The organism is Gallaecimonas xiamenensis 3-C-1, assembly GCF_000299915.1.
GTDB classification, from domain to species: Bacteria; Pseudomonadota; Gammaproteobacteria; order Enterobacterales; family Gallaecimonadaceae; genus Gallaecimonas; species Gallaecimonas xiamenensis.
Genome location: NZ_AMRI01000006.1, coordinates 1 through 166,904 on the forward strand (window position 1 = coordinate 1; position 166,904 = coordinate 166,904).

The following is a 166,904-nucleotide window of genomic DNA, read 5'->3' on the forward strand; positions in this document are numbered from 1 at the left end:
TGGCGGTCACCGACGACAAGGGCCGCAGTGCCAGCCGGGCGCTGCAGGTGGATATGGCCCCCTAGGGCTGCCAGCCTTCCAGCAGCCGTTCGAAGTGGCGCACCGTGCCCAGGCCGTAACCGTCCGGGTCCGACGGGTCCAGGCGGTAATCCTGGGCCAGGGCCGCCAAGGCCGGGCGGCACCTGGCCAAAAAGTCCCCCAGGCTCTCGCCCCTTGGCCAGGCCAGCAATACCTGGCATCGGGCCAGGGCCTGGCGCTCTATGGCGCCGCAGCGACCCCAGTGCCAAGCCTGCTCTTCCTTATGGCGGGCACTGTCCAGCTGCTGGGCAAAGGCCCTGGCCAGTTGCCGCCGGCAATACTGGCGTTGGCGCCAGTCAAGGTAGCGCTGCCACCATGCCTTCATATCGCCTCTCCCTCCCCAGAGCCGGGCCGCCGGCCACAGGCGACAAGGGCCATGGCCGGACGCCGGCGCTCTGTATACATTGAAAACAACCGGCAATGATTGCCATACATTTCTTTACGTCCCTTTACCGGTTTGCACCTTGGTCTAGCGGCCTAAATTGCGCACTCTACCCTGAGCGCGCATCCGTCAAAGAAGCAGTATTCAGATGACAAAATTATTTCCCCTCGCCGGCCTGCTGGCCCTGGCCACCTTGCTGACGGCCTGTAACGACCAGGCTGCCCCGGCTGCTGCCGCCCACCCCGCTGTGGAAGTGGGGGTAGTCACCCTCAAGGCCGGCCCCATCGCCCTGCAAACCCAGCTGCAAGGGCGCACCAGCGCGTCCCTGACCGCCGAAGTCAGGCCCCAGGTGAGCGGCATCCTCGAGCAGCGGCTGTTCAGCGAGGGCAGCAGCGTCCACAAGGGCCAGCTGCTCTACCAGATTGACCCCGCCAGCTACCAGGCCGCCTACAACCAGGCCAAGGCCGACCTGCTGGAAGCCCAGGCCGCCGCCCACACCGCCCAGCTCAAGGACGACAGATACCAGGCCCTGGTACGCAGCAAGGGGGTGTCCAAGCAGGACGCCGACGACGCCCACGCCACTTACCTGCAGGCCAAGGCCAGCGTCGCCCGCTACCAGGCGGCACTGGACAGCGCCAAGATTGACCTGGACCGCACCCAGGTGCGAGCCCCCATCGACGGTCGTATCGGCATTTCCAGTACCACAGCCGGGGCCCTGGTGACCGCCAACCAGAGCCAGGCCCTGGCCACCATCCGCAGCCTGGACCCGATCTTTGTAGACCTGAGCCAGTCCGCCAAGGACCTGCTGCAACTGCGCACCCGCCTGGGCCAGGGCGCCCAGGCCGGCGGCACTGAAGTGTCCCTGACCCTTGAAGACGGCAGCCGCTACCCCCTCAAGGGCCAGTTGCAGTTCAAGGAAGTAGCGGTAGACCCGGCCACCGGCTCGGTGACCCTGAGGGCCAGCTTCCCCAACCCCGACGGCCTACTGCTGCCGGGCATGTTCGTGCGGGCCACCCTCACCGAAGCGGTGGAACGCCAGGGCATATTGGCCCCCCAACAAGGGGTGATCCGCGACAACGACGGTTCCGCCCATGCCTGGGTGGTGGACCAGGACGGCAAGGTGGCTCGCCGCCTGGTGGTGACCGACCGCGCCCTGGGTGACGATTGGGTGATCCGCCAGGGCCTGGCTGATGGCGACCGCCTGATCCTCGAAGGTACCGACAAGGTGCGCAGCGGCCAGGTGGTCAAACCCCTGGCCCTGGACCCCCTGACCGCCAGCACGGGGGGCTAAGCCATGGCCCGTTTCTTTATCGACCGCCCGGTCTTTGCCTGGGTGATCGCCATCATCATCATGATGGCCGGCCTCTTTGCCATCCGCACCCTGCCGGTGGCCCAATACCCGGACGTGGCGCCCCCCACCATCAACATCAGCGCCACCTACACCGGCGCCGACGCCCAGACGGTGGAAAACAGCGTCACCCAGATCCTCGAACAGCAGCTGACCGGCATCGACGGCCTGCTCTATTTCAGCTCGTCCAGCAGCAGTGCCGGCCGGGCCCAGATCACCGTGACCTTCGAGCAGGGCACCGACCCCGACACCGCCCAGGTGCAGGTTCAGAACAAAGTGCAGCAGGTCACGTCGCGCCTGCCCACCTCGGTGCAGGCCCAGGGGGTGACGGTCACCAAGTCCCAGAGCGACTTCCTGCTGGTATTCGCCCTCTTTGATGTCACCGACACCGCCACCTCCAACGACGTGGCCGACTTCTTGGTGTCGAGCATGCAAGACCCCATAGCCCGCCTGGAAGGGGTGGGGGACGTGCGGGTGTTCGGTGCCCAGCACGCCATGCGCATCTGGCTGGACCCCACCAAGCTGGCGGCCTACCAGCTGATCCCCGCCGACATCACCAGCGCCCTTGAGGCCCAGAACACCCAGGTAGCGGCGGGCAGCATCGGCGGCTTGCCCAGCGCCGACACCCAGGAGCTGAACGCCACCGTTACCGCCCAGTCCATGCTGCAAACCCCGGAGCAGTTCAGGGCCATTATCCTCAAGACCAACCCCCAGGGGGCCCAGGTCACCCTGGGAGACGTGGCGCGGGTGGAAATAGGCAGTGAAAGCTACGGCGCCCTGCCCAGGCTGAACGGCCATCCGGCGTCGGGTATGGCGGTAATGCTGGCCCCTGGGGCCAACGCCCTGACCACAGCCGAGCTGGTCCGCCAGACCGTGACCCAGATGCAGGGCAGCTTCCCGGCCGGCTACCAGGTGGCCTATCCCCGCGACAGCACCGCCTTTATCAAGATCTCCATCGAAGAGGTGGTCAAAACCCTGTTCGAAGCGGTGGTGCTGGTGGTGATCGTCATGTTCGTGTTCCTGCAGAACTGGCGCGCCACCCTGATCCCGGCCATCGCCGTGCCGGTAGTGCTGCTGGGCACCTTCGGGGTGCTGGCCCTGTTCGGCTATTCCATCAACACCCTGACCCTGTTTGGCATGGTGCTGTCCATCGGCCTGTTGGTGGACGACGCCATAGTGGTGGTGGAAAACGTGGAAAGGGTGATGCACGAGGAGAAATTGTCGCCCCGGGCCGCCACCATCAAGTCCATGAAGGAAATCAGTCCGGCCCTGGTGGGTATCGCCGTGGTACTGTCGGCGGTGTTCCTGCCCATGGCCCTGTTCGGCGGTTCCACCGGCGTCATCTACCGCCAGTTCTCCATCACCCTGGTGTCGTCCATGGTGCTGTCGGTGCTGGTGGCCCTGACCCTGAGCCCCACCCTCTGCGCCAGCCTGCTTAAGGCCAGCGACGCCGAGCACAGCCAAAAGGGCCTGTTCGGCTGGTTTAACCGCAGCTTCGACAGCCTGACCCAGCGCTACGGCAACAGGGTGCTGAAGATGCTGCGCCAGCCGGTACGCTGGATGCTGGTGTACGGCCTGATCGTGGCGGCCCTGGCGGTGCTGATGACCCGCCTGCCAACCGGCTTTTTGCCCAACGAGGACCAGGGCACCACCATGGTGCAGTTCAACCTGCCCACCGGCGCCTCGGTCAAACGCACCGAAGCGGTGGCCCGGCAGATAGAGCAGTACTACCTGACCCAGGAAAAGGACAACATCAACACCATCTTCACCATTTCCGGGTTCAGTTTCGGCGGCAGCGGCCAGAATGCCGGTATGGCCTTTATCTCGTTAAAGCCCTGGGACCAGAGGCCTGGCGCCGAGAACAGCGCCGCCGCCATCGCCCACAGGGCCAACAAGGCCCTGGCGTCCATCCGCGACGCCCGGGTCTTTGCCATGTCGCCGCCCCCTATCCGTGGCCTGGGCCAAAGCAACGGCTTTAGCTTCCAGCTGCTGGCCAATGCCGGCACCTCCAGGGACCAACTGGGTAGCCTCAAAGACCAGCTGTTGGCCGACGCCCGCCAGGACCCGCTGCTGACCGCCATCCGCGAGGGCAGCATCAGCGACACCCCGCAGCTGAAGATCGACATCGACAACGCCAAGGCCTCGGCCCTTGGCCTTAACCTCAATAACGTCACCAGCACCCTGTCCACCGCCTGGGCCGGGCGCTACGTGAACGACTTTTTGGATAAGGACAGGGTCAAGCGGGTCTATGTGCAGGGGGATGCCCCCTACAGAGCCAGCCCCGAGGACTTGCGCCATTGGTTTGTGCGGGGTACCGACGCCGACGGCAATACCAGCATGACCCCCTTCTCGGCCTTCGCCAGCGTCCATTGGACCTCGGGCCCCCAGAGCCTGAACCGCTTCAACGGCAACGCCTCCTTCGAGCTGCAAGGGGCCGGTAACGGCGTCAGCTCCGGGGCGGCCATGGACGAAATAGCCCGCCTGGCCGACGCCCTGCCAGGGCAGCTGGTCAGCCATGCCTGGAGCGGCCTGTCCTACCAGGAGCGGCTGTCCAGCGGCCAGACCACCATGCTCTACAGCCTGTCGGTACTGGTGGTATTCCTGTGCCTGGCCGCCCTCTACGAGAGCTGGACTGTGCCGCTGTCGGTGGTGCTGGTGATCCCCCTTGGGGTGATAGGGGCGGCCCTGGCCGCCTGGGGCCTTGGCCTGGAAAACGACATCTACTTCCAGGTGGCGCTGCTGACCACCATAGGGCTGTCGTCCAAGAACGCCATCCTCATCGTTGAGTTCGCCGAAGAAGCCTACCAGCAGGGCCAAAGTGCCTTCGACGCCGCCGTGCAGGGGGCCAAACTGCGGCTTCGGCCTATCCTGATGACCTCCCTGGCCTTTATCTTCGGCACCTTGCCCCTGGCCCTGTCCACCGGCGCCGGCGCCCACAGCCGGGTGTCCATCGGTTCAGGTATCGTCGGCGGCACCTTTACCGCCACGGTGCTGGCCATTTTCCTGGTGCCGCTGTTCTTCGTACTGGTGCGCCGCCTGTTCCCGGCCAGAAAGCCGGTCCATGAAGACGACCCGGCCTGAGCAGCCACGAAAAAGGGCGCCGAAGGCGCCCTTTTTGATGGTTCCGTCAAAAAAGTCCGGGAAAGCGACTTAATGAGTCCCCATGGTGGGAAACAATCGCTGAATTTCGGTATTATTTCTTTCATAACAAATATATATACCGAAACCCATGATTCATTGGGTATCGGGTCACTTCATTAGTATCAGGGATGTATATGCGCAATTTTCCAATATCAGGCACGCTGCTGGCCACCCTATTGACCCTTACCGGCTGTGGTGGCGGAGGCGGAGACAGCGATCCCCCCAATCAAAGCCCCGTTATCCAATTGGCTAACCTGGAGGTCAATGAGCATCAGGCGGTAACCTTGACCGCCGAGGTCACCGACGATGGTCAAATCAGCACCTATCATTGGACCCAAACCGCCGGTCCCCAAGTGGCGCTTTCGGGAACCGATACCGCCAGCCTGCAATTGACCACCCCCAACCTCGACGAAGACACCCAGCTGACCTTTCAGCTGGTTGTTACCGACGACCAAGGTGCCTCGGCCAGCGCCACAAGCACCCTTAAGGTGAAGGCCATCAAGTACCCGCTCACATTGACCGGGCAAATCATTGGTACTTCGCTGCCTGGTGCTACCCTGACCCTGGCCCTGTCCAGCCGGGAAACCCCCTTGACCACCACCGCCGACAACGATGGTCGCTACCAGTTTTCACTGGTATTGGACGAGCAGGAAGCCGGGGCTTTGTTAAGCCTGGAGGCACATAGCGCTACCGACAGCAAGGCGGTGCTGAGCGCTTGGCTGGGACAAGGAGACGCGCTGTGGAGCCGGGGCACAGCCTTGGACGAAGGCCAGGTGACCGGCCTTGCCATCTCGCCCTTTACTACCGCCATGGGCGGACTTATTCGGCGGCAATTGCAGCGTGCCCCAGAGACCCAAGCCGAGTTAGACCATGCCCTGAACCTGACCAATCCCAGGCAATGGCGCAATCTGACAACCCTGCTAAGCGCCGTTATCGACGGCAGTATTGCGTTACCGCCAGGGGCTGCCAACACCTTGGCCCTGGCCAATGATATTCCCGCCTACCAGGACTGGTTCGAGCGGCAGACGACCCAGGAAGACTTCATGCTCGCCATTAGTCCTTATTTGGCAGGGGAACACAACTTACCCCGAACTACCCTGCCGCCACCGGTAGACATGAATCAATGGGAAACTGATTTTAGCAGCAGCGGTTCAAAATCTACCTGGCGATGGTCAAACGACGGTACCGGCAGCCTATCCCAGTCGTTCAATACCGCTCCTGCCGGTTTTAGCTGGCAGGCCAGCAATAACGCTTGGCAAGTCGTTCTCGATGAGCCGTCTTTCGAGGAATCATTCACTTCCGGTAATTGGACCCATTCAACCTGGCTGACCCAGTTGGTCATCAGGCCAATACTGCAAAACCAGGGACAGATCCTGGTGGAAGAGGAGCGGCGTATCCTAGCACGTGATATTAACGCCCCGGGCTATGGTGAGCCTTATATCCTGGACTCGGAATATAGCGTGCATGATCTGAAGTGGTACGTCACCGCCGAGGCCCAGCAACCCCTGGTTGTGTCGCCCCCGGTGACCTTGGAACTGCCATTGCCCGCCATGGAGCAGCGCACTAGTCCAGCCCAGGGGGAGAGCTATGACAGCACCGAAACCCGCTATGCTGCCCCCTTCCAATTCAATACCGATGGCACCGGCGTCCGGCTGGACACCCATGACAGCTTCCTGTGGTCTACCACCGACCAGGGCCTTAAGCTGGACGCACCAGGAGGTCAAAGCTGGTTTATCAATACCTTGCGGGCAGCGCCGGATCAGGTCTTCGTCTCGGGTAACCCCTACAACCTCCCCTTGATGAAACCCCAGCCCTGGCCGGCGGCTGCATTCGAGCAGCCCTTGGTGCTGGCCTACTACCAGGACGCACTGGAGGGAGACTTGGGTTATGCCTGGTATCAGTTCAACAGCGACGGCACCACACAGTATGTGTTGGCAACCGACTACGACGGTGATGGCCTCACTCAGCAGGATGTATCCGTCAACCCCGGTTTTTGGACTTGGGAAGATGGCAAACTGCAGATGACCCGTTACCGCGACTTTGGTACAGGGAAACTCTGCGCCGACCTTACTAACGCCAGTTGTCAGCTTTCCAATGTGGTTACTCTGAGCTTTGGCGGCAACCAGGATGACCTCTGGACAGTCGAATTTGACTCCAAGCAGTACCCTGCCGGGGGGACCCAATTCAGCTTCCATGCGATTAACGTTCGCAATTTTAAGCTGCTGGCAGCGCCACCTTTGGATGTCAGCGCCTTTACGCAGTAAACCTGGCCGCCTGAGGGCGGCTTTTTTGTAGCCAGGGCCAAGCCGCCTTAGCTGCTGCACTCAGGCGCAGGCTCAAGTCCATTAGGGCGGAATTTGTAAGGAAGAGGTCTCGGCAGAGAACAACTGCACCGACTTCGGTTACAAGACGGTTCCGACATCCGAAAAGGCTGGCATGGTGGCCGGGGTATTCCACCCCGTGGCCGCCAAGTACGACCAGACAAACGACCTGATGTCCATGGCCATCAGCCAAAAACGTTTCCCCCTGGGGATGGACTCGCAGGTGGATTTGATCGGCACCGAGAGCACTTACCAAAGTGCCCAGGCCGATCTAGCTAGCTACAAGACCCAGATAGCCCAAGACATCAACGCCCTGAACCTCTTGGCAGGGCAACAGCAGCCGGCAGACCTGCTGGCCGCCGAGCATGACCTTAAAGCCGCCAACGCCAATTCGGTGTGGGCAAGGCCGCGTTCATCCCTAGCCTGAGTCTGCCCATCTTCGATGCCGACGCCGCAATAGGCGCCCTTTTTTATATCTCGGTGTCGTCCAGCCGGCTTAAATCCTCTGCCGCCTGGCGCAGCTGTGGCTCAAAGGCCATCAGCCCGGGAAGGCTCAGCCGCAACTTGGGGGCATGGCTGTACAGGCAGGCCACCAGCTTGCCACGCCCGTCCTTGATGGGCAGGGCGCAGGCCACCATGCCGTCGATGAACTCTTCGTCGTCGGTGCCGATGCCGGTCTTGGCGATGCGATCCAGTTCGGCGTTAAGGGCATCGAGGTCGGTGAGGGTGTTGCGGGTCATGGCCTTGATGGGCAGGGCCTCGAGCACCGTCTGGCGCTTGGCTTTGGGCAGGGAGGCCAGGTACAGCTTGCCGCTGGCGGTACACCAGATGGGGGTATGGCTGCCCTCGGGCAGGTAGATTTGCAGCGGCCAGTTGGCCTGCACCCTGTCGTAATAAACCATCTCCAGGCCGTTGGGGATGGAGATGCCACAGGTTTCCTGCACGGCCCCGGCTAAGCGTTGCAGTATGGCCTGGCGCGAGGTCTTGAAACGATCCGCGTGCCAGACGCCCATGCTCAGCTGGTAAAGGCGGTCGCCCGGCTCCCACAGGCCGCGCAGGTTCATCTGCAAGAAGCCGTCCTGTTTGAGCTGGGCCAGCAACCTGTGGATGCTGGGTTTGGGAATATCCAGGGCATGGGCGATGTCGGCCGGCGACAGGGGCGCCTCGGCGTTGGACACCAGCTCGATGATCTCCAGCACCCGGCTGATGGCCGAGCCTTTGTCGCGTTTTGTGGTCAAGGGGGTTCCTGCCTTCCTGAAAGTCGGTTAATGGTGGCGTTTTCGTCCTCGCCCTGCAAGACAACCCGGCCACCATAAAAAAAGCCGCCCGCAGGCGGCCAAGACTCGCGGGGGAGCGAATCACTTCATGGTCGGCATGGAGAACTCGGCCCCTTCCCGCACGTTGGCCGAGGGCCAGCGCTGGGTGATGGTCTTGCGGCGGGTGTAGAAACGCACCCCGTCCGGGCCGTAGGCGTGCAGGTCGCCAAACAAGGAACGCTTCCAGCCGCCGAAGCTGTGGTAGGCCACAGGTACCGGCAGCGGTACGTTGATACCCACCATGCCCACCAGAATGTTGTCGCTGAAATAGCGGGCCGCCTCACCGTCGCGGGTGTAGATGCAGGTGCCGTTGCCATACTCGTGGTCGTTGATGAGCGCCATGGCTTCTTCCATGGTGTTGACCCGCACCACCTGCAGCACCGGGCCAAAGATCTCGGCCTGGTAGCTGTCCATGTCCGGGGTGACCCGGTCAATCAGGGTGGCGCCGACGAAAAAGCCCTCTTCAAAACCCGGCACCTGGATGTGGCGGCCATCCACCACCACCTTGGCCCCCTGGGTCTCGGCGCTGGTGATGTGGCCCACCACCTTCTCCTGGTGAGCGCGGGTGATGACCGGGCCAAAGTCGTTGTGCTTGTCGTGGTAGGCACCGACCTTCAGGCCCTGCATGCCGGCCTGCATTTTCTCGATCAGGGTGTCCGCTGCGGCGTCCCCCACCGCTACCGCTACCGACAGCGCCATGCAGCGCTCGCCGGAGGAGCCAAAGGCGGCCCCCAGCAGGGAGTTCACCACGTTGTCCATGTCCGCGTCGGGCATGACGATGGCGTGGTTCTTGGCGCCGCCCAGAGCCTGGCAACGTTTGCCGTGGCTGCTGGCGGTGGCGTAGATGTACTCGGCCACCGGGGTGGAGCCCACAAAGCTCACCGCTTGCACCCGTGGGTCGGTGAGCAGGGTGTCTACCGCTTCCTTGTCGCCGTTGACCAGGTTGAACACCCCGGCCGGCAGGCCGGCTTCATGCAGCAGCTCGGCAATAAAGAGGGTGGCGGACGGGTCGCGCTCCGAGGGTTTGAGCACGAAGGTGTTACCGCACACCAGCGCCATGGGGAACATCCACAGGGGCACCATCACCGGAAAGTTAAAGGGGGTAATACCCGCTACTACGCCCAGCGGCTGCATCTCGCTCCAGGCGTCGATGGCCGGGCCGACGTTCTTGGTGTACTCGCCTTTTAACAGCTCCGGGGCGCCGCAGGCGTACTCGACGTTCTCGATGCCGCGTTGCAGTTCACCGGCGGCGTCATGGACAATTTTGCCGTGCTCCTGGCCGATGAGTTCGCAGATCTTGTCGCTGTGCTGCTCCAGCAATTCCTTGAAGCGGAACATCACCCGTGCCCGCTTGATGGGCGGGGTATTGCGCCAGGCCGGGTAAGCGGCCTGGGCGGCGGCAATGGCCTCTTCCACCGTGGCCTTGGGGGCCAGGGCCACTTTTTTCTCGGCCTTGCCGGTGGCGGGGTTGAACACGTCCTGGGTACGGGCCGCGTCGATACGGGGCTGGCCGTTGATCAGATGTCCGATGGTAGTCATGGCAAATCTCCTTGGGGGCTGGGCATCAGGCCCAAAGCTGTTCGTAAAGGGTGACGATGTCTTCGGCGCTGGGCACCCTGGGGTTGTTACCGGGGGAACCCGAGGCCAGGGCCTGTTCGGCCATGGTGTGGCGCACCGCGAAGAAGCGGTCTTTGTCGATACCAAAGTCCGCCGGACTCGGCACCTTGAGTTCGGTGTTGATAGCCACCAGCTCTGCCAGCAACTTCTGGTTGGCCAGTTCGGTTGGGTCGTCCATATGGGCAAACCCCAGGGCCCTGGCGCAATCGGCATAACGCTCGGCGGCGGCGGGGATGGACCAGGCGGTTACCGCCGGCAGCAACATGGCGTTAGACAGGCCATGGGGCACATGGAAGAAGGCGCCGATGGGCCGGCTCATGCCGTGCACCAGCGCCACCGAGGCGTTGGAAAAGGCGATACCGGCCAGGCTGGCGCCCAGCATCATCGCCTCGCGGGCGGCTTTATCGTCACCCTGGTGGTAGGCGCGGCGCAGGTTCGGGCCAATCAGGCCCATGGCGGCCAGGGCCTGGCTGTCGGTGTAGGGGCTGGCCTTTTTGCTGACATAGGCTTCGATGGCATGGGTCATGGCGTCGATACCGGTGTCGGCTGTGGTGCGGGGCGGCACCGTCAGGGTCAGTTCGTAATCGATAAGGGCCGCCACCGGCATAAAGCCAACGCCGGCGCAGAGCAGTTTCTCGTCGGTCTGCTCGTCGGTGATGATGGTAAAGCGGGTCGCCTCCGAACCGGTGCCGGCGGTGGTGGGGATGGCGATAATCGGCAGCCCCGCCTCGTTGACCTGGCGCGGGAAACGGTAGTCGTTGATGGCACCGCCGAACTTACCCAGTATGGCGATAGCCTTGGCACTGTCGATGGGGCTGCCGCCGCCAAGGGCCACCACGGCGTCAAAGTTGCCGGCGCGGACCTTGTCTACCCCGGCCTGGATGGAGGCGGCGGTGGGCTCGGGCACGGTGTCGGCAAAGACGTCGCTGTCGATGCCTTTGGCCGCCAGCAGGGTTTGCACCTTATCCAGGTAACCGAGCTGCACCATCATCTTGTCGGTCACCAGCAACGGCTTTTTGCAGCCGAAAGTGGCCAGCAGTTCGGGAAGTTTTTGAAGAACACCGGGACCCACTTCCATAACCCGGGGCAGAACGACAGAGGCCATAAGACCCTCCTTTAAGGCGCCCGTCTGGGCGCCACCTGACACATGCTCAGAAGGCACCGAACATGCTACCAAGACCGATCACCACCACCAGGCCAGCCAGGGCCGCAGGTATGGTGACCATGAAGACATCCAGATAGGACTGACGATGGGTTAGGCCACAAATGGCCAACAGAGTGATCACGGCGCCGTTATGGGGCAGGGTATCGAGCCCGCCAGAGGCCATGGCCGCCACCCGGTGCAGCAGCTCCGGCGACACCCCGGCCTGGGTGGCCAACTGCATGTAGGTGTCGCCCATGGTGTTAAGGGCAATACTCATACCGCCGGAGGCCGAACCGGTAATGCCGGCCAGCACGTTCACCACCACCGCCTCGGAGATCAGAATGTTGTCTGGCGACAGGTTCAGCATCAGCGCCTTGAGCACCCCGAAGGCGGCCAAAGAGGCGATCACCGAGCCATAACCCACTTCCGATGCGGTGTTGAAAATCGGCAGCAACGAACCCAGGGTGCCCTTGTTGAGGGTGTCTTTGAGGTTGCCCCAGCGGCGCCAGTTAAAGGCCACCAATGCCAGGCAGGCCAGCAGCAGGGCGCTGATGATGGACCAGATCCCCAGTACCGCGCTGAGCTCGGTCTGGCCAAACTTGGCCTCGGCCAGGTAGCTGTTGTTAAGGGCCGGGAACAACACCTTGCTAAAGAGGTAGTTGCCCAGCACCACCAGCACGATGGGCAGCAGCGCCACCCACAGCGGCGGCAGATGCTTGGCATCGAACGCCTGTTCCTGGCTGTCCGGATGGTTGCCGTAGCCCTCACCAGCCAGCCGGGCCTTGCGGGCCCGGTATTCCATCCAGCCCCAGCCACAGCCGAGCATCACCAGGCCGCCGATCAACCCCAGGATCGGGGCGGCAAAGGCGTCGGTACCGAAGAACGGCATGGGAATGGCGTTCTGAATGGCAGGCGTGCCGGGCAGGGCGGTCATGGTAAAGCCAAGGGAACCGATGGCGATGGCCCCGGGAATAAGCCGCTTGGGCACATTGGCTTCACGAAACAGGGCGGCGGCAATGGGAAAGACCGCAAAGCCCACCACGAACAGCGACACGCCGCCGTAGGTCAACAGCGCACAGGCAAGGGCAATGGCCAGCACCGCCCGTGAGCCACCCAATTTGCCCACCAGGGCGTGGGCGATGGCCCGGGCCGAGCCCGAGTCGTCCATCAGCTTGCCGAAGATGGCCCCCAGCAGGAACAGCGGGAAGTACTTGACCACATAGCCGCCCAGGCCGGTCATGAAGATCTGGGTATAGGTACCCAGCAGTTGGTTGCCTTCGCCGCTCAGCAGCACCGCCAGCATGGCCAGCAATGGCGCCAGGATAAGGACACTGATGCCGCGATACGCCAGGTACATCAGTAGGCCCAGCGAAAGGACAATTCCCATCAAACTCATTGTTACCCCCAAAAGGCAGCTGCATGCCTTCTGCTGTTGTCGTTATTGGTTTTGGGCTTGCCCGGCGGCCTGTTTTTGAGATGGCCTTTGCCGTCGGCAAGCTGGGGCACCGCATGCAAAATCATTTAGCGATACGAAACGTATCATTATTTAATGGTTTTTCAGTGTCAAACCCAAAATATGTTTACGTCAACGTCAAAGCTGGCCAGGCGGCGTCACCCCTGGCCTGGGGAGAGGCAGGAAAAATCAGGGAAGCGGTGGAATCATGAGCGAGAGGGCTGCGCCGGGCTGCGGGCTCAAGTACACTAGGGCGGAATTTGTAAGGAAGAGATCATGGCAGAGAACAACAGCACCGACTTCGGTTACAAGACGGTTCCGACATCCGAAAAGGCCGGTATGGTGGCCGGGGTCTTCCACTCCGTGGCCGCCAAGTACGACCTGATGAACGACCTGATGTCCATGGGCATCCACCGTCTCTGGAAGCGCTTTACCATCGATCTCTCCGGGGTGCGCCCGGGCCAGAAGGTACTGGATCTGGCCGGTGGCACCGGCGACCTGGCCGCCAAGTTTGCCCGCATCGTCGGCGACAACGGCGAAGTGGTGCTGGCGGACATCAACGACTCCATGCTCAATGTGGGCAAGGAAAAGCTGCGCAACCTCGGCATCGTCGGCAATGTGCGCTTCGTCCAGGCCAACGCCGAATGCCTGCCCTTCCCGGACAACCATTTCGACCTCATTACCATCGCCTTTGGCCTGCGTAACGTCACCGACAAGGCCGCCGCCCTCAAGTCCATGCAGCGGGTGCTCAAGCCCGGCGGCCGCTTGCTGGTGCTGGAGTTCTCCAAGCCCCAGAACATGCTGCTGACCCAGGCCTACGATATTTATTCGTTCAAGGTGCTGCCGGCCATGGGCAAACTGGTGGCCGGGGACAGCGAGTCCTACCAGTACCTGGCGGAAAGCATCCGCATGCACCCGGACCAGGAAACCCTGAAGTCGATGATGTTCGACGCCGGTTTCGACGAGGTCGAATACCACAACCTCACCGGTGGCATCGTCGCCCTGCATCGCGGCTTCAAGTTCTAAGATGCCCTTCAAGCAGCTGCTCCAGGCCGTCACCGAGACCGGCGCCAACAAGCTGCTGGCATTGGACGACGCCAGCCGGCGCCGCCTGGGCCGGCTCAAGGGCAAGGCCATCAAGGTGCAGTTGACCGACATCGACCTGCAGCTGGGCTTTGTGGTTACCGAGGCCGGCCTGTTGGTCACCGGCGATCTTGCCGAGGCAGACGCCACCCTGGCCCTGCCGGTGTCGGCCCTGGGAGAACTCAAGGACAGCGCCAACCTGCCCCGCGCCCTCAAGGAAGGGCGACTGGACCTGAGCGGCGACCCCATGCTGCTCAAGCAGTTCTCGGAACTCTTCGCCAAGCTCGATATCGATTGGGAAGGGGAGCTGGCCCGCTACCTGGGGGATGTACCCGCCCACCTGCTGCTGAGTACAGGGGCTCGCCTGCAAAAACGCCTGGCCGCCAGCCTGGCCCGTTTTGGCCAATGGGGGGCAGAGCAGCTCACCGAAGAGTCCCGGCTGACCCCCAACGCCCTGGAACAACGCGCCTTCTTCGACGCGGTGGACGATCTGAAAAGTGACCTGGCCCGCCTGGAGCGGCGCCTGGAGGCCCTGGAGCGGCAATGAGCAGTTTGCGACTCTACAAGGTACTGAAAACCCTTCTAAACCATGGCCTTGACGCCCTGGTACCCCGGCGCTTCTGGCCCTGGTACATGCGCCTGTGGCGGCTGTCGCTGTTCTGGATCCCCAATAAACACAAGCGTACCCCCAGGGGCGAGCGGCTACGCCTGGCCATGGAGGCCCTGGGCCCGGTCTACATCAAGTTCGGGCAGATGCTGTCCACCCGCCGCGACCTGCTGCCGGACGACGTAGCCCTGGAGCTGACCAAGCTGCAGGACAAGGTACCGCCCTTTGACGGTGCCCTGGCCAGGCGCAGCATAGAGCGCAGCCTGGGCGGCCCCCTGGAGCAATGGTTCAGCGACTTTGACGAAAAACCCCTGGCCTCGGCGTCCATCGCCCAGGTGCACACCGCCCGCCTCAAAGACAGCGGCGTAGAAGTGGTGCTCAAGGTGATCCGCCCCGGCATCGCCAAGATCATGGAAGCCGACGTCAGGCTGATGAGCACCTTTGCCGCCATCGCCGCCAAGGTGCTGCCGGACGGGCGTCGCCTCAAGCCCAAGGAAGTGGTGCGCGAATACCAAAAGACCCTGTTCGACGAGCTGGATCTGCTGCGCGAAGCGGCCAACGCCATCCAGCTGCGCCGCAACTTCGAGGGCTCCGACTCCCTCTATGTGCCCGAGGTCTACCCGGACCTGTGCCGCAAGCGGCTGTTGGTGATGGAACGCATCTATGGCATCCCGGTGGCCGACATCGACAGCCTCAGGGCCAACGGCACCAACCTCGAGCGCCTGGCGGAAAAGGGGGTGGAGGTGTTCTTCACCCAGGTGTTCCGCGACTCCTTCTTCCATGCCGACATGCACCCGGGCAACATTTTCGTGTCCTACGACAATCCCGAGAACCCCAAGTACATCGGCATCGACTGCGGTATCGTCGGCACCCTGGCCAAAGAAGACAAACGCTACCTGGCGGAGAACTTCGTGGCCTTCTTCAACCGCGATTACCGCAAGGTGGCCGAACTGCACGTGGACTCGGGCTGGGTGCCCTTTGACACCAGCGTCGACGAGTTCGAAGTGGCCATTCGCACCGTCTGCGAACCCATTTTCGAAAAACCCCTGGCGGAGATTTCCTTCGGCCAGGTGCTGGTGAACCTCTTTAACACAGCCCGGCGCTTCAATATGGAAGTGCAGCCGCAGCTGGTGCTGCTGCAAAAGACCCTGCTTTATATCGAGGGCCTGGGCCGCCAGCTCTACCCGCAACTGGACCTGTGGAAAACCGCCAAGCCGTTCCTGGAAGACTGGCTCAAGGAACAGATGGGCCCCAAGGCCATGCTGCGCCACATCAAGGCCAACCTGCCGTTCTGGGGCGAAAAGCTGCCGGAGCTGCCGGATCTGATTTACGACAACCTGCGCCTGGCCAGGGACTGGCAGCAACGCCAGCTGCTCCGTGACCAGCAGCAGCAAAAGGACGCCGAGCGCCGCAACCAGCGCCTGGGCCTGCAGATCCTCGGCGCCAGCCTGCTGGTCAGTGGTGCCGTGCTGCTGGACAAGGCCCCCTTGTGGCTGCCGGCCCTGGCCGGCGGCTGCGCCTTGCTGGCCTGGATAAAGGCGCTGCGAAAGTAACCGCTTTACGTATAATGGCTGCACAGCCGCAACGGGGGATCTTCCATGGGAAACATCGGCATATGGCAACTGCTTATCCTGCTGGCCGTTATAGTCCTGCTGTTCGGGACCAAGAAACTGCGCAACCTGGGCTCTGACCTGGGCTCGGCCTTCAAAGGCTTTAAAAAGGCCATGCAGGACGACGACAAGGACCAGGACAAACTGGAAGACAAACCGGACGCCCAGTTCAAAGAAGACAAGCAGGAGGACAAGGCCAAGTCTGACAAGGACAAGGTCTGATGTTCGACATCGGCTTTTGGGAACTGGTACTGGTGGCCTTGATCGCCCTTATCGTACTGGGTCCCGAACGCATGCCCGGCGCCGCCCGTACCCTGGGCCGCTGGGTGCGCACCCTAAAGGGCATGGCCCACCAGGTGCGCACTGAACTGGAGCGGGAACTGGAAGCCCACGAGCTCAACGAAGCCATGAAAAAGGCCGACCAGCTGGGCATGGACAAACTGCCCGAGGACCTGGCCAAAACCGTGGACGAGATGAAGCGCAGTGCCCAGGAACTGGACAGGCCCTTCAAGGACAAAGACAAGCATGAGTGACATGCCGCTGTTGTCGCACCTGCTGGAGCTGCGCACCCGCATCCTGCGCGCCCTGATAGCGGTAGGCCTGGTGCTGTTGGTGATGGTGTTTTTCGCCAAGGATCTCTACCACCATCTGGCCTTACCGCTGATAAGCCAGATGCCCACCGGCGCCTCGATGATCGCCACCGACGTGGCCTCGCCCTTTTTCGCCCCCTTCAAGCTGGCCCTGGTGCTGTCGTTTTTTGCGGCCATGCCGGCGGTGCTCTACCAGATCTGGGCCTTTGTGGCCCCCGGCCTCTACCAGCATGAGAAGCGCCTGGTGGCGCCGCTGCTGGCCCTGTCCAGCCTGCTGTTCTACGCCGGCATTGCCTTTGCCTACTATGTGGTGTTTCCGGTGATCTTCGCCTTTTTCACCTCGGTCGCCCCCGAAGGGGTGACCATCGCCACCGATATCTCCAGTTACCTGGACTTCGTGCTCAAACTGTTCTTCGCCTTTGGCCTGGCCTTCGAGATCCCCATCGCCGTGATGCTGCTTTGCTACACCGGCGCGGCGGATCCCAAAAGTCTGGGCCAGAAGCGCCCCTATGTAATTGTTATCGCCTTCGCCCTGGGCATGCTGTTGACGCCACCTGACGTCATCTCCCAGACCCTGCTGGCGGTGCCCATGTGGCTGTTGTTCGAGGCCGGCCTGCTGTTGGCTCGTTTCGTCAAAAGCCGTTCAACGGAAGAGGAATCCTCATGAAACTGCGTTACCTGACCCTGCTGGCCTTGGCTTTTGGTTCCCAGGCTTCCATCAACGATAAATTGGCCCAGTGTGCCCAGCTAAGCGACAACGGCCTGCGCCTGGCCTGCTTTGACGCCCTGGCCAAGCAGGCCAAGGCCGACCCGGCCATGGCCGCCACCCCCGCCAGCAACGAGTCCCTGCGCCGCCCGGCCGTGGTGGCCAAGACCGAAGACAAGGCCGCCAGCTTCGGCATGGAACAGAAGGTGCAGCGGGAGACCCAGCTGGAACAGCTGACCGCCATCGTCACCAAGGTCGACAAGAACCCCTACGGCAAGCTGGTGATCGTGCTGGATAACGGCCAGATCTGGAAGCAGTCCGACTCCAACTACCTGTCCCTGAAAAACGGCGACAAAGTGGTGCTGGACAAGGGTGCCCTGGGTTCCATCTACCTCAGTACCGAAGGTTCCAACCGCAATATCCGCGTCAGCCGTAGCAAATGATCCTCTGCGACATCGCCCTCAACCTGACCGACAGCGCCTTTGACGGCGACCGGGACCAGGTGGTGGCGGATGCCGCTGCGGCGGGGGTGCATTACCTGGTGCTGACTGGCACCAATGAAGCCGAAAGCCACCAGGCTGCCGACTACGCCCAAGGCCGCCCCGGCATCTTTGCCACCGCCGGGGTCCATCCCCATTATGCCGCCGAGGCCTCAGCCGATTTTGTGGCCCGGCTGCGCGCCCTGGCCAGCCGCCCAGAAGTGCTGGCCATAGGGGAATGCGGCCTGGATTTTTTCCGGGATCTGTCCCCAAGGCCGGTGCAGGAGGCGGTGTTTGACGCCCAGCTGGCCCTGGCTACCGAGCTGAACATGCCGGTGCTGTTGCACGAACGGGCAGCGGCAGAGCGCCAGTTCGCCATATTGTCCAACCACCGCCGGCAATTGCCCGGCGCCGTGGCCCACTGCTTTACCGGCGACCAGGCCACCCTGGAGCGCTGGCTGGAACTGGATCTCTATATCGGTATTACCGGTTGGCTCTGCGACGAGCGCCGGGGCCAACATTTAAAAGAGCTGGTGCGGCTGATCCCCGATGATCGCCTGCTTATCGAAACCGACGCCCCTTACCTTATCCCACGGGATCTCAGGCTCAAGAGCCGTCGCAACGAGCCCCGTTATCTACCCCATATCCTCAACACCCTTGCTGCGTGCCGCCAGCAGGACCCCGCCGAACTGGCGGCCATAACCCTGGCCAACAGCCGGCGTTTGTTCGGTTTTGCTGGGTAGCAGGGGGCATTTTAGGAGTAACAAGATGCTAAACCGTGCGCCTTTTCCCAATACCCGCCTGCGCCGCATGCGCAAGCACGACTTCACCCGCCGCCTGATGGCGGAAAACCACCTGCGGGTGGACGACCTGATCCTGCCGGTGTTCATCATGGAAGGTGAAGGCCAGCGCCAGGCGGTGCCCTCCATGCCTGGCGTGGAGCGCCTGACCATAGACGAGCTACTCAAGGAAGTGGCGGAGCTGGTGGAACTGGGGGTCCCGGTTATCGACCTGTTCCCGGTCACCAACCCGGCGGCCAAGTCCCTGCTGGCCGAAGAGGCCTATAACCCCGAGGGCCTTATTCCCCGCGCCATCCGCGCCGTCAAGGCCGCCTTCCCGCAGATGGGGGTGATGACCGACGTGGCCCTGGACCCCTACACCACCCACGGCCAGGACGGCATCATCGACGAGCAGGGCTATGTCATCAACGACATCACGGTCGAGGTCCTGATCAAACAGGTGCTTTGCCATGTGGAAGCGGGGGCCGACATCATCTCCCCGTCCGACATGATGGATGGCCGCATCGGCGCCATCCGTGAGGCCCTGGAAGCAGCAGGCCATGTGAACACCAGCATCATGGCCTATTCCGCCAAGTACGCCTCTGCCTACTATGGCCCGTTCCGGGACGCCATCGGCTCGGCTGGCAACCTCAAGGGCGGCAACAAGATGACCTACCAGCAGGACCCGGCCAACAGCGACGAGGCCCTGCATGAAATCGCCCTGGATCTCGCCGAAGGGGCCGATATGGTGATGGTCAAACCCGGCATGCCCTACCTGGACGTCATTCGCCGGGTCAAGGACGAGTTCCGGGTGCCAACCTTTGCCTACCAGGTGTCCGGCGAGTACGCCATGATCATGGCCGCCGTGCAGAACGGCTGGCTGGCGGAAAGGGCCACCATCATGGAATCCCTGCTCTGCTTCAAACGGGCCGGGGCCGATGGCATCCTCACTTACTTCGCCAAACAAGCGGCGAAATGGCTGAAAGAAGCCCAGTAAAATTCATCAAAATGTCAAAAGCCGGTCATGACCGGCTTTTTTTTTGCCCTTAATTTTTTGTTAAGACTGGCTGGCCAGATTGAAATTTTAAACTATTGATAAATAGTGATTTTCAACCTTGAGAGGGAAAATGGATCTTTCCGTTATCATTCCTGCCAAGAACGAAGCCGCCAACCTGCCAGCCCTGCTGCAGGAAATAAACCAGGCCCTGGCAGGCCATGCCTTTGAAGTGCTGGTGATAGACGATGGCTCCAGCGACCACAGCTGGGCCCTGCTGGCCGAACTCAAGGGCCAATTTCCCTGGCTAAGGGCCTTGCGCCTGGCCCAATCTTCCGGCCAGAGCACCGCCGTCTGGCTGGGTTGCCAGAAGGCCAGGGGCCGCTTCGTCGCCACCCTGGACGGGGACGGCCAGAACGATCCCGCCGACATTCCCAAGCTGCTAACACTGGCCCGGCGGGTCCAGGGCCCTGCCTGTGTCTGTGGTATCCGTACCCGCCGCAACGACAGCTGGCTAAAGCGTGTTTCCTCCAAGGTGGCCAACGGCGTGCGCCGCCGCCTGCTCAACGACGGCGTGGTGGATACCGGCTGCGGCCTCAAACTGCTGGGCCGGGATCTGTTTTTAAGCCTGCCCTACTTCGACCATATGCACCGTTTCCTGCCCGCCCTTTGCGTACGCGTTGGCGCCACAGTGCTGAGTGAACCGGTCAACCACAGGCCCAGGACTGCCGGCACCTCCAAGTACGGCCTGCATAACCGGCTCTGGGTGGGGCTGGTGGACATGGCTGGAGTGCGCTGGCTGCAAAAGCGCGCCAAGCAACCCCAGCTGCAGGAGGAACTGCCATGACCATAGACTGGTGGCTGCTGCTGGGCTTTGGCGGCCAGTTGATGTTCTCGGCCCGCTTCCTGGTGCAATGGCTGGTCAGTGAAAAGGCCAAGCAGAGCATAGTGCCCAAGGCCTTCTGGTACTTTTCCATCGGCGGCTCCAGCCTGCTGCTGATCTACGCCATCTACCGCCAGGATCCGGTCTTTATCCTTGGCCAGAGCGCCGGTTTCATCATCTACCTTCGCAACCTGCAACTGATCAAAAAACATGAAGCAAGAAGCTGAATACCGCCTGGGTTGGCTGCTGCTGGTGCTGGTGGTTTTTGCCGGTATCGGGTTGCGCTGGCCCTGGCCGGCCGACGAACCCCGTTTTGCCCTGATCGCCCAGGAGATGGTCAACACCGGCCAATGGCTGATCCCGCACCGGGTGGGGGAACTCTACCCGGACAAGCCGCCCATTTTCATGTGGGCCATCGCCGTGCTGTTGTGGCTGAAGGTGCCGCTGAAAGTGGCCTTCCTGCTGCCCTCGGCCCTGGCAGGGCTGGGTACCGCCTGGCTGACGGTGGACCTGGCCCGGCGCCTGCACGGCCCCAAGGTGGCCACCTGGTGCCTTTGGCTGCTGGCTTTTACGGTGCAGTTCAGCCTGCAGGCCAGGACCGCACAGATCGACATGCTGTTGGTGTTCTGGGTCACCCTTGGCGGTTACGGTATTGCCCGCCATCTGCTGCTGGGGCCGGCCTGGGGCTGGTACTGCCTGGGCTTTGCCGCCGCCGGCTTTGGGGTGATCACCAAGGGGGTGGGGATCATCGCCCTCTTTATGCTGTTGCCGCTGCTGTGGCACCGGACGCTGCGCCAAAACATGGGCCACAGGGGTTGGCTTGGGCCTTTGTGCCTGCTGGCCGCCATCGCCAGCTGGGGCCTGCCCATGCTGTGGTACGCTGCCCACAGCCACAACCCGGAGGCCATGGCCTACCGGGACAATATCCTCTTTAACCAGACCGCCAACCGCTATGTCCACTCCCTGGGGCATCGCCAACCGTTTTGGTATTACCTGCTGGAGGTGGCGCCGCTGTTCTGGCTGCCCTTGTCTTTGTTGGCGCCTTTCCTGGTCAAGCCCTGGTGGCGTGACCGGGCCAAACCCGCACTGCTGCTGCCGCTGGTGATGGTCCTGGCGATACTGCTGTTCTTTTCCCTGAGCCCCGGCAAACGCGGCGTCTACATTACCCCGGCCCTGCCTTGGCTGGCCCTGGCCATAGCCCCCTATCTGGAGGATTTGGCCCGCCGCACCTGGCCAGGGCGACTGATGGTAGGGGTAGCCTGGGCCCTGCCGGTACTGTTGCTTATCGCCGCCTTCGTCCCCAAGGTAAAGGCCCAGCTGCCCGCAGGGGGCTTGGTGTTCCCCCTGGCCACGGCCGGGGCCATGCTGCTGGCCCTGGTGCTGACCCGCAAGCAGCCGCCCTGGCGACGCTGGGGCTTGGCCCTGGCCGCCTTCTGGGCCGGGTTTGGCCTGCTGGGGGGGCCGGTGTTGGACGGCCTGCGCACCCCCAGGGACATGATGGCGGACGTGGCCAGCCGGATAGGCCCCCAGGGGCTCCTGGCCCTGCTCGATTACAAGGAACAATTGGCCCTCTTTGCCGACCGGCCTGTGGTGCAGTTTGGCTTTCACAGCCCCATGGATGCCCAGCGGGCCGCCGCCAGGGATTGGGTACGCCAGGGCCCCAACTACGCCGTTATGGGCCCCAAACGGAACCTGCAAAGCTGCTTCGCCCTCACAGAGGCACAGTTTATCGGCCGCAAGCACAGCGCCGACTGGTACCTGGTGGATGCCGGGCAGCTCGTTGATGGCTGCGAGGCGGGGGTAACACCGGCACCCCTCTACCAGGGCCCGAACTACGGCCTGGCCGGGCATTAAACGCCAGCCATAAAAAACCCGCCGAAAAGGCGGGTTCTTTTTATGGCGTCGAGCTCAGTTGTCGTCGGCTTTACCCAGAAGGGCGGCAGCCAACTGGCTGGCCAGGCGCTCCCGTTCCAGCAGGTAGTAATGCCCTGTCTCGTCGCAACGGCCGATAAATTCCATACCCAGCACGTTACAAAGGGAATCGGCATCCCCCCGGTAACCGCGCCAGATGATGCCGTGAATGTGACTGCTACGGGTAATGCGATTCATCAGCTTACGCAGGCAACGCTCAAGCTGGCTATCGCAAAGACCGCCGGCATGGGTCACCAGCAGGTAGCAGGGGGACTTTTCGTCCGGCTGCTGGGCTGCGGTCAAATCGCGGAAATAGGCTCCGGCGTCAACGGCGATGGCGTCCTTGGCCGACTTCTTGATGGGCACCATCACCATATGGGCCAACAGCAGGTCGTGGTGGCGGATCAACTGATGGGAGATACGACCCTGGCGATTGAGGCGGCGGCAGGCTTCTATCATGGTGTCGCCGGCGTCACAGGCGGCTACCCAGCGATGAAAGCGCTCGAATTCCTCGGGGTCGTCCTCGCTCATGTCCACACCCACCTTGAGGTGATCGGCAACACGGTAGCGGTAAAAGAAGGCACGAAGGCGCGTCCATGGCTCCTGGAGCAGAAAAGCGTCAGCCAGCTCCTTGGCTTCATGGTCGTCACTGTCGCAGAGTGTTTTTAGCGGGTCATCACCCACGGCAGCGATGATCTGGGCCTGACGATACAGGGAAGGCGTAGTGACACCCCTTTCCCAGCGACTGATCGTAACGGCATCCAGCCTTGCAAAGGCTTCCCTTCGGCAGGAGAGGTGGTGGGCAAATTCTTCCTGCGAAAGACCCAGTGTTCGCCGCTTCGCTTTGACGAAAGCGGAAAATTCAAAGTTCATCAACCACCTATTGTGCTTGAAGTTGTATGGCAGTGGTCGCGCCGCAAGTTTCCCTTTCGGGACTTGTCTTGGTAAATAGCATAGTGTCCTCCCCTCTTCACCCTTATGCCTAATTCTTAAGCTCTTGTTATTTAAGAATCGGATGATAGTCTTTAACTACTTGTTACATTTTTTGAGAAACAGCATGCCCCGTCTCTGGCTTTTTGTCACCCTGTGTTTTTGCGCTGTTGCCGCCCAGGCAGGGGTCTATCAGTGCAAAACAGCAGACGGGCGGGTGGAATACCGCGACACTCCTTGCAAGAAGGGGGCCCAACAGCTGTATCAAAAGGACAAAAACCCGCCGACGGCCCGCACCAAAGTGACCCGCAGCCAGGAGTACAAACCCCTTATCGGCCAATGGTGCAATTTCGCCACCTCTTTGTCTCTCACCGGTTCCAAGGACCTCAATCACCCGGCCCAGTGGCTGTTCGGTGCCACCCAGTTGGAGGTGAAAACCTCAGCCCTGCAGATTATCGCCGATTTTACCCAAGACGGGGACAGGTTGACGGTAGAGGATCCCAGATTGGGCAACTACCATCTGGTTATGCAGGGTTCCGACGGCATGGTCATGAAGGGCGACTACGGCTATTACTTCTTCCGCCGTGGCCAGTGCGCCCCTTGATGTCGACGGGCCGGCAAGGTCATCCTTAAGGCGCTTGCACTCGACATCATAAGAAGAAACCCATGATAGATATCGACCAATACCTCACGCTGCTGGCCCGCAACGAAGGCTCAGACCTTTACCTGTCCACGGGCGCCCCGCCCTGCGCCAAATTCCACGGCCAGCTCAAGGCCCTGGCCAAGGACCCCCTTGGCCCCGGCGAGATCCAGGACGTGGCCCTGGCCATCATGGACGAAGAACAGCAGGACAAGTTCAAGAAGGAGCTGGAGATGAACCTGGCCCGCTCCATTCCCGGCGTGGGTCGCTTTCGGGTCAATATCTTCAAGCAGCGCAACGAGGTGAGCATCGTTGCCCGTTATATCCGTAACGACATCCCCAAGCTCGAAGACCTGGGCATGCCCGAGGTGCTCAAGGACGTGATCATGGCCAAGCGCGGCCTGGTGCTCTTTGTGGGCGCCACCGGTTCGGGCAAGTCCACCTCACTGGCGGCCCTTATCGATTATCGCAATACCAATGCCAGTGGCCATATCATCACCATCGAAGATCCGGTGGAATTCGTCCACAAGCACAAGAAGAGCATCATCAACCAACGGGAAGTGGGCACCGACACCCGCAGCTTCCACAGCGCTCTGATCAACACCCTACGCCAGGCCCCGGACGTGATCCTCATAGGTGAGATCCGTGACCGGGAAACCATGGAGCACGCCATCGCCTTTGCCGAAACCGGCCACCTTTGCATTTCCACCCTGCACGCCAACAATGCCAACCAGGCCCTGGATCGCATCATCAACTTCTTCCCGGAAGAGCGCCGGCCCCAGCTGCTGCTGGACCTGTCCCTGAACCTGCGGGCTTTCGTATCCCAGCGGCTTATTCCGACGGTGGACGGCAAGCGCTGCGCCGCCGTCGAGATCCTGCTGGGCACCTCCACCGTTCAGGACATGATCAAGCGCGGCGATGTGCACGCCATCAAGGAGATCATGCAAAAGTCCGAGAACTTGGGCATGCAGACCTTCGACACGGCCCTGTTCAACCTGCACATGGACGGTAAGATCGACCTGGACCAGGCTCTTCGCAATGCCGACTCCGTCAACGACCTGCGCCTGAAGATCAAATTGGCCAAAAACCAGAACGCCGGGGACGGCGGCAGCTTAGACCTTCGTCTAGAAGGCGACGAAGAGCCTCAGGAATAGCCGTGGCAGGCCGATAACATAAAAACAACAATAAGTGCCTGAAATAGGGGGATAAAGGCATGAAATGGCAGATCCGCAATAAGATGTTACTGCTGGCGGCCTTGCCCGCCATGGTACTGGCCCTGGCCATCCAACTGATGGCCAGCTACGGGCAACAGCAACTGGGGGAACAAAGCGTCGGCGAGTTCCGCCAGGCCCTAACCGAAGCCAAGAAAGCCGAGTTGGTGCATTATGTGGAGCTGGCCTACAGCGCCATAGCCCCCCTTTACGAGGGGCCCGACGCCATGTCGCCAGCCACCCAGGAAGAAGCCAAAAGGCGGCTGCGTGCCCTGCAATACGGTAAGGATGGCTACATCTTCGGCTACGACGACAAGGGCACCAAGGTGTTCCAAGGCCGAGGCGGTAAAGGGGAAGGCAGTAACTTCTGGGACCTCAAGGATAGCCACGGCGTCTACCTTATCCGCGAACTGGTGGCCGCCGGCAAGCAAGGGGGCGACTTTGTCACTTACCACTTCCCTCGGCCCGGCAGCGACACCACCGCCTATCCCAAGCTGTCTTACGCCATCTTTCTGGATAAATGGCACTGGATGATCGGCACCGGTTTCTATGTGGACGACATCGACGCCATGGTGGCCAAGCAACAGGCCGACCAACAGCAGGCCCTCGGTAAACTGCGTTACCAGCAGTGGGGGTTGATGCTGGCCATGCTGGTCTTGGTACTGGCCCTGGCCGCCTGGGTAGCCAGCACTATAGTACGGCCCCTGCGCCACCTCACCGACAACCTCACCGACCTGGCCAGCGGCGAAGGGGATCTCACCCGGCGCCTGGCCGTTGAAGGTAACGACGAGACTGCGCAACTGGCCGGTGCCTTCAATACCTTTGTGTCCAAGATCCATGAACTGGTGCAGGCCCTCAGCGGCAGCATAGAGCGGCTGCAAGGGCTCAATACCGAACTGCGCCAAAGCGCCCGCCAGGCAGCCGACGCCCTGCAGCGCCAGGCCGGCGACGCCGACCAGGTGTCCCATGCCATGGAACAAATGGCCCTGGCCACCCAGAACGTGGCTGAATCGGCCCAGAGCGCCGCCCAGGCCACCCAGGATACCGACCGCCAGGCCCAGGCCATGAAAGCCAATGTAGACGACACCATAGGCGCCATAGACGGCTTGGCCAAGGACATCGACAGGGCCGCCCACGGCATAGAAAACCTCGGGTCAGACGTGGAGTCCATCGGCTCTATCCTGGATGTGATCCGCGCCATCGCCGAACAAACCAACCTGCTGGCCCTCAATGCCGCCATCGAAGCGGCCAGGGCCGGCGAGCAGGGCCGGGGCTTTGCGGTGGTGGCAGATGAGGTCAGGTCCCTGGCCAGCCGCACCCAGCAGAGCACCGAGGAGATCCAGACCAAGATCGGGCAACTGCAACAGGGTTCAAGGGGCGCCGTGGCCACCATGCTGGAAAGCCGCAAGATCAGCGAGCTGGCGGTGGAGAAGGTCTACGGCACGGGAGAGATATTGGCGCAGATCACCAGGGCGGTGTCGGAGATCAACGGCATGAACAGCCAGATAGCCACGGCCGCCGAAGAGCAATCCAGCATCGGCGCCGAGGTGAATCAGAATCTGTCACGGATAAGCCACCACATCAGCGACACCGAGACGGTGACGGCCCGCAACAACCAGCTCTGCGAATCCCTGGACAAACTCAGCCGGGAACTGGCCCAGCTGACCGCCAGATTCAAGGTTTGATACGCCTGACCACGCTGTCCTGGCCCGAGGTATCCACGGGCCGGGGCCCTTCCGGGCGCTGGTAACGGTCGCCGTGCTTGAGCCAGTGATCTTTGGGAAGATGGATCAGGAAGAAATTCTCCCTGTGGGTGTCGGTGACCAGCCCCATACCCACCAGCGACAGCTCGAAATGCACGTCATTGATGTAGTCCAGGGTAAAACGCTGGCGGCCCGTCAACTGCTGCACGTCCTCACGGGTCAGATAGACCCCTTCGGTAACATGTCCCACCCGCTCACGGAGCCAATGTGCAAATTCTTTGGCGCTTTTCATTGTTTGTCCTCATGGCGCCTGCCCATGACTTTGTTATAGCAAAGGGCGGCTAGGACAAGATCAAACGCAGGCCAGAGTTGTGAAGATGCGCCGCTTCTTCGGCAAGCAGATCGGTCAGCAGGGGCCTGCTGTCCAGCCAGTTGGCCGGCAGTGAAAGGGTCAGCAGGGTGCTCTTGACGGTCAGCTGGAGCGGCGGCGGAGCACGGCGCGCGGCGCAAAGACGAATGGCAAGGCGCAGCACCGCCAGGGGCAACAGCAGGTGGTCGGCAACGGCCAAGGGGCCGTCCTGGTGGGCGATAAGAGCCACCAGGTCGCGGCGACTACCCTGGCAAAAGCCCGGCAAGTCCAGATGCCCAAGGAGGTAGGCCCCATGGTTGGCCGCTTCCTTGAAGCCCACCGCCAAGCCCAGTTCATGGAGGCGGGCAGCGGCCTGCAGCAGCGCCCTTTCACGCTCGCCCAGGCTGCCGGGGGCCAGGGCCTCGGCCAAAGTGGCCACCCGCCGGCCCTGCTCCAGGTCCAGGGAAAAACGCGCCTCCAGGGCCGCCAGGGTGCGGCCACGGACATCTTTGTCTCGATCCGGCAGCAAGCCGTAGATCACCCCTTCACGCAGAGCGCCCCCCGAGGCCTCCATGGTGCCCACCTCAAGGGTCTCGAAGATGGCGATAAGGATCGCCAGCCCCGCCGCGAACACCGGCTTGCGCTCATCTGCCAGGCCGGCCATGGCCAGCCGCTCCAGCTGGCCACAGGCTACCGTTGCCGCCAGGGTCTGGCGCAACCTTGGCAGGGTCACCAGCTCGTCCTCCCCCCTGGCCAGTTGCACCTCCTGCACCGCCTGCACCGACCCTGAAGCCCCTACGCAATGGCTCCAGCCCAGGGCCAGGTAGCGGTCTTTCAGGCCCGCCAAACGGGTACTGGCCGCCTTGATGGCAGCATCGAACTGGGGCTGGCCAAGCTGGCCGTCGGGGAAATAGCGTTGCTGGAAGGTCACGCAGCCCATTTCCAGGCTGCGCAGCTCATGGTGGGCAAAGTCGGTACCGATCACCAACTCGGTGGAAGCGCCGCCAATATCCACCACCAGGCGCCGGCCGCTTTGGCCGCTGGTGTGGGCAACACCCTGATAGATAAGGGCCGCTTCTTCTTCGCCGGAGATGACTTCGATGGGGCAACCGAGGATGCGCTGTCCCTGCTCCAGGAACTGCTCGGCGTTTTTGGCGTAACGGAGGGTGGCGGTGGCCACGACCCGGACCTGGGCGGCGGGGATGCCGTCCAGGCGCTCGGCAAAGAGGGAGAGGCAGGCCCAGCCCCTTTCCATGGCTTCCAAGGACAGCTGGTAGTCGTCCCCCAGGCCAGCGGCCAAGCGTACCTTGCGCTTGACCTTGGCCAGGGTTTGCACCTGGCCATGGCAGGAACGGGCAACCAGCATGTGGAAGCTGTTGGACCCCAGATCGATGGCCGCATAAAGCGGACTACTGGCGCCCATGGAGCTGGCCTTAGTTCGCGTTGCTGCGACGAGGACCGCGGCCACGGCCACGGTTACCGCCGTTACCACCCCGGTTTTGGCCGGGACGGTCACGGCCGGCCCGGTGCAGGCGCAGCGGCGGCTTGAGATCGGTCAACAGGGCGTCACTGTTGTACTGGGTCACGGGGATCTCGTGGCCTATGTACTCTTCGATGGCCGGCAGGTTGAAGACGTACTCTTCGCAAGCCAGGCTTGCCGCGTGGCCGGAGGCGCCGGCCCGGCCGGTACGGCCGATGCGGTGTACGTAGTCTTCACAGTCGTCAGGCAGGTCGAAGTTGTAGACGTGGGTCACCGCCGGGATGTGCAGGCCACGGGCCGCCACGTCGGTGGCCACCAGGAAGTCCAGCTTGCCCTGGGTGAAGTCCTCGAGGATCTTCAGGCGCTTCTTCTGGGGCACGTCACCGGTCAACAGGCCAACGCGGTGGCCGTCGGCAGCCATGTGGCCCCAAACCCGCTCGCAGACGATCTTGGTGTTGGCAAAGACGATGGCCCGCTCAGGCCAGTCTTCTTCAATCAGGGTCAGCAGCAGCTTGAACTTGTCTTCCTTGGAGGGATAGAACAGCTCTTCGGAAATGCGGGTACCGGTCTTCTGGGCCGGGTCTGCATTCACGTGTTTGGGCTCGTTCATATGTTCGTAGGCCAGTTCCTGCACCTTGAAGGACAGGGTGGCGGAGAACAGCAGATTCAAGCGCTGGTCCGGCGCCGGCATGCGCCTGAACAGGTAACGGATGTCCTTGATGAAGCCCAGATCGAACATCCGGTCCGCTTCATCCAGCACTACCACCTGGATGGCCTTGAGGTCAAAGACGCCCTGTTTGAAGTAGTCGATGATGCGGCCGGTGGTGCCGATCAGCACATCGATACCGTCTTCCAGCTGTTTGCGTTGGCTATCGTAGCCTTCGCCGCCATAGATTAAGCCCATCGTAAAATTCGATGCCTCGGCCATGGCCACCGCATCCTTATGGATCTGCACAGCCAATTCCCGGGTCGGCGCCATGATAATGGCACGGGGTTGTTGCGGCTTACGATCGGCGGAAGCGGGATTTGTTAACAGATGGTGGAAGGTGGCCGCCAGGAAGGCAATGGTCTTGCCGGTACCGGTTTGTGCTTGACCGGCAACGTCTTTTCCCTGAAGGGCGATGGGCAGGGACAGTGCCTGAATGGGCGTACAATTGTGAAAACCCTTCTCGGTAAGGGCATTCAGTACGGGCTCTGCCAGGCCAAGTTCTTCGAACTTGATTTCGGTTAAATGCGTCTTTGTCATAGGCTTCCAAGCATATCAGCTTCGGCTTGCAATAAGGAACAGATTCCTTTGAAATAGGTCCAGCTAGCGCCGAGGGCCACTGTAGTTCGCCCCGGTTTGCACCCACTTTTGGAGAAAGCCATGAGCGATAAAATTGTTCACTTGAGCGACGACAGCTTCGAGACCGATGTTCTGCAAGCCCAAGGCCCTGTACTGGTCGATTTCTGGGCTGAGTGGTGCGGTCCCTGCAAGATGATCGCCCCGGTGCTGGATGACGTGGCTGAAGAATATGCTGGTCGCCTCACCGTCGCCAAGCTGAATATTGACCAAAACGGCGACACCCCGCCGAAATTCGGTATCCGCGGTATCCCCACCCTGCTGCTGTTCAAGAACGGCCAGATTGCCGCCACCAAGGTTGGTGCGCTGTCCAAGACCCAGCTCAAAGAGTTCCTGGACGCCAACATCTAAAGCCGACCCACAAGGCGCCACCCCGGCGCCTTGTTTGTTTTGTCAACGATTTTTCCTAGACGCCGTAGCGGTTCGCTGCTAACTTAGTCCCGTATTACTTCCCTTCATGCCCTTCCTGTGTTCACGCCGGGGCGTGATTTTTTCCCGTTTGATATCAAAAACGTTTTAGACAACCCACCACTATGAATCTTACCGAGTTGAAGAACACGCCAGTTTCTGAACTGGTAGCCCTGGCCGACCAGATGGGCCTGGAAAACATGGCGCGGGCGCGCAAGCAGGACATCATTTTTGCCATCCTCAAAGCCCACGCTAAGTCCGGTGAAGACATCTTCGGCGACGGTGTCCTTGAGATACTGCAAGATGGTTTCGGCTTTCTGCGCAGCGCGGACTCCTCTTATCTGGCCGGCCCCGATGACATTTATGTCTCCCCCAGCCAGATCCGCCGCTTCAACCTGCGCACCGGTGATACCATCTCAGGTAAGATCCGGCCGCCCAAGGAAGGTGAACGTTACTTCGCCCTCCTCAAGGTCAGTGAGGTCAACTTCGACCGCCCCGAAAGCTCCCGCAACAAGATCCTCTTCGAAAACCTTACCCCCCTGCATGCCAACAGCCGCATGCGCATGGAGCGTGGTAACGGTTCTACCGAAGACATCACCGCCCGGGTGCTGGACTTGGCGTCCCCTATCGGCAAGGGCCAGCGCGGCCTGATTGTGGCACCGCCCAAGGCCGGTAAGACCATACTGCTGCAGAACATTGCCCAGAGCATCACCTACAACCATCCCGAGGCTTCCCTCATCGTGCTGCTCATCGACGAGCGCCCCGAGGAAGTGACCGAGATGCAGCGCCTGGTCAAAGGCGAAGTGGTGGCCTCTACCTTCGACGAGCCAGCCAGCCGCCACGTCCAGGTAGCCGAGATGGTGATCGAAAAGGCCAAGCGCCTGGTCGAACACAAGAAAGACGTGGTGATCCTGCTGGACTCCATCACCCGTCTGGCCCGCGCCTACAACACTGTGGTACCCAGCTCCGGCAAGGTACTGACCGGTGGTGTGGACGCCAACGCCCTGCACAAGCCCAAGCGCTTCTTCGGCGCCGCCCGTAACGTTGAGGAAGGCGGCAGCCTGACCATCATCGCCACCGCCCTTATCGACACCGGCTCCAAGATGGATGAAGTCATCTACGAAGAGTTCAAGGGCACCGGTAACATGGAACTGCACCTGTCCCGCAAGATCGCCGAGAAGCGTGTCTTCCCGGCCATCGACTTCAACCGTTCCGGTACCCGCCGCGAAGAGCTGCTGTGCCGCGAGGACGAGCTGCAGAAGATGTGGATCCTGCGCAAGATTTTGCACCCCATGGACGAAATCGCCGCCATGGAGTTCCTCATCGACAAGCTGTCCATGACCAAGACCAACGACGAGTTCTTCGACGCCATGAAGCGCTCCAAGAGCTAAGCTCCGTTGCCTTGAAAAAACGGTCGCCCTGGCGGCCGTTTTTTTATGGCCAGGCCCCGTTTCGGCCGCCGGTCACCCGGGCCGGACCACCGGGCTGCCTTTGGCCGGCCAGACCGGTATAATGACGCCACTTCCACCGACCCAGGCGGCCAATGAAATACCGGGACCTTCGCGACTTTATCGACCAGCTTGAAAAAATGGGCGAGCTCAAGCGCATCAAGCACCCCATCAGCCCCGATCTGGAAATGACCGAGATCGCCGACCGCACCCTGCGGGCCGGTGGCCCGGCCCTGCTGTTCGAAAACCCCATAGGCCACAGCATGCCGGTGCTGGCCAACCTGTTCGGCACCCCCAAGCGGGTGGCGCTGGGCATGGGCCAGGAGGACGTTGGCGCCCTGCGCGACGTGGGCAAGCTGCTGGCTTACCTCAAGGAACCCGAGCCTCCCAAGGGCTTCAAGGAACTCTGGGACAAGCTGCCGGTGTTCAAGCAGGTGCTGAACATGCCGGTCAAACGGCTCAAGTCCGCCCCCTGCCAAGAGCTGGTGCTGGAAGGGGACCAGGTCAACTTGGACGACATTCCCATCCAAAAATGCTGGCCGGACGATGTGGCCCCCCTGATGACCTGGGGCCTGACCGTCACCCGTGGCCCCTACAAGCAGCGCCAGAATCTCGGTATCTACCGCCAGCAGAAGCTGGGCCGCAACAAGCTGATCATGCGCTGGTTGTCCCACCGGGGCGGCGCCCTGGATTTTGCCGAATGGAAAGAAGCGCACCCCGGCGAGAAATTCCCGGTGGTGGTGGCCTTCGGCGCCGATCCGGCGACCATTCTCGGGGCCGTGACCCCGGTACCGGACACCCTGTCCGAATACGCCTTTGCCGGCCTGCTGCGGGGCAATAAGACCGAAGTGGTCAAGGCCCTGAGCTGCGACCTGGACGTACCGGCCAGCAGCGAGATTGTTCTGGAAGGCTACATAGACCCGGAAGAGACCCACATGGAAGGGCCCTTCGGCGACCACACCGGCTATTACAACGAGCAGGAACGGCACGCGGTATTCACCGTCACCCACATCAGCCGCCGCCAGGACGCCATCTACCACAGCACCTACACCGGCCGGCCCCCCGATGAACCGGCGGTGCTGGGGGTGGCCCTGAACGAAGTGTTCGTGCCTATCTTGCAAAAGCAGTTCCCGGAAATCGTCGACTTCTACCTGCCCCCCGAAGGTTGCAGCTACCGCATGGCGGTGGTGACCATGAAGAAGCGCTACCCCGGCCACGCCAAGCGGGTGATGCTGGGGGTCTGGTCTTTCCTGCGCCAGTTCATGTACACCAAGTTCGTCATCGTCTGTGACGACGACATCGACGCCCGCAACTGGCAGGACGTGATCTGGGCCATCACCACCCGCATGGACCCCAAGCGGGACACCGTCTTTATCGAGAACACCCCCATCGACTTCCTGGACTTTGCCTCCCCGGAAGCGGGGCTGGGGTCGAAAATGGGCCTGGACGCCACCAACAAGTGGCCGGGCGAAGTGCACCGGGAATGGGGTAACCCCATCGTCAAGGACCCCGAGGTTGTCGCCCGTGTCGACGCCATCTGGGACCAGCTTGGCATCCTCGACAACTAAAGAGCTGTTATGCAACGAATTCAATGCCGGGTGCAGGACGTGCGCCCCTTTACCGACACCGTCTACCATGTGCGCCTCGAAGCGCCGCAAGGGGTGGATTTTGCCGCCGGCCAATACCTCAAGGTGGTGTTGGCGGAAGACGACAAGCGCCCCTTCTCCATCGCCTCCCTGGCCGGTGAAGCCAGCCTGGAGCTGCACCTGGGCGCCTTCGGCCCCGACTCCTGGGCCATGCAGGTAGTGGAGCATTTTCGCAATAATGAGCTGGTGGAACTGGAACTGGCCGCCGGCCATGCCCAGCTGCGGGAAGACTCCACCCGGCCGCTGATCCTCATCGCCGGCGGCACCGGCTTTTCCTATGTGCGGGCCCTGGTGCGCCGCGCCCTGACCCTGGACCCGGCTCGGGACATCCAGCTGTTCTGGGGCGGCAAAACCCCCGACGCCCTCTACCTGCACGAAGAAATGCAGGCCCTGGCCCAGCAGCACCCGAGCCTGCGCTACATACCGGTGCTGGAAGACAAACCCGCCGGCTTTGCCGGTGAGCAGGGCCTGGTGGTAGACCTGGTCAAGGATATGAACCCGGATCTGTCCGGCTTCGACATCTATATCGCCGGCCGCTTCGAGATGGCGGCGGTCGCCAGGGATCTGTTCCTGGCCCATGGAGCAGTACGTGAAAACCTCTTCGGCGACGCTTACGCCTTTATTTGATCTGCTGGCCCTGCTGCTGGTCGCCCTCAACCTGAGGCCGGCCCTGTCCAGCCTGGGGCCGGTGCTGCCGGAACTGGGCCTGAGCGCCACCAGTGCCGGCTGGCTGACCACCCTGCCGGTGCTCTGCCTGGGCCTGTTTGCGCCCCTGGCGCCGCTGCTGTCGCGCCGCCTTGGCCTGGGCTGGGCGGTGCGCCTGGCCTTGCTGGCGATCCTCGGCGGCGTGCTGTTAAGGGGCCTGGGCAGCCCCTGGGCCCTGTTCCTGGGCATGACCCTGGCCGGGGCCGGCATCGGTGTGGCAGGGGTGTTGCTGCCCGGCATCGTCAAACGGGACTACCCGCGCCACGCCGGCCTGATGACAGGTTTTTACACCATGGCCCTGTGCCTGGGGGCAGCGGCCGCCGCCGGTACCATGGTGCCCCTGGCCAGGCTGCTGGATGCTCCCAGCCAGGCCCTGGCCTTCTGGGCCCTGCCCGCCGTACTGGCCCTGCTCGCCTGGCGCCGCCAGGACAAGGCCCAGCCCAACCTGCCGGCGGTAAGGCCCAAGCCCCTGTGGCACTCCTCCCTAGCCTGGCAAGTCACCCTCTATATGGGCTTGCAATCCTCCCTGGCCTATACCGTCTTCGCCTGGCTGCCCAGCATGCTGATCAGCTGCGGCCTGACTCCAGAACAGGCCGGCTGGCTCACTTCGGTATCGATCTTTATCCAGGCGCCGGCGGCGCTGCTGGCGCCGTCCTTGAGTCACCTCGGCCGTAACCAGAAGCTGCCGATACTGCTGGCCATGGGGCTGGTGTTGGCGGGGTTGATGTTGGTGCTGCTGGGTAGCCCGGCTTGGCTTTGGCCGGCGGGCATAGTGCTGGGCATGGGCCAGGGGGCCTCTTTTGGCCTGGCCCTGGCGCTGCTGGTGCTGCGCAGTGCCGACAGCCAGGTGGCGGCCCGCTTGTCGGGCATGGCCCAGGGGCTGGGTTATACCCTGGCGGCCCTGGGACCCTTGGCAGTGGGCGCCTGGCATGACGCCTTCGACAGTTGGACCTCGGTGGCGCCGCTGCTGGCCGCTATCGCCCTGGCCGCCACCCTGTTTGGGTTACTGGCCGGCCGCGACCGGCAGATCCACGGGGCTTAAAGCAGGCCGAACAGCCGCATCAGGAAGATACCGCCGGACAGGCTCAGCACCGAGCCCAGGGTAGAGGCGAGGATGATGTTGGCGGTGAGCTGGGCGTTGGCCCCCATGGCCCTGGCCATGACAAAGGCTGCCGCCGCCGTCGGCGAGCCCAGCATCACAAACAGCAGGGCCACGTCCTGGCCGGCAAAGCCCAGGGCCCAGGCCAGCAAGCTGAACACCCCCGGCATCCACACCAACTTGACCAGGCTGGCCTGGGTGGCCAGCTTGGAGTCTGAGCGCAGATCTCTCAGGTTCAGGGTGGCCCCTATGGTCAGCAGCGCCAGGGGCAGCGTCATGCGCCCCAGGGATTCCCCCGCATCCACCACCACAGAGGGCAGCTCCAGCTCCATCAGCGACAGGGGTAACGCCAGCACCACCGCGATGATCAACGGGTTCTTACAGACGTTCTTGAAGGTGGCCAGCCAGTTCTGTTCGCGGCTGGACAGGGCCAGGATCGACAGCACGTTGAACATGGGAATGCCCAGGGCCAGCAGCACCGAGGCCCGGGCCAGGCCAGCATCGCCAAAGAGACTTATGGCCATGGCCAGGCCGATGATGCCGAAGTTGGAACGAAAGGCCCCCTGCACGAAGGCCCCCCTGTCTGCGTCCGCCAGGCCCTTGAGCTTGGCCCAGAAAGCACAGGCCAGGTAGGTACAGAGCACCGCCAGGGCGGTCAGGCCCATCAGTGGCAGGTCCAGCACCTGGCGGATATGGGTCTGGCTGATGGACATGAACACCAGGGTCGGCAGGCAGACCAGGAACACCAGGCGTGAACCGGTCTGGACGAAGGCTTCGTCCAGCAGCCTGGCCCGTTTCAGCAGTGCCCCCAGCAGTACCAGCAGGAAGATGGGCGCCACCATGCGGGTGGTGTAGAGCAGGGTATCCCAGTAGAGCGCCAGGCCCTGGAGTTGGTGATTCATGGAGAAGTACTGCCGATGGAAGAAGGGCCGAGCCTCCATCTAAGCGGCTTTGACAGACCAGCTCAAGGGATAAGCGCCGTACGGCAACTCTGGCCCCACCAAAGGTGCCAGCGCCAGGCTTAGCGGCCTACGGGCACCAACTGGATGCGGGCCGGGTCGGTCAGGTGGCGGCCATTGCGGCTCTTGTGAACGCGATGGACAAATAACAGCTGGCCGCTGCCGTCGGTTACCCAGGCATTGAGCACGTATTGGCCCTTGGACTGGGCCAGGGCCGGTGGCAGGGACAAACGAAATGCCAATGGCCAATGGTCCGGTTCTAGCTCGGCCTTGGCCAGGGTATGGACTGGGCCGTCGGCGGTGGAGAACTGCTCCAGGGAAACGGTAACCCGGGCGCCGACCGGCAACTGGGCCCCTTCAGGCAGGATCAGAGTCCCGGCCAACCCCAAGGGGGCGGGGGCTGAGCAGGCGCAAAGCCAAAGGGCCAGCAGCAGGCCGGGTATTCTTGCCATGGGAGCACTCCAAAGGGACAGGCGCACCCGAGCCTAGAGCCGGCACTGGAACCAGGGATGAATCAGGGACGTGACTGCTGCTGATAGCAGCGCTGAATGGCTTCGCTGCGGCTCAAGGCACCGGGCAGGCGGCACTCGATCAGCACCCGCCGGCTCTTGTAGAGGGGTTTGTTGTCGCTGGGCAGGATCACCACCACCAATTGGTAGGGTTGGCCGAGGAACCAGGCCTGCTGGGTCATCACCAGGCCTTCCTTGCCGTGCCACTGCACCTCGCTGACCAGAGGATTGCGGTAGCGGGCGCCGGGGGCATTGATATTGGCAGGAGCCCGCTGGCGCAGCAGGTCCTGGATAAAACTGTCCTGGCTGCCATAGGCGATATCCGCAAAGCGGGACGACAACAGGGGTTCGGCCGCCTGGAGCATGGGGGCCAGGGCGACCAGGCAGCATAACCAGTATCTGAGCATCATGGCGCCTCCAACGTCTAAGAAAAGACTAGCGCAATCAACCGTTTTTGCCGGGCATAAAAAACCGGGGCCTTGGCCCCGGTGTCATTCAGGCGAGCTGGCGATACAGCTCTACAGCCCCTTTGTGGTCCCCCTGGCGAGCCAACACCTCGGCCAGGGCCTGACGCCACTGGCGTTCGTCCCGCAGGGCCAGGGCCGCTTCCAGGTAGCGCTGGCCTTCGCGCAGGTCTCCCTGCAGCAGGCTGAGCTGGCCCAGGGCGGCCAGCAAGGCCGGATCCCGGTCCCGCTTGTGGTGCCATTTGAGCAGTTGGCGCTGGGTGGCTCCCGCATCTTCATGGCCCACCAGTTGCGGTAACACTGCCAGCAGTGCCGGTGCCGGCTCCCGCTTGATGGCGCCCATCAGCAGTTCCAGGCCCTTGGCCTTGTCGCCGGCTTGGGCGTAACTGCTGGCCAACACCGCCAGTATCTCGGGGTTTTGGCGGCTGTGCCGGTCCAGCACCTGCTCCAGGCGGGACAGGCTGGCCAAGCCCTCTGAGGCCGCTACCTGGGCCCTGGCCTGGAAGGCGGGCAGGTAGTAGTGGTCCCTTTCCACGTCGCTCAGGCTGTCCAGGTGCGGCCAGAGCAGGGCCAGTTCCCCTTCGGCCAAGGCCAGACGAGCCGCCAACTGGTTGCCGGCCTTGCTGCTGCGCAGGCCGTCGGCCAGGGCGTCGAAGGCCTGGCGAGCCGCCGCCAGATCCCCCAGGTGCAGCAACATGGCCGGGGCTGCCAAGGGCTGCTCCAGCTCCGCCAGCAGGCGGTCGCGCTCGGCCTTGTCACCGGCCTTATGCTCGGCATAGGCCGCCGCCAGGCGCGGAAAGTCGGGCAGGGGGGCATGGGGAACAGCTGCCGCCAAGGCGGCGCCGGCTTGGCCATATTGGCCCTGCCAGAGCTGTTCCCAGGCCTTGGAGGCCTTCTTATGGGCACGGCGGCCACCACGGTCGGCAAACCAGCTGCGGGACGAACCAAAGGAGCGGGCCAGGCGGCGCACCAGCCAGTCCAGGCACCACACCAGCACCAGCAGTGCCAGCACCATAAAGGCCAGGCCCACCACCGAAGTTTCCAGGGTCCAGCGGCCCAGGGCCACCAGCACATAACCGGTTTCCCCCATCAGCATGGGACCGGCCGCCAGGCCGGCGATCAGCAGGCCCAACAGGATAAGCAGCCGGATCATGACTTGGCCTCCGCCCAGCGCAGGGCATCGAGCTGGCCGGGCAGGCTCAGGCTCACCGGCATTTCCAGCAGCTTGTCCAGCTCGGCCACAAAGGCCTTGGTGGCGTCGGCATCGCTGTCGGCGTAGCCGTCCAACCAGTCGCGAACCTGACGCAGGCTGGCCTGGTAGCGGCTCTGGTCGCCGGCAAACATGGCCAGCTTGGCTTCGTTAAGGGCCAGGGCCAGGGCTTCGCGCAGATAGGCCTCGTGGCTGGGGCTCATCAGGGGGGCCACTTCGTCTTCACGCTTGCGGATCTTGATGAAATTGTCTGCAAAGCTCTGCCAGGACTTGGACAGGTTGTCGCGCCAGTCGCCGCTGTCCTGGGTCAGGGTCAGATCTTCGCGTTGGTCGCTGACGTCGGGCAGCTTGACGGTGTTCAGGGGCAGCTTGGCCACCTGCGCCGACAACCCGGCCAGGCGCATGGCAAGGGCGGTGCGGTCGATATCGGCCTGGGCGGCCAGGTTGGCCAGGTCGGCGGCGATGGCCTGGCGCCAGGCCAGCAGCTCGCTGGTCTCCGGCATGAGGCGCAGGGCATTGTCGGCGTCACGCAGCAACGCCTTGGCCACGTTCAGATCCTGGCTCAGGTAGAGGCGGCGATTGGCCATCCGCACCAGCATGGCCGCTTCTTCACGGGGCCAGCTCTGGGTGTCGGCCTTGTCCTGTTGCAGTTTAAGCAGCTGTTGGCGCAGTTTGGCCAGGGCCTGGTCCTGTTCTTTGAGCAGGCGGCTCTGCTCGGCCAGACCAGCAGCCTGGCTGCGGCTGGTGCTTTGCAGGGCGCTGACCTCGGCCGGGTCTACTTGGGGAGCTTTGGGGGCGCTGGCCAGCAGCCATTGCTGGTAGGCGGTCCAGCCACTCAGGCCTAAAGCGCCAGCACCCAGCAACAAGGCCAGCAGGGCCAGGGCGACAGAGACCTTGCTGTTGCCCTTGGGGGCCTCCTTGGTCTTGGGAGCTTGGGCAGCGGCCGGAGCCGGAGCCGGTGTTTTGGGAGTCTCGGTGTTGTCCGTCATGGGGGCGGCGCTGTCCTTGAAATAATGAATGATAGCCTCGTCGGAGGCGTCCTTGAGCTGCACCAGCCGGCTGAAACCCTGGCCTTGGGCGTATTCGGCCACCCGTGCCGAGGGTACCAGCAGGGTCAGGCCCAGCAGCCACTCTTTAAGGGGAGGGGGCGTGGTGGCCAAAAGGGCGTCCAGCAGGCTGCAGGAGGTGACCTGCACCTGGTCGACACCGGCGTCCTGCCAGGCCAGCACCTGTTCCGGGGCCAGGTGCACAGGTTGGCGCCGGTAAACTTCCCGTACCTGGACCTGGGCGCCCCGCCCGGCCAGGGTCTTGGCCAGCAGCTCGCGGCCACCGTTGCCCCTGGCGATCAGGATACGTTCGTCCTGGACCTTGGCCAGGGCCGGCTGGGCCAGCAACCCTTCGGAATCCGGCGGGTCGGCCACCAGCACCGCATCGGCGCCGGCCTCACGCAGGGCCTGGGCCGTGGCTTCGCCGACAGCGGCGTAACGGGGGCCCTTGGGTAGAGGCGAGGGTAGCCCGGCCACGGCATGCACCGACACCGCCACCACCCACTGGGCGTCGGCCAGCTCGGTAGCCAATTCCGGAGCAGGGTCCACCGGGCTGATGGTCAGCAAAGGGCTGACCTGATGGGCTATGGCGGCCTCGGCCAGGCGGGCGGCAAGCCGCTCGGCCTGGGGTTGTGGCCTGACGATAAGAAGGCTCATAAGCGTCTTCCGTAAACCGCTTCCAGTATGGCCTTGGCACCGGCGTCCAGCAGTTGCTGGCCCAGTTGCTGGCCCAGTTGTTCGGCCTGACTGGCCGGCCCCCGCACTTCACCTTCCACTATGGCACTGCCATCCGGTTGACCCACCAGGCCGCGCAGCCACAGTTGGTCGCCGTCCAGCAGGGCAAAGCTGCCGATGGGAACCTGGCAGCCCCCTTCCAGGCGGCTGTTCATGGCCCGCTCGGCGGCTACCCGGATGCGGGTGGCTTCATGGCCAAGGGGGGCCAGCAGGGCGAGGATGCGCTGGTCGTTAAGGCGGGCTTCGATGCCGACGGCGCCCTGGCCCACGGCCGGCAGGCTCTGTTCGGCGCTCAGGGCGCTCTTGATGCGATGGCCCATGCCCAGGCGCTTGAGGCCGGCACAGGCCAGGATGATGGCGTCATACTGGCCGTCGTCCAGCTTGGCCAGGCGGGTGTTGACGTTGCCCCGCAGGTCCTTGACCACCAAGTCGGGGCGGCGGGCCCTGAGCTGGCATTGGCGGCGCAAGCTGGAGGTACCGACCACGGCACCGGCCGGCAAGGCTTCAAGGTTGGGGTAATGGTTGGAGACAAAGGCGTCCAGGGGGTCTTCCCGTTCACAGATGGTGACCAGGCCCAACCCCTCGGGGAAATCCACCGGCACGTCTTTCATGGAATGCACGGCGATGTCGGCCCGGCCTTCGAGCATGGCCACTTCCAGCTCCTTGACGAAGAGCCCCTTGCCACCCACCTTGGCCAGGGGGGTGTCGAGGATCTTGTCGCCCTTGGTGACCATGGGCACCAGCTCCACCACCAGGCCGGGGTGGGCGGCTTCCAGGGCCGCTTTGACATACTCGGCCTGCCAAAGGGCCAGGGGGCTTTGCCGGGTGGCAATACGCACGGGTTGAGACATCTTGATCGCCTTCTATTGCTCTGGGCTCATCCTACCACTAGGGGGACGGGCTTTCGACGGGCCCCAGGGTCAAAGTCCGCTGGTAAAGCAAATCGCCGCCATCGTTCAGCACTTCCAGGCGCCACTGACCTGGGCTGACCTTCTTTTCCGACCAGGTGCGCCAGCGGTCGGCGCCGATGCGCAGCGCCACGTCCGCCTGCAGCTCGCCATTGTGGTACCAGCGATGATGCACCTTCTGGCCGCTGCCGTCTTTGATCTCGGTAAAGAGCACCAGCTTGTCGACCCCGGCCGGCAGTTGCTCGGCTTCTATGATACCGGCCGGTTCCCGCTGCACCACGTCCCGGCACAACAGGGAGCGAGCCAGTTGCAGGTCTTGGGCCAGGGCCGGCAAGGCCAATCCCAATAGCCCGATCCACGCCCATCTTGGCATTTTAAATCACCCATTTTTCTAATAATGTCAGCAGTATACCTATACCCCCACTGTCAATCTGGAATATGGGCGTTGGCGAAAGGGTCGCCAGGGTTTAAAATGTGACCGAATTAACACTTTCCTTGGTTCATGTCTAACCTCAGTCTCGACGAACTCACCCTGAACATTGCTGCCCTGCATGCCGAGCGCCGCCGTCTGGCCCGCCAGGCCATGACCCCGCAGGCAGCCATGGTATTCGACCTGGTGCCAGCCCTGCTGCATTGCCAGCACCCGGCCCTGCCCGGCGGTGAGGAAGAGGCCCCCCATGGGGTCAACGGCGTCGAAGACCAGCCCTTGCGCCGGCGCCTGGCCAACCGCCTGGGCATCGAGACCCAAACCCCGGTCCAACACGACATCCAAGCCGTCTATTCCATGGGGTCCACCGGCACCCTGGGCCAGACCCGCTGTTCGGACCTGGACATCTGGGTCTGCCACAGGCCCAGCCTGGGCGCTGCCCAACGCGCCGCCCTCGAGGCCAAGTGCCAGCGCCTGACCGACTGGGGCAAGGGCCAGGGCATGGACCTGACCTTCTTCCTGATCGACCCGGACGAATTCCGCCAAGGCAACAAGCAGGGCATGAGCGGCGAGTCCTGCGGCAGCTTCCAGCACTGGCTGCTGCTGGACGAGTTCTACCGCAGCGCCATCTGCCTGGCCGGCCAGTTGCCGGTGTGGCTGTTGATTTCCCCGGATGACCGCCGCCCCTATCTGCAGGCCAAGGCTCACCTCTTCGCCAACGGCGTCGACCCGGAGCAGTGGATTGACCTGGGCGCCCCCGATCCCATACCGCCGGACGAGTTCCTGGGCTCCATGCTCTGGCTGCTCTACAAGGGCATTGAAAACCCCTACAAGGCGCTGCTGAAGCTGACCCTGATGTCGGTCTACGCCCGCCAGTTCCCCAAGGTCAAACTGCTCAGCAACGAGTTCCGCCGGGCCCTGCACCAGGGGGAGACCGAGATCCTGGCCCTGGACCCTTACGTGCAGCTGGAAGCCTACCTGGCCCGCCAGGGCCTGGCTCCGGCCGACCTGGAAATGGCCCGTGGCTGTCTCTACCTCAAATGCGGCGGCGACAACCTGATGGAGCTGTCCCAGCACCATGCCCAGGTGCTGGGGGACCTGGCCCAGTCCTGGGGCTGGGACCTGGCCCGGCGCCAGCAATTTCAGGCCCACCGCGACTGGCCACTGGTGGAACTCAAGCAATGGCATCAGCGCCTGCGCGAGCAGATGCTGGCCGGCCTGCACGAAGCCAGGGAACTGTTCCGCCGCACCGGCACCGTATCGCGCCTGTGCCCCATTGAACTGACGGTGCTGAGCCGCAAGCTGGACGCCACCTTCGCCGAAAAGCCCCACAAGCTGCCTCAGCTGTGTCTGCCCCCCGGGGTGGACGTGGGCCAGCCGACCCTGGTGGTCAAGGCCGATGACCAGTGGCAGCTCAACTGCCCCCAGTCCGGCAAGACTCTCTACCAATGGACCGAGCTGCCGGGTCTGTTGGCCTGGTGTTTGCTCAACGGCTTTATCACCAACCAAACCGAACTCAAGCTCGAATGCGACAAGCTGGACCTGGACACCCTGGACAGCCTTTGTCGCAGCCTGACCTGGCTGAGCCAAAAGCCCGACCCGGCCGACCAGATCCTGGCCCAGCCGGCCCAGTTAGAAAGGGCCCAGATCCTTATCAACCTGGAGCAGGACGCCACCGACCATATCAAGGTCAAGCGCAGCGACCTGGACTGCGACCCCTTGAATTTCGGCAAGGACAGGGAAGTGCTGGTCAACGAACTGACCCTGGTGCTGCGCAACACCTGGGGTGAAGCCATGGTGCAGACCTTCAGGGGCGAGCGGGCCCTGGCCGAACTGCTGCTGGTGTTGCTGCCGCTGCTGCCCAAGGACGCCCTGGCCAACAAGCGGGTACATATCCATTGCTTTGCCAGCCAGTTGGGGGAAACCATAGCCCACCGGGTGATGGACCTTATCGCCAAGGCACAGGAACGGCTGGCCCAGGGGCCCTGGACCCTGTGCGTGGGCAATAGCAAGTGGGTGTTCTGGCGCCAGGCCGGTGAACTGCGCTGGCAGGAGATGACCGATCCGGTGGCCTTCTATGCCCGGCTGTCGGCGGCCAAACTGGAGCAGCAAAACCGCGCCCAGGACCATCAGGTGCCGCCACCTGTGTACGGCCACGCCCTGTGCGGCCTGGTGCAGTTCTTCTTTATTAACCGCCAGGACGGTTACAGCCTGTACGTGTCCAACGAACACAACCAGATCAGCTATTACCACTATCCGGCCATGGACAAGGCCAACCTGGTGACCCTGATCAGCCGCTTCTACACCCAGAAAGAAAGCCTGTGCCCCAGCACCACCTTCAACCTGCCGCAGTATTACGAGCTGTCGGAAAATGAAGAGGGCTGGCAGATGCAGCCCTTGACCACCACGACCCTGTCAGAGCCCTAAGGTGATGGCGCTGCCGGCCTGACGGCTGACGGCTTCATCCAAGAAGGCAAAGAGCTCGGCGCCGGAACGCACGTCTATCCATTGCCCGTCCTGGAAGCCGAAATGGTGGCCGTTGAACTTGGTGGCCACCCAGATCTGCTGCAGCGGCGGCTGCTTGTTGAGGATGATCTTGCTGCGGTCCGGGAAGATCAGGTCCACCTTGCCGCCAACCGACTCCACTTCGATGTCCAGGCCGTTCTGTTCGGCGGCACTTTCCACTGCGTCTTCAATGGCCAACAACAGGGCGTCTGTGATGTCCTCGTACTGGCTGTCGTTCATCTTTTACCTTCGGTTTTGCAATTGGCTTGGGTAGTGCGATTATAGGGTCAGAACCTGATAAATCCGACCCAGAACGAACGTGAGAAAGCGCCTCTTTTTCCTGGCCATCGTTGGCCTGCTCCTCGCTGGTTGTGGCCAGAAGGGCCCGCTTTACATGCCGCAACCGGCACCGGACAACCAGCCCAGCGAGCCCCAATCATGAGCCACCACTATCAGAACCAGCAGCTGATGCTGGAAGACGCCGCCGTGGCCGACCTGGCCGACCAGTTCGGCACGCCCCTTTATCTCTACTCCCGAGCCGCCATAGAGCAGGCTTACCAGGCCTTTGCCAGCCCCCTTAAAGGGCGCAAGCACCTGATCTGCTTTGCGGTCAAAGCCAACTCCAACCTGGCGGTACTGAACCTGCTGGCCCGCCTGGGCGCCGGTTTTGACATCGTCTCAGGCGGCGAGCTGGCACGGGTACTGGCCGCCGGTGGCGACCCGGCCAAGGTGGTGTTTTCCGGGGTCGGCAAGACCCGCAGCGAAATGGCCCAGGCCCTCAAGGCCGGCATCCACTGCTTTAACGTCGAATCAGTGGCCGAGCTGGATCGCCTCAACGGCGTGGCCGGCGAACTGGGCCTGGTGGCCCCCATCAGCATCCGCGTCAACCCCGACGTGGACGCCAAGACCCACCCCTACATCGCCACCGGCCTCAAGGAAAACAAGTTCGGCATCGACATCCTGATGGCCCCGGACGCCTTCCGTAAAGCCGCCAGCCTGCCCAACCTCAAGGTGCTGGGGGTGGACTGCCATATCGGCTCCCAGCTGACCGAAACCGAGCCCTTCGTGGCCGCCCTTAAGCGGCTGCTGGCCCTGCGCGAGCAGCTGCAGGCCGACGGCATCGAGCTGGCCCATATCGATATCGGCGGCGGCCTGGGGGTCACCTACACCGACGAGCAGCCCCCCAAGCCGGCCGACTACCTGGCCGAGATACTGCCGCTGATCCCCGCCGGTTTGACCCTGGTGCTGGAGCCGGGCCGGGCCCTGGTGGCCAATGCCGGCCTGTTGGTGGGCAGGGTGGAGATGACCAAGGACAACGGCTTCAAGCGCTTCGTGATCCTCGACACCGGCATGAACGATTTGATGCGCCCCACCCTCTATCAGGCGGTGATGCCGGTGCTGCCCATCAACCAGGCCCAGCAAAACGGCCCCCTTTCCGACCTGGTGGGCCCGGTCTGCGAAACCGGCGACTGGCTGGCCAAAGACGTGCCTCTGGGCGCCGAGGAAGGGGACCTGGTGGCCATTGGCGGCGCCGGGGCCTATGGTTTTGTGATGAGTTCCCAGTACAACAGCAGGCCCAGGGCGGCCGAAGTGATGGTGCAGGGTAGCCAGGCAGTGCTGATCCGCCAGCGGGAGACCGTGGAGAGCCTTTGGGCCGGTGAACAGCTGCTGCCGGAGGCGTCATGCTAGTCCAGTTCTCCAAAATGCACGGCCTGGGCAACGACTTTATGGTGGTGGACAACGTCACCCAGAACGCCTTTTTCTCGGCCGAACAGATCCAGAAGCTCGCCGATCGCCACACCGGCATCGGCTTTGACCAGCTGCTGGTGGTGGAGCCGCCCTACGATCCGGACCTGGACTTTCATTACCGGATCTTCAACGCCGACGGTTCCGAGGTGGAGCAGTGCGGCAACGGCGCCCGCTGCTTTGCCCGTTTCGTGCGGCTTAAGGGTCTGACCAACAAGAACCGGATCAAGGTGTCCACCAAGAACGGCAAAATCACCCTGAACATCGACAAGGACAACCTGGTCACGGTGAACATGGGTGTGCCGGTGCTGGACCCGGGCCAGGTACCCTTTCGGGCCCAGAAGGAAGAAAAGACCTACATACTGCGGGAAGGTGACCAGACCTTCTTTATCGGCGCCGTGTCCATGGGCAACCCCCATTGCGTGTTGACCGTAGACAGCGTCAAGGACGCCGAGGTGGAACAGGTGGGGCCGCTGCTGGGCAGCTCCGACCGTTTCCCCGAAGGGGTCAACGTCGGTTTCATGGAAGTGCAGAGCCGCGACCGCATTCGGTTGCGGGTCTTTGAACGGGGCAGCGGCGAAACCCAGGCCTGTGGCAGCGGCGCCTGCGCCGCCGTGGTGGTGGGGCAACTGCAGGAGAAACTGGGCCGCAAGGTCCAGGTGGACTTGCCAGGCGGCACCCTGAGCATCAGCTGGGCGGGCCCGGGAGAGCCCCTGTATATGACAGGCCCGGCCGAACACGTTTACGACGGACAGATCCATCTATGAGCGAGAGCAACACCGCCAGCCTGCTGGCTTTGGACGAAGACCTCATCGCCGAGTACCTGGAGTCGAACCCGGACTTTTTCTGCCGCAACCCCGAGCTGCTGGTCAGGCTGCGCCTGCCCCACGGCGAGCGCGGCACCGTCTCCTTGCTGGAGCGCCAGCTGGAGCTGGCCCGCCACCGTCACCGTGACCTGGAAGAAGAGATCACCGCCCTGCTCGGCGTGGCCGCCCACAACGAGCAGGTAGCCCGCGCCTGCCACCGCCTGGGGGTAGATGTGATGGGGGCCAGCACCCTGGATCAACTGCTGGCCCTGCTCAGCGAAGGGGTGCGCTTGCACCTGGGCATGGAGATCAGCCGGCTGGTGCTCTGCTCTCGCCTGGCGGAAACCCAGCACAAGGCCCTTGCCACCGTTTACGAACGGCTGAAAAAAGGCCCTTACTTCGGCCGCCTCACCGAGGATGAAAAGCGCCTGCTGCTGGGCCATGTGCCGCAGCGGGCCGAGTCCCTGGCCTTGATGCCGGTGCGCCACCAGGGCCAATTGCTGGGGATCTGGGTGATTGCCTCCCCCGATGCCGGTCATTTCCAGCCGGATATGGACGCCCTGCTTATCAGTCAGCTCTGCGAAGTGCTGGCCCTTAGGATAGCGGCCCTGAGCCATGGCAAGCTTCGCTGAGGCCCTGCCCGCCTTCCTGCGTCATCTTCACGCCGAGCGCCAACGGTCGGAGCAAACCCTGGCCGCCTACCGGCGCCAGTTGCAAGCCCAGGCGGACTTCTTTGCCGACCTGGGGATACACCGCCTCGACGCCCTGGACGAAGGCCATATCCGCCAGTGGCTGGCCAGTGAGACTCGCCGGGGCCAGTCACCCAAGTCCATGGCCCAGGGCCTGTCGGCCCTGCGCAGCTTCTACGACTACGGCCTGCACCTGGGCCTGGTGGCAGACAACCCCGCCAGCCGGGTCAAGACCCCCCGCCAACCGAAAAGGCTGCCCAAGGCCCTGGATCTCGACGAAACCGGCCGCCTCTTTGCCAACGGCAGCCAGGACCCCTTGCTGGTGCGGGACAGGGCCATGCTGGAGCTGATGTACAGCTGCGGCCTGCGCCTGTCGGAGCTGGTGGGGGTGGATGTGGACCATATCAATGACGGCGAAGTGCGGGTCACCGGCAAAGGCAACAAAGAACGGATAGTGCCGGTGGGCAGCAAGGCCCTGGAGGCTATCGGCAAATGGCGGCAACTGCGCGGCCAGTTCAGCCAAGGAGGTGAGCGGGCCCTGTTCCTCAGCCGCCAGGGCAAGCGCATCTCGGCCCGGTCGGTGCAGCAGCGCTTTGGCCAGTACGCCAAACGCAGCGGCCTGGACAGCCACCTCAACCCCCACAAGCTGCGCCACAGCTTTGCCACCCATCTGCTGTCATCCAGCGGCGACTTGCGGGCCGTACAGGAGTTGCTGGGCCACAGCCAACTGGCTACCACCCAGATCTACACCCATCTGGATATGGAGCACCTGGCCAAGGTCTACGATGCCGCCCACCCAAGAGCGAGACGCAAATGATCCACTACCGCCCCCTGGGCCCCATTGCCGCCATCAGCTTCGACCTGGACGACACCCTCTACGACAACGGGCCCTTGATACGTAGCGCCGAGGCCAAGCTGCAGCAATGGCTGGCCGAGCGGGTCAAGACCCTGGCCGACAGCGGCCCCTATTTCTGGCAATGGCGGCAGAGGGTCATCAGCGAAGACCCCATGTTGGCCCATGACGCCACCGCCAGCCGCCACCAGGCCCTGAGCCGGGGCCTGACCGCCCTGGGGGTCAACCAGGCACAGGGCCTGGCCGACGCTGCCATGGCCCACTTCTTGGAGTGGCGCTCCGACTGCACCCTGGGCCCGGAGATCCACCTGCTGCTTGAGCAGCTGTCCAGCCGCCGGCCCCTGGTGGCCATTTCCAACGGCAATGCCGACATCGAGCGCCTGGGCTTGGGCAAGTACTTCAAGGGGGCCTTCCATGCCGGCGCCAGCCGCCGCATGAAACCGGCCCCGGACCTGTTCCTGGCTGCCGCCCAGCACCTGAAACTGACCCCCAAGGCCATATTGCATATAGGGGATCACCTGCGGGACGACATCCAGGGCGCCTTGCAGGCCGGCTATCAGGCCGCCTGGTACAACCCAGAGGGGCTCTCCATCAAGAGCCAGGGCAAGGGCTTGTTGCTGCCCCATTTCGAGTTTCAATCATTGGCCTCGCTGCGCCAGTTGCTATAATGGCCGCCACGTTAACCACTGTATAAATCCCCATGAATGTAGCGCACCTGCTGGACGGCCTGAACGGCAAGCAACGGGAGGCGGTTGCCGCCCCCCAATCCAACCTGCTGGTGCTGGCTGGCGCCGGCTCCGGTAAAACCCGGGTGCTGGTGCACCGGATCGCCTTTCTTATCCAGGGGTTAAACGTCTCCCCCTACGCCGTGATGGCGGTCACCTTCACCAACAAGGCCGCCAGCGAAATGCGTGGCCGGGTGGAGCAGCTGATGGGCGGCCAGCTGCGGGGCATGTGGCTGGGTACCTTCCACGGCCTGGCCCACCGGCTGCTGCGTTTTCATCACCAGGACGCCAAGCTGCCGGAGAACTTCCAGATCCTCGACTCCGACGACCAGTACCGGCTGGTGAAACGGGTGATGCGCAGCCTCAATATCGACGAAAAGAAATGGCCCATCCGCCAGGCCATGGGCTACATCAACGGCAAGAAGGACGAAGGGCTGCGCCCCAAGCATATCGAGCCCCAGGACCCGGTGGACAAGCTTTGGCACCAGATCTACGAGGCCTACCAGAGCGCCTGTGAGCTGGCCGGCCTGGTGGACTTTGCCGAGCTGCTGCTGCGGGCCCTGGAGCTGCTGCGGGATAACCCGCACCTGCGGGAACATTACCAGGCCCGCTTCCAACACGTGCTGGTGGACGAATTCCAAGACACCAACAGCATCCAGTACGCCTGGCTGCGCCTGTTGGCCGGCCCCCAGAGCCACGTGATGATCGTCGGTGACGACGACCAGTCCATCTACGGCTGGCGCGGTGCCCGGGTCGACAACATCCACCGCTTCCTGGAAGACTTTGCCCCCGCCACCACCATTCGCCTGGAGCAGAACTACCGCTCCACCGGCACCATCCTCAAGGCCGCCAATGGCCTTATCACCCACAACGCCGAGCGGCTGGGCAAGGATCTGTGGACCGAAGGCAAGGCCGGGGAGCCGGTGTCGGTATACGCCGGCTTTAACGAAATCGACGAAGCCCGCTTCGTGGTGGGCCGTATCCAGGCCTGGGTGGACGAGGGCGGCCGCTGGTCCGATGCCGCCATCCTCTATCGCAACAACGCCCAATCGCGGGTGCTGGAAGACGCCCTGCTGCGGGAAAGCATCAAGTACCGCATCTACGGCGGCCTGCGCTTTTTCGAGCGCCAGGAGATCAAGGACGCCCTGGCCTACCTGCGGCTGATGGCCAGCCGCGACGACGACGCCGCCTTCGAACGGGTGGTCAACACCCCGGCCAGGGGCATTGGCGATCGCACCATCGGCATAGTGCGCCAGCAGGCCAGGGAACAGGGCACCACCCTGTGGCGGGCCTGCCGCCAGTTGCTGGACGCCAAGGTACTGTCGGGGCGGGCCGGTAATGCCGTGCAGGGCTTTATGACCCTGGTGGACAACCTGGAAGAGCAGGGCTGTGACCAGGCCCTGGGCCGCCAGGTGGACATTGCCATCAAGGAGTCCGGCCTCTTTGCCATGTACCAGGCCGAGAAGGGCGAGAAAGGCCAGGCCAGGGTAGAGAACTTGGAAGAACTGGTGTCCGCCACCCAGGACTTCGAGCCGCCGGAAGGCAGCGAGGAGATGAGCGAGCTGAACGCCTTTTTGGCCCACGCCGCCCTGGAGTCCGGCGACACCCAGGCCGACGAGTTCGAAGACGCGGTGCAGATGATGACCATGCACACCGCCAAGGGCCTGGAATTCCCCCTGGTGTTCCTGGTGGGGGTGGAGGAGGGCATGTTCCCGTCGATGCAGTCGGTCACCGACCCGGATCGCCTCGAGGAAGAGCGGCGCCTTTGCTACGTAGGCATGACCAGGGCCATGAAAAAGCTCTACCTCTGCTACGCCGAGTCACGCCGCCTCTACGGCCGGGACGAGTACCACACTCCCAGCCGCTTCCTGCGGGAAATCCCCCAGGACTGCCTGGAAGAGGTGCGGATGCGCACCCAGGTCAGCCGCCCGGCGCCCCAGTACCAAAAGCGCCAGGACCAGTTCAACGAAACCGGCCTGAGCCTGGGCCAGCGGGTGCGCCACGCCAAGTTCGGCGACGGCATCATCATCAACTACGAAGGTACCGGGCCCCAGTCGCGGGTGCAGGTGGCCTTCGACGATGCCGGCCCCAAATGGCTGGTGGTGGCTTACGCCCGCCTAGAAGCGCTCTGACCCCGCCAACCACACCAAAAAAGGCCGCCCCAAAGGGCGGCCTTTTTCATAGCAATAACACCAGGCCCAATACGCCTATGGCCACCAGCAGGCTGTTGTTGAACAACTTGGCTAGGGCATTGGCTTTTTCCCCTTGGGGGCCCTCCCTGTGCTCTATGCCGGCCACCTGGGCCAAGGGCACAGAGCCTTTGGACGTCATCAGCAGTTCGTCAGTCTGACCTTGGTAGAGACCCTGCAGGCTGCGGCCATCCTTGAGGGTAACCCGGATCATCTCCCCCTGGCGCAGGGCCCCGGGGTCTTCCACATCCTGGGTGGAGGCGCAGGCCCCCAGCAGCAGCAAGGTCAACAGCAGCAATCTTGTCATGGCCCACCTCGGCAAGGGCTTTTCCCTTAGCCTAGTCCAGTGGGCCAAAAGGGACTCAGGCCTTGGCTTGGCGCCGCTTGTATTGTTGGCGCAGGGCGTCGAACACGAAGACCCCCAGGGCACCCCAGATAAAGAGGAAGGTCAGGGCCTTGTGGGGATCGAAGGACTCTCCGTAAACGGCCACTGCCAGCACAAAGGTCAGGCTGGGGCCTATGTATTGGAAGAAGCCCAGTACCGACAAAGGCAGGTGCCTGGCCGCCGCGATAAAGCACAATAAGGGCACAGTGGTGACCACCCCTGCGGCGATCAACAGGCCGTTGAGCTGCCAGGTGTTGTGGCTCATGCCAGTGGGGCTGTCGAGCCACCAGAGGTAGACCAGGGCTGCCGGCAGCAGCAGTAGGGTTTCCACGAACAGGCCGGCGATAGGGTCCACCGGCACCTTCTTGCGAAAGAGCCCATAAAGGCCAAAAGAGGTGGCCAGCACCAGGGCTATCCAGGGCAGGCTGCCGTAGGCGATCAGCTGGGCCAGCACCCCAAGGGCGGCCAGGGCCAGGGCGACCCACTGCAGGCGGCGCAGCCGCTCTCCCAGGAACAACATGCCAAGGGCCACGTTGATCAGGGGATTGATGTAATAGCCCAGACTGGCTTCCAGCATGTGGTTACTGTTGATGGCCCAGATAAAGAGGCCCCAGTTGGTGGCGATAAGGCAGGCAGTCAGCAGCAGGGTCTGCCACTGGCGGCGCTGGCGAAAGACCTGGCGCACCGCTGCCAGTTTGCGCAGCCCCAGCAGCAGGCCCAACAGCAGCACGCAGGACCAGACCACCCTGTGGGTGAGGATTTCGGTGGCCGGTACCGCCTGGATCAGCTTAAAGTAGGCCGGGGCTATGCCCCACAGGAAATAGGCGCCCAGGGCGTAGAAGGTACCTTTGGAATCCACGGTCGCCATGACCACTCCGGGATCGGAAATCGAGAGGCCGACATGCTAGCAGAGCCAGGGGCCGACGTCTCGGCGCCTGGCCGCAAGCAAGGTGCTGCCTAGGCCATGCGAAAGCCGCTGAGGCGCTGCTCCAGGGTGGAAAGTTGCTCGCGCAGGTGCCGGGCGGCATCGTTGACGGTTTTCACCCTCAGCACCGTATCTTCCGACAGGTTATTGATGCCGCTGGTGGTCAGCTGCACCTCGGCCAGGGTAGCGGACTGCTGTTCGGCGGCGGCCGCCACCTGGCTGACCAGGTCTTGCACCCGCTCTATCTCCCGGGTGACCAGGGCCACGGCCTCGGCGCTGTCCCGCACCCGGCTGGCGGTTTGCAACACCTGCTCTTCGTTCCTTTCCATGGCCGCCAGGGCGCTGGCGCTGGAGTTTTGCAGTCGCTCTATCATGGTGCGCACGCTCTCGGTGGACTCCCGGGTCTTGTAAGCCAAGGAACGCACCTCGTCCGCCACCACCGCAAAACCCCGGCCCTGTTCACCGGCCCGGGCCGCCTCTATGGCGGGATTGAGGGCCAGCAGGTTGGTCTGCTCGGCAATGCCGGTAATGGTGTCGAGGATGCCGGAGATCTCGCCGCTGTGCTGGTCAAGGCGCTCAATCTCGGCCCTGTTGTCGGCGATGGAGTGGGTCAGTTCCTGAAAACCCTGATTGACCGACTCGGTCAGATGCTGGCTGCGTTCCACATGCTCACCGGCCTGGTTCATAGAATCCCGGGCCAGCTGCATGCTGCCGGACACCTCGGCGGCGGCCTGGGCGATTTCCTGCATGGCGTGGGCCAGCTGCTCGGCCCGCTGGTGCTGACTGTCGGCGTTACCGGTGGCGGCACCGGCAGCCTGCATGATGTTGTCCATCACTTCGGTGGCGGAGCGGGCCGTTACATGGAAGCCCTTGAAGATACCTGCCACCTCGTCCAGATGCTGGTCCACCGAGCGGCTGATGTTGCCCAGCTCATCGCCGCTGTCGTCGTTGAGGCGCAGGGTCAGGTCCGAGTCCTGGGTGATGGCGCGCAGGGTATGGTCCACCACGTGGACCCGGTGCTTTAGGGAGCGGGTCAGCACCCAGATCAGATAAATCAGAGGGCAGATCAGGGCCAGGCTGGCCAGCCCGGACCAGAACAAGGCGGCGCGGGCATCTCCCTGGGTGGCATGGGCTCTGTCCCTGAGCAGCAGGTTCAGCTCCTGGGCCAGCCCCTTGATAGCGCCTATCCGCTCCGTCGCCAGCGCAAACCAACGCCCCTGGGAAGGGTCGGCCAGGCTGCCCCCTTCCCCCTGGCGCAGCAGTTGCTGCTGTATGCCTTCCACCTGCTGCCAATAGTCCTTGGCCCGCAGGGCTTCCAGCCGCTCGGCAAAATCCACCGGAGCCAGATGCTGGAACTGGGTCAGGTAAATGTCGGAAGAGGTGATGGCCTGCACCACCACGTAGTAGTTGCCCTCGTCCAGTTGGCCCCGGGCAAAGGCGCCGTTAAGGAGGCCCCGTACCCGCCCCGACTCTTCGGTGGCCCAAAACAGGGTCAGGGTGGCGTCCAGCAGGTTTTTCAGCTCCGGCACCCGGGTCAGGTTACGGGACAGGGTGGAGGAAAAAGTCAGGGCCTTGTCGTTAAGGCTGCTGAAATAACCGAAGGCGCCGCTGTTGGGCACCAGGTCGTCCACCCTTTGGCGCACCCTGGGCAGCTCGTCCAGTTGGTCCAGGATCAACCGGACCCTGTCCCGGCTTTCCTGACCGAGTTCCGCCAGGGGCCAGGCCCTGATCTTGGTCACGGCGGCATCCATTTTCTGGCGCTGCTCGGCCAGCTCCTTGGCAAAACGCTGGCCGTTGGAGCCGATGTAACCGGCACTGAGGCCCCGCTCCACCGCCCCCTGTTGGGCCAGGTCGGAGGCACTCTCCACCAGCTCCACCAGCTCCACGGCGGTGGCCGCCTGGCCGGCCTGGCCCAGCAAATCACCGAAATAGAGCACCAGGGCCAGCAGCATGCCGGCCAAAGGTACCAGGGAGACGATCAACACAGCGTGCACGAACTGAAGGCGGGCCAGTAGGGGTCGCATCATTCCTCCTGCGTCGGGGCGCGTCCTTGAGCAAATGTCTTGAAGGACAGGAGGTTAAGATTAGTACAAAAAAGAGGCAGCCAGCGGCCACGCCGGCGCCCCTATGCCTTGCCAGGCCTTAGCCAGGGTGGCGGTGGCAGCTCACCAGGTGGTCGTTAACCAGGCCAACAGCCTGCATAAAGGCATAGATGATGGTGGGTCCAACGAATCGGAAACCCCGTTTTTTCAAGTCTTTGCTGATCTTCTCCGCCAAAGGGGTCACGGCGGGCACCTCGGCCAGGGTCTGGGGTTGGTTACGGATAGGCTGGCCGTCCACAAAGGCCCACAGATAGCTGGCGAAGCTGCCAAACTCCTGCTGCACCCGGATAAAAGCCTTGGCGTTATCGATGCTGGCGGCCACCTTGAGGCGGTTGCGCACTATACCGGGGTTGGCCAGCAAGCGGCTCTGATCCTCATCGTCGTAGCCGGCGATTTTCTGCACGTCGAACTGGTCGTAGGCGGCGCGGTAGGACTCACGTTTACGCAGCACGGTGATCCAGGATAAGCCGGCCTGGGCTCCTTCGAGGATAAGGAATTCGAAGAGGGTGCGATCGTCGTGGACCGGCTCGCCCCACTCGGTGTCGTGATATTGCTGGTAAAGGGGATCCTGGCCACACCAGGGGCAACGCTTGAGATCGTCCATGACAACTCCAAAAGACAAACAGGGCCTCTACCTTGCCTGATGGCCTGGAGCAGCTCAAGAGGCCTTTTCAGGCTGAAACTTGGCAACAGCTGGTCAAAAAACTTTCATTTGCCCAGCCATTTTGTGACCAATGACCAAGAAATGCGCAAAATTCAGGTCTAGGGTTAAGAGGATTTGTCGGATTTTTACGACAACGAATGACAACGCTGTCACCGCATTCTGGTAAGCCGTCGGCGTTGTGCGAGGACATCCAAACAAGAATGAACGAGGGACTTATGCACAACAGACACACTCTGCTCGCCGCCGCCGTGGCCACTGCCCTGGCAGGCCCTGCCTGGGCCGCCGCTCCCGGTAAACCCGGCATCGACTGGATGGAAACCAGCTTCGCCATCATCGAAGTGGACGACGCCGCCACCGCCTACGAGCAGCTGCTCACCATCAAGGACGCCGCCGACGTACCTGTGGCCTGGACCAAGTATTCAGGGGACGGTGCCACCCGCGTCCAATACCTGCTAAACGGCCAGGTGGTAAGGGAAGACAGCATCAGCGGCGGCGCCACCCAGACCGGCTCGGCCACCTTGCAGGTGGCCAAAGGGGGCCAATACCAGTTGCAGGTGGCCCTTTGTAACAGCGACGGCTGCACCAGCAGCGACCCCAAAGCCATCACCGTGGCCGACACCGACGGTAGCCACCTCGATCCCCTGGTGGTCAGCCCCCAGGAGAACAACCAGCCTTTCGTGGACCAGTCCGGCAAGGTGCTGGGGGCCTACTTCGTAGAGTGGGGCGTCTATGGCCGCAGTTTCCCGGTGGACAAGATCCCCGCCTACAACCTCAACCACCTGCTGTACGGCTTCATTCCCATCTGCGGCGGTGACGGCATCAACGACAGCCTCAAGACCATAGAGGGCAGTTTCCAGGCCCTGCAACGGGCCTGTGCCGGCCGGGCCGATTTCAAGGTGGCCCTGCACGACCCCTTCGCCGCCGTGCAAAAGACCCAGAGTGGCCAGAGCTACGCCAGCGCCTACAAGGGCAACTTCGGCCAGTTGATGGCCCTGAAAAAGGCCTATCCGGACCTGAAAATACTGCCGTCCATCGGCGGCTGGACCCTGTCCGACCCCTTCTACTTCCTCGGTGACGCCGCCAAGCGCAAGGTGTTCGTGGACTCGGTGGAAGAATTCCTGCGCACTTGGAAGTTCTTTGACGGTGTCGATATCGACTGGGAGTTCCCCGGTGGCCAGGGCGCCAACCCGGACCTGGGCAGCCCCGGCGACGGCGCCACCTACCTGACCCTGATGCAGGAGCTGCGGGCCATGATGGACAGGGTGGAGGCGGATACCGGCCGTACCCTGGAGTTAACCTCCGCCATCAGCGCCGGCCCAGACAAGATAGATGTGGTGGACTATCAGGCCAGCAGCCAGTACATGGACTACATCTTCCTGATGTCCTACGACTTCTTCGGCGCCTGGAGCAACACCGAGCTGGGCCACCAGACCGCCCTCCATGCCGCCGACGGCAAGCCCGACACCAAGTACTATGCCGACAAGGGCGTCCAAGCCCTGCTGGCCCAGGGAGTCGCCCCCGGCAAGGTGGTGCTGGGCGCCGCCATGTACGGCAGGGGCTGGACCGGGGTCTCCGGGTACCAGGCCGGCAATCCCTTTACCGGCACCGCCACCGGCGCCGTCAAAGGCACCTGGGAAGCGGGGGTGGTGGACTATCGCCAGATCGCCAACGAGTACCTGCCCAGTTGGCAATACGGCTATGACGCCGTGGCCGAGGCCCCCTATATCTTCAAGGCCGATACCGGCGACCTCATCACCTATGACGACCCCCGCTCGGTGCAGGCCAAGGGCAGCTACGTGCTGAACCAGGGCCTGGGCGGCCTCTTTGCCTGGGAGATTGACGCCGACAACGGTGACATCCTCAACGCCATGCACCAAGGCCTGGGCAATGGCGGCGGCACGCCACCGGCCAACCGCGCCCCGGTAGCCAGGGCCGGCGCCGACCAGCAGGTTCAGGGCCCGGTAACCGTCACCCTGTCCGCCAGCGCCTCCAGCGACCCGGACGGCGACAGCTTGAGCTACAGCTGGAGCCAGATCAGCGGCCCGGCCCTGAACCTTGGCAACACTGCGGCTGCCCAGCTCAGCTTCCAGGTGCCCCAGGTCAGCGACACCCAGAGCTATGGCCTGCGCCTGACCGTGTCTGACGGGGAACTGACCAGCAGCGACGAGGTCACAGTCACCAATCAGGCGCCCCAGCCCAACCAGCCCCCCAGCCTCAGCCTGCCGGCCCAGGTGCTGGCCCAGGCCGGCGCCCAGGTCACCATCAATGCCACCGTCAGCGACGAAGGGGCGGTCAGCTACCAATGGAGTCTGCCGGCCGGCCTTAGCGCCACCAGCCTCACCGACCCCAGCCTGAGCCTGACCGCACCGGCCGTGGACAGCCAGACCAGCTACAGCATAGGGCTGACCGTCACCGATGCCGAAGGCCTCACCGCCAGCGGCCAGACCCAACTGCTGGTCAGCCCGGCCGGCGACGGCTGCCAGGCCAGCGACCCGGACGCCGGTAACTTCCCGGCCTGGGACAGCGCCGCCGTCTATGTTGGCGGTGCCAAGGTCAGCTACCAGAACCTGGTCTGGGAAGCCAAATACTGGACCCAGGGCAACACCCCCAGCCAGGCCGACGGCCCCTGGAAGCTGGTGTCCAGCGTGGCCCAAGGCTGGCAAGCCTCGGTGGCCTACAACGGCGGCGATGAAGTGGACCACAACGGCCGCCATTGGCGCGCCAAGTGGTGGACCCAGAACGAAGAGCCCGGCATTGCCGCCGTCTGGGAAGACATAGGCGAAGCCAGCTGCCCTTAACCGAGCAAAGCCCCGCCTGGCGGGGCTTTTTACTGGCCAAAGCCAGGCTTTCTTCCACTGCCGCTTTCTGCCAAGCTGTCTCTTATCAAGGAGATAGCCATGTTTCGTTACCTGCTGTTACTAAGCCTTTTCACCGTCCCGGTACTGGCCGAGGTGGAAGAAGCCCGCCTGCCCAAGGCCGAAGCGGCCATGCCCGGCCTGCTGACGCCCTTCGCGCCATTGCTGGCCAAGCTGGACGCCAACAGCGACCTGGACCAGGTCGCCCAGGTGGCGGCCCAGGGTTTTGCCCTTGGCAAGGCATTGGCCCGGGAGCGCCTGGACGACAGGCCCCTGTACTGGTTCCGCCTGGCCGGCAAGGCCAAGCTGCGGGCCCTGGCACTACCCCAAGCCCAGAAGGACGCCTTGCTGCGCCGCTTCGAACGGGTCAGCAGGGGCATCGAAGACATTCATTTTTCCGGCCCGGAAAAGCGCATCCTGCTGACCGGCTTCGATCCCTTCTTCCTGGACCGCCATATCGACCAGTCCAATCCCTCCGGCCTGGCAGCCTTGTTGCTGGACGGCCAGCTGATTGAGCAGGATGGCATCAAGGCCAGGGTGGAGACGGTGTTGGTGCCGGTGCGCTTTGCCGACTTCGATGAGGGCCTGATTGAACGGCTGCTGCTGCCTTTCTACACCCAAAACAGCGCCGACATGGTGGTGACTGTGTCCATGGGCCGCAGCGATTTTGACCTGGAGCGCTACCCCGGCAAACGCCGCAGCGCCGAGGCGCCGGACAACCTCAATGTGATGACCGGTGCCACCAGCGTACTGCCAAAGCTGCCGCTACTTTACGGCAAGCCCTTGTCGGGCCCGGAGTTCGTCAGCTTTAGCCTGCCGGTGGATGCCATGGAAGGGGCGCCTGGCCCCTTCAAGATCAACGACAACCGCCTGGTAGCCACCCTGGGGGGCGAGAAGGAGGCCCTGCACCTTAAGGAGATCCAGGACGAGGTGTCGGTGCGGGGCTCGGGGGGCGGCTACCTGTCCAACGAGATCAGCTATCGGGCCATCCGCCTGCGCAACATCGTCGGCAGCCCTATCCCGGTGGGCCATGTCCACACCCCCCGCATCGAGGCCTACGACAAGGCCAAGGAAAAGGCCATTGTCGAGCAGCTAAAGGCGATGCTGGGCCGGGCCCTGCCCAGCCTCTAAGGCAATAAAAAAGGGAGCCAAAGGCTCCCTTTTTTGTCGCTGTGGCTTACATCCGTTCCAGGGTCTTGATACCCAGCAGGTCCAGGCCCTGCTTGAGGGTGCGGGCGGTCAGGTGAGCCAGTTTCAGGCGCGAGCCTTTCACCCCTTCGTCTTCGCTGGACAGGATCGGGCAGGCCTCGTAGAAACCGGAGAAGAGTCCTGCCAGTTCAAAGAGATACAGGCACAGGTAATGGGGAGCGCCTTCGCGCACCACAGACTCGATGGTCTCTTCGAACTGCAGCAGCTTCTGGGCCAGGGCCTTTTCCTGGGGCTCGGCCAGCAGCAGCGGGGCGCTCAGGCTGGCAGCGTCGATGCCGGCCTTGCGGAAGATGGAAGCCACCCTGGTGTAGGCGTAGAGCATGTAGGGGGCGGTGTTGCCCTCAAAGCTCAGCATGGCGTCGAAGCTGAAGATGTAGTCTGAGCTGCGGTGCTTGGACAGATCGGCGTATTTGACGGCGCCGATACCCACGGCGTGGGCTATCTCGCGCAGTTCCGCCTCGTCGAAGTCGCTGTTGCGCTCCTTGACCAGCTGATAGGCCTTGTCTTCGGCTTCCACCAGCAGGTCAATCAGCTTGACGGTGCCGCCGCTGCGGGTCTTGAAGGGCTTGCCGTCTTCGCCGTTCATGGTGCCAAAGCCCATGTGCTCCAGGCTCAGCGCATCGCGCACAAAACCGGCCTTGTGGGCCAGGGTGAACACCTGCTTGAAGTGCAGGGCCTGGCGCTGATCCACAAAGTAAAGGGCGCGGTCGGCCTTCAGTACGTTGTTGCGATAGCGCATGGCCGCCAGGTCGGTAGTGGCATAGAGATAACCACCGCCGGCCTTTTGAATGATGATCGGCAGTATGGAGCCGTCTTTATTCTTGAACTCGTCCAGGAACACGCATTTGGCGCCCTGGTCTTCCACCAGCAGGCCCTTGGCCTCCAGATCCGATACCACCTGGGCCAGATCGGCATTGTAGGCAGACTCGCCCATCACGTCCTGGCGGGTCAGGGACACGTTCAACTTGTGGTATACCTCATGGCAGTGAGCCAGGGAGATGTCGTTGAATTCGCGCCACATTTTCAGGCAGGCTTGGTCGCCGCCCTGCAGCTGCACCACCAGTTCACGGGCGCGGTTGGCAAAGGCTTCGTCTTCGTCGAAGCAGCCCTTGGCGGCGCGGTAGAAGACTTCCAGGTCGGACAGGCCCATCTCGGCCTGGCTCTTGCCCTCGGCCTTTTGCTTTTCAAGGTAGGCCAGCAGCATGCCGAACTGGGTGCCCCAGTCGCCCACGTGGTTCTGGCGCACCACCTTGTGGCCCAGGAACTCCAGGGTACGGACCACGGCGTCACCGATGATGGTGGAGCGCAGGTGGCCAACGTGCATTTCCTTGGCCAGGTTCGGGCTGGAGTAATCCACCACCACGGTTTGGGCTGCGGGCTTGCTGACCGCCAGGGCGGCGTCAGCCAGTGCCTTTTCGGCTTGCTCGGCCAGCCACTGGGGCTTGAGGAAGATGTTGATAAAACCGGGGCCGGCGATCTCCAGTTTGTCGGCGATACCGTCCAGCTCCAGGTTATCCAGCAGCTTTTGTGCGAATTCGCGGGGGTTCTGGCCCATTCGCTTGGCAGCGCCCATGACACCGTTGGCCTGGTAATCGCCAAACTCCGGCCTGGCAGACTGGCGCACCGCAGCCGGTGTCCCAATCGGCGCACCCGCAGCCACCATGGCGGCCCCAACCTTGTCATTAAGCAGCGCTTGAATGTTCACAACACCATCCCGTCGAAAAAGAAATTGAACAAAGGGTCAGCATTCTACCCCAGACGCCGCCCCTTGGCACCAAGCCAGGGGGTCCGGCACCTGGTATTGGTAGCCCAGGGTTTTGGCCGTCCAGTCCCCCAGCACCCGCTTGCCCCCTTGCTGGTCGACAAATACCGGTTCGGCCAAGCCGGCCAGGCGGGCGGCCTGGGTATAGAACTGGTCACGCCGGTAGGCCACCGGGGCCACCCCGTGGAATACCTGGCCCCAACGGCCCTGTTCCAGCACCGCCAGGCAAAGGCCGATGGCGTCGGCCTGGTGGATGAGGTTCACCGGCGCCGCGCCACGGGGTAGACCCTCTTTGCCGGCCAGGAAACGGCCGGGGTAGCGGCCAGGGCCAAAGAGGCCGGCCATGCGGATCACACTGCTCTGGTAGCGACGGTCCTGAAGCAGGGCCGCTTCGGCCTGGGCCAGGGGAGACTGGGGGTCGGCCGGGCTCTGCTCGTCCAGGTTAGCGTCCTGTTCGGCCAGGGCGCCGGTGGAGGACACCAGCAGGATGTTTTCAACCGCCGTGCCAGCCAGGCCATCCCGCAAATGGGCCAGCATGGCCAGGTAGCTGTCGCCCTGGCCCCGGCGGATGCCGGGGGGGAAGGCCAGCACCAGTCGCCGGCAGTCGGCCAGTGGGCCCAGGGCTGGCAATTGCGCCAGATCCAGGGGGTGGGCCTTGAGGCCGGCAACCGCCAGCCGGGCACAAGCGGCCGGGTCACGCCTGGTTGCCAATACCGAAAAGCCTTTATGCAACAAGCTGTTGGCTAGCGGCTCACCGAGCCAACCGGCTCCTATAACACCTGTATCAATTTTCATCATTTTAGGCACAAAGCAAATTTATGACTGTTCAGCTGCCTACTGCATGTTGTACAGTGGCTAGGTGTTTTCGACCTGTCTCTTTGCAAGCGGAGCCAGGTTGGGGCACAAGCCACGCAGACGACGTCCCGGCTGTGTGGTCGTTTCAAGTCCGATGCCATGCTTAGTGGGAACCGAGCTGGCTGTCTTTCGGACTGGCCCGACGACAATAGAAACAGGCAGAATCCCCTCTTCCCTCCTCTAGCCGTTGTCGTCGGGCTCACTTTTCTCCACTTTCTCTTTCAGTTTCATCAGGCCCTGCTGGTACTGGTCTCCCAGAATTTTGTCCATCAGCAAGCCAAAGTAACGGCCCAGTACGTCATTGCCAAAGTTGGTGCGAAAGCCCCAGGTCACCTGGCTGCCACTGCCTTCTGCCTTGATCCGAAAATAGCTGTCCGCTTCTTCCTGGTTACCAAAATCCAGCTTCATGGCCACATAACCGGGGGCGTTGGCCTCCAGCAGCCGCATGGTGCCGTTGCCCACTTCCGCTTTGTTCGATTGCCAGCTCAGGCTATGGCCGCTCTGGCCTGGCTCGCCGGCTATGTCATAACGGGCGGCCGGATCCAGCCCATACCAAGGGGACCAGTCGTTGAATTGGTGAAAGTCTGACACCACGGCGAACACCTGGCGGGGGCTGGCGTCCATGTGCAGGCTGCGTTCCACCTGCACGTCCCTTGGCAGGAAGAGTCCCACCACCAAGAACAGCACCACCAACAACACCAGGGCGGTGACGAGTCGTTTCAACCAGACCATATTGTTCTCCTCTTGCTCGGCTAGCTAAGCACTAGCAGGGGCGCAAGCCCCTGGCAAGTCAATGATGGTGATGGGGTTTTATGATAAGACCCTTGGGCCAGAGCTCGGCGACGAAGCCCCGGGCGCCACGGCGCAGCAAGGCGGTGGCAAAAAGCCCCACCAGGGTCACGGCGCAGGCGATACGCCAGGGGCTGTCCGGGGCTATGTCCATCAGGGCCGGCAGGCTGGAAGCGTCCACCCCCACCCATTGGCTGACGCCCCACCCCAGGGCGGCGGCCACCGCCATCACCACCAGGCCGTAAGCCCAGGCGAAACGGGGCGAGTGTTGCTGGGCCAGGTAGCGCAGCAGCCCCAGGTTCAAGGCCGGCCCCACCAGCAACAGGGCCAGGGCAGCCCCCCAATTGAGGCCAAAGGCCAACAGCACCGCCACCACAGGGGTCAGGCCGGTGGCACATAGGTGCAGGGGCAGCGCCAGGGCCAGCACCAACAGCAATTGCCATTCCGGGTGCACCGCCAGCGCCTGCCACAAGGGATGGGGTGCCAGGGTGGCCGCCACCACCAGGCCGGTGATCACCCAAGGCGCCGTGTGGTCGATCAGGTGGCCGTAGCCCATCTCGAAGGCCGAACGCAATGGCGCCTCGGCGTCATGTTGATAGCAGGAGCGAGCCGGCACCCGCTTGAGGAAACGCACCAACACCCAGGCGCAGGCCAGAGCCAGCACCAACACCGAGGCAAAGCGCCATAGGGTCAGCTCGCCCCCCAACACCGCCAGGCTGGCCAGCAGGGCATCGATACCGAAGATGGGGGCCGCCAACAGGAAGGCCAGGGCCATTACCGGGGGAGCGCCGTGTTGCAGCAACTTGGGGTAGACCCGGGCCGCGTCCGGCAGGCACACCGGCAGCATCAGGCCCCAGATCATGCCTCGCCAAAGCCCATGGGGTTGGTCTGGGCCGCTGTGGCGCAGGGGTCTTAGCCAATTGAGCAGCAAGGCCAGGCCGTAGGCGGCCAGCAGCCAAGGGGACAGGGCCAGCAGCAGGTGCCAAAAGCGCATCAGCGCCGCGCCGGTTTCCTGGCCGTGGTCGTGGCCGTGCAGATAAAGGGCGGGCAGGGAGATTGCCACCAGCACGGAGGCCCCCAGCAGGCCACCGACTCCCGCCATCCAGTTGCTGCCGTGGTGGTGGCGGCTAAAGGGCCTGTGCAGCACCACATGCAGCAGGGTGCCGGCCACCAGGCCTTGCAGCCAGCCCAGCTGTTCTGTGCCCAGATCCGGTAGCCAACGGTTGCCAAGGAAGAAGCCGGCCAGGGTGCCACCCACCACCAACCCCAAAGCCAGGGCGGCCACCAGACGACCGTACTGGGGCTGCAGCAGCCACCAGAGGGTCAGGCCTACCGGTAAGCGGTGCAGTACCACTCCCAGGGCCAGCATGGCACCGGTGTGGCCCTGGCCATCCACCAGGGCGGCACCGTCGGTCATGGCGTGGAGGATAAGGCCCCCCACACCCACCAGCAGGGTCAGGTTATGGGTGGCTTTGGCGGCGCCCTTGAACAGGTGTTCCACCTGGCCTGGGCCCACGGCACCGGCCAGCAGCAACACCAGCACCGGCCAGCCGCCCTGGTGCAGAGCCTGGGGCATGACGTGGAACAGCAGCAGGCCGCCGATCACCACGAAGATGAAGTTGTCCAGCAGCGTCAGCCAGTCTTGGCGGCGGGACAACTGCCGGTACAGCAAAGGGCCAGCCAAAAGGGCCAGCAAACTCAAGACCAGGAGCATGGGGATCTCGATAGAAAAAGCGCTGTGACATTATAACAAGAGTCCAGCGCCACTGACTAGATTGGCATCAGCCTTTGGGCAATATCACGTAGGTGCCACTGAACACAGACGCCGGTTCCTGGGGGCCGGACCCCGTCACCAGTGCCTCCAGATGAATGCGGGCCTTGCGGCCCTGGCGCAGGTTGGCCAGTTCCTGCCAGTTGCCCTGGTCCTGGCTCAGCATCAGCGGCGCCGTGGTCAGGGGCCTTTTGTAGCGGATCTCCCCCTTGCCCAGCACTATGTCCCCATCCAGGCCTTCGGCCTGGAGCTGCCACCAAATGCGCCCCCAGGCGGTCAGGGTGGCCAGGGCATAATGGCTGCCGGCAAAGAGGGTGCCGTGGAGGTTGGCGTTGTTGTCAAAGCTGGCCTGGGTGAGCAACTGGGCGCCGTTGAAGCCCAGTACCTGCAGGTCCATAAAGCGGGAAAGGGGAATGGTCTGGTGCCAGGTCTGGGTCAGGGCCTTAGCCCTTTGGTGGAGCTGGGGGTCCAGGTTGATGCGCATCTTGAAGTGGGGGATGACCCCATAGAGGGTATGGGCGGCGCCCAACAGTTGGAAACCGGCCCTTTGGTAGAAAGCCAGGGCCCCTACCCGGGCGTTGAGCTCTACCGCCAACAGCCCAAGGGAAGCGGCCAGTTCCAGCAGCCCCTTCAGAATAAGGCCACCCAGGCCCTTGCCTTGCTGGCCTGGTGCCACCGCCATATAGCGGATCTGACCTTCACCCGGGGCGCTTTGGTGCAAGCGGCCGGTGGCCAGCACCTGGTCGCCCTCTTTGACCATCAGATGCCAGCTTTGCGCCTCCAGCTCGTCTTGCTCGGACCCAGGGGGTTGCTGCCAGGGCGCCCGCAACACCTGCCAGCGCAGGGCAAAACAGTCGGCAAAGTCTTTCTCGGTCAAAGGCGTACAAAGTTGCATGAGATCAATACTCCGGTCATCCGGCCATCATTAGATAACAAGGGCAAGGCACAGGCAATCAATCGTCATTTACGATTGCATTGAATAATTTTAAGCGCTTATTTATCTTGAAGAGCCTAGGCTAGACTAGGATTCCAAATGACTAAGGAGGTCTTATGAGCAACCACAATCTGATTGGTCTGAACCAGGATGGCGTTAGCAAGCTCACCGGCCTGCTCAACAAGCTGTTGGCCAACTACCAGATCCTGTACATGAACGTGCGGGGCTTTCATTGGAATGTCCGTGGCGACAACTTCTTCGAGCTGCACGCCAAATTTGAAGAAACCTACAACGAACTGCTGTTGAAGGTGGACGAGATCGCCGAGCGTATCCTGACCCTGAGCGAACGCCCCCTGCACAGCTTCAGCGCCTATATCGAACGAGCCTCCATCAACGAGGAACGGGACATCACCGACGGCAAGAAAGGTATCGGCCATCTGCTGGACAGCTACCAGAAGCTGATCAGCGAACAACGTCAGATCCTGGCCCTGGCCGGGGAGATCGGTGACGAAGGTACGGCTTCCCTGATGAGCGATTACATCAAGGAACAGGAAAAGACCATCTGGATGCTGGGTGCCTACCTGAACAGGTAAGCCTGAATAACCGGCAACAGAAAAGGGAGCCAAGGGCTCCCTTTTTTCATGGCTGCGTCTTACTGCACGGCAAAGCTCAACTCGTTGGTCAGGCCTTTGGCTATGGTCACCTCGCCGGTGGCGTAGAACTGGCCCTCGCTCTCAACCTTGAAATAGTAAAGACCGCTGTTGGTCACGTAATCCTTACCGACACCATGGAAGGTTACAGGGTCCTTGACCAGCCAGCCTTCGGCGGTAACGGGATAGAGATAGAGGGTGCAGCTGGGCATGGTGCCCTGGCTGTCCAAGTGGGAGCAGCCCATCAGCTTGGTGCGGGTCAGGCCCCTGGGGTTGCTGACGGTTTTCTGGGCACTGAGGCGGCCCAGGTCAACGGATTGGCGTTCGGCGTCGGTAATATAGACAGCTTCCCTGCCGACACTGTAGCCGCCGTTATAAACAGGCTTACCGGAGACAGTGCTGCTATCCCCCATGCCCACCATGCGCTTGGCGGCGTCGGAGGCACCGTTGATGGCGCCGTCCACCACAGAGCCAAGGTCATTGCTTGCGCAACCAGAAAGGGCTAATGCAGCCAATAAAAACAATGACTTATTCATAATTCACATCCTTGTAAAAGCAACAGCCCCTATTATTCCCAATCACCATGGCAGGGGCAACAGCCGTGTTACATCCCGCCACAAGGCCAGAATGTCAGCTCAGCTTTGCAGCCAGAAGGTCACAGGGCCGTCGTTACAGAGGCTGACCTGCATGTCGGCGCCGAACTGGCCGGTGGCCACCCTCAGCCCCTGCTCCTGGCACAAGCCGCAGAACACCTGGTAGAGCCTCTCCCCTTCCGAAGGTGGCGCGGCGCTGGAAAAGCTGGGCCTGTTGCCGCTGTTGGTGTCGGCGGCCAGGGTGAATTGGCTGACCACCAGCAGGCTACCGCCGGCCTGGGCCACATTGAGGTTCATCTTGCCGTCGCTGTCGGCGAAGACTCGGTATTTGGCCACCTTGTCGGCCAGGCGTTTGGCCTTGGCCTCATCGTCGCCCTTTTCCACCCCCAGCAGCACCAGCAGCCCCTGGTCGATGGCCCCCACCGTGGCCCCGGCGATATCTACCCGGGCCTGGGTCACCCTTTGGATAAGGGCGATCATTGCAGCCGCTCCCACACCCAATCCAGGGCCTTGATCAGGCCGTCGGTAATGCCCGGTTCCATGGCGCTGTGGCCGGCAGCCGGCACTATCCACAGCTGCGCCTGGGGCAGCACGGCGGCCAGGCTGGTGGCGTTTTCCAGCTTGCAGACCATGTCGTAGCGGCCGTGCACTATGACGGTGGGGATATGGGCTATCTTGGCGGCGTCTTTTAGCAACTGGCCTTCTTCCAGGAAGCAGCGATGGGCGAAGTAATGACACTCCATACGCCCCACCGACAGGGCCAGGCTGGGGTCGGTGTAGAGCTCGTCTACCCGGGACGGCGGCACCAGATTGACCATGCGCCCTTCCCAGAGGGTCCAGGCCTTGGCCGCCTGCATCCGCTCCAGTTCGTTGTCGGACGTCAGCAGCTGGTAGTAACGGGGGATCAGATCCCGGCTGTCGCCCCCCAGGGGCGCCAGGAAATCCTGGTAGTGATCGGGGTAAACCTGGGAACAGCCCTGGTCCGGGGCCGTCATCCAGTCGTAGTCCTGCTCCCGAGCCAGGAAGATGCCCCGCAGCACCAGGCCGGTTACCGCCTGGGGGTGGGCCTGGGCATAGGCCAGGGCCAGGGTCGAACCCCAGGACCCGCCGAACACCAGCCATTGCTTGATGCCAAGCTGACTGCGGATAAGTTCGATATCGGCAATCAGCTTGGGGGTATTGTTCTCCACCAGAGACGCATGGGGCCGGGACCGGCCGGCGCCGCGCTGGTCAAAGAGGATCACCCGAAAACGCTGGGGGTCGAAGAAGCGGCGCATGGCCTCGTTGCAGCCGGCGCCGGGGCCGCCGTGCAGCACCACCACCGGCAGGCCGTCCGGGTTGCCCACTTCTTCCACGTAAAGCTCATGGCCATCGCCCACCGGCAGCCATTGTTGCCAGTTGGGGCCTATTTCAGGCAGCAGTTCCCGCATCGCTGTCGTCCTCGCTTGGTAGCTGGTCCTGGTCTTGATCGCAGTCGGTGAGATAGGCGGTCAGTTCCGCCCCCAGCAGCACGATCAGCCAGCACAGGTAAATCCAGAAAAAGAGAATGGGTATGGCCGCCAGGGTACCGTAAATCAGCTGATAGGACGGCACCTGGGCCACGTAAAGGGCAAAGCAGCGCTTGGAGATCTCAAACAGCAGCGCCCCCAAAATGGCGCCGCCCATGGCATGGCGCACCCGCACCCGCTTGTTGGGTACCAGCAGGTACAGCACCATGAAGGCGGCCCAGGACGCCATAAAGGGCGCCAAGCCGATAAGGAAGGTGCGCACCCCAGAAAGGGCGCCTTTTTGGAACACGTCCATGCCCACCACGTAGGAGGTCAGGGCCAGGGACACCCCCATCAGCAGCGGCCCCAGGGTCAGCACCGACCAATAGGTGGCAAAGGCCACCGACCAGCGCCTGGGTCTGTGGATACGGAAGATCTGGTTGATGGTCCTGTCCACCGAGCTGATCAGCATCAGGGCGGTGACCACCAGGAACAGTATGCCAAGGGCGGTCATCTTGGAGGCGTTGGCGGCAAAGCCCTGCACCTGCTCGGCGATGACGTCCGAGGCGGCCGGCACGAAGTTGTCGAAGATAAAATGCTGCAGCTCGCCCTTGACCTGTTCGAAGCCGGGAAAGGCCGAGAACAGGCTGAACAGCACGGCGATAAAGGGCACCAGGGACAACAGGGTCACGTAGGCCATGGCCCCGGCATGGAGGGTGAGCCTGTCCTCTTTTACCCTATTCATAAAGCCCAGCAGATGGGCCTTGAGGTCATTCCATTGGGGCAGCGTCATGGTCTTGGTTTGCTCAAAGAGATGCTGTCTTTTACTCTAACACCAAATACTTGCTGCTAAGGACCCCAGCATGCGCGCCCTGGCCCTCGCCACTTTCTGCCTCTTTTCCCTGACCGCCTGCCAAAGTGCCTACTATTCCGCCATGGAAAAGGTGGGGATCCACAAGAGGGACATCCTGGCCGACCGGGTGGAAGCCGCCGGCGACGCCCAGCAAGACGCCCAACAGCAATTCAAAGACGCCCTCGAGCATTTTCGGGCCGTGGTGAAGGTGGACGGCGGCGAACTGGAAAGCCGTTACGACGAGCTGTCCGCCCAGTACGAAGACTCCAAGGAAGCGGCCCAGAACGTCAGCGACCGCATCGACGCCGTGGAAGACGTGGCCGAGGCCCTGTTCGAGGAATGGGACGCCGAACTGGCCCAGTACAGCTCCGCCAGCCTGCGGGCGTCTTCGGCCCGCACCCTGGCCGACACCCGCCGCCGCTACCAGAGCCTGATCACCGCCATGCGCCGGGCCGAAGCCAAGATGCCACCGGTGCTGGCCAAGTTCCACGACCAGGTGCTCTACCTCAAGCACAACCTCAATGCCCGTGCCATCGGCGCCCTCAAGGGGGAACTGGGCAGCATAGAGAAGCAGGTGGACAGCCTGGTCAAGGAAATGCAGAAGGCGGTGGCCGAATCGGAGCGTTTTATCAAGACCCTGGACAGCGCGTCTTAAACAACTGCCACCTTTTGTTACATTTATTTAAAGTCCCGCCATTGAGTCAATGGCGGGACTTTCTGTAATTTCAGGAAGTTTACGACCAACGGAAGGAACGAGAAGATGCCCCTGATGCGCACCCTCACGGCAGCAGCCGTGGCCACGGCGCTGCTTGGCGGCTGCCAGGCCACCACCCCGGCCAGCACCACCACCAGCGCCGCCCAGAACCTCCCAGAAGTAAAGATCCCCTACCAGGTGTTCACCCTGGACAACGGCCTGACCCTGGTGGTCCATGAAGACCACAAGGCGCCCATCGTCGCCGTCAACGTCTGGTACGGCGTTGGCTCCAAGGACGAGAAGCCCGGTAAAACCGGTTTTGCCCACCTCTTTGAACACCTGATGTTCAACGGCTCCGAAAACTTCAACGACGAGTACTTCGGCCCCTTTGAAAAGGCCGGTGCCACCGACATGAACGGCACCACCAACAACGACCGCACCAACTACTTTGAAAACGTCCCCACCCCGGCCCTGGATATGGCCCTGTGGATGGAGTCTGACCGCATGGGCCACCTGGTGGGCGCCATCGACCAGGCCAAGCTGGACGAGCAACGCGGTGTGGTGCAGAACGAGAAACGCCAGGGCGAATCCCAGCCCTATGGCCGCGTCTTCGGCTACCTGGCCGAGCAGACCTTCCCCAAAGGCCACCCTTACTCCTGGTCGGTGATCGGCTCCATGGACGATCTCAACGCCGCCTCCCTGGATGACGTCAAAGACTGGTTCAAGAGTTATTACGGCGCCGCCAATGCCGTCGTCGTGCTGGCCGGTGACATCACCCCCGACCAGGCCAAGGCCAAGGTCGAGAAATACTTCGGCGACATCCCCGCCGGCCAACCCCTGAAGAAGATGCAGTCCTGGGTTGCCAAGAGCCAAGGCACCAAGCGCGCCACCATGCAGGACCAGGTGCCCAACGCCCGCCTCTACAAGGTGTGGAACGTGGCCGAGACCGGCACTGCCGACAGCGACTACATGGACCTGCTGTCCGACCTGCTCACCGGCGGCAAGAGCTCCAGGCTCTACCAGCGCCTGGTGGAGCAGGAACAGCTCGCCACCAATGTCTACTCCTTCAACTACGCCCGCCTGCTGGCCGGGCAGATGATCATCCTGGCCGACGCCAAGCCGGGCGTGTCCCTGGAGCGCATCGAGAAGGTGATTGACGAAGAGCTGGCCAAGCTGGCCAGCCAAGGCCCCAGCCAGCAGGATCTGGACAGGGTCAAATTCAGCCAGGTGGCCAACCTGGTGCGGGGCGCCGAGCGTATCGGCGGCTTCGGCGGCAAGTCCGACATCCTGGCCTCCGGCATGGTCTACCACGGCGACCCGGGCTACTACCAGAAGCAGCTGGGCCACCTGGAGCAGGCCACCCCGGCCGACATCCAAGCCGCCATCAATACCTGGCTGAACGACGGCGCCTTCGTGCTGAACGTGGTACCCCAGCCCGACTATAAAACGGCGGCGGCCGGTGCCGATCGCAGCAAGCTGCCCGCCGTGGGCAAGCTGCCCACCCTGAGCCTGCCGTCTCTGCACAGCTTTACCCTGTCCAACGGCCTGGAAGTGGCCCTGGCCGAGCGCCACGACACCCCCACTGTCGAGCTGCAATTTAGCTTTGACGGCGGCTACGCGGCCGACTACGGCCACAAGGCCGGCGCCGCCAGCTTTACCATGGCCATGCTGGCCGAAGGTACCCAGAGCCTGAGCGCCGCCCAACTGTCCGACGCCATGCAGGAGCTGGGCAGCAACTGGTCCAGCCAAGCCAGCCTCGATAGCGCCAACATCAGCCTGGACGCCCTGACCGTCAACCTGGACCCGTCCCTGGCCCTGCTCAGCGACCTTATCCAGCACCCGGCTTTCAGCCAGGACAGCATCGACAAGCAGCGCTCCCGCTGGCTGGAAAACCTCAACCAGGAGAAGGCCCAGCCCATGGCCATGGCCCTGCGGGTCCTGCCCAGCCTGCTGTACGGCAAGGACCACGCCTACAGCGCGCCCCTGACCGGCTCCGGCACCAAGGACTCCATCAGCGCCCTCAAGCGTGAAGATCTGGTGAGCTTCCACGACACCTGGCTGCGCCCCGACAACGGCCGCCTGGTGGTGGTGGGTGACACCACCGAAGCCCAGCTCAAGCCGCTGCTGGAAAAACACTTCGCCAACTGGCAGGCCCCGGCCCAAGCCAAGCCCCAAAAACAGCTGGACCAGGTAGCCCAGCAGGGCGAGAGCCGGGTCTTCCTGATTGACCAGCCCGGTAGCCCCCAGGCCACCATCATCGCCGGCCAGCTGGCGCCGTCCGAGCGCAGTGACCAGGCCACCGCCATCGACGTGATGAACGCCATTTTCGGCGGTACCTTCACCTCCAGGCTCAACATGAACCTGCGTGAAGACAAGCACTGGTCCTATGGTGCCCGCTCCATCTGGCTCAAGGCCGAAGGCCAGGGCATGTACTTTGCCTACGCCCCGGTACAGGTGGACAAGACCAAGGAGTCTATCCAGGAGATGGTCAAGGAGCTGAAGGCCTACACCGGCAAAGCCCCTGCCACCCAGGCCGAGCTGGACAAGATCAAGGCCAACAAAACGGCCAAGTTGCCCGGCGCCTATGAAACCAAGGGAGCCTTGCTGGGTGCCATTGGTGACACCCTGGCCCAGGGCAAGGATATGACCTGGCTGGAAGGCTACGGCAACCGCGTCAACACCCTGACCCTGGACCAGGTGCAGGCCACCGCCAAAGGGGTACTGCACCCCGACGCCCTGACCTGGGTCGTGGTCGGCGATCTGAGCCAAATCGAAGATAAGGTGCGCAGCCTCAAGCTGGGCAAGGTGGTGAAGCTGGACAGCGACGGCAACCCCATCTAAGCAACGGTTCCAACCAACCTTTGGGGGCGCTTGGCGCCCCTTTTTTGTCACTGGCGATTTAGGCTGGGCAACCTATCTTGAAGCAAAGGAGGAGGCGTTATGGGAAGAAGGTTCTGGGCAGTGTTACCCCTGCTGCTGGCAGGCTGCGCCGTTACCCAGGAGGACTGTGTCAGCACCGACTGGCACCAGCAAGGCCTGGAAGACGGCTTTGACGGCCTGGTGGCCCGCAGCGGCTATTGGGTCAGCCAATGCCAACCCCATGGGGTCAAGGTGGACAGCGCCGCCTACAGCCGGGGCTGGGGCGATGGCAACCGCCAGTATTGCACCAGCGAGCAGGGCTACCGCCACGGCACCCTGGGCCACAGTTACCAGGGGGTCTGCCCGGCCGACACCGAAGAGGCCTTTCTCAACAGTTACAACAAGGGGCTGCGCCTATACGAAAAGGCCCAGTACCGCGAATCCCTCTATGACCGCCAACGGGATATCCGCTGGCGCATCAGCGATATCGACAGCCGTCTCAACGACGCTAAACTGTCCCCCCAGACCCGCGATTCCCTGCGCTGGGAACGCCAACAACTGACCTACGAGCTGATGCACATCGACAGCCTGCTGCTGCGCAGCCTCTGAGGTAGGGCCACATACCCGGCGCCCGCTGGTCGCCCTTTAAACAAAGATAACCATAAGAGGACGACAGATGCGGGTACTCATACTGGCGCTGGCGGCGCTGCTCAGCGGCTGCGCCGCCGTCACCGCCGAACAGTGCGCCACCATGAACTGGCACCAGCAAGGGGTCAACGACGGCTTCAACGGCCTGGTGGCCCGTAGCGGCTATTGGCTGAGCCAATGCCGGGAATACGATATTGGCATAGACCAAAGCGCCTACAGCCAGGGCTGGGCCCAGGGCAACGGCCAGTACTGCACCCCGGCCCAGGGCTATCGCCACGGCAGCCAGGGCCACAGCTACCAGGGCGTCTGCCAGGGCCCGGGCCTGCAGGCCTTCCTGGACAGCTACCAACGTGGCCACCAGCTCTTCGAAAGAAACCAGTACCGCCAATCGCTGCAAAACCGCCAGCAGGAGCTGCGCCGGCGCATGGCCGATCTGGATCGCCAGCTGCAAACCCCCTATGTGCCCTGCACCAGGCAGGTTGCTTTCAGCGCGCCCCCAGCCAGGCTGCAACCCAGCCCAGCGGCGCCGGCGTCCAAAGGAGTGGTCGGCAGGTTAGCCTTGGAAGTGGCGCAAAAGGCCAAAGATCAACAGGGTAAGCCCGATAAACCCGGCCGCCCCGACCAGCCAGGCAAGCCCGATAAACCTGGTAAGCCTGCCAAACCCTGCCAACCCCAGGGACTGGATCCCCAGGCCCGCCGGGAACTGCTCTGGCAGCGCCAGCAGCTCAGCGACGAGCTGATGCACCTGGACGACCTGTTGCTGGAACTGCTCTAACAAAAAGGCGCCTTGCGGCGCCTTTTTTAGTTCAGCAGCTCGCCGTTTAGCAGCGCCTGCAGGCTGAAACGGACCCCGAAGCCGGTCACCTCTGTGGCCACCAGGCCCAGGCCGCCCTTGTGCTCGGCGGCGCTGAGATCCACATGGACCCAGTTCACCCCGGGCTCAACGAAGCGAGACAGGAAGCGGGCCGCGTCGATATGGTCGCAACTGGTGCCGGGGTGGCACTGCTTGATGTCCGCCACGTCCGACTCGATGTTGTCGTCGTAGTCGCTATCCAGGGGGAAGGGCCAGACCCGCTCGCCGCTCTGGCGGCCGGCGTCGATCAGCGCTTCACGCCAGTCATCCCTGTTGCTGAACACGCCGCTCTGGGCCGTGCCTATGGCCCTGATGCAGGCACCGGTCAGGGTAGCGTAGTCCAGCACCAGGGCCGGGTTTTCCCGGGACGCCAGGGTCAGGGTGTCGGCCAGCACCATGCGCCCTTCGGCGTCGGTGTCCACCACCTCGATGGTGGTGCCGTTCAGGGCCCGCACCAGATCGTTGGGCTTGTAGGCCTTGGGGCCAATGTGGTTTTCGGCCAGGGCCAGCCAGCAGTCCACTTCCAGATCGCTGCCCAGCTCGGACAGGGCCCAGAGGGTGCCAAGGGCCACGGCGCTGCCGCCCATGTCGCCTTGCATGCCGAACATATGGCTGGTCTTGAGGTTGTAGCCGCCGGTATCAAAACACAGGCCCTTGCCCACCAGGGCCACCTTGGCCCTGGCGCCCTGGGGCCGGTAGCGCAGCCGCACTATGGCCGCTTCGTCGTTGTCCGAGCCTTTGGACACGGCCAGGAAGGCGCCGGCGCCCATGCCGTCCAGACGGGTCTGGTCGTACATTTCCAGCTGCCAGCCGTTGTCCCTGGCCAGTTGCTCCAGCACGGTGCGGTACTTGGCGGGGGTGAGTTCGGAGGCCGGCAGGGCGCTCAGCCAACGGGCCAGGCCGTTGCCCTTGGCTTCGGCCAGCAGGCGCTGGCCGTCCAGCTCCAGTTCAGTGCTGATGCGGGCCAGCTCCTGGCCCTTGGCCTGGTCGGCCTTGAAGCTGGGCAGCTGCACCTGGCGGGCCAGCAGGGCCGCCACCAGGGCTTCGACCCAGGGGGCATCGTCACCCTGGATATGGACGCTGGCCGGGGCGGCGTCACCCAACACCGCCAGCCATTTGCGCACCTGGCTGTGGCGCTCGAAGGTGCTGGTCACGGCTTTGGGGTCCACCACCAGGGTGGGGCTGGGCTCGGCCAGCAGCCAGGCGCCGGCCTTGGGGGCCAGGGCCTTGAGGGCGGCCAGGCCGGCCGGGGCCCGGGCCGGGTCCAGGCAGATCAGCAAGTCGCTGTCCTGGGCACCGGTGGTCAATTCGATTTTAGGAAATTCAAAGTGTTGCATCTAAGGTCCCCTTGAGGGCAAGTGGCGCCATTATAGTGGCCCGAACGGGCTATCTACAAAGGCACGGTCCGGGACTAGACTGGATGGCGACCAACACCAAAGGACTGACAGGAGTTTTTATGAAAAGGACCACCCTCGCCCTGTGCCTGGCTCTGGCTCCCTGGGCAAGCCAGGCCGGTGACATCGAAGAGGCCATAGCAGCGGGCCAGGCCGCCTATCAGCAAGGCAAGCTGTCACAGGCCGCCAGCCAGTTGGCTTATGCCGCCACCCTGATCCAACAGCAACAGGGCGAGCAGCTGTCCAAGCTGTTCCCACCCCCCCTGGCCGGCTGGACCGCCGACGAACCCGAGCACGACAATGCCAGCATGTCGCTGCTGGGGGGCGGCGTGCACAGCGAAAGGCTTTACTACAAGGGGGACGACATCAGCCTGACCCTGCGTATCCTCAAGGACTCTCCCTTGATGCAAGCCCTGGCCGGCATGTTGGCCAGTCCTCAGATGGCTGCCATGGCCGGCTATAAACTCAAGAAGATCAATGGCGCCAATACCATGCTGCAAACCCAGGACGACATGAACCTGACCCTGGTCCAAGGCAGCGTCATGGTGCAGATAGAGTGCGACGGTTGCGAAGAAGCCGACCTGGTGGCCTATGCCGGCAAGCTGGACCTGACAGCCATGGAACAGCTATGAAAAAAGGCGGCCGAGGCCGCCTTTTCCTATGAACCCTGTTCGGACAGGTCCAACGCCGCTGCCGGCCGCTCCACCAGCTGGGCCAGCTTGTCGTCCTTATGTTGCCAGCGCTGGTTGAGCCAGCCTTGGAAACGGCGCTTGAAGTCCACGTCGTTGAAGTAGTCGCCGATCACCTCGTCGGTGACCTCCAAGGCCTCGATGTCCACCACGATGCGGGTCATGCCGCCGGTCAGCACGGTGCGACCGATACGGCCTTCGGCGCCGGGGTAGGCCAGGGTCACGTCCAGCACCTTGTCGAACTGTTTACCCATGGCCGACAGGGTAAAGGCGATACCGGCGGCCTTGGGGGGCAACAGGTGCCGAAAGGGGCTGTTGCGTTTGACGCGCTTGTCGGCGGTAAAGCGGGTGCCTTCCACGAAGTTGATCATGGTGGACGGGTGGTGCTTGAGCTTGGCGCAGGCCTTGGCGGTGGACTCGATGTCCTTGCCTTTCTTATGGGGGTGTTTCTTCAGGTAGGCCGTGGAATAACGGCGCATAAAGGGCATGTCCATGGCCCAACAGCCCAGGCCCAGGAAGGGCACATAGATCAGTTCATGCTTGAGGAAGAAACGGGGCAACGGCAGCTTACCGCCGGCTATGCCGTACAGCACCACTATGTCCAGCCAGGACAGGTGGTTGGCCATCATCAGGTACCAGCCGCGCTTATCCAGGCCGTCCAGGCCACGGACCTGCCATTCGATCTTGTTGCCAAGGCGCAGTATGGCCAGGTTCAACAGGCTCCAAGCCCTGATACACAGCTCCATGACGTTGGTCATGAAACGGCGCCAGACCGGGATCGGCAGCAGCAGCTTGGGCAAGGACAGCAGCATCACCATGCCGCCCCAGAAGGAGACGTTGATACAAAGCAGCGCCAGCAGCAGCGGCGCCAGTATGATTCCGGGCAGAAAACTCAGCATGGGGTCCCTGTTATTTCGCTTTCATGCGGGCTAGCTCAGCATCCTTCTGTGCCCACATCTGATTCACCCATTCCTGGAAACGGGCCTTGTACTCGGCGTCACCAACATAATCACCGAGTATTTTGTCGTCAATTGGTAATACGCGGATCTTAACCTTGATCTCTTTAACCCGGCCACTGATGAAATCCCAGAAGCTAGGGATCTCCTTGCCGTAGCAGATGGTGACGTCCAGCAACTTGTGCAGCTTGTCGCCCATGGCACTGAGCACAAAGCCGACACCGCCGGCCTTGGGCTTGAGCAGGTGGGCGTAGGGGCTGGCCTGCTTGAGGTGCTTACCCAGGGTAAAGCGCGTTCCTTCTACGAAGTTCATTACCGTTACCGGCATGTCGCGGAATTTTTCGCAGGCCTTGCGGGTGGTATCGATGTCCTTCTGGGCCAGGGACGGGTCCTTGGCGATCTGCGCCTTGGTGTGGCGGCGCATAAAGGGAAAGTCCAGGGCCCACCAGCACAGGCCCAGGAAGGGCACGTACAGCAGTTCCTTTTTCAGGAAGAATTTGATGAAGGGGATGCGGCCGTTGAAGATCCGTTGCAGCACCAGGATGTCCACCCAGGACTGGTGATTGGCCACCACCAGGTACCAATCCTTCTTCTTGAGCCCCTCCAGCCCTTCCACCACCCAGCGGGTGTGGGAAAACAGCCGGCTGTTGAGGTTGTTGATGCTGATCCAAAGGGTGGCGACCCGGTCCAGTATCCAGTTACAGAGGCTGCGTACCGCCTTGAGGGGCAGCAGCAGCTTGATCACCCCCAGCCCCAGGGCCAGGGGAAACCAGAACAGGGTGTTGAGCAGGTAGCCCAACACCGCCAGCGGACCTTTGAGAAAACTCGGCAGGAAAGCCAGCATCAATCCTCCAGATAGGTGTAGCCGTGGATACCGGCTTCGAGCTCGGCGCTGAACTGCTGGCGCTCGCTGTCGGTCAGGTTGGCGGCGGCCAACTGGCGGCGGTACCCCTGGATCAGGCCCTTGGGATCGAAGTTCACGTAACGGAGCACGTCCGCCACTGTGTCGCCCTTGTGGGCGGCGTCGAAGCGGTAGCCGTCTGCGGTCAGCTGCACGTGCACCGAGTCGGTGTCGCCGAACAGGTTGTGCAGGTCACCGAGGATCTCCTGGTAGGCACCCACCATGAAGAAGCCGATATGGTACTCGTCCCCGGGCTGGTAGCCGGTCAGAGGCAGGCTGGACTCAATGCCTTCGGCGTCCACGTATTCGCGGATCTGGCCGTCGGAGTCGCAGGTGATGTCCTGGATGATGGCGCGGGCGCTGGGGGCTTCCCCCAGGCGGCTGACCGGCATGATCGGGAACAGCTGGTCGATGCCCCATACGTCCGGGGTGCTCTGGAACAACGAGAAGTTGCAGAACAGCTTGTCGGCCAGCTTCTCGTTGAGTTCGTCCAGCACCGGGCGGTGGGCGCGGCTGCGGGGATTGAGCTGGTCGCGCACCCCACGGCAGATGGCAAAGTACATCTGCTCGGCCAGGGCCCATTCGCCGATTTTCAGCAGGCCATGGGTGTACATGCTGTGGGCTTCGGACAGGAAATAGACGGCGTCGTGGTAGTTTTCCAGGGGCGGCTCGTCGTGGATCAGGTCCAGGGTACGCCACAGGTCACGCAGCACGGCGGGGGCGTCTTCGGCCGGTTCGTCGAACTGGCGCTCGCCGGGGGCGCGCTCCACGTCGATGACGTTGGTCACCAGTACCGCATGGTGGGCGGTCATGGCGCGGCCGGATTCGGTGATCACGTCCGGCTCGGGCAGGTCACGGGCGCTGCAGATCTCCTTGAGGGCGTAAATCACCTTGGCGGCGTACTCGTCCACTGTGTAGTTCATGGAGCAGTTGCCACGAGAGCGGGAGCCTTCGTAGTCCACGCCCAGGCCGCCACCCACGTCCACCACGTCCAGGGGCACACCCAGTTCGCGCAGCTCGGCGTAGTAGCGGGCGCACTCTTTAAGGGCACCCTGGAAGTCCTGGATGTTGGCGATCTGGGAGCCGATGTGGAAGTGCACCAGTTTCAGGCAGTCGAGCTTGCCGGCGGCGCGCAGCATGTCTACCGCTTCCAGTACCTGGTGGGCGGCCAGGCCGAATTTGCCTTTCTCGCCACCGGAGTTCTGCCAGCGGCCCTTGCCCACGGAGTTCAGGCGCACCCGCACCCCTACCAGGGGGTCTATGCCCATGTCCTTGCTCTCATTGAGCAGCTTTTTCAGCTCGGACAGCTTTTCCACCACCACATAGACCTTGTGGCCCAGGCGGCGGCCAATCAGGGCCAGGCGCAGGAACTCGGAGTCCTTGTAGCCGTTGCAGACCATGGTGATGGGCCTGGTGGCCACGCCCAGGATCGCCATCAGCTCCGGCTTGGAACCGGCTTCCAGGCCCACATGGGGGCTGGCGGCCAGCAGGCCTTCGACTACCGATTTTTGCTGGTTGACCTTGATGGGGTAGACGGCATGGTAGTTGCCGCTGTACTCAAAGTTGTCCACCGCCTTGGCAAAGGCGCTGGTCAGGCGTTTGACCCGGTCGGTGAGGATGTCGTTGAAACGCACCAGCACCGGCAGGGACAGGCCCTGGTCTTTGAGATCCTGTACCAAATCGGATAATCGGACACCGGCTCTGTTACGGTTTCGATCGGGGAAGGCAACCAGTTCACCCTGGTTGTCGATGTCGAAATAACCGTCGCTCCAATGGGCGACACCGTAGAGATTGCGGGCTTTGTCCAGAGTCCAGTTTGGCATCAGTAGCAGCTCCTATGGCCGCAGGGAATTTTAGGGGGCGTATTGTAATGTTCCCCCCGTTCACATGCAGCTAAAATGTGCGCAAAATTCATTGTGCCCGCCTAGCCTCAGAGGCACAATGCGCGCTCTTTTTTTCGCCCTCGTCGATGGAGACAGAAAACATGTCACAACTGGACGCCAAGCAGTGGTTCACCGAGGTCAGCGACCGTGACGGCAGCGCCTTTTCCCTGCGGATCACCGACCACCTGGAAACCCGCCAATCCCAGTGGCAGACCACTGCCATGTACGACACCACGGATTGGGGCAAACTGATGGTGATCGACGGTTGCACCATGGTGTCCAGCCGCGACAATTTCCTCTACCACGAAATGATGAGCCACCCGGCCCTGTACACCCACAGCGACCCGAAAGTGGTGGTGATCATCGGCGGTGGCGACTGCGGTACCCTGCGCGAAGTGCTCAAGCACCCCGGCGTTGAGCAGGCAGTGCAGATCGACATCGACGAAAACGTCACCCGCCTGTCCGAGATCTACTTCCCGGAACTGTGCGAGTCCAACGACGACCCCCGCGCCCAGCTCAAGTTCATCGACGGTATCCAGTGGATGAAAGACCGCGATAGCGCTTCCGTGGACATCATCATCGTCGACTCCACCGACCCGGTAGGCCCGGCCGAAGGCCTCTTTAACTGCGCCTTCTACCAAGAGTGCCTGCGCGCCCTGCGCCCCGGCGGCATCCTGGTACAGCAGTCCGAAAGCCCGCTGCTGCACATCAAGCTGATCCAGGAAATGCGCTCCGAGATGGCCAAGGCCGGCTTTGACGCCTTCCAGACCCTGCCTTTCCCCCAGCCCCTGTACCCCTCCGGCTGGTGGAGCTGCACCCTGGCCCGCAAGGGCGACAGCTTCGGAGACTTCCGCCGCGACGCGGCCGATGCCCAAAGCTTTGAGACCCTGTACTACAACAGCGGTATCCACCAAGGCGCCATGGCCCTGCCCAACTTTATGAAAAAGGCCCTGGGTTAATCCCGGCCAGCCCCAAAAAAGCGCGCTTCGGCGCGCTTTTTCATTTGGTATAGTGCCAAGACCAGTCCAGTTTGGGAGGCGCCCATGATTGCCTCATTCGATGTCGACGCCCAGCGCACCTTCACCCCCCTTTGCCCGGGGGAGCTGCCGGTACCGGGGGGCGACGAGATCGCCGACGAACTCAACGCCCAGGCGGCCCTGGCCGACCTGCGCATCGCCTCCAAGGACGCCCACAACCCCAACGCCAAATGGGTGGTGGCCCGCCACGACCAGATGCTCCAGCCCCTGGATCACCCGGACTCCGACCTTACCTGGGTGCGCCACGCCGAAGCCGGTAGCGAAGGCTTTGAGCTTATCCCCGGCCTGCCGGCCCCCGAACACTACGACTTCCTGGTCTACAAAGGGGTGGAAAACCACATGCACCCCTACGGCGCCTGCTACCACGACCTCAAGGAGCGGATCTCCACCGGCGTTATCGAATGGCTGCGGTACCGTCAGGTGAACACTGTGTTGGTGGGGGGACTGGCCCTGGATTTCTGTGTTAAAACCACAGCCTTGCAACTGGCCAAGGCCGGTTTCAAGGTGTACCTCAACCTGGCAGCCTGCCGCGCCATCAGTGATGACGGCGCCATCGAGGCCTGCCGGGCCATGGTCGAGGCCGGGATCCGCCTGGTCGACAATGCCGGGGAGCTGGCATTGCAACTGCAAAAGGATGCTTGAGATGTTTGGACGAACCGCCGTGCAAAGCCTGCTGGACACCGATTTCTACAAACTCACCATGCAGCAGGCCTACCTGCATCAGCAACCCAACACCCAGGCCCGCTGGACCTTCCGCTGCCGCAGCGACGAAGATCTCAGCCCCTATGTGGCGCCCTTGCGGGACGAGTTCGAGGCCCTGGCCCAGCTCTATGCCACCGAAGACCAGCTGGCCCACCTGCGCCAGCACTACCCCTTCTTGAAGCCCGACTACCTGGAATTCCTGCGGCTGTTCCGCTTCAACCCCAACTTCCTGAAAGTCAGCACCCAGGACGGCCAGCTGGTGATCGAAGCCAACGGCCCGCTGCTGCACGTATCGCCCCTGGAAATACCGGTGCTGGCGGCCATCTCCGAGGTGCGCAACCGCCACCGCTACCCGGAAGTCACCGCCGAGGTGATCCACAAAAGCACCCAGGGCAAAATTCGCCAGCTGGAAGCCTTCGGTGACAAGGTGGATTTGAGCGACTTTCTCTTTACCGACTTCGGCACCCGCCGCCGCTTCAGCTTCGGCGCACAGAAACTGGTGCTGGAACAGATCAAAGCCGCCTTGCCCCAGCATTTTGCAGGCACCTCCAACCCGCACCTGGCCCGGGAGCTGGGGCTGCGCTGCCAGGGCACCATGGCCCACGAGTGGTTGCAAAGTCACCAGGCCCTCAATTACCGCTTGGTGGACAGCCAGAAGATGGCCCTGGAGAACTGGGTCAAGGAATACCGGGGCGACCTGGGGGTGGCCCTGACCGACGTCATAGGTGTGGACGCCTTCTGCCGGGATCTGGACCGTTACCTTGCCAAGCTCTACGACGGCTTTCGCCATGACAGCGGCGACCCCATCGCCTGGGGCGAGAAGATCATTGCCCGCCTGGAACAGCTGGACGTGGACCCCCTGGCCAAGCGCCTGGTGTTCTCGGACGGCCTCAACTTCGAACGGGCGGTGCAGATCTACAGCCACTTTCGCGGCCGCATCAACACCGCCTTTGGTATCGGCACCTGGCTGATGGGGGATTTCGGGGTCAACGAACCCATGAATATCGTCATGAAGCTGACCCGCCTCAACGGCCAGCCGGTGGCCAAGATCTCCGACAGCCCCGGCAAGACCATGTGCGACGACGAAAACTTCCTGCGCTACCTGATGCAGGTGTTCGAGGTACAGGGCTCGGTGCAAAGCCAGGTGCTGGCCCAGTTCAATCCCCACTAATGAAAAAGCCGCCCAGAGGGCGGCTTTTTTACTTCTTGAACCAACTCTTAAAGGGGTAGAGGAACTGGCCGACGATGCCGTCCGGGATGTGGTCGGACACTGTGCCGTAGCGGCTGGCCAGGGTCTTTGGCATCAGCACTGTGCCAAACAGCACGTCATAGATGGGCAGGAAACCGGCGTAGTTCTTGTCGATGGCCATGTCTTCCGAGGAGTGGTGCCAATGGTGGAACTCGGGGGTGGCCAACAGCCAGCGCAGCCCGGGGAAGCGAAAGCGCACATTGGCGTGGATGAAGATGGCGTGGAAGGAGATGAACACCAGGTAGGCGTACACCGCCGAGGGGGCAAAGCCCAGCACGAAGATCGGCAGGTAACCGGCCAGGCGGTTCACCAGGATCTCGAAGAGATGCAGCCGTGAAGAGGCCAGCCAGTTCATCTGCTCGGTGGAATGGTGGATGGCGTGGATCTTCCAAAGGGCCGGGATCTCATGCATGGCCCTGTGGATCCAATAGGTACCCAGGTCCACCACCAGCAGGATCTCGATAAACTGCAGCCATATGGGCTGGGACGCCACCCACAGCTGCAACTCCCAGGTGCTGACTTCGTGGAGATAGACCTGCACCGGTATCACGGTGAAAAAGCTGATGAGCTGCACGCCCATGTGGCTGAACATGAAGTACTTGAGGTCGGTTATCCAGCCTTTGCGCAGGATGCTCTGGGCCGGGTCCTTGGGGAAGGCCCGCTCCAGGGGGATAAACACCAGGGCCAGGATCACCAGGGTCAGCACGAAGTAGTCCAGGCCTACATAGAGGTTACGGCTGTCGATGTCGGGGGCCTCGATATGGCCGGAGCCCACCAGGGCCGCCGCCACCGCCAGGGCCATGCCGGTCAGGCCATAGCCCGCCGACTGGTGGCGCATCATCGAGTAGAGGCCGAAGCCAAAGCCAAGGGCGATGGATAACTGCAATAGGGCCTTGAGCCAGGCAGCATTATAGAAGCCGCGAAATTCGGGGGTGGTGAACAGATCGGGCATCAAAAAACATAGGGCGCCCATCAGCGACAGGGTGCCCAGGAAGATCGACAGGGTGGCGCTGCCTTTACCCTGGCCTGGGGTCAGGTCCACCTCTTCGTACTTGTCTCTCAGTGCTTTGCTCATGGTCGTCCTCTGGTCTCCGTCCTTGGATGGGCCAAGCCTACCAGAAAGCCGGGGAAAGCTGCACTGACCAGGTCAGGGCAGCGCCCCCAACAATCGGTCCATGGCCCGGTACTGCATGGCCTCCGCCAGGTGTTGTTGGCTGATGCCCTCGACCTGTTGCCAGTCGGCCAGGGTCCTGGCCACCTTCAGCAGTTTGTGATGGACCCGGGCCGACAAGCCCAGGGCCTGCAAGGTGCTGTCAAACCACTGGGCCAACTCAGGCGCCAACTGGCAGGCCAGGCGCAGGGCTTCTCCTTCCAGATCGGCATTGAGGCAGCCCTGGCGGGCCCGCTGCCGCGCCTGGCAGGCCGCCACCCGGCGACAGAGTTCGGCCATGTCGGGGCCGCTCTGCTGCTGGCCGCTGAAACTGCCCGGCGGCAACATGGCTACCTCTACCTGCAGGTCGATGCGGTCCAAGAAAGGGCCGGACAGCCGCCCCAGATAGCGGCGGATCTGCTCCGGGCTGCAACGGCAGGGGCGGCGCGGGTTGCCGAAATGGCCGCAAGGGCAGGGGTTGGCGGCCGCCACCAGCCGAAAGCGGGCCGGGAAACGGGCCTGCTGGGCCGCCCTGCTGATACTGACTTCGCCGGTTTCCATGGGCTCGCGCAGGCTGTCCAATACCTTGCGGTCGTACTCGGCCAGCTCGTCGAGAAAAAGCACGCCGCTGTGGGCCAGGGAGATCTCGCCGGGCCTGGGCACGGAACCGCCCCCCACCAAAGCCACCGCCGAGGCAGTATGGTGAGGGGTACGCCAGGGGGGCTGGCGCCAGCTGCCGTTATCCCGGGGTTTACCTGCCAGGGAATGGATGGCGGCGCTTTCCTGGGCCTGGGCTTCTTCCAGGGGCGGCAGCAGCCCCGGCAGGCGCCGGGCCAGCATGCTCTTGCCGGTGCCGGGAGGGCCGATAAAGAGCAGGTGATGGCCACCGGCGGCTGCCACCATCAGCGCCCGCTTGGCCTGGGCCTGGCCCACCACGTCGTTTAAGGACAGGGGCGGCGGTATAGGGGCAGCGTCTACCTGGCAAGAAGGGGCTATGGGCAGGGCCTGTTGGCCGGCCAAGTGGGCGCAGACCGCCAGCAGGGACGGGGCGCCATGGGCTTTGAGGGCCGGCAGCAGTTGGGCTTCGCCCTGGTTGGCGTCGGGATAAAAGGCGCTGCGGCCAGCCTGCTGGCAGGCCAACAGGGCCGGCAACAGCCCTTGGCAGGGCCTGAGCTCGCCGGACAGGGCCAGCTCCCCGTAAAACTCCAGGCTGTTGTTGTCCCCCTGGGGCAACTGCTGGGAGGCCTGCAGAATGCCAAGGGCGATGGCCAAATCGAAACGCCCCCCTTCCTTGGGCAGCTCGGCCGGGGCCAGGTTCACGGTGATGCGGCGGGCCGGGAATTCGAAGCCGGCGTTAAGGATGGCGGCCCTGACCCTTTCCCTGGCTTCACGGACCGAGGCCTCGGGCAGGCCCACCAGGGCAAAGGCCGGCAGGCCGTTGCCTATATCCACCTCCACCGTTACCAGGGGGGCGTCCATCCCCAACTGGGCCCGGCAGTAAAGGGTTGCAAGCGCCATGGCGGCTCCCTGCCAGCAAGATTCCTGTCTAGATAATAGTCAGGGCTGGGCAGGAAGGCGGCGGCCACGGCGGCGGCTTTGCAACCGCAGTTCCTCGCTGACCGCCGTCAACTGGCTGCAATGGGACTGTTGGCAGGCCAGGCGCAGGCCCTGCTCCAGGGCCTGGTCGGTCAACAATCGCCGTTCCGCCTGTGACACCGGGGACTGGTCCACCCGGACCACACAGTCGCCGCAGCGGCCACCGCCGTCACAAGGCCCGGTGATGGGCATGCCTGCCTGCTCCAAACGCTGGGCCAGGGTACCGGGGCCGGGTGCCAGTTCCGGCAGGGCAAAGCCGTCCAGGCGGATACTGCCCTTGCGGCGGCGCTGGCGCAGCCGCTGGCCGGCCATCCAAAAGCCACTCAGCACCAGGGCGTTGGCCAGCAGGGCGGCGATTTGCACCAGGGGCTGGTTAAAGTCCTTGCCGCTGCCCCACCAATGCATGAAATGCAGCCGCAGCAACCAGGGTTGCAGCCAATGGACCAGTTCCCGGACCTTGCCGTCGTCCCCCAGGGTGACCAGGAAGCCGCCGGGCAGGCTGGTCTGCCAGCCGTGGTCTTGACGCTCCAGGGGACCAGGGGTCTGGCCGGGAAAATAGTCGTTGAGCAGCCACAGGGCTTCACCCTGGGTCAGGGGCGTCAGCACCTCGCCGTCCACCATGATGCGGGTCTTGCCCAGCAGGGTGATGGCACCCACAGAACCGACCCGGCTCTGGGGTTCGGGCAGCACCAGCTTGGCAACCGCCAGGGTTTCCGGAGCACGGGGTTTGGGTTGAGGCGGGGTAGGCAGCAGGCCCAGGCCAAGACCGGTCAACAGCCACAGACTGAGCTGGGCCCCCACCACCAGCGCCAACAGGCGATGCCAGCGGTTCATTCCGCGCTGCTCTTAAAATGGGTGCGCAACCAGAGCAGGCAACCGCTGGCGGCCAGCAGCAGGCCGGCCAGGCTGAACAGCCGCAGCCAGGGCAAGTCGATGCGCTCCCGCTCTTGGTAATCCATGATGTGCAGCATCCAGGCGACATCAAACCAGCGCCAATAGCGGTGACGCTGGGTCAACAGGGTGCCGGTCTGGTCGGAAAGGTAGAGGGTGGTGTCATAGCTGTCGTCGAACCGGGCCTGCCATACCGGCAGGGCCCTGTTGCCCAGCTCCCTTGGGGCCTGGTCGCGGATTTGCCGCAGTTCCACCAGTTGGCCGTCACCTTGGTAATAGCCCTTGGCCAGGGACCCCATGTCTTCCGGCCCCAACAAAAAAGGCAGGCCGTTGGTGGCGTCCAGCAGGCTGGGGCCGCTGTCGGCCAGCACCTCGTACACCGGGTGGCCAAGGCGGGTAGTCAGGGTCAACTGGCGGGCCGAGGGTGGCAGTTTAAGGTCGGCCGGCGCCACATAGTCAGGACGCCAGGCCAACGGATAGGGGTGGGCATCCACCAGCGGCTTGCCGTGGATAAAGTTGAGATCCATGACCACCATGTAGAGCCCGGTCAGGGTCCATACCAGCATCTGGGTACCGGTGAACCACCCCAACCACAGGTGCCAACGACGCCACCTCATACCCAATCACACCCCTTGGCGCCGCGCTCAGGCGTCGCCTTCGCCTTTTTCCAATGCTTCCACCCTGGCTTCCAGGGCATCCAGTTTCTCGCGGGTCTTGAGCAGCACCCGGCTTTGCACGTCGAATTCGTCACGGCTGACCAGATCCAGCTTCATCAGTTGGGCCTGCAGCACCTGCTTGACGCGGTTTTCAACCTCGCCACCAAAGGATTTCACCCCGGCCGGCAGGGCGTCGGTGATCTGTTTGGCCAGTTCTTCCAGCTTTTGTGCGTTGATCATGGGTCCTCCAAAGTCGTCCTATTGTGCGACATCTTAAAGTGTAAATCAGTCCAGGTGACCACTTCTTGACGGCGCAACGCAGATCGCCTGCCAACAGGCGTCTTTGGTGGCCTGCATCTGCGACTGGGTCAGGGTCAGGATCAAGGTCAGCTGCTTGTAGGCCAGCCCGAAACAAACCTCGAAGGTCAGGCTGCTGAGCAGCTCATGGGGCAGGTCCTTGAAGACACCCTCCTCTATCCCTTGTTCCCAGAAGTCGGACATGGGGGCGAAGTGATGGGCCTCCAGCTCCCGCATCCGCTGCAGATCGTGCTCGGCGGGCAAATGGTCGAACTGGAACTTGCAGCGCAGCAGCTGGGGGGTTTCGATAAAGAGCAGCCAGGACCTGTCCCACAGGAAGTTGAACCGCTGGTGCAGGCTGGCCTTGGGGTCGTAGCCGTCGAACAGGGCCTGCGACACCTCTTCCACTATCTTGCGGTGTACCGCCAGGATCAGCGCCGTCTTGGACTCGAAATAGCGGTAGATGGTGCCAGCCGCCACCCCAGCCTCCTTGGCCACCAGCTGCATGGACAGGCCATGGAAGCCGTAGAGGGCCAGCAGATTTTCGGTGGCCTCGAGGATGCGGTGCTCTTTGTCACCCTGCTTGTCTGAAGCTGTCATGGGGGCAATTGGTGAATGAACGTTCACCCATTTTAGCCATCGCCAATGGACAAGGCTAGCACCCAGGCCCAACCCCTGAGGTACAATGATCGGCCTGCTCCAATTATCCTGGTCATCCATGAAGCTCAATCCCGCGCAAAACGACGCCGTCAAATACATCTCCGGCCCCCTGCTGGTGCTGGCTGGCGCCGGTTCGGGCAAGACCCGGGTGATCACCAATAAAATCGCCTACCTGGTGCAGGAATGCGGCTGGCAGGCCAAACACATTGCCGCCGTCACCTTTACCAACAAAGCCGCCAGAGAGATGAAAGAGCGGGTGGCCCAGACCCTGGGCAAGGCCGAAGCCCGTGGCCTGACGGTGTCTACCTTCCACACCCTGGGCCTCAATATCTTGAAGAAGGACGGCCACCACCTGGGGCTGCGGGCCGGCTTCACCCTCTTTGACGAGGCGGACATGAAAAAGGCCCTCAAGGATGTGGGCGACGATGCCCTGGCCGACGACAAGGACCTGCTGAACCTGGTGATCGGCCGTATCGGCCAGTGGAAGAACGACCTGGTGCTGCCGGACCAGGCCAAGGCCCAAGCCCGGGATGGCAGGGACGCCGCCTTTGCCGAACTCTATGACCGCTACAGCCAGTACCTGCGGGCCATCAATGCCCTGGATTTTGACGATCTCATCCTGTTGCCCACCCTGCTGCTGGCCAGCAAGGCCGAGGTGCGGGAGCGCTGGCAGGACCGCATCCGCTACCTGTTGGTGGACGAATACCAGGATACCAACACCAGCCAGTACGAGTTGGTCAAACTGCTGGTAGGAGAGCGGGCCCGCTTTACCGTGGTGGGGGACGACGACCAGTCCATCTATTCCTGGCGCGGCGCCCGCCCGGAAAACCTGGTGCGCCTTAAAGACGATTTTCCCGGCCTGAAACTGGTCAAGCTGGAGCAAAACTACCGCTCCACCGCCACCATTTTGCGCAGCGCCAACATCCTTATCGCCAACAACCCCCACGTCTATGAGAAGGAACTGTTCTCGGAACTGGGCCAGGGCGAGCGGCTCAAAGTGATGATGGCCAACAACGAAGAGCACGAAGCGGAACGGGTGGTGGCGGAGATCCTCTCCCACAAGTTTTTGAACAAGACCCACTATAAGGACTATGCCGTCCTCTACCGGGGCAACCACCAGTCCAGGCTGCTGGAAAAAGCGTTGATGCAAAACCGCATCCCCTACCGCATCTCCGGTGGTACCAGCTTTTTCTCAAGGGCCGAGGTCAAAGACATCATGGCTTACCTGCGCCTGCTGGTGAACCCGGACGACGACACGGCGCTGCTGCGCATCATCAACGTGCCACGGCGGGAAATTGGCCCGGTGACCCTGGAAAAACTGGGCCACTATGCCGGCCTTCGCAAGGTCAGCCTCTTTGCCGCCAGTTTCGATCTGGGACTGGAACAGCACCTTAGCGGCCGGGGCCTGGAAGCGGTGCGGGAATTCACCCGCTGGCTGACCGACCTGCAGGAAGAAGCCAAGCGCGGTGAGCCGGTGGATGCGGTACGGGAGCTGATTCGCGGCAGCCACTATGAGAACTGGTTGTTCGAGACAGCCCCCTCGGCCAAGGCTGCCGAAATGGCCATGAAGAACGTCTCCACCCTGTTCGGCTGGATAAGCGGCATGCTCAAGGGCGACGACCTGGACGAGCCCATGACCTTGCAGGAAGTGGTGACCCGCCTGACCCTTCGGGACATGATGGAGCGCCAGAGCGAGGAAGGAGAGGCGGACCAGGTGCAGCTGATGACACTCCATGCCTCCAAGGGTCTGGAATTTCCCTACGTCTACCTCATCGGCATGGAAGAAGGGCTGCTGCCCCACCAGAGCAGCATAGACGAGGACAACATCGAAGAAGAGCGGCGCCTGGCTTACGTGGGCATCACCCGCGCCCAGCGGGAACTGACCTTTATGCTGTGCCGCGAGCGGCGCCAGTTCGGCGAAACGATGCGGCCCCAGCCATCCCGTTTCCTGGACGAGCTGCCCCAGGACGACCTGGTCTGGGAGCACCGCCAGGCGCCACCCAGCCCCGAGGAACGGCAAGCCAAGGGCAAGGCCGGTATTGCCGGGCTGCGCTCACTGCTGAACAAGGATTGAGGGTTTAGGCGCAGAGCATCAGCTCGGCCTGGGAAGGGGCCAGGGGCTGGCACAGGAATTCTCCCTGGCCGAAGGCAAAGCCCAGGTGCCTGACCGCCTCGAACTGGGCCTGGGTTTCGATACCGTGGGCCACCACCGGGATATGCAGGTGCCGGGACACCGCCGTCAGGGACTGCAATAGCGCCTGCCCCTTGTTGTGCTCGGTGACCTGTTTGAGGAAGTGCGGGCTCATCTTCAGGGCCCGGAAGTTGTACTGCATCAGCACCCCCAGGGTGGCGGAGCCCGCCCCGAAGTGGTCCAGCACCAGGCCAACCCCCAAGTCGCAAAGCTCATGAAGCACCTCGTCCAGCAAAGGGGACGGGTGGGTCAGGGCGCTTTCGCGGATCTCCAGCATCAGCTGGGACGGGTCCACCTCATGGTGGCGGATCTCATGGATAAGGTGCCTGATAAAGGCCGGATGCTGCAGGCTGCGCACCGACAGGTTCACCGACACGAACAGCGGCTGCTCGTTAAGCTGGTGGCTCCATACCCCCAGTTGCCGGCAGGCATGGCTGACCATCTGAGTGTCGATGTCCACTATGATGCCGGTCTCTTCCGCCGCATCCAAAAACAGCTCAGGGGTCAGTTCGCCACCGCCGTTGCGGGGCCAGCGGGCCAGCAGCTCAAAACCATAGAGGCGCTTGCCTGGCAGGCTGAAGATGGGTTGGAAGGCCGGGAAGATCTGCCGCGCCTCCACCGCCTGGCGCAGGGCGTTTTGCAGGCTGAAGCGGCTGACCAGGCTTTCACGCATGGTGTCGTCAAAACACACCACCTGGCCCCGCCCCTGGCTCTTGGCCTGGTACATGGCGGTATCGGCGTCCCGCAGCACCTCTGACGCGTCCCGGTATCGGCGGGTCAGGTGGGCCACCCCCACCGAGCAGCCGGAGAACACCTGTTGGTCCTGGATCTCGAAAGGCTGGTGCATGGCCTTGACGATCCGTTGGGTGGCCACGTCCACGTCTTCGTTCTGCTGCATGCAGTCGAACAGGATCACGAACTCGTCGCCCCCCAGGCGCGCCACCATGTCGGTCTCCCGGATGCAGGACTTGAGACGCTGGGAGACTTGCTTGAGCAGCTGGTCCCCGGCCAGATGGCCCATGGAGTCATTGATCAGCTTGAACCTGTCCAGGTCGATAAAGGCCACCACATAGCGGCGGTTAGGGTAGCGGGTCAGGGATTTGAGCACCCGGTCCAGTTGGCTGGTAAAAAAGGCGCGGTTGGCCAGGCCGGTCAGAGCGTCATGCAGGGCGTCGAAGCGGTGGCGTTCGGCCAGGGCCTCCTTTTCCTGCATCTGGCGGCGCAGGGCCTTGTTGAGTTCTTCCAGGGCCTGGGTGCGCTCGGCCACCTTGTGTTCCAACTGGCGCTTGGCTTCTTCCAGCATCTCCCGGTGGCGCCGCCGGCCCAAGGCGTCGGCCACGGAGCGGGATACGAACTGGATCAGCTCCACATCTTCCCGGCGGTAGCGCTGGTTGCTGTCATAGCTTTGCACCACCAGGGCGCCGACCACCTGGCCGTCTACCACCAGCGGGCCGCCCAGCCAATGCACGGCGTGGGTGCCGGATGGGTCCAACAGGCCCTCGGCCACCAGGGAATCGCGGATTTTCTTGGTAACCAGTACCGGCTTGCCGCTGCGCATCAGGTACTCGGTCAACCCTTTTCCGGGGCGCCTGTCCTTGGCCCTTTCCTGCTGCTGGTCCACGTAGTAGGGAAAGGTCAGCATCTGCCGTTGGTCCAGCAGGGCGATATAGAAGTTGCGGGCATCGATCAGCCGCGACACCTGCTGGTGCACCTGGCTGAAGAAATGCTGGGGCTCACCGTCGCTGTTGGCTAGCTCCGACAGGTGCAGCATCACCGACTGGAAGGTCTCGGCGCGTTTGCGCTCTTGCACTTCCTTGCGCAGCAGTTGGTTGCTGGCCTGCAGGGCCTGGGTCCTTTCCTGGATCTGCTGTTCCAGCAGCTCACGGTGGCGGATCCGCTCCAAGGTGTTGACCACCTGGCGGGCGGCAAAGGTGAGCAGGGCCTTGTCGTCTTCGCTGTAGCGGGTGCCGGGGTCGTAACTCTGCACCACCATGGCACCGATGATCTTGTGGTCGTGCTTGAGGGGTATGCCCAGCCAGTCCACGGCGTTGGGGCCCAGGTTGGCAATTTCCCCTTCGTCCGCCAAGGCCTGGAACCCATCTTCGGACAGCAACAAGGCGTCGCCACTGCGCAGCAGGTAACCGGTCAGGCCACGGTGCAGGTCATGGGAACTGACTTCGGCGGGATTGAGATTGGGGTCGGCCAAGTCGACCAGGTAAACCAACTCAATGGTGTCGTCCAGATCGTGGTAGAGGGCTACGTAGAAGTTTTCCGCCGGCAACAGGCTACCGATGATGCGGTGCACGGCAGGAAAAAAGGATGCAAGATCGCGAGCCTCACTGGAAAGCTCCGATATTTCGAACAAGGCATCCAACAAAACAGCTTTGGCGCCCACGACTGGCTTGGTGTCTTCCATGAGGGCTCAGGTTCATAAGGCCGAATGAGGCAGCGGTCTTTTTTAGCATAAAAATTAGGCAAATCTCAAACTGAATTTACAAAAAAGCCACCTCAAGGTGGCTTCTTGTAACAATGTTGATCACTTATTGATCATAAACTCGATGGCGGCCTTGATCTCGTCATCGGAGCAATCCATGCAGGTGCCTTTGGCCGGCATGGCTTTGAAACCGTTGAGGGCGTGGGTCAGCAGAGTATCCATGCCCTGTGCAACCCGCTCGTCCCACTCGGCGGTGTGGGCCTTGGGCGCGCCCATGGCGCCGGTGCCATGGCAGGCAAAGCAAGCCCCCTGATAAACCTGCTGGCCGTCGCGGGGACCCGAGGGTTGCTGAGGCTGGGCGGCGGTGTTTTCCCCTTCCAGGTAGACGGACCCAACCGGCTTGATGCGCTCGGCAATGGCCTGGCGCTCTTCTTCATCGCTGGCCAGCACAGTGCAGCTGACCAGACCCAACAGCAGGACAACGGCGTTGCTCAGTTTGCTCACTCTCATCTCCCCGTCCGTTCTGGTTTTTTCTTTAATCTACTGCCTATATGGCTGAATGGGCAAAAAGTATTCGACTTCAGGCCCTGATTTAGCCCCTGAGCCCGGCCCTTGGCCATAAAGTAGTCGAACAGTCGTCTTTCGGCACTTTTTTCGCAATTGACCATAGACGACCCAGGGGTGGCTCAGTATTATATGCGCTCGCCGGTCGGGCGCCCGTAGCTCAGCTGGATAGAGCGCTGCCCTCCGGAGGCAGAGGTCAGAGGTTCGAATCCTCTCGGGCGCGCCATCCCGATACATGGCAGCAAGATTTTATGGTGGGCGTAGCTCAGTTGGTAGAGCCCCGGATTGTGATTCCGGTTGTCGTGGGTTCAAGTCCCATCGTCCACCCCATTATTTACGGTGCTTAGCGCAGTTTGGTAGCGCATCTGGTTTGGGACCAGAGGGTCGGGGGTTCGAATCCCTCAGCACCGACCAGCAAATAAAACAGCTCGCTTAATGCGGGCTTTTTTATTGCCTGAATTTCCCTGCCGGGCTGCCACAGGCCCAAAAAAAAGGGCCTTGCGGCCCTTTGTCATCAATCCTGCTTACTTGCCAGGAAGTCCACCAGTTGGAACAGTTCCTCCTTGGAGGACACCGAACTGGTGATCAGCTTGTACTTGCCGTTGACGATGATGGTCGGCACGCCTTTGATATCGGCACTTTGGGTATTGCGTTCCATCTGGGCCAGGCGGCCGTTCACAGAGAAGGTATCCACAGCGGAGTCGAAGTCCTCACCGGGAACACCAGCAGCCACAAATACCTTGCGGATATCGTCACGGCCGGACAGGCGCAGGTGCTGTTCGTGGATCAGGGAAAACATCTTGGGAGCAACCTTGTCTTCCACACCCAGCAGTTCCATCACCGCATAGGAGCGGGACAGTTCCACACCCAGGTCACGGCCCAGGAAGTCCACGTGGTTACGGCTGAATTTGACGTTCTCTGGCAGTTGCTCCTTAAGCTCCTTGATCATGGGCTCGAAGGCAAAGCAGTGGGGGCACAGAAAGGAGAAATACTCGGTCACTTCCGGGCGGGCCGTCGGCGCCGCCATCTTGATCACTTCGTAGTTCTCGCCTTCCTTAAAATCCTTGGCAAAGGCAAAGGGTACCAGGCAGAGGGCAACCAGGCCCAACAGCAGTTTTTTCATGAGATCCTCTGACACTTATTATTTGGGTTAGCCTACCACAAAGGCCTTGTTGCTATGGAACCCGGCCTGGGCTGAAAGTTTCATTACTTTTGTTCAAGAAGGTACTGAACCAGATCTGCCAGGGCCTTGGGTTCCGGCACCGAGGCCCTGTTGATGCGGTACTTGCCGTTCACCACCAGGTCGGGAATGGCCTTGGGTTGCAGCTGTTCGACCTTGGTACGCATCTGCGCCAGGCGACTTTCCACCTGAAAGGAACGGCTGGCCTTGTCGAAATCGTCGCCCTTGATGCCAGATGCCACGAAGGCGGCGCGTACATCCCGCAGGTCCCGGTAACGCACCTTGAGACGATGGCGGCTTTCGAAGATACGGGGGCTGACCTGGTCTGCTACCCCCATGATGTCCATGACAGCCCAGGCCCTGGCCATCAGCTTGCCCTCGGCACCACCGAACGGCTCGATATGCACCTTGTCGAAACGCACTCCGGCGGGCAGGGTGGCAGCCACTTCCTTGATGGTCCCCTCCATGGCAAAGCAATGGGGGCAGAGGAAGGAAAAGAACTCCACCAGTTCGGGCTGGGCCGACAGCTGGGCCCCGGGGATCACCTCGTAGTTGCGCCCTTCCTTGAAGTCAGCGGCAAACAGGCTGCCAGCGAAGAATAGCAAAGCAAAAAGTCCGTTTTTCATGTGCTTACCCTCAAGTTGTTGTGCTTAAGCTGGCACAGCTTCAGTAGCCGGTCAATAAACGCAAGGGAGGTTCGTCCAGGGCCGCCAGGCTCTCTTTGAAGGTGAGCACCTGCTGTTCCCAATGCTTGGCGTCACCAAACCAGGGGAAGGCCAGGGGGAAAGCCGGATCGGCCCAGCGCTGGGCCAGCCAGCCCAGGTGCTGAATTTGCCGCAATGCCTGCAAGGGGGCCACCAAGGCCAGTTCGGCGGCGTCAAAGTCGCGAAATTGCTCGTAGGCTTCCACCAGTACCGCCAACTGGCTTTCCTGCTCGTGGCGTTGCCCTGACAGCAGCATCCACAGGTCCTGCATGGCCGGCCCTTGGCGAGCGTCGTCCAGATCCAGCACGAACAGCCCCTGGCTGCCTTCAAGGAAGTTGCCGGCATGGCAGTCGCCGTGCAGGCGCAGCTTTTGGTAGGGCTGGCGGGCAAAGGTGGCCAGCACCTTGTCGATCAGGGGGGACAAGATGGCGGCCAGGGGCCGCTGCAGGTAATCCGGCACCTGGCTGGACTGGCTGATGGCGGTACTGGCCTGGGCCAGCAGTCGCTCCGGGTCCAGGGTTTCCCTGTGGCTAAAGGGCTTGGCCGCCCCCACCTGGTGCAGGCGCCCCAGGTATTGGCCCAGGGTGTCCAGGGTGTCCAGGTCGGCAATTTCCACGGCCCGGCCTCCCACTGAGGGGTAGAGGGCCAGCCGGTAGCCCTGGCTGTGGTGCAGGGTCTGGCCATTGAGGCTGACCGGCGCCACCACTGGCACTTCGGCGGCAGCCAGCTCGGCGGCAAAGTCGTGCTCTTCCTGGATCTGCTGGTCGCTCCAACGCTCGGGGCGGTAGAACTTCACGACCCAGCGGCAGCGGTCGTCGTCCAGGAACTGGTAGACCCGGTTCTCGAAGGAATTAAGCGGCAACAGGCCGGAACTGACCCCCAAGCCCAGCTCGTCCAGGGCATCGAGGATCAGGTCCGGCCCCAGATCGGCAAAGCTGAATCGGGACATCAACGGGGTCCAAAAAAGTGCGAGTCTTGGCTCACCTGGTTATGGTCGTCGCCGGGCAGCGACACCTCGAAGACGATGTCGGTTACCGGCTTTTGCAGATCGTAAGGGTCCACCACCAGGCTGATAGGCAAGGTGGCCAGCTCTCCGGGAGCGACCTTGATCTGCTGTTCGCCCTGCCATTGTACCCCTTGTGGCAAGCCTTTGACCGTTAAAACAAAGTCGTGGGCGTCTACGTCCTTGTTGAGGACCTTGAGGGTATAGGTGTTCTCTACCAAACCCTCGTTGGTCTCCCGGTACAGGGCGTTGCGGTCCCGCACCACGTCCAGCTGCACCAGGCTGCGGGTGGCCAGGCTCGCCACAAAGAGCCCCAGCATCACCAGTAGCACGGCTCCATAGCCCAGCAGCTTGGGCCTGGCCACCTTGGTCTTGCCCCCCGCCAATTGGTGCTCGGTGGTGTAGGCAATCAGCCTGGGGGGGTAACCCATCTTTTCCATGACGCCGTCACAGGCATCGATACAGGCGCCACAGTTGATGCACTCGTATTGCAGGCCGTTACGGATATCGATGCCGGTGGGGCAAACCTGCACGCACAGCTGGCAGTCGATACAGTCCCCCAGGCCCAAGGCCTTGGGATCCTGCTTACGGCCGCGCGGCCCACGTTTTTCGCCCCGGGCGCTGTCGTAACCGACGATAAAGGTGTCCTTGTCGAACATCACCGACTGGAAGCGGGCATAGGGGCAGATATGGGTGCACATGATCTCCCGCATCCAACCGGCATTGCCGTAGGTGCAAAGGGCAAAGAACAGCACCCAGAACAGGGTCCCCCCCCCCAGCTGCAGGGTCAGGAAGTCGGCAAAGAGGCTGCGGGCCGGCACGAAATAGGCGATGAAAGAGAGGGCGGTGAGCAGCGACACCAGCCACCAGCACAGGTGTTTGGCGGTCTTGCGCCACCCCTTGTTCCAGTTCCAGGGAGATTGGTCCAGCTTTTTGCGCTGGTTGGCGGTGCCTTCAAGCTTTTCTTCGAACCAGATAAACAGGAAGGTCCATACCGTTTGCGGGCACCAGTAGCCGCACCAGACCCGCCCCAGGAAAGTGGTGACGAAGAACAGGCCAAAGGCGCCGATCATGAACAGGTAGGCCAGCAGGGTGAAATCCTGGGGCAGCAGCGTTACCCCGAACAGATAAAACTTCTGCTCGGCAACGTCCAGCAAGATGCCCTGGCGGTCCCCGTAGGGCACCCAGGGCAACAACAGGAACAGGGTCAGCATCACAAAGCCCATGCGCTGGCGCAGCCGTTGGTAAATCCCCTGTACGGCCCGCACGTAAATGCGGCTACGGGGGTTGAAGCGGTCCGATTTATTCGGATCCGGCTGCTGTATGGTGACATCCCTGACGGGGATCTTCTCGCTCATGGCAACCTCTCTGCGACCCTGCCATCTTGCTCAAAAAACCGCCCCCAGTATAAGCCCAGGATTGGCCATGTCATCAAAGACTAGCAACTAAAAGGTGGACAGAACTTGGCCTGGGTCAATAAGGAGATTTGGACAAAGCCTTTGTTTAAGAGCACTATTTCCTTGCCAAGGTGGCAAAGAATGAAAACCTAGAAGAACAAGGGAAAGCGATGAAAGGCACAGTTCTGCGTTACTCCGTCCAGGAAAACATCGGCACCATCTCCGCCGAAGACGGCCAGCACTACGAGTTCAACAACACCCAATGGCAGGACAACGACAGTCCCCGCCAAGGCCAACAGGTGGACTTCTCCATAGTGGAAGGCCAGGTCGGCAAAGTGTTCCTGCTCAGCAGCGGTGCTACCTTCGCCAACAACATCGGCAACATCAGCAACACCCGTCTGGTGGCGGCCCTGCTGGCGTTCTTCTTGGGCGGCTTTGGCGTCCACAAGTTCTACCTGGGTAAAACCACGGCCGGCGTCATCATGCTGGTGGTGTTCCTGCTCGGTTTTATCCTCCTTGGCATCCCCAGCTTCATCATCGGCGTTATCGCCTTCGTGGAATTCATCATCTACCTGGTGAAGCCCAACGAAGAATTCCAGCGCGATTACATCGACGGCGACAAATCCTGGTTCTAACGAAAAGCCGCCCAAGGGCCGCTTTTTTGTGGGTTCAGCTCAGGGCCGGTTCCGAGGTGAGTATGGTCAGCGCCAGCTGGATATGTTCGGCCGTTTCCCGGCCCAGTTCGGTGAGATAGCCCCCATCGGGCTGGCTAACCAGGCCCTTTTGGTAAAGGCGTTCGGCCGCAGCGACCAGCGCCGGAGCCGCATCGTGGTGGATCTTGAGGCCGGTCTGCACCGACTGCAGGGAAAAGCGGCTGAGCAGTCCAATTTCATCGAGCAATGCCTGGGACAAGGCCATGTTGTCTTCCTCTTTGACGGTTTACCTACCATAGATAGCAGCTGGCAGGCCCGGCTGCTTCTCAGCGGCCTTCCTTTTCAGGTAGGGTGACTGTTATTGCCGGTAAGGAGCCGGTTTTTTGGAGGAATTTCATGTCTATACGTGTCGCGGCCCTGGCCGCCGCTGTTGCCCTGGCCCTGACCGGTTGCGGCCAAGCCGCTGCCCCCGAGGCCACCGCCAAAGCCCCTGCCGCCCAAAGCCAACAACAAACCGACATCACCGCCCTGGCAGACAGCTATTTCGAAGACAACCTCAAGCTCAATCCCTGCATGGGCATCTACCTTGGGGATTACCGCTTCAATGACCAATACTGCCTGCAGGACAAAGCCCATTACGACGCCCAGCACGCCCTGACCCAGCGCTACCTGGACGCCCTGGCCAAGATAGACCCCGCCACCCTGGCCCCAGAGCAGCACACTACCTACCAGATGCTCAAGTTCGACCTGCAGCTGGCCAAGGACGGTGAGCGCTTCCCCGACCAGCTGCTGCCGGTCAACCAGTTCTTCAACGACTTTGCCGCCTTTGCCCAGCTGGGTTCCGGTAGCGGGGCCCAGCCCTTTGCCACAGTGGCCGACTACGACGCCTTCCTGAACAAGATGGACGGCTTCGCCCAGAACGCCCAGCTCAATATCGCTGCCATGAAAGAGGGTATGGCCAAGGGTGTGGTGCTGCCCAAAGTCCTGGCCGAAAGGCTGCTGCCGCAGCTGGCCGCCCTGGTGGTGGCCAAGCCAGAAGACAGCCTGTTCTGGGGCCCGATCAAGGCCCTGCCGGCCGGTTTCAGCGACGCCGACAAGGCCCGCCTGACCCAGGCCTACCAGGACGCCATCGCCCAGAAGGTGCTCCCCAGCTACCAGGCCATGCATGACTTTATCCAGGCCGACTACCTGCCCGCCTGCCGCGACAGCGCCGGTTACGGCGCCTTGCCGGACGGTAAGGCCTGGTACGACTGGACCATCCGCAGCCAGACCACCGTCACCGACATGAGCGCCGAGCAGATCCACCAGCTGGGCCTGGACCTGGTAGCGCAGATCCACGGCGAGATGCGCAAGGTGCAAAAGGAACTGGCTGTCCCAGGGGATCTCAAGGATCTCTTCCAGCACATGCAGACCAGCCCGGACCAGTACTTCGCTACCCCACAGCAGGCCCTGCAGGCGTTCCGTGACATCAAAACCGAAGTGGACGCCAAGCTGCCGACCCTGTTCGACCAGATGCCCAAGCAGGACTACGAAGTGCGGGCCACCGAGGCCTTCCGCGCCGCCAACTCCGCCGCCGGCGAATACCAGCCCGGCACCCCGGACGGCTCACGCATCGGCATCTTCTACGCCAACATCTACAACCTGAAAGTGCAACCCAAGTACGGTGTTACCACCCTGTCCCTGCACGAAGCGGCCCCCGGCCACCACTTCCAGATAGCGTTGCAGCTGGAGCAGAGCACCCAGTCCCGTTACCGCCAGTTCAGCGGCTACAACGCCTATGTGGAAGGCTGGGCCCTGTACGCCGAGACCCTGGGTAACGACATGGGCCTGTTCAAGGATCCCAACCAGTACTACGGGCACCTGGCCGACGCCCTGCTGCGGGCCATGCGCCTGGTGGTGGACACCGGCCTGCACGCCAAGGGCTGGAGCCATGACCAGGCCATCGCCTACATGCGCGCCAACTCCAGCATGAGCGACGCCGACATCCAGAGCGAAGTGGAACGCTACATGGCCATGCCCGGCCAGGCCCTGGGCTACATGCTGGGCCGCCAGGAAATCGAGCGCCTGCGCGACCAGGCCAAGGCCGAACTGGGGGACAAGTTCGACATCCGCGCCTTCCACCACCAGGTGCTGGGCGTGGGTGCCGTGCCCCTGACGGTGCTGGCCGACCATATCCACGCCTGGATAGCCAGCCAGAAGGCCTAAGGCTTCAATAGCAAAAACCGCAGCCTTGGCTGCGGTTTTTTTATGCCCGGGTTTTGGCAGTCATAACCATGTCCTGGACGATACGGCCGCCTGCGGGGGCCAGCGACTAGGCAAGACCCAGCGGAACCGCTCCCTAGGCCAGCTTATTGGCCAATTCCCGCAGTAGCTGCACGTAATCGGCCGGGCTCTGGCTACCGACAATCTGGTATTGGTCATTGATCACCAGGGTGGGAATGGAGCGGACCCCCAGCTGCCGGTACTTGGCCTTGGCCTGGCGCACCTCCTGGCGGTAGCGGTCCGACGCCAGCATGGCCAGGGCCTGCTGACGGTCCAGCCCGGCTTGCTGGGCAATATCCGCCAGCACCTGGTGATCGCCAAGGTTTTGGGCGTCGGTGAAATAGCCGGCCAGCAGCGCCTTTTTCAGGGCCAGTTGCCCGCCCTGCTCCCCGGCCCAGTGCAACAACCTGTGGGCATCGAAGCTGTTGTAGTAGTGGCTGCGCTTTTCCATATTGAAGGTAAAGCCAAGGGCCAGGCCGAGGTCGGTGATCCGGGCAAAATTGGCCAGTACCTGCTCCCTGGCTAGACCGTATTTGCTCGCCATATTGTCAAAAACCGGGATGCCCTCAAGCGGCGCCTCGGGGTTCAGCTCGAAGGGGCGAAAGCGCAATTCGACCTCCAGCTCATCCCCCAGCAGGGTCAGGGCCTGCTCCAGGGCCTGTAGCCCCAGGGCGCACCAGGGGCACATCAGATCGGACACCATATCGACGTTGAGTTTTTTCATCAGTAAAGCTCCGTGAACGCTGGTGGCACCAGCAATGGCAGGGCGCCCGGCCAGGCCGGGCGCCGCCGGTTAACCGGGCTGTTGGCGCCGGTATTGGGTGGTGGTCATTCCTGCGTAACCCCAGTTGTCGGTGTCCACTTCTTCTATGGTGATGTGGGTCAGGTGGGGATCCTTATTGAGCACCCGCACCAGGGTGTCGGTGATTTCCTCGATAACCTGGGCCTTTTGCTCCCGGGTCACCCCGTCTTTGGTGATACGAACGTTGACGAACGGCATGGCGTGTTCCTCTTGGCAAAGTGACATGCGCAGGCCCTTACCAGTGGCCGGCAGACTGGCCGCCGTCCACGTGCAGGATCTCGCCGGTAACAAAGGCGGCGTTCTCCAAAAACAGCACTGCCTCGACTATTTCATCAATCTCCCCCATGCGGCCCAAGGGATGCAGGGCGCCGAGGAAATCGTGGTTTTCCTTAGGGTGCATGGGGGTTTTGATCACCCCGGGGGACACGGCGTTGACGCGCACGCCGCTGGCCGCGTATTCGATGGCCAGAGACTTGGTGGCCGCGTTAAGGCCGCCTTTGGTCAGGGACGCCAGCACGCTGGGCACACCCTTGATGGGCTGGTCCACCAGGGAGGTGGTGATCTGCACCACATGGCCGCTGCCCTGTTTTTCCATCTGCGCCACGGCCCGCTGGGTGACGTGGAAGAACCCGGCCAGGTTGGTGGCGATGTTGCCTTGCCAGTCTTCCAGGCTGAACTGGGTGAAGGGCTTGGCGGTGAAGATGCCGGCGTTGTTGACCAGGGTGTCGATACGGCCAAAACGCGCCACCCCTTCGCTGAAGATGCGCTCGGCGGTGGCCGGCTCGGCAATGTCTCCGGCAACGGTGACAATGTGCGGGTCGCTGGAGGGCCCAATGGAGCGGGAGCTGGCCACGACGCTGAAACCGGCCTGGCGGTAGGCTTTGACCAGCGCAGCGCCGATCCCCTGGGAAGCGCCGGTGATAACGGCCACTTTGTTTGGATGACTCATGATGAAACTCCTCATTAACCTTCGGTGCCGGCCTTAGGCTGGCGTCAGTGTCGGCCCGCCTGGGGCTAGGCCTTGGAACCGGACCAAAGGTGCCCGGCTGGGAGTCACTATATTTGTGCGCCAGGAGCCGAAAAATGGGGCTTGAGGCACTTCAGTTGCTACCTGATGTAATGAATTGGCAGCGCCGCCAACCGTTAGGGCAAGCGGGCGAGGGGGCTGAGCAGCGGTGATTGGCGCTAATGGCCAGGGTAATTGCCGATATACTCAAAGCATTTGATACTCGGCGTAATAGATAGATGCGGCGACACTTTGATGATGTGCAGCTGGGCAGCATTGAGCTGTTTTGCCTGGCGGCAGAACTGGGGTCTTTTACCGCAGCGGCCCAGGAGGCCGGCATAACCCCGGCGGCAGTGAGCCGGGCCATTTCCCGCCTGGAAGAACGGCTGGGGGCCAGGCTCTTTACCCGCACCACCCGCAGCATCCGCCTGACCGACAGCGGCAACGGCTATTACCGCCAATGCCGCCAGGCGCTGACCCAGTTGGTGGAGGCAGAGCGGGAAGTGAGCGGCCAACAGCAGCAACCGGCCGGCACCCTGCGTATCAGCCTGCCCACCACCTACGGCCATCACCGCATACTGCCGCTGCTGCCGGAATTTCGCGCCCGCTATCCCCAGGTCAAGGTGGATATCCATATCGCCAACCGCAATATCGACTTTGTCAGTGAAGGTTACGACCTGGCCATCCGGGTGCGGGCCCAGCCCGATTCCACCCTGATCGCCCGCCACCTGGAAGACGCCGCCCTGGTGGTGGTGGCCACCCCGGCCTACCTGGCAAAGGCCGGGGTGCCACAGAGCCTGGACCAGCTTGCCGGCCACGACTGCATCCAGTTCGAGCTGCCCAGCAGCGGCCGGCGCATTCCCTGGCTCTTTAATGAGGCCGGTACCCTGCGGGAGCTGCTGGCAGAGGGGAGTTATTGCGTGTCAGACGACGTGCTGGGCGGCGTCACCCTGGCCAAGCACGGCGCCGGGCTGTTCCAGACCTACCGCTTTATCGTGGAAAAGGAACTGGCAGGCGGCAGCCTGGTGGAAGTGCTGCAACCCTTTGGCGGCCGCTCCCGCCCCTATACCCTGCTTTACCCGCAAAACCGCCACCTGCCACTGCGGGTAAGGGCCTTTATCGACTTCCTGATGGAGCAGCGCCGTCACTGGCAGCGGGCCTGAGCCCGCGAACCGCCCATAAAAAAGCCCGCCGAAAGGCGGGTGTGGAATGAAAATAAAGTGTCATCATTTGAGCGGACCTAACTCATTGATCTGACTATGTTGATCACCAGGACTGTAGGAATAAAGTTTCACTATAACTGTGGATAACAATCCCAGCTCCTTGGATTCAGTGAAAATAAAGTTGCACCATTGCTGCCGTGATGTGGGTTTGCTCACCACCTGCTCCTGACGTAGTACCTGCATCCCAAAGCACAGGGCCTGAAGTGGCCGAAGGCTATAACCAGAAGTGCCAACGGTCAGGTCATCGGCCAGGGAGGCGCCCACCAACAGGCCATGGCCAGACCTCGCTTTTAATCCATCCCCCTACAGATGGGCATTTTCCGACCTGCAAGGTTAGATGTAGTGGAATCCAACCCGTAATGTTGTTGACCTTTTTGTTACATGCAATCACATAATGCTCATCATGGACCGACAATGGGCCAGCGCCCAAAATGGAGAGAACAACCATGACTGAAATCCCGACTTACCATGTGCTAGCACTATCCGGGGGAGGTTATCGTGGTCTTTATACGGCCACAGTTCTCGCCGAGCTTGAGGCCACTTTGGGCCGTCCCATTGCCTCTCACTTCGACCTGATATGCGGCACATCAGCAGGAGGGATGCTAGCCCTGGGTCTAGCCGCTGAAATTCCTGCCATCGAACTCAAAGATCTATTTGAAAAGGAAGGAAGTCGTATCTTTGGCTCTCGTAGCTTTCTACGGCGGCTCTTGGGGTTCTGGCTCAAAGCCAAACATGACTCAAAAGGGCTGCGTGAGGTGCTGACCGAACGTTTCGGAGAAAAACTGATTGGTGACCTGAAGCATCGCGTCCTCATACCAGCCGTCAGCTACACAACAGGTCGTGGGCAGTTTTTTAAGACGCCCCATCATCCTTCCTTCGAGTTCGACCATCGTATGAAAGTCGTCGATGCTGCCCTGGCAACCGCCGCAGCCCCGGTCTACTTCCCTCTCGCACGCAATAGCCGGGGAGTCTTTGCAGATGGCGGCCTGGTAGGGAATGCACCGGGCCTATTTGGCTTGCACGAAATCAACACGTTTATCGCCCCGAGCCGGGATGTGCAGGTTAGGGTTCTCTCTATCGGTACTATGACCATTGGCGCAACTGTCCGCGGTGATGCAAGCCTTGATCGCGGGTTTGGAAAGTGGCGCGGAGGGCTCTTCGATCTGGTGATCTCAGCTCAGGAGTCGTCGGTCGACTATATGTTGAAGCAATCGCTGGGCAACAACTACTTCCAGATTGACGATCAGGCAACACCAGACCAAAGCAAAGACGTGGAGTCTCTCGATAGAGTTTCTAAGGGCGCCACGAACACACTCAAGGATCGCGGCACTCATGCGGCGCAAAGGTCACTTGGTGACCCACTGTTCCAACCCTTTCGAACGCACCAGGCCGCCGCTCCAACCTTCTATCATGGCCCCTACAAAAACTCTGTGGAGGAAGCATGCTGAACCTCGGTTCACTCTTTTTTACGACTGTCGACGACGCATCCTGCATGCACGACGAGCTCAACCTCACCAGTGAGGAACGGGACGTGATAGTCAGGGCGAGGACAGATGTCAGGAATTGCCTGCGGACGGGAATTCCCCGGGTGCTGCAGAAGAATGGTTACATGGAGGAGGTGCCCGAGCCCAGGTTTTTTACTCAAGGGTCGTGGGCTTACAAGACGCTGAATTCACCAGCAAAGCATCCTCAGCAGGCGGATATTGATGATGGCTGTTACATGCCGTTGAGCTTCGTCGCACAAACCCAGCGCCCTAGCTTAGCTGCGGAAGTCTTCTTTGCCGCTGCTGAAGAGGCCTTGAAGCCGTTGGTTGAAGAGAAGAAGTGGGAGCTTGTCACCAGCAAAGCGACCTGTATCCGCATCGTCATTGCAGACTATGCCCACATTGATATTCCCCTGTACGCTATTCCCGACCAAGAGTTTGCCGCCCTAAAAACGGTGGCCGTCGAGTCATATGGCTATCACAACTTGTTTGAAGCCGTGAGTAAGGCTAGCCGTGATGTTTGGACCGCGCTCCCTGCAGATAAAGTGCTGTTGGCTCATCGAGAATGTGACTGGATGGCATCTGACCCCCGCCCCGTGAAGGAGTGGTTCTTGGGTCAAGTGGACGCCAAAGGTGAACAATTCCGCCGGGTAGTTCGTTACCTGAAGGCATTCCGTGATTGGCGGTGGTCAGAAGGTGGTCCTGCTTCGATCCTGCTGATGGCCGCTGCGGCTCCACTCTTCGAGAAACGTGACAGCCGGGATGACCTCGCCCTGCAGGGCGTCGTTGACGCACTGCCAGCTCGCTTGCGTGCTGGAGTTAACAATCCCGTGGAACCTTCCGAGTCGCTCACAAACCGCCTAGGGAAGGAGGGGGTGGAAGAGGCTGCAAGAGCGTTCGAAGCCTTTTCTGAGGTGCTTCGCGGTGCAATTGACGCGGGCAATCCGGCACAAGCCTGTACCTGGATGCAAGGCCAGTTTGGTCCTCGCTTTCCAGATGAACCTGGTAGGGTCAGAGTGGTACCCGGTGCAGCTAGCGTTGCAGCCACCATTGCGGCGACTCCTGCCGCCGCTGGCCCGAGTGAGCTTGTTGGACGCACAAAGGCCGGATGAAAAGCAGAGCAACAATCACTGACGTAGTCCAAGCCTTTGAACAACGAGGCTTCATGTTTACGGGTAAGTCAGATGATGGCTGGTTCTGCTTGCTCGGGCAGATAGCCCCCTTCCAGGCGGAAAGGGGCTACAGGTGTGAATTTCAGCTCGATCCCACGTTTATCGACTTCCCTCGCGTGTGGCTGCTGGAGATACCCCCTAAGCTGCCCGCGGCGGTACCTCATCTCGGGCCGCATGGCTCGCTTTGTTACCTCGCCAAGGGCACGGTTGTTATTGATATTTATGATCCGGTTGGACAATCGCTTGCGTGCCTTGAGCGAGCCACCACGGTACTGGGGAAGATATTAAGAGGGGAGCTGGTCGAAAATCTTGCGGAGGAGTTTTTTGCATACTGGCAAGGCTTACCATGCTTTGTGGATATGCAGAGTCGGCAAATGGGGGAGCAGGACTGCATTGTTGCCGAATGCGTAGGGGGTAGCTTGTGCTTTATCACCGACAACGAGGAGAGAACGACCGAGAAGCTGAAGTCGCTCGACTTCCAGGTCACCGACAAAACCGTGCTGACTTATCGGGTCAAGACCACAGCTCAACCGCGCCCCATGACCAGTCACTGGCCACCGAAAACGGTAGGGGACATTTTGGATTGGCAAAGCACTCTTGACCGTGCATGCCGGCGGAAGATCCACCGCCGTATCAAAGAGGGTGCAAAGACGCAGGCAAACGCAGTCCTGATCCTCGTTGAGTCTCCGTTGATGACCTATGGTTTTTTAGCCTTCTATGACCGCCAACGAGCAGTGCCAAAAGCCAAACTCTCGGATCGCAGAGACTCCAGCTACGGGCTGGCAGTGATACCCATGTCCGTGCTTCGAATAGATGACCGCTTCCTTGCTGAACGGAACATACCTACATTGAGAACGCTTACTGGAAAGAACATCGCTGTAGTTGGATGCGGTACCATCGGCGGCTATTTGGCAGAGATGCTTGTCAAAGCCGGGGCAGGAACATGCGGTGGCAGGGTCTCGCTGGTGGATTCCGACATCCTCCTTCCGCAAAATTTGGGACGCCATCGCTTGGGGTTCCCCCACCTGTATAAGAACAAAGCCGACGCAATGGCGAATGAGCTCCTGCGCTTAGCGCCAGGCATCGATGTCCGCTCGCTTCCGGTAGATGCCAGGCAAGCACATCTCGAGAAGCTAGACCTCCTCATTGATGCAACCGGTGAAGAATCGCTCGGGCATTGGTTGTGCAGCCACTACCAACGTTCGACACCCATGCTTTCTGTCTGGATAGAGGGACCTGGCACCGCTGTCCGTGCTTTACTGAGAATCGCCGATTCTGGGGCCTGCTATCGCTGCCTCTGGCATCACAATAGAAGAGGTGACCTCCTTTCCGTGACCACTCCTCTCCCTTCCATTTTGGCTGGACAAGGATGCGAGGGCTTGTATGTGCCATTTCCCGCTTCCGTATCAGTGCAGGCTGCCAGCCTGGGAGCAGAAGTCGCACTTGACTGGGCCAACGAGGTCTATTCCCCTGCGTTGCGGACCAAAGTAATCGACCGTACCCAACAACGCGGCACAGACGACTGTGATCCGCCGTTGGCTTCTGAGTGTCCTCTATGCACTTCATGAATTCCTGGGCCACTGCAGATAGACAAACTCTGCTCCACTTTTCAGTCCCCACGATGAATACGTTTCGTCAATATGTGCAGGATCGTGATAACGCTTGTGAAGCCGGTGGCATTCTGCTCGGGACGGTCCACGGAACGCACATGCTCATTGAGCAAGCGACGGCTCCAACCGCAAGGGACAGGCGGTTCCGCACGTTTTTTGAACGACTACCGTTTGGCCATAAAGAAGTGGCTGACTCGAGGTGGGCAGCAACGCAGGGTACGGTACGTTACCTGGGCGAGTGGCATACTCATCCCGAAGACCACCCGCGCCCTTCTGGGCTCGACAGAGCCGAATGGAGCATCTTAGCCGCCCAGCGCTTGGACAAGCGGCCGATGCTTGCAGTGATCGTCGGTCGGAAATCTCTATATGTCGAACTTGTACCCTGCTCAGGAGTGGGCTCTATCTTAGCTTGCATTTGTTAACTGCAAACTAGACAAGTCTCATGTGTAACAACTTCATCCAACTGACCATATTCCAAGCGCTTTTTTCATATCTTTTGGCCAGTAAAGGCCAAATAAATCAAAAGCCCGCCGAAAGGCGGGCTTTTTATCGATTTTTTGCTGATCGGTTAGGTTATTCCACCGTCACTGACTTAGCCAGGTTACGAGGCTGGTCCACGTCGGTGCCCTTGATGATGGCCACGTGGTAGCTCAGCAGCTGCAGCGGCAAAGTGTAGAGCACGGGGGCCAGCACTTCGTCGCAGTGGGGCACGCTCAGCACCTGCATGTTGGCGGCGGGGCTGATGGCGGCGTCCACATCGGCGAACACGTACAGCTCACCGCCACGGGCGCGCACTTCCTCGATATTGGATTTGAGCTTTTCCACCAAATCGTTGTTGGGGGCCACCACGATGATCGGCATGTCGGCGTCAATCAGCGCCAATGGGCCATGCTTAAGCTCGCCGGCGGCGTAGGCTTCGGCGTGGATATAGCTGATTTCCTTGAGCTTAAGTGCCCCTTCCATGGCGATGGGGTACTGGTCGCCACGGCCTAGGAACAGGGCATGGTGCTTCTCGGCAAAGCGCTCGGCCAGGGCTTCGATCTGCTTGTCCAGGGTCAGGGCGCTTTCAATCAGGGCCGGTAGCTTGTGCAGGGCCTGGGCGATACGCACTTGCTGGGCTGGGCCCTGGCCCAGGGCGGCGGTCAGCATCAGCAGGCCGGTGAGCTGGGTGGTAAAGGCCTTGGTGGAGGCGACGCCAATTTCGGCGCCGGCGCGGGTCATCAGGGCCAAGTCAGATTCCCGTACCAGGGACGAGCCGGGCACGTTGCAGATGGTCAGGGTCTTGGCGTAGCCAATCTCCTTGGCCAGGCGCAGGGCGGCCAGGGTGTCGGCGGTTTCACCGCTCTGGGAAATGGTGACCAGCAAGGAGCCGGGGCGGGTCACGGATTTGCGGTAGCGGAACTCGGAGGCGATTTCGACGTTGCAGCTGATGCCGGCGATGTCCTCAATCCAGTAACGGGCCACCATGCCGGCGTGGTAGCTGGTGCCGCAGGCGATGATCTGCACGTGTTGGATATCGGAGAGATCCCCCAATTCGGCCAGGTTGAGGCTGTCACCCACCAGGCGGCCTTCGAGGGTGCTGCGAATGGCGATAGGCTGCTCGTGAATCTCTTTGAGCATGTAGTGGCGGTAGGGGCCCTTGTCGCCGCTGTCGTGCTTGAGATCGGTCTCAGCCGCTTCACGCACCACCGGCTGGCCGCTGGCATCAAAGATGTTCACTTCCTGGCGGGTGAGCTCGGCAACGTCCCCTTCTTCCAAGAAGGCGAACTTGCGGGTCACCGGCAGCAGCGCCAGTTGGTCCGAGGCCAGGAAATTCTCGCCGATACCAAAGCCGATCACCAGCGGGCTGCCGCTGCGGGCCGCCACCAAACGCTCGGGGTCGGTTTTGTCCATCACCACCATACCGTAGGCGCCGTGCAACTGTTTGACGGCCTTTTGCACCGCTGCCAACAGGCTGGTGGCGGTTTTCAGTTCATGGTGCACCAGGTGAGCAATCACCTCGGTGTCGGTCTGGGAGGTAAACACATAACCCAGGGCCTGCAGGGATTGGCGCAACACCTCGTGGTTTTCGATGATGCCGTTATGGACCACTGCCAGGGTTTCATGTGAAACATGGGGATGGGCATTGGCTTCGGAAGGCACACCGTGGGTGGCCCAGCGGGTGTGGGCGATGCCGGTGCCGCCCACCAGAGGGGATTCGACCAGGGCGTCGGCCAGAGCCTGTACCTTGCCCAGACGGCGTACTCGGCCCAACTGGCCGGCCCCGTTCACTATGGCCACACCGGCCGAGTCATAACCCCGATATTCCAGGCGCTTAAGGCCCTCTACCAGGATATCTGCCACATCACGCTGGGCTACCGCGCCAACAATGCCACACATGTTGTTACTCCTTGCTGCCGGCACAGAGCACGGTTACGCCCTGGGCCTCGATTTGGGTTTTGGCCGCCTTGTCCAGGCGGTCATCGGTAATAAGCACCGAAACTGCCTCCCAGGGCAGTTCCAGATTGGGGATCTTGCGGCCCAGCTTGTCGGCTTCAGCCACCACTATCACCTCCCGGGCCACCTCCGCCATGACCCTGGACAGGCCCAGCAGTTCGTTGAAGGTGGTGGTGCCACGGGCCGGGTCTATGCCGTCGCAGCCGATAAAGAGCTGGTCAAAGTCGTAGGCCCGGAGCACCGATTCGGCCACCTGGCCTTGAAAGGCCTCGGTGTGAGGGTCCCAAGTGCCGCCGGTCATCAACAGGGTCGGTTCGTTTTCCAGCTCGCGCAGGGCCTGGGCCATGTTAAGGCTGTTGGTCATCACCACCAGGCCGCGCTTGTCGTTGAGGTGCGGGATCATGGCCGAGGTGGTGGAGCCGAAATCCATGATGATGCGGTTATGGTCGCGGATACGACTGGCGGCCAGCTCCCCTATAGCTAACTTTCGCTTCGAAACTTCAACGTCGGCTTGCTGCACCACCAGCTCCGACGGCAGTGGTACGGCACCGCCGTAACGGCGCAGCAGCAGGCCATTGCGTTCCAACTCGGCCAGATCCTTGCGGATGGTCACTTCCGAGGTGGCGAAGTGGCTTGAGAGCTGCTCTACCGAGACTTCGCCCTGCTGTTCCAGGAGGTGCAATATGGTATGGCGGCGCTGGAGGGTGTTTCGTTTAGCCATGGAAGACAATAAAGTTTCGATTTGAAAGTTATGCTAGCAAAACAAAACTTATCGGCCAATAAAAAAGCGGCCTGTTGGCCGCTTTGGTTTACTTTTTCTTCACCGGCCTCTGCCAGCCGTCGATATTGCGCTGCTTGCCCCTGGCTACCGCCAGTTGCTGGTCGGCTACGTCCTTGGCGATGGTGGAACCGGCCCCCACAGTGGCGTACTTGCCGATGGTCACCGGCGCCACCAGGGAACTGTTGGAACCGATAAAGGCGCCGTCTTCGATACGGGTCAGGGACTTGTTGGCGCCGTCGTAGTTGCAGGTGATGGTGCCGGCACCGATGTTCACGCCGCTGCCAATCTCGGCATCCCCCAGGTAGGTGAGGTGGTTGGCCTTGGAGCCTTCACCCAATACCGCCTTTTTCATCTCCACGAAGTTGCCCACGTGGCTGTCGTCTTTCATCACGGCGCCGGGGCGCAGGCGAGCGAAGGGCCCCAGGGTGCAATTTGCACCAACGCTGGCACCTTCGATCAGGGTCTGAGCCTTGATATGGCTGCCGTCCCCTATGGTGCAGTCCTTGAGCACGCAACCGCTGTCGATGATGACCTTATTACCGATGGTCACCTTGCCTTCGAAGATGACGTTCACATCCACCAGCACGTCTTCACCGACACTGACCTCGCCGCGCACGTCGATGCGGGCCGGGTCACGGAGGGTGGCACCGCTCAGCATCAACTGTTCTGCCTGGCGCTGCTGGTAGGCCCGCTCCAGGGCAGCCAGCTGTACCCTGTTGTTGGCCCCTTCCACTTCCATGGCATCAAGGGGGTTGGCGGTGGCAATGGTTTTGCCCTCGCCATGGGCCATGGCGATGATGTCGGTAAGGTAATACTCGCCCTGGGCGTTGTTGTTGGAGAGGCTCCCCAGCCAACGTTTGAGATCGCCCGCTTCGGCGGCCATGATGCCTGTGTTGATCTCATTGATGGCCAGCTCCGCCGCGCTGGCGTCTTTTTGCTCGCGAATGCCCACCACGGCGCCCGCCTCACGGAGGATGCGGCCATAACCGCTGGGATTGTCCAGGGTCACGGTCAGCAGCGCCAGGCCACCTGGCTGGCGCCCGGCCAGCAGGGTATTGAGGGTCTGGGGGCGAATAAGAGGCACATCGCCGTACAGCACCAGCACCAGGGCGTCGTCCGGCACGGCCGGCATGGCCTGGGCCACGGCGTGGCCGGTGCCCAGCTGTTCGGCCTGCAGGGCCCAATATACCGACTCGTCGGCCAGACGCTCTTGCATCAATTCGCCGCCATGGCCGTAGACCAGGTGGATACCGGCTGCCCCCAGTTCATGGGCGGCGTCTATCACATGTTTGACCATGGGCTTTTGGGCAATGCCGTGCAGCACCTTGGGTAGCTGGGAGCGCATACGGGTACCTTTACCCGCGGCGAGAATGACGATGTGCAGATCCATGGAGGCAACCTTTTCAAAACAGGCGGGCAGCATAGCGAAAAACAAAAAGGCGGCCAAGTTGGCCGCCTTTTTCATTCACGAGAGGGTGCTCAGTTCTTCTTCAAGAGCTCCAACAGGCGCAGCTTGGCTGCGGCCTGGGCCAGTTCGGCCATGGCTTCGGCATAGTCGAAGTCGTGGCTCTGGGCAGTGATGTTGCTAAGGGCTTGCTGGCGGGCGGCTTCGGCCGCGTCGCCGTCAATGTCCTTACCACGAAGAACGGTATCAGCCAGTACGGTTACGCCATTGGGTTGAACCTCAAGGACGCCGCCGGACAGATACAACAGCTCTTCGTCACCAAACTGCTTGACCATACGCAGTACACCGGGCTTGAGGTGGGTCAGCAAAGGCGCGTGGCCATAATGCACACCCAAATCACCCCATTCACCGGAGACCTGGATACTCTCAACGAGACCGGAGAAAATTTTCTTCTCGGCGCTCACCACATCCAATTGTATCGTCATCGCTGCCATTAGCTCCTCCTATTAGAGCTTAGCGGCTTTCTCGACTGCCTCGTCGATGCTACCAACCATGTAGAAGGCCTGCTCAGGCATGTGGTCGAACTCGCCTTCGAGGATGCCTTTGAAGCCACGGATGGTGTCTTTCAAAGAGACATACTTACCCGGGGAGCCGGTGAACACTTCGGCAACGAAGAAGGGCTGAGACAGGAAACGCTCGATTTTACGGGCGCGGGCCACAGTCAGTTTGTCTTCTTCGGACAGTTCGTCCATACCCAGGATGGCGATGATGTCTTTCAGCTCTTTGTAGCGCTGAAGAACGGTCTGTACGCCACGGGCAACACCGTAGTGCTCTTCGCCAACGACCAGGGGGTCGAGCTGACGGCTGGTGGAATCCAGCGGGTCAACGGCCGGGTAGATACCCAGAGAGGCGATCTGACGGCTCAGTACCACGGTCGCGTCCAAGTGGGCGAAGGTGGTGGCAGGGCTGGGGTCAGTCAAGTCATCCGCAGGTACGTAAACGGCCTGTACGGAGGTGATGGAGCCAGTCTTGGTGGAGGTAATACGCTCCTGCAGCACGCCCATCTCTTCGGCCAGGGTAGGCTGGTAACCTACGGCAGAAGGCATACGGCCCAGCAGAGCGGATACTTCGGTACCGGCCAGGGTGTAACGGTAGATGTTGTCCACGAACAACAGTACGTCACGACCTTCGTCACGGAACTTCTCGGCCATGGTCAGGCCGGTCAGGGCGACGCGCAGACGGTTGCCCGGCGGTTCGTTCATCTGACCGTAAACCAGAGATACCTTGTCCAGTACGTTGGACTCGGACATCTCGTGGTAGAAGTCGTTACCTTCACGGGTACGCTCACCTACACCGGCGAATACGGAGAAGCCGCTGTGCTCGATGGCGATGTTACGGATAAGCTCCATCATGTTGACGGTCTTACCTACACCGGCGCCGCCGAACAGGCCGACTTTACCACCCTTGGCGAAGGGGCAAACCAGGTCGATAACCTTGATGCCGGTTTCCAGCAGCTCGGAGCTGTTGGACTGCTCTTCGTAGCTGGGGGCAGCGCGGTGGATGGACCAACGCTCTTCCTCACCGATGGGACCTTTCTCATCGATGGGGTTACCCAGTACGTCCATGATCCGACCCAGGGTCTGGGTACCAACCGGTACCTGGATGGGCTCTTGGGTGGCATTGATGGTCATGCCGCGCTTGAGGCCCTCGGAAGGACCCATGGCGATGGTACGTACCACGCCGCCGCCCAGCTGCTGCTGGACTTCAAAAACCAGGCCGTTAAGCTCATGACCTTCAACTTGAAGTTTCAGGGCTTCGTATACCTGAGGTACAGCGTTTTGTGGGAACTCCACGTCCACCACAGCACCGATGACCTGTACGATCTTACCTGTACTCATGATGTTTCCTCTGAACTGTGAATTCGGATGTTTGCCTTAAACGGCTGCCGCACCGGCAACAATCTCGGAAAGCTCCTGGGTGATCGCGGCCTGACGGGCCTTGTTGAACACCAGTTGCAGATCGTTGATGAGGTTGCCTGCGTTGTCGGTAGCCGCCTTCATGGCGACCATCCGTGCTGCCTGCTCGGAAGCGAGGTTTTCCACCACGCCCTGATACACCTGGGACTCCACATAGCGTTTGCACAGGGTGTCCAGCAGGTCGCGGGGCTCACCTTCATAGAGGTAGTCCCAACGGTGAGCGATCTGCTCGTCATCAGACTTGGGCAGAGGCAGCAGCTGGTCGATCTTGGCGTCCTGTTTCATGGTGTTAACGAAGGTGTTGTACACCAGGAACAGACGGTCGATACGACCTTCATCAAATGCTTTCAACATGACCTGGACGGACCCGATCAAGTCAGACAGGGCCGGCTCGTCGCCCAGACCCGAGGTCTGAGCCAACAGGTTGCCACCGTGGCGTTTGAAGAAGGCAGTGGCCTTGGAGCCGATCACGGCAAAGTCCACTTCCACACTCTTCTCACGCCACTGTTTGACATCAGCCGTGACTTTCTTGAGCAGGTTAACGTTCAGGCCGCCGCAAAGACCACGGTCGGTCGAGACCACTATGTAGCCCACCCGTTTGGCCTCGCGCTCATCCACGTAGGGATGGCGGTATTCGAGGTTGCCTCGGGCGATATGGCCGATCACCTGACGGATAGCCTGGGCATAGGGGCGGCTATGGGCCATGCGGTCTTGCGCACGACGCATTTTGGAAGCCGCCACCATTTCCATGGCTTTGGTGATCTTTTGAGTGCTCTTGACGCTGGCGATCTTGCCTTTAATTTCTTTAGCGCCGGCCATAATGCTTTACTCCGTTATCAACGGGGGGCGGGCCTTGGCCCGCCCGGCGAATTACCAGGTCTGGGTAGCCTTGAACTTGTCCAGGGCAGCCTTGAGGCCTGACTCGATCTCGTCGTTGTAATCGCCTTTCACATTGATCTTGGCCAGCAGCTCGGCGTGCTCGCTACGCATGTAGGAGAGCAGGGCAGCTTCAAAGGCGACAACCTTCTTGACGTCGACGTCGTTCAGGTAACCTTTCTCAGCGGCGAACAGAGACACACCCATTTCTGCAACAGACATGGGGGCGTACTGCTTCTGCTTCAGCAGCTCGGTTACTTTCTGGCCGTGATCCAGCTGGCGGCGAGTGGCGTCGTCCAGGTCAGAGGCGAACTGGGCGAAAGCCGCCAGTTCACGGTACTGAGCCAGAGCGGTACGGATACCACCGGACAGCTTCTTGATGATCTTGGTCTGAGCAGCACCACCTACACGGGATACGGAGATACCCGGGTCAGCAGCCGGACGGATGCCGGAGTTGAACAGGTTGGTGGTCAGGAAGATCTGGCCGTCGGTAATGGAGATCACGTTGGTCGGTACGAAGGCAGATACGTCGCCGGCCTGGGTTTCGATGATCGGCAGGGCGGTCAGAGAACCGGTCTGGCCTTTCACTTCACCCTTGGTGAACTTCTCTACGTACTCGGCGTTAACGCGGGAGGCACGCTCCAGCAGACGGGAGTGCAGGTAGAAAACGTCGCCCGGGTAGGCTTCGCGGCCCGGCGGGCGGCGCAGCAGCAGGGAGATCTGACGGTAGGCAACGGCCTGCTTGGACAGGTCATCATATACGATCAGGGCGTCTTCACCACGGTCACGGAAGTACTCACCCATGGCACAGCCAGAGTAAGGGGCCAGGTATTGCAGGGCAGCCGCTTCAGAAGCGGAGGCAACCACCACAATGGTGTTGGCCAGGGCGCCGTGCTCTTCGAGCTTGCGCACTACGTTGGCGATGGTGGAGGCCTTCTGACCGATAGCCACGTACACGCACTTCACGCCAGAATCTTTCTGGTTGATGATGGCGTCGATGGCCAGGGCAGTTTTACCTACCTGACGGTCACCGATGATCAGCTCACGCTGACCACGGCCTACCGGTACCATGGCGTCGATAGCCTTGTAACCGGTTTGCAGGGGCTGGTCTACGCCTTGACGGTCGATTACGCCGGGGGCGATCACTTCAACCGGGGAGAAGCCGTCGTTTTCGATAGGACCTTTGCCATCGATAGGCTCACCCAGGGTGTTGACCACACGGCCCAGCAGGCCACGGCCTACCGGTACCTGCAGGATGCGGCCGGTGGACTTGACCTTAACGCCTTCGGCCAGATCCGCATAGGGACCCATTACCACGGCGCCCACGGAGTCACGCTCCAGGTTCAGGGCGATGGCGTAGCGGTTGCCAGGCAGTTCAATCATTTCGCCTTGCATGACGTCAGCGAGGCCGTGAATGCGGATGATACCGTCGGACACGGATACGATGGTGCCCTCGTCATGCGCTTCACTGACGACGTCGAACTGTTCAATACGGGATTTGATCAGCTCGGCGATTTCGGTGGAATTCAGTTGCATGCTCTATTCCCCAATCAGGACTGCAGCGAGTGAGCCATACGTCCCAGCTTGCCTTTTACGGAGCTGTCGATCACCAGGTCACCCACTTGTACCAGGGTGCCGGAGATCAGGGACGGGTCTATGCTGCAGTTCAGCTTAACTTTGCGTGCGAGACGCTTCTCCAGCGCAGCACTCAGCTTGCTTTGCTCGTCAGCGCTCAGGGCCACGGCGGACTTAACGTCGGCCTCGACTTCCTTCGCGTACTCATGACGCAGCTCGGCATAGAGCTCTGCGACTGCCGGCAGCGCCGGCAGGCGTTCATTTTCAGCCATCACCTTGATCAGGTTTTGGCCGCTTGCGTCCAATTGCTCGCCGCAGATCTGGATAAAGGCATCGGCTTTTTGGCTGGTGCCCAGGTTGCTGGCGAAAAGGGCCTGCAGTTTCTCGTGCTTGGCCACTTCACCGGCAAAGTGCAGCATGGCTGCCCAGTTATCCACGGCTGATTTCTCGACCGCAAAATCAAAAGCCGCTTTGGCGTAGGGACGAGCAACGGTAGTCAGCTCAGACATGGCTCCCCCTATCAAAGGTCGGCGACAATCTTGTCGAGAATGTCGCGGTGTGCAGCTTCATCAATGGAACGCTCGAGGATCTTCTCGGCGCCGGCAATGGCAAGAGCAGCAACTTGCTTGCGCAGGTCTTCTTTAGCCCGCACACGCTCGGCTTCCACTTCGGCTTGACCGGCAGCGAGGATTTTCGCTTTCTCGGCCAGGGCTTCAGCTTGAGCCTCTTCGATGATCTGCGCCTTGCGCTTGTTAGCCTGTTCAATCAGGGCACCGGCATCGGCCTTGGCGGCCTTGATGGTGTCAGTCGCCTTGGCTTGAGCAAGCTCCAAATCTTTGGCAGCGCGGTCCGCGCTGGCCAGACCGTCAGCAATCTTCTTCTGACGCTCTTCGATCGCCCGGATCAGCGGCGGCCACACATACTTCATGCAGAACAGCACGAAGATGATGAAGGCAATCGCCTGGCCGAGAAGGGTAGCGTTGATACTCACAACGGGTCTCCTCTAAATCGGTGGATGGGAGGCGTTTCCGTTGATATTAACCGTTCACCTGGGCCAGGAAGGGGTTGGCGAAGGTGAAGAACAGGGCCAGACCAACACCGATCATGGTTACGGCGTCCAGCAGACCGGCAACGATGAACATTTTAACCTGCAGCATGGGAGCCAGTTCGGGCTGACGAGCAGCGCTTTCCAGGAACTTGCCGCCCAGCAGGCCGAAACCGATAGCAGTACCCAGGGCACCCAGACCGATCAGAAGCGCAACAGCGATAGCGGTAAAGCCAACGATAGTTTCCATGGTTTTCTCCAGTTTTAATGGTTAATGGTTAAAAACAAAACAGCGTTATTAATGGTCTTCGCTCGCCAGGCTCAGGTACACGATGGTCAGCATCATGAAAATGAAGGCCTGAAGAGTGATGATCAGAATGTGGAAGATGGCCCAGGGTACGGACAGGAACCATTGGCCATACCAAGGCAGCAGGGCGATCAGGATGAAGATCAGCTCACCTGCGTAGAGGTTACCGAACAGACGCAGCGCCAGAGAGATGGGCTTGGCGATCAGGGTGACGGATTCCAGCAGGAAGTTCACCGGGATAAACAGCGCCTGGACCAGCTTGTTCGGGGAGTTGAAGGGGTGCAGGGTCAGCTCCTTGACGAAGCCGCCGACGCCTTTGATGGCCACGGAGTAGATCAGCATCAGCACGAACACGCCCAGAGACAGGGCAAAGGTGGTGTTCATGTCAGTGGTGGGTACCACTTTGGAGTAGACGTGGTGCGGGTCGGCACCAAAGCCCCATTCGGCAATCTTCTGAACCAGTACCGGCAGGAAGTCGACGGGGATCAGGTCCATGAAGTTCATCAGGAAGATCCACACGAAGATGGTCAGGGCCAGAGGGGCGATCAGCTTGGAGCGGCCGTGGTAGGTCTCTTTTACCGAGGTATCCACGAACTCGATGATCATTTCGACGAAGCATTGCAGCTTGCCAGGTACGCCGGTGTCCGCTTTCTTGGCGATCATGCGGAACAGGCCCACAAAGATCAAACCCAGAACGGCGGAGACAATCAGCGTATCGATGTGCCAGGTCCAAAATCCTTCACCCACTGTCGCATTGGTCAAGTGGTGCTGGATGTACCCGGACGTTGTCAGTTCAGTATTCCCAGACATTGTCGGTCCCGTTTATTTTCGTTGAAGCAAAACCGGCGCCAGCCACTGTGCCAAAACCCCTATACCGTAGGCGGCAAAAAGGGTTCCCACGCGAATAGGAACCCAGCTCAGCACAATGACAAACAGCAATATGGTTAACCCGATCTTGGCGGCTTCGCCTTTGTAGAAGCCGTGTACCACTTGTCGGGCGGCCCGCGCGCCAGCCTGTTGGAAGGCGATACGGGCAAACAGCAGGTTGGGAAGGACAGCGATCAGGGCGCCCAACAGCGCCGAATAGCCCGCCTGCCATCCCCAACCGGCAGCAATCACGATCACAGCAACGAAAACAACCAGAGCTTGGCGCGCCACCAGGCGATAGGCTTGCTGGCGACCGGCATCAGCCAATCTGTTCGTCACTTTTTTCTCCACTCACTCGTGAAAAATGCCTTTTTGTCACGAGGGGCCAAAAAACTGGCGAAAGTATACCGTTTTGCAATCTGATTGCAAATCGGGAACCACATTTGCCCCATGTGGACAGGGGGCCGATTCGTTCAGGTTTTTGTGCAGGCTAAGCCCGCATTTTCCTTAGCTTCCACCCCAATCTTACCCAAACTGCGGCAGGCATCGGCGGCGACCCCCTAAGTCTTTCTGTTAAATTGATGTTTCTTTACTACAAAACCCTGAGCCAACAAAAAAAAGCGCCACTAATGGCGCTTTAATTTGTTTTTTTACCGCTTTATCAGGGAAATCTTGTTCAAGCCGGTATTAGTAACACTAACCCTGCTCAGACACCCCGAGGTGCGCCAGGATGCCGTCCAGCTCGTCCAAAGAGGCGTAGCTGATCACGACCTTGCCGCTGCCTTTGGTGCCGTTATTGATGGCAACCTTGGCCCCAAAACGCTCGGAAAGGGTTGTTTCCAGACGACGGATATCGGGGTCGACGCTTTTCTCGACCTTGGCCGGCTTGCCTTCCAGCAGCTTTTTGACCAGTTTTTCGGTCTCACGCACCGACAGGCCCTTGCCGGCCACCAGGCGGGCGGCGTCGCTCTGACCGTCGCCGGTCAAGGCCAACAGGGCGCGGGCATGGCCCATTTCCAGGTCACCATGCTCCAGCAGGCGCTTGACGTCGTCGTTCAGGGAGTTGAGGCGCAGCAGGTTGGTGACGGCGGCGCGGGACTTGCCCACGGCGTCAGCCACTTCCTGGTGAGTCAGCTCGAACTCGCTCATCAGCCGCTTGAGGGCAACGGCCTCTTCCATGGCGTTAAGGTCTTCGCGCTGGATGTTCTCGATCAGGGCAATGGCCACGGCAGCATCGTCTGGTACGTCCCGCACCACACAGGGCACCTGGTCCAGTTCGGCCATCTGGGAGGCGCGCCAGCGCCGTTCACCGGCAATGATCTCGAACTGTTCGGGACCAACCGGGCGCACCACTATGGGTTGGATAACCCCTTGGGCACGAATGGAGCTGGCCAGCTCTTCCAGGGCGTCGGGGGCCATGTCACGGCGGGGCTGGTATTTACCGGGACGCAGCCATTCCACCGGCAAGCGGCGCAGTTCCTTTTCCTTGCCGGCCTGGGTAGCAGGGGCGGCAACCTGGGGCTGCTCGGTTTGTTCTTCCTGGCGATCACGACTGGCGTTGCTGGTGGCCAGCAAGGCGTCCAGGCCTCGTCCTAATCCGCGGGGTTTTTTCACCATGGTCATCCCTTACTGTCCGCTGGCTGCCAGCAGTTCCGATGCATCTTCGTCGTGGCGGCGCAGGATCTCGCCGGCCAGGGCCAGGTAAGCCTTGGCACCGTTGGAAGCCTTGTCGTAATACATCACTGGCGCCCCGAAGCTGGGGGCTTCGGCCAGGCGCACGTTACGGGGAATGACGGTGCGGTAGAGTTTGTCGCCAAAGTGGGCTTTAAGCTGATCGGACACATCATTGGCCAGGCGGTTGCGGGCATCGTACATGGTGCGCAGCACCCCTTCGATGTGCAGCTTGGGGTTGACCACTGCGGCCAGCTTGCTGATGGTGTCCATCAGGGAGGTGAGCCCCTCCAAGGCATAGTATTCGCACTGCATGGGCACCAGCACCGAGTCCGCAGCGGACATGGCATTGACGGTCAGCAGGTTCAGGGAAGGTGGACAGTCAATGAAGATGTAATCGTACTGGTCCTGCACCGGCTCCAGGGCCTTGCGCAGGCGCACTTCACGGGCAAAAAACTCGATCATCTTCACTTCGGCGGCGGTAACGTCGCCATTGGCCGCGATCAGGTGGAAACCACCGACAGTGTCCTTGACCACCACCTCTTCCACGGGTTTTTCATCCACCAGCAGGTCGTAGACGGTGCTGGGCACCTCGTACTTGTCCACACCGGCGCCCATGGTGGCGTTGCCTTGGGGATCCAGGTCGATGAGCAGCACCCGGCGTTTGGTAGCCGCCAGTGAGGCAGCCAGATTTACGCTGGTGGTGGTCTTGCCAACACCACCTTTCTGGTTGGCTACGGCGATTACTCTTGCCACTGTCGTCCCTTATCGATTTATACGGTATCAGCGTATCCTAGCGCGATCAGATGACGCTGACCATCCAGACCGGGCACCTCTAAGGGATATACGGCGCGAACCTGTACATTCTTGGGCAGGGCGTTCAATTCTTCTTCAGGATACTGACCTTTCATGGCCAAAAAAGCGCCATTGGCGTCGGTCAGGTGACCGCACCAGTCCAGCATGTCCTGGATGGAGGCAAAGGCGCGGCTCAGCACGGCGGCATAGGGCTGCTCAGGCTGATGTTCCTCTACCCGGCTTTGGACGGCGGTGACGTTCTTGATGCCAAGCTCATGGCAGGTCTGGCGGATAAAACGGATGCGCTTGCCCAGGGAGTCCAGCAGCACGAAGGGCTTGTCCGGATTGATGATAGCCAGGGGCAGACCGGGCAATCCCGGGCCTGTACCTACATCAATCAATGAACCCTGAGGTAAGTAAGGACTCACAACCAAACTATCGACTATGTGCTTGGCCACCATCTCCAGGGGGTCGCGCACCGAAGTAAGGTTGTAAGCCTTGTTCCACTTGTCGAGGGCCTGCACCAGTTTGACCAACTGCTCACGCTGATGATCGGTCACCACCAGGCTGGTTTGGGCCAGCAGCTCGTCCAGACGCTCACGCAGCATTGTCACGTCTCAAAAGTCCTTGTTTTTTCAGGTAAACCAACAGCAGTGAAATGGCTGCCGGGGTCACGCCGGAGATCCGCGACGCCTGGCCAACGGTCTGGGGCTTGGCGTCGTTGAGTTTGTTGATCACCTCGTTGGACAAGCCTTTGACGTCTGTGTAATCCAGCTCCGCCGGCAGCAGGGTGTGCTCGTTACGGAGGATCTTGTCGATCTCGTCTTTCTGGCGCTCGATGTAACCGGCGTATTTGATCTGGGTTTCTACCTGTTCGGCAGCCTGATCGTTGCCAAGGGCCGGGCCGAAACCGTCGATGGCCATCAGGGCGTCGTAGGTCATTTCCGGGCGGCGCAGCAACTCTTCCAGGCTGTTCTCCCGAGTCAGAGGCGTTTTCAAAAGGGCATTGAGGGCCTCTGCCTGAGGGCTGCCCGGGTGGGCGTATTGGCCCTTGAGGCGCTGGGCTTCCTGCTCAATGAGTTCCACTTTGGCGCTGAAGGCCTGCCAGCGGGCATCGTCCACCAGGCCCAGTTCGCGGCCTTTGGCGGTCAGCCGCAGGTCGGCGTTGTCTTCCCGCAGCAGCAGCCGGTATTCGGCGCGGCTGGTGAACATGCGGTAAGGCTCTTTGGTGCCCAGGGTGGACAGATCGTCGATCAATACCCCCACATAGGCGTCGGATCGGTGTGGGCTCCAGCCTTCCTCGTCACGGGCCAGGCGGGCAGCGTTGAGGCCGGCGATCAGGCCCTGGGCACCGGCTTCTTCGTAGCCGGTGGTGCCGTTGATCTGACCGGCAAAGAACAGGCCTTTGATGAACTTGGTTTCCAGGGTGCTTTTCAGGTCCCGGGGATCGAAGAAGTCGTACTCGATGGCGTAGCCGGGGCGCACTATGTGGGCATTTTCCAGGCCGCGAATGGAGTGGACTATGTCCAGCTGCACGTCAAAGGGCAGGGAAGTGGAAATGCCGTTGGGGTAGACCTCGTGGGTGGTGAGGCCTTCGGGCTCCAGGAAGATCTGGTGGCTTTGCTTGTCGGCAAAACGGACCACCTTGTCTTCGATGGACGGGCAATAACGGGGACCTATGCCTTCGATAACACCGGCATACATGGGGCTTCGGTCCAGGTTGCCCCGGATCACCTCATGGGTGTTCTCGTTGGTGTGGGTGATCCAACAAGGGATCTGGGTGGGGTGCTGGGTACGGCTGCCGATGAAGGAGAAGGTCGGCGTCGGATCGTCACCAGGCTGGGCTTCCATCACTGAAAAATCGATGGTGCGAGCATCCAGGCGAGGCGGGGTACCGGTTTTCAGGCGATCGACCCGGAACGGCAACTCCCGCAGGCGGCGGGACAAGGCGTTAGCCGGCGGATCGCCTGCACGGCCCCCTTCAAAGTTGTCCAGGCCAATGTGGATGCGGCCGCCAAGGAAGGTCCCTACGGTCAGCACCACGGTCGGGGCAAAAAATTTCAGGCCCATCTGGGTCAGAACCCCTTTGACCTGATCCCCTTCGACGATCAGATCGATACAGGGCTGCTGAAACAGGGTCAGGTTGGGCTGGTTCTCCAGGGCACTGCGCACAAACGCCTTGTACAGGGCACGGTCCGCCTGGGCACGGGTTGCCCTGACCGCAGGGCCTTTAGAGGCATTGAGGGTGCGGAACTGGATCCCACCGTGATCGATGGCGGTGGCCATCAAACCACCCAGGGCGTCGATCTCTTTAACCAGGTGCCCCTTGCCGATACCGCCTATGGCCGGGTTACAGGACATCTGGCCCAGGGTGTCAATGTTATGGGTCAGCAATAGGGTCTTACGCCCCATGCGGGCCGCTGCCATAGCGGCTTCGGTTCCGGCATGGCCGCCACCGACAACGATCACTTCAAAGTGATGCGGGTTACCCATTTGACACCTCAACGCCTGATTGGAGAAAGCCCGACATTGTACTCCTTCGTCAGGCTCTCACCAAGTCGCGGATCCAGCGGTGGATCAAGCATTAGATCAAAGATCTTTTTTAAAGATCCTTTATATTTTGATCTATTAGATCCCGCCCGATCTGTGGGTAAGGTGAAAAAGATCAATAAGGGCAGGATCTTGAGTGAGATCGGATCATGTTGATAGCCGTTGATCCTGGACGGTATGTCCTGGGATCAACTTGGCTAGTTATTCACAGCCCCTGGTAGGACTGGATCTTGTTAAGTGAATAAACAAGGGTTTTCCACCTACAGGATCAAAGGATATCCACAATCTTTGTGCACAAGTGATCGGTGCTGTGGATCACAGTTTGCCGATCTGTTCGGTCAGATAGGCGCTGGCCAATTCTTCAGGAAGCTGTTCATCCAGCACGTCGATGTCTTGCCTGGGCCAGAGTGATTGAGCCTTGCAGGCCAACATGGCTGTTTCCAACTGCTTGCCCCCTTCGCAGAAGGTGTCGTAGCTGCTGTCACCCAGGGCAAATACCGCAAAGCGCACGGCGCTGAGATCGGGCTGCTGCGCCAGCTGCTCGGCAAAGGGCTGGATATTGTCTGGCAGCTCGCCGGCGCCATGGGTTGAACTGCACAGCAGCCAGGTACCGGCATGGGGGAGATCCTCCAGGTTGGGATCCAGGTGGATCGCCACTTGGTGATCGGCAGCCTGCAATTGCTCGGCCAAGGTATCGGCTACGTATTCGGCGCCGCCAAGGGTGGAACCCACCAGAATATGGATAGTGGACAAGGTACTGCCTCCTTCTTTGCAATACCCCATGATACCGCCTAGCGGGCTGGCATGGTGAAGTGCCACTCCTGGTAAGCCAGTTGCAGCCCTTGGGGGGTGATGGCTTCCAGGGTCAGGCCGCCGCCCAGATCGGCTCCTTCTCTGTATAGCTTGTCGTTGATCTTCACTAAACGCTGGGCCGGCTGTGGCGCGTAGATATGAACGCTGATCACTAGAGCCGGCAGTTGGCGCTGCACTTCGACCGGTAATTGCCGCCAACTGGGGAGGCTGGGTTGTACCGATTCGGGTGCCATCTGCGGTTCTTCAGCCATCGGCTGCGTTTCTGACTGCGGCAATTGGCGGGGCAGCTGCGCCTGGGTAACTTCTGCTTTCTCCACTGCCTTTGGCGCCGGGTCCAGGGTGACCGGTGCCATAGTGCTGGGGTCCAGGGCCAACTTGGTGCTACTTGCCTTAGGTGGTGATGGCGGCAGAACCTGGGGTGGCGTTTGCGCTTTGGGCTCCGGCGTTTTTTGGGCCGGTAAAGGGGTAGCTGAGGGTTGCAAAGGCTGGGTGGGGTTTTGCAGCCAAAGCCAGACCAGGACAGCCAGCGCCAGGCTGGCCAGGGCCCAGGGCCAGCTTTTGTTGGAGGCCGGTTTTTGACTGGGAACCAGGGGGGGCGTGTCCAACCTGGGCTGGGGATCCGTGCCCCGGCGCTGGCGCTCGGATTGTTTCAACACCTCCAGTATGTAGGACATGGTCAGTCTCCCGGGCCTACTAGCAGCGGCACGCTGCCGTCAGTGAGGCTGGTCAGGCGGATGCTGGTTTGCGGGCCCACGACCCCGTCTGCGGCAAGCCCTTGGCGAAACTGGAAGGCTTTGACATTGCGAAACAAGGTGAAGTCGTAGAGGTTGTCCACCAGAGGCCTTTCGGCCCTGCCGTCGATTTGGGCCAGCTGGTGTTCAAGCCAGGCCACCGCCAGCCCCTGGCTGCCAGGCTTGAGCGGTTCCTTGTACTCGGGAGGTTGGCGCCATAACAGCTGGTAGCTTCCGTCCCAGCGGCGCTGCAGGTCCTTGAGGGGCACCTTGGCCTTACGGTCACCAAAAGCGATATCGGCCCAATCTCCTTCAACGGCAAGCAGGGCGGCGGCGTAGTTTACGCCCCCCTCACTAAGGCCGATTACCGCCGGCCTATTGTGGTTGCTCAGCATCTGCCAGTCTCCCGACTCCCCAAAACAGCCCAGGCCGTGGGCCCGTGCGAACTGGCAAACCACAGGCTGCTCAGCTGGCTTGTAGTCCAGGTGCCAAGCGGCGAACAGCATCTTGTAGGCGATGGCCTGGCTTAACGCCGGGTCCAAGGCCGCTGGCCATTGCCAGTCGAACTCAACCGGCGGGTCCGGCACCAGTGACGGGGCCTGGATCAGCGTCTCCTGGGGGCTTGGCTGTGGCAAAGGCTCGGCCGGTTGTTCCAGGGGGTGTGGTTCTGCTGGCGGGCTGGCCTGGGCTAGGTTGGGCTCAAGCCAAGGTGGCGGTGCAAAGCGAACCAGTGCGGCCACCACCGAGGCGGCCAGAGCAGCCAACAACCACCAGAGCCTTTGAGAGCTGGGCTTGGACTGCTCGCCTTTGAGTTCCCTTGCTGCTTGGTTGAGGGTGGCGACACTGACCTTGGTCCCCCTCTGGGTGTAGGTACCTAGTAGAGCGCGATCACACAACAGGTTGATTACCCTTGGGATACCTTTGGATAGTTGGTAGAGGCGCTTAAGGCTGGCCGGCGGGAAGAGAGGCTGTTCAAGGCCGGCTACCGCCAGGCGGTGCTGGACATAGGCGGCCACTTCCATTGGACCCAGCGGCCCCAGATGGAAGCGGGCGGTTATCCGTTGGGACAGTTGGCGCAGTTCCGGGCGGGCCAGGATATCCAGCAATTCCGGTTGGCCCAGCAGGATGATCTGCAGCAACTTGCGCTCGTTGGTTTCCAGGTTGGTCAACAGACGCAGCTGTTCCAGCACCTCCCCGGAGAGGTTCTGGGCTTCGTCGATGATCAGAACGGTATGGCGCCCCAGGGCATGGCTGCGCAGCAGATGTTCGTTGAGGGCATCGATATAGGTTTTCAGCCAGCGGTCTTGGGCCGGATAGGGCACATGGAGTTCGTCACAGATGGCGGCCAGTAGCTCCAGCACCGAATAGGTAGGGTTGAGCACGAAGGCCAGGTCCGTCTGTGGCCCCAGTTGCTCAAGCAGGCAGCGGCATACCGTGGTTTTACCCGTGCCCACTTCACCTGTCAGCAGGATAAAGCCGTTGTCGTTGCGGATCCCGTATAAGAGATGGGCCAGCGCTTCCTTGTGTTGCTCACTCAGGTACAGGTAACGGGGATCAGGCGCAATGGAGAATGGCGATTCCGCCAGTCCAAAGTAGCTGTTGTACATGGCCCGTAAACCAATAGGAGACTGTCTTAACCATAGTCTGGCCTGGCGTCGTCGTGAGACCCTGTCTGAATAATGAACAACCGATGAATGCATTTTGATGCCAGGCTTTTATGAAAATGCCTAGGTCTAAACTTCTGAGACTGGATCCCAGGTCTAAGTGGTAACGACGTGAGAAAAGTCGAATGCGATTGGCCTAGCCAGGGACAGGAGGGGCAAAGAAAAGCACTGTTTTTGGATCTCACAACAGCCGTCGATGATATTCGCTTGCAAGGTTGGCAGTTGGACAGGGTCACAAGCCCTGCCAAGGCCAGGGCCCTCTTGGCTGAAAATGGCTATGAAGTGGGTTTGGCCAGGGTCTGCCAACTGGGTGAACGCCAGCGCGAAGAACTGGAAGACGTGCTTTGTGACAACAGGGCACCCGTCTGGATAGTACTGACCAGCGCCGAAGACCTGGATAACCAGGAATTCTGCCGGCTCATTTACGAAAACTGTTATGACTTCTACACCTTGCCGTTGGACGACAAGTGCAATTATCTGCGCGCCACCCTGGGTCACGCCTACGGTATCAGCCGCTTAAAGGACATCGGCGAGCGCCAGCTCTCCAGCCTGGACGAGTGCCAGATGGTAGGGGCCAGCCCCGCCATCTTGCAGGTGTTCCAGCAGATCCGCAAAGTGGCCGCCGTGGAAGCGCCAGTGCTGATCAACGGCGAAAGTGGTACCGGCAAGGAGCTCATTGCCCGGGCCATTCACCAGCGCTCGACCCGTAAAAGGGGGCCCTTTGTGGCCGTCAACTGCGGCGCCCTGCCGGATACCCTTATCCAATCCGAACTTTTCGGCCATGAGAAGGGCGCCTTTACCGGCGCCATGCGCCGCAAGCTTGGGCGTTTGGAAATGGCCCAGGGCGGCACCCTCTTCTTGGATGAAATCGGTGATCTACCGTTGGAACAACAGGTCAACCTGCTGCGTTTCTTGCAAGAAGGCACCATAGAACGGCTGGGGGGAGAGGGCAGTGTGCCCCTGGATGTACGGGTCATCGCCGCCACCCACGTCAACCTGGAAGAAGCCGTTGCCAAAGGGCGCTTTCGCGAAGATCTCTACTACCGGCTCAATGTGCTGAACATGCTGGTGCCTCCCTTGCGCGAGCGTATCGGTGACGTGGAGCTGCTGGCCCGTTTCTTCTTCCAGAAATTCAGCCTGGACCACAACGCCAAGGCCAAGGGTTTCAGCCAGCCGGCCTTGATGGCCATCAGCCATTACAGCTGGCCCGGTAACGTGCGGGAGATGATCAACCGTATCCGCCGAGCCTTGGTGATGAGCGAGAATCGCCTGATAAGCCCGGAAGATTTAGGTCTCAATGGCCAGGGGGGCGACTGCAAGGTGGTGAGCCTGGAGGAGGCCCGTAACCAGGCGGAGCGGGAGGCCGTGGTGCTGTCATTGGCCCAGACCCAGCATAACGTATCGGAAGCGGCGCGGCTGTTGGGTGTGTCCAGGGTTACCCTGTACCGCCTGCTGGACAAGCATAAGCTCAACTGACCGGTCTTTGTTTCGGATCTGAGACAGAATTGTCCACCCAGCCTGGGAATAATTTGGTTTTTTCCTTAACAGTCAGTTGATTACCTTTTTGGCCTAAAGCTTGCCTTACTTTCTGGTGGTTATGGGGAGACAAGTACCTATGGCGTCCCAGAGTGATACATTACAACAGCGTCGTTTGGCCCGGTTGGCCGCCGTGATCGACGAACCCGGTATCTCCCACAGAGGGTTGCTGATCTGGAGTTACCGCACCCTGGTGGAGTTGTTGGAAGACACCCCGGTGCAGCTGTGGGACGAGGATCGTGATCCGAGGCGCAGAATACGTAAATGAATTGGACGCTCCTCCTACCAGTAGTTCACTTTGCCATCAATCTGTTAGCGCCACTCCCGCCGTCCAGCTAGGCACGGCGCCCGCCAAAGCATCCGCTGGTGTTTATTTTTTATTCATTAAGGCCGTGCTAATGTTCGCCTCGCTCCGCCCAATGCGGGGCCTTACTGCCGTCAGCCGGATCGGTGCTGACTCAGTCGGAGCGGACCCCCTCCGAGGCCTGTAGTTATTCAAGAAAGATCCTCTCCTGAAAAGGCAAACCCCGGGTAACCGGGGGACGCAAAGCCAAGGGCCCCACCGGGGACGCCTGGCTGCCGAAAGAGAGTATCCTGTTCTCGGGCGTTGCCTGCCGAGGATCTTTCTTCGTTTTCGACGGAGGAGATCCTTTTGAGTTCCGTACTTTCCCTGACCAATAAGACGCTGGTTGCCAGCGCTGTGCTTGCCCTGTTTGCCGCCCTGCCGGCCAAAGCCGTGACCCGACCCTCCCTGGGTGAGCAAAGCACCTTGGTGATCCTGGCCAACTACAGTGACGACACCTCCACCCCCTGGACCACAGACCAGGCCCGCCAAAGCGTCTTTGGCCAGGTGAACGACTTCTTCAAGGAAAACTCCGGCGGCAAAACCTGGCTGGCCGGTGACGTGACCGGTTGGTACACCCTGCCGCTGAGCAAAACCCAGTGCGACTCCCCGGATGTGGCTACCCAGGCCAATGCCCTGGCCAAGGCCGACGGCATAGACGTGGACGCCTACAGTCGGGTGATCTATGCCATGCCCTACAGCACCAGCTGTGCCTATTCCGGCTCTGCCGGTATCGGCGGCGCCAAGACCACCGTTTACATGAACGGCACCATCCTCTGGCACAAGGTCGCCCACGAGCTTGGCCATAACCTGGGCCTTAAGCACGCCCATGCCCTGGAATGCGGCAGCGATACCCTGGGCAGCAGCTGTTCTACCGTGGAATACGGCGACCCCATCGACACCATGGGTACCGGCCAGGCGCACTTCAGCGCCTTCCAGAAAGACCGTATCGGTTGGTTGAGCCAAGACGATATCGAAACCGTAACCGGCTCCGGCAGCTACCAGCTTATGCCTCTGTCCGACACCCAGACCCCGGGTGTGAAGACCCTGCGTATCCCCAAAGGCATCGATGCTGCCACCGGTAACCAATCCTGGTATTTCGTGGAGTTCCGCCAGGACCTGGGTTACGACAGCTATATCAAGAACAACGCCAACGTCATGAACGGCGTGCTGATCCACAGCGCCGTCCAGGGTAATGCCGATTCGTCCTACCTGCTGGATGCCAACGCCCAGCAGGAAAGCTACTTCTGGTACTCGGCCCTGGAAACCGGTAACACCTTTACCGATCCCAGCACCGGCATCAGCATCAGCACCCAATACATCAGCCCCGATTACGCCGAAGTGCTGGTCAGCACCAGCCAGACCGGCGCCGGCTTCCAGTGCCAGCTCAGCGACCCCAGCGTCAGCGTGACCACCAGCACCACAGGTGACGTGGCTCCCGGCACCACCCTGAGCTATAGCGTCAAGGTCACCAACAATGACGCCGCCAGCTGCGGTAAGAACACCTTCTCCATGGACTTGCCCCTGCCCGAGGGTTGGAAGGCCAGCATCTTCGGCCGTGACCAGACCCTGGCCCCGGGCCAGACCGGCACAGCGACTTTGATGCTGACTTCACCCAGCACCGCCAGCGGCGACCAGAGCTTTGATCTGGCGGCCTTCAGCGGCGCCTTCGGTAAAACCGTGTCCCTGGTTTATCCCATGGCCGGCGGCAGTGCCAACCAAGCCCCTGTGGCCAAGGCCGACAGCGCCTCTACCAGTGCCGGCAAGTCCGTGTCCATACCGGTACTGGCCAATGACTCCGACCCGGACGGTGACAGCCTGACCATCACCGGCACCAGCGGTGTCAACGGCAGCGCCAGCATCTCCGGCTCCAGCATCGTCTTTACCCCGGCCAGCGGTTTTAGCGGCACCGAGACCTTCACTTACAGCATCAGTGACGGTAAAGGCGGCACCGCCAGCGCCAATGTCAGCGTTGCTGTCGGCGCCGCCAACAGCAGCCCTGTTGCGGTCAACGACAGCGCTGTAACCAGCGCCGGCAAGTCCGTGTCCATCCCGGTACTGGCCAATGACTCCGACCCGGACGGTGACAGCCTGACCATCACCGGCACCAGCGGTGTCAACGGCAGCGCCAGCATCTCCGGCTCCAGCATCGTCTTTACCCCGGCCAGCGGTTTTAGCGGTACCGAGACCTTCAACTACAGCGTCAGCGATGGCAAAGGCGGTAGCGCCAGCGCTGTGGTGAGCGTGGCGGTCAGCGCCGCCAACCGTGCCCCTGTGGCTCAGGCCGACAGCGCTGCCACCAGCGCCGGCAAGTCTGTGTCCATCCCGGTATTGGCCAATGACTCCGACCCGGACGGCGATACCCTGACCATTACCGGCACCAGTGGCGTCAACGGTAGCGCCAGCATCTCCGGCTCCAGCATCGTCTTTACCCCGGCCAGCGGTTTTAGCGGTACCGAGACCTTCAACTACAGCGTCAGCGATGGCAAAGGCGGTAGCGCCAGCGCCTCCGTGAGCGTGGCGGTCAGCGCCGCCAACCGTGCCCCTGTGGCTCAGGCCGACAGCGCTGCCACCAATGCTGGCCAATCTGTGACCATACCTGTGCTGGCCAACGACTCCGACCCGGACGGCGATACCCTGACCATTACCGGCACCAGCGGCGTCAACGGCAGCGCCAGCATTGTGGGCTCCAGCATCGTCTTTACCCCGGCCAGTGGCTTTAGCGGCACCGAGACCTTCACTTACAGCATCAGTGACGGTAAAGGCGGCAATGCCAGCGCCACAGTCAGCGTCAACGTGGCGGCAGTGAACCGTGCCCCGGTGGCGGTCAACGACAGCGCCACCACCAGCGGCGGCAGTGTGGTGATAGCGGTGCTGGCCAACGACTCGGACCCGGATGGCGACAGCCTCAAGGTGACCGCTATCGGCCAGGGCAACAAAGGCTCGGTGCGCCTCAACGCCGACGGCACCCTGACCTACACCCCGGGTAACCGTTTCAAGGGCAGCGACAGCTTCAGCTACCAGATCAGTGATGGCAAGCTGAGCAGCACCGCTACTGTCAGCATCGGCTCGACCAGCAATGGCGGCGGCGGTAACAGCGACAAGGGCAAACGCAACAAATAAAAAAACGGCGGGGTTAACCCGCCGTTTTTCTTTGCTCAAGCCTTCTCAGGGGCAGAGCTGGTTGTTGTTGTAGGCGTCGAGGATGCCAGCCAGGTTATTGGCGAGGGCAGCGTCCCCTTGGCCTTTTTTGCCTTTGCCGAAGTAGCTGCCGTGGCCGTCGAAGCTGATGCTGCCCAACAGGGTAGCGGCTTGGCTGGCGGCATTACTGGCAGCCGGGCAGGTTGCGGCACCGGCGTTCTGGTTCAGCAGGTAGGCAACGTACTGGGCGGCAAGGCCATAGGCCGCGTCGCTGGCCATTTTCTTGCCATCTTTAATGACGCTTTCGTCCGCCACATCCCGTTTATCCAGCAGGTCTATCACGTAGGCGCAATCCGGGTCCGCATTGGTCGGATCGGCGTCGCCCAGGGTGAAGCCGGGATACAGGGTGATGGGCAGGTTTTGGTCCATGGTCCAGTCTTGGTGGCCTTTACCGTCGCAAGACGTCCAGTTTTTCCAGTAGCCGATGGTCCGTGCGTCGCCTCCGGGCGGGGGCACGTCATCGATATGGAAGGTCCTGGTCTCACCGGGCATCAGGGTGAAGCTGATACATTCGGTAGAGTTGTCTACGTCTGGGTTACCACCGCCAGGTACGAACCAAGTGTCGCCGTCCAGGCTGTTGTTGGCCCAGCCCGGTTGCATGTTGGTTTCGCAGAAGGCGTACTGGATGGGAGCCCCACCGCCGTCGTAGATCCGCAGTTTGGCCATGCCACCCACATTGGTGCAGTTTTCACTGTCGCCGTTGCAGCTGAACATGACGGACTCGCCGGTAGCCAGCGGGCCTGCCGCTGTCGCACTGGCGATGGCGCCGCCAGTGGCGTCACCGAGGCGGAGCTCGAAGGTGAATTGCTCACCTGCGGCCAGGTCCATACCGGCCAGGGTTTTCACTACGTCGACCATGCCACGTTGTACGTTGTGGAAGGTACAGGTGACGATTTCACCAGGGGCGAGGCCGATATTGCCCGGGTTGGAGCCGTCGTCACAGCTGGAGGCAGTGAGATCCCACCCTGCGGGTACGGATTCACCGACACCGTAGCTGCCAGGCAGCAACCAGCCGGAGTCGTTGCTTTGACCATGCATCAGGGCGAAGGGTGCGCCGTAGCTGCTGGTAAAGTCGAAGGCCACGCCGGTGTCGTTCGGCTCGGCTTCTTTCACGACGATGATTTTGCCGCGTTTCTGGTTGGTGAAGGTACAGGTAACCACTTCACCGGCAGCAACATTGTAGGTGGCGGTGTTACCACTGCCGTTGCTGTCGCCGTCGTCGCAGTTGATGCTCAGCAGATCCCAACCTACCTGGTCGGCTTCTGTGATGTTGTAAGAACCCGGCAGGACTTCTTTCATGTCCATGCCACCGTTTTGCAGCGTGGTGTTGATTTCACCGCTGAAGTCAAAGTCGCCGTCGCCGCCGATTGTGACTTTCTTGAGGATGATCTTGCCGCGCTTGCGGTTGGTGAAGGTACATACCACCAGCTCACCGTCGTCGACGCTGATGGTGGCGGTGCGGGTACCCAGGTCCCAACTGGTGGGTTGTGGGTTGACGCCGTCTTTAGGATCGACGCACACCAGGCCTATCAGGTCGTAACCCTGGGCATTGGGATCGTTCTCGGTCACGGTGTAGACCCCGGCCGCAACGTTGAAGTCGCTTTGGTTGGGGTTAACCACAGTGGTGTCGAGGTCGAAGGCCAAGGGCGGGAAGGTAGCGGTGTAACCGAACAGGTCGGTTCCGCCGATGCTTTCCTTGACGATGCGGATGATACCGGGAGCCTGGCCACGTTCGTTGGTGAAGGTACAGGTAACCACTTCACCGGCTTCAACGTTGTACAGGGCTTCGCCGCTTAGGGTATCGCCGGCACTGTTGTTGTCGTCGCAGACGATGCTGGACAGTGACCAGGGCGCTCCGGGGCCGCTCTCACCTATCAGGTAAGCGCCGGGGACCACTTCGAAGGAGGTGCTGTCTTTGCCTGCCGGACCGTAACCACTGGGGGTCAAGGCAAAGTTGCCTTGAGTACCGAAGAAGTCGAAGTCTCTGGCTTCAAAGGGCACGCCTGCGGTGCTTTGGGCGATTTTCTCGACGATCAGCATCCCGCGTTTGGTGTTTTCGAAGGTACAGGTGACGGTTTCACCGGCTTCAAGACCGATGTTGGCCGGGTCTGAGCCGTCGTCACAATAGCTGTTGGTCAAATCCCAACCGGCCGGAACGACTTCAGCGATGCTGTAGGTGCCGGGCAGCAGGGGGTCGGAGGCATCAGAGGCGGTACCACCTGAGGTGGTCAGCTGGTTAAGCAGGCCGTCGATGCTGTGGGTAAAGTCAAAGGTGCCGTCACCACCGAAGGTGTTTTTCACCAGGATGATTTGGCCACGTTTGGTGTTTTCAAAGGTACAGGTGAAGGTCTGGTTGGCATCACCAGGGAGGTTCACGCTGAAGCTACAGGTTTTGGCGCCGATATCGCCGGCACCGCCAGCAGGCGGGGTAACACCGGTGAGATCCCAGCCCGCTTGTTGGGTTTCGGTCAGGGTGTAGCTGCCTTCGCCCAAATCGGCGCTAAAGGCGATTTGACCACCGGCAGTGACGCCGTTTTCGTTGACACCGGGGCCACTCAGGTTGAAGGCCCAACCGTCTTCATAGCCGGCCGGTACAGTGACTTTCACCACTTTGGCCTTGGCTTTGTCGGGGTTGTTGGTGAAATCAACGCTGCCTGCACAGTTGGGCAGTACGATGTTGTCCGAGTCGAAGTTGCTGACGGCGGTGAAGCCGGCGGTGGGCAACTCGGTCACTTCGTACAGGCCGGGTGACAGGTTGTTGAGGGTTTGCTGCCCTGAGGTTTCCCCTGCCAGCAGGGTAATGGAGGCAGAGGCCATGCCATCAGGACCGTTGATGTCGAAGTCGAAGGTGGCGCTTTCGGCCCCTTGCAGTATGTCTTCGCTCAGGGTTTTGTTGATGGTCAGGCTGACGTAGGCATCGGAGCTGATGTCGACGCTGGCGCTGTCGCTGTCGGAGAAGCCGTCAGAAGCATTAAGGGTGGCGGTGTCTGACAGTACGCCACTGGTGATGCGGGGCTCGTCCAGGTACACGGTTTTCACGAAGGTGACGGAACCGGCACCGGATTGAACAGCAGATTCCCAGACCACGGGACCAGTGGTTTCATCCCCTTGGTTGTAGCCGATAAAGCTACCGCCGGCGCCGCTGAAGCTGTCTACCGAGAAGCTCAGGCCTGTACCTGAAATGTTCTCTTCGTCGGTGATAACGGCAGTGGCGTTAAGCAGCTGGCCTTGTTGGATATCGGCACTGGCTTCGGCTGTGGTGGTACCGGGTACCGGAACCATGGTGATGAGGTCAATGTATTGGGCGCTGGCCAGGTCATGGAGATTGCTGACGTTGGCGGGAGCGTCGAATTCATGTTCCAACACCACCACCATGCTGCCAGCCGGTACCAGCACTTCCATGCCGACTACCGTATCCAGCAGTTCGTCCCCCATGCCCAGGTCACCGTAGATCTTGTCGGTGGCTTTGACGTTGATGTCGCGGGTTGAGGGGTTGGTGGCCTTGACCGTGGTCATCACTTTGACCATGCCGGGGGTGGTGTTCACCACTTGCCAGGACACGGTGATTTCGGTCTGTTTGCTAAAGTCGCCCTGATCCAGTTGGCAGCTGTCACCAAAGGCAAGGTTGGCCGGGTTGGCTTCCTTGGTGACTTCCCAAACGTAGGCGGAGTCCTGAGTGGCAGACATGGTCTTACTCAGTTCCTGCGGGGCGATTTCGGCGACCGGCAGGGAGATGGTGCGCTGCCCTATGCTGTCGAAGTTTTCCTTGAGCAGTTGGGACTGCAAGGAAGACCCGCTGTAGAGGTGGGCGCCCAGGGCCAAGCGCTGCGCATAGTCGAATACGCAGGTGGTGTTGGGTTCCTGGTGGATCTCCAAAAGCCGGTTGATGGTGGTTTCCACGCCGCCGATGACACCGGGGGTTTTCTCAATGGGGCCAACACTCACCAACTGGCAGCTGGCGGCGGATTTGGCGGCATTGATCACCGGTACGGTAATGACGTCCCAACCTTCATAGCCGTTCAGCAGGTTGTCGCCGCCGACGCGCAGTTTGTAGGTTTGGGAAGGGTCATTGGGGCCTGTCTTGGTGGTAAGACGGTGTGGCACCAGGTCCAGCTCACTCCAGCTCTTACCCAGGTTACCCGTGGTGTAGCCGTTGTCGCTGCAGATGGGCACAGAGGCTGGCCCGCCGGGGAAAGATATGGTGCCGCCGTGGTCCAGGTTACAACCTTCCTGGGTAAAGGCGACGCCGTCTGGGTCAGCGGCGAAAGCCGGTGGCCCGAAGAGGCCCAGCAGAAGCACCAGCCAGAAGCTGGCAAGGCGTCCTGTCGTGAGCCATCTTATTGAAGAGATGGAACTTTGCATATGCAACCTCCAAAGGGCCAAACCGGCTTTTTGCCGGTAGGCCTGTTCCCCTCACCACCCTGTTGGCCGCTTCCATTGCCGTGGTCTGGCCGCCTGGGATCCGGGGGAGTTTGTGTGTGTTCGACAGGGATGTCGCTCAACAACACTGCAGGCATTTGCTGTCGAAGCCCGTCCGGTTACCCGGAAAATGCGGCTTATCTGTAGGCAACAGTCGTGCCTCTTTGGCAACCCATTGAATTAAATGGATAAAGGATGATTTCCCCTGGCAACCACCCCGGCTTTTGTTGCAGGCCTGTAACGACAAAAAGCCTTTCTATAGGTATCTGCTTGTTTAGCTTGGGGTTTAGTTGATGAATGGCTGTATCGGAAAAGAAACAGGGCGCTGTGCGCCCTGTCAGTATTTGGAAGGGGCTTAGAGGTTGGAGAAATCCATCCCCTTGAGTTTGCTGCGGTATTCTTCTGTTACCTCACGGGCTTCTTCGCGGCTGCCGACGGCGGTGGGAGTCAACATTACCACCAGCTCGGTGCGGCGGTTGCTGGTGCCCTTGGAGCCGAACAGCCAACCCAGTACCGGTATATGGCGCAGCCCAGGCACACCGCCGCTGTCGTTGGACTTGTTCTCGCGGATAAGGCCCCCCAGCACCAGGGTTTCACCGCTCTGTACCGCCACCGACGTGTCGATGCGCCTTTGGGTGATGGTGGGGCTGTCGATATCCGAGGTGGTGGTGCGGGCCACGTCGTTGACCTCCTGAAGGATATCCAGCACCACCATGCCGCCGGAGTTGACCCTGGGGGTCACTTCCAGCAGCACCCCGGTGTCTTTGAACTGGATGGTGCTGGTGACATTGCCCAGGTCAGAGGAGGTGTTGGTGGTCTGGGAGGTCCTTACCGGCACCTGGTCACCTACCCTGATGGTGGCAGTATGGTTGTCCAGCACCATCAGAGAGGGTGAAGACACCACATTGACCTTGGAGTCGGTGGCCAGGGCGTTGAGCAGCACCCGGGTACCGGCGGCGTCGAACACCTCGAAGCTGGCCGAGGGCAGGAAGTCGTCTGGGGTGACCAGGGGCAGGCCGCTACCCAGCACGCCCCGGCCACTCTTGCCGCCGATGCTATTGGTGAAGAACCACTGCAGGCCGTAGCGCAGTTCGTCTTCCAGGGTCACCTCCACTATGGTGGCTTCCACCAGCACCTGCAGCGGCAGCACGTCGAGCCGCTTGATGGCCTTGTAAACCTTGTCGTAGTCGCTGGCGGTGGCCATCACCACCAGGGCGTTGTTTTCCTCGTCGGCGATGATGCTCACTTCCCCTACGTCCAGGCTGGACGGGTCCAGCCCCCCTGACACCGAGGTGGTAACGCTGGGGCTGGTGTCGCCTTCACTGGCGGCCGGGGTGATCCTGGTGCTTTGTGGCCTGTCCTGGCGGTTTTTGCGCTGGCCTTCAAAGAGTTGGTTGAGCATTTCGGCCATGCGCCCGGCTTTGCTGTTTTGCACGTAATAAACAAACATGCTGGGGCTCTTGGGGTTTTCGGCCCTGTCGAGCCTTTCCACCCAGGTGCGGGCGTCCTGCAGGTATTTGGATTGGGGGGTGATCACCAGCAGGGCATTGAGCCTTTCGATGGGCACAAAGCGCAGCATACCGGCCAAGGGGCCTTCGGCCTTGTCACCGAACACCGATTCCAGTTCGGCGGACAGGGTACTGGGGTCCACCGCCTGGAGCCGGAACAGCCCCACCGACATGCCCTTCATCTGGTCTACGTCGAACACCTTGATGGTGTTGCGCAGGTTCACCAGGTCCGACTGGGTGCCGGCCAGGGTCAGCAGGTTGCGGTGCTCGTCGGCTTGGATAATCCCTTGCTTGGGTTTGATGGGCTCCAGCAGCTTGGCCATCTCCTTGGCGGAAATGTACTGCAGGGGCATCACCAACATTTGGTAACCCCGGTTGGCCGACAGCTTGGCCCTGGGGCTGACCGACCCACCGGCCCCGTCCAAGGGCACGACTTTGTAGATCCCCTGGTTCTCCACCAAGGCGGCGCCGTTGGCCTGGAGCAGGGTTTCCAGGGTGGGCAGCAGGGCATCCTTGGCGATGGGCTTGCTGGTTTGCAGGTTGACCGCCCCTTGGACTTTCGGGTCCAGGCTGTAGTTGACCTGCATGATGTCCCCCAGCACCGTTTTCACCACCTCACTGATGTCGGTGCCTTGGAAGTTTAGGGTGACATCCCCCTCGGCAGGGGGTTGGCCCGCCGTCTGGTTGGAAAAATTCACGAACTGCCCCGAGCCCTGGTACAGCTCGGAGCGGACCGGTGTTGCCACCTGGGGGTTGGGATCGGCATCCGAGTAGCGGAAGCTACCGTCCCCGGTCCTGGCCTGGTCATACAGGCTGGGCCGCTTTTTTACCGGTGCCGGGCTGTCGTTGCGCAGGGGATTGTCCCTGGCGTGGTCACCCCCTGGCGCCCAGGCGCAGGACAGGATAAACAGACCCGACACCAGGGCCAGGGTCAAGCGTATTGACGAGCTGCCGTTCATATCGACCTCCGTCGCCTCTCTAGGGACCCTTGCGGTTGTCCCTTTGGTTGTTGTCTTGCGGTCTGACGTTCCTGGCCTTGGGGCGCTCCGCTGCCTTGAGTTCCAGCTCCACCTTTTCATCCCCGGCTTGCAAGGTAACCGATTGGGGTTGGATGGAGATCAGTTGCCAGTTGTCATCCAGCGGTTGTCCTTTGGCCAGCGTCAGCCGACGCGGCCCCTTTATTTCGGTAAAGAGCGCCAGCTGTTCCTGGTCGCGGATCACCACACCCGACAGTAGCCATTTGCCCTTGATTGCCTGGGCGTCGGCACTGCTGGCGTTGCTCCCCCTTGGCTGGCGGTCGGGGGAGAACAGGTTCTTCTGGTTGATGATGCTGTAGCTGTCCAGGGGCGGCACCATCGGCAGGTCCTGGGCCGGTTCGGCGGCCAGGGCCAGGGTGCAGGGCAGCAGCAGGACGAGGATTCTCATGGCTGCTCCTTGCCCATGTAGGCGGTGAGTTCAAAGCGGATATCCAGGCTCGGCACGGCGGGCCTGTTGTCATTGCGTATCGGTACCGGGGCGGCGCTGACGGTGAGGTTGTCGACGAACAGCAAGGGCCGGCTTTGCTCCAATTGGTGCAACAGGGCGACCAGATCGCCGGTTTCCCCCTTGAGAACCACGGCCAGGGTGACCTTGGGCTGGCCGCCCTGTTCGGTGGTGGTCAGGGTCTGGGTGCTGACCAACTGGCCACTGCCGGCTTCTACCGCTTTGGTGAGTAGCCGTTGCAGGCGAGCGGCCGCCAGTGGCGCCTTGGTTTCGGGCAGGAACAGGCCGTCGGCCGGGTTGCGCTGACGCAGGCTTTCCAATTGCGCCTTGAGCTGGTCTTCTTCTCCGGCCAGGCGGCTGATGTGCTCAATCTGGTTTTGCAGCCTTTCAAGCTCGCTACCGTCCTGTTGCCAGCGGGCCAGCCAGGGGGCCAGTAGCAGGCTGTAGCCCAGCCACAGCAACAACAGCAATAGCAGCAGGGCCAGCAGGCGCTGCACCAGGGGCGGCAGGTTGGACATCATGGCTGGCCCTCCCGCAGTTTGGCTGTCAGGGCAAAGCGCTCCCGCTGGCTGCGGGGGTTGACGGTGACAGGTGATATAAATCGGGCGTCCTGCAGCAGCGGCGATTGCTCCATCAGCCCCACCAGGGTGGAGGCGTCCGCCGATTCTCCCAGTAGCCTCAGCTCCTGGTCCTTGACCTCCAGGCGGCTGATCCAGGTGTGCTGGGGAATGCGCTGGGTCAGCTCCTTGAGCAGATCCAGGGCCGATACCTGCTGGCGTTTACGTTGCACCAGGGCCTGGGCACCGTCGGTCAGCAGGCTGATCTGTGCCTTGACTGCCATGGCCCGCTCGGCGGCGGCCTTGGGGGCGGCCAGCTGCTCTTGCAGTTCCTGGATGCGGCTCTCCCGCCAGACAAGGGGCCCTATGGCCAGGACCAGCAGGGCGGCCAGGGCCAACAGCCAGGCAAAGCGCCCCGGCCCCTGGCTTTGTTTACCGGCCAGGGAGATGGTGGGCATGTCGGGGGCGTCGGTCCCCAAGGCGCTGACTTTCAGGCCCAGCAGGTCAAGCTGTTGCAGCAACGGGGCCAGGCTGTCTTTGCTGACCACCATCAGCATCAGGCTGAGACGGTCTGAGCTGCGGTCCAACCCCAGCTCCTTGAAGGCAAAATGCACCTGCTCGGCGCTGAAGGGGGTGTAGCGGTTCATCTCGAAACGCAGCACCTCCTCCAGGCGGTTGCGGGCCGCCCCCGGCAGCTGCACCACTTTCGCCAGCACCTGCTCTTTTGGCAGCAGCAACAGTACCTTGCCGGCTTTTTGGGCCAGGGTGGCCAGCTGTTGTTGCTGGGCCTGGCTGAGCTGGTCTGCCAGCAAAGGGGTGGCGCCCTTGTCGGTCAGCCAATGGAGGCCGTCGGGCTGGGCGCTGATGATCAACGGCTTGTGGTGGCGGCCCGAGGCTTGGCGCCAGGAAGCAGGTAGCAGTCCTTGCAGCTGGCTGGTCCACCATTGCCAAAAGGGTCTTATGCGGGCCTTGAGATCGCTGGCGGCGCTGTTCATGAACCACCTCCCGGCCAGGGCGGGGTGCGCCCCTGGCTAAGGATGTCGAAGGGCATGTCGGGAAAACGCCCCTGGCGCTTGACCAGCACCGTCATGGCGTAGGGGCGTTGGTCATCCACCCAGCTTTGGGCGCTGATGCTGTAGTAGAGGCCGGTGCTACTGCCTTTGGCCAGCAACGGCGAGTCCAGGGGAAAGACCGGCGGCGTCACATGCTGCTGGTGGCTGCGCCGCCTTTCCTGGACATAGTTGTCCACCAGGGTCTGGTCGCCCCCGGCCAGGGCCAGCAGCACCAGAGGCGGGGCATAGAGAGGGTTGACGGTGCTGGCGTGGGTCATCACCGTCAGGGCCGGCTTCAGGCGCTGGGCCAGGGCCGCAGGCATGCCCAGCAGCAGGTCCAGTTCGTCCAGGCTTTGGAAGGGGGCGTCCTTGGCGCCGTAATCCAGGCCGGCGGCGGCGTAGTCGGCATCTTCGGCGCCATGCAGGCTGACCAGGTCGTCACCGTCGCGCCAATCGAGGATCACATCCACCAGCTGCACCTCCTGCTCGTCGGCGCCGGCGGCCAGCAGCAGCTGGGTCAGCAGTTCCGGGGTGGCATTATTGATATCCACCTTGCCCCTCTCGTCGCTGATGGCCAGCTCCACCTGTTGCTGGTTGAGGCTGATCTGCTGGATGCCGCCGTCCGCCAGCCAGGGCTGCTGGGTGGCCGGTTGCAGCAGGTTGACCATGGCCAGGCGAATGGCTCCTTCGGCCAGGGCCTGGCCTCGCACCGTCTGGTCCTGGTTGAGGGTCAATTGCCCCTCCAGGCGGCTGGTGGTGGTGAGGGCGGCCGCCATCAGCGACAGCAGGGCCAGCAGCCACAGCACCGCCACCAGGGCCACCCCTTTAGCTGGGACTTTTAAGGCCATAGGCTTTCCCCTGGGGTTGGATGCTGAGGGCCGGCCAGAACAGGCGGTTTTCTTCCGCCACCTGGAACTGGATGCGGATAAGCTCGGGCAGCTGGTTTTCCCCTTGCCATTGGGGGCGCCAATCCCCCTGGCGGTCCCTGACCCTGTAGTAATCGAACTGCAGGCCCTGGACGGCCCTGGTCAGCACCAGTTGCCGCCCTTCCTGGCGCAGCCTTTCTTCCAGGTCCGGCCAACTGATGCGGTTTTCTTCGGTGTCCATGGGCAGCAGGGTCAGGGTCAGGGCGGGGCCGTCTTCGGTGTCCAACAGGGCCAGCTGGCACCAGGTAGGGGTGCCCAAAGGCCCCAGCTGCCGGGGTTGGGGCGCCAGGAAGATCAGCTGTTGCTGGTCGCCGTACATCACCACCTGCAGGGTGCGGCTATCGTCGCTGCGCAGGCGCATGTCGTTGCTGCCGGCCAACAGCTCACGCAGGAATTGTTCGGCCAGCAAGGCTTCTTGCAGGGCGTCGCTGCGGCCATAGAGGCTATGCCAGGTCTGGGTGGCAATGCGCAGGCCGCCGGACACCAGCACCGCCAGCAGGCTGGTCAGCACCAGGGCGATCAGCAGTTCCACCAGGGTAAAGCCGCCGTGCTTCACAGTGGCCTCCCCAGCAGCAAGGTGTCGAGGCTGACCTGCTGGCTGTCCTTGTCGCCCCAGCTGACGGTGACCCTGGCCTCGAAGGGCAGGGCCTTGAGTTCGAAGGGGCCGAAGGCCTCTGGCACTGTGTAGGGCCTGACCCTGCTGGTCCAGCGGAAGCTGCCTTCCAGGCGGCCACTGTCCGAACCCGGGTTCAGCCTGGGCTGGGCGGCCAGCTCCGCCAGTTTGGACTGGGCCAGGGTCAGGGCCAGCTGGCGGTTGTGGGCGCTTTGATAGCTGCGAGTACTGAGGGAGAAGATACTCATCAGCACCCCCAGGGTAGCGGCCAATATGGCGAAGGCCACCAGCACTTCGAGCAGGGAAAAGCCCCTTTGGCTAATCATGGATGCTCACCTTGCCGGTCAGCCAGTTCACGTCGATGCGGTATTGGTTGCCGTCCGCACTCAGTTCCAGGGCAAAGTCGCTACTGCTGCCGTCGGGATAAAAGCGCCAGGGGCCCTTGGGGCCGCTGGGGTGGAATTGCACCCCGGCCGCCAGGGGCAGGAGCTGGCCCTGGTCCGGCACAAGGGCGTGCAACTGCGGGTCCCAGCGCAGGGCCTGGGGCTGGCCGCTGGCCACGGCGTCGGCTCGGATCTTGCGCAGCAGCGCAGCTACCTTCTGGGTGTCGGCGCGCAGGGCCATGCCGGGCATCAGCTTGCTCAGGCGCGGCGCGGCCAGGCTCAGTACCAGGGTGGCGATCACCAGTACCAGTATCATTTCCAGCAGGGTGAAGCCGCGCTCAGTGCCAGCTGCCCACATCCTGGGCCTCCCCTTCGCCGCCGGGGGCGTTGTCCGACCCCAGGGAGTAGATGTCGAAGTCGCCGTACTCACCGGGGAAGCGATAGTGATAGTCGTTGCCCCAGGGATCTTTACGTACCACTTTCTTGGTGAGGTAGGGGCCGTTCCAGATGGTGACGCCGCTGGGACGGGCCACCAGGGCGTCCAGGCCTTCGTTGTTGGTGGGGTAGCGCCCCACTTCCAGGCGGAACAGTTCCACCGCCGAGCGCAGTTCCTCTATTTGCAGGGCGGCGGTCTTGGTCTTGGAGCTGGACAGCTGCTTGATCACCTGGGGGCCGACCAGGCTGGCCAGCAGGCCCAGGATCACCAGGACCACCAGCAGTTCCAGCAGGGTAAAACCCGGGTAACGGTAGCGCGGCGCTTGAAGGTGCATGGGGCCTCCTACAGGGGCAGTTCGTTGATGCTCAAAATGGCCACCAGGATTGACATGATGATGGCTGCGATAAAGAGCCCCAGGCCGACGATCATCGCCGGCTCCAGGACCGCCAGCAGCCGTTGCAGGCTGGTTTCCACTTCCCTGTCGTAGACAGAGGCCACCTTGAGCAGCATCTGGTCCAGTTGGCCGGTCTCTTCCCCCACCTGGATCATCTGCAGGGCCAGGGCCGGGAACAGGCCGGTGGCCTGCAGGGGTTCGGCCAGGCGCCGCCCTTCCTTGATGCCCAGGGTCACTTCCCCTATGGCCTGGCTCATCTGTTGGTTTTGCAGGACCTCCCTGGCTATGGTCAGGGCCTTGACCAGGGGCACGCCCCCGGCCATCAGGGTGCCCAGGCTGCGGCTGAAACGGGCCATCTCCAGCTTTTGCAGCAACTTGCCCAGCAGCGGCAGCCTGAGCCGCAGTTTGTCCCAGGCCAGGCGCCGGGTAGGGTCGGCCAGCAGCTTTTGGCCAAGGCTCATGGCCAATACCAGGGCCAGCAGCATCCAGATGCCGTAGTGGCGCAGGGCGTCGGCCAGGCCGATCACCACCTGGGTGGACAGGGGCAGGGCCTTGCCCATGTCGGCAAAGAGCTGTTCAAACTGGGGCACCACGTAGGTGAGGATGATCAGCAGCGACAGCCCCGATACCGCCAGCAGGATAAGGGGGTAGATAAAGGCGGACAGGGTCTTGTCGCGAAGGTCCTGGGCCCGCTCCAGGTGGGCGGCCAGGTCGGTCAGGCCCTGGCCCAGGGCGCCGGTAGCTTCGGCGGCCTGCACCAGGTTGAGGTAGAAGCGGTCAAAGCGGCCCTGCTGGTCGGCCAGTACCGCCGACAGGGACTTACCGGCCCGCAGGCCGTCCTGGAGCTGGGCCAAGAGGCTGGCCAGGGCCTGGTCGTTGCCCACCTGGCGCATGATGGTCAGGGCCCTGTCCAGGGTGATGCCGGCCCCCAGCAGGGCGGCCAGCTGTTGGGTGAACAGCAGCACCAGCCGGTGGGCCAGGCGCTGGCGGCCCAGTTGCAGGTCCCAGATGGCCTGGCGGCGCACTTCCAGGGGAATAAGCCCCAGGGCCTGCAATTGGCTGACCACCTGCTCGCGGCTGGCCGCCTCCAGCTGCCCTTGTTGCAGCTGGCCTTTGTCGGTCACGGCCTTATAGCGAAACTGTGGCATCTCAGTTTTCCTGGGTTACCCGCAGGACCTCCTCCAGGTTGGTGATGCCCGCCATGGCCTTGAGGCAACCGTCCTCGTACATGGTGAGCATGCCTTCGCCCCTGGCTTGCTCCAGCAGTTCGTTGCTGTCGGCATGGCGCAACACCAGGCGCTTGATGGCGTCGCTCACCAGCAGCAGTTCCTGGATGGCCACCCGGCCGTGGTAGCCGCTACCCTGGCAGGCACTGCAACCCCTGGCCCGGTAAAGGCGTAATGGCTGGTCCCCCGCCAGCTTGGCCAGGCCCATTTCCCGGACGGCTTCCGGCAGGGGGTCGAAGGCTTCGCGGCAACGGGTACAGAGCTGGCGCACCAGGCGCTGACCGATCACCGCCACCAGGGTGGAGGTGAGCAGGTAGTCTTCCACACCCATTTCCAGCAGGCGGGTGACCGAACTGACGGCGTCGTTGGTGTGGAGGGTGGACAGCACTAGGTGGCCGGTCAGGGCCGACTGCACGCAGATCCGTGCCGTTTCCAGGTCGCGCATTTCCCCCACCATGATCACGTCCGGGTCTTGGCGCACTATGGCGCGCAGGGCATTGGCAAAGCTCAGGCCGATGTCCGGTTTGACCTGGATCTGGTTGACCCCCTGCAGCTGGTATTCCACCGGATCTTCGACGGTGATCAGCTTGCGGTCGGCGGTGTTGAGCTTTTGCAGGGCGGTGTAGAGGGTGGTGCTTTTTCCCGAGCCGGTTGGCCCGGTCACCATAATCATGCCGTTGGGCAGGGCCAGCACCTTGTCCAGGCGCTGGCGGTTGGCGGTGCTGAATCCCAGGTTGGCAAAATCCAGTACCAGGTTTTCCTTGTTCAACAGCCGCAGTACCACGCTTTCGCCATACAGGGTGGGCACGGTGGAGACGCGGATATCCATCTCCTGGCCCTGGCTCTTGACCTTGATGCGCCCGTCTTGGGGCAGGCGGCGTTCGGCGATGTTGAGGTGGGCCATGATCTTGATGCGGGAGATCACCGCCGGCGCCATCTTGATGGTGGGGGCCTGGGTTTCCTGCAAGACGCCGTCGATGCGGTAACGGACCTTGAGCAGGTTGTCGAAGGGTTCGATATGAATGTCGGAGGCGCGCTGTTCCACCGCCTTTTGCACCAGCAGGTTGACCAGGCGGATCACCGGCGCTTCCGAGGCCATGTCCCGCAGCTGCTCCACGTCCTCTTCGCTGACGGTGTCGGCGGCTTCGGCTTGGGGCGGGGCCTGGTTGTAGAGGCGCTCTATGGCGTTGTCCAATTCCGAGGCCAGGGCCACCTGGCGTGCTACCGCCTTGCCGCTGGACAGGGCCAGGGCGTTGACGGCGAATTGGTCCAGGGGGTTGGCCATGGCCACGGTGAGACTGTGCTCGTCCTCGGCCAGGGGCAGCAGGCGGTTTTCCTTGAGAAAGCGGGGCGAGAGGCTGCCGTCTAAGGGATCGGTGGGGAATTGCTCGGCTTCCACCAGGGGCAGCCCCAGCCAGTCGGCCAGGTGTTGGGCCAGTTCCCGCTCCGCCACCATGCCCAGGCGCAATAGCAGCGAAGCCAGGGACTCGGTGTTGCCCTGGCTTTGCCGCATATGTTCGACCCTGGCCAGCTCGGTGTCGCTAAGGCGACCCGCCTGCACCAGTGCCTGGCCGAGTTCCCTCTCGCTAAGAGCTCCTGTCTGCGCCATGACGGCCATCGGATACTCCCGCTCACTCTGGGGTAGCTAAAAGGATAGTTGTAACAGGCAAGTTTCGTTGGTGATGTTTTTCGTTTGCCTAGTCCGTTGGCTTGCCGTTCAGGGAAGCTTCAGGCGGCAAAGAGGTTCAGCCGGCGGTGGCGGGCTGGGGTTGTTGCGGGCTGGCCAGGCTGTGGGCGGTACGTTCGAAGGTCAGGGCCAAGCGTTCCATCATGCCTTCGATGATCTCTAATTGTGGGGCACTCTGGCCGCTCTTGCGGATAGCCACCAACAGAAAGTGGCTGTGGCGGCGGTAGTCGCCGTCCAGCTGGCCCTTGGCGGCCAGCAGGTAGGCACGGGACAGGGCTTGTTGCCAGCGACGCAGCAGGGCCTTGACCCTGGGGTCCTTGTTGCCCTGAAGCTGGCGGCGCAGGCGAATGGACACATGGCCCAGGTTGAGGCCGGTCAGGCCCAGGTCGGTCATATGGCGGCTGCCGCTGCTGGTGCCCTGCTCATAGCCGGACAGGCGCATCAGCCGCTCCCCCATTCGGCCGTTGAACCAATGCTCGGCGTTTGCATGTTCGCCAATCTGGGCCAGGTCCCGGCCGGTGACCTGGATCAGCCGCCTTTGCATCAACAGGCTGTCGGGAGCGGTGATCAGCTTGAACACCCAGTAGAGAATACTGATGCCCACGAAGATGGCCATGGCGGTGCTCAGGGTGCTGTCCACGGCGAAGCGCATCTGGTTGCCGGGCTGGATAAGGATGGTAAAGGGGATGCTGAACCCCAGGCCGTAGGGCAGGGTGGCACGGTTGGCCAGGGCCATCAGGCCGATGAAGAAGGGGCCGGCCAGCACCAGTATCAGGATTTCGAAATCGCCGCTGCTTTGGGCCAACAACCCCAGGCCGAAGAACAGTGCCACAGGTATGGCGATCAAGACCCCCACCAGCAGCCGGCTCAGCACATAGGTGGGGGACGGCAGCCTGGCGAACATCACCGAGAAGGTCAGGGGCAATATCATCAGCATCACCGTCGACGGTGAGGTGGAATGGATCCAGATGAAGGCGCCGATCAGAAACACCACGGCGGTGCGAAAACCGGTTATGGCGCCCACCAGGGGGTCACGGTAGCTGCCAAGGCTGGGAGCCTTGAGCAGGGTCTGGTCGCTGTTCTCCAGGGCGTCGTAAGCCTTGAGCACCATCACCAGATCACCCACCAGTTCCATGCAGGTTTGCACCAACCTTGCCTGTATGGGGGTGCCGGCCTCATGGCCGGCCCGGTAGTGCAGCAGCTCCCGGCGCAGCTGCTGGGCCAATTTGTAGCAATCAGGGTAGGACTGGCTGGCGGCCATGGCTTTGAAGGCCTGGCGCAGTTTGTCCAGCAGCGCCTGGAGATCCTCGTTGAGCAGTTCGCTGTGGTTGCGGCGAAAACGGCCGAAGATCTGGATCACCGCCAGCAGGGACAGCACCTTGTGACAGAGCAGGTTGGCGGCACGGGCCCTGCCGGCGCCGTCCAACCCTTCGTAGACCACGGCGCTGGAATCGTCGTTAAGGGCGATAAGGGACTCGAGGATGGCGTCGGCGTGGCGGTGGCGCTCCTGGTGGGAGCCCTGGGGGTCCAGCTCCAGGTCCAGGTAGGCCAGGGTCTGGTTGATGACGTTTCGGGCATGGTCCCGCAGCACGCCCCTGACCCGCATGGGCCAGAGCAGCAGGCTGACCAGGGTGGCGCAAAGGGCGCCTACCACGATTTCGCTCACCCTGGCCGAAGCCACCTCAAATACCGCCTGGCTGTCGGCATGGGCGGGGTCACTCATCACCAGCACCACCACCAGGCTGGCGGTCATGCCGGCCATGGCAAAGCCGTAGATGAAGTTAAGGCGATGGACCATGGCCGAAGCGGCGGAATTGAGGGCTAGCCACAGGGCCAGGCAGCCTATGGCCAGGGCCGGGTAGGGCATCAGGTACGCCAGAATGGCAATGCCGGCGCCGCCGCCCACCAGGGTGCCGAGGATTTGGCAGAGGCCTTTTTCGATAACCAGGCCGCTTTCCGGCCGCATCTGCAAAAACACTGCCGACACCAAGGCCCAGTAGGGGCGTTCCAGGTCCATGTACATGGACACGAACAGCGCCAGGGCCATGGCAATCACACCCTTGGCCGCGAAGGTCAGGGTGTGTTTGTCGGGGGCCAGCAACAGGGCCAGGGCAGGGGGCAGCATGTTAGGGGGCGCTGTCGGCCGCCAGCTTGATGGACACCGTCATGCCGGCGCTGAGCACCACGTCCTGTGGCACGGGGTCGAGGGCGATATCCACCGGAATGCGCTGGGCCAGGCGGACCCAGTTGAAGGTCTGTTGCACCTGGGGCAACAGCTGGCTGTTGGTGGCGGTGTTGGTATCGGCTATGCCCCTGGCGATGCTTTGTACTCGGCCGGTCAGGGGTTTGCCGCCACTCATCAGCCGCACTTCGGCGCCCTGGCCAACCTTGACCATGGGCAGCTTGGTTTCCTCGAAGTAGCCGGTGACGTAGAAAGAGCCCTTTTTCACCAGGGACAACACCGGAGTGCCTTTGTTGACATAGTTGCCCTGGCGCAGGCCCAGGTTGATCAGGGTACCGTCTTCCGGTGCCTTGACCTGGGTGCGAGCCAGGTTGATGCGGGCGGTTTCCACTTGGGACTCGGCCAGGCGGAAGCTGGCCAGGGCCAGCTCGGTATTGATGCGGTAGGTCTCCAGGTCTTCGTCACTGATGGCGGACTTGTTGACCAACTGGCGGCGCCTTTCGTACTGGTGTTTGGCCAGCTCCCAGGCATAGCGTTGGTGTTCGACCTGGGCCTCGGCTTCGGCGATATCGGCCTGGTAGCGGGTGCTGTCTATGGTGAAGATGAGGTCGCCCTTCTTCACTTCCTGGTTGTCGTGCACCTTGAGCTCGGTCACCCAGCCCCCCACGTCCGGGGCTATGGTCACCACTTCGGCCCTGACTCGGCCGTCACGGGTCCAAGGGGAGTAGAGGTAGTGGTCCCAGACCCAGCGGCCGGCAAAAACGGCAGCCACCATCAGCAACAGGGTTACGGCAACGCGAAGCAACTGAACCATAGCTAAGACCTAGTCCCCCAACAGATAAACGGCCAAGGCCAAGTAACAGACAAAGAGTGACACATCGAACCAGGCATCCTTCCAGATCCACTTGCCCAGAGCCAGTTTATGCAGCAGCAACCGGGTTGCCAGGGCCATCAGCAGGGCCAGCAGGGCAAAGACCACCAGTGGACTGAAAAGGAGCCCTCCCAGGGCCAACTCGTGCAGCATGCCGCGCCTTATGTGTCAGAAGGATCAAGCGCCCCCATCTTAGCTTGAGTTGATTGGATTTACCTCAAGGACTTGGCGCGGCTTGCTCCCCGGAGAAAAAGACCACGGCCGGGCAGTGGCGACGCAGAGCCCGGTTCAAGGCGTCTTGGTAGTCAAACCAGGAGGTAGTAGTGGGCAGATGGTAGCGAAGGGCGCTTCCGTCCAGGTAGCCTGCCCTGAGATAGGCTTGGTCATGCTCCCAACCCAGAAAGAGGGAACAGAGGGAGCCGGTGCAGATAAGGTCCGGGGTCCCTTCCCGGTAAAGCAGCAATACCTCTGGGCAAATGGCCAGTTGCGGTTGCTGGGCGTTGGGCAGGTAGTCGGCCTGGTGCAGTGTGGGAAAGCGCTTTAACAGGCGATTGTGGTGGCGTTGCCTATACCTGGCGCTGAGAAACGTTGTCATGGCCAGGAATGCTGCGATGGCCAAGGGCCCCAGGGCGTGTTCGAAGGTAACCCTGCCTAGGTTGCTGAGGCTGCTCAACAGGTCACCTTTGCCTTGGGCCCAGGCGTCGGTAAGGACCGCCGACAGGTTCCAAAGCAGCAGGGCTGCCAGTATCAGCCATAAGACAACATTCAGTATCGACTTCAACATTGTGACCTCCCTGTCACGCCGTTTGAGACCCGCTCTGGTTAAAGCGGCAAGGCCGAGGTGTCGGGTATCGGCATCCAGGCTACCACCACAACCCCTTGCGGTACCTGGACCCAATTCCCCCCAACCGCATAGAGATCGGTTATGCCGCCGTTGCCCCTGTGGGGCCAAACGCCCTGGTAGAGCACAACGACGACCGCCAAATCTGCAGGCATCGCATCGCTACAGGGGATCCACATGGCGCCTTACCTATTTACCGATACAGAAGCTGGAGAAGATACGCCCCAGCAGGTCGTCGGAGCTGAATTCCCCGGTGATCTCGCTCAGGGCCAGCTGCGCCAGGCGCAGTTCCTCGGCCAGGATCTCGCCGGCGGCAAAGCCGTGCAGCTGCTCTTCGCCGGTGTCCAGGTGGCCTTCGGCGCTGTCCAGGGCCTCCAGGTGGCGGCGCCGGGCCAGGAAGCTGCCTTCGGTGGCCCCTTCAAAGCCCATCAGCGCCTTGAGGTGGTCACGCAGGGCCTCGACCCCGGCCCCGGTCTTGGCCGACAACCGCACTATGCCGTCTTCGAAGCCGGGGGTTTCGCCGGTCAGCTCCACTTTGTTGCGCACCACTGTGATGCCCAGGCTGTTTGGCAGCCGGTCCACAAAGTCTGGCCAGATGGCGTGGGGATCGGTGGCGTCGGTATCCAGGGCATCCACCATGAACAGCACTCGGTCGGCCTTGTCGATTTCCGCCCAGGCCCGTTCTATGCCGATCTTCTCTACCGCATCCCCGGTGTCCCGCAGGCCGGCGGTGTCGATGATGTGCAGGGGCATGCCGTCGATATGGATATGCTCGCGCAGCACGTCACGGGTGGTACCGGCGATGTCGGTGACGATAGCCAGCTCCTGGCCGGCCAGGGCGTTGAGCAGGCTCGATTTACCGGCATTGGGGCGGCCGGCTATCACCACCCGCATGCCGTCCCGCAGCAGGCTACCTTGGCGGGCGCTGGCCTTGACTGCCGCCAGTTCGGCGCGGATGCCTGCAAGATCCCCGGCTACTTTGCCGTCGGAGAGGAAATCAATCTCCTCCTCGGGAAAGTCGATGGCCGCTTCGACATAGATGCGCAGGTGGATAAGGGATTCCACCAGGCCCTGGATACGCCGGGAGAAGTCCCCCTGCAAGGAGTGCACGGCGCTGCGGGCCGCCTGTTCGGAGCTGGCTTCGATAAGGTCGGCGATGGCCTCGGCCTGGGCCAGGTCCAGCTTGTCGTTCAAGAAGGCCCGTTCGGAAAACTCACCGGGGCGGGCCAGGCGTAGGCCAGGCACCGACAACACCGCTTTTAGCAGCATGTCGAGGATCACCGGGCCACCGTGGCCCTGCAGTTCCAGGACATCTTCGCCGGTGAAGCTGTTGGGGCCGGGGAAATACAGGGCTATGCCCTGGTCCAGCACGGTGCCGTCCTGGTCCAGGAAGTTGCCGTAATGGGCGTAGCGGGCCTTGGGCAGGGTGCCCAGGCGGGCCTGGGCCACGGCGGCGGCCTGGGGGCCCGAGACGCGGATGATACCTACCCCACCCCGGCCGGTGGCGGTGGCGATGGCGGCTATGGTCTCTGACATGGCGGACTCCTTACAAAAAAGGCGGCTTGCGCCGCCCTTTTGTTACTTCAGGCCTTTCTTTTCCAGGCCCTTGTAGATGATGAGCTGCTGGGTGATGGACACCAGGTTGCTCACCAACCAGTACAGCACAAGGCCGGACGGGAAGAAGGCGAAGAAGGCACCCATCATCACCGGCATCAGCTGCATCACTTTCTGCTGCATGGGGTCGGCGATGGTGCTGGGTTGCAGTTTCTGGGTCACCCACATGGACAGCACGAACAGTACCGGCAGCACAAAGAAGGGGTCTTTGGCGGACAGGTCGGTGATCCACAGCATGAAGGGTGCGTGGCGCAGTTCCACAGATTCTTGCAGCACCCAGTACAGGGCAATGAAGATCGGCATCTGCAGCAGCAGCGGGAAGCAGCCACCCAGGGGGTTGACCTTCTCTTTCTTGTACAGCTCCATCATCGCCTGGGACATGCGCTGGCGATCGTCACCGTAGCGCTCTTTCAGGGCGGTCAGCTTGGGCTGCAGGGCGCGCATCTTGGCCATGGAGGTGTACTGGGCCTTGGTCAGCGGGTACATGGCACCACGCACAATCAGGGTCAGCAGGATGATGGCAAAGCCCCAGTTGGTCACCAGCGCATGGAGGTGCTTGAGCAGCCAGAACAGCAGCTCACCGATAAACCACAGTATGCCGTAGTCCACGGTCTTCTCCAGGCGCGGGGCCACTGCGGCCATGGCGTCCTGGTCTTTGGGGCCAACGTAGAGGTCGGCGCTCAGGCTGGTGCTGCCTTGGGGAGCTATGGTCACCGGCAGGGTCTTGGCACCGATGATGGCTTTGTCACCCGCCTGTTGGGTGTAGAACAGCATGTCGGTGTTGGACTTGGGCGCCCAGGCAGTCACGAAATAGTGCTGCAGCATGGCGACCCAACCGTTGTCGGTGGCCAGCTTGAGGTCACGCTTTTTGAAATCGTCGAAGCTGTACTTCTCGTATTTCTTCTCTTCGGTGGAATACACGGCACCGGTATAGGAGTGAGCCATGAAGGCGCCGCCATCAGGCTCGTGGTTGGAGCGCAGGATCTGCACGAAAGGCTCCAGTACCAGGGGCTGGGTGCTGCCGTTCTGTACTTCCACCAGGGTGTTGACCACGTATTTGCCGGGAGCCAGGGTCATGGTCTTCTTGAAGGTGACCCCTTTGGCGTCCTGGTAGCTCAGCACCAGTTGCTGGCTGCCGTCAGCCAGGGTAACAGGCTCGGCGGCGTTGTAGATGGGGCGGGCACGGCCACGGGTGTCGGCGCCGTCATTGCCTACGGTGCCGCTCATGGCCAGGTAGGCAAAGTCGCTGGTGCGGGTCAGCAGCTCGAAACGCTCCTCGCTGCCCTGGGTGGCGGCGAACTTGTCCAGCTGGGCGTCAACGATGTCGCCACCACGGGTGTCAACGGCCAGGGACAGGACGTCGTTGCCAAAGTGGATGATGCGGGACTCAGAGGGCGCAGCAGCGCTCTGCACTACGTCGGCTGCATCAGACTTGGGCAGGTAGTCGGTGCCTGCGGCCGGCACGGTTTCGGTGACGGCGGCGGGGGCCGGCTTGGGAGCCTGGTCTTCCTGCCAGGCGGAGAACAGCAAAAAGCTGACCGCCAGCAAACCGAAGAACAACAGGGAGCGTTGGGATTCCATGGATTAATGTTCTCTTGTTTTGCGTTCGGGAACCGGATCATGACCACCGGGATGACGAGGGTGGCATTTTAGTATCCTGCGGCCCGCCAACCAACTCCCTTTCAAGGGACCGTGGCGTTTAATGGCGAGGATGGCGTAATGGGAACAGGTCGGCGTGAAGCGGCAGTTCGGCCCCAACAGGGGACTGAGCAGCAGCTGGTAGAGCCTGATGGGCAGGATCAGGCATGCGCCAAGCGCTTTGCCAAGAGTTTCCATAAACGGTCCACCAAGGCCACGTAGTCACTGTTTTCCAGAAACTGGGCAGGTTTTTTGACGATGACGATGACGTCGGCATCGGGTAAGGACGCCTGACGTAACCGCACGTACTCCCTGGTCAGCCGTTTCAGACGGTTCCGGGAAGTCGCTTTTTTAACCTGTTTACGGGCGATTGTCAGCCCCAATCTGGCATGACCCAGATCGTTATGGCGGGCTAAAAGGGTGACTTCGGGGGAGGAGGCGCGAACAGGGTTGTCGAAAACCCTTTGAAAATGCGCGGGAGTTAACAGACGTAACTCCCGGCTATAGGTCAGCTTGGACACTTGATTGTGCTGGGCACTCAAGTGATCAGGCAGACAGGCGAGCACGACCTTTGGCACGGCGACGAGCCAGTACCTTGCGGCCGTTTTTGGTTGCCATGCGAGCACGGAAACCGTGGTCACGCTTGCGCTTGATTACGCTGGGTTGAAAAGTACGTTGCATAGTTATTTCCGTCGGTCAGTGTTAAACCACAGGGTACCGCTTGATGGATTGGCCATCTGGCCCCCGCGGAGTGCCCACAAAAAGAGGCCGAATTATACAGAGCCCACCTAAGTGCGTCAAATCTGCACAGGCTCCTTTCTTTCGGCGCAGCACATTCTAGATCAGCCTGGGATCAATGTAACGATCCTGATGATCCTGGTTGATCTCGACGCCCTTAGTGGTCAACAATGTCCTTCCTGCCGTCCTTCTAGATCCCCGTAGTGATGCATCCCGGGCCAACCCGCTTGGGAGGGCGCTTTTTCGCTGCGTGAAAGGTGTCGAAGGGACGGCACAACAGGTACAATGACGGACTTTTATTTGGGGAGTGTCAGCGTGGGATCGTCGCTTTGGCAGCAATGTCTGGATAGGCTGCAGGATGAGTTGCCAACTCAGCAATTCAGCATGTGGATCCGTCCTCTTCAGGTAGAGCTGGGTGACGAAGTACTGACGCTGTTTGCCCCCAACCGTTTCGTACTGGACTGGGTACGGGACAAATACATGGGCCGTATCAACGAGTTGCTGGGTGAGCTTTGCGGCCAGGATGCCCCGTCCCTTTATTTTGAGGTGGGCTCACGCAAGCTGGCCAGCAACGGCAGCCTTCCCCAGGCCCAGGCTCCTCAGCAGGCCGCCCCGCGCCCCAATACCCCGGCCAAGCCCAAGCTGGTGCCCAGTTGGCAACAGCCTGCCCAGCAGCCGGAACCCGACGTCCAGTACCGCTCCAACATCAATCCCGTCTACACCTTCGACAACTTCGTCGAAGGTAAGTCCAACCAGCTGGCCCGCGCCGCTGCCGGCCAGGTGGCCGACAACCCCGGCAATGCCTATAACCCGCTGTTCCTCTACGGCGGTACCGGCCTGGGTAAGACCCACCTTTTGTACGCCGTCGGCAACACTATCCTGGCCAACAAGCCCGGCGCCAAGGTGGTGTACATGCACTCCGAGCGCTTCGTGCAGGACATGGTCCGTGCCCTGCAGAACAACGCCATTGAAGAGTTCAAGCGCTACTACCGCAGCGTCGACGCCCTGCTGATCGACGACATCCAATTCTTTGCCAACAAGGAGCGCTCCCAGGAGGAGTTCTTCCACACCTTCAATGCCTTGTTGGAAGGTAACCAGCAGATCATCCTCACCTCCGACCGCTATCCCAAAGAGATTGACGGTGTCGAGGACAGGCTCAAGTCCCGCTTCGGCTGGGGCCTGACCGTGGCCATAGAGCCGCCGGAGCTGGAAACCCGGGTTGCCATCTTGATGCGCAAGGCCGAAGAGCACGGCATCCACCTCTCTGACGAGGTGGCCTTCTTCGTGGCCAAGCGCCTGCGTTCCAATGTCCGCGAGCTGGAAGGGGCCCTGAACCGGGTTATCGCCAACGCCAATTTCACCGGCCGCGCCATCACCATCGACTTTGTCCGTGAGGCCCTTCGCGACCTGCTGGCCTTGCAGGAAAAGCTGGTAACCATCGACAACATACAGAAAACCGTTGCAGAGTATTACAAGATCAAAGTGGCGGATCTGCTCTCCAAGCGGCGGTCCCGTTCCGTTGCCAGGCCGCGCCAGTTGGCCATGGCCCTGGCCAAGGAACTGACCAACCACAGCCTCCCCGAAATCGGGGATGCCTTTGGGGGCAGGGACCATACGACAGTGCTCCATGCCTGTCGTAAAATTCAGGAGCTGCGTGAAAGCTCCCACGACATTAAAGAAGACTACGCCAACCTGATCCGAACCTTGTCTTCCTGATAGCGGAAATCGGTCATGAAATTTGTCATTAACAGGGAACAACTCCTCCGGCCTTTGCAACAGGTCGCAGGCGCCGTCGAGCGCCGTCATACCTTACCGATCCTGGCCAACGTGCTGATCGAGGTGAATGACGGCCTGCTGTCTTTGACCGGTACCGACCTCGAAGTAGAACTGATAGGCCAGCTGACCCTCACCGACGCCAGCCATAACGGCCGCATCACGGTGCCGGCCAAAAAGCTGGTGGATATTATCCGTGGCCTGCCAGACGGTGCAGAAATAAAGGTAGATGTAGATGGTGAGCGCTTACTTGTTCGCTCCGGTCGCAGCCGTTTCTCCCTGTCTACCCTGGCGGCGGAAGACTACCCCAACATCGATGCCTGGCAGAGCGACATCGAGTTCGTCACTGCCCAGAGCAGCCTGCGCAAGCTGATTGACTCCACCCATTTTTCCATGGCCAACCAGGATGTCCGTTACTACCTCAACGGCATGCTGTTTGAAACCGAGCACAACAAGCTGCGCACCGTTTCTACCGACGGCCACCGCCTGGCCATGGCCTACCAGATCATCGACGGCGTCAACCTGCCCGAACACCAGGTGATAGTGCCCCGCAAGGGTGTGCTGGAGCTGGTGCGGCTGCTCAACCACGACGACGCCCTGGTCAAGGTGCAGATCGGTGCCAACCATATCCGGGTGATCACCGACGACTTCACCTTCACCTCCAAGCTGGTGGACGGCCGCTTCCCCGACTACCGCCGGGTATTGCCCCGCCAGGCCGACAACCGCCTGCAAGGGGACCGGGAAGTGCTGCGCCAGGCCTTTGCCCGCGCTTCTATCCTGTCCAACGAGAAGTTTCGCGGCGTGCGCCTGAATCTGGACGGCAGTGAGTTGAAAATCACCGCCAACAACCCAGAGCAGGAAGAAGCCGAAGAGCACCTGGAAGTGGACTACCAAGGCGCGGCCCTGGAGATCGGCTTCAACGTCAGCTATATCCTCGACGTGCTCAACACCCTCAAATGCGACAGGGTGCAGCTGGCCTTCGGTGATGCCAATTCCAGTACCCTCATTGAAGACGCCCAGTCTGACGAAGCCGTTTATGTGGTCATGCCCATGCGCCTGTAACGGGGGCGGTTTTTGAGCGTCAGCCGTTTCGCTTTAGAGCGTTTTCGCAACATCGACAGCCTGCAGTTGGAGCCCGGTCCGGGCTTCAACTGTATTGTGGGCCCCAATGGCAGCGGTAAGACCGCTATCCTTGAAGGGCTGCACTTCCTTGGCCTAGGCCGTTCCTTTCGCACCCACCAGGCCGCCAGGGCCATTCAGGACGGCCAAGGCGACTTCCTGCTGTTTGCCCGTAAGGAAGAAGGGGACAGGGCTCACCAGCTAGGTATGCAGCGGGACAGGGCAGGGAACCTCAGCCTGCGCCTGGACGGGGAGAACCCCGACCGTCTGGCTGCCTTTGCCGAAGTGCTGCCCCTGCAACTGATCACCCCGGAAAGCTTCGATCTGCTCACCGGTGGCCCAGCTAACCGCCGGCAATTCATCGATTGGGGGGTCTTTCATGTGGAAAGCGCCTTCCTGGGCTGCTGGTCCAGGGTAAAAAGACTCCTCAAACAGCGAAATGCGCTGCTCAAACGGCGCCCAAAAAGGTATGATGAGCTGTCTTATTGGGACGGGGAGTTTGCCCGGTACAGCGGCCAGTTAACGGCCCTGCGGCAAGCTTACGTGGCAGAGTTGCTGCCCGCCCTGGCACCCATGCTGGAACGGCTGCTGCCCCAATACCAGGTGAGCCTGGAATTTGCCCAGGGCTGGGACAAGTCCCTGCCCCTGGATGGGGTCTTGCAGCAGCAGTTCGAGCGGGACCAGGCCCTGGGCTTTACCCAGGCCGGTCCACACAAGGCCGATTTGCGCATCAAGGTTGATGGCATTCCGGTCCAGGAGTTTTTCTCCCGAGGGGAACTGAAGCTGCTGGTCTGCGCCCTGAAACTGGCCCAGGCCGCCTTGCTCAAGGACAAAAGGCAACGGCAGGTGAGTTTTCTCATCGACGATTTGCCCGCCGAACTGGATGGCGACAAGCGACTGGCACTGACCACCGCTCTGGCCGATACCCAGGCTCAAGTCTTTGTGACGGCCATAGATGCAGACAAAGTAGATGACATGGTAGCGCCGCTGAGCGATGTGCGGCTGTTTCACGTGAAACAGGGCCGCCTTGGCGGAGCTGACGGATAAAAAGAGAGACGGATAATGGCGAACGAGTACGATTCCTCGAGTATCAAGGTCCTGAAGGGACTGGACGCGGTACGCAAACGTCCTGGCATGTACATCGGTGACACCGACGACGGCTCAGGCCTGCACCACATGGTGTTCGAGGTCGTGGATAACTCCATCGACGAGGCCCTGGCTGGCCACTGTAACGACATCGTGGTGACCATCCACGCTGACGGTTCCGTCTCTGTCCGCGACGACGGCCGGGGTATCCCGACCGAGCAACACGAAGAAGGCAAGAGTGCCGCCGAAGTCATCATGACCGTGCTGCACGCCGGCGGTAAGTTCGACGACAACTCCTATAAGGTGTCCGGTGGTCTGCACGGCGTGGGTGTGTCGGTGGTGAACGCCCTGTCCGACAAGCTGGAGCTGACCATCCGCCGCAAGGGCAAGGTGCACCAGCAGATCTACCACCTGGGTGAACCCCAGGCACCCCTGGACGTGATCGGCGAAGCCCAGAGCACAGGTACCGAGATCCGCTTCTGGCCCAGCCCCACCATCTTCTCCGACACCCTGTTCCATTACGACATCCTGGCCAAGCGCCTGCGTGAGCTGTCCTTCCTGAACTCCGGCGTATCCATCCGCCTGCTGGACGAGCGTGACGATCGCAGCGACCACTTTATGTATCAAGGTGGCATCCAGGCCTTCGTCGACTACCTGAACCGCAACAAGACCCCTATCCACCCCAAGGTGTTCCATTTCACCCTGGAGCGTGAAGACGGCATTTCCGTGGAAGTGGCCATGCAGTGGAACGACTCCTTCCAGGAGAACCTCTACTGCTTTACCAACAACATTCCCCAGCGCGACGGTGGTACCCACCTGGCCGGCTTCCGGGCCGCCCTGACCCGCACCATGAACAACTACATGGAAGCGGAAGGCCATGCCAAGAAGGCCAAGATCAGCACCACCGGCGACGACTCCCGTGAAGGCCTGACCGCCGTTATCTCGGTCAAGGTGCCGGATCCCAAGTTCTCCAGCCAGACCAAAGACAAACTGGTCTCCTCCGAGGTGAAATCCGCCGTGGAATCGGCCATGGCCGAGAAATTCCAGGAGTACCTGCTGGAAAACCCCAACGACGCCAAGACTGTCGTTACCAAGATCATCGACGCCGCCCGTGCCCGGGAAGCGGCCCGCAAGGCCCGCGAAATGACCCGCCGCAAGGGCGCCCTGGACTTGGCCGGCTTGCCCGGCAAACTGGCCGACTGCCAGGAAAAAGACCCGGCACTGTCCGAACTCTACATAGTGGAGGGTGACTCTGCGGGCGGTAGCGCCAAGCAGGGCCGCAACCGTAAGAACCAGGCCATCCTGCCCCTCAAGGGTAAGATCCTCAACGTCGAGAAGGCCCGCTTCGACAAGATGCTGTCGTCCCAGGAAGTGGCCACCCTGATCACCGCCCTGGGCTGCGGTATCGGCCGCGACGAGTACGATCCGGACAAGCTGCGCTACCACAGCATCATCATCATGACCGATGCCGACGTGGACGGCTCCCACATCCGTACCCTGCTGCTGACCTTCTTCTATCGCCAAATGCCTGAGCTGGTAGAGCGTGGCTACATCTATATCGCCCAGCCGCCTCTCTATAAGGTCAAGAAGGGCAAGCAGGAGCAGTACATCAAGGACGATGTGGCCATGACCCAGTACCTGACCGCCATCGCCCTGGAAAACGCCGAGCTGCACGTCAACGCCGACGCCCCGGCCATCGCTGGCCTGGCCCTGGAAACCATGGTGACCCAGTTCCGCGACGTGGAAAACATGATTGAGCGGCTGTCCCGCAAATACCCGGCGGCGGTCACCCGTGAAATGATTTACCACCTGGCCCTGAAGGTCGAAGATCTCAAGGACAAGGCCAAGGCCGAGCAGTGGCTGGCCCAGCTGGTGGCCGTTCTCAACGGCAAGGAGCTGTCCGGCTCCACTTACCTGGCCGACCTGGTGGAAGACGTGGAACGCAGCCTCTGGGTACCCCGTTTCACCATCCGTACCCACGGTGTGGACCACGAGTACCGCTTCGGTCCCGACTTCTTCGCCTCTGCCGAGTACGGCAAGCTGGTGGCCCTGGGCGAGGCTATCCACAACCTCATCGAAGAAGGTGGCTACGTGCAGCGCGGCGAGCGCAAGCAACCGGTCAAAACCTTCGAACAGGCTCTGACCTGGCTGATGAACGAGAGCCGCCGTGGCCTCTATGTCCAGCGTTACAAGGGTCTGGGCGAGATGAACCCCGATCAGCTCTGGGAAACCACCATGGACCCGGAAGTGCGCCGCATGCTGCGGGTACGGATTGAAGACGCCGTGGCCGCCGACCAGCTGTTCACCACCCTGATGGGCGATCACGTGGAGCCGCGCCGCGACTTCATCGAGACCAACGCCCTGAAAGTGGCCAACCTGGACGTATAAGTGGCCTCTGGCACCCCGGTGCCGGTGCCGTTGCAGTGAAAGAGGGGGCTTAGGCCCCCTTTTTGATAGGTGTAAACCCACAAGGAATTGTTATGGCCGAACCCCAGTCTTCCGAGCTGACCGAAGCCCAGTACCTGGAGCGCTACGATATCCGCCGTTACCCCCTGCCGTTGACCTGTGTCGACAGCGTGCTGTTTTCGGTGGTGGCCGGCGAGCTCAAGGTGTTGTTGGTGAAAAGGGCCAGCCATCCCGACAAGGGCCTTTGGGGGCTGCCGGGAGGTTTTATCGACCTGGAGCAGGACCGGGATCTGGAAGCCTGCGCCCAGCGCAACCTGGAGGCCAAGACCGGCGTCCGTGCTCCCTATCTGGAGCAGCTGGGCGGTGTGGGTAACGCTAGCCGTGATAAACGGGGCTGGTCCATCACCCTGGCCTTCTATGCCCTGATGCCGTGCCGCCAAGGCCTGACCCAGGCCAGCACAGTGGAAGAGGCCGCCTGGTTTGCCCTGGACGCCTTACCCCTGCCCCTGGCCTTTGACCACCAACAGCTTATTGCCCTGGCCCAAGATAGGCTGCGCCAGAAGGCTCTTTATAGCCTGGTGGCGGCCTTTGCCCTGCCTGAAAGCTTTACCCTCACCGAGCTCCAGGAGATCCATGAAGCTATTTTGGGGCAGCCCCTTCAGAAGAAGTCCTTTCGCCGTCGCATAGAACAGGCACAGGTACTGGAAGCCACCGGCGAGAACCGGGTGGAAGTAGGGCGGCCGGCCAAGTTGTACCGGGTATTGCCCGGCGCCGCCCACTACAGATTCAGCCGCAATCTGGAGTGCTGAATTGATAAATTGTCTTAGGGACAATAAAAGTCTTGCACCCGGGAGCTGAGTGCACTAGATTAAGTGTCACTAAGACACTAAGAGACATTCACAAGGAGTTGAAGATGAAAGTGACAGGGATAGACCACCAAGGGCAGCAACACCCCCTGCACCTGGACAGCTGGTGCTTCTCCGGTGGCGAAGAGCATATCCGCTTTGCCCCGGCGCCATGGGAAAGCCTGCGCAGCATTGAGGTCAGCATCCGTCTGGCCGACTCAGCGGCGGTGATGCGGCTGCTGCTGATCAAGGACGCCCTTGACCGCCTCGCCCCCCGGGCCAGCAAAGCGCTGCTGGTGCCGTACTTCCCCTATGCCCGCCAAGACCGGGTCTGTGTACCGGGCGAAGCCTTCGGCGTCGAACTGATGGCCAAACTCCTTAAAGGGGCGGGTTTCGATAGCATCGAGAGCTGGGATCTGCATTCTGCCGTCAGCCAACAACTGCTGGGCAACGACGGGGTCAGCCAGGCGCAATTGGTGGGTGAGTTTGCCGCCCTGACCGATTGGCTGCAGACCCATCAAGCCATGCTGGTGGCACCCGACAAGGGGGCCAGCGCCAAGATTGGCCAGGTGGCTGCCCAGCTGCACCTGCAAGGCATCGAAGCCGGCGTCATCCAAGCCAGCAAGAAGCGGGACCCAGTCTCAGGGCAGATCCTGGCTACCGAAGTGGACGCCGATGTGGCCGGCAAGAATCTGCTGATCCTCGACGACATCTGTGACGGGGGCCGTACCTTTATCGAGCTGGCCAAAGTGCTAAAGGAGAAAGGGGCAGGGAGCATAGGGCTCTACGTGACCCACGGCATCTTTTCCAAGGGCCTGGCCCCCTTTGCCGGCCTTATCGACGACATCTTCACCACCGACTCCATCCGCAACCAGGACGGCCTCGAAGGCCTGGTCCAGTACGCCCGATTCGAAGCAAGGAGCTAATCATGAGCATCATCGCCCCCAGCATGCAAAAAGACGTCTACAAGGAATTTCACGGTCGTGCCTACCACCCGGAGGTGACCCGGGTCTACGCCAACTTCACCTCCCGCAGCGGCAAGAACGCCAATGTACCCGGTTGTGACAAGGTGGCTTTCGTGGGCCTTCAGTACTTCATCAAAAGCTACCTGATGGAGGAATGGGACAGCTTCTTCAAGATGCCCAAGGCTGAGGCCGTGGGCCGCCATAAGCGCATCCTGAGTGCCATGCTGGGTTACCAGGTGGACGTCAGCTACCTCGAAGCCCTCCATGACCTGGGTTACCTGCCGCTGCAGATCAAGGCCTTGCCTGAGGGCACCCTGGTGCCTTACCAAGTGCCGCCCATGACGGTGGTCAACACCCACCCGGATTTCCCCTGGCTCACCAACATGATTGAGACCGTGCTGAGCTGTGAAAACTGGCCTATCCAAACCAGCGCCACCACTGCCGCCGCCTACTTCAAGGTGTTCCGGGACTATGCCGCCAAGACCGGCCTGCCTTTGGAGATGGTGCCTTTCCAGGGCCACGACTTCAGCTTCAGGGGCATGTTCGGTAAGCAGGCGGCAGCCATGAGTGGCTTTGGCCACCTGGCAGCCGGCTTTGTTGGTACCGACACCATTCCCGCCGTGCTCTTTGCCGAGCAGTACTACAACGCCGACGTGGACAAGGAACTGGTGGGTTGCTCTGTGGACGCCACCGAACACTCCGTTACCTGCTCCTGGATACTGGAAGGGGAGATCGCCTTCTTCCGTTATCTGATGCAGGAACAATCTCCCAAGGGCATCCTCAGCGTGGTATCTGATACCTGGGATTTTTGGACCCTGGTGACCCGTTACCTGCCGGAACTCAAAGAAGAGATCCTGGCCCGCGAAGGCACCCTGGTGATCCGCCCCGACTCCGGTGACCCGGTGAAGATCCTCACTGGCTATTTGGTCGCTCCCCAGTCTCTCACCGGCCAATGCGGTTCCCTGGAAGAAGCCCAGGCCCTGGCTGCTAAGGACGGCTTCGAAGCGGTGCGCTTTGGTGACAGCTACCATGACCTTACCGGCCAGGAGCTGATGGACTGCGAGGTCAAAGGCCTTATCGAATGCCTCTGGGACATCTTCGGCGGCAGCCTCACCGACAAGGGCTTCAAGCTCCTCGACGACCATATCGGTGCCATCTACGGTGATGCCATCACCCTGGTGCGTCAGCAACAGATCCTGCAGCGGCTCATGGATAAGGGCTTTGCCTCCAAAGTGGTGCTGGGCATCGGTTCCTACAGCTACCAGTTCGTGACCCGCGACACCCACGGCTCAGCGGTCAAGGCCACCCACGTCATCAAGGATGGCGAACCCCTGGCTATCTTCAAGGCGCCCAAGACCGATACCCAGAAGCGTTCCGCCCGAGGCCTGTTGCAGGTGGTGGAAGTGGACGGCACCTTGCAGCTGCGTGACGACGTCAGCCCCGAAGAAGAAGAGCAGGGCCTGCTGGAGACCGTTTACCTGGATGGCAAGCTGGTTAAGGAAACCAGCCTCAGCGAGATCCGGACTCGGATAGCCAACCAGCTCTAAGAAAGAAAGGCGGGAATACCCCGCCTTTTTTTGTTTCACGTGAAACATGACTACCAAGGCGCCAAGTGCCAGGCTGGTGGCGATAGCCTCAGCCTGTGACTTGGCTTTAGCTGCTGGAGAAAATCCTGGTCGTGAGATACCACCACCAAGGCTCCCTGGTAACGGCTCAGCAAGGATTCCAGGGCCTGCAGCGAGGGTAGATCCAGGTGGTTGCTGGGTTCATCCAGGATCAGCAAATCAGGAGGCTCGGCATTGAGCAGCAACAGGGCAAGGGCAGCCTTGATGCGCTCACCGCCACTGAGGTCGGCGCAGGCGACGGCCAGCCTGGGGGCGTCGAATCCCATATGGGCTAGCCAGGTCCTGAGCTGCCCCTGGTCCTTGCCTTGGCTTGCCGGTAGCTGCGCCAGTAATGACTGACCCGGGTCCAGCAGGGATGCCTGCTGATCAAGGTAACCCAGCCTACCGTTGAGATGCCGGTTGCCCGATGCCGGCAAGGTCCCGGCCATCACCTGCAGCAAGCTGGACTTGCCACTGCCGTTGTCCCCAACTACTGCCAGGCGTTGCCCCTTGGCCAAGGTCAGGTTTAACGGACCCAGCTGCGGCCCCTGTAGCAGCACTATCTGATCCAGCTTCAGTACAGTCCTACCAGTTGCCTGCGGTTGTGTGCCCAAGTGCAGGTGGATCTGTTGCACCTGTTCTACTCGGCGTCCCGCCTCGGCAATATCCCCTTCCAGCTTTTCCCGGCGCTGCTGCTGATGCAGTTGCAGCTTACCCATGGTTTTTTGGCTGCCTTGCTTTTGTCTACCCAGCAGTATCTTGGCCTGGTTTTGGTCGGCCTTGGCAGCGGTTGCCTGGCGTCTGTGCATTCTTTCCTTCTGGGCTTGGAGCTGCTGTTGTTCCTTACGGCGCTGGTGTTTCAACTGTTGCAGTTGTTGGTTGACCTGAGCCCTTTCTTCTTCCTTATGCCGCTGGTAGTCCTGGTAGTTGCCGCCATAGCTTCTGAGCCCCAAAGGGGAGAGTTCATAGATCCGTTCCATGGCTGCCAGCAGTTGTCGGTCATGGCTGACAACCAGCAGGGCCCCTTGCCACTGCTCCAACTGATTGAGTAGCTGCTGTCTTGCCCGGCTGTCCAGGTGATTGGTGGGTTCATCCAGGATCAAGCAATCGGCGCCAGCCAATACGGCACCGGCCAGGGCCACTTGCATGGCTTCACCGCCACTGACTTCGGCCGCTGCCATGGCCGGTGACAGATGCCCCAAACCCCTCTGAGCCAGCAGGCTTTGCAGGCGTCCAGGCAGGGTCCAGTCGTTGCCGAGAATATCGAAGTCGGCTTGGTCCAGGCTGCCGGCTTCGATGCGGGCCAGGGCCTGTAGACGCTGCTCAACCCCCAGCAATCCAGCCAGGGTAAGGCCAGGTGTGACCAATAGTTGCTGTGGCAGGTAATAGAGGGTGCCGCCCCTGTTGCATTGGCCGGAGCTGGGTTGGCGCAGTCCGGCCAGCAGTTGCGCTAAGACGGATTTACCTACGCCGTTGCGGCCGACCAGGGCAGAACGTTGCAGGTCCATCTGGGCATTGAGTTGGGAGAAGAGAGTCCTGCCGTCAGGCAGCACATAAGAGACGTTTTCCAACGTCAGGAATGGGGTCGTCATGCAAAGCTCCATGGATACCAAGTACTCGGACTCCGCGCTGGTCAGCGGCGAAGAAGGAGAAACCGTCGGTAGGACGGCGGTATCAATAGCGCATTGGACGAACCCTCGGTGGTCGGTAAGAGGCCCTATCCTAGGAAAAAGAAGCGCCATGATGCAAGTAGATAATGAGGCTGTTTCACGTGGAACATCATGAGCCTGGTGCTGCGCGCGCGAGAACGGAGTCCCTGATGAACTGACGCAGCCAGCGATGGGCGGTGTCGTTATGGTGCTTCTCGTGCCATAGCATCACCATCTGGAAGCTAGGTGCCTGAAAGGGGACGGGGTGTGTTTTGAGCCCGGTACCCGGTATCAGCCGGGAGGGCACCATGGCCACCAAATCAGAGCTTTCCAGCAGCTGGCACATAAAGTTGAAGTGCGGCACGGACAGCACCACCTTGCGCTTGTGGCCGAGCATGGCCAATACCTGATCGGTGCCGCCACTGAAGCCGCCGCCGTTGGGGGAAACCATCACATGCTCCAGGCGACAAAAGCGGTCCATATCCAGTGGCTGGCGCAGCTGGGGGGGGG

Annotated in this window: 155 protein-coding genes, 3 tRNA genes and 1 riboswitch; of the genes, 65 read left to right on the top strand and 93 right to left on the bottom strand. The window is 61.7% G+C overall.

Features of this window, described 5'->3' with window-relative positions; genetic code table 11:
- Window positions 1-61: 61 nt before the first annotated feature.
- Complete coding sequence (locus B3C1_RS05295; protein ID WP_008483410.1) at window positions 62-403, bottom strand: hypothetical protein; 342 nt, start codon at window positions 401-403, stop codon at window positions 62-64.
- 205 nt (window positions 404-608) lie between these two features.
- On the opposite strand from B3C1_RS05295, the gene B3C1_RS05300 reads away from it, so the two are divergent.
- The 4 genes from B3C1_RS05300 to B3C1_RS05315 all read left to right on the top strand — a co-directional run bounded on the left by B3C1_RS05300 (window position 609) and on the right by B3C1_RS05315 (window position 7,697).
- Entirely contained in the window at window positions 609-1,751 is a 1,143-nt protein-coding gene (locus B3C1_RS05300) for an efflux RND transporter periplasmic adaptor subunit (protein ID WP_008483411.1), read from the top strand.
- Between the two features lie 3 nt (window positions 1,752-1,754).
- Window positions 1,755-4,889: an efflux RND transporter permease subunit gene (locus B3C1_RS05305; RefSeq protein ID WP_008483412.1), complete on the top strand. Its 3,135-nt coding sequence runs from the start codon at window positions 1,755-1,757 to the stop codon at window positions 4,887-4,889.
- 194 nt (window positions 4,890-5,083) lie between these two features.
- Window positions 5,084-7,213: a PKD domain-containing protein gene (locus tag B3C1_RS05310; RefSeq protein WP_008483413.1), complete on the top strand. Its 2,130-nt coding sequence runs from the start codon at window positions 5,084-5,086 to the stop codon at window positions 7,211-7,213.
- Window positions 7,214-7,388: 175 nt separating this feature from the next.
- The gene (locus B3C1_RS05315; RefSeq protein WP_192813346.1) at window positions 7,389-7,697 is read left to right on the top strand and encodes a TolC family protein; all 309 of its coding nucleotides are present in this window, start codon (window positions 7,389-7,391) and stop codon (window positions 7,695-7,697) included.
- Window positions 7,698-7,740: 43 nt separating this feature from the next.
- Here B3C1_RS05315 and B3C1_RS05320 read toward each other — a convergent pair whose 3' ends face one another.
- The 4 genes from B3C1_RS05320 to B3C1_RS05335 all read right to left on the bottom strand — a co-directional run bounded on the left by B3C1_RS05320 (window position 7,741) and on the right by B3C1_RS05335 (window position 12,734).
- A complete protein-coding gene (locus B3C1_RS05320; protein ID WP_008483415.1) occupies window positions 7,741-8,508 on the bottom strand; it encodes an IclR family transcriptional regulator in 768 nt (255 codons plus the stop codon).
- 120 nt (window positions 8,509-8,628) lie between these two features.
- Window positions 8,629-10,125, bottom strand: coding sequence for a CoA-acylating methylmalonate-semialdehyde dehydrogenase (locus B3C1_RS05325; RefSeq protein WP_008483417.1), 1,497 nt, complete (start codon window positions 10,123-10,125; stop codon window positions 8,629-8,631).
- A gap of 25 nt (window positions 10,126-10,150) precedes the next feature.
- The gene (locus tag B3C1_RS05330) at window positions 10,151-11,308 is read right to left on the bottom strand and encodes an iron-containing alcohol dehydrogenase (protein WP_008483419.1); all 1,158 of its coding nucleotides are present in this window, start codon (window positions 11,306-11,308) and stop codon (window positions 10,151-10,153) included.
- A 46-nt stretch (window positions 11,309-11,354) separates the two neighbouring features.
- Window positions 11,355-12,734, bottom strand: coding sequence for a GntP family permease (locus B3C1_RS05335; RefSeq protein ID WP_008483420.1), 1,380 nt, complete (start codon window positions 12,732-12,734; stop codon window positions 11,355-11,357).
- Window positions 12,735-12,766: 32 nt separating this feature from the next.
- Here B3C1_RS05335 and B3C1_RS20110 point away from each other — a divergent pair, with 32 nt between their 5' ends.
- From B3C1_RS20110 to B3C1_RS05395, 13 genes are all read left to right on the top strand, one after another.
- Window positions 12,767-13,012: a hypothetical protein gene (locus B3C1_RS20110; RefSeq protein ID WP_156804465.1), complete on the top strand. Its 246-nt coding sequence runs from the start codon at window positions 12,767-12,769 to the stop codon at window positions 13,010-13,012.
- A 64-nt stretch (window positions 13,013-13,076) separates the two neighbouring features.
- Window positions 13,077-13,826 carry a bifunctional demethylmenaquinone methyltransferase/2-methoxy-6-polyprenyl-1,4-benzoquinol methylase UbiE gene (gene ubiE, locus B3C1_RS05340; RefSeq protein ID WP_008483421.1) on the top strand — a complete coding sequence of 250 codons (750 nt, stop codon included), beginning with the start codon at window positions 13,077-13,079 and terminating at the stop codon, window positions 13,824-13,826.
- A gap of 1 nt (window position 13,827) precedes the next feature.
- Entirely contained in the window at window positions 13,828-14,430 is a 603-nt protein-coding gene (locus B3C1_RS05345) for a ubiquinone biosynthesis accessory factor UbiJ (RefSeq protein WP_008483422.1), read from the top strand.
- Window positions 14,427-16,043, top strand: a complete 1,617-nt coding sequence (ubiB, locus tag B3C1_RS05350) for a ubiquinone biosynthesis regulatory protein kinase UbiB (protein WP_008483423.1) — start codon at window positions 14,427-14,429, stop codon at window positions 16,041-16,043. Before B3C1_RS05345 ends, ubiB begins: the two co-directional genes overlap by 4 nt.
- Before the next feature lie 45 nt (window positions 16,044-16,088).
- On the top strand, window positions 16,089-16,322 hold the full coding sequence (tatA, locus tag B3C1_RS05355) for a Sec-independent protein translocase subunit TatA (RefSeq protein WP_008483424.1): 234 nt from the start codon (window positions 16,089-16,091) through the stop codon (window positions 16,320-16,322).
- Window positions 16,322-16,633: a Sec-independent protein translocase protein TatB gene (gene tatB / locus B3C1_RS05360; protein WP_008483425.1), complete on the top strand. Its 312-nt coding sequence runs from the start codon at window positions 16,322-16,324 to the stop codon at window positions 16,631-16,633. Before tatA ends, tatB begins: the two co-directional genes overlap by 1 nt.
- Window positions 16,626-17,357 (top strand): twin-arginine translocase subunit TatC, encoded by a 732-nt coding sequence (tatC, locus tag B3C1_RS05365; protein WP_008483427.1) that lies wholly within the window; start codon window positions 16,626-16,628, stop codon window positions 17,355-17,357. Before tatB ends, tatC begins: the two co-directional genes overlap by 8 nt.
- Window positions 17,354-17,839 (top strand): hypothetical protein, encoded by a 486-nt coding sequence (locus B3C1_RS19285; RefSeq protein ID WP_008483428.1) that lies wholly within the window; start codon window positions 17,354-17,356, stop codon window positions 17,837-17,839. The genes tatC and B3C1_RS19285 overlap by 4 nt, the downstream gene beginning before the upstream one ends.
- Complete coding sequence (locus B3C1_RS05375) at window positions 17,836-18,618, top strand: TatD family hydrolase (protein WP_008483429.1); 783 nt, start codon at window positions 17,836-17,838, stop codon at window positions 18,616-18,618. The genes B3C1_RS19285 and B3C1_RS05375 overlap by 4 nt, the downstream gene beginning before the upstream one ends.
- A gap of 25 nt (window positions 18,619-18,643) precedes the next feature.
- Window positions 18,644-19,651, top strand: a complete 1,008-nt coding sequence (gene hemB / locus B3C1_RS05380) for a porphobilinogen synthase (protein WP_008483430.1) — start codon at window positions 18,644-18,646, stop codon at window positions 19,649-19,651.
- Between the two features lie 130 nt (window positions 19,652-19,781).
- On the top strand, window positions 19,782-20,495 hold the full coding sequence (locus tag B3C1_RS05385; RefSeq protein ID WP_008483431.1) for a glycosyltransferase family 2 protein: 714 nt from the start codon (window positions 19,782-19,784) through the stop codon (window positions 20,493-20,495).
- The gene (locus B3C1_RS05390; protein ID WP_008483432.1) at window positions 20,492-20,758 is read left to right on the top strand and encodes a lipid-A-disaccharide synthase N-terminal domain-containing protein; all 267 of its coding nucleotides are present in this window, start codon (window positions 20,492-20,494) and stop codon (window positions 20,756-20,758) included. The genes B3C1_RS05385 and B3C1_RS05390 overlap by 4 nt, the downstream gene beginning before the upstream one ends.
- Window positions 20,742-22,385 (top strand): ArnT family glycosyltransferase, encoded by a 1,644-nt coding sequence (locus tag B3C1_RS05395; RefSeq protein WP_008483433.1) that lies wholly within the window; start codon window positions 20,742-20,744, stop codon window positions 22,383-22,385. Before B3C1_RS05390 ends, B3C1_RS05395 begins: the two co-directional genes overlap by 17 nt.
- A 54-nt stretch (window positions 22,386-22,439) precedes the next feature.
- Here B3C1_RS05395 and B3C1_RS05400 read toward each other — a convergent pair whose 3' ends face one another.
- A complete protein-coding gene (locus B3C1_RS05400; RefSeq protein WP_008483434.1) occupies window positions 22,440-23,315 on the bottom strand; it encodes a helix-turn-helix transcriptional regulator in 876 nt (291 codons plus the stop codon).
- A gap of 184 nt (window positions 23,316-23,499) precedes the next feature.
- Between B3C1_RS05400 and B3C1_RS05405 the strand changes: the two genes are divergently transcribed.
- The 3 genes from B3C1_RS05405 to B3C1_RS05415 all read left to right on the top strand — a co-directional run bounded on the left by B3C1_RS05405 (window position 23,500) and on the right by B3C1_RS05415 (window position 26,908).
- Window positions 23,500-23,976, top strand: coding sequence for a DUF4124 domain-containing protein (locus B3C1_RS05405; protein WP_192813347.1), 477 nt, complete (start codon window positions 23,500-23,502; stop codon window positions 23,974-23,976).
- Between the two features lie 62 nt (window positions 23,977-24,038).
- Window positions 24,039-25,166: a PilT/PilU family type 4a pilus ATPase gene (locus tag B3C1_RS05410; protein ID WP_008483437.1), complete on the top strand. Its 1,128-nt coding sequence runs from the start codon at window positions 24,039-24,041 to the stop codon at window positions 25,164-25,166.
- 59 nt (window positions 25,167-25,225) lie between these two features.
- On the top strand, window positions 25,226-26,908 hold the full coding sequence (locus B3C1_RS05415) for a methyl-accepting chemotaxis protein (RefSeq protein ID WP_008483438.1): 1,683 nt from the start codon (window positions 25,226-25,228) through the stop codon (window positions 26,906-26,908).
- On the opposite strand, the gene B3C1_RS05420 is transcribed toward B3C1_RS05415, so the two are convergent.
- The 3 genes from B3C1_RS05420 to rhlB are packed head-to-tail and all read right to left on the bottom strand — an operon-like array spanning window position 26,898 to window position 30,001.
- Window positions 26,898-27,218, bottom strand: coding sequence for a hypothetical protein (locus B3C1_RS05420; RefSeq protein WP_008483439.1), 321 nt, complete (start codon window positions 27,216-27,218; stop codon window positions 26,898-26,900). The genes B3C1_RS05415 and B3C1_RS05420 overlap by 11 nt on opposite strands.
- Window positions 27,219-27,267: 49 nt before the next feature.
- Window positions 27,268-28,698, bottom strand: a complete 1,431-nt coding sequence (locus B3C1_RS05425; RefSeq protein ID WP_008483440.1) for a Ppx/GppA phosphatase family protein — start codon at window positions 28,696-28,698, stop codon at window positions 27,268-27,270.
- Between the two features lie 10 nt (window positions 28,699-28,708).
- Window positions 28,709-30,001 (bottom strand): ATP-dependent RNA helicase RhlB, encoded by a 1,293-nt coding sequence (gene rhlB, locus B3C1_RS05430; protein ID WP_008483441.1) that lies wholly within the window; start codon window positions 29,999-30,001, stop codon window positions 28,709-28,711.
- A gap of 120 nt (window positions 30,002-30,121) precedes the next feature.
- On the opposite strand from rhlB, the gene trxA reads away from it, so the two are divergent.
- From trxA to B3C1_RS05455, 5 genes are all read left to right on the top strand, one after another.
- Complete coding sequence (gene trxA, locus B3C1_RS05435) at window positions 30,122-30,448, top strand: thioredoxin TrxA (RefSeq protein ID WP_008483443.1); 327 nt, start codon at window positions 30,122-30,124, stop codon at window positions 30,446-30,448.
- Between the two features lie 182 nt (window positions 30,449-30,630).
- Entirely contained in the window at window positions 30,631-31,896 is a 1,266-nt protein-coding gene (rho, locus tag B3C1_RS05440; protein ID WP_008483444.1) for a transcription termination factor Rho, read from the top strand.
- 152 nt (window positions 31,897-32,048) lie between these two features.
- Window positions 32,049-33,521 (top strand): 4-hydroxy-3-polyprenylbenzoate decarboxylase, encoded by a 1,473-nt coding sequence (gene ubiD, locus B3C1_RS05445; RefSeq protein WP_008483445.1) that lies wholly within the window; start codon window positions 32,049-32,051, stop codon window positions 33,519-33,521.
- Between the two features lie 9 nt (window positions 33,522-33,530).
- Window positions 33,531-34,226, top strand: coding sequence for an NAD(P)H-flavin reductase (fre, locus tag B3C1_RS05450; protein ID WP_008483446.1), 696 nt, complete (start codon window positions 33,531-33,533; stop codon window positions 34,224-34,226).
- Window positions 34,189-35,346, top strand: a complete 1,158-nt coding sequence (locus B3C1_RS05455; protein WP_008483447.1) for an MFS transporter — start codon at window positions 34,189-34,191, stop codon at window positions 35,344-35,346. The genes fre and B3C1_RS05455 overlap by 38 nt, the downstream gene beginning before the upstream one ends.
- On the opposite strand, the gene B3C1_RS05460 is transcribed toward B3C1_RS05455, so the two are convergent.
- The 7 genes from B3C1_RS05460 to B3C1_RS05490 all read right to left on the bottom strand — a co-directional run bounded on the left by B3C1_RS05460 (window position 35,343) and on the right by B3C1_RS05490 (window position 41,607).
- Window positions 35,343-36,305: an AEC family transporter gene (locus B3C1_RS05460; protein WP_237750968.1), complete on the bottom strand. Its 963-nt coding sequence runs from the start codon at window positions 36,303-36,305 to the stop codon at window positions 35,343-35,345. The genes B3C1_RS05455 and B3C1_RS05460 overlap by 4 nt on opposite strands.
- A 119-nt stretch (window positions 36,306-36,424) precedes the next feature.
- A complete protein-coding gene (locus B3C1_RS05465) occupies window positions 36,425-36,814 on the bottom strand; it encodes a YbaY family lipoprotein (protein WP_008483449.1) in 390 nt (129 codons plus the stop codon).
- 62 nt (window positions 36,815-36,876) lie between these two features.
- A complete protein-coding gene (locus B3C1_RS05470) occupies window positions 36,877-37,281 on the bottom strand; it encodes a hypothetical protein (protein ID WP_035481255.1) in 405 nt (134 codons plus the stop codon).
- An 85-nt stretch (window positions 37,282-37,366) separates the two neighbouring features.
- Entirely contained in the window at window positions 37,367-38,488 is a 1,122-nt protein-coding gene (locus B3C1_RS05475; RefSeq protein WP_008483452.1) for a heme biosynthesis HemY N-terminal domain-containing protein, read from the bottom strand.
- The gene (locus B3C1_RS05480) at window positions 38,485-40,248 is read right to left on the bottom strand and encodes a uroporphyrinogen-III synthase (RefSeq protein ID WP_008483453.1); all 1,764 of its coding nucleotides are present in this window, start codon (window positions 40,246-40,248) and stop codon (window positions 38,485-38,487) included. The genes B3C1_RS05475 and B3C1_RS05480 overlap by 4 nt, the downstream gene beginning before the upstream one ends.
- On the bottom strand, window positions 40,245-41,177 hold the full coding sequence (gene hemC, locus B3C1_RS05485; RefSeq protein ID WP_008483455.1) for a hydroxymethylbilane synthase: 933 nt from the start codon (window positions 41,175-41,177) through the stop codon (window positions 40,245-40,247). The genes B3C1_RS05480 and hemC overlap by 4 nt, the downstream gene beginning before the upstream one ends.
- A gap of 37 nt (window positions 41,178-41,214) precedes the next feature.
- Window positions 41,215-41,607, bottom strand: coding sequence for a DUF2914 domain-containing protein (locus B3C1_RS05490; protein WP_083858263.1), 393 nt, complete (start codon window positions 41,605-41,607; stop codon window positions 41,215-41,217).
- Window positions 41,608-41,736: 129 nt separating this feature from the next.
- Here B3C1_RS05490 and B3C1_RS05495 point away from each other — a divergent pair, with 129 nt between their 5' ends.
- Window positions 41,737-44,088 (top strand): class I adenylate cyclase, encoded by a 2,352-nt coding sequence (locus B3C1_RS05495; protein ID WP_008483459.1) that lies wholly within the window; start codon window positions 41,737-41,739, stop codon window positions 44,086-44,088.
- Here B3C1_RS05495 and cyaY read toward each other — a convergent pair.
- Window positions 44,077-44,406 carry an iron donor protein CyaY gene (cyaY, locus tag B3C1_RS05500; protein WP_008483460.1) on the bottom strand — a complete coding sequence of 110 codons (330 nt, stop codon included), beginning with the start codon at window positions 44,404-44,406 and terminating at the stop codon, window positions 44,077-44,079. The two genes, B3C1_RS05495 and cyaY, sit on opposite strands and share 12 nt — an antisense overlap.
- 79 nt (window positions 44,407-44,485) lie before the next feature.
- On the opposite strand from cyaY, the gene lptM reads away from it, so the two are divergent.
- The 7 genes from lptM to uvrD are packed head-to-tail and all read left to right on the top strand — an operon-like array spanning window position 44,486 to window position 51,117.
- Window positions 44,486-44,608: an LPS translocon maturation chaperone LptM gene (gene lptM / locus B3C1_RS19690; RefSeq protein ID WP_156804466.1), complete on the top strand. Its 123-nt coding sequence runs from the start codon at window positions 44,486-44,488 to the stop codon at window positions 44,606-44,608.
- Window positions 44,605-45,855: a diaminopimelate decarboxylase gene (gene lysA / locus B3C1_RS05505; protein WP_008483461.1), complete on the top strand. Its 1,251-nt coding sequence runs from the start codon at window positions 44,605-44,607 to the stop codon at window positions 45,853-45,855. The genes lptM and lysA overlap by 4 nt, the downstream gene beginning before the upstream one ends.
- Window positions 45,849-46,679 carry a diaminopimelate epimerase gene (dapF, locus tag B3C1_RS05510; RefSeq protein ID WP_008483462.1) on the top strand — a complete coding sequence of 277 codons (831 nt, stop codon included), beginning with the start codon at window positions 45,849-45,851 and terminating at the stop codon, window positions 46,677-46,679. The genes lysA and dapF overlap by 7 nt, the downstream gene beginning before the upstream one ends.
- Window positions 46,676-47,350: a DUF484 family protein gene (locus B3C1_RS05515; RefSeq protein ID WP_008483463.1), complete on the top strand. Its 675-nt coding sequence runs from the start codon at window positions 46,676-46,678 to the stop codon at window positions 47,348-47,350. The genes dapF and B3C1_RS05515 overlap by 4 nt, the downstream gene beginning before the upstream one ends.
- Window positions 47,334-48,224: a tyrosine recombinase XerC gene (gene xerC, locus B3C1_RS05520; RefSeq protein WP_008483464.1), complete on the top strand. Its 891-nt coding sequence runs from the start codon at window positions 47,334-47,336 to the stop codon at window positions 48,222-48,224. Before B3C1_RS05515 ends, xerC begins: the two co-directional genes overlap by 17 nt.
- Entirely contained in the window at window positions 48,221-48,928 is a 708-nt protein-coding gene (locus tag B3C1_RS05525; RefSeq protein WP_008483466.1) for an HAD-IA family hydrolase, read from the top strand. The genes xerC and B3C1_RS05525 overlap by 4 nt, the downstream gene beginning before the upstream one ends.
- Before the next feature lie 32 nt (window positions 48,929-48,960).
- Window positions 48,961-51,117 (top strand): DNA helicase II, encoded by a 2,157-nt coding sequence (uvrD, locus tag B3C1_RS05530; protein WP_008483467.1) that lies wholly within the window; start codon window positions 48,961-48,963, stop codon window positions 51,115-51,117.
- A gap of 46 nt (window positions 51,118-51,163) precedes the next feature.
- On the opposite strand, the gene B3C1_RS05535 is transcribed toward uvrD, so the two are convergent.
- The 4 genes from B3C1_RS05535 to B3C1_RS05550 form a co-directional block, all read right to left on the bottom strand.
- Window positions 51,164-51,481 carry a hypothetical protein gene (locus tag B3C1_RS05535; RefSeq protein ID WP_156804467.1) on the bottom strand — a complete coding sequence of 106 codons (318 nt, stop codon included), beginning with the start codon at window positions 51,479-51,481 and terminating at the stop codon, window positions 51,164-51,166.
- A 55-nt stretch (window positions 51,482-51,536) separates the two neighbouring features.
- A complete protein-coding gene (gene rarD, locus B3C1_RS05540) occupies window positions 51,537-52,427 on the bottom strand; it encodes an EamA family transporter RarD (protein ID WP_008483469.1) in 891 nt (296 codons plus the stop codon).
- A gap of 89 nt (window positions 52,428-52,516) precedes the next feature.
- Window positions 52,517-54,508, bottom strand: coding sequence for a methyl-accepting chemotaxis protein (locus B3C1_RS05545; protein WP_035481258.1), 1,992 nt, complete (start codon window positions 54,506-54,508; stop codon window positions 52,517-52,519).
- A gap of 118 nt (window positions 54,509-54,626) precedes the next feature.
- The gene (locus B3C1_RS05550) at window positions 54,627-55,190 is read right to left on the bottom strand and encodes a DNA-3-methyladenine glycosylase I (RefSeq protein WP_008483471.1); all 564 of its coding nucleotides are present in this window, start codon (window positions 55,188-55,190) and stop codon (window positions 54,627-54,629) included.
- A 275-nt stretch (window positions 55,191-55,465) separates the two neighbouring features.
- On the opposite strand from B3C1_RS05550, the gene B3C1_RS05555 reads away from it, so the two are divergent.
- The gene (locus B3C1_RS05555; RefSeq protein ID WP_008483472.1) at window positions 55,466-58,048 is read left to right on the top strand and encodes a glycosyl hydrolase family 18 protein; all 2,583 of its coding nucleotides are present in this window, start codon (window positions 55,466-55,468) and stop codon (window positions 58,046-58,048) included.
- A gap of 99 nt (window positions 58,049-58,147) precedes the next feature.
- On the top strand, window positions 58,148-59,236 hold the full coding sequence (locus B3C1_RS05560) for a pyroglutamyl-peptidase I (protein ID WP_008483474.1): 1,089 nt from the start codon (window positions 58,148-58,150) through the stop codon (window positions 59,234-59,236).
- A 46-nt stretch (window positions 59,237-59,282) separates the two neighbouring features.
- Here the strand turns inward: B3C1_RS05560 and argS are convergent, their stop codons facing one another.
- The 5 genes from argS to B3C1_RS05585 form a co-directional block, all read right to left on the bottom strand.
- Entirely contained in the window at window positions 59,283-61,019 is a 1,737-nt protein-coding gene (gene argS, locus B3C1_RS05565) for an arginine--tRNA ligase (protein ID WP_008483475.1), read from the bottom strand.
- A 36-nt stretch (window positions 61,020-61,055) separates the two neighbouring features.
- Window positions 61,056-61,874, bottom strand: coding sequence for an NAD(P)-binding domain-containing protein (locus B3C1_RS05570; RefSeq protein ID WP_156804468.1), 819 nt, complete (start codon window positions 61,872-61,874; stop codon window positions 61,056-61,058).
- A gap of 237 nt (window positions 61,875-62,111) precedes the next feature.
- Window positions 62,112-62,663, bottom strand: coding sequence for an SRPBCC family protein (locus tag B3C1_RS05575; RefSeq protein ID WP_008483477.1), 552 nt, complete (start codon window positions 62,661-62,663; stop codon window positions 62,112-62,114).
- Window positions 62,664-62,721: 58 nt separating this feature from the next.
- The gene (locus B3C1_RS05580; RefSeq protein WP_008483478.1) at window positions 62,722-64,434 is read right to left on the bottom strand and encodes a permease; all 1,713 of its coding nucleotides are present in this window, start codon (window positions 64,432-64,434) and stop codon (window positions 62,722-62,724) included.
- 67 nt (window positions 64,435-64,501) lie between these two features.
- On the bottom strand, window positions 64,502-65,386 hold the full coding sequence (locus B3C1_RS05585; RefSeq protein ID WP_008483479.1) for a bifunctional GNAT family N-acetyltransferase/hotdog fold thioesterase: 885 nt from the start codon (window positions 65,384-65,386) through the stop codon (window positions 64,502-64,504).
- Between the two features lie 155 nt (window positions 65,387-65,541).
- Here B3C1_RS05585 and B3C1_RS05590 point away from each other — a divergent pair, with 155 nt between their 5' ends.
- Window positions 65,542-66,018, top strand: a complete 477-nt coding sequence (locus tag B3C1_RS05590) for a Dps family protein (RefSeq protein WP_008483481.1) — start codon at window positions 65,542-65,544, stop codon at window positions 66,016-66,018.
- 59 nt (window positions 66,019-66,077) lie between these two features.
- On the opposite strand, the gene B3C1_RS05595 is transcribed toward B3C1_RS05590, so the two are convergent.
- From B3C1_RS05595 to B3C1_RS05610, 4 genes are all read right to left on the bottom strand, one after another.
- Window positions 66,078-66,611, bottom strand: coding sequence for a hypothetical protein (locus tag B3C1_RS05595; RefSeq protein ID WP_008483482.1), 534 nt, complete (start codon window positions 66,609-66,611; stop codon window positions 66,078-66,080).
- Window positions 66,612-66,710: 99 nt separating this feature from the next.
- A complete protein-coding gene (gene dtd, locus B3C1_RS05600) occupies window positions 66,711-67,148 on the bottom strand; it encodes a D-aminoacyl-tRNA deacylase (RefSeq protein WP_008483483.1) in 438 nt (145 codons plus the stop codon).
- On the bottom strand, window positions 67,145-68,098 hold the full coding sequence (pip, locus tag B3C1_RS05605) for a prolyl aminopeptidase (RefSeq protein WP_008483484.1): 954 nt from the start codon (window positions 68,096-68,098) through the stop codon (window positions 67,145-67,147). Before pip ends, dtd begins: the two co-directional genes overlap by 4 nt.
- On the bottom strand, window positions 68,079-68,948 hold the full coding sequence (locus B3C1_RS05610) for a virulence factor BrkB family protein (RefSeq protein ID WP_008483485.1): 870 nt from the start codon (window positions 68,946-68,948) through the stop codon (window positions 68,079-68,081). Before B3C1_RS05610 ends, pip begins: the two co-directional genes overlap by 20 nt.
- A gap of 70 nt (window positions 68,949-69,018) precedes the next feature.
- On the opposite strand from B3C1_RS05610, the gene B3C1_RS05615 reads away from it, so the two are divergent.
- The 4 genes from B3C1_RS05615 to B3C1_RS05630 all read left to right on the top strand — a co-directional run bounded on the left by B3C1_RS05615 (window position 69,019) and on the right by B3C1_RS05630 (window position 73,984).
- Entirely contained in the window at window positions 69,019-69,663 is a 645-nt protein-coding gene (locus B3C1_RS05615; RefSeq protein ID WP_008483488.1) for a DUF2959 domain-containing protein, read from the top strand.
- 105 nt (window positions 69,664-69,768) lie between these two features.
- Entirely contained in the window at window positions 69,769-72,543 is a 2,775-nt protein-coding gene (locus B3C1_RS05620) for a M16 family metallopeptidase (RefSeq protein WP_008483490.1), read from the top strand.
- A gap of 99 nt (window positions 72,544-72,642) precedes the next feature.
- Entirely contained in the window at window positions 72,643-73,170 is a 528-nt protein-coding gene (locus B3C1_RS19290; RefSeq protein WP_083858265.1) for a DUF2799 domain-containing protein, read from the top strand.
- Window positions 73,171-73,237: 67 nt separating this feature from the next.
- Window positions 73,238-73,984, top strand: a complete 747-nt coding sequence (locus tag B3C1_RS05630; RefSeq protein ID WP_008483492.1) for a DUF2799 domain-containing protein — start codon at window positions 73,238-73,240, stop codon at window positions 73,982-73,984.
- Between the two features lie 26 nt (window positions 73,985-74,010).
- Here the strand turns inward: B3C1_RS05630 and B3C1_RS05635 are convergent, their stop codons facing one another.
- A complete protein-coding gene (locus tag B3C1_RS05635; protein ID WP_008483493.1) occupies window positions 74,011-75,399 on the bottom strand; it encodes a M17 family metallopeptidase in 1,389 nt (462 codons plus the stop codon).
- A gap of 119 nt (window positions 75,400-75,518) precedes the next feature.
- On the opposite strand from B3C1_RS05635, the gene B3C1_RS05640 reads away from it, so the two are divergent.
- Window positions 75,519-76,088: a hypothetical protein gene (locus tag B3C1_RS05640; RefSeq protein WP_008483494.1), complete on the top strand. Its 570-nt coding sequence runs from the start codon at window positions 75,519-75,521 to the stop codon at window positions 76,086-76,088.
- Window positions 76,089-76,114: 26 nt separating this feature from the next.
- Here the strand turns inward: B3C1_RS05640 and B3C1_RS05645 are convergent, their stop codons facing one another.
- From B3C1_RS05645 to speA, 3 genes are read right to left on the bottom strand one after another with little or no spacing between them, the layout of a single operon-like run.
- On the bottom strand, window positions 76,115-77,044 hold the full coding sequence (locus tag B3C1_RS05645; protein ID WP_008483495.1) for an acyltransferase: 930 nt from the start codon (window positions 77,042-77,044) through the stop codon (window positions 76,115-76,117).
- A 10-nt stretch (window positions 77,045-77,054) separates the two neighbouring features.
- A complete protein-coding gene (locus B3C1_RS05650; RefSeq protein ID WP_008483496.1) occupies window positions 77,055-77,945 on the bottom strand; it encodes an acyltransferase in 891 nt (296 codons plus the stop codon).
- A complete protein-coding gene (gene speA / locus B3C1_RS05655) occupies window positions 77,945-79,825 on the bottom strand; it encodes a biosynthetic arginine decarboxylase (RefSeq protein ID WP_008483497.1) in 1,881 nt (626 codons plus the stop codon). The genes B3C1_RS05650 and speA overlap by 1 nt, the downstream gene beginning before the upstream one ends.
- A gap of 161 nt (window positions 79,826-79,986) precedes the next feature.
- Between speA and speE the strand changes: the two genes are divergently transcribed.
- The 3 genes from speE (at window position 79,987) to pncB (ending at window position 82,795) form a co-directional block, all read left to right on the top strand.
- Entirely contained in the window at window positions 79,987-80,844 is an 858-nt protein-coding gene (speE, locus tag B3C1_RS05660) for a polyamine aminopropyltransferase (protein ID WP_008483499.1), read from the top strand.
- Window positions 80,845-80,928: 84 nt separating this feature from the next.
- Window positions 80,929-81,564 carry a nicotinamidase gene (locus tag B3C1_RS05665; protein WP_008483500.1) on the top strand — a complete coding sequence of 212 codons (636 nt, stop codon included), beginning with the start codon at window positions 80,929-80,931 and terminating at the stop codon, window positions 81,562-81,564.
- A gap of 1 nt (window position 81,565) precedes the next feature.
- Complete coding sequence (gene pncB, locus B3C1_RS05670) at window positions 81,566-82,795, top strand: nicotinate phosphoribosyltransferase (RefSeq protein ID WP_008483501.1); 1,230 nt, start codon at window positions 81,566-81,568, stop codon at window positions 82,793-82,795.
- Window positions 82,796-82,823: 28 nt separating this feature from the next.
- Here pncB and B3C1_RS05675 read toward each other — a convergent pair whose 3' ends face one another.
- The 6 genes from B3C1_RS05675 to B3C1_RS05700 form a co-directional block, all read right to left on the bottom strand.
- Complete coding sequence (locus tag B3C1_RS05675; protein ID WP_008483502.1) at window positions 82,824-83,948, bottom strand: sterol desaturase family protein; 1,125 nt, start codon at window positions 83,946-83,948, stop codon at window positions 82,824-82,826.
- Window positions 83,949-84,020: 72 nt separating this feature from the next.
- Window positions 84,021-85,541 (bottom strand): YifB family Mg chelatase-like AAA ATPase, encoded by a 1,521-nt coding sequence (locus B3C1_RS05680; protein WP_008483503.1) that lies wholly within the window; start codon window positions 85,539-85,541, stop codon window positions 84,021-84,023.
- Window positions 85,542-85,580: 39 nt separating this feature from the next.
- Window positions 85,581-86,453: a 2Fe-2S iron-sulfur cluster-binding protein gene (locus B3C1_RS05685; protein ID WP_008483504.1), complete on the bottom strand. Its 873-nt coding sequence runs from the start codon at window positions 86,451-86,453 to the stop codon at window positions 85,581-85,583.
- Entirely contained in the window at window positions 86,450-87,127 is a 678-nt protein-coding gene (locus tag B3C1_RS05690) for a PepSY domain-containing protein (protein ID WP_008483505.1), read from the bottom strand. The genes B3C1_RS05685 and B3C1_RS05690 overlap by 4 nt, the downstream gene beginning before the upstream one ends.
- Before the next feature lie 27 nt (window positions 87,128-87,154).
- Window positions 87,155-87,406: a ubiquinone biosynthesis accessory factor UbiK gene (gene ubiK / locus B3C1_RS05695; protein ID WP_008483509.1), complete on the bottom strand. Its 252-nt coding sequence runs from the start codon at window positions 87,404-87,406 to the stop codon at window positions 87,155-87,157.
- A gap of 45 nt (window positions 87,407-87,451) precedes the next feature.
- The gene (locus B3C1_RS05700) at window positions 87,452-88,063 is read right to left on the bottom strand and encodes a TetR/AcrR family transcriptional regulator (RefSeq protein ID WP_008483510.1); all 612 of its coding nucleotides are present in this window, start codon (window positions 88,061-88,063) and stop codon (window positions 87,452-87,454) included.
- Between the two features lie 118 nt (window positions 88,064-88,181).
- Here B3C1_RS05700 and rep point away from each other — a divergent pair, with 118 nt between their 5' ends.
- Complete coding sequence (rep, locus tag B3C1_RS05705) at window positions 88,182-90,197, top strand: DNA helicase Rep (protein ID WP_008483511.1); 2,016 nt, start codon at window positions 88,182-88,184, stop codon at window positions 90,195-90,197.
- A gap of 4 nt (window positions 90,198-90,201) precedes the next feature.
- Here rep and B3C1_RS05710 read toward each other — a convergent pair whose 3' ends face one another.
- Window positions 90,202-92,730: an EAL domain-containing protein gene (locus B3C1_RS05710; RefSeq protein ID WP_008483512.1), complete on the bottom strand. Its 2,529-nt coding sequence runs from the start codon at window positions 92,728-92,730 to the stop codon at window positions 90,202-90,204.
- Window positions 92,731-92,850: 120 nt separating this feature from the next.
- Window positions 92,851-93,258, bottom strand: a complete 408-nt coding sequence (locus tag B3C1_RS05715; RefSeq protein WP_008483513.1) for a c-type cytochrome — start codon at window positions 93,256-93,258, stop codon at window positions 92,851-92,853.
- Between the two features lie 203 nt (window positions 93,259-93,461).
- On the opposite strand from B3C1_RS05715, the gene B3C1_RS05720 reads away from it, so the two are divergent.
- The 3 genes from B3C1_RS05720 (at window position 93,462) to B3C1_RS05730 (ending at window position 93,726) form a co-directional block, all read left to right on the top strand.
- A tRNA-Arg gene (locus B3C1_RS05720) sits at window positions 93,462-93,538 on the top strand.
- A gap of 28 nt (window positions 93,539-93,566) precedes the next feature.
- Window positions 93,567-93,642: transfer RNA gene (locus B3C1_RS05725), tRNA-His, on the top strand.
- A gap of 7 nt (window positions 93,643-93,649) precedes the next feature.
- A tRNA-Pro gene (locus B3C1_RS05730) sits at window positions 93,650-93,726 on the top strand.
- A gap of 100 nt (window positions 93,727-93,826) precedes the next feature.
- Here B3C1_RS05730 and B3C1_RS05735 read toward each other — a convergent pair.
- From B3C1_RS05735 to ccoG, 4 genes are all read right to left on the bottom strand, one after another.
- The gene (locus tag B3C1_RS05735; RefSeq protein ID WP_008483515.1) at window positions 93,827-94,435 is read right to left on the bottom strand and encodes a thiol:disulfide interchange protein DsbA/DsbL; all 609 of its coding nucleotides are present in this window, start codon (window positions 94,433-94,435) and stop codon (window positions 93,827-93,829) included.
- Window positions 94,436-94,518: 83 nt separating this feature from the next.
- The gene (locus B3C1_RS05740; protein WP_008483516.1) at window positions 94,519-95,118 is read right to left on the bottom strand and encodes a thiol:disulfide interchange protein DsbA/DsbL; all 600 of its coding nucleotides are present in this window, start codon (window positions 95,116-95,118) and stop codon (window positions 94,519-94,521) included.
- A gap of 40 nt (window positions 95,119-95,158) precedes the next feature.
- Window positions 95,159-96,145 (bottom strand): serine/threonine protein kinase, encoded by a 987-nt coding sequence (locus tag B3C1_RS05745; RefSeq protein WP_008483517.1) that lies wholly within the window; start codon window positions 96,143-96,145, stop codon window positions 95,159-95,161.
- A complete protein-coding gene (gene ccoG / locus B3C1_RS05750; protein WP_008483518.1) occupies window positions 96,145-97,557 on the bottom strand; it encodes a cytochrome c oxidase accessory protein CcoG in 1,413 nt (470 codons plus the stop codon). The genes B3C1_RS05745 and ccoG overlap by 1 nt, the downstream gene beginning before the upstream one ends.
- A 209-nt stretch (window positions 97,558-97,766) precedes the next feature.
- Here ccoG and B3C1_RS05755 point away from each other — a divergent pair, with 209 nt between their 5' ends.
- Window positions 97,767-98,231 (top strand): TM2 domain-containing protein, encoded by a 465-nt coding sequence (locus B3C1_RS05755; protein WP_008483520.1) that lies wholly within the window; start codon window positions 97,767-97,769, stop codon window positions 98,229-98,231.
- Between the two features lie 34 nt (window positions 98,232-98,265).
- On the opposite strand, the gene B3C1_RS05760 is transcribed toward B3C1_RS05755, so the two are convergent.
- Window positions 98,266-98,514, bottom strand: a complete 249-nt coding sequence (locus B3C1_RS05760) for a TIGR02647 family protein (RefSeq protein WP_008483521.1) — start codon at window positions 98,512-98,514, stop codon at window positions 98,266-98,268.
- 131 nt (window positions 98,515-98,645) lie between these two features.
- On the opposite strand from B3C1_RS05760, the gene B3C1_RS05765 reads away from it, so the two are divergent.
- On the top strand, window positions 98,646-100,454 hold the full coding sequence (locus B3C1_RS05765) for a DUF885 domain-containing protein (protein WP_008483522.1): 1,809 nt from the start codon (window positions 98,646-98,648) through the stop codon (window positions 100,452-100,454).
- Window positions 100,455-100,587: 133 nt separating this feature from the next.
- Here B3C1_RS05765 and B3C1_RS05770 read toward each other — a convergent pair whose 3' ends face one another.
- From B3C1_RS05770 to B3C1_RS05780, 3 genes are all read right to left on the bottom strand, one after another.
- Window positions 100,588-101,235 (bottom strand): DsbA family oxidoreductase, encoded by a 648-nt coding sequence (locus tag B3C1_RS05770; protein ID WP_008483523.1) that lies wholly within the window; start codon window positions 101,233-101,235, stop codon window positions 100,588-100,590.
- A gap of 69 nt (window positions 101,236-101,304) precedes the next feature.
- Window positions 101,305-101,511 carry a tautomerase family protein gene (locus tag B3C1_RS05775; protein WP_008483524.1) on the bottom strand — a complete coding sequence of 69 codons (207 nt, stop codon included), beginning with the start codon at window positions 101,509-101,511 and terminating at the stop codon, window positions 101,305-101,307.
- A gap of 37 nt (window positions 101,512-101,548) precedes the next feature.
- Complete coding sequence (locus B3C1_RS05780; RefSeq protein WP_008483525.1) at window positions 101,549-102,262, bottom strand: SDR family NAD(P)-dependent oxidoreductase; 714 nt, start codon at window positions 102,260-102,262, stop codon at window positions 101,549-101,551.
- Window positions 102,263-102,558: 296 nt separating this feature from the next.
- Here B3C1_RS05780 and B3C1_RS05785 point away from each other — a divergent pair, with 296 nt between their 5' ends.
- The 5 genes from B3C1_RS05785 to B3C1_RS19695 all read left to right on the top strand — a co-directional run bounded on the left by B3C1_RS05785 (window position 102,559) and on the right by B3C1_RS19695 (window position 108,230).
- Window positions 102,559-103,482 (top strand): LysR family transcriptional regulator, encoded by a 924-nt coding sequence (locus B3C1_RS05785; RefSeq protein ID WP_008483526.1) that lies wholly within the window; start codon window positions 102,559-102,561, stop codon window positions 103,480-103,482.
- 506 nt (window positions 103,483-103,988) lie between these two features.
- Entirely contained in the window at window positions 103,989-104,990 is a 1,002-nt protein-coding gene (locus tag B3C1_RS05790; protein WP_008483527.1) for a CBASS cGAMP-activated phospholipase, read from the top strand.
- Complete coding sequence (locus B3C1_RS05795) at window positions 104,984-106,138, top strand: CBASS cGAMP synthase (protein ID WP_008483528.1); 1,155 nt, start codon at window positions 104,984-104,986, stop codon at window positions 106,136-106,138. The genes B3C1_RS05790 and B3C1_RS05795 overlap by 7 nt, the downstream gene beginning before the upstream one ends.
- A gap of 53 nt (window positions 106,139-106,191) precedes the next feature.
- A complete protein-coding gene (locus B3C1_RS05800) occupies window positions 106,192-107,766 on the top strand; it encodes a ThiF family adenylyltransferase (protein WP_237750969.1) in 1,575 nt (524 codons plus the stop codon).
- A gap of 53 nt (window positions 107,767-107,819) precedes the next feature.
- Window positions 107,820-108,230 (top strand): Mov34/MPN/PAD-1 family protein, encoded by a 411-nt coding sequence (locus B3C1_RS19695; protein ID WP_336391106.1) that lies wholly within the window; start codon window positions 107,820-107,822, stop codon window positions 108,228-108,230.
- A gap of 151 nt (window positions 108,231-108,381) precedes the next feature.
- On the opposite strand, the gene glmS is transcribed toward B3C1_RS19695, so the two are convergent.
- The 19 genes from glmS to B3C1_RS05895 form a co-directional block, all read right to left on the bottom strand.
- On the bottom strand, window positions 108,382-110,187 hold the full coding sequence (glmS, locus tag B3C1_RS05805) for a glutamine--fructose-6-phosphate transaminase (isomerizing) (RefSeq protein WP_008483532.1): 1,806 nt from the start codon (window positions 110,185-110,187) through the stop codon (window positions 108,382-108,384).
- 4 nt (window positions 110,188-110,191) lie between these two features.
- The gene (locus B3C1_RS05810; protein WP_008483533.1) at window positions 110,192-110,965 is read right to left on the bottom strand and encodes a DeoR/GlpR family DNA-binding transcription regulator; all 774 of its coding nucleotides are present in this window, start codon (window positions 110,963-110,965) and stop codon (window positions 110,192-110,194) included.
- Between the two features lie 88 nt (window positions 110,966-111,053).
- Entirely contained in the window at window positions 111,054-112,415 is a 1,362-nt protein-coding gene (glmU, locus tag B3C1_RS05815) for a bifunctional UDP-N-acetylglucosamine diphosphorylase/glucosamine-1-phosphate N-acetyltransferase GlmU (RefSeq protein WP_008483534.1), read from the bottom strand.
- 89 nt (window positions 112,416-112,504) lie between these two features.
- A complete protein-coding gene (locus B3C1_RS05820) occupies window positions 112,505-112,924 on the bottom strand; it encodes a F0F1 ATP synthase subunit epsilon (RefSeq protein WP_008483535.1) in 420 nt (139 codons plus the stop codon).
- Between the two features lie 12 nt (window positions 112,925-112,936).
- A complete protein-coding gene (atpD, locus tag B3C1_RS05825; RefSeq protein WP_008483536.1) occupies window positions 112,937-114,328 on the bottom strand; it encodes a F0F1 ATP synthase subunit beta in 1,392 nt (463 codons plus the stop codon).
- A gap of 36 nt (window positions 114,329-114,364) precedes the next feature.
- Complete coding sequence (gene atpG / locus B3C1_RS05830; RefSeq protein WP_008483537.1) at window positions 114,365-115,225, bottom strand: F0F1 ATP synthase subunit gamma; 861 nt, start codon at window positions 115,223-115,225, stop codon at window positions 114,365-114,367.
- 51 nt (window positions 115,226-115,276) lie between these two features.
- Window positions 115,277-116,818, bottom strand: coding sequence for a F0F1 ATP synthase subunit alpha (gene atpA / locus B3C1_RS05835; RefSeq protein ID WP_008483538.1), 1,542 nt, complete (start codon window positions 116,816-116,818; stop codon window positions 115,277-115,279).
- A 14-nt stretch (window positions 116,819-116,832) separates the two neighbouring features.
- Window positions 116,833-117,366 carry a F0F1 ATP synthase subunit delta gene (gene atpH / locus B3C1_RS05840; RefSeq protein ID WP_008483539.1) on the bottom strand — a complete coding sequence of 178 codons (534 nt, stop codon included), beginning with the start codon at window positions 117,364-117,366 and terminating at the stop codon, window positions 116,833-116,835.
- Window positions 117,367-117,377: 11 nt separating this feature from the next.
- Entirely contained in the window at window positions 117,378-117,848 is a 471-nt protein-coding gene (atpF, locus tag B3C1_RS05845) for a F0F1 ATP synthase subunit B (protein WP_008483540.1), read from the bottom strand.
- A 46-nt stretch (window positions 117,849-117,894) separates the two neighbouring features.
- A complete protein-coding gene (gene atpE / locus B3C1_RS05850; RefSeq protein WP_008483541.1) occupies window positions 117,895-118,152 on the bottom strand; it encodes a F0F1 ATP synthase subunit C in 258 nt (85 codons plus the stop codon).
- 48 nt (window positions 118,153-118,200) lie between these two features.
- Complete coding sequence (gene atpB / locus B3C1_RS05855; RefSeq protein ID WP_008483542.1) at window positions 118,201-119,019, bottom strand: F0F1 ATP synthase subunit A; 819 nt, start codon at window positions 119,017-119,019, stop codon at window positions 118,201-118,203.
- 12 nt (window positions 119,020-119,031) lie between these two features.
- Window positions 119,032-119,415, bottom strand: a complete 384-nt coding sequence (locus tag B3C1_RS05860) for an ATP synthase subunit I (RefSeq protein WP_237750971.1) — start codon at window positions 119,413-119,415, stop codon at window positions 119,032-119,034.
- A gap of 357 nt (window positions 119,416-119,772) precedes the next feature.
- Window positions 119,773-120,693 (bottom strand): ParB/RepB/Spo0J family partition protein, encoded by a 921-nt coding sequence (locus tag B3C1_RS05865; protein WP_035481270.1) that lies wholly within the window; start codon window positions 120,691-120,693, stop codon window positions 119,773-119,775.
- A gap of 9 nt (window positions 120,694-120,702) precedes the next feature.
- Window positions 120,703-121,503 (bottom strand): ParA family protein, encoded by an 801-nt coding sequence (locus B3C1_RS05870; protein ID WP_008483547.1) that lies wholly within the window; start codon window positions 121,501-121,503, stop codon window positions 120,703-120,705.
- A gap of 17 nt (window positions 121,504-121,520) precedes the next feature.
- Window positions 121,521-122,147, bottom strand: a complete 627-nt coding sequence (rsmG, locus tag B3C1_RS05875) for a 16S rRNA (guanine(527)-N(7))-methyltransferase RsmG (RefSeq protein WP_035481289.1) — start codon at window positions 122,145-122,147, stop codon at window positions 121,521-121,523.
- Window positions 122,140-124,035 carry a tRNA uridine-5-carboxymethylaminomethyl(34) synthesis enzyme MnmG gene (mnmG, locus tag B3C1_RS05880; RefSeq protein WP_008483549.1) on the bottom strand — a complete coding sequence of 632 codons (1,896 nt, stop codon included), beginning with the start codon at window positions 124,033-124,035 and terminating at the stop codon, window positions 122,140-122,142. Before mnmG ends, rsmG begins: the two co-directional genes overlap by 8 nt.
- Before the next feature lie 372 nt (window positions 124,036-124,407).
- Window positions 124,408-124,845 (bottom strand): FMN-binding protein MioC, encoded by a 438-nt coding sequence (mioC, locus tag B3C1_RS05885; RefSeq protein ID WP_008483551.1) that lies wholly within the window; start codon window positions 124,843-124,845, stop codon window positions 124,408-124,410.
- Window positions 124,846-124,883: 38 nt separating this feature from the next.
- Window positions 124,884-125,579, bottom strand: a complete 696-nt coding sequence (locus B3C1_RS19295; RefSeq protein ID WP_008483552.1) for a general secretion pathway protein GspB — start codon at window positions 125,577-125,579, stop codon at window positions 124,884-124,886.
- A 2-nt stretch (window positions 125,580-125,581) separates the two neighbouring features.
- A complete protein-coding gene (locus tag B3C1_RS05895; RefSeq protein WP_008483553.1) occupies window positions 125,582-127,243 on the bottom strand; it encodes an ExeA family protein in 1,662 nt (553 codons plus the stop codon).
- 231 nt (window positions 127,244-127,474) lie between these two features.
- On the opposite strand from B3C1_RS05895, the gene B3C1_RS05900 reads away from it, so the two are divergent.
- The 3 genes from B3C1_RS05900 to B3C1_RS19300 all read left to right on the top strand — a co-directional run bounded on the left by B3C1_RS05900 (window position 127,475) and on the right by B3C1_RS19300 (window position 132,302).
- Entirely contained in the window at window positions 127,475-128,776 is a 1,302-nt protein-coding gene (locus B3C1_RS05900) for a sigma-54 dependent transcriptional regulator (protein WP_237750973.1), read from the top strand.
- 139 nt (window positions 128,777-128,915) lie between these two features.
- Complete coding sequence (locus tag B3C1_RS05905; RefSeq protein WP_008483555.1) at window positions 128,916-129,104, top strand: hypothetical protein; 189 nt, start codon at window positions 128,916-128,918, stop codon at window positions 129,102-129,104.
- Window positions 129,105-129,345: 241 nt separating this feature from the next.
- Window positions 129,346-129,420: riboswitch (cyclic di-GMP riboswitch) on the top strand.
- A gap of 68 nt (window positions 129,421-129,488) precedes the next feature.
- Entirely contained in the window at window positions 129,489-132,302 is a 2,814-nt protein-coding gene (locus B3C1_RS19300; RefSeq protein WP_008483556.1) for an Ig-like domain-containing protein, read from the top strand.
- Window positions 132,303-132,347: 45 nt separating this feature from the next.
- Here B3C1_RS19300 and B3C1_RS19305 read toward each other — a convergent pair whose 3' ends face one another.
- The 22 genes from B3C1_RS19305 to rpmH form a co-directional block, all read right to left on the bottom strand.
- The gene (locus tag B3C1_RS19305; protein WP_008483557.1) at window positions 132,348-136,679 is read right to left on the bottom strand and encodes an MSCRAMM family protein; all 4,332 of its coding nucleotides are present in this window, start codon (window positions 136,677-136,679) and stop codon (window positions 132,348-132,350) included.
- Between the two features lie 475 nt (window positions 136,680-137,154).
- A complete protein-coding gene (gspD, locus tag B3C1_RS05920) occupies window positions 137,155-139,266 on the bottom strand; it encodes a type II secretion system secretin GspD (RefSeq protein ID WP_008483558.1) in 2,112 nt (703 codons plus the stop codon).
- A 19-nt stretch (window positions 139,267-139,285) separates the two neighbouring features.
- Window positions 139,286-139,732 carry a hypothetical protein gene (locus tag B3C1_RS05925; RefSeq protein WP_008483559.1) on the bottom strand — a complete coding sequence of 149 codons (447 nt, stop codon included), beginning with the start codon at window positions 139,730-139,732 and terminating at the stop codon, window positions 139,286-139,288.
- Window positions 139,729-140,310 (bottom strand): type II secretion system protein GspM, encoded by a 582-nt coding sequence (gene gspM / locus B3C1_RS19310; RefSeq protein WP_008483560.1) that lies wholly within the window; start codon window positions 140,308-140,310, stop codon window positions 139,729-139,731. The genes B3C1_RS05925 and gspM overlap by 4 nt, the downstream gene beginning before the upstream one ends.
- Window positions 140,307-141,341, bottom strand: coding sequence for a PilN domain-containing protein (locus B3C1_RS05935; RefSeq protein ID WP_008483561.1), 1,035 nt, complete (start codon window positions 141,339-141,341; stop codon window positions 140,307-140,309). The genes gspM and B3C1_RS05935 overlap by 4 nt, the downstream gene beginning before the upstream one ends.
- Window positions 141,338-142,246 carry a type II secretion system minor pseudopilin gene (locus B3C1_RS05940; protein WP_008483562.1) on the bottom strand — a complete coding sequence of 303 codons (909 nt, stop codon included), beginning with the start codon at window positions 142,244-142,246 and terminating at the stop codon, window positions 141,338-141,340. Before B3C1_RS05940 ends, B3C1_RS05935 begins: the two co-directional genes overlap by 4 nt.
- On the bottom strand, window positions 142,224-142,880 hold the full coding sequence (locus tag B3C1_RS05945; RefSeq protein WP_008483563.1) for a prepilin-type N-terminal cleavage/methylation domain-containing protein: 657 nt from the start codon (window positions 142,878-142,880) through the stop codon (window positions 142,224-142,226). The genes B3C1_RS05940 and B3C1_RS05945 overlap by 23 nt, the downstream gene beginning before the upstream one ends.
- Entirely contained in the window at window positions 142,877-143,263 is a 387-nt protein-coding gene (locus B3C1_RS20590) for a type IV pilus modification PilV family protein (protein ID WP_008483564.1), read from the bottom strand. Before B3C1_RS20590 ends, B3C1_RS05945 begins: the two co-directional genes overlap by 4 nt.
- Entirely contained in the window at window positions 143,256-143,678 is a 423-nt protein-coding gene (locus B3C1_RS05955; RefSeq protein WP_008483566.1) for a GspH/FimT family pseudopilin, read from the bottom strand. Before B3C1_RS05955 ends, B3C1_RS20590 begins: the two co-directional genes overlap by 8 nt.
- Window positions 143,659-144,090 carry a type II secretion system major pseudopilin GspG gene (gene gspG / locus B3C1_RS05960; RefSeq protein ID WP_008483567.1) on the bottom strand — a complete coding sequence of 144 codons (432 nt, stop codon included), beginning with the start codon at window positions 144,088-144,090 and terminating at the stop codon, window positions 143,659-143,661. The genes B3C1_RS05955 and gspG overlap by 20 nt, the downstream gene beginning before the upstream one ends.
- A gap of 8 nt (window positions 144,091-144,098) precedes the next feature.
- Entirely contained in the window at window positions 144,099-145,298 is a 1,200-nt protein-coding gene (locus B3C1_RS05965) for a type II secretion system F family protein (protein WP_008483568.1), read from the bottom strand.
- A gap of 1 nt (window position 145,299) precedes the next feature.
- The gene (gene gspE / locus B3C1_RS05970) at window positions 145,300-146,994 is read right to left on the bottom strand and encodes a type II secretion system ATPase GspE (RefSeq protein ID WP_008483569.1); all 1,695 of its coding nucleotides are present in this window, start codon (window positions 146,992-146,994) and stop codon (window positions 145,300-145,302) included.
- A gap of 127 nt (window positions 146,995-147,121) precedes the next feature.
- Window positions 147,122-149,188, bottom strand: coding sequence for an FUSC family protein (locus tag B3C1_RS05975; RefSeq protein ID WP_008483570.1), 2,067 nt, complete (start codon window positions 149,186-149,188; stop codon window positions 147,122-147,124).
- Between the two features lies 1 nt (window position 149,189).
- Window positions 149,190-150,059, bottom strand: coding sequence for an efflux RND transporter periplasmic adaptor subunit (locus B3C1_RS05980; RefSeq protein WP_008483571.1), 870 nt, complete (start codon window positions 150,057-150,059; stop codon window positions 149,190-149,192).
- A gap of 9 nt (window positions 150,060-150,068) precedes the next feature.
- Window positions 150,069-150,269 (bottom strand): DUF1656 domain-containing protein, encoded by a 201-nt coding sequence (locus tag B3C1_RS05985; RefSeq protein ID WP_008483572.1) that lies wholly within the window; start codon window positions 150,267-150,269, stop codon window positions 150,069-150,071.
- Window positions 150,270-150,333: 64 nt separating this feature from the next.
- Window positions 150,334-150,900: a hypothetical protein gene (locus B3C1_RS05990; protein WP_008483573.1), complete on the bottom strand. Its 567-nt coding sequence runs from the start codon at window positions 150,898-150,900 to the stop codon at window positions 150,334-150,336.
- A gap of 38 nt (window positions 150,901-150,938) precedes the next feature.
- Window positions 150,939-151,136 (bottom strand): DUF551 domain-containing protein, encoded by a 198-nt coding sequence (locus B3C1_RS20840; protein ID WP_008483574.1) that lies wholly within the window; start codon window positions 151,134-151,136, stop codon window positions 150,939-150,941.
- Between the two features lie 10 nt (window positions 151,137-151,146).
- Window positions 151,147-152,493, bottom strand: coding sequence for a tRNA uridine-5-carboxymethylaminomethyl(34) synthesis GTPase MnmE (mnmE, locus tag B3C1_RS06000; protein ID WP_008483576.1), 1,347 nt, complete (start codon window positions 152,491-152,493; stop codon window positions 151,147-151,149).
- A 42-nt stretch (window positions 152,494-152,535) separates the two neighbouring features.
- Window positions 152,536-154,152, bottom strand: a complete 1,617-nt coding sequence (yidC, locus tag B3C1_RS06005; protein WP_008483577.1) for a membrane protein insertase YidC — start codon at window positions 154,150-154,152, stop codon at window positions 152,536-152,538.
- Window positions 154,153-154,155: 3 nt separating this feature from the next.
- The gene (yidD, locus tag B3C1_RS19700) at window positions 154,156-154,407 is read right to left on the bottom strand and encodes a membrane protein insertion efficiency factor YidD (RefSeq protein WP_008483578.1); all 252 of its coding nucleotides are present in this window, start codon (window positions 154,405-154,407) and stop codon (window positions 154,156-154,158) included.
- Window positions 154,371-154,730 (bottom strand): ribonuclease P protein component, encoded by a 360-nt coding sequence (gene rnpA, locus B3C1_RS06010; RefSeq protein ID WP_035481299.1) that lies wholly within the window; start codon window positions 154,728-154,730, stop codon window positions 154,371-154,373. The genes yidD and rnpA overlap by 37 nt, the downstream gene beginning before the upstream one ends.
- A gap of 25 nt (window positions 154,731-154,755) precedes the next feature.
- Complete coding sequence (gene rpmH / locus B3C1_RS19705) at window positions 154,756-154,890, bottom strand: 50S ribosomal protein L34 (RefSeq protein ID WP_008483580.1); 135 nt, start codon at window positions 154,888-154,890, stop codon at window positions 154,756-154,758.
- A 372-nt stretch (window positions 154,891-155,262) separates the two neighbouring features.
- On the opposite strand from rpmH, the gene dnaA reads away from it, so the two are divergent.
- The 7 genes from dnaA (at window position 155,263) to B3C1_RS06045 (ending at window position 164,688) form a co-directional block, all read left to right on the top strand.
- A complete protein-coding gene (gene dnaA / locus B3C1_RS06015) occupies window positions 155,263-156,663 on the top strand; it encodes a chromosomal replication initiator protein DnaA (protein WP_008483581.1) in 1,401 nt (466 codons plus the stop codon).
- Window positions 156,664-156,678: 15 nt separating this feature from the next.
- Entirely contained in the window at window positions 156,679-157,782 is a 1,104-nt protein-coding gene (gene dnaN / locus B3C1_RS06020) for a DNA polymerase III subunit beta (RefSeq protein WP_008483582.1), read from the top strand.
- Between the two features lie 12 nt (window positions 157,783-157,794).
- The gene (gene recF / locus B3C1_RS06025) at window positions 157,795-158,886 is read left to right on the top strand and encodes a DNA replication/repair protein RecF (protein WP_008483583.1); all 1,092 of its coding nucleotides are present in this window, start codon (window positions 157,795-157,797) and stop codon (window positions 158,884-158,886) included.
- A 15-nt stretch (window positions 158,887-158,901) separates the two neighbouring features.
- Window positions 158,902-161,313 (top strand): DNA topoisomerase (ATP-hydrolyzing) subunit B, encoded by a 2,412-nt coding sequence (gene gyrB / locus B3C1_RS06030; protein ID WP_008483585.1) that lies wholly within the window; start codon window positions 158,902-158,904, stop codon window positions 161,311-161,313.
- Window positions 161,314-161,405: 92 nt separating this feature from the next.
- Window positions 161,406-162,140 (top strand): NUDIX hydrolase, encoded by a 735-nt coding sequence (locus B3C1_RS06035; protein ID WP_008483586.1) that lies wholly within the window; start codon window positions 161,406-161,408, stop codon window positions 162,138-162,140.
- A gap of 104 nt (window positions 162,141-162,244) precedes the next feature.
- Entirely contained in the window at window positions 162,245-163,102 is an 858-nt protein-coding gene (gene prs / locus B3C1_RS06040) for a ribose-phosphate diphosphokinase (protein WP_008483588.1), read from the top strand.
- 2 nt (window positions 163,103-163,104) lie between these two features.
- Window positions 163,105-164,688, top strand: a complete 1,584-nt coding sequence (locus tag B3C1_RS06045) for a nicotinate phosphoribosyltransferase (RefSeq protein WP_008483589.1) — start codon at window positions 163,105-163,107, stop codon at window positions 164,686-164,688.
- A 50-nt stretch (window positions 164,689-164,738) separates the two neighbouring features.
- On the opposite strand, the gene B3C1_RS06050 is transcribed toward B3C1_RS06045, so the two are convergent.
- Window positions 164,739-166,337, bottom strand: coding sequence for an ATP-binding cassette domain-containing protein (locus B3C1_RS06050; protein WP_008483591.1), 1,599 nt, complete (start codon window positions 166,335-166,337; stop codon window positions 164,739-164,741).
- Window positions 166,338-166,524: 187 nt separating this feature from the next.
- Window positions 166,525-166,904, bottom strand: a 380-nt coding sequence (locus tag B3C1_RS06055; protein ID WP_008483592.1) for a LysR substrate-binding domain-containing protein, incomplete at its 5' end; no start/stop codon positions are given.

Excerpts from the sequence above, each read along its gene's own strand:
- B3C1_RS05295 (WP_008483410.1), bottom strand. The coding sequence starts at position 403 with ATGAAGGCATGGTGGCAGCGCTACCTTGACTGGCGCCAACGCCAGTAT.
- B3C1_RS05300 (WP_008483411.1), top strand. The coding sequence starts at position 609 with ATGACAAAATTATTTCCCCTCGCCGGCCTGCTGGCCCTGGCCACCTTG.
- B3C1_RS05305 (WP_008483412.1), top strand. The coding sequence starts at position 1,755 with ATGGCCCGTTTCTTTATCGACCGCCCGGTCTTTGCCTGGGTGATCGCC.
- B3C1_RS05310 (WP_008483413.1), top strand. The coding sequence starts at position 5,084 with ATGCGCAATTTTCCAATATCAGGCACGCTGCTGGCCACCCTATTGACC.
- B3C1_RS05325 (WP_008483417.1), bottom strand. The coding sequence starts at position 10,125 with ATGACTACCATCGGACATCTGATCAACGGCCAGCCCCGTATCGACGCG.
- B3C1_RS05330 (WP_008483419.1), bottom strand. The coding sequence starts at position 11,308 with ATGGCCTCTGTCGTTCTGCCCCGGGTTATGGAAGTGGGTCCCGGTGTT.
- B3C1_RS05335 (WP_008483420.1), bottom strand. The coding sequence starts at position 12,734 with ATGGGAATTGTCCTTTCGCTGGGCCTACTGATGTACCTGGCGTATCGC.
- B3C1_RS20110 (WP_156804465.1), top strand. The coding sequence starts at position 12,767 with ATGCCTTCTGCTGTTGTCGTTATTGGTTTTGGGCTTGCCCGGCGGCCT.
- ubiE (WP_008483421.1), top strand. The coding sequence starts at position 13,077 with ATGGCAGAGAACAACAGCACCGACTTCGGTTACAAGACGGTTCCGACA.
- B3C1_RS05345 (WP_008483422.1), top strand. The coding sequence starts at position 13,828 with ATGCCCTTCAAGCAGCTGCTCCAGGCCGTCACCGAGACCGGCGCCAAC.
- ubiB (WP_008483423.1), top strand. The coding sequence starts at position 14,427 with ATGAGCAGTTTGCGACTCTACAAGGTACTGAAAACCCTTCTAAACCAT.
- tatA (WP_008483424.1), top strand. The coding sequence starts at position 16,089 with ATGGGAAACATCGGCATATGGCAACTGCTTATCCTGCTGGCCGTTATA.
- tatB (WP_008483425.1), top strand. The coding sequence starts at position 16,322 with ATGTTCGACATCGGCTTTTGGGAACTGGTACTGGTGGCCTTGATCGCC.
- tatC (WP_008483427.1), top strand. The coding sequence starts at position 16,626 with ATGAGTGACATGCCGCTGTTGTCGCACCTGCTGGAGCTGCGCACCCGC.
- B3C1_RS19285 (WP_008483428.1), top strand. The coding sequence starts at position 17,354 with ATGAAACTGCGTTACCTGACCCTGCTGGCCTTGGCTTTTGGTTCCCAG.
- B3C1_RS05375 (WP_008483429.1), top strand. The coding sequence starts at position 17,836 with ATGATCCTCTGCGACATCGCCCTCAACCTGACCGACAGCGCCTTTGAC.
- hemB (WP_008483430.1), top strand. The coding sequence starts at position 18,644 with ATGCTAAACCGTGCGCCTTTTCCCAATACCCGCCTGCGCCGCATGCGC.
- B3C1_RS05385 (WP_008483431.1), top strand. The coding sequence starts at position 19,782 with ATGGATCTTTCCGTTATCATTCCTGCCAAGAACGAAGCCGCCAACCTG.
- B3C1_RS05390 (WP_008483432.1), top strand. The coding sequence starts at position 20,492 with ATGACCATAGACTGGTGGCTGCTGCTGGGCTTTGGCGGCCAGTTGATG.
- B3C1_RS05395 (WP_008483433.1), top strand. The coding sequence starts at position 20,742 with ATGAAGCAAGAAGCTGAATACCGCCTGGGTTGGCTGCTGCTGGTGCTG.
- B3C1_RS05400 (WP_008483434.1), bottom strand. The coding sequence starts at position 23,315 with ATGAACTTTGAATTTTCCGCTTTCGTCAAAGCGAAGCGGCGAACACTG.
- B3C1_RS05405 (WP_192813347.1), top strand. The coding sequence starts at position 23,500 with ATGCCCCGTCTCTGGCTTTTTGTCACCCTGTGTTTTTGCGCTGTTGCC.
- B3C1_RS05410 (WP_008483437.1), top strand. The coding sequence starts at position 24,039 with ATGATAGATATCGACCAATACCTCACGCTGCTGGCCCGCAACGAAGGC.
- B3C1_RS05415 (WP_008483438.1), top strand. The coding sequence starts at position 25,226 with ATGAAATGGCAGATCCGCAATAAGATGTTACTGCTGGCGGCCTTGCCC.
- B3C1_RS05420 (WP_008483439.1), bottom strand. The coding sequence starts at position 27,218 with ATGAAAAGCGCCAAAGAATTTGCACATTGGCTCCGTGAGCGGGTGGGA.
- B3C1_RS05425 (WP_008483440.1), bottom strand. The coding sequence starts at position 28,698 with ATGGGCGCCAGTAGTCCGCTTTATGCGGCCATCGATCTGGGGTCCAAC.
- rhlB (WP_008483441.1), bottom strand. The coding sequence starts at position 30,001 with ATGACAAAGACGCATTTAACCGAAATCAAGTTCGAAGAACTTGGCCTG.
- trxA (WP_008483443.1), top strand. The coding sequence starts at position 30,122 with ATGAGCGATAAAATTGTTCACTTGAGCGACGACAGCTTCGAGACCGAT.
- rho (WP_008483444.1), top strand. The coding sequence starts at position 30,631 with ATGAATCTTACCGAGTTGAAGAACACGCCAGTTTCTGAACTGGTAGCC.
- ubiD (WP_008483445.1), top strand. The coding sequence starts at position 32,049 with ATGAAATACCGGGACCTTCGCGACTTTATCGACCAGCTTGAAAAAATG.
- fre (WP_008483446.1), top strand. The coding sequence starts at position 33,531 with ATGCAACGAATTCAATGCCGGGTGCAGGACGTGCGCCCCTTTACCGAC.
- B3C1_RS05460 (WP_237750968.1), bottom strand. The coding sequence starts at position 36,305 with ATGAATCACCAACTCCAGGGCCTGGCGCTCTACTGGGATACCCTGCTC.
- B3C1_RS05465 (WP_008483449.1), bottom strand. The coding sequence starts at position 36,814 with ATGGCAAGAATACCCGGCCTGCTGCTGGCCCTTTGGCTTTGCGCCTGC.
- B3C1_RS05470 (WP_035481255.1), bottom strand. The coding sequence starts at position 37,281 with ATGATGCTCAGATACTGGTTATGCTGCCTGGTCGCCCTGGCCCCCATG.
- B3C1_RS05475 (WP_008483452.1), bottom strand. The coding sequence starts at position 38,488 with ATGATCCGGCTGCTTATCCTGTTGGGCCTGCTGATCGCCGGCCTGGCG.
- B3C1_RS05480 (WP_008483453.1), bottom strand. The coding sequence starts at position 40,248 with ATGAGCCTTCTTATCGTCAGGCCACAACCCCAGGCCGAGCGGCTTGCC.
- hemC (WP_008483455.1), bottom strand. The coding sequence starts at position 41,177 with ATGTCTCAACCCGTGCGTATTGCCACCCGGCAAAGCCCCCTGGCCCTT.
- B3C1_RS05490 (WP_083858263.1), bottom strand. The coding sequence starts at position 41,607 with ATGCCAAGATGGGCGTGGATCGGGCTATTGGGATTGGCCTTGCCGGCC.
- B3C1_RS05495 (WP_008483459.1), top strand. The coding sequence starts at position 41,737 with ATGTCTAACCTCAGTCTCGACGAACTCACCCTGAACATTGCTGCCCTG.
- cyaY (WP_008483460.1), bottom strand. The coding sequence starts at position 44,406 with ATGAACGACAGCCAGTACGAGGACATCACAGACGCCCTGTTGTTGGCC.
- lysA (WP_008483461.1), top strand. The coding sequence starts at position 44,605 with ATGAGCCACCACTATCAGAACCAGCAGCTGATGCTGGAAGACGCCGCC.
- dapF (WP_008483462.1), top strand. The coding sequence starts at position 45,849 with ATGCTAGTCCAGTTCTCCAAAATGCACGGCCTGGGCAACGACTTTATG.
- B3C1_RS05515 (WP_008483463.1), top strand. The coding sequence starts at position 46,676 with ATGAGCGAGAGCAACACCGCCAGCCTGCTGGCTTTGGACGAAGACCTC.
- xerC (WP_008483464.1), top strand. The coding sequence starts at position 47,334 with ATGGCAAGCTTCGCTGAGGCCCTGCCCGCCTTCCTGCGTCATCTTCAC.
- B3C1_RS05525 (WP_008483466.1), top strand. The coding sequence starts at position 48,221 with ATGATCCACTACCGCCCCCTGGGCCCCATTGCCGCCATCAGCTTCGAC.
- uvrD (WP_008483467.1), top strand. The coding sequence starts at position 48,961 with ATGAATGTAGCGCACCTGCTGGACGGCCTGAACGGCAAGCAACGGGAG.
- B3C1_RS05535 (WP_156804467.1), bottom strand. The coding sequence starts at position 51,481 with ATGACAAGATTGCTGCTGTTGACCTTGCTGCTGCTGGGGGCCTGCGCC.
- rarD (WP_008483469.1), bottom strand. The coding sequence starts at position 52,427 with ATGGCGACCGTGGATTCCAAAGGTACCTTCTACGCCCTGGGCGCCTAT.
- B3C1_RS05545 (WP_035481258.1), bottom strand. The coding sequence starts at position 54,508 with ATGCGACCCCTACTGGCCCGCCTTCAGTTCGTGCACGCTGTGTTGATC.
- B3C1_RS05550 (WP_008483471.1), bottom strand. The coding sequence starts at position 55,190 with ATGGACGATCTCAAGCGTTGCCCCTGGTGTGGCCAGGATCCCCTTTAC.
- B3C1_RS05555 (WP_008483472.1), top strand. The coding sequence starts at position 55,466 with ATGCACAACAGACACACTCTGCTCGCCGCCGCCGTGGCCACTGCCCTG.
- B3C1_RS05560 (WP_008483474.1), top strand. The coding sequence starts at position 58,148 with ATGTTTCGTTACCTGCTGTTACTAAGCCTTTTCACCGTCCCGGTACTG.
- B3C1_RS05570 (WP_156804468.1), bottom strand. The coding sequence starts at position 61,874 with ATGATGAAAATTGATACAGGTGTTATAGGAGCCGGTTGGCTCGGTGAG.
- B3C1_RS05575 (WP_008483477.1), bottom strand. The coding sequence starts at position 62,663 with ATGGTCTGGTTGAAACGACTCGTCACCGCCCTGGTGTTGTTGGTGGTG.
- B3C1_RS05580 (WP_008483478.1), bottom strand. The coding sequence starts at position 64,434 with ATGCTCCTGGTCTTGAGTTTGCTGGCCCTTTTGGCTGGCCCTTTGCTG.
- B3C1_RS05585 (WP_008483479.1), bottom strand. The coding sequence starts at position 65,386 with ATGCAACTTTGTACGCCTTTGACCGAGAAAGACTTTGCCGACTGTTTT.
- B3C1_RS05590 (WP_008483481.1), top strand. The coding sequence starts at position 65,542 with ATGAGCAACCACAATCTGATTGGTCTGAACCAGGATGGCGTTAGCAAG.
- B3C1_RS05595 (WP_008483482.1), bottom strand. The coding sequence starts at position 66,611 with ATGAATAAGTCATTGTTTTTATTGGCTGCATTAGCCCTTTCTGGTTGC.
- dtd (WP_008483483.1), bottom strand. The coding sequence starts at position 67,148 with ATGATCGCCCTTATCCAAAGGGTGACCCAGGCCCGGGTAGATATCGCC.
- pip (WP_008483484.1), bottom strand. The coding sequence starts at position 68,098 with ATGCGGGAACTGCTGCCTGAAATAGGCCCCAACTGGCAACAATGGCTG.
- B3C1_RS05610 (WP_008483485.1), bottom strand. The coding sequence starts at position 68,948 with ATGACGCTGCCCCAATGGAATGACCTCAAGGCCCATCTGCTGGGCTTT.
- B3C1_RS05615 (WP_008483488.1), top strand. The coding sequence starts at position 69,019 with ATGCGCGCCCTGGCCCTCGCCACTTTCTGCCTCTTTTCCCTGACCGCC.
- B3C1_RS05620 (WP_008483490.1), top strand. The coding sequence starts at position 69,769 with ATGCCCCTGATGCGCACCCTCACGGCAGCAGCCGTGGCCACGGCGCTG.
- B3C1_RS19290 (WP_083858265.1), top strand. The coding sequence starts at position 72,643 with ATGGGAAGAAGGTTCTGGGCAGTGTTACCCCTGCTGCTGGCAGGCTGC.
- B3C1_RS05630 (WP_008483492.1), top strand. The coding sequence starts at position 73,238 with ATGCGGGTACTCATACTGGCGCTGGCGGCGCTGCTCAGCGGCTGCGCC.
- B3C1_RS05635 (WP_008483493.1), bottom strand. The coding sequence starts at position 75,399 with ATGCAACACTTTGAATTTCCTAAAATCGAATTGACCACCGGTGCCCAG.
- B3C1_RS05640 (WP_008483494.1), top strand. The coding sequence starts at position 75,519 with ATGAAAAGGACCACCCTCGCCCTGTGCCTGGCTCTGGCTCCCTGGGCA.
- B3C1_RS05645 (WP_008483495.1), bottom strand. The coding sequence starts at position 77,044 with ATGCTGAGTTTTCTGCCCGGAATCATACTGGCGCCGCTGCTGCTGGCG.
- B3C1_RS05650 (WP_008483496.1), bottom strand. The coding sequence starts at position 77,945 with ATGCTGGCTTTCCTGCCGAGTTTTCTCAAAGGTCCGCTGGCGGTGTTG.
- speA (WP_008483497.1), bottom strand. The coding sequence starts at position 79,825 with ATGCCAAACTGGACTCTGGACAAAGCCCGCAATCTCTACGGTGTCGCC.
- speE (WP_008483499.1), top strand. The coding sequence starts at position 79,987 with ATGTCACAACTGGACGCCAAGCAGTGGTTCACCGAGGTCAGCGACCGT.
- B3C1_RS05665 (WP_008483500.1), top strand. The coding sequence starts at position 80,929 with ATGATTGCCTCATTCGATGTCGACGCCCAGCGCACCTTCACCCCCCTT.
- pncB (WP_008483501.1), top strand. The coding sequence starts at position 81,566 with ATGTTTGGACGAACCGCCGTGCAAAGCCTGCTGGACACCGATTTCTAC.
- B3C1_RS05675 (WP_008483502.1), bottom strand. The coding sequence starts at position 83,948 with ATGAGCAAAGCACTGAGAGACAAGTACGAAGAGGTGGACCTGACCCCA.
- B3C1_RS05680 (WP_008483503.1), bottom strand. The coding sequence starts at position 85,541 with ATGGCGCTTGCAACCCTTTACTGCCGGGCCCAGTTGGGGATGGACGCC.
- B3C1_RS05685 (WP_008483504.1), bottom strand. The coding sequence starts at position 86,453 with ATGAACCGCTGGCATCGCCTGTTGGCGCTGGTGGTGGGGGCCCAGCTC.
- B3C1_RS05690 (WP_008483505.1), bottom strand. The coding sequence starts at position 87,127 with ATGAGGTGGCGTCGTTGGCACCTGTGGTTGGGGTGGTTCACCGGTACC.
- ubiK (WP_008483509.1), bottom strand. The coding sequence starts at position 87,406 with ATGATCAACGCACAAAAGCTGGAAGAACTGGCCAAACAGATCACCGAC.
- B3C1_RS05700 (WP_008483510.1), bottom strand. The coding sequence starts at position 88,063 with ATGACAGCTTCAGACAAGCAGGGTGACAAAGAGCACCGCATCCTCGAG.
- rep (WP_008483511.1), top strand. The coding sequence starts at position 88,182 with ATGAAGCTCAATCCCGCGCAAAACGACGCCGTCAAATACATCTCCGGC.
- B3C1_RS05710 (WP_008483512.1), bottom strand. The coding sequence starts at position 92,730 with ATGGAAGACACCAAGCCAGTCGTGGGCGCCAAAGCTGTTTTGTTGGAT.
- B3C1_RS05715 (WP_008483513.1), bottom strand. The coding sequence starts at position 93,258 with ATGAGAGTGAGCAAACTGAGCAACGCCGTTGTCCTGCTGTTGGGTCTG.
- B3C1_RS05735 (WP_008483515.1), bottom strand. The coding sequence starts at position 94,435 with ATGAAAAAACTGCTGTTGGGCCTGGTTGCCCTCTGCCTGGTACCCTTT.
- B3C1_RS05740 (WP_008483516.1), bottom strand. The coding sequence starts at position 95,118 with ATGAAAAACGGACTTTTTGCTTTGCTATTCTTCGCTGGCAGCCTGTTT.
- B3C1_RS05745 (WP_008483517.1), bottom strand. The coding sequence starts at position 96,145 with ATGTCCCGATTCAGCTTTGCCGATCTGGGGCCGGACCTGATCCTCGAT.
- ccoG (WP_008483518.1), bottom strand. The coding sequence starts at position 97,557 with ATGAGCGAGAAGATCCCCGTCAGGGATGTCACCATACAGCAGCCGGAT.
- B3C1_RS05755 (WP_008483520.1), top strand. The coding sequence starts at position 97,767 with ATGAAAGGCACAGTTCTGCGTTACTCCGTCCAGGAAAACATCGGCACC.
- B3C1_RS05760 (WP_008483521.1), bottom strand. The coding sequence starts at position 98,514 with ATGGCCTTGTCCCAGGCATTGCTCGATGAAATTGGACTGCTCAGCCGC.
- B3C1_RS05765 (WP_008483522.1), top strand. The coding sequence starts at position 98,646 with ATGTCTATACGTGTCGCGGCCCTGGCCGCCGCTGTTGCCCTGGCCCTG.
- B3C1_RS05770 (WP_008483523.1), bottom strand. The coding sequence starts at position 101,235 with ATGAAAAAACTCAACGTCGATATGGTGTCCGATCTGATGTGCCCCTGG.
- B3C1_RS05775 (WP_008483524.1), bottom strand. The coding sequence starts at position 101,511 with ATGCCGTTCGTCAACGTTCGTATCACCAAAGACGGGGTGACCCGGGAG.
- B3C1_RS05780 (WP_008483525.1), bottom strand. The coding sequence starts at position 102,262 with ATGAGTCATCCAAACAAAGTGGCCGTTATCACCGGCGCTTCCCAGGGG.
- B3C1_RS05785 (WP_008483526.1), top strand. The coding sequence starts at position 102,559 with ATGCGGCGACACTTTGATGATGTGCAGCTGGGCAGCATTGAGCTGTTT.
- B3C1_RS05790 (WP_008483527.1), top strand. The coding sequence starts at position 103,989 with ATGACTGAAATCCCGACTTACCATGTGCTAGCACTATCCGGGGGAGGT.
- B3C1_RS05795 (WP_008483528.1), top strand. The coding sequence starts at position 104,984 with ATGCTGAACCTCGGTTCACTCTTTTTTACGACTGTCGACGACGCATCC.
- B3C1_RS05800 (WP_237750969.1), top strand. The coding sequence starts at position 106,192 with ATGTTTACGGGTAAGTCAGATGATGGCTGGTTCTGCTTGCTCGGGCAG.
- B3C1_RS19695 (WP_336391106.1), top strand. The coding sequence starts at position 107,820 with ATGAATACGTTTCGTCAATATGTGCAGGATCGTGATAACGCTTGTGAA.
- glmS (WP_008483532.1), bottom strand. The coding sequence starts at position 110,187 with ATGTGTGGCATTGTTGGCGCGGTAGCCCAGCGTGATGTGGCAGATATC.
- B3C1_RS05810 (WP_008483533.1), bottom strand. The coding sequence starts at position 110,965 with ATGGCTAAACGAAACACCCTCCAGCGCCGCCATACCATATTGCACCTC.
- glmU (WP_008483534.1), bottom strand. The coding sequence starts at position 112,415 with ATGGATCTGCACATCGTCATTCTCGCCGCGGGTAAAGGTACCCGTATG.
- B3C1_RS05820 (WP_008483535.1), bottom strand. The coding sequence starts at position 112,924 with ATGGCAGCGATGACGATACAATTGGATGTGGTGAGCGCCGAGAAGAAA.
- atpD (WP_008483536.1), bottom strand. The coding sequence starts at position 114,328 with ATGAGTACAGGTAAGATCGTACAGGTCATCGGTGCTGTGGTGGACGTG.
- atpG (WP_008483537.1), bottom strand. The coding sequence starts at position 115,225 with ATGGCCGGCGCTAAAGAAATTAAAGGCAAGATCGCCAGCGTCAAGAGC.
- atpA (WP_008483538.1), bottom strand. The coding sequence starts at position 116,818 with ATGCAACTGAATTCCACCGAAATCGCCGAGCTGATCAAATCCCGTATT.
- atpH (WP_008483539.1), bottom strand. The coding sequence starts at position 117,366 with ATGTCTGAGCTGACTACCGTTGCTCGTCCCTACGCCAAAGCGGCTTTT.
- atpE (WP_008483541.1), bottom strand. The coding sequence starts at position 118,152 with ATGGAAACTATCGTTGGCTTTACCGCTATCGCTGTTGCGCTTCTGATC.
- atpB (WP_008483542.1), bottom strand. The coding sequence starts at position 119,019 with ATGTCTGGGAATACTGAACTGACAACGTCCGGGTACATCCAGCACCAC.
- B3C1_RS05865 (WP_035481270.1), bottom strand. The coding sequence starts at position 120,693 with ATGGTGAAAAAACCCCGCGGATTAGGACGAGGCCTGGACGCCTTGCTG.
- mnmG (WP_008483549.1), bottom strand. The coding sequence starts at position 124,035 with ATGGGTAACCCGCATCACTTTGAAGTGATCGTTGTCGGTGGCGGCCAT.
- B3C1_RS19295 (WP_008483552.1), bottom strand. The coding sequence starts at position 125,579 with ATGTCCTACATACTGGAGGTGTTGAAACAATCCGAGCGCCAGCGCCGG.
- B3C1_RS05895 (WP_008483553.1), bottom strand. The coding sequence starts at position 127,243 with ATGTACAACAGCTACTTTGGACTGGCGGAATCGCCATTCTCCATTGCG.
- B3C1_RS05905 (WP_008483555.1), top strand. The coding sequence starts at position 128,916 with ATGGCGTCCCAGAGTGATACATTACAACAGCGTCGTTTGGCCCGGTTG.
- gspD (WP_008483558.1), bottom strand. The coding sequence starts at position 139,266 with ATGAACGGCAGCTCGTCAATACGCTTGACCCTGGCCCTGGTGTCGGGT.
- B3C1_RS05925 (WP_008483559.1), bottom strand. The coding sequence starts at position 139,732 with ATGAGAATCCTCGTCCTGCTGCTGCCCTGCACCCTGGCCCTGGCCGCC.
- gspM (WP_008483560.1), bottom strand. The coding sequence starts at position 140,310 with ATGATGTCCAACCTGCCGCCCCTGGTGCAGCGCCTGCTGGCCCTGCTG.
- B3C1_RS05935 (WP_008483561.1), bottom strand. The coding sequence starts at position 141,341 with ATGAACAGCGCCGCCAGCGATCTCAAGGCCCGCATAAGACCCTTTTGG.
- B3C1_RS05940 (WP_008483562.1), bottom strand. The coding sequence starts at position 142,246 with ATGGCCTTAAAAGTCCCAGCTAAAGGGGTGGCCCTGGTGGCGGTGCTG.
- B3C1_RS20590 (WP_008483564.1), bottom strand. The coding sequence starts at position 143,263 with ATGATTAGCCAAAGGGGCTTTTCCCTGCTCGAAGTGCTGGTGGCCTTC.
- B3C1_RS05955 (WP_008483566.1), bottom strand. The coding sequence starts at position 143,678 with ATGTGGGCAGCTGGCACTGAGCGCGGCTTCACCCTGCTGGAAATGATA.
- gspG (WP_008483567.1), bottom strand. The coding sequence starts at position 144,090 with ATGCACCTTCAAGCGCCGCGCTACCGTTACCCGGGTTTTACCCTGCTG.
- B3C1_RS05965 (WP_008483568.1), bottom strand. The coding sequence starts at position 145,298 with ATGCCACAGTTTCGCTATAAGGCCGTGACCGACAAAGGCCAGCTGCAA.
- gspE (WP_008483569.1), bottom strand. The coding sequence starts at position 146,994 with ATGGCCGTCATGGCGCAGACAGGAGCTCTTAGCGAGAGGGAACTCGGC.
- B3C1_RS05975 (WP_008483570.1), bottom strand. The coding sequence starts at position 149,188 with ATGCTGCCCCCTGCCCTGGCCCTGTTGCTGGCCCCCGACAAACACACC.
- B3C1_RS05980 (WP_008483571.1), bottom strand. The coding sequence starts at position 150,059 with ATGGTTCAGTTGCTTCGCGTTGCCGTAACCCTGTTGCTGATGGTGGCT.
- B3C1_RS05985 (WP_008483572.1), bottom strand. The coding sequence starts at position 150,269 with ATGCTGCACGAGTTGGCCCTGGGAGGGCTCCTTTTCAGTCCACTGGTG.
- B3C1_RS05990 (WP_008483573.1), bottom strand. The coding sequence starts at position 150,900 with ATGTTGAAGTCGATACTGAATGTTGTCTTATGGCTGATACTGGCAGCC.
- B3C1_RS20840 (WP_008483574.1), bottom strand. The coding sequence starts at position 151,136 with ATGTGGATCCCCTGTAGCGATGCGATGCCTGCAGATTTGGCGGTCGTC.
- mnmE (WP_008483576.1), bottom strand. The coding sequence starts at position 152,493 with ATGTCAGAGACCATAGCCGCCATCGCCACCGCCACCGGCCGGGGTGGG.
- yidC (WP_008483577.1), bottom strand. The coding sequence starts at position 154,152 with ATGGAATCCCAACGCTCCCTGTTGTTCTTCGGTTTGCTGGCGGTCAGC.
- yidD (WP_008483578.1), bottom strand. The coding sequence starts at position 154,407 with ATGGAAACTCTTGGCAAAGCGCTTGGCGCATGCCTGATCCTGCCCATC.
- rpmH (WP_008483580.1), bottom strand. The coding sequence starts at position 154,890 with ATGCAACGTACTTTTCAACCCAGCGTAATCAAGCGCAAGCGTGACCAC.
- dnaN (WP_008483582.1), top strand. The coding sequence starts at position 156,679 with ATGAAATTTGTCATTAACAGGGAACAACTCCTCCGGCCTTTGCAACAG.
- gyrB (WP_008483585.1), top strand. The coding sequence starts at position 158,902 with ATGGCGAACGAGTACGATTCCTCGAGTATCAAGGTCCTGAAGGGACTG.
- B3C1_RS06035 (WP_008483586.1), top strand. The coding sequence starts at position 161,406 with ATGGCCGAACCCCAGTCTTCCGAGCTGACCGAAGCCCAGTACCTGGAG.
- prs (WP_008483588.1), top strand. The coding sequence starts at position 162,245 with ATGAAAGTGACAGGGATAGACCACCAAGGGCAGCAACACCCCCTGCAC.
- B3C1_RS06045 (WP_008483589.1), top strand. The coding sequence starts at position 163,105 with ATGAGCATCATCGCCCCCAGCATGCAAAAAGACGTCTACAAGGAATTT.
- B3C1_RS06050 (WP_008483591.1), bottom strand. The coding sequence starts at position 166,337 with ATGACGACCCCATTCCTGACGTTGGAAAACGTCTCTTATGTGCTGCCT.